This is a genomic window from Microbispora sp. GKU 823 (assembly GCF_002027145.1).
GTDB classification, from domain to species: Bacteria; Actinomycetota; Actinomycetes; order Streptosporangiales; family Streptosporangiaceae; genus Microbispora; species Microbispora siamensis.
This window is the reverse complement of record NZ_MWJN01000002.1, coordinates 1-220170: the sequence shown is the minus strand read 5'-3', so window position 1 is coordinate 220170 and position 220170 is coordinate 1. Positions and strand designations below refer to the sequence as shown.

The following is a 220170-nucleotide window of genomic DNA, read 5'->3' as shown; positions in this document are numbered from 1 at the left end:
TGAACCTCTCACGTGAGACGGCCGCGCAGACAGGCCCGTCTCGCATGCCGTCGCTCGTCGGATGCTGTGGCGCAGGTCGATCCTTTGGTGCCGGGGTAAGGCACGTTCTTTGGCAATGTGATCATTTCGTGATAACGGCTCGCTACAGTACGTGTTGTGTTGGTTACGGAGATGCTGAAGCTCGCTCCGACCGCTGAGCAGGCCGAGAGCCTGCTGGCGACGATGCGGGCGTGCAACGCCGCCGCCAACCGTGCAGCCGAGGTCGCCTTCGCGCACCACTCGGCCAACAAGGTGGCGGTGCAGAAGTTCGTGTACTCCGACCTGCGTCATGAGTTCGGGCTGTCGGCGCAGATGGCGATCCGGTCGATCGCCAAGGCATGTGAGGCGTACAAGCGCGACAAGACGATCAAGCCGGTCTTCAGGGAACTGGGTGCAGTCGCCTACGACCCGCGCATCCTGTCGTGGAAGGGGCAGGACCGGGTGTCCATCCTCACCCTGGGCAGGCGGATTGTCGTCCCTGTCGTGTATCAGGGGCGGTGGCTTAAGAGGGCCGGTGCGACGATGCGCGGTCAGGCCGACCTGGTCTACCGGGATCGGGTCTTCTACCTCGCCGTGGTGATCGACGTCCCCGAACCCGCCACAGGTGGAGAACCGGACAAGTGGCTGGGGGTGGATCTGGGCATCGTGAATCTGGTTACCGACTCCACAGGCGAAGCCCACTGCGGGAAGGGCGTGCGGGCCGTGCGGCGGCGCAACGCCCGCCTTCGTGCCCGGCTTCAGGCCAAGGGCACCAAAGCGGCCAAGCGGTTGCTGAAGAAGCGTCGCCGCAAGGAGTCCCGGTTCGCCCGCGACGCCAACCACGTGATCAGCAAGAACCTGGTCGGTAAGGCCAAAGACACCCGCTCCGGGATCGCCCTGGAAGACCTTCAGGGCATCCGCGAGCGGGTCACGGTTGCCAAGGCTCGGCGTGCCGACCTTCACTCGTGGAGCTTCCGCCGGCTCCGCACGTTCATCACGTACAAGGCCGCCCTCGCCGGAGTCCCCCTCCGGCTGGTGGATCCGCGTAACACCTCGCGGACCTGCCACGCCTGCGGGCACTGCGACAAACGCAACCGTCCCACCCGGGACGACTTCCGGTGCGTCAGGTGCGGGTTCGCCGGCCCCGCCGACCACAACGCGGCGATCAACATCGGTCGCCGGGCTGCCGTCAGCCAGCCGTACGCGGCCTGACCCGTGCACGCCATGCATGGCGAAGAGCTGCAAGCTCGGCCCGTAGCCGAGCGGCTGACAAGGCGCGGATAGACTCACGTCGTCCGCGCTGTCGCACTTCACGAAGGACTCAACCCAGTGAACAAGCCCGTCGTACTTGTCGCAGAAGAGCTCTCAGAAGCGGGTCTCGCCGTGCTCGGCGCGGATTTCGAGGTCCGGCACACCGACGGCGCCGACCGGTCGCAGCTGCTGCCCGCCCTCGCCGACGTGGACGCCCTGATCGTACGCAGCGCCACCCAGGTGGACGCGGAGGCCATCGCGGCGGCGCCCAAGCTGCGCGTCGTCGCCCGTGCCGGTGTGGGCCTCGACAACGTCGACGTCGAGGCCGCGACCAAGGCCGGCGTCATGGTCGTGAACGCCCCGACCTCCAACATCACCAGCGCCGCCGAGCACACGGTCGCGCTGATCCTCGCCAGCGCCCGCAACGTCGCCCAGGCGCACTCCGCGCTCAAGGACGGCGAGTGGAAGCGCTCGAAGTACACCGGCGTCGAGCTCGACGAGAAGGTCGTCGGCATCCTCGGCCTCGGCAAGATCGGCCAGCTGGTCGCGCAGCGCCTGCAGCCGTTCGGCGTCGAGATCATCGCGTACGACCCCTACCTGCAGCCGGCCCGCGCGGCGGCGATGGGCGTGCGGCTGGCGTCGCTGGAGGAGGTGCTCCAGCAGGCCGACTTCATCACGGTCCACCTGCCGAAGTCGAAGGAGACCATCGGCCTCATCGGCGACCGCGAGCTGCACATGGTCAAGCCGACCGTCCGGCTGATCAACGTCGCCCGCGGCGGGATCATCGACGAGAACGCCCTCTACTCCGCCCTCAAGGAGGGCCGTGTCGCCGGCGCGGGCATCGACGTGTTCGCCAAGGAGCCCTGCACCGACAGCCCGCTGTTCGAGTTCGACCAGGTCGTGGTGACGCCGCACCTCGGCGCCTCCACCCACGAGGCCCAGGAGAAGGCCGGCACGCAGGTCGCCCGCAGCGTGAAGCTGGCGCTCGCCGGCGAGTTCGTGCCCGACGCGGTGAACGTCCAGGGCGGCGCGGTCGCCGAGGACGTCAAGCCGGGCCTGCCGCTCACCGAGAAGCTGGGCCGCATCTTCACCGCGCTCGCGGGCGAGGTGGCCACCCGCCTGGACGTCGAGGTCCGCGGCGAGATCTCCGCCCAGGACGTCCGGGTCCTGGAACTGGCCGCGCTCAAGGGCGTCTTCACCGACGTCGTCGAGGACGCGGTGACCTACGTCAACGCGCCGCTGCTGGCCAAGGACCGCGGGGTCGTGGTCGAGCTGGTCACCAGCGCGGAGAGCCCCGACTGGCGCAACGTCATCACGGTGCGCGGCGTGCTCGCCGACGGCCGCACGGTCTCGGTCTCCGGCACCCTGTCCGGCCCGCGGCAGATCACCAAGATCGTCGAGGTCAACGGCTACGCGATGGAGATCGAGCCGACCGAGCACCTGGCGTTCTTCACCTACGCCGACCGCCCCGGCATCGTCGGCATCGTCGGCCGCCTGCTCGGCGAGCACAACGTGAACATCGCCTCCATGCAGGTCTCCCGGGACGTGAAGGGCGGCAAGGCGCTCATCGCGCTGACGGTCGACACGGCGATCCCGTCCGACGTCGTCGAGCAGATCGCGGCGGAGATCGGCGCCGACAGCGGCCGTACGGTCGACCTGGAGGACTGACACTCCGGCATCCGCTCATCGGACGGCCCGGCGCCCCGTGCGCCGGGCGTTCGCGTTTTCCGTGGTCTGGTGCGGCGTTTCCGTCCCGTGGACCGCGTCTCACCAAGTGAGATACTAGGTCGTCCTACGAGATTGTGGGGTACTCTTGCGATGACGAGGCGCCCCGCACTTCTACCTGCCGCGACGGGGCCTGATCAGGGCAGGCCGGCCCGTCGCGGAGCGACGCGCCGACGGCCTTCGGCTCGCCCATGACGCGTGACCCGCGTTCCATCGGCGGCCGGCGTTCCGGATCCGCGACCGGCGGATCCGTTCTCAGCATTCCTCCGTCGAAGTGAGAATCGCCATGTACGACATGTATCCCTGGGGCCGTGCCGAGGACGCTGAGGACGAGGCGGCCGCGGCGCTGCAGATCGCGCTCGACCGCCGCGACAACGGGGGCGTACCGCAGCGCTGACCTGGCCGACGTCGGCGGGACCGGCCACCCTCCGGATGTGCCAATCTTGAGTGCGTGGTGAGCATCGGCGGTGGGGCCGCGAACACGACCAGCCTGCTCCGGTCGATCAACCAGCGGGTGGTGTTCACCGAGATCTTCCGCCTCGGCAAGGCCTCGCGCCCCGAACTCGCCCAGGTGACCGGACTGTCGAAGCCGACGATCTCGATGGCGCTGGCCGACCTGGAGCGTGCCAGGCTCGTCCGCCCGGTCGGGCTGCGCACCGGCGGCACCGGCCGTGCCGCGCTGCTCTACGAGATCAGGCCGGAGGCGGGCTGGGTGCTCGCCGCCGACATCGGCCGCACCACCGTGCGGCTCGCCCTCGCCGACCTCGTGGGCGACATCGTCGTCCGCAGGCAGGAGCCCTCCTCGGCGCGGTCGTACGACGGCCTGCTGGAGCAACTGGTGCGGATGGCGGCCGAGGTCGTCGCCGAGGCCGGTCTCGAGCCCGGCGACGTCACCGTCACCGTGTTCGGCACCCCGGGAATCCACGACAAGGAGAGCGGGGCGCTCCGGCTCGCGCCGAACCTGCCCGGCTGGGAACGTCCGGGCGCGGTGGACGCGCTGGCCGGCGTGACGGGCTCGCCGTACACGGTGGAGAACGACGTCGACCTCGCGGCCGTGGGGGAGGGCGCCTACGGCCTGGGCAAGGGGGTCTCCCACTTCGTCCTCATGTCCATCGGGACGGGCGTCGGCATGGGCGTGGTCATCGACGGCGGTCTCTACCGGGGCGCCCGGGGAGCGGCCGGCGAGATCTCGTACCTGCCGGTGGGCCTGCCCGAGGGCGAGGACGGCCCGGGCTTGGACCGAAGGCGCGGCGAGTTCGAGTCGGTCGCGTCCGCCGACGGCGTCGTCGCGGCGGCGGCGCGTCTCGGCATGACGGCGGCCACGGCCAAGGAGGTCTTCGACGCCGCGCGCGGTGGCGACGCGGTCGCGCGCAGGGTGGTGGAGGCCGAGGCCGGCCATGTCGCCCGCGCCCTCGCCGGGGTGATCGCCGTGCTCGATCCCGAACTGGTCGTGCTCGGCGGCGGCATCGGCGCACAGGCCGGCGACCTGCTCGCCGGACCGGTGGCGGAGCGGCTGGAGACGCTGGTGGCCCTCACGCCACCGCGGATCGAGGTGTCCACGCTCGGGCCGGACGCCGTGATCCTCGGGGCGCTGGCGGTCGGGCTGTCGACGGCGCGCGACCTCGTGTTCGAGCGTGCCGTCGCGGCGGGACCCGCCTGACGGGCACGTACGCCCGGTATGGACCGAATGGTGAGATCGTGTTTCGATCTCCGAGACAACCGGTAAGGTACACGCATGGAGTCGAGCAACATCCGCCTGGCAGTGATCCCCGGTGACGGTATCGGCACCGAGGTCGTCGCCGAAGGCCTCAAGGTCCTCAACGCCGCGGGCGTCAAGTCCGAGACCACCGAGTACGATCTCGGTGCCAAGCGCTACCACGCGACCGGGCAGACGCTTCCCGACGAGGTGCTCGACGAGCTGCGCGGCTACGACGCGATCCTGCTGGGCGCCGTCGGCGACCCGAGCGTGCCGCCCGGCGTCCTGGAGCGCGACCTGCTGCTGCGCCTGCGCTTCGAGCTCGACCACTACGTGAACCTCCGCCCGGTCAAGCTGTTCCCCGGCGTGACGACCCCGCTCGGACAGGCCCGCCCCGAGGACATCGACATGATCGTCGTCCGTGAGGGCACCGAGGGCCCGTACGCCGGTGCCGGTGGCGTGATGCGCCGCGGCACGCCGCACGAGATCGCCACGCAGGAGTCCCTCAACACGGCCTACGGCGTCGAGCGCGTCGTGCGCTACGCCTTCGAGAAGGCCCTGGGCCGGCCGCGCCGCAAGCTGACGCTGGTCCACAAGACCAACGTGCTGACGTACGCGGGCGACCTGTGGGCGCGCACCGTCGACCGGCTCAGCCTGGAGTTCCCCGAGGTCAAGACCGACTACTGCCACGTCGACGCGGCCTCCATGTTCTTCATCACGCAGCCGCAGCGGTTCGACGTGATCGTCACCGACAACCTGTTCGGCGACATCCTGACCGACATCGGCGCCGCGGTCGCCGGCGGCATCGGCCTGGCGGCCAGCGGCAACGTCAACCCGGCCCGCACGGCGCCGTCCATGTTCGAGCCCGTCCACGGCAGCGCGCCGGACATCGCGGGCCAGGGCAAGGCCGACCCGACCGCCACGATCCTGTCGGTCGCCATGCTCCTCGACCACCTCGGCCACGCCGAGGCGTCGGCCCGCGTCGAGCAGGCCGTGGCCGACGACCTGATCGAGCGCCAGAGCGCGTGGGCGGCGCGCTCCACCCGCGAGATCGGCGACGACATCGCCGCCCGAGTAGCCGGCTGATCCCGGCCGCTCATCCCGACATCACGCGCATGGCGGCCCGGTATGGGCCGCCATGCGCTTTTTCATACCTGCCAAATGCCCTAGTTTTCCCTTAGCCGACTCGTCGCACAATTACTACGACGACGAAGAGAGAAGGACCTCGCCATGACCACCCACCTCAGGTTCGACGTGCAGCTCAACCCGCAGGCCCGCAGTGCGGCCGAGCGTGAGCAGGTGCTGGCGAGCCCCGGCTTCGGTCAGGTCTTCACCGACCACATGATCTCCATCGACTGGACCGAGGGGGAGGGCTGGCACGACGCGAAGCTCCAGCCGTACGGCCCGCTCGTCCTCGACCCCGCCACGTCGGTGTTCCACTACGGCCAGGAGCTGTTCGAGGGGCTCAAGGCCTACCGGCAGTCGAACGGCTCGATCGTCGCCTTCCGGCCGTACGCGAACGCCGCGCGGTTCAACCAGTCGGCGCTGCGGATGGCGATGCCCGAGCTTCCCGAGGAGGCGTTCGTCGAGTCGCTCGAACTCCTCGTGCAGACCGACCGCGACTGGGTGCCGGCCACGGAGGGCCACAGCCTCTACCTGCGGCCCTTCATGATCGCTACGCAGCCCGCCCTCGGGGTGAACCACCCCTCGCGCAGCTACAAGTACATGGTGATCGCCTCGCCCGCCGCGTCGTACTTCACCGGCGGCCTCAAGCCGGTCTCGGTCTGGCTGTCCACCGAGTACACCCGCGCGGCCCCCGGCGGCACGGGCTTCGCCAAGTGCGGCGGCAACTACGCGGCGGCGTTCGTGGCCCAGCGGCAGGCCGTCGAGGAGGGCTGCGACCAGGTCGTCTGGCTCGACGCCTTCGAGCACCGGTGGGTCGAGGAGATGGGCGGGATGAACCTGTTCTTCGTCTTCGGTGACCGCCTCGTCACCCCGGCGCTCACCGGGACGCTGCTGCCCGGCATCACCCGTGACTCGATCCTCAGCCTCGCCGGCGAACTCGGTTACACGGTCGAGGAGGGCAAGATCTCCATCGAGGAGTGGCAGGCGGGCTGCGAGTCCGGTGAGCTCACCGAGGTCTTCGCCTGCGGCACCGCCGCCGTCGTCACCCCTGTCGGCTCGGTGAAGGGCGTCGACCGGGCCTGGACCGTCGGCGACGGCGTCCCCGGGCCGGTCACGATGAAGATCCGCGAGGAGCTCGTGGGCATCCAGTACGGCAGCCGCCCCGACGCCCACCACTGGATCCACAAGATCTGCTGACGGCCGGGGCAGGCGGGGCCTGCCCTCGGGCAGAGTCAGCCGGACGCGCCCGGGCAGGCCGTGCCCGTCGCGAGGACGGACAGCGACAGCAGCCCTTCGAGCAGGGCGGTACCCCCGCCGGTGCCCCCGCCGGCCCTGCCGTCGATCCCGATCAGGGGGCCGCGGGGCCGGGGCACGGCGCCGGCGCGGCGACCGGGAGTGCGGCGGGAGACGGCGCGGGTGTCGCGGTCACCGTGACGGTGACCGTGGGCACCGGAGTGGGCCTGGGCGCCGGGGTCACGGTCACACGCGGGCCGGCGATGGTCACGTGCTGGGTGATGTTGCAGACCCGGGCGCGCCGGCACAGCGCGTTCTGCACGTTCGAGGAGCCGCCCGCGGTGTTGGTGGACGTGTGCTGGTAGCCGTGGTTGCGCGTGGCCCCGCTCACCGAGAGCTTGTCCCCCGGCCGGTCCCGTGGGTCTCCCTGGGTGGTCGCGACGTTGCGCTCCGCGCGATCGGCGCGTCCGTGCCCGTTGTCCGCGGCGGCCCCGAGCGGGGCGACGCCGGTGATGAACGCGGTCGAAGCCGAAGTTCCGGCGAGAAGGAGACCGGCGATCCTGCCGGTGAGAAACACCCCGCCGCCGCGCCGACAAGTCATTCGCCGCCCCCTGTTCGGATCAGACGCCTGGTTGCATCAGACGCTGCGTGATAAGACGAGCCCGGGCAAAGCGATCCGCTGATGCGAATCGCTTCGCGAGCGTACTCATCGAGGGGGCGCCGATCGTGTGTCCCGCGCCTCAATGGCGGGTTATTACCCCATCATTGCCGTACGTCCATTGAGACCCGGAGTTCAGTTCTTCCTGATCAGAGTGAGCCCGTCGGCGACGGTCAGGAGCACGCTCGTCACCCGGGAGTCGCGTGCCACGAGGTCGTTGAACTCCCGCATCGCGGGCACGTTGCCTCCGGCGGCGGGATCGGTGATGTCGCCGTGCTGGAGCGTGTTGTCCACGGCGATCAGGCCGCCGGACCTCAGCCGGGGCAGGATCTCCTCGTAGTAGACCGGGTAGCCCGCCTTGTCGGCGTCGATGAAGGCGAAGTCGAAGACCTCTCCCGGCGGCATGGCCCGCAGCGTGTCCGCGGCCGGGCCGAGGCGCAGCTCGATGCGGTCGTCGAGGCCCGCCTTCTCCCAGTAGCGGCGGGCCACCGCCGTCCACTCCTCGCTCACGTCGCAGGCGATCAGGCGCCCGTCGGCGGGCAGGCCCCTGGCGATGCAGATCGACGAGTAGCCGGTGAAGGTCCCGACCTCGACCGCCCGCCGGGCGCCGCTGAGCCGGACCAGCATGGTGAGCAGGGTGCCCTGCTCCGGCGCGATCTGCATGCTGATCCGGTCGCCCACCAGCCGGTGGGTCTCCTCCGCCAGGCCGGCGAGCAGGTCGTCGGGCGGGCTCGTGTGCGCCGCGGCGTACGCGGCGACGGCCGGTTCGATGAAATTGGCAGCCTTCATGGTCATCACACTAGATGTCGACCCTCCTGACCTGCGTGAACACTCTCCGATATCTCGTACTATGAGATCGATGTGCCAGAGGGTGACCGGCTGTGGCAAACTGCTCAGCACCATGTACTACGGTCTGCTCATTATCGGCAGGCGCGCCGGCTGAAGGACATCGTCGGCGCGCAGACCTCTCACGTCCGTGAGGGGTCTTTTTGTTTGAGCGACCTTTCCGGTTGGGGCCGATAAGCGCGCGGCGAGACGCAACCCCGCGAAGGAGACACAGAGATGGCCGACGATCGTTTCCACGTGTACGACACGACGCTCCGCGATGGCGCCCAGCAGGAGGGGCTGAACCTCACGGTCGCCGACAAGCTGGCCATCGCACGACACCTGGACGGCCTCGGCGTCGGCTTCATCGAGGGCGGCTGGCCGGGTGCGAACCCCAAGGACACCGAGTTCTTCCGGCGGGCTCGGACCGAGCTCGACCTGAAGCACGCGCAGCTCGCCGCGTTCGGCGCGACCCGCCGGGCGGGCGTGAAGGCCGCCGACGACCCCCTGGTGGCCGCGCTGCGCGAATCCGGCGCGCCGATCGTGACGCTCGTGGCGAAGAGCCACGACCGCCACGTGGAACTGGCCCTCCGCACCACGCTGGAGGAGAACCTCGCGATGATCCGCGACACGGTCTCCCACCTGACCGCGGAGGGCCAGCGCGTCTTCCTCGACGCCGAGCACTTCTTCGACGGCTACCGCTCCAATCCCGCGTACGCGCTGGAGGTGCTGCGCACGGCCGCGGAGGCCGGGGCGTCGGTGGTCGCGCTGTGCGACACCAACGGCGGCATGCTCCCCGACGAGCTGGCCGACGTGGTGTACGAGGCGGCCGGCACCGGGGCCCGCATCGGCATCCACTGCCACGACGACACCGGCTGCGCGGTCGCCAACACGCTGGCCGCGGTGAAGGCCGGCGCCACGCACGTGCAGGGCTGCGCCAACGGGTACGGCGAGCGCTCCGGCAACGCCAACCTGTTCACGGTGGTGGCGAACCTCCAGCTCAAGCGGGGATTCGACCTCGTGCCGCCGCAGTCGCTGCGCGAGATGACCCGCATCGCCCACGCGATCACCGAGGTCACCAACGTCACGCCGAACTCCCACCAGCCGTACGTCGGGACGTCCGCCTTCGCGCACAAGGCGGGCCTGCACGCGTCGGCGATCAAGGTGGATCCGAACCTCTACCAGCACATCGACCCCGCCGAGGTCGGCAACGACATGCGCATGCTGGTCTCCGACATGGCCGGCCGCGCCTCGGTCGAGCTGAAGGGCCGCGAGCTGGGCTACGAGCTCACCGGCGAGCAGTCCAGGCAACTGGTCGAGCGGGTCAAGGAGCTGGAGGCCAGGGGGCACACGTTCGAGGCCGCCGACGCGTCGTTCGAGCTGCTGCTGCGCGACACGGTCGACGGCGAGCACCGGCGTTACTTCACGGTCGAGTCGTGGCGGGTGATCGTCGAGCGTCGTCCCGGCGGCGACGTGGTCAGCGAGGCGACCGTCAAGCTCCACGCGAAGGGCGAGCGGATCATCGCGACCGGCGAGGGGAACGGCCCGGTCAACGCGCTCGACAGGGCGGTGCGGCTGGCGCTGGAGAAGCTCTACCCCGAGCTGGCCGGGGTCGAGCTGATCGACTTCAAGGTCCGGATCCTGGAGGGCACGCACGGCACGGACGCGGTGACCCGAGTGCTCATCACGTCGAGTGACGCGACCGGCGAGTGGGCCACGGTCGGGGTGGGCGAGAACGTCATCGAGGCGTCCTGGCAGGCGCTCGAGCAGGCGGTGACGTACGGCCTGCTGCGGGCCGGGCACAGCGCCTGACCAGCCGCTGAGCCCTCCCTGCCGTGGTACGAGTGGCGCTCACGTTGCGCTCGTGGATGCTGCGGTTTTAGTGACATTTAGTCTAGTTGGTGCTTAGATAGGCGAAGCCCTGAGGCGGTCTTTGCCACGATCGGCCACCCCGGCCGCGGTTCCGGCCTCAGCGCCCCGCTCTGGCTCAACGGAGGGTGAAGGCAAGAAGTATCTGCGCACCGAACCCCGTACTGTCGCGGCGCCTGCCGTCGGCTTCTGATCTTTCTGTCGGAGGCGGCCGGCGTCGTGGGAGCCGAGCGACCGACTGTCACCATGACCAGCCGCGTGACTGCGCGGAGTTCGAAAACTTTCGGCCCGCAGTCATTCCCCCCGCTGGTGCACCCGGAATGGGAGGGTCTTGTGATCACCTCGCCGTCTTACTATGACCAGATCGGCGGCGCACCAGTGGTGCGCGACGTCGTCGAGCAGTTCTACGAGCGCGTGCTCGGCGACGACGATCTGAAGCCGTACTTCACCGGTATCGACATGCCCAGGCTGAAGCGGCACATGGTCATGCTGCTGTGCTCGGTCCTCGGCGGCCCCGAGCCGTACGAGGGCCGCGACCTGGGCGAGGCCCACGCCGGCATGGGCATCACGTCGGAGCACTACGACAAGGTGGGCGAGCACCTCTTCGCGGTCCTGCAGGCCGGCGGCGTCGGCGAGGACATCCTGCGCGACGTCGGTCTCGTCCTCGGCAAGGTGAAGTCGTCCATCGTCGCCGAGCCAACGGAAACGGCTGGCTGAGTGGATACGCAGGCTCTCAAGGACAGCTGGCACCTTGTCTCCCGGTCGGGCGACCAGGTGCCGCTGTACTTCTACTCGGTTCTTTTCCTGATGAACCCGGACGTGCGGGACATGTTTCCGGTGTCCATGGCGCGCCAGCGTGACAAGCTCGTGGCCGCGTTGGGAAAGGTCATCAGCAACGTCGACCGGATCGAGGAAGTCGTCCCGGTCCTGCAGCAGCTCGGCCGCGACCACCGCAAGTTCGCGGTGACCGCGACGCACTACCCCGCCGTCGGCCAGGCGCTGCTCGCCACGCTCGAGCACTTCCTGGGCGACCGGTGGACTCCTCAGCTCGCGCACGACTGGACGCAGGCCTACAACCTGGTCGCCCAGGTGATGGTGGAGGCCGCCAACGACGCGTCGAAGACCTCCCCGCCCTGGTGGGAGGCCGAGATCATCGGCCACGAGATGCGCACCCTCGGCATCGCGGTCATCCGCGCCCGGCTGAACTACCAGTACCCCTTCCGTCCCGGCCAGTCGGCGTCGTTCTCCTACGCCATGCGCCCGCGCATCTGGCGGTTCTACTCGTTCGCCAACGCGCCCCGCCAGGACAACACCATCGACCTGCACGTACGCATGGTCGACGGCGGCGTGCTCAGCTCCGCGCTCGTCATGGGCGCGCGGCGGGGCGACATGCTGCGCGTGGGTGCGGCGGTGGGGGAACGGCTGACGCTCCCCCCGGACGTCCAGGGCGACCTGCTCATGATCGCGGGCGGCACCGGCCTCGCGCCGCTCAAGGCGCTCGTGGAGCAGATCGCCTACGAGGGCCCGACGCGCAGGGTGGACCTCGTCGTCGGCGCCCGGAACTCCAGGGAACTGTACGACTACGAGGCGCTGGCCAAGATGGCCGCAGAGCACCCCTGGCTCAACGTCGTGCCGGTCGTCTCCCACGACCCCTTCTACCGGGGCACCCGCGGCTATGCCGTGGACGTCGCGCTGCAGGGATGGCGTGGCCAGCACGTCTACGTCTGCGGCTCGGAGGAGATGGCGCAGGCGACCGTCGGACGGCTGCTTGACGCCGGCGTGCCCACCGAGCAGATCCACTTCGACGAGTTCACGAGCGACAAAGGTCGGGAGTCATGACGGCGGACATGCCTTGGGGAAGCCCGGCGGGCGAGCGCCAGCCCCTCACCCCGGATCGGGTACGCAAGCAGGAGTTCACGCGCACATCGCTCGGGCGCCGCGGCTACAGCGAGGACGAGGTGCGCTCGTTCCTCTACCGCGTCGCGGAGGACATGGCGGCCAGCGACAAGGAGAAGGCGGACCTGCGGGCGTACATCGACCGCATGAAGCAGTGGTACAAGGAACACGGCATGAACCCGGAACAGGCCGCGCCCCAGACCCTGAACGTCGACGCCATCAACATCCTGTCCCGCGCCCAGCAGACCGCCGACGCGCAGATCGCGGAGGCGGAGGACTACGCGCGGCGCATCGTGAGCCAGGCCCGCCGGCAGTACGAGGAACTCCTGATGGAGGCGCAGCGGCAGGCCGAGGAGGCCGCCAATCAGGCGGTCGGCGCCTACCGTGCCTCCGGCAACGGGCTGCAGAGCGCCGAGGCCGAGGAACTGGAGCGCAGGATCGCCTACCTGCGTACGTTCGCGGACGTCACGCAGGTGCAGTTGCGGGCGGTCCTGGAGGGGCTGGCCCACGAGGTCGACAAGCTCGGCCACGTGCCCGACCAGGCCAAGCAACTGGCGGGCGGCTCTCCGTCGGTGTACGGATAACCGCCCGCCGCCCTCCTGTCGGGGGAGGAGGTTACGACAGGGTGCCGGAAGAACTCGCGCGCAGCGTGACCGAACCGGCCGGGGTGTGAACGGTCAGAGTGCGTCCCGAGCAGCTGACCTCCGGCCGGTCGGTCCCGGGCACCACGACGGTCAGCAACGACTCCGCCACGGGCGAGACGATCACCGGCGCCGGCTCCTTGCGCATGTAGCCCGGCGAGATCCAGCCCTGGTAGGGCGAGGTCTGCCCGCGCACCACCCGCTGGCCGCCGACCGGCTTGCACGACGGCATCGTGAGCTGGACGATCGACGCCTTCCACCCGCCGTCGCCCACGACGACCTGCCCGCCCGAGTTGGACACGACCTTCAGCCCGGGATCGAGGTGCCACAGGTTCCGCAGCTCCCCGCCGCCGCTGTCGAGCACCGCCATCACGTCCTCGCGGTGGTTCACCAGCACCGACCGCTTGCGCGGCACGCCGTACGCCCTGTCGGTGAACGTGAACGTCTGCCGGTCCTTGCGCACGGACTTGGCCACCAGCGCCGTGGGGGTGTGCCCGCGGAACTTCCTGCCCACGAGGATCGGCACGTTGTGGGCCTCAGGACTGAGCGTCCACCGCCGGTAGGGCGTGTTCTCGTACGAGACGAAGCCCGCCTCGGTGAGGATCGAGCGGCCCTGGGCGTAGTAGGTCACGCCCATGTGGTCCTCGTGGCCGTGGAACTTCAGCGCCGGCCCGAAGCGGATCGAGTAGTAGGCCGACTTGGGGTCGCCCCAGGCGGTGCGGCCGAAGACGTACCCGGCGTTGAACACCTGCACGGTCGAGTCGGCGTGGTCGAAGGCGGCCGGCTGGACGTCGGCGGGCCCGTCGCCGATCGGCACCATGTAGCCGTTGGGCTGGGTGGCGGCGCTGATGTGCCGCGGCAGGCTCTCCCAGCGGGTGGCCAGCGCCGCGGGGACCTTCATCTTGCAGTCCTTGATCGTGTCGACCGCCACCCTGAGCCGGTCGTGCACGTAGATGGCGTAACGCGGCGCCTGCTCGCGCAGCGCGCCCTGCCCGTCGATGTCGAGCTTCATCGACTTCACCATGCGGCTGATCGCGAGGTTCTTCCACTTCGGGTTCCCGTAGCGGCAGCCGATGCGCAGCAGGCCGATGTCCTGGTCGAGCCCGTGGTTGTGGCCGAGCTCGTAGTTCTTGGGGTTCGACAGCAGCTTCGCGTGCAGGGCCAGGCTGTTCTTCAGCCAGTCGGCCTTCACGTACCTGCTCAGGCACACCAGGGCAGGGGCGCGCAGCGCGATCGGATGCTCGGCCCAGGCGTACGGGCTGGTCGTGCGCCCGCCGTACGGGTTGTCCGTGACCCAGTCCTTCGCGATCTCCACGGCCCGGCTGAGATAGTCCTCCTCGCCGGTCGACTCGTAGTCGGCCACGAGCCTGCCCATCCACCGGAGCGACTGGAACACCATCTGCCAGGACCTGTTCCTGTACGGGTCCATGCGCCAGTCGACGTCCTTGCCGACCGTGACCGCGGGCAGGCCCAGGAAGGACAGCTTGCCGCTCATGACGTCACCGGAGGTGGGGGTGGCGGGCAGCCAGTCGCCCTGGCACTCCGGTGTGCGGTGCGGGGCTCGTGCCTGGGCGGGCGCGGCCACGGTGAGCGCGGTCAGCGGGAGAGCGGCCACCAGGGAGAGGGCTGAGAGGCGGCGGAACACGCCGGATTCCTTCCGAGATCGAAATGGGAGCCGCTCATGCTGTCCGAATTCTGATGATCTGGTCAAGTCACTCCGGTTACAACTGCACAACTGCGCTGGCCCGAATCGTGCGGGAAGTGGCCGCATGGCGGCTCGCGCCCGGCCGGCCCGCTCTGCCAGCCTGGGGCCATGCCGGCTTCGTTCTCAGAGACGTTCCCCGAGACGCCCGCCGCGTCGGCCGCGCTCGCCGTCGCGACTCGCTTCTGCTCGCCCGCGCTGCTCAACCACTCGATCAGGTCCTACCTGTGGGGCGCCGGGTACGCCCGGGCGCACGGGATCGGCTTCGACGACGAGCTGTACTACGTGTCCTCCCTGCTCCACGACATCGGGCTGACCGAGACCTTCGACAGTCACACGGTGCCGTTCGAGGAGGCGGGGGGACGTCTCGCCTGGGTCTTCGGCATGTCCGCCGGCTGGTCGGCGGAGAGATCCGCGCGGGCCGAGAAGATCGTCGTCGTCCACATGCGTGATCCGGTCGCCGCGTCGGAGGACCCGGAGTCGCACCTGCTGCAGGTGGCCACGTCGTGGGACGTGTCGGGACAGCGGCCCGAGGAGTTCCCGGCGGAGGTCCGGGCCGCCGTGCTCGCGCGGCATCCCCGGCTCGGGTTCGGCGCGGAGTTCCTCGCCGCCTTCGAGGAGCAGGCGCGGCGCAAGCCGGGCTGCGCGGCGGCCTCCTCGGTCACGGGCGGTGTCGGAGCCCGGATCGCCGCCAACCCGCTCGACGCCTGAACGCCCTCGTCCGCGCGTCGCCGCCGGGGCGTTCAGGCGTCACGGGCCCCGGCTCAGCCCTCCTGCTTGGGGCCGGTGCTCTCCACGACCTCGAACGTCCACAGCTCGGAGTCGGTCGCGGCCGGGCCGCCCTGCCCGTGCCCATGTCCGTGGCCCTGGCCGTGTCCGTGGCCCTGCGCGGCGGCCTCGGCGGCGGCCTGCGCGTGTCCCGCCTGGAACGCCCGGCTCTCCTGCCAGCGCCGGAAGTCCTCCTCGCTGCGCCAGCGGGTGTAGACGAGGTAACGGTCGCTGCCCTCCACCGGCCGCAGCAGCTCGAACCACTCGAACCCGTCGGCCGACTCCACCATCCCGGCCCGGCCGGCGAACCGCTTCTCCAGTTCGCGCCGCATCTCCTCGGGCACCGTCAGCACGTTGATCTTCACGACCGAAGGCACATCGACTCCCGTACGCTTGACTCCAGCTGATACCAGACCACCTTACGTACGCCCACCCGGCGTCCCCCCACTAGGCTCGTGACGTGCGTATCGCGAGGTTCTCGATGGGCGACCAGGTCGCCTTCGGCGTGGTGGAAGAGGGCGGGCAGGTCATCGCCCGCGTCGGCGGCCACCCCTTCCACGGGGTGGAGTTCACCGGCGAGCGGTTCCCGGTGGCCGAGGTCCGCCTGGTCGCCCCCATGCTGCCCAGCAAGATCATCGCTATCGGCAAGAACTACGCCGACCACGCCAGGGAGATGGGCGGCGAGCCCCCGGCGGAGCCGGTCGTGTTCCTCAAGCCCAACACGACCGTGATCGGGCCGTCGGAGGCGATCGCGTACCCGGGGAAGCTGTCGGAGCGGGTCGACTACGAGGGCGAACTGGCCGTGGTGATCGGCCGGCTGTGCCGTGACGTCCCGGCCGAGCGGGCGGGCGAGGTCGTCTTCGGATACACCTGCGCCAACGACGTGACCGCACGCGACCTGCAGGCCAGGGACGGCCAGTGGACCCGGGCCAAGGGCTTCGACACGTTCTGCCCGCTCGGTCCCTGGATCGAGACCGAACTCGATCCGGCCGACCTGGCGATCACCACCACGCTCAACGGCGAGGTCAGGCAGAGCGCCCGCACCTCCCTGCTGCTGCACGACATCCCCGCGCTCATCGCGTATGTGAGCGCGGTCATGACCCTGCTGCCCGGCGACGTCATCCTGACCGGCACGCCCGCCGGGGTGGGCCCGATGTCCGTGGGCGACGAGGTCGGCGTCTCCATCGAAGGAATCGGAACTCTCACTAACCGGGTGATCTCACGTGACTAGGGTGCGCTTCGCCCCTTCGCCCACCGGCATGTTCCACGTCGGCGGCGCCCGCTCGGCGCTGTTCAACTGGGCGATCGCCGAGCAGTCCGGCGGCACGTTCGTGCTGCGCATCGAGGACACGGACGCGGCACGCAACCGGCCCGAATGGACCGAGGGCATCATCTCGGCCCTCGCCTGGATCGGCATCAACGGCGACTCGCCGCACTTCGAGGGGCCCTACTTCCAGTCCGCCTACGAGCAGCAGCACCGCGAGGCCGCGGCGAAGCTGCTCAAGGACGGCAAGGCCTACCACTGCACCTGCACGCGCGACGACGTGAAGGCCAGGACCGGCTCGGAGCACCAGGGCTACGACGGCCACTGCCGCGACCGCGGCCTGACCGAGGGCGCCGTGCGGTTCCGTACGCCCGACGAGGGCGTGACGGTCGTGGACGACAAGGTCCGCGGGCGGGTGGAGTTCCCCAACTCGGCGATGGAGGACTTCGTCATCGTCCGGGGGGACGGCTCGCCGCTGTTCATCCTCGCCAACGTCGTGGACGACATGGAGATGCGGATCAGCCATGTCGTACGGGCCGAGGAGCACCTGTCGAACACGCCCAAGCAGCAGCTTCTGTGGAAGGCGCTCGGCGCGGAGCCGCCGGTCTGGGCGCACGTGCCGGTGATCGTCAACGAGAAGCGGCAGAAGCTGTCCAAGCGTCGTGACAAGGTGGCCCTGGAGTCCTACCGCGACGAGGGCTACCTCGCCGAGGCGATGGTCAACTACCTCATGCTGCTCGGCTGGGGGCCCGGCGACGACCGCGAGATCATGCCGTGGTCGGAGATGATGCCGCTGTTCCGGCTGGAGGACGTGAATCAGGCGCCGGCGTTCTTCGACGAGAAGAAGCTGCGGGCCTTCAACGGCGAGTACATCCGGGCGCTGCCCCGCGAGGTGTTCGTCGCCCGCTGCGAGCCGTGGCTCGACCCGTCCTGGGACCGCTCGGTGTTCGACCGCGTGGCCGACCTGGTGCAGACCCGGGTCGCCGTGCTGTCCGAGGTCACCGCCAACGTCGACTTCCTGTTCCTCGACGAGCCCGTCTTCGACCAGGCGTCGTGGGACAAGGCGATGAAGGCGGGGGCGGCCGAGATCCTGGCCGGGTACGCCGAGCGGCTGGAGACGGTCAGCTGGGACCCCGACTCGCTCAAGACCGCCCTGGAGGAGGTCGGCCTCGCCCACGGGCTCAAGCTCGGCAAGGCGCAGGCCCCCGTCCGGGTGGCGATCACCGGCCGGACCGTGGGCCTGCCGCTGTTCGAGTCGATCGAGGTGCTCGGCCGCGAGCGCTCGCTCGGCCGGGTGCGCGCGGCCCTCGCCAGGCTGGCCTGAGCAGAACGAGCGAGAGCGCGGCGCCGGCGGCCATGGCCAGCCAGACCCCGGTGGTTCCCATCCGGGAGCCGAGCAGGAAGGCCAGGGGCAACTGGACGGCGAAGCCCGCCAGTGTGGCCGCGAGCAGGCCGGCGCCCCGCCCGCCGGCCTGCAGGACGCCGCCGACGGCGATCAGGCCGCCGAAGGGCACGAGATAGAGCGGCATGCAGCGCAGGAACCACACGGCCTGCGCGGCCACCGCCGGGTCGGCGGTGAACGGGCCCACGGCCGCAGGGGCGAGCGCGTTCAGCACGAGCGAGGCGGCCAGCCCCGCGGCCAGGCCGTACCGCAGCACGGCGACGGCATCGTCACGCCCTGAAGACGGGCCGTCCGCCTCGCCCGCGCGCGAGGTGCGGATCATCGCCGCCTGGCGGAGGGCGTAGAAGGACATCACCCCGGCCATCATGATCTTCAGGCCGATGCCGTACCCGGCGAGCGCGGCCACGCCGTGCCGGCCGACGATGCCGGCCAGCGCCATGCCCACCAGGGCGCGGGCGAGGAAGTCGCCGGACATGGGCAGCCCGGTGCGCAGGATCGCCGCCGCGTCCGCGCGGTTCGCCGAGACCTTCGCCGTCCCCTTCTCCGCGGGCAGCCGCCGGGCCAGCAGGAGGACGGACACGGCCAGCGTGGCCAGGCGGGCCGACACGGTGGCCAGGGCGGCTCCCCGGACGCCCAGGCCGAGCCCGTAGATCAGCAGCGGGTCCAGGCCGATCACCAGGGCGTTGCACAGCAGGGCGGCCCGCATCGGCGTCCGGGTGTCGCCGAGGCCCTTGAAGATCCCGTCGACGAGGTTCTGGGCGAAGAAGACGGGGATCCCGGCGAACGCCACCGCGTAGTAGCCCGCGGTTAGCCCCACCGTGACGGGATCGTCGGTGAACAGGCGGGCGACCGGCTCGCGCAGCAGCACGCCGGGCACCGCCACGGCCAGGGCGAAGGCGCCCAGTAGCAGCCAGGCCGTACGGACGACCGGGGCCAGCGGGGCGCGGCCGTCCCGCCGTCCGATCAGGACCGTCGTGCCCGTTCCGACACAGAGGATCACACCGAGGGCCAGGTTCTCGGTCGTGGTGGCGACCGTGACCGCCGCGACGGCCTCGCTGCCGAGTCCGGACACCCACAGCGTGTCGATCAGGCCGACGGCCACGACGGCCGTCAGGAGTTCGACGTAGACGGGCAGGGCGAGCCTGATCAGTCTCATGCGCACACCTCGAATCGAGCTATATCGATTAGAGGTATAACGATACGATGCCGCCGTGGCAAGCGGTGACCTGGCGTTGACGATCCTCGGGTTCCTGGACGAGGAGCCGATGCACGGATACGAGCTCAAGCAGCGCATCGCCGGGCTGAGCGGGCACGTCCGGCCGGTCAGCGACGGCGCGCTCTACCCGGCCATCGCCCGGATGGAGGCGGCCGGCCTTCTGGAGCGGCACGAGGAGGAGGGCTCGGGCGCCGCCCGGCGCCAGGTGCTCTCGATCACCGAGCGGGGCCGGGAGGAACTGTTCAGGCGGCTGCGTGAGCCGTCGGACGTCGAGATCAGCGACCAGGCGAGGTTCTTCACGCTGCTGGCGTTCCTGTCCCGGCTCCCCGACGCCGAGGACCAGGTGCGGGTGCTGCGCCGTCGCCTGGCCTTCCTGGAGACGCCTGCGAGCTTCTTCTACCGCGGCGGAAGGCCCCTCAGGGCCGAGGAGATGCCCGATCCCTTCCGCCGCGGCATGGTGCTCGTCGCGCGGGCCGTGAGCGCCGCGGAGAAGGACTGGCTCAGGCAGGCCATCTCCGCGCTCACCGGGTCGTGACCGTCACAGCAGCCCGCGGCGGTCCAGCAGGGGAGTGATCTCCGGGTCGCGGCCGCGGAAGTCGCGGAACGCCGCCATCGAGTCCACGCTGCCGCCCCGCGACAGCAGGGCCCGGCGGAAGGCGTCGCCGTTCTCCCGGCGCAGCCCGCCGTTCTCGTTGAACCACTCGACGGTGTCGGCGTCGAGCACCTCGCTCCAGATGTAGGAGTAGTAGCCGGCGCTGTAGCCGCTCGCCCAGATGTGGGCGAAGTACGTGCTGCGGTATCGCGGCGGGACGGCCGGCAGGTCCACCCCGGCCTCCCGCAGCGCCCGCCTCTCGAACTCCTCCACCTCCTCCTCGCCGTCGTACGCCGTGTGCCACGCCCAGTCGAGCAGGGTGGCGGCCAGGTACTCCAGCGTGGCGAAGCCCTGGTTGAACTTCTGCGTCTCCAGCATCCGGTCGACGAGGTCCTGCGGCATCGGCTCGCCCGTCTCGTGGTGCCTGGCGTACTCGGCCAGGATCTCCGGATGGGTCGCCCACATCTCGTTCACCTGGGAGGGGTACTCGACGAAGTCGCGCGGCACGGCCGTGCCGGAGAACCGGGGGTAGCGCACGTCGGAGAACAATCCGTGCAACGCGTGCCCGAACTCGTGGAACATGGTGTTGACCTCGTCGAACGTCATCAGGGTCGGCTCGCCCTTGACGATGTTGAGGTTGTTGACCACCACCGGCCTGGTGCCCTCCAGGCCCGACTGCTTCACCAGGCTGTTCATCCACGCCCCGCCCCGCTTGGAGGCCCTGGCGTGGAAGTCGCCGAGGAACAGGCCCAGCGGGGAGCCGTCCTCGTCACGCACCTCGAAGACCCGCGCCTCCGGGTGGTAGCCGTACAGGTCGGACCGCTCGTGGAAGGTGACGCCGTAGAGGCGCGACGCCGCGTTGAAGACGCCCTTCTCCAGCACGGTGTTCAGCTCGAAGTACGGCCGCATGCGCCGGCTGTCGATGTCGTAGCGGGCCTTGCGCACCTTCTCGGAGTAGAACGCCCAGTCCCACGGCTGGATCGGGTGCCCGGCGATCTCCTCCAGGTCGGCCTGCTCCTTGCGCGCGTTGGCCACGGCGGGCGGCACGAGCCGGTCGAGCATCTCGGTGACCGCCCGGGTCGTGCCCGCCGTCTGGTCGGCCAGGACGTACTCCGCGTGGTTCTCGTAGCCCAGCAGCCGCGCGCGCTCCCGGCGCAGGATCGCGATCTCCTTGATCAGTCCGGCGTTCGCCGCGCCCCGCCCGACCGAGGCCCGGTGGATCCGCTCGCGCAGGGACCGGTTGGTCAGCTCGGCCAGGGTGGGCTGACCGGTGGGCAGGACCAGCGTGATCAGATACCTGCCCTCCAGCCCGCGCTCCCTGGCCTGGTCGGCGAGTCCCTGGATCGCGTCCTGCGACAGCCCGTCGAGTTCGGCCACGTCCTCGACCACCACCGCCCGCTCGTTGGTGTCGGCGAGCAGGTTCTGCTGGAACGCCGTCCCCAGGGCCGACAGCCGCTCGTTGATCTCCCTGAGCCGGGCCTGGTCCTGCGGGCCGAGCGTGGCGCCCGCACGGGTGAAGTCGGTGAGGTAGCGCTTCAGCAGCCACCGCTCCTCCTCGTCGGCCGCCTCGACCGCCTGGATGCGCGCGAAGAGCTTGGCGTTGAGGTGGATCGCGTCGGCGTGCTTGGCGAGCTTCGGCGTGACGTCCTTCTGGATCTCCTGGACACCGGGCGTCGTGTCGGAGGACGTCTGGTTGAAGAACACCGCGGAGACGCGTTCGAGCAGGGCACCGGACCTCTCCAGCGCCTCGATCGTGTTCTCGAAGGTCGGAGGCTCCGGGTTCTCGGCGATCGCCTCGACCTCCGCGAGGTGCTCGGCCATGCCCTGCTCGAACGCCGGCGCGTAATGCTCCTCCCTGATCTCCTGGAAGGGAGGCAGCCCGTAGGGCAGGGTGCTCGGGCTGAGGAAGGGGTTCGCGGCCGAGGTCATGGCTGGCGGCTCCTCACGTCGTGCTGGCGTTTGTCCCAGCCTCGCACAGGAGGACCGGGCCCTGCGCGGCAGGAGGATCGGACCCTCCGTACGGGGGATCGGATCACGAGATCGCGAGGCGCGCCGCAATCGTTTTGGTAGTGGGTCGCAAGCTGGGCTATCCTTTCGGAGTCGCAAGCGGGAGCCGCGAGGCCCCCGCAAGCAGATGGGGTATGGGGTAATTGGCAGCCCGACGGATTCTGGCTCCGTTAGTCTAGGTTCGAGTCCTGGTACCCCAGCTGGATCCCCCCAAGGGATTCTGCTGGAAAACAGCGCAGTGCAAGGTCCCGTCGTCTAGTGGCCTAGGACGCCGCCCTCTCAAGGCGGTAACGGCGGTTCGAATCCGCTCGGGACTACTTCACTGCACTCGGCTCCGTCGTCTAGTGGCCTAGGACGCCGCCCTCTCAAGGCGGTAGCGCCGGTTCGAATCCGGTCGGGGCTACATCATCGAGAACCCTCGGCACTTCCCCGTGCCGGGGGTTTTCGCCGTTACGGGACGCCGCGCCCCGCTCATGGCCGCGGTTGAGTTCAGCAGACCGCGGAGAGCCGACGCTGTGAAGGGCCCTCCGAACACCGCCGCCTACGCTGGAACTGACCGGACGGGGGTGGTGGACGCGGTGACACGGGCACGGGAGGTCATGGACCAGATGGGCCGTCTCTTTCGACGCCCACGACGTGGACGGGGCGATGCGGCTGTTCGATCCGAGGTGCGCGCTCGTCAGCCCCGAGGGCACGGCGGACGGGCGTGAGGAGATCGGGTCCTACCTGACGCGGTTCTTCGCCACCTTCCCGGACTACCGCCGGTCGACCTGGCGCGCGATCGACGTCGGCGACTGCGCGGTGGACGAGGTCACACTCACCGGCACGCACAAGGGCCCGCTGCTGCTGCCGGACGGCGAGGAGGCCCAGGCGACCGGGCGGCGCGTCTTCCTTCGCTCCTGCGAGATCATCACCGTCCAGGACGGGCTCGTGGTCAGCTACCAGGTCTACTTCGACCAGTTGGAGCTGCTCGCGCAGCTCGGGCTCTACCCGCCACGTGCCGGCTAGAAGTGCTGGGCGTTGGCGTCGTCGCAGGAGACGGTGAGCACGCCCTCTATCTCGGCCAGCCTGCTCGTGAGGTCCCCGATCGAGCCCGAGCCGTGGATCAGCAGGGTGACCGTGACCGCGCCGGTGTCCTGGCCCCGGCCGGGCTGCTCCAGCGACAGTTCGTCGACCACGAAACGGCGGCCCGTGCACTCGGCCAGCGCCTGCCGCAGCACGCCCCGGCCGTCCAGGTACGACAGACGCAGCCGCGACTGCGCGTGCTTGGAGCGGGGGAGCCGGGCGGCCAGCGGGGTGAGCCCCAGCATCACGACGAAGTTCCCGACCGTGGCCAGGACGGCCAGCAGCCACAGGCCGGCCCCCGCGGCCATGCCGACTCCGGCGGTGAGCCACACGGCGGCGGCGGTGGTCAGCCCCTTGACCGCGTCGCGGCGTACGAAGATGAGCCCGCCGCCGATGAAGCCGATGCCGGAGACGATCTGGGCCGCCACCCGCGACGGATCGAGCACCACGGAGTCGCCGAGGACGTCGGAGAAGCCGTACTTGGACACGAGCATGAACAGTGCGGCGCCGAATCCCACGAGCGTGTGGGTGCGCAGTCCGGCGCTCTTCTGCCGGATCTCCCGCTCCAGTCCGATGGCCGCCGACAGCACGAGCGCGATGGCGAGGTCCACGGCCGGCTGCCACCACGCCACGGGGCTCACCATGAGTGAGATCGGCGTCACGCGACCAGACTAAGTCCGTCCGCCCCGAATTGGTCACGCCGCGAACGGAAGAGGCGGCGAGGCCGGGGCGGACGCCGCCGTCCCGGCCCGAGTGACCCCGCTAGCGTCCCGATCGCGCCTTGAACAGCGCCCGCTTGGCGGCCTTGACCACCTGCTTGTCCGGGTGGGTCTCGCCGATGAGGTCCAGCAGCTCCTCGATGTGCGGGTGGCGGACCTTCCAGATCACGTCGAGCAGCCCGATGAGCGTCTGCGCCGGGCCGATGTCGTGCAGGCTGGACACGAACTCCGGCCGGCCGAGCCCGGCGGAGATCGTCCACATGTCGAGGATCAGCCAGTGGGTGTCCGCCTGGGTCGGCTCCGGGGCGTCCTCGACGTCCATCTGCGTCAGGTGCGTCGCGGCGTACGGCCGCAGCGAGGGCTCCTTGAGCGCCTCCTGCCAGGCGGGTATGGCGGCCTCGCCCAGCGAGCCCACCAGGCTGGCGGCCTGGACCCGCACGAGGGCGTCCGACTCCTCCTCGGCGGCGGCTTCGAGCAGCTCGGAGGCGGCCCGCGCCGGGTCGCGCAGCGCGAGCCAGGCGGCGAACTCCTCGTCGGCCTCCTCCTCGGACATGTCGGCGCTGAACGACAGCAGGTCGAGCGCGGTCATGGCGTCGATCGCGGGCCGGGCGTCGATCTCGATGTCCTCGTCGTCCAGCAGGTGGACGAGGCCCTCGGTGCCGAGCGGCGTCAAGGTCACCGCGTCGCCCTCGACGGTGACCATGCCGTAGCCGGTCAGCCAGGCGAGCACGGAGGCGAGCGGGTCGCCGGCCGCGGCCCAGGCGTCGGCGCCCAGGTCGTCGTACTCCGCCGCGGCCTCGGCCAGTTCCTCGCGCAGCGAGGACACCTGCCGGGTGCCGCCGGCCAGCAGCACCCGGATCAGCAGCGCGCGGGTCAGGCCGGACAGGGCCAGCGTGAGGTCGTCGTCGTCCAGTTCCGGGTCGCCGTAGTCGAGCGAGTGAAGGCCGAGCATCCAGGCGTCCAGGACGTCGTCGTCGTCCTCGAAGGGCCAGGCGGCGGTGTCGGAGTCCACACTGACCGTGTCGTCGCCGTCGGGGGCGAGGAACTCCAGGTCGATCGCGAGGTTCCAGAGGTTCCAGATGTTGCGCGCGTCGGGCAGGCCGAGCGTGCGTACGGCCTCGTCCACCTCGGACTCGGTGAGCAGCGTCTCCTCGCCCACCTTGCGCCCGGTGCCGACCCACAGCGCCAGGTCGCGGGCCTGCTCGATGAGCGTCACCCGGCGGGCCGCCTCGGCCAGCTCGGTGTCGGGACGCAGCCGGATCGTGGGCAGGGCGCCGATCTCGTCGGCGAACGGCTCGAAGTCGCCGAGGCCCTCGTCGGCCTCGTCCTCGTCGAGCTCGTCCTCCTCCTCGTCCCAGTCGCGTTCGGCGATGGTGTCCTCCATCGCGTCCACGAAGTCGTCCTCGACCTCGTCCAGCTCCGCGAGCAGGGTCTCCAGGGACGCCGAGCCGGGCGAGAGCCGTCCGGTGCCCGACAGGAACGTCAGGTAGGCCCGGACGGCGGGGATCATGCCGTCCGCGGCGGCGTCGGGGTCCTCGACCACCTGGGGCATGCGCTCCAGCAGGACCGTGCGCAGGTCGCCACGCTTCCACAGCCCGACGTCGTCGCGGGCGATCAGGCGGTGCCACAGGGCGACGGGGCCCACGAGATCGGGGTCGCTGCCGGGTGCGTTGTCCGGCGCCCAGAGGATGAATTCTTGGAGCAGGGGACGCAGTTCAGCGGCGGCTGCCTCGATGCGGTCTGTCACCCCGCCAGCCTAGGGCTATCGGGACACCGCTCTCCAATCAGTTCGCGCGGCGCATGGCTTCGGTTATCCGTTCGGCGGCGGCGACGACGGGGGCGGCGTGCATCCGGCCGGGCGTACGGGTCAGCCGCTCTATGGGACCGGACACGGAGACCGCGGCGATCACCTTGCCGCCGGCGCCGCGGATGGGGGCGGAGACGCTCGCCACGCCCTGCTCGCGCTCGCCGACGCTGTGCGCCCAGCCCCTCCTGCGTACGCTCGCGAGCGTGGCGGCGGTGAACTTGGCGCCGCGCAGGCCGCGGTGCAGGCGGTCGGGCTCCTCCCAGGCGAGCAGGATCTGCGCGGCGGACCCCGCGGTCATGGGCAGCGCGGAGCCGACCGGCACGGTGTCGCGCAGTCCGCTGGCGCGCTCCGCGGCGGCCACGCAGACCCGCTCGTCGCCCTGGCGCCGGTAGAGTTGAGCGCTCTCCCCGGTGAGGTCGCGAAGCTGGGTGAGCACCGGCCCGGCGACGGCGAGCAGCCGGTCCTCGCCCGCGGCGGTGGACAGTTCCGACAGACGGGGCCCGAGGATGAACCGGCCCTGCGTGTCGCGGGAGACGATGCGGTGGTGCTCCAGCGCGACGGCCAGCCGGTGGGCCGTCGGCCTGGCCAGGCCGGTCGCCTGGACGAGCTGTGCCAGGGAAGCGGGGCCCGCCTCCAGGGCGTTGAGTACGAGAACCGCCTTGTCGAGTACTCCGACCCCGCTAGAGTTGTCCATACCCCGATACTGCCGTCTCGCCATACGAGATGCAAACGCAATGTTGGGAATCAGCAGATACAGTGTCCATATCCCGATATTTCTGTCTCATGATGAGAGACACGACCGGGGGTCTGAACGCGAGGAGGCGTCACAACCATGGGTCGCACACTGGCTGAGAAAGTCTGGGAGCAGCACGTCGTACGCCGTGCCGACGGCGAACCCGACCTGCTCTACATCGACCTGCACCTCATCCACGAGGTGACCAGCCCGCAGGCGTTCGACGGCCTGCGCATGGCCGGCCGCACCGTGCGCCGCCCCGACCTCACGATCGCCACCGAGGACCACAACGTTCCGACCGTGCTCGGGCCGATCTCCGACCCGGTGTCCCGCACGCAGGTCGAGACGCTGCGCAAGAACGCCGCGGAGTTCGGCATCCGCCTGCACCCGATGGGCGACGCCGGCCAGGGCGTGGTGCACATCATCGGCCCGCAGTTCGGCCTCACCCAGCCCGGCATGACGATCGTCTGCGGCGACTCGCACACCTCGACCCACGGGGCGTTCGGCGCCATCGCGTTCGGCATCGGGACCTCCGAGGTCGAGCACGTGCTGGCCACCCAGACGCTGCCCGCCTACCGGCCCAAGACGATGGCCATCGAGGTCAAGGGCGAGCTGCCGGTCGGCGTGACCGCCAAGGACCTGATCCTCGCGATCATCGCGAAGATCGGCACCGGCGGCGGCCAGGGCTACATCGTCGAGTACCGGGGCGAGGCCGTGCGCAAGCTCTCCATGGAGGGCCGCATGACCGTCTGCAACATGTCGATCGAGGCCGGCGCGCGGGCGGGCATGATCGCCCCCGACGAGACCACGTTCGAGTACCTGCGCGGCCGTCCCCACGCGCCCACCGGGGAGGCCTGGGACCGGGCCGTCGAGTACTGGAAGACGCTGCGCACCGACGACGACGCCGAGTTCGACAAGGTCGTGGAGATCGACGCCTCGGCCCTCACGCCGTTCGTCACGTGGGGCACCAACCCGGGGCAGGGCGCGCCGCTCGGCTCCGCCGTGCCGTCGCCCGAGCAGTTCGCCGACCCGGTCGAGCGGGCCGCCGCCGAGCGGGCGCTGGAGTACATGGGCCTGGCCGCGGGCACGCCGCTGCGCGACATCCAGGTGGACACCGTCTTCGTCGGCTCCTGCACCAACGGGCGCATCGAGGACCTGCGCGCCGCCGCCGAGATCCTGCGCGGCCGCAAGGTCGTCACCCGTACGCTGATCGTCCCGGGCTCCATGGGGGTCAAGAAGGCGGCCGAGGAGGAGGGCCTGCACGAGGTCTTCAAGGCGGCCGGGGCCGAGTGGCGCGAGGCCGGCTGCTCGATGTGCCTGGGCATGAACCCCGACACCCTGAAGCCGGGCGAGCGCAGCGCCTCGACCTCCAACCGCAACTTCGAGGGCCGCCAGGGCAAGGGCGGGCGCACCCACCTGGTCTCGCCGCAGGTGGCGGCCGCGACCGCGGTGACCGGCCGGCTGACCGCCCCCGCCGACCTCTAGTCCGCCCGCCTCAGTCCCAGGAAGAGATCATCATGGATGCCTTCACCACTCACACCGGCCGGCCGTGCCGCTGCGCCGCAGCAACGTGGACACCGACCAGATCATCCCGGCGGTCTGGCTGAAGCAGGTCAGCCGTACGGGCTTCGAGAAGGGCCTGTTCGCCGCCTGGCGCGAGGACCCGTCCTTCGTGCTGAACGACCCGGCGTACGAGGGCGCGTCGATCCTGGTTTCCGGGCCCGACTTCGGCACCGGCTCCTCGCGTGAGCACGCCGTCTGGGCCCTGCAGCAGTACGGCTTCCGCGTCGTGATCGCCTCGCGGTTCGGCGACATCTTCCGCAACAACTCCACGAAGATGGGCCTGCTGCCGGTCGTCCTGCCCGAGGACGTGGTCGAGCGCCTGCAGGACGCGGCCGAGGCCGACCCCAAGACGGAGATCACCGTCGACCTGGTGGAACGCCAGGTGCGCTCGGGCGACCTCGTGGCCTCGTTCGAGATCGACGACTACACCCGCTGGCGGCTGATGGAGGGCCTCGACGACATCGGGCTGACCCTGCGTCACGCGGACGCCATCGAGGAGTACGAGAATGGACGGCAGCCATGGCTGCCGACGACCGTCTGAACGATCCTCAGACCGGAGATGAGCTGCTGGCGCGGCGACTGCGTGATGCGCATCGCCGCGTCAGAGCGTTAGCCTTACCACAGGAGGAGCAGGCCCGCCTGGCGCGACGGCTGCTTGCTATCTGTGACGTGGCAAAGCGGGACATAGCCCATGCGGCCGCCCGGCTGGACGCCTTCATCGCCTATCTGGACGGCACATTCGACACGCCGAGCAGGCGAAACATGCCCCCCGGTGATTGAAGTCCCGCGACCTCGTCCCCTAATTTCAAGCGCGTAAGGGGGAGGAAACCGAAATGAACAAGAAAGAACTCGTCGACGCGATCACTGATCGCGTCGGTGACAAGAAGACGGCGACCGAAGCCGTCAACGCCGTCCTCGACGCCATCCAGAGCGCTGTCGCGAGCGGGGACAAGGTCTCGATCACCGGCTTCGGCGCCTTCGAGATGGTGCACAAGCCGGCCCGTACGGCCCGCAACCCTTCCACCGGCGACCCGATCAAGGTGGAGGAGAGCTGGGCGCCCAGGTTCCGCCCCGGGCGGACTTCAAGGAGCAGGTCAACGCGGGTGGCAAGGCTGCCAAGAAGAAGTAGCAGGCCCCACCCCGCACCAGTGGACGGCGCTCGGAGCCCCCGGGCGCCGTTCGTCGTTCCATGCCCGGTGCCGGCGGTCGCATGAGGCCGTGAACCCCCTTCTTGACCTGCGCAAACGTGTAATCTTCAGGTAAGCGAGTCGCGGGGCGCGGATGCGGGGGACCCATCGACGGCGCGCGTACGTTCGACCGGGGGAAGATGCAGTGCAAGTCGGCCGGCAATGTGAGATCAGCCATGTCCCGATGGAAGTGTTCGACCAGGCGCCGGCCGGTGTCCTGGTGACCCGCGGGGAAGACCATCGGCTGCTCTACGCGAACGACGACGTCCGGGCGATGTTCGGGGACCTGCCTATCGGGGCGCCGGTACGGGAGTGCCTCCGCGACGTCCTCGGGCAGGAAATCCTCGCCGTGCTCGACGAGGTCCGCGAGACGGGGGAGACGGCGCGCCTCGACGAGGTCCGCGTGACCGCGGACCGGAGTGGCGGCCCACGCGAGCGCTCTTACGGATGAGCCTTTCCAGGATTCCCCTGCAGGGCGGCGAGAGCGGAGTCCTGGCGGCGGTTCAGGAGGTCACGGAGCAGGTCTCCGCCACACGGCGCCTCCACGCGATGGAGAAGGAGTGGCTCCGCCTCCAGCGCCGCTACCAGAGCATGGTGTGGGCGGACGCGCACATGGTGTGGGTGACCGGCCCGCACGGCGAGTCCAGGGAGATGAGCCAGGGCTGGCAGCGGCTGACGGGACAGACGACGGAGGAGAGTCTCGGCTACGGCTGGCTGGGCGCCCTGCACCCGGAAGACCGCGTGCCCGCCAGGGACTCGTGGGACAAGGCCACGGAAGAGGCGCTCTCGCTCTACGAGCAGATCTACCGTGTCCGCACCCGCGACGGCTCCTACCGGCACATCCGGTTCCGCGCCGTGCCCGTGTACGAGAACGGCGCGCTGGTGGAGTGGGTGGGAGCCTCCACCGACGTCGAGCAGGAGTGGCAGGAGGAGCGCCGCCGCCGGCTGCTGGACCGCGCCGCCGCCGCGGCGACCGACATCACCAACCTGGAGGAGATGTGCCAGGCGTTCGCCGGTGTGATCGTGCCGGAGCTCGCCGACTCGTGCCACGTCTACCTGCTGCCCGAGTCGAGCGGCGGCCTCCCGCACGCGCCCATCGTCACCGAGCGCATCGCCTCCGCCGTACGTGAGGGACTACCGAGACTGCCGACCCGGCGCAAGGAGTATCACGCCGTCGACGGCGCGCTGGTACGCGCGATACGGCAGCGCCGCCCTGTCAAGATCTCCTACCCTCCGGGCCGTCCTTCGTTCTCCTGCCCTGAGGCCGTCAGGACCTGGATGGCCGAGATCGGGTCGCACAGCCTGGCCCTCCTGCCGATCGTCGTCGAGGGCGAGGTGGCGGCCGTGGTCACTACCGGTGCCTGCGGGGATCGCCCTCCGATCCCGTGTGGCGACGTCCAGTTGATGCGGGAGATGCTCGACCACGCGCACGACGCGGTCAGCAAGGCTCTGCGGTTCCGCCGCACGCAGAGGGTGGCGCTGGCCCTGCAGCACAGCCTGCTGGCCGAGCCGCCCCACGTCCCCGGCCTGGAGCTCGCCGCGCGCTATCAGGCGAGCCCGACCGCCGCCGAGATCGGCGGAGACTGGTACGACGCGTTCCCGCTGCCCTGCGGCGCCGTCAAGCTGGTCATCGGGGACGTGGCCGGGCACGACCTCGGCGCCGCCGTCTGCATGAGCCAGGTGCGGAACATGCTGCGGGCGCTCGCCGTCGACCGCGACGGCTCCCCGGGCGACGTCCTGTGGCGGCTGAACAGAGCCCTGGAGACCCTGAACGGCGAGAGCACGGCGACGTGCGTGCTGGCGCGCCTCGAAAGGGACGGCGACGGCCTGTGGCGGCTGGCCTACTCGGTGGCCGGGCACCCGCCGCCGTTGCTGGTGACCGGCGAGGGGGAGGGCCGCTTCCTGCAGGGCGCGGGCAACCCGCTCCTCGGCCTCTACCACGACCAGCCGTGGATCAGCGCCGTGGAGCCGTTGCCGCCGCACAGCACCCTGCTGCTCTACACCGACGGCCTCATCGAGCGGCGGGGAGAGGATCTCGGCGACGGGCTCGAACGGTTGCGGCGGCGCGCGGAGCCGCTCGCCCGCGAGCCCCTGGGCCGGTTCTGCGACGAACTGCTCACCGGGATGCCGGTGACGGGGGAGGACGACGTCGCCATGATCGCGCTGCGGGTGCCGGCGGCAGGGCGCTATGAGGGAGTCGCCTCGTAGCCGGCCCCGTAGCCGGCTTCGTGATGGGGCGGCGAGACCGGGGCGGTGCGGGCCGCCGGGCGCATCGCCACGACCAGTACGGCCAGCCCGGCGAAGACGACCGCGGCGACGACGCCGGTGACGTGCAAACCGGCGGTGAACGCCTCCCGTGCCGCGTGCAGCAGTTGCGCGCCCTGGCCGGCGGGAAGGTGCCGGCTGGCGGCGACCGCGCCGGCCAGCGAGTCGGACGTGCCGTCCATCCGGCTGCGGTAGACCACCGCGGCCACCACGCCGAGCAGCGCGAGGCCGAGCGAACCGCCGAAGTAGTTGCCGGTCTCCGACATCGACGCCGCCGACCCGGCGCGCTCGGGCGGCACGGACCCGACGACCAGCCCGGTGCCCAGCGCGAACAGCGGGCCGGTGCCCAGCGCGAGCACGGTGATGCCGATCATCACCAGCGGCAGGGCGCCCGCACCGCCGGCGCCGGCCAGCAGCAGGCTGCCCAGCGCCGACACCGCCAGCCCGCCGGCGATGGCGGTCGTCCGCTTCACGCGCCGGGCCAGCGCCGGCGCGGCCATGGTGCCGGCCGCCACGCCCAGGCCCATCGGCGCGAACAACACCGCCGACGCGAACGGCGAGTGGCCCAGCACGCCCTGCAGATACTGGGTCACCATCAGGCCCGTGCCGGCCATGGCGACGCCGGCGAAGACCAGCGCGACGAGCACGGCGGTGAAGGGGCGGTTGCGCAGCAGCCGCAGGTCCAGCAGCGGCGCCTCCAGCCGCAGTTGCCGCCGTACGAACAGGAATCCGACGGCCGCGCCGGCGACGAGGGCCACCGCCGGGACGACCGGCACGCTCTCGACGGTCAGTTGCTTGATGCCGTAGACCATCAGGAGCACCGCCACGAGCGACAGCCCGACGCTTGCCGAGTCGAGCCGGCCGGCCCGGTCGCCGCGGAACTCCGGCAGCAGGACCGGCCCCGCGAGCAGCAGCAACGCCATCGCCGGCACGGCGAGCAGGAACACCGATCCCCACCAGAAGTGCTGGAGCAGGAATCCGGCGAGCACGGGGCCGAGCGCGCCGCCGGTGAACTGGCAAGTCGCCCAGATCGCGATGGCCTTACCGCGTTGGCGTTCGTCGCGGAACATGTTGGTGATCAGGGCGAGGGTGGACGGCGCCAGGGTCGCCCCCGCGACCCCCAGCAGCGCCCGTGCGGCGATCAGCATCAGCGGGGTGACCGCGAAGGCGGCCACGACCGACAGCACCAGGAACGCCGCTCCGCCGATCAGCAGCAGCCGCCTGCGGCCGATCCGGTCGCCGAGCGTGCCCATCGTGATGACCAGGCCGGCCACCATGAATCCGTAGCTGTCGCTGATCCACAGCTGCTCGACGTTGGTGGCCCCCAGCCCGGCGCTCAGTTGTGGCAGCGCGAGGAGCAGCGCCGTCGCGTCGATCGCGACGAGCAATGCCGGCAGCGCCAGGACGACCAGTCCCAGCCACGCCCGGTTGACTCGCATATGTGGAACTCCCGGTTCTCTCGACGTTTCGCCGGTTGGTCGGAGCGACCGGGAGTTTCTTGACACGGGTAGGTGTCAAGACGGCGGCGGCGGCTCCGACAACCGGTGGAAGGGCCCGGCGGAGGCCCGCGAACCACGAGGAGAACGAGATGAAGTTCCTGATCGGCCTGCACATCAACCCGGCCGTGCTGGACGCGCTGACCGACGAGGAGAGGACGGCGATCGGCGAGGGCCACGGCAGGTTCATCGAGGCGCTGAAGCAGTCGGGCGAGCTGATCACCACGCAGGCGCTGGCCGACCCGTCGCAGGCCGCGGTGGTGTCCGTGCGCAACGGCCAGCCGGTGGTCACCGACGGCCCCTTCCTGGAGTCCAAGGAGTATCTGGGCGGCTTCTACCTGATCGACTGCGAGAACAAGGAGCGGGCGATCGAGCTGGCGGCGCAGATCCCGGACGCCGCGATCGAGGGTCTCGGCATCGAGGTGCGGCAGGTCATGTTCGCCGACGGACAATTGGAGGCATGACAGCACCGGTCATCGAGGACCTGCTGCGTGAGCTCACGCCGCAGGTCCTCGGCGCGCTGATACGCCGGCACGGCCGGTTCGAAGGATGCGAGGACGCGGTGCAGGAGGCCGTCCTGGCCGCCGCCGTGCAGTGGCCGGCCGAGGGAGTGCCGGACAACCCGCGGGGCTGGCTGTTGACGGTCGCGTCCCGGCGGCTCATCGACCAGATGCGCAGCGACCACGCGCGCCGCGAGCGGGAGTCGGCGACGGCCGCCGTCGAGGTGCCGCCGCAGGACGTGCCGGACACCGACGACACGCTCGTCCTGCTGTTCCTGTGCTGCCATCCCACGCTGACCCCGGCGTCCCAGGTCGCCCTGACGCTGCGGGCGGTCGGCGGCCTGACCACCGCCGAGATCGCCCGCGCGTTCCTGGTGCCGGAGGCCACGATGGCGGCCAGGATCAGCCGGGCCAAGCAGCGCATCAAGGCCGCCGGCAGCTCGTTCGGCCTGCCGGACGGCGCGGAGCTCCAGGAGCGGCTCCGGGTCGTCCTGCACGTGCTCTACCTGATCTTCAACGAGGGCTACACCGCCTCCTCGGGCAGCGAGCTGCACCGCGCCGACCTCGCGCACGAGGCGATCCGGCTGACCAGGATGGTGCACGCCCAGTTGCCCGAGGACGGCGAGGTCACCGGGCTGCTCGCGCTGATGCTGCTGACCCACGCCCGCAGGGAGGCCCGTACGACCCCGGCCGGCGACCTGGTGCCGCTCGACGAGCAGGACCGTACGAAGTGGGACCGGGAGCTGATCGACGAGGGCGTCGAGCTGGTCAAGGCGGCGCTGGCCGGCCCGGCGCTGGGGCCTTACCAGTTGCAGGCCGCCATCGCCGCCACGCACGCCGACGCGGCCACGGCCGAGGAGACCGACTGGCCGCAGGTGCACGCCCTCTACCTGATCCTCGAGCGGATCGCGCCCAACCCGATGGTCACCCTCAACCGGGCGATCGCGCTCGCCGAGACCGAGGGCCCGGAGGCCGGGCTGGCCCTGCTGTCCACCTTGGACGGCGACGAGCGGATGGCCGGGCACCACCGGTTGCTGTCCGTACGCGCGCATCTGCTGGAGAAGACCGGCGACACGGCCGGTGCGTACGAGCACTACCGGCGCGCCGCGAGGTCCACCGCCAGCATCGCCGAGCAACGCTACCTGGAGTCCCGGGCCGGCCGGGTAAGGGCGTAGCGGCCGCCCCGCACCCTCAGATCCCCAGCAGGTGCCGGAGGACCAGCAGCCCGATTTCCAGCCCCACCTGCAGGCCGATCCCCGCCTCGGCGGAACCCACCAGCGCGAGGGCGAGCGGCATCAGGACGGGGAACAGGGCACGGGCCGTCCGGGCCACGATGTGCGGCAGCGCGAACGGAACGGAAATCGTGATCGTCATGACGGACCTCCTGTCTCGTGCCGGGCGTCCGGCACGGGTGAGAACCCGTCACCTGGCCTGACAGCGGGCGGCGACCGCCTCGGCGACGCCGGAGCCCCGCGTCGTGCCGGGGAAGGTGACGGGATGGGACGGTTGTGGACTACTGCCGGAAGTCATCCCGACCACCTCCTCAAGGTCGTGCGGCGGCACTCGTGGCACGGCGGATACCCGCCGGCGGCGCCTGTCGATTCGCACCCCTCACGTCAGAGCTTTGGCACTGCGCGGCGTGATCCCTCGGAGGGAAGCCACCTGGGGTCACCCCTTAAGCCGGGGAGACCTGTCCTGACCCGGGACGTCTCTCGACGAGGAGGGTCAGTGGCCTGTGTCCGCGCAGACGCCTCACCGAACGAGGTGCCCACCCTTCCAGTAGAACCCCGGCCGGTCATCAGGTCAAACCCGCCCTGGTCAGAGGGCCGGTCAGGCGATGACCGGCGCGGCGGGGGAGCCGAATCCGCGCAGGAGGGTGTCCACGACCCTGGTTGCGAGGGCCTCGGCGTCCCCTCCGCCGGACGCCCCCTCGGCGGCGGCCTCGTGGATGAGGGCGTAGTAGACGCGGCGGGTCCAGTCGAGGTCGGCGTCGGGACGCAGCACGCCGGCCTCGCGGGCCCGGTGGAACAGCCGCTCGCACTGGTCGCGCACCTCGGCGTGCACGCGGACGGCCTCGGGATGGGCGCCGTCGGCCGTACGGCTCATGGCGAACCACCAGTCCGTCTTCACGCGCAGGACGTTGGCGGTGACCTGGTAGAGCGCGACGAGGGGCGGGGTGCTGTCCGCGCGGGCCGATTCGACGGCCTCGGCGAACCGGCGGGCGGCCCAGCCGGTGAGCTCCTCCACGAGCGCCTCGCGGGTGGCGAACCGGCGGTGGACGGTCGTGCGGGCGACCCCGGCCGCCTGGGCGACCTGCTCCATGGTCGCCGCCGGGTTGGCGGCGAACACGCGCTCGGCCGCCTCGAGGATCGTCCGCACCGTCCGCTCCGAGTCGGCCCGGAGCGGACGCTTCCCCTGCTGCGAAGGCTGCTGGACTGACGTCACCCTTACATGCTACCGGGACGCTTCGGCTCTACCTACAGTTGCAACAACGCTGTAGCGACTATTACTGTTCACGTGTCATCGCAGTCGCAGTTAGTGCGAAGGGAGCCGACATGGACATGGGACTCGAGGGACGTACGGCGCTGGTGACGGGTGCCAGTCGTGGCATCGGGCTGGCGACCGTCGCCGCGCTCGTCGCGGAGGGCGTCCGCGTGGTGGCGGGGGCGCGGAACGTCACGGCGGAGTTGAAGGAGACCGGGGCGATCGCCGTGCCGGTGGATCTCTCGACGCCCGAGGGCCCGGCGCACCTGGTCGAGCGCGCCGTCGCCGAGCTGGGGGAGGACCTCGACCTGCTGGTCAACAACGTGGGCGGCGGGGACGCCGGCGCGAACGCGGTCCGGGGATTCCTCGGCTTCGCGGACGACGAGTGGCTCTCCTGGTTCGAGCTCAACTTCTTCGCCGCCGTCCGCACGACCCGCGCCGCGCTGCCCGGAGTCCTGCGCCGTGGCGGCGTGATCGTGAACATCTCCTCGAACGGCGCCCGCATGCCGCACGTGGGTCCTGTGCCGTACACCACGGCGAAGGCGGCGCTCACCGCGTTCGGCAAGGCCCTGGCGGAGGAGTTCGGGCCGCAGGGAGTGCGGGTGAACACGGTCTCCCCCGGCCCGGTCCGCACCGCGATGTTGGAGGCGCCCGACGGCTACGGCGCCGGGCTTGCGGCGGCGCTGGGAGTGCCGCACGAGCGGTTGCTTGCCGGGCTTCCGGACCGGACGGGCATGACCACGGGGCGGCTGGTCGAACCGGCGGAGGTGGCCTCTCTCGTGACCTACCTCGCCTCCCCGCACGCGGCGAGCGTCAACGGCGCCGACCTGGTGATCGACGGAGGAGCGATCAAGACGGTCTGACGAGCCGGTGGCGCCGGAAACCCAGGGTGTCGGAGATTCAGGGCGTCGGGAACGTGGAGAGCGTCACGTAGGTGACGCGGCCGTCCGCCATGACGAGGGCGACCCGCTGGCCGGGGCGCAGATGCCGCAGCGGCCCGGCGTCGAACGCCTCGCCGTCGAACGGGATCCGGGTGCCGTCGTCGAGGAAGACCCAGCCCGAGTGGGTCGCGGGGTCGAAGCTCTGCACCGTCGCCTGCACGGCGCCAGCCTACCGCCGCGTACGGAAAATCCTTTGACCAGTGGATCTTCCGGCTGCCAGCATGTCCCGCCATGACCGAGGCGGCACCGAGGATGAGCCTGTGGCGCGTCCGCGACTTCCGGCGATACGCCGGGGCCGACGCGATCAGCAAGCTCGGCAGCGAGGTCTCCCTGGTCGCCCTGCCGCTCACGGCGGCGCTCACCCTCCACGCGACCCCGTTCCAGGTGGGCCTGCTCACCGCCGCGGAGATGGTGGCGTTCCTGCTGGTCGGCCTGCCCGCCGGAGCCTGGGTGGACCGGATGCGGCGCCGTCCCGTGCTGGTCGCCGCCGACGCGGTGCGCGCGCTGGCGCTGCTGTCGATCCCGGCTGCGGCCGTGCTCGGCGTGCTCGGCCTGCCCCAGATGTACGCCGTGGCCCTGCTGACCGGGCTGTGCACGGTCTTCTTCGATGTCGCCCACCAGAGCTACCTCCCGTCCATCGTCGGCCGGGAGGACCTCGCCCGCGGGCACGGCGCGCTCGCCGCGAACCAGTCGCTCGCCCAGCTCGCGGGCCCGGGGATCGGCGGGTGGCTGGTGCAGGCGCTCACCGCCCCTCTCGCGGTGGTCGCCGACGCCCTCAGCTACGCCGCGTCCGCGCTGCTGCTCCTCGGCGTACGCGCGGACGAGAAGCCCGGCGGAAGGGACGTCCGGGGCGGGAGCCGGCTGTGGCCGGAGATCGCCGAAGGGCTCCGGTTCGTCGCCGGGCAGCCGGTCCTGCGCCGGGTCGCCGCCGTGGGGGCGCTGGTGATGCTGTCGTTCGGCCTGTGGTCGGCCACGGTGCCGCTCTACCTCGTCCGCGAGGTCGGCACGAGCCCCGGCACGTACGGCACGCTGCTGTCGGCCGGCGCGATGGGCGGGGTGGCCGGCGCCTGGCTCGCCCCGCGGATCGCGGCCCGCCTGGGAACGGGCCGGGCCATGTACGCCGCGGCGTGGGCGGCCACGGTGTGCACCGCCCCGCTCGCGCTGACGGCGGCGGGCCCCCGCCTGCTGATCCTTCCGGTGGCCCTGGCGGCCAGTGGGGTGGCGACCACCGTGTTCAGCGTGGCGCAGGGGGCCTACCGCCAGTCGATCTGCCCGCCGCACCTGCTCGGCCGCCTGAGCGCCACCATGCGGTTCCTGATGTGGGGCCCGATGCCGCTCGGCGGCCTGCTGGCGGGCACGCTGGGGCAGCTCGCCGGGGTGCGCGTCGCGTTCTGGGCCGCGTGCGGGGCCTACACGCTCGCCCACCTGCCGGTCCTGCTCGCGCCGCGGATCCGCGAGGTCTCCTAGCCCTCCTCGCCCTCCTCGTCGGGGTCCGGCTCGCCGATGTAGGAGGCGAGGCCGCGCAGGATGATCTCCAGGCCGAGCTCGAACCGGTAGTCGTTCGACTCGTCCACCATGATGTCGGCGAGCCGCACCAGGTTCGGGAACCGGTCGGGCGGCAGCGAGGCGAAGTAGTCGTTGACCTCCTCGCGCAGCTTGTGCCACGAGGTGTGGCTCTCGCGGTAACGCTGCTGCCAGAGGCTCTCCTCCAGTGCGAAACCGTTGATGTAGGTGGACAGCATGTCGCCGGAGACGGCCAGGACCCGCCGCGGCATCCCGGCGGCGCCCAGGACGGCCATCAGCCGCTCGACGTAGGGGAGCAGCTCCGGCGTGAACGGGACGTGGCCCATCGCGAGCTTCGCCAGGTCGCGACGGCTCAGCAGCCGCTCACGCGCCCGGCGGGCGAAGTCCTTGACCTGCTCCCGCCAGTGCTCGGGGTCCGGCTCGGGAATCTCGTAGCCCTCGAACATGCGGGCGTACATGAGCTGCAGCAGCTCGTCCTTGTCGCGTACGTGGACGTACAGCGCCGAGACGGCGACGCCGAGCTCGGCGGCGACCTGCCGCATGCTCAGCCGGTCGTAGCCCTCACGGTCGAGGACCGTGTAGGCGGCGTCGACGATCCGCTCACGGGTGAGGGGAACCCTGGCCGGTGTACGTCGCTTGGGCGGACGCTCCCACGGCGGTGTGGGCATGTCCGGCTGCGTCATGGAGGACCTCCCGCTGTTCCGCCCATGCTAGTGAACACCGCTCCGTCTTCACGAACACCGCTCTCGAAACGAGATATATCTTGTACGTCCGGCAAACGCGATATATCGTGGTGAACATCGAACTTGGCGCTGAACACTGATCGGTGATAGAACAGCGCTCACTTTACTATGAACACTGTTCAGTCCCGAAGGAGGGGCGATGTCCGAACCCATCACGGCGGCGGCGCCGCCGGCAGCGGCGACCGGGGCGCCGTACCGCTGGCGCTGGGCCGCTCTCTTCGTGATCCTCGCCGGGGAGGTCATGGACCTTCTCGACGCGATGGTCACCAACATCGCGGCGCCCGAGATGCGTGCCGACCTCGGCGGCTCCGAGGCCGTCATCCAATGGCTGGGCGCGGCCTACACGCTCTCGATGGCCGTGGGCCTGATCACCGGCGGCCGGCTCGGGGACATCTTCGGCCGCAGGCGCATGTTCCTGATCGGAGCCGCCGGGTTCACCGTGGGTTCCCTGCTGTGCGCGGTCGCCCAGTCGCCCGAGATGCTGATCGGCGCCCGGGTGATCCAGGGCCTGTTCGGCTCGGTCATGCTGCCCCAGGGCCTCGGCATGATCAAGGAGATGTTCCCGCCCGCGGAGATGGGCAAGGCGTTCGGCATGTTCGGGCCGGTCATGGGGCTGTCGGCCGTCGGCGGCCCGATCCTCGCCGGCTGGCTCGTGACGGCCGACTTCTGGGGCACGAGCTGGCGGATGATCTTCTTCATCAACCTGCCTCTCGGCCTGGCCGCGCTTCTCGCCGGGCTGCGCTTCCTGCCCGAGTCGAGGTCGCCGCGGCCGCCGCGGCTCGACCTGGCCGGGGTCGTGCTCGCGTCCGTGGGCGCCTTCCTGGTGATCTACCCGCTGGTGCAGGGCCGCGAGCACGACTGGCCCGCGTGGGCGTTCGTCATGCTCGCCGCCTCGGTGCTCGTGTTCGCCGTCTTCGGCTGGTTCCAGTCCCGCCGCAGCCGCTCGGGCGGCGACCCGCTGATCGTGCCGAGCCTGTTCCGCAAGCGCGCGTTCACCGGCGGCCTGTTCACCGGCATGGTGTTCTTCTCCGGCATGGCCGGGTTCATGCTGGCCTTCAACCTCTACTGCCAGCTGGGCCTCGGCTACTCGGCGCTCAAGGCGGGGCTCGCGATGGTTCCGTGGTCGGGCGGCATGATCCTCGGATTCGGCCTCGCGCAGGGGCTGCAGAAGTTCGGGCGCAAGCTGCTCCAGGGCGGCACCCTGGTCATGACGCTGGGCGTGCTCGGCGTCCTGCTCACGCTGAACATCGCGGGCACGCACGTCAGCCCGTGGCAGCTCACCCCCGCGCTGGTCGTCAGCGGAATCGGCATGGGCCTGCTGATGTCGCCGTTCTTCGACATCGTGCTCGCCGGTGTGGAGGAGCATGAGACGGGCTCGGCGTCCGGCACGCTGACGGCGGTGCAGCAGCTGGGCAACGCGTTCGGCGTGGCCCTGCTCGGCACGGTCTTCTTCGACCTGCTCGGCGACGTGCCCACCGCCGGGAGCTTCGACCAGGCCATGAAGATCACCCTCTGGGTGGTCGCCGGAATGCTCCTGCTCACCTTCGTCGTGGCCTTCCTCCTGCCGAAGCAGGCCCGCGAGAACGCGGAGGCGGCCCACTGACGCGCCATCACGGGTGACCACGCCGGAGCGGGGGCTCGGCGTGGTCGCTTGGCGTGTCCGGCGCCGCCTCCGCCGCGGTCGGCGGAACGGACGGTCGGCAGCCGCCCGCTACGGCCGGGGGGCCGTGCCGCCGAAGATCAGGGCGGCGACCTCGGCGGTGGCGGGGCCGACGCCCAGGACCAGGGCCTCGCGCAGATCCTCCACCGTGTCCACGTCCCTGCGTACGGACGCGATCCCCGGCGGGACCAGTTCCTTGGCCCCCCGGGACAGGTGCCTCGCCCGCGACTCGCCGCCGAACCCGGGCCGGAAGGACACGCCCGGCCGTACGCCGTAGAACGTCGTGCCCACCTCGGCGGCGTCGGGGACGAACGCCTGGTCGAACTCCAGCGCCGCCGCGAGCACCGTCTCCAGCTCCGCGGGCCGCAGGGCGGGCAGGTCGGCCTGCAGGGCGCCGACGGCGTCGTCCGGCGCGAGCCGTACGGCCTCCTCCGCCCCGGTCCGCAGGGCGGTGTTCAGCCCCCGGTCGGGATCGGCCACCACGTGGGCCCCGAGCGCGGCCAGCCGACGCGCGGGCAGCGGGTCGGCCGTCACGACCACCACGCGCGCCACCAGCGGACAGCGCAGCGCCGCCGCCACGGTGTCGGAGGCCACCGCGACCGCCAGGTCGGCCCGGTGCGGGCCGGCCGCCGCCGCGAGCCGTGTCTTGGCCCGGATCAGGGTCTTCACCGGGACCACTATTGACCATCGCGCGAGGTGCATGCCTGTAGCATCCCGCCTCGACATCGCCCATGGCCAACCGGGAGACTTGTCCCGGATCCCGGTGATTTGGAGACCCTGTGAGCCACCCCAGCGAGCCCTCGTCCGACCCGACCACCCCCGCAGTGCCCGCCTCCGCCGCGGTGAGCCGGCGTGCCGGCCGGCCGCCGCGCTTCTGGGAGACGCTCGCGGTCGTCGTCGTCAAGCCGCTCTCACGGCTGTTCGTGAAGCGGAGGTGGCGCGGCGGGGAGCACATCCCCCGCACCGGCGGTCTGATCATCGCGGCCAACCACCTGTCGTGGTCCGACCCCGTGCTGCTCTCGCACTACCTGTACAACAACGGGCGGTGGCCGACGATCCTGGCCAAGGCGGGTCTCTTCCGGATCCGCGGGCTCGGTCACGCCATCGCCCAGCTCCAGGCCATCCCGGTCGAGCGGAACAGCACCGAGGCCACCAAGTCGCTCAAGATCGCCGAGGAGCGGCTGCGGAGCGGCGCCTGCATCCTGTTCTATCCCGAGGGCACGATCACCCGCGATCCCGACCTGTGGCCCATGGTCGGCAAGACCGGCGTCGCCCGGCTGGCCCTCGCGACCGGCGTGCCGGTCGTCCCGATCGCCCACTGGGGCGCCCAGGAACTGCTGCCGTACGGGGCGAAGAAGCCCCGGCTGCTGCCCCGCACGACCTTCCACGTGCTGGCCGGGCCGCCGGTCGACCTGTCCAAGTACGCCGGGCAGCCCATGCGCGGCTCGGTCCTGCGCGACGCGACCGCGGACATCACGGCCGCCATCACCGACCTGCTCGCCGAGATTCGGGATGAGAAGGCGCCGGAGGTCCCTTATGACCCCAAGAACGCGGCCAACGGCTGAGCGGAGCGTACGGTGAGGGAGGAGCGCGCGGAGCAAGAGGAGTGGTGCGGCCAGTGAGCAGGGCGGCTGTTTTCGGAACGGGCTCGTGGGGCACCACGTTCGCGATGATCCTCGCCGAGGCCGGCACCCCCACGACCCTGTGGGGCAGGCGGGCGGAGATCGTCGACGCGATCAACGAGACCCGGGAGAACCCCGAGTATCTGCCGGGGATGCGGCTGCCCGACACGATCCGCGCCACGACGGACCCCGCCGAGGCCATGGACGGCGCCGACTTCGTGGTCCTCGCGGTGCCGTCCCAGACGCTGCGCGCCAACCTCCAGGTGTGGAAGCCCCACATCCCGCCGGGGGCCGTGCTGGTCAGCCTGATGAAGGGCGTCGAACTCGGCACCTGCAAGCGGATGAGCGAGGTCATCTGCGAGGTGGCCGAGGTGCCGGAGCGCAGGGTGGCCGTGGTCTCCGGGCCCAACCTGGTCCCCGAACTGGCGCAGCGGCAGCCCGCCGCCGCGGTCGTCGCCTGCTCCGACGAGGAGGTGGCCGCCCGGCTCCAGGAGGCATGTCACCTGCCGTGGTTCCGGACCTACACGAATCCCGACGTGGTGGGCGTCGAACTCGGCGGCGCGGTCAAGAACGTCATCGCGCTGGCCGTCGGGGTCGCGGTCGGCATGGGCCTGGGCGACAACGTGCGGGCGACGCTCATGACCCGCGGCCTTGCCGAGATCGCCCGGCTGGGCGCGGTGCTCGGGGCGGACCAGCACACCTTCGCCGGCCTCGCCGGTATGGGCGACCTCGTCGCCACCTGCACCTCGCCGCTGTCGCGCAACCGCACCTTCGGCGAGAACCTCGGCCGCGGCATGACGATGGCCGAGGTCGTCGCCGCCACGAAGCAGACGGCCGAAGGGGTCAAGTCGTGCGAGTCGGTGCTCGAACTGGCCAGGAAGCACGACGTGGAGATGCCCATCACCGAGGTGGTCGTCGGCGTCGTCCACGACGGCATGACCCCCGGTGAGGCCGCCATGCTGCTGATGTCGCGTACCCCCAAGCCGGAGCGCTACGGCGTCTGATCAGCGATTCGGACCTCCGCGACGCGCGCGGCTGACAAGCCGTTTTGCGCCTCGAACACGGTAGATTCGGGCATCATGAATGAGGATCGCGAGTCCCCGTCACGCGTGCGCGTGGCAGTCGTCTTCGGCGGCCGCAACTCCGAGCACGCCGTCTCCCTGATGGGCGCAGGCAGTGTGCTGGAGGCCATCGACCGGTCGAAGTACGAGGTCATCCCCATCGGCATCGCCCAGGACGGGCGCTGGGTGCTGGCGTCGGGCAACCAGTCCTACGCGATCGAGTCCGGCCGCCTGCCCGTCGTGGACGACTCCGGCACGGCCCTCGCGCTCCCCGGGGACTCCGGCGCTCTTGTGGCACTCGAGTCCGGTGAGATCCCGCGCGCGCTCGGCCGGGTGGACGTCGTGTTCCCCATGCTGCACGGCCCGTTCGGCGAGGACGGGACGATCCAGGGCCTGCTGGAGATGGCCGGGGTCCGCTACGTGGGCTCGGGTGTGCTGGCCAGCGCGGTCGGCATGGACAAGGCGTACATGAAGCTCGTGCTGCGCGCCGCCGGGCTGCCGGTCGGCCCGTTCGTAGTCGTGCGCGACCGTGACTGGCGGCTCGACCGCGGCCGGGTGCTCAAGGAGATCGAGGAACTGGGCTGGCCGGTGTTCGTCAAGCCGTCCCGGGCCGGGTCGTCGCAGGGCATCTCCAAGGCGCACGACCCCGAGTCGCTGGAGGCGGCGATCGAACTCGCCCGCGAGCACGACCCGAAGGTGCTGGTCGAGGCCGCCATCGTCGGCCGGGAGGTCGAGTGCGCGGTGCTGGAGTCGCTCGGCGACGACGCACCCGAGGCGAGCGTCCCCGGCGAGGTTCTCGTGCGGGGCGAGCGCGAGTTCTTCGACTTCGAGGCCAAGTACTATCCCGACCAGATGGCGCTCCAGGCACCGGCCGACATCCCCGCCGAGGTGGCGGAGACGGTGCGGTCCATGGCCGTGCGCGCGTTCGAGGCGCTGGGCTGCGAGGGCCTGTCGCGGGTCGACTTCTTCTACACGCCGTCCGGCGAGCTGATCGTCAACGAGATCAACACCATGCCGGGCTTCACGTCGCTGTCGGTCGCGCCGCAGCTGTGGGCCGCCACCGGCCTGCCGTACGCCGCCCTGGTCGACCGGCTGATCCAGCTCGCGCTGCGCCGGCCCGCGGGCCTGCGGTAGCTACTCCGGGATGCTCGACTTGATCGGCTCGGCGAGGTCGACCAGCACGGCCCCGGCCTGGTGCTCCTGCCCGATCGTCACCTCGACGTACGCGACCCGGTTGGTCGACGTGAACAGCGTCGGCCGGCGCGGGTCCTGGAACCAGCCGACGCCGTTGATGTCGGCGACCTCCGCCGTTGGCTCCATGGCGGCCGGCCGGGGCACGCCGCAGCGCAGGGCGATCTGGCCGTCGCCCCAGACGGCGACGTACGGCGAGGGTGGCTCGGAGGCGGCCCGGCCGAGCCCGTCGAGCGTCTTCGGCAGCGCCGCGTCGAGCTTGCGGCAGGCCGCCGCCGCCTCGCCGGTCGGCGTGGGCGGCTCCACGTGGACGGTGGACGAGCAGCCGGCGAGCAGGGCGAGCGCCGCCAGGGCCGTGCCTGCCAGCGCGGCGCGGGTGCCTGCCAGAGGTGCGCGTACGGGCCCCTTCGCCTCTCGCATCGTCTCCCCGGCTCGTGTTCCGCTCAGATGTGGACGATCGGACACGTCAGTGTACGGGTGATGCCGTGCACGGCCTGGATCTGGGCCACCACGAGCTTGCCGAGCTCGTCCACGTTGTTGGCCTGGGCGCGGACGATCACGTCGTAGGGGCCGGTGACATCCTCGGCCTGCGTCACCCCGGGGATGGAGGAGATCTCCTCGGCCACGTTGGCGGCCCTGCCGACCTCGGTCTGGATAAGGATGTAGGCCTGCACCATGACGTCCTCCGGGTAGAGATCAGTGCCGGAGCGTAACCGTACCTCGAATGCACTAGGGGTGTGCTATCACAGTCGGAGATCTCGGCGAATTCGGAGTAATTCAGCGGATATCGGGACGCCTTCCGCGGACCGCGGCCGTACTGCTGGGCCCCGGCGACGACGCCGCGATCCTGAAGGCCCCCGACGGCCGGGTTGTCGTGAGCACGGATCTACTGATCGAGGGTAGGCACTTCCGCCGCGACTGGTCGAGTGGCTACGACATCGGCCGGAAGGCGGCGGCGCAGAACCTTTCCGACATCGTTGCCATGGGAGCCGACCCCACCGCGCTCGTGGTCGGACTGGGGCTGCCCGCGGACGTCGGCACCGACTGGGTGGACGCCCTGACCGACGGCTTCCGCGACGAGTGCGACCTGGTGGGGGCGACCGTGGCGGGCGGCGACATCGCCCGTTCTGAGACCGTCGTGCTCGGCGTGACCGCGCTGGGCGACCTCGGCGGCAGGGCTCCGGTGACCCGGTCGGGCGCGCGTCCCGGTGACGTGGTCGCTGTGGCGGGGCGCCTCGGCCACGCGGCGGCCGGCCTGGCCCTGCTCGGGGCGGGGGTGACCGGCGGTTCCCCGGATCTCGTGACCCTGCTGGAGGCGCACCGCCGTCCCCGGCCGCCGTACCCGTGCGGCCCGCGGGCCGCACTGCTCGGCGCGACGGCCATGCTCGACGTCAGCGACGGCCTGCTGCAGGACCTCGGGCACGTCGCCGACGCGAGCGGCGTGGCCGTCGAGCTGGACGCCGCCGCCCTGCCCGTGCCGGAGGCGCTGTCCGCCGCGGCGCGCGAACTCGGCGCGGACCCCCTGGAGTGGGTGCTGACCGGTGGTGACGACCACGCTCTGGCCGCGACGTTCCCTCCCGGGGTACGGCTGCCGCCCGAGTGGACGCGTGTGGGGACGGTCACGGAAGGTCGCGGAGTGCGGGTGGACGGACGCACCTGGACCAGAGGGGGATGGGATCACTTCCGTGCTTGATGTGAAATTTGTGACATAGGCGTATTAGATCTGTTATTAAGTATGGCGGTCAGGCAACAGGAAGGACCGTCATGGGCCGTCACACCGCAGGACGCAACGCGCGAGAGGGACAGCCCTCCCCGGCTCAGGACGATCCTCCGGGGCGGGCCGCAGGCCCGGACCATCTGGCCTTCCGTCCTCCGGCGACGCCCGGTGACGCCGCACAGGCCGGTGGGGCTGTGCCGTGGCCCGTGCCGCCCTCGGAGGCGACGACCCGGATGTTCGCCGCCCTGTCGCCCGAGAGGCTGGAGTCCGAGAGCCTGGCATCGTCCGAGCACCTGCTGACGTCCGAGCATCTGACGACGTCCGGGGGCTCCGGGGGTCGCGGCTCCTCGGAGCGGGGCCGGGACGGGCGCGCGAAGCGGCCGAGGCGTACGCGGCGGCTCGCGCTCGTGTCGGGGCTGTCCGTGCTGCTGGCCGTGGGCGTCACGGCCGGCGGCGCACGGCTGATCGCCGGGCGGACCTCCCTGAGCATGGAGCAGCCGACGACGGCCTGCCCGACGTCCGGGAACTGCGCCACCGCGGGAGGGCCGTACGGAGCGTCCGGCTCCGGCCAGGCCCTCGGTGAGACGTCCGCGCCCGGCGATCCGACCGGCGACCCGGTCCAGAACGGCCAGGACCAGTCAGGCCAGGAGGACTCCGGCAAGACCGGTTCCGGGCAGGACGACACCGGGCGGGGCGGATCGGCGGCTCCTCAGGCCACACCGGTTTCCACGGCGACCTCGAAGGGCAGGGATCGCGACCACACGTCCGCCCGTACGCGCACCCCGTCCACCGCCGCCCCGCGTGCGTCGGCCCACGCGTCTCCGCGGGTGGGCGATGCTCCCGCCACGGTCACGGCCGTCCCGGACACGGCGGAGGTCGTGCCCGATAACGACGCGGCCCCCGGCGACACCACGCCCGGCGACACCGGGAACAGCGGGAGCACAGGGAACACCGGGGGCACTTCGGGCACGGACGCGGCCGACGCGGGCTCGACCGGCACGACCGGCTCTTCTGGCGCGGACACGGCGCAGACGAAGTCCGCTCTGGCCGCCGCCGACCCGGCGGTGCGGCTGCGCTTCACGGTCACACACCGTGACGGGAGCGGGTACGCGGCCCGGCTCACCGTACGCAACGAGGGGCCGGCCCTGCCCGCCTGGACAATCCGGCTGGCCGTCGGCGGGCAGGTGACGGCGGTCGAGGGGGCGGACTGGAGGCAGCAGGGAGACACCCTGACCCTGAGCTCGCAGACCGCGCTGGACGAGGGCGGCACGCTGACGCTGACCATCCACGCCGACGGCCGTCCGCCGCGCCCGCCGACTGCGTGCTCTCCGAGGGGCGATGCGAAGTCACCGGCCCCGGCCACTCCCGGCACCGCGACTGACCCGCCCCGCCGGGACGCCCGCTCCGCCGGGACGCCCGCTCCGCCGGGACGCCCGCCCTGATCGGGCCCGCCCGGCCGGGGTGCCCGCCCGGGGGATGGGGCGTTCTCCGGGGAGCGGCCGGCGTTTTGGTTGGATGGGCGCATGACCACCCCACCACGTGTCCTGACCATCGCGGGCTCGGACTCCGGCGGCGGCGCCGGGATCCAGGCCGACCTGAAGACCATGCTGGCTCTCGGCGTGCACGGCATGAGCGTCATCGCGGCCGTGACGGCGCAGAACTCACTGGGCGTGCAGGGCTACTGGGAACTGCCCCCCGAGGCGGTGCGGGCACAGCTCGACTCGGTCCTCGGCGACATCGGAGCCCAGGCGATCAAGACGGGCATGCTGGCGTCGTCCGTGCTGGTGGAGACCGTCGCGGAGGTGCTCGCGGGCGTGACCGCGCCCGTCGTGGTGGACCCGGTAGGCGTGTCCAAGCACGGCGACAGCCTGCTCGCACCGGAGGCCGTGGAGACCGTCAAGAGCGTGCTGCTGCCGACCGCGACCGTGGTCACCCCCAACCTGTGGGAGGTCGAGCAGCTCACGGGCGTCAAGGTCGAGGATGAGGACGACCTGCCCCGCGCCGCCGAGGCCGTGCTGGCCCTCGGCCCGAAGTGGGCGCTGATCAAGGGCGGTCACCTCCCCGGCGAGCCGGTGGACCTGCTCACCGACGGGTCGAGCGAGCACCGCTTCACCGCCGAGCGGCACGACAACCGGCACACCCACGGCACCGGTTGCACGCTCGCCTCCGCGATCGCGTCGTACCTCGCTCTCGGCGAGGACGTGCCCGGCGCCGTACGGCAGGCCAAGGAGTACGTCACGGGCGCCATCGCGCACGGCTTCCCGCTGGGCATGGGCATCGGCCCGGTGGACCACGGCTGGCGGATGCGGACGGACGCCTGAGTCGTCAGCGGAAGTCGGCGGCGTGGTCGGCGGCCCATTCCCGGAACGTCCGCGCGGGCCTTCCGGTGATCTCCTCCACCGTCGAGGTGATGAGATCGGAGCGGGGCCGTCGCGTGCTCGCCAGCAGTGCCTCGACCAGGGCGGGCGGCCTGCCGTCCGCGAGCATGCGCTCCCGTGCCGTCTCCACGGGAAGCTTCTCGAAGCGCAGGGGACGGCCGATCGCCTCCCCGATCATGCGGACCTGGTCGGCCCTGCTCACCACCTGTGGTCCGGTCAGCACGTGCCTGGCGCCCACGTGCCCGTCGCCAGTGAGCACGCGCGCCGCCACGGCCGCGACGTCGGCCTGGTGGACCACCGCCGTGGGGGCGATGTCGGGGCCGCGTACGACACCGTCCTGCCGGATCTGCCCGGCCCACCCCAGGGCGTTGGACGCGATCGTGTCGGCCCGCAGGATGGTCCACTCCAGCCCCGACGCCGCGATGAGGCTCTCCATGTCGGCGTGGAGCCGGTTGATCGGATCGGTCTGCCGTTCGGCGTTCTCGTCCACGCCCGACGACGACAGGTACACGAGGCGGCGGGCGGAGCCCGCGATCGTGGCGAGGACGGCCGGCGCGCCCTCGGACGTGAGGAAGGGCCAGACCAGGAACACCGTCGTGATCCCGCTCAGCGCCCTTTCCAGGGTTTCCGGTTCGGACAGGTCTCCTGCCGCGATCTCCACGCCTTCGGGCAGGCGGGTCGTCAGGGCATCGCGCACGAACGCGCGCACCGGGACACCGGCGGATACGAGCTGAGTGACGACTTCCCGGCCGACGTTGCCGGTCGCGCCCGTCACGAGAATCTGGGCCATGACCATGGTCAACCGCACCGTGCCAGGGATATTCCGGTGCCTGTCCGTGCCGGTCGCCGGTCACAGGAGCACGAGAGCCCGCCACCGGTCCGGTGGCGGGCTCTCGTGGGAGTCAGTCGGTCAGCGCGAGACCTTGCCCGCCTTGATGCAGGAGGTGCAGACGTTCATCCGCTTCGGCGTCCCGTTGACCACCGCGCGCACGGTCTGGATGTTGGGGTTCCAGCGGCGGCGGGTGCGGCGGTGCGAGTGGGAGATGTTGTTGCCGAAGATCGGCTTCTTGGCGCAGACGTCGCAGACGGAAGCCACGGTAATCGCTCCTTTGAATCAGTCGATCGGCCCGGCGCCGGTGCAGCGGCTCGTCCGAGCAATGCCGGGACAACCGGCTGGCCACACGAGGATATCCGATGTTCACCGGTGCACGCCAAACGGGACTCCGGCGAACGGGGATAGTCTCGTACCCGCCAACGGTAGCGCATCGAGGGGCTGGAGCGCGCGGAAGGAAGGTCGGCCGATGCTCAAGGTGCTCGATCCTCCCGCGGTGCGCCGCTGGTCCCGCCACTGCGCGGCGGCCCTCGGCCGGGCCAGGGCGGAGATCGACGCGCTCAACGTGTTCCCCGTGCCCGACGGCGACACCGGCACCAACCTGCACCTCACGATCCTGTCGGCGGCCGAGGCGGTGGACGCGCTGCCCGGCGACGCGGACGCGGACGCCACGTGGGAGGCCCTGACGCGCGGGGCCCTGCTCGGCGCGCGGGGCAACTCCGGGGTGATCGTCAGCCAGGCCGTCAGGGGCATGGGCGAGGTGCTCGGGCGCGCGCCGGGAGGCGGCGCCGACCTGCGCGACGGGCTGACGAGGGCGGCCGAGATGGCCAGGGCGGCGGTGGTCCGGCCGGTGGAGGGCACCGTGCTGAGCGTGCTGTCGGATGCGGCGCATGCCGTACGCGACGCGCCCGACGACCTGGCCGAGGTGGCCCGCCTGGCGGCGGAGGAGGCGCGGCGGGCGCTGCGCCGTACGACGGGTCAGCTCGGCGTGCTGTCCCGCAACGGCGTCGTGGACGCGGGCGCGGCCGGGTTGGTGATCATGCTGGAGAGCCTGGCCGAGGTGGTGACCGAGGCGTACAGCGAGCGGCACGAGGTGCCCGCCCCCGCCGCGCGGATCGCGCCGGAGGAGCTCGGACGGCGGGACGGGGACGGCCCGGGTTACGAGGTCATGTACCTCCTGGACGCGGGCGCGCACGAAGTGGACCGGCTGAGGGACGAGCTCGACACGCTGGGGGACAGCCTGGTGATCGTCGGTGGAGAGGGCCTGTGGAACGTCCACGTCCACGTGGACGACGCGGGCGCGGCGATCGAGGCCGGGCTGCGGGCCGGGCGCCCGCATCGGATCAAGGTGACCTATCTCGGGGGACGGCCGCACGAGCCGGCCCCGGCCAGGGGCGTCGTCGCGGTCGCCGCCGGTGACGGCCTGGCCGCGCTGTTCCGGGAGGCGGGAGCGGTGGTCGTGGCGGCGCGAGCCGGGCTCGGCCCCCGGGCGGCGGCGGCCCTGCTGCGGGCCGTCCGCGAGGCCGGCGCCGAGGTCGCGGTGCTGCCCAACGACGCGGCCGTGTACGACGTCGCCGTGGCCGCCGCGGAGATCGCCAGGGAGGAGGGCGTGACGGTCAGCGTCCTGCCCACCCGGGCGTCGGTGCAGGGCCTGGCCGCGCTGGCCGTGCACGACCCGCTGCGCCGCTTCGACGACGACATCGTGGCGATGACCGACGCCGCCGGGCACACCCGCCACGGGCACGTGTGGGTGGCCGACCGCGAGGCGATGACCAGCGCCGGGATCTGCCGCCCCGGCGACGTGCTCGGGGTGGTGGACGGCGAGGTCGCGCTGATCGGCGCGGACCTGGCGGCGACCGCGGTCGAGGTCGCCCGGCGCCTGGTCTCCGGCGGCAGCGAGATGGTCACGCTCGTCACCGGCGCCGGCGCGCCCGAGGCGCTGCTCGACGCCGTACGCGACCATCTGGAGCGGGTCCGCCCGGACCTGGAGATCGTCGTGTACGAGGGCGGGCAGGGCGGCTATCCCCTCCTGATCGGCGTCGAGTAGCCGGATTGTCGGCCTGTACGGGTAGGAATTGGTGTCGTGACGAGCTTCGACGAGCCGCTCAAGAAGGTGGTCGGCAGGTCGGCCGCCCCGCTGGAGAGCGCGCTGGGCATCAGCACGGTCGGTGAACTGCTGCGCCACTATCCGCGGCGGTACGCGCAGCGGGGAGAGCTGACGCCCATCGCGTCACTGGAGCACGACGAGCACGTCACCGTGGTCGCCAAGGTGTCGTCCGCCGTGCGCAGGCCGATGAAGAACCGGCAGGGCACCTGGCTCGACATCGAGGTGACCGACGGCAAGGAGAAGCTGCACCTGGCCTTCTTCGGCAAGGGCGCCTACGTCGCCGAGCAGCGGCTCACCCCCGGCACCGAGGCGATGTTCTCCGGCAAGGTCGGCGTCTTCGTCGGCGGCAGGACCAGGCGCGTCTCGCTCACCCATCCCGAGTACGAGTCGTTCGACGAGACGGAGGAGACGGCCGAGGAGTTCGCCTCCGCGCTGGTGCCGATCTACCCCTCCGCCCAGGGGCTGCCGAGCTGGAAGATCCGCCGGGCCGTGCGCACGGTGCTCGACGTGCTCAGCCTGGACGACCCGGTGCCCGCCGAGATACGGGAGCGGCTGGGGCTGCTGCCGATCGAGGAGGCGCTGCGGCGCGTCCACCGGCCCCGCAGCCAGGCGGACGTCGCCCGGTCGCACGACCGGCTGAAGTTCGACGAGGCGTTCGTCCTGCAGGCCGTGTTGGTGCGGCGGCGCATGGCCGCGTCCGCCTGGCTCGCCAGGGCCCGCCCCGGGCGCGACGACGGGCTGCTGCGGGAGTTCGACAAGCGGCTGCCGTTCCAGCTCACCGAGGGGCAGCGGCAGGTGGGCGAGGAGATCGCCGCCGACCTCGCCCGTGAACACCCCATGCACCGGCTCCTGCAGGGCGAGGTCGCGCGGGCAAGACCGTGGTCGCGCTGCGCGCGATGCTCCAGGTGGTCGACTCCGGCGGGCAGGCCGTGCTGCTCGCCCCCACCGAGGTCCTCGCCCAGCAGCACCACCGCTCGATCGTGAACATGCTGGGCGACCTCGCGGCCGGCGGGATGTTCGGCGGAACCTCGGTCGCGCTGCTCACCGGCTCGATGGGGGCCGCCGCGCGGCGCAGCGCGCTGCTCGACGCCGCCTCAGGCGCGGCCGGCATCGTGATCGGCACCCACGCCGTGCTGCAGGAGCACGTCCAGTTCGCCGACCTCGGGCTGGTCGTGGTGGACGAGCAGCACAGGTTCGGCGTCGAGCAGCGCGACGCGCTGCGTGAGAAGGGCGGCGGCGGACGCCCCCACGTGCTGGTCATGACGGCGACGCCGATCCCGCGGACGGTCGCGATGACCGTGTTCGGCGACCTGGAGGTCTCCACGCTGTCCCAGCTCCCGTCGGGCCGGGCCCCGATCACCACCCACGTGGTGCCCGCCGCGGAGAAGCCCCACTTCCTCGACCGCGCCTGGCAGCGGGTACGCGAGGAGGTCGGCCTGGGCCGCCAGGCGTACGTGGTGTGCCCGCGCATCGGCGACCAGGAGGGCGACGAGGGCGACCTGGCGAAGGACGACGACGAGCGCAGGCCGCCCCTGGCGGTGCTCGACGTCGCGCGCATGCTCGCGGAGGGGCCGCTGGCCGGCCTGCGGATCGAGGCGCTGCACGGCAAGCTCGCGCCCGAGGACAAGGACGCGGCGATGCGCGCCTTCTCCCGGGGCGAGATCGACGTCCTGGTCGCGACCACGGTCATCGAGGTCGGCGTCGACGTCCCCAACTCGTCGGTGATGGTCATCATGGACGCCGACCGCTTCGGCGTCTCCCAGCTCCACCAGTTGCGCGGCCGGGTGGGCCGGGGCGGGCTGCCCGGGCTGTGCCTGCTCGTGAGCGAGGCCCCGGAGGGCACCCAGGCGCGCCGCAGGCTCGACGCGGTGGCGGCGACCCTCGACGGCTTCGAGCTGTCCCGTGTCGACCTGGAGCAGCGCAGGGAGGGCGACGTGCTCGGCGCCGCCCAGTCGGGGCGCAGGTCCTCGCTCAAGCTGCTGCAGCTCCTGCGCGACGAGGACGTGATCGAGGCCGCCCGGGCCGAGGCGACCGCCCTGCTGTCCGCCGACTCCGAGCTGTCGGCTCACCCGGCCCTGCGCGCCGAGATCGACACCATGGTCGCCGACGAACGCGCAGAGTTCCTCGAAAAGGCGTGATCGCCGGTGTGCGGGCCGGAAAATGAAACGGGCGCCGTGTGAACACGACGCCCGTTAACGACCCAGGGCCCAGCCTTGGGACGGCCTCCCCCCGAATGCCGTCCCCGGCCGGGCCCGCCCTCGGGTCAGGTGCCGAGGCGCCGACGTGCGGAAGGGCTCACGACCACGCCGGCCGGCCTTCCCCTGGGTCACCGTGAAGGCCGCAGAACTCATGATGCGCATGTGACGGAGCCCGCGATACGGCTCTTACTCATTCGTCGCCGCCGCTTGCCCACTCTTGACCTGTGCGATCTTCCCGGCCTCTTCCGCCCGCCGTGCCGGGAAGGCCGTCGCGGGCGGGACAATGAAGGCGTGACGCGGGTGATCGCAGGGACGGCGGGGGGACGCAGGCTGGCCGTCCCGCCGGGGAGATCGACCAGGCCGACGAGCGACCGCACCCGGGAGGGGCTGTTCGCCACCGTCGGCTCCGCGCTCGGCTCGCTGGAGGGGGCCCGGGTCCTCGACCTGTACGCCGGGTCGGGCGCCGTCGGGCTCGAGGCGCTGAGCAGGGGGGCCGCCCACGCGCTGCTGGTCGAGTCGGACGCCAGGGCCGTACGCACGATCAGGGAGAACATCGCGTCGCTCGGGCTGCCGGGGGCGTCCCTGCGGGCCGAAAAGGTCGAACGGGTGGTGGGCCGGCCGTGCGAGGAGCCGTACGACTTCGTCTTCGCCGATCCGCCCTACGCCGTCTCCGGCGAGGCGGTCTCCCGGGTGCTGGAGGCGCTGCGCGACAACGGCTGGCTCACGGAGGGCGCGCTCGTGGCCGTCGAGCGGGAGTCGAGGGGTAAGGACCTGGTGTGGCCCGCGGGCTTCACGGAAGACAGGGTCCGTCGATACGGCGAAGCGGCCGTTTGGTACGGTCGCGCAGCCGGGAACCCGTGACTCTATGGGGGTGCGCCTTGCGTCGTGTCGTCTGCCCGGGGTCGTTCGATCCCGTGACCAACGGACATCTGGACATCATCGGCCGGACGTCACGGCTGTATGACGAGGTCGTCGTGGCCGTGCTCATCAACATCGAGAAGCACAGCCTCTTCACCGTCGACGAGCGCATCGAGATGCTCCAGGCGGTGACGAAGGAGTACGGCAACGTCCGCGTCGAGAAGTTCCACGGCCTGCTTGTCGACTTCTGCAGGCAGCAGGGCATCCCGACCATCGTGAAGGGCCTGCGCGCGGTCAGCGACTTCGACTACGAGCTGCAGATGGCCCAGCTCAACTACCGGATGTCGGGTGTCGAGACGCTGTTCATGTCCACCAACCCGGAGTACTCCTTCCTGTCGTCCAGCAGGCTCAAGGAGATCGCCCGGTATGGCGGGGACGTGTCCGGCCTGGTCCCCGACCTCGTCCACCAGCTGCTCGTGGAGCGGCTCAGAGGCTGAACCGGGGCTGGTATTCTTGCCTTTCAGCCTTGCACGACGGCGGTGATTCGCCATGCCTAACGAGAGCAGGATGAGTCTGCACAGCCTCGATCCCCGAGCCCCCTGGGTGATCTCCACCCACGACCTGGGGCGCCGACCGGGATCGATGCGCACGCTCAGCCCGGTCCTCCCGGCACCGGCGGACCTCGCGGTCGGAATGATCGGCGTTCCCAAGGACGCCGACGTCGAGCTGGACATCCGGCTCGAGGCGGTGATGGAGGGCGTGCTCGTCACGGGCACGGCGCAGGCTCCCCTGACGGGGGAGTGCTCGCGCTGCCTGGACCCGTTGGCCTCGGAGATCGAGGTCGACTTCCAGGAGCTCTACTTCTACTCGGCGGAGGACGCCGGAGAGGACGATCTGCTCCTCGACGGCGAACTGCTCGATCTCGAGCCGGTATTCCGTGACGCGGTGGTGCTCGCACTGCCGCTGAGCCCGGTGTGCGGTGAGGACTGCCCCGGTCTCTGTGCGGAGTGCGGGATCAGGCTGGCGGAGGCCGGCCCTGACCACCGGCACGAAGCGATCGACGCCCGCTGGGCGGCGCTGCAGGGTTTGGTTGTGGAACAGGAAGACGATCAGGAGGGTTGACGTGGCCGTCCCCAAGCGGAAGATGTCGCGGAGCAACACCCGCGCCCGCAGGTCCCAGTGGAAGGCGGCGGCGGTCGCACTCGTGAGCTGCCCGCAGTGCCGCTCGCCCAAGCGCCCGCACGTGGCCTGCCCGACCTGCGGCACCTACAACCGCCGTCAGGTCGTCGAGCCGTCGGCCTGATCGCGCGTAGAGCTGCCTCGTGAGCGTGGATCCAGATGGATGCATCGCAAGGCGGAGGAGGAGCCCATAGCGGAGCTATGGGCGACGACGATAACGCAGCGAGGCGCCATCTGGGCCGCGCGTAGCCATCGGGACGCCGGCCGGATCGTCAAGACGACCCGGTCGGCGTTACCGTGCTTCACAGGAACGTGCGGTGGCGGTTGGACGGTACGCACCGACATGCACGCCCGCGGCCGTGGTGGACGCCGGGGCCATCGGCTCCCGGCGGACCGGCGTCCACCACGCCTTCGGGCCTTCGGCCGGTCCACCTGCCTCCCGTGCACGGCCCTGCCTGCACTTAGGAGTTGGGAGGATTTCATGGCCGCGCCGTCCGTAAAGCCCGTGCCCGTCGAGGTCGCCAGAGACGAGCTGGCCCAGATCCTGGATGTCCGGCTCAGCACCGGCATCCTGGAACGGGCGCTGACGCACCGCTCGTACGCCTACGAGAACGGCGGGCTGCCGACGAACGAGCGCCTGGAGTTCCTGGGCGACTCGGTGCTGGGTCTCGTGGTGACGGACACGCTGTTCCGCAACCACCCGGACCTGCCGGAGGGCCAGCTCGCCAAGCTGCGCGCCGCGGTGGTCAACATGCGGGCGCTCGCGGACGTCGCCAGGACGCTCGACCTCGGCAAGTACCTGCGGCTCGGCCGCGGCGAGGAGGGCACGGGCGGCCGGGACAAGTCGTCCATCCTGGCCGACACGCTGGAGGCCCTGATCGGCACCGTGTACGTCGACAAGGGCCTCGACGAGGCGTTCCGCGTCGTCCACCTGCTGTTCGACCCGCTCATCACGCGGTCGGCGTCGCTCGGCGCCGGGCTCGACTGGAAGACGTCCCTGCAGGAGCTCACCGCCGCCGAGATGCTCGGCGTGCCGGAATACCACGTGGACGAGAGCGGGCCCGACCACGCCAAGTCGTTCTCCGCGATCGTGCGCGTGGGTGGCAAGGAGTACGGCAAGGGCTCCGGGCGCAGCAAGAAGGAGGCCGAGCAGCAGGCGGCCGAGGCGGCCTGGACCGCGATCCGCGCGCTGCGCGACGCCCGCGAGGGCGCCGGCCCCGTACGCGCCTGAGCCCCGGAGACGGCGCATGCCCGAACTGCCCGAGGTCGAGGTCGTCCGCAGGGGCCTGGAGAGCTGGGTCGCCGGCCGGACGGTGGCCGCGGCCGAGGTCCTGCACCCCCGGGCGGTACGCCGCAACGTCGGCGACCTGCCCGCCCAGCTCAAGGGCCGCACGCTGGCATCTGCCGAGCGGCGCGGCAAATACCTGTGGCTGCCCCTGCGGGACGGTGCCTCCGTCGAGGAGGAGCCCGGCGAGGCGCTGATCGCCCATCTCGGCATGAGCGGCCAGCTTCTCGTCGTGGACCCGTTGTCGCCGATCGAGAAGCACCTGCGTGTGCGCATGGGCTTCACCGACGGCGGCCTGGAGTTACGCTTCGTCGACCAGCGCACCTTCGGGCACCTCCTGGTGGCGCCCATGACCGCGGGGCGGGGGCGGCCGGTGCCCGAGCCGATCGCGCACATCGCCGCCGACCCGCTGGAGGACGCCTTCGACGACGCGGAGTTCGCCGTACGGCTGCGGCTGCGCCGTACGGGGATCAAGCGGGCGCTGCTCGACCAGTCGCTGATCAGCGGGGTGGGCAACATCTACGCGGACGAGGCGTTGTGGCGCGCGCGCCTGCACTGGGCGCGCCCGACGGAGACGCTGACCCGGCCGAAGATCGCCGAACTGCTTGCGGCGGTCCGCGCGGTCATGACCGAGGCGCTGGGGCAGGGCGGGACCTCCTTCGACAGCCTCTATGTGAACGTGAACGGCGAGAGCGGCTACTTCGACCGCTCGCTCGCCGTCTACGGCAGACGGGACGAGCCGTGCCGCCGTTGCGGGACGCCGATCCGGCGCGAGGCGTTCATGAACCGGTCCTCCTACAGTTGCCCGAAGTGCCAGCCCCGCCCGAGGAACGCCCGCCCGTAGGCCACCCCCCGCTGTCGCGGCCGAAGTCGATCTGGATACTTGTAGGCGTGGTTCGGTTGACGGCATGGGTCCGGGGACGGGTGCAGGGTGTGGGGTTCCGCTGGTGGACCCGTGCCCGCGCACTCGAGCTCGGGCTCGTCGGGTGGGCCTCGAACCTGGCCGACGGGAGGGTCGAGGTCGTCGCCGAGGGCCCGAGGGAGTCGTGCGAGAGGCTCCTGTCGTTGTTACGCACCGGAGACACGCCCGGCCATGTTGAGGGGGTGGTCGAGCGCTGGAGCGATGCGAAGAGAGGTATCGCCGGGTTTGTCGAGAGGTAGGGCTTCCCTCAAACCCCTCAAATCCGGTATATTTATCTAGCGAGAGTGCCCACCGGCACGCCTGTGCGGAGCGTTCAACTTGACCGTCTCCATTGCCGGTGCGACTCTTGAGAGGAACCACGCGCACCCCTCCCGCGGCATGAAGTGCGCGAACCAGTCTGGTCACTCAGCGTGGAGGACCCTTTACTATGGCGAAGGCTCTACTCGGCCACGTCGGCGGTCCTGACCCTCGGATGATCTCGGAAATGCGCCGTCTCCAGCAGCGCATCCGCGACCTCGAGGCAGAACTCAACCGGCTCCAGGCCCAGAACGACGCGCTTGCGGCGCAAACTCGTGACGAGGCCCTGGTCCGGCTGCAGGATCGCGAGCCGGCTCTCACCTGAGGTCCGGCAGGAAACGGGAAAGGATTGTAGGGACGCCCCGCAAAGGCGTCCCTTGCCATTTCCACCGTCGTTCCCCGGTAATTGATTCGGCGGCTAACTGATCATAAATAACGAGCCGTGGGCGGAACGGGTGAACCGCCCGGCTTGTCGTTACCTCGTGTTCATTCCCCGAGCGGGCGCCGGTGCCTATCCCCGCGTACCCGGCCCTCGGGAGCTGTAGTCTTTCCCCCCAAACGCCAGGCGGCACCGAGGGGGGCGGACGTGTACCTGAAGACGCTCACCTTACGCGGCTTCAAGTCCTTCGCCTCGGCCACCACCCTGCGCTTCGAGCCGGGCATCACCGCCGTGGTGGGCCCCAACGGCTCCGGCAAGTCCAACGTCGTGGACGCGCTCGCGTGGGTGATGGGCGAGCACAGCGCCAAGTCGCTGCGCGGCGGCAAGATGGAGGACGTCATCTTCGCGGGCACCTCCAGCCGCCCGCCCCTCGGCCGCGCCGAGGTCACGCTGACCATCGACAACACCGACGGCGCGCTCCCGATCGACTACACCGAGGTGACGATCAGCCGGCTGATGTTCCGGTCCGGCCAGAGCGAGTACGCCATCAACGGCGACACCTGCCGCCTTCTGGACATCCAGGAACTGCTGTCCGACTCCGGCATCGGCCGGGAGATGCACGTCATCGTCGGCCAGGGCCAGCTCGACCAGGTGCTGCACGCGGGGCCGGAGGAGCGCCGGGCGTTCATCGAGGAGGCCGCGGGCGTACTCAAGCACCGCAAGCGCAAGGAGAAGGCGCTCCGCAAGCTCGACGCGATGCAGGCCAACCTGACCCGCGTCCAGGACCTCGTGGCCGAGCTGCGCCGCCAGCTCAAACCATTGGGCAGGCAGGCCGAGATCGCCCGCAAGGCGGCTGTCATCCAGGCCGACCTGCGTGACGCGCGCCTGCGCCTGCTCGCCGACGACGTGATCACCCTGCGCGACACGCTGCAGCGGGAGGAGGCCGACGAGGCGGCCGTACAGGCGCGGCGTGCCCAGGTGGAGGCGGAGCTGGCCGAGGGCCAGCGGCGGGAGGCCGAGCTTGAGGCGGCCGAGAACGAGGCCCAGCCGCGCCTCAAGGCCGCCCAGGAGACCTTCTACCGCCTTTCGGCCCTGCGCGAGCGGCTGCGCGGCGTGGAGAGCCTCGCGGCCGAACGGCGGCGGCACGCCGCGGACGCCGCGTCCATCGAGCGGCGCGGGCGCGACCCGGAGGACCTGGAGCGCGAGGCCGCCGAGGTGCGGGAGCAGGAGCGGGTGCTGGCGGAGGAGCTGGACGAGGCGCGCGAGCGCCTGGAGGCCGCCGTCGAGGTCCGCGCCGAGGCCGAGGAGGCGCTGGCCGCCGAGGAGCGGCGCCTGACCGCCGCCTCCCGCGCCGCGGCCGACCGCCGCGAGGCCCTCGCCCGCCTCCGCGGCCAGGTCGAGTCGGCCAGGAGCCGGGCCAGGGCCGCCGGAGACGAGATCGGCAGGCTCACCAAGGCCGTCGAGGACGCCACCCGGCGCGCGGAGCAGGCCCAGGACGAGCTCGACGCGCAGGCGCTCAACGAGCCGCCGGCCGACCCCGAGCTCGTGGCCGAGCTGGAGGCCGCGCAGGAAGGTGTGGACCTCGCCCGCGCCGCGGTGGAGGAGGCCAGGGCCGTGGCCGAGGAGGCCGAGGCCGTCGTGGAGCGGGCGCGGGCCGACCTGGCCGCGCCCAGGGACGCGCTTGCCGCCGCCAAGGCCGCCGTGAGCACGGCCAGGGCCGCCGACCAGGAGTCACAGCGCGCGGTCGCCGCTCTCCAGGCGCGGTGCGAGGCCCTGGAGATGAGCCTGGCCGGGGGAGCGGACGGCGCCGCCGCGCTGCTCGGCGCCGGGCTGCCCGGCCTGCTCGGCCCGATCGCCACGCTGCTGGCCGTACGTCCGGGGGGCGGAGGCGGCCGTCGCGGCCGTGCTGGCCGTGGACGGGGTGGCCGTCGCCTCGCTCACCGCCGCCGTCGCGGCCGTCGAGCACCTGCGCGAGGCCGACGCCGCCGCGCCGCCCTCCTGATCGCGGGCGACCGCCAGAGCGGCGGCGGCCAGAGCGGTGGTGGACAGAGTGGCGCCGCGCGGCCGGAGGTGCCCGTCGCGGGCGCGGAATGGGCCGCCGACCTGGTGACCGTGCCGGACGAGCTGCGCCCCGCCGTGGACGCGCTGCTGTCCGACGTGATCGTGGTGCCCGACCTGCTCACCGCGCGCAAGGTCGTGGACGCCCATCCGGAGCTGCGGGCCGTCACGACCTCCGGCGACCTGCTCGGCGTCCACGCCGCGCACGGCGGCTCGGGCGGCGGCTCCTCGCTGCTGCAGATGCGCACGGCCCTGGACGAGGCCGCCGCCGATCTCGCCACCGCCAGAGCCGGGGCCGAACGGCACGCGGAGGCGCTGGCCGAGGCCGTGGCCGCGGAACGGGAGTGCCAGCTCGCGCTGGAGGAGGCGCAGGCGCGGGTCACGGAGGCGCAGAGCGGCGTGAGCGCCGCCCAGAGCGGCGTCAACGCCGCGCAGAACGGGCTGAACGCCGCGCAGGCCGGGCTCGACCGCCTGCGTGGCAGGCAGCGGGAGGCCGACCAGCGGGCGGCGGCGGCGGCCAAGCAGCTCGCCCGGCTGGAGGCCGCCGTCAAGGCCGCCCAGGACGAGGCGGCCCGGCTGAGCAGGTCCGTCGTGGACGCCCAGGAGGCGCGCGAGCAGGCCCAGGCCGCGGTGGTGGAGCTGGAGGAGCAGCTCGCCGAGGCGGAGTACGCCGCCGAGCTGGAGGCGGAGCCGACCACCGACACCCGCGACGAGCTGGCCGCCGCCTGCGGCGTCACCCGGCAGGCCGAGATGGAGGCCCGGCTGACCGTCCGTACGGCCGAGGAGCGGGTGCGGGGCATCGCGGGACGGCCGACGCCCTGCTGCGCGCGGCGCAGCGCGAGCGGCAGGACCGCGCCCGGGCCGCGGCCGACCGGGAACGCCGCCGCCGGCAGGCGGAGATCGCGGCGGCGGTGGCGACGGCGCCCGTGCCGCCCTGAGCGCACTGGAGGGCTCGCTCGCGCGCGCCGCCGAGGAACGCGACGAGGCCGAGCGGGCGCGCGGGCAGATCGACGCCGAGCTCAAGCAGGTGCGCCTGCGCGTACGGGAGCTCAGCTCCGAGCTGGACGCCCTGGTCAACCGGGTCCACGGCAGTGAGATGGCCAGGACCGAGCGGCGGCTGCGCCTGGAGCAGATGGAGCAGCGTGCCCTGGAGGAGTACGGCATCGAGCTCGAACCGCTGATCGCCGAATACGGGCCGAGCGTGCCGGTGCCCGGCGACCCGCCGGTGCCGTACGTGCGGGAGGAGCAGGAGAAGCGGGCCAGGACGGCCGAACGGCAGATGACCCAGCTCGGCAAGGTCAACCCGCTGGCGTTGGAGGAGTTCGCCGCGCTTGAGGAGCGGCACGCCTTTCTGACCTCGCAGCTCGAAGACCTCAAGAAGACCCGGCGCGACCTGCTGCTCGTGGTCAAGGAGGTCGACGACCGGGTCGAGCAGGTCTTCGCGGCGGCGTACGAGGACGTGGCGCGCGAGTTCCAGGGGATCTTCCAGCGGGTCTTCCCCGGCGGCGAGGGCCGCCTGCTGCTGACCGACCCCGAGGACATGCTGACGACCGGCGTCGAGGTCGAGGCCAGGCCGCCCGGGAAGAAGGTCAAGCGGCTGTCGCTGCTGTCCGGCGGCGAGCGGTCGCTGACGGCGGTCGCGTTCCTCATCTCGATCTTCAAGGCGCGCCCGTCGCCGTTCTACGTGATGGACGAGGTCGAGGCGGCACTCGACGACACCAACACGCAGCGGCTGCTCACCCTGTTCGAGGAACTGAGACAGACCTCACAGCTCATCGTGATCACGCACCAGAAGCGCACGATGGAGATCGCCGACGCGCTGTACGGCGTGTCGATGCGCGGCGACGGCGTCACCCAGGTCGTCAGCCAGCGCCTCCGCGAGAAGGTCTGAGGAGAGCGCGTTTCCCGCTCACCATCGGGGCGCTCACACCCGCCGTCTTCCCTCGTCGCGCTCTGGTCGCTTCGCTCCCGCGCGCTCCTCAGTCCAGACCGGCGGCGCGCCCCTCCGGATCGCTCGATTGAGTTGCCCTGGCCGGAGTAATGCGGGTGATCTGGGAAACTGCATGGTGTGGACGGTTACCTCGGCATCATCGTGATCGTGGCCATCGTCGCCATATTGGCGGTGGGTGGCCTGTGGCTGTTGTTCCGGCCGAAGGCGAAGGACCTGCCGCCCGCGCCGCCGGCCCCGCCCGAGCCGAAGGCTCCCGTTGCGGAGGAGCCCGCGAAGACGGGGCTGGGCGAAGAGGACGGCGGCACGACGACCACACTGCCGCCGCCCGCCCCTCCGATCGAAGAGCTGATCAAGGCTCCCGAGATCGAGGTCCCGCCGCCCTCGGCCGGCCGGATGGTGCGGCTGCGCGGCAGGCTCGCCCGTTCGCAGAACGTCCTCGGCCGGGGCCTGCTCGAACTGCTGTCGCGCGACCGGCTCGACGACGAGGTCTGGGACGAGATCGAGGAGACACTGATCACGGCCGACGTCGGCGTGGCCCCCACCCGTGCAATGGTGGAGGAACTGCGGACGAAGGTGAAGGTGCTCGGCACCCGCACCCCCGAGGAGGTGCGCAAGCTGCTGCGCGAGGAACTGCTCGCGCAGGTCGCGCCGGACCTGGACCGCACCCTGCACACCCAGCCGCACGGGGAGCGGCCGGCTGTCGTCCTCGTCGTCGGTGTCAACGGCACCGGCAAGACCACGACCTCGGGCAAGCTCGCCCGGGTCCTGGTCGGCGACGGCAGGAAGGTCGTGCTCGGCGCCGCCGACACCTTCCGCGCGGCGGCGACGACCAGCTCCAGACGTGGGGTGACCGCGTCGGCGCGGGCGTGGTGCGCGGCCCGGAGGGCGGCGACCCGGCGTCCGTGGCGTTCGACGCCGTGGCCAAGGGCATCGAGGACAAGGCGGACACCGTCATCATCGACACCGCGGGACGGCTGCACACCAAGACCGGCCTCATGGACGAGCTGGGCAAGGTCAAGCGGGTCATCGAGAAGAAGGCGGCGGTGGACGAGGTGCTCCTCGTCCTCGACGCGACCACCGGGCAGAACGGCATGCGCCAGGCGCAGGTCTTCGCCGAGGTGGTCAACGTCACCGGCATCGCGCTGACCAAGCTGGACGGCACGGCCAAGGGCGGCATCGTGATCTCGGTGCAGCGCGAGCTGGGCGTGCCCGTGAAGCTGGTGGGCCTTGGTGAGGGACCGGACGACCTCGCGCCGTTCGACCCCGACGTCTTCGTCGACGCGCTGCTGGGCGACTGACGAACAGGAGACGGCGGCGGGCCGGAGATCCCCGGCCCGCCGATCGTCAGCTCCGGAGGAAGGCGCGCAACTCTTCGAGGTGGGGGCCGACGTCGATGCCCTGCTCCGACAGCCAGCGCGGGTCGCCGTAGGTGTCGCGGTAGCGCTCGGCGCCGTCGCAGATCAGCGTGACCACGCTGCCGCGCTCACCCCGCTCCCGCATCTCGCGGATGATCTGCACCGCCGCCGCGATGTTGGTGCCGGTCGAGCCGCCGACCTCCCGGCGGGTGACCTCCCTGACCCAGTGCATGGCCGCGATCGACAGGGCGTCCGGCACCTGGGTCATCCGGTCGATGACCGTCGGCAGGAACGACGGCTCGACCCGCGGCCGGCCGATGCCCTCGATCCGCGATCCGGCGCCGCCGTGCTCCTCGCCCGAGATCCAGGACGGATAGAACGCCGAGCCCTCGGGATCGGCGACGCACAGCCGGGTCTGGTGGCGGCGGTAGCGGATGTAGCGGCCGATCGTCGCCGAGGTGCCGCCGGTGCCCGCGCCGACCACGATCCACGCGGGCTCCGGGTGCCGTTCGAGGGCCATCTGCTGGAAGATGCTCTCGGCGATGTTGTTGTTGCCCCGCCAGTCCGTCGCCCGTTCGGCGTAGGTGAACTGGTCCATGTAGTGCCCGCCGGTCTCGGCGGCGAGCCGGTGCGATTCGTCGTAGATCGCCCTCGGGTCGTCCACCAGGTGGCACTTCCCGCCGTAGAACTCGATGATCTCCCGCTTCTCCGGCGAGGTGCTCGCCGGGATCACGGCGATGAACGGCAGGCCGAGCAGCCGGGCGAAGTACGCCTCGCTCACGGCGGTGGATCCGCTGGACGCCTCGATGATCGTGGTGGTGGGCCCGATCCAGCCGTTGGCCAGGCCGTACAGGAAGAGGGACCGGGCGAGTCGATGCTTGAGTGAACCGGTCGGGTGCACCGACTCGTCTTTCAGATAGAGGTCGACACCCCAGTGCGAGGGGAGCGGGAACACATGCAGGTGAGTGTCACAGCTTCGGTTGGCGTCGGCCTCGACGGCCTGGATGGCGTCGGCCACCCATGCCCTCGTGACCGGATCGTGCCGATCCAGGTGGTTCATGGCGCCACTCTGGCACGCTCCTCGGCATGAACACCAAAGAGCGGCTCACCGCTTCGGCGGCCTGCGCCTGCGGGCGGTCAGTGAAATCTGCCACATTTTACTCCGGATTGAGGCTCCAGTGTTACGCTAATGAGACTTGTTCGGCTTGCGCGTGACCTGGCCGCGCGGGCCTGGTCTCCACGGCGATGGCGCTGACCAGGCCGGACGACACTAACACCGTGCTTAGGCCCCAATCGGCACGATGTCCTTGGCACAACGATGAACGAGTGACCTCGCATGTGTTCCGGCCGGACGGGTAACGGGGGAGAAGTTCCGTAGGGGGAAGAGATGATCTCGACCGACGAGCAGCGGCAGGCATGGTTCGAGCGTGAGGTCGTGCCGGTGACGAGCCAGCTCTACGCGTCCGCCATGCGTCTGACGCGCAACCCCGCCGATGCCGAGGACCTGGTCCAGGAGACCGTCGCGAAGGCGTTCACGTCGTACCACCAGTTCCGCGAGGGCACGAACCTCAAGGCGTGGCTGCACCGCATCCTCACGAACAACTTCATCAACGACTACCGGAAGAAGCAGCGCTCGCCCAAGCTGTCGGCCGCCGAGGAGATCGAGGACTGGCAGCTGGCCGCGGCCGAGTCGCACATGTCGACCGGGCTGCGCTCGGCCGAGACCGAGGCGCTCGACCAGATCCCGGACAGCGTCGTGATGAACGCCCTGCGAGCCCTGCCGGAGGACTTCCGGGTGGCCGTCTACCTGGCCGACGTCGAGGGCTTCGCGTACAAGGAGATCGCCGACCGGATGGGCACCCCGATCGGCACCGTCATGTCCAGGCTGCACCGGGGCCGCCGCCAGCTCCGGGGGATGCTGGAGGACTACGCCCGCGAGGAAGGCGTCGTACGCGTCCCCGAGCAGGTGTGCGCCGCCTGACCCGCGCCTGACGGGCCCGTGAGGAGCGCAGGGACGTGGTGTCCCGCGCCGGCGGGCCCCGACGCGCTTCGGGGCGCGGTTGAGGGGCGCGGTTCAGGGGCGCGAGTTCAGGCGGCGATGAGGGCGATCGCGCCGAGCGCGAACCCGACGCCGGTGATCTGCACCGGGCTCAGCCGCTCGCCCAGGACGTAACGCGCGAGCAGCAGCGTGCTCGCCGGATAGAGCGACACCAGGACGGCCACCAGGGTGAGCATCCCCCGCTGCGCGGCGAAGAGATAGAGCACGTTGGCGGCCATGTCGAGCACCCCGGCCGTGATCGTCACCGTGAGGCTGCCGGGCACCGGACGCAGGCTCCTGCGGGTCGTGAGGGCCAGCAGCGCGACCAGCGTGATCGACGCGATCCTCGCCCCCAGCAGGGGCCACGTGCCCGAGTCGGCCGGGGCCAGCTTGAGCAGCACGAAGAACCCGCCGAAACCCGCTCCCGACACCAGGGCGGCGAGGATCGGCCCTGCCTTCGGGCCGCTCGCCCCGCCGTTCGGCTCGCGGCTGACCAGCAGGACGGCGAACAGGCCGAGCGCGACGCCCACGAGCGCCAGGGCGGACGGCCGGTCGCCGGTGAGCAGGCCGAACACCACGGGGACCGCCATCGCGGTCGTGGCCGTGGTCGGGGCGATCACCGACATCATCCCGGTGGCCAGGCCGCGGTAGAACAGCACGATGCCGAAGGCGCCGGCGACCCCGCAGGCCATCCCCCAGGCCAGCGCGGCCGTGCTCGCGTGGCCCGGCAGCACCGGGAGCAGGGCGGCCACCAGCAGCAGGCCGCCGAGCTGGGAGAGCACGACGACGGCCAGCACCTTCGACCGCCTGGTGGCGAGCCCCCCGAAGAAGTCGGCCGTGCCGAAGATCACCGCGCATGCCGTAGCGAGGGCCACCGCCGTCACAGATCCCCCAAAAGATTGCATCGAGAGTGCAATGGATTGTAGTAGGAGATCACTACGCTGTACTCATGGCTGATCCTGCGACGATCACCGCGGCCATCGCCGCGAACGTACGGGGCCAGCGGGCACACCGGGGGATGACCCTCGACGAGCTCGCGGCCAGGTCGAACGTGAGCCGCGGCATGCTCATCCAGATCGAGCAGGGCCGCACCAACCCGAGCGTCAACACGCTCACCCGGATCGCCGACGCGCTGGGCGTGACCCTCGCGCGGCTGGTGGAGGTCGCCGACACCCCGGTCGTACGGGTCGTGCACGATTCCGAGGTCGTGACGTTCCGGCATCCGGGGGGAGGGTCGGCCCGCCTGCTCGTGGGGACGGACGCGCCCGCGATCCTGGAGCTGTGGGACTGGCGGCTCGGGCCGGGCGAGCACCACGACGGCGACGCGCATCCCGCCGGCACCCGCGAGATGCTCACCGTCCTGGAGGGACGGCTCACGCTGACCGTGTACGGCAGGAGCCACGTCGTGGGGCCCGGCGACGCCGTCGTGTTCAGCGCCGACCGGCCGCACCGGTACGCCAACGAGCACGACGAGCCGCTGCGGTTCGTGATGGTGGTCACCGAGCCCCCCGAACCGCCTGATGCGACGGTGCCGCCCAACCTCGGTGAGCCTCCTGCTGCCGGAGAACCCGCACATGACTGACGAGTAAGGGCTGCGTGGTGACGCTTAGTAGCCGATGATTACAGAATGAATCCGCAAGCGCCGCTCCAAGGTTGGGTACATCCCTTTTTGTGCGTGTCTGCTGTGCAGGGGGCGGTGGCCGGTGAGTGAGTCGCGAGTCGCGGTGGAAAAACTTCGCGCGGAACTCGCCGCGCTCGGGGTGGCCGACGCCTACGAGATCGGTGACGAGGCTACTCTCTCCGTCTGGATAGGCCTGGTCGTGACCTTCCGTGAGGGCTTTTACCGTTGGCGCGAGGGTGCCGTGAAGTGCCGGCACCTGGGTACGGACCCCGCAGGATGCGCCATCCGGGTGGCGCGCAGGTACGCCGAACTCAAGGCGGACGTGCCGCCCTGGTGGGAGGAGCTGGAAAAGGTTCTGCGGGGGGGAGCGGCCGGAGGCTATCCGTAGCGTTCGTGGCCCCCCGCCTGCTCCGGGGGGTCGTATGCGGATCGGATCCGTTCTGCTGTCGTTGCTGCTGCTCGGCGGATGTGCCCAGGCCAGGACAACCACCGTACCGGCCGCGGGGGAACGTCCCGTGGCGCCGCATCCGCGCTTCGGCACGCCCCGGCATTTCGACGCCGACCTGCTGCGCTTCCGGCTCGCGGGGGCGCAACGGGGAGCGCCGGGGCCGCGCCTGCCCGCGGTCCCGCCGCCGCGGCGCGTCGACTGCAGGCAGCACAAATGCGTGGCGCTGACGTTCGACGACGGGCCGGCCGAATACACCGGGCACGTCCTCGACCTCCTCGCGGCCCACCACGCCCGGGCCACGTTCTTCATCCTCGGGCAGATGATCACGGGCGAGACGCGGGACTTCGTGCGGCGGATGGCCGCCGAGGGCCACGAGATCGGCAACCACTCCTGGGACCACGCCTCGCTGCCGGGGCTGTCGTCCGACGCCCTGCGCCGCGAGCTGGACCGGACGCAGGAGGCCGTGCGGAAGGCGACCGGCGTGACGATGCGGCTCATGCGCCCGCCGTACGGTGCGACGAACCAGGCGGTGGACAACGAGACGAAGCAGACCGGGCTCGCGCAGATCCTGTGGGCCGTCGACACCCTCGACTGGCTCAACCGCAACCCCACGACGATCGCCCAGCGCAGCGCCGCGGCCAAACCGGGCGACATCGTGCTCATGCACGACATCCACCCCACCACCGTGCAGGCGCTGCCCCATCTGCTCGACAAGCTCGACCACAAGGGCTTCACGTACGTGACCGTCTCGGAGCTGCTCGGCAGCACCACGCCCGGGAAGAAGTACACGAACCGATGAAGGGCTACGACTTCGAGGGCCCGGCGCTGGAGCTGGGCGCGCTCGTACGCGAGGACGGCACGGCCGATCCCGCCGAGCGCGTCCGCATCCCCGTGCGCATGATGAACCGGCACGGCCTGGTGGCCGGGGCGACCGGCACGGGGAAGACAAAGACGCTGCAGCTCATGGCCGAGCAGCTCGCCGCTCAGGGCGTGCCGGTGTTCCTCGCGGACGTCAAGGGCGACCTGTCCGGCCTGGCCTCGCCGGGGACGCCGGGCGACCGGATCGCCCGCAGGGCCGCCGACGTGGGCCAGGACTGGGCGCCCGAGGGCTGCGTGACCGAGTTCTTCTCCCTCGGCGGCGTGGGGGAGGGCATCCCGCTGCGCGCCACCATGAGCGCGTTCGGGCCGACGTTGCTGTCGCGGGTGCTCGAACTCAACGAGACCCAGGAGTCGTCGCTCGGGCTGATCTTCTACTTCGCCGACACGAACGGGCTGCCGCTGCTGGACCTCAAGGACCTGATCGCCGTCATCCGCTATCTGACCGAGACGCCGGAGGCGCTGAGCGGCATCGGCGGGCTGTCGGCGTCCACCGCCGGGGTCATCCTGCGCGCCCTGGTGAACTTCCAGGCCCAGGGGGCGGAGGCGTTCTTCGGCGAGCCCGAGTTCGACGTGCACGACCTGCTGCGGACCACGCCGGACGGGCGCGGCGTGATCTCCATCCTGGAGCTGCCCGCCGTGCAGGACCGGCCGCAGCTGTTCTCCACGTTCCTGATGTGGCTGCTCGCGGACCTGTTCGAGACGCTGCCCGAGGTGGGGGATCCCGACAAGCCGTCGCTGGTGTTCTTCTTCGACGAGGCGCACCTGCTGTTCGAGGACGCGTCCAAGGCGTTCCTCAGGTCGATCACCCAGACCGTGCGGCTGATCCGGTCGAAGGGGGTCGGGGTCTTCTTCGTCACCCAGACGCCCAAGGACGTGCCGGCCGACGTCCTCGCCCAGCTCGGCGCGCGCGTGCAGCACGCCCTGCGCGCCTTCACCCCGCAGGACGCCAAGGCGCTGAAGGCGACCGTCTCGACGTTCCCCGCCTCCTCCTACGACCTCGAACGGCTGCTCACCGAGCTCGGCATCGGGGAGGCGGTCGTCACGGTCCTGTCCGAGACCGGGGCCCCGACGCCGGTCGCCTGGACACGGCTGCGCGCGCCGCGCTCGCTCATGGCGCCGTCCGCCCCGGCGGTCGTCCAGGGGATCATCGCCGCGTCCCCGCTCCTGCCGAAGTACGGCACGGCCGTGGACCGGCAGTCGGCGTACGAGATCCTCGCCGCGCGTCTGGCCCGGCAGCAGGAGCCCGAGCCGCAAGCCCCGGTCGGGAGACCGGAGGGGAGACCGGAGAGGGCCCCAGGCAGTCGGCGCTCGAAGAGATGCTCGCCTCGAAGGAGTTCAGGTCGCTGGCCCGCACCGCCGCGACCGCGCTCGGCCGGGAGATCACCAGGTCGATCTTCGGCACGGCGCGACGGCGGCGCTGAGCGCGTAAGCGCGGTCCCGGTCCCGGTCCCGGGACTGTCGGTGGGGCGTGCGAAGGTGGGTGGCATGGGTTTCAGCGGGTTCCCTGACGAGGCGCTCATCTTCTACGAGGGCCTGGTCGCCGACAATTCGAAGGCGTACTGGTCGGCCCACAAGGAGTTGTACGAGACCGGGGTCCGGGCGCCGATGCTCGCGCTCATGGACGAGCTGGAGCCGGAGTTCGGACCGGCCCACCTGTTCCGGCCGCACCGCGACGTCCGGTTCTCCAAGGACAAGTCGCCGTACAAGACGCATCAGGGGGCCTACTGCGGAGTGGGCGTGGAGGGCGTCGGTTACTACGTGCAGGTGGACGCCGACGGCCTCTACGTGGCGGCGGGCTGGTGGATGCCGGGCGACCAGGTGCTCCGCTACCGCGAGGCGCTGGACGACGACACCGCCGGGACCCTGCTGGAGGAGACCCTCGCGGCCCTGCCCGGTGACCTGACGGTCGGCGGCGACCGGCTCAAGACCCGTCCCCGCGGGACGCCCGAGGACCACCCCCGGCTCGAACTCCTCCGGCACAAGACGCTGCACGCCGGGCGGCGGTTCGAGCCGGAGCCGTGGCTGCACACCCCCGAGACCCTCGACCGGGTCCGCTCGACCTGGCGGGCGCTGGTCCCGCTGGTCGACTGGCTGCGCCGCCACATCTCCTGACATCGCTCGGGAGGCGACGGATCAGGCGTGGACCTTGACGACCCCGCAGCCGATCCGGGCGCCGGCGTCGCCGGTCTTGCGCGTGGTCGCGTCCGGGCCCGTGGCGCCGGTGGCGTCGGGGCGGTGGAAGTACCTGTCCGGGATGTGCGCGAAGTTGTCCGGCCCGGCGTGCACCACGAACGCGCTGCCGTTGGCGTCGCCCAGCTGCTCCAGCGTGAACCTGTCGGTGACGAACGACGCGGAGGCGGTGCCGTCGGCGGCCACCAGCAGCGGCGGCATGTCCCCGGCTCCGTCGCCGTGCTCCCCGGGGCCGAGGTGGCTTCCGGCGCTGGAGAACGCGCTGCCCGTCGCCCGGTCGACGGAGCGCGCGTCGCACACGCCGGCGGCGTGGACGTGGAAGCCGTGGAACCCGGGAGTGAGCCCCCGCACGCTGACGCTGACCCGCGACTTCTTCGCGTCGTACCGCTCGACCCGCACGGTGCCGAGGACGCGTCCGGCGGTGTTCTTGATGACGGCGGTCGCCGACCCACTCGCCGACTCCCAGTGACGGGCCTGCGAGGCCGAGGCCGCCGCCATCCCGGCGGACAGCCCCGGCACGGCCGGGGCGGCCGCGGCGGCGAGTCCCAGGGCGAGCCCGGCGGCCAGGGCGAAACGGGTTGTGCGGGGCATGGTCGCTCCTCCTCAGACACACTCGATGCCTGCGACAGCAGAGCACGCCCGGATGTGGCGGGGAGCGGCACACGACGCCATCTGTGCCCGACGTTTACCCGCTCTTGCCGGTCGCGGCGTCAGGCGCCGACGGGCGCGTCCCAGTCGATGTGGTGGAGGTGGACGGGGGCGAACATCTGCTCGGGGGCCGGCATGGCGGGCCGGTCGCCGGCCTGGCCGGCCTTGGCCTTGTTCTTGGCCGCGGCGTCGCCGCCGATCATCTCCACCCGAGGGCGCCGGAGACGCTCGAACGCCGCGAACGCCCCGAACCCCCCGAAAGCCTCGTGCAGCGGCAGATCGCGCAGGCAGCGGGCCAGCTCGACGGCGCTCTCCACCGCCAGAGAGGCGCCCTGCCCAGAGCTGGACGACGGGGCGTGGGCCGCGTCGCCGACGAGGACCATGCGGCCGCGGTGCCAGTGCGGCACCGGGGGCATGCGCTCCATCGGGCCGGTGATCATGAGGTCGCCGGGGTCGGTGCCCGCCAGCAGCTTCTCGCCCGGGACGTGACCGGCGTAGAGGTCGCGCAGGCGGGCCAGCCAGTCCGCGGCGGGGACGCGGACGACCTCGGCGTAGGTGAGGGGCTCGGTGCGGGGCAGGCTCGCGAACCAGCAGATCCGGCCGTCGGGCAGTCGCCAGTAGCCGATGAAGGTGCGGCCGAAGGCGAAGTACATGACCCCCGGTTCCGCGCGTACGGCGGCGTCGTCGGCGTAGCCGCCGAAGCTGAGGACGCCGCCGTACTCGGGGCCCGGTGCGCCGGGGTCGATCAGCGTGCGGACGGTGGATCGGATGCCGTCGGCGCCGATCAGCACGTCGGCGGTGGCGGTGGTGCCGTCCGCGAACGTGGCGGTCACCCCCTCCGGGGTCTCCTCGGCGGAGACGAGCCGCTTGCCGTACTCGATCCGCACCCCCGCCGCCACGGCGTGGTCGGCCAGTGCCCGGAAGAGGGCGGCGCGCGGCATCGCCAGGGTGGGCGGCAGGCCGGGGAACCCGCCGAACTCGGCGAGCCGGTTCCCGGCGCCGTCGGCCATCACCACGCCGGGGACAGGCTGCCCCACTGCCCGCACCGCCTCGTCCGCTCCCACGATCCGCAGCGCGTCGAGCCCGTTCGGGGCCAGGCTGAGCATCGCCCCGACGCCGTCCGCGGCGCTGTCGTGGGCCTCGTGCACGGTCGCCCGGATGCCGGCCCTGGCCAGGGCGAGCGCCGTCACGGGCCCGGCGATGCCGCCGCCGATCACCAAAGCGCTGGTCACCTTGCTCATGCTCACCACTCCTCGTCTGCCGCGAGCCGTTGATCGGTCGCAGTTGGAATAGTTGCATTGCTACTAGTTGCTCGTCAACTAGTTCGTCTGAGGCTAGGATGCGGGGCATGAGCGCTTCCGTCCGCAGTTCCCCGCTCGCGCTGACCGTGCTGGCACTGCTGCACCACGAGCCGATGCACCCGTACGCCGTGCAGCGGCTGATCAAGCAATGGGGCAAGGACCAGGTCGTCAACGTGAGCCAGCGGGCCGGGCTCTACCGCACGATCGAGCGGCTGCACGCCGAGGGGTTGATCGCGGTCCGCGAGACCACCCGCGACCCGGCCTATCCGGAGCGGACCGTGTACGAGCTCACCGACGCGGGACGGCGCGTCGCCCGTGAGTGGCTGGACCAGATGCTGGCCGTGCCCAAGCAGGAGTTCCCGCAGTTCCCCGCGGCACTGTCACACCTGATGATGATCCCGCCGGAGGACGCGCTGCGGCTGCTGGAACGCCGTGCCGAGCGGCTGGCGGAGACGCGGGCGGGCCTGGAGGCCGCGCTGGCGGCACAGACGGGCGACCTGCCCAGGGTCGCCGTCATCGAGAGCGAGTACGTGCTCGCGGTCACCGAGGCGGAGGAGCGCTGGCTGCGGTCGGTCGTGGACGACCTGCGCGCGGGCCGGCTGACCTGGCCGGCGAGCGACTCCTGACCAAAGCAGAGGCCCCCGCCGATCGAATCGGCGGGGGCCTCGGATGAAGGAGCTCAGTTGGCTCGTTTCGCGCGGGCGGCGGCGCGGCCACGGCTGGCCGCGTCAAGGACGACCTTGCGGATGCGCACGGTCTCCGAGGTGATCTCCACGCACTCGTCGTCGCGGATGAACTCCAGGGCCTGCTCCAGGGACAGGACGCGCGGCGGGATCACCTTCTCGGTCTCCTCACTGGTGGAGGAGCGCATGTTGGTGAGCTTCTTCTCCTTGGTGATGTTCACGTCCATGTCGTCGGAGCGGGAGTTCTCCCCGATGATCATGCCCTCGTACACCTCGGTGCCGGGGGAGACGAACAGCGTGCCGCGCTCCTGCAGGTTGAGCATGGCGAACGCGGTGACCTGGCCCGCGCGGTCGGCGACCAGCGAGCCGTTGTTGCGGGTGCGCAGGTCGCCGAACCACGGCTCGTACGTCTCGAACACGTGGTGCACGAGGCCGGTGCCGCGGGTCTCGGTGAGGAACTCGGTGCGGAAGCCGATCAGGCCGCGGGCCGCACCAGGAACTCCATGCGGATCCAGCCGGTGCCGTGGTTGGTCATGTGCTCCATGCGGCCCTTCCGTACGGCCAGGAGCTGGGTGACGGCGCCCAGGTACTCCTCGGGGCAGTCGACCGTGAGGCGCTCGACCGGCTCGTGCACCTTGCCGTCGACGACCTTGGTCACGACCTGCGGCTTGCCGACCGTCAGCTCGTAGCCCTCGCGGCGCATCTGCTCCACGAGGATCGCCAGGGCCAGCTCGCCGCGGCCCTGCACCTCCCAGGCGTCCGGGCTCTCGGTGGGCAGCACGCGCAGCGAGACGTTGCCGACCAGCTCCTTGTCGAGGCGGTCCTTCACGAGGCGGGCGGTGACCTTGGCGCCCTTGACCTTGCCGACCAGCGGGCTGGTGTTGGTGCCGATCGTCATGGAGATCGCCGGTTCGTCGACCGTGATCAGCGGCAGCGGGCGCGGGTCGTCCGGGTCGGCCAGCGTCTCACCGATCATGATGTCCGGGATGCCGGCGATCGCGATGATGTCGCCGGGCCCTGCCTCCTCGGCGGGCTTGCGCTCCAGCGCCTCGGTCATCAGCAGCTCGGAGATCTTGACCCGCTGCACGCTGCCGTCGGTGCGGCACCACGCGACCTGCTGGCCCTTGCGGATCGTGCCCTGGTGGACGCGGCACAGCGCGATACGGCCCAGGTAGCTGGACGCGTCGAGGTTGGTGACATGGGCCTGGAGCGGCGCGGACGGGTCGTAGACCGGCGCCGGGATCGTGTTCTTGATCGTCTCGAACAGCGGCTCCAGGTCGGGGGAGTCCGGCATGCCGCCGTCGGCGGGGCGCTCCAGCGAGGCCCGTCCGGCCTTGGCCGAGGCGTACACGATCGGGAAGTCGATCTGCTCCTCGGTGGCGTCGAGGTCGATGAACAGCTCGTACACCTCGTCGACGACCTCGGCGATGCGGGCGTCCGGCCGGTCCACCTTGTTGATGCACAGGATCACCGGCATCTTCGCGGCGAGCGCCTTGCGCAGCACGAAGCGGGTCTGCGGCAGCGGGCCCTCGGAGGCGTCCACCAGCAGCACCACGCCGTCCACCATCGACAGGCCGCGCTCGACCTCGCCGCCGAAGTCGGCGTGGCCGGGCGTGTCGATGATGTTCAGGGTCATGCCGCCGTGCCGGACCGCGGTGTTCTTCGCGAGAATGGTGATCCCCTTCTCGCGCTCCAGGTCGTTGGAGTCCATGACCCGCTCGTCGACGTCCTGGTTGGCCCGGAACGCGCCGGACTGCCACAGCATCGCGTCGACCAGCGTGGTCTTGCCGTGGTCGACGTGCGCGATGATCGCGATGTTCCGCAGGTCGTCGCGGGTGTTCATAGGCATAGTGAAGTCTCGCTCTGGTTCGTCGGGGTGTCGTCCGCGTCCCGGGACCGAAGCGAGACGCACATCCGCCGCATGACACGGCCCAGCCATTTTAGTTGATCCCGCTCGCCGCCACACGCCGCCGCCGTACGGGACCCTCGATGGCAACGCCCTCGCCGCGGATCGCATTCCATCCTGTCTAAAGGCTTTCCGTTCGGGCAGGTGGGTCGGCTGTGACGGATGAAGGTCTCGTCCTGCTGATCGCCTGGGCGGAGTTACTGGTGCCGATCCTCGTCCTCGCCTACCTCCTGCTGCGGCGGCGCACATGATCCCGTCGGCTCGGCTGGCGCCGCTCGCCCTCCTCACGGCACTCCTGCTGTCCGCCTGCGTCAGCCCCGCATGGGACGACCACGACTACGCGCTGAAGGCCGGGAAGACGGCCGAGTCCGCCGTCTCGGCCCTGCGCTTCGCCCGCTCCGCCGTCGCCTACCGGGACCGGATGACCGGTCCGTACGCCGAGGTCGTGCTGACCGAGGCGGTGCAGGACCTGAGCAGCGTGAACGACCAGTTCGGCGGCGTGCAGCCGCCCTCGGACGCCTCCGACCGGATCAGGGACGAGGTGCTGCGCCTCACCGAGAAGGCCGAGAGCGAGGTGGAGGACCTGCTCATCCAGGCGCGCCGCGACGGGGTGCAGGACCCGGAGGAGGCCGCACGGGAGCTGGACGGGCTCGCGCGCGAGCTGAGCGACTTCGCGGAGAAGCACAAGTGAAGAAACTGGTCGCGGTCACGCTCGGCATCCTGACGGCCTTCGGCGGCTTCGTGGACATCGGCGACCTGGTGGCCAACGCCGTCGTGGGGGCGAGATTCGGGATGTCCCTCGCCTGGGTGGTGGTCGTCGGCATCATCGGGATCTGCGTCTTCGCCGAGATGTCCGGCAGGATCGCGGCGGTGTCGCAGCGGCCGGTCTTCGACCTCGTCCGCGAGCGCATGGGCCCCCGCGCCGGGCTGGTCAACCTCGGCGCGTCGTTCTTCATCAACGTGCTCACGCTCGCGGCCGAGATCGGCGGCGCCGCGCTCGCGCTGGAGCTGGCGACCGGGCTCAACTACCTGCTGTGGGTGCCGCCCGTGGCCCTGGTCGCCTGGCTGGTCATGTGGCGGGTGAAGTTCGAGACCATGGAGCGCGTCTTCGGGCTGGCCGGGCTCGCGCTCGTCGTGTTCATCGTGGCGCTGTGGCAGCTCGGGCCCGACTGGGGCGAGCTGACCACGCAGCTCACCCGGCCGCCGCAGGACGAGGGCGTGCCGACCTACCTCTACTACGCGATCGCGCTGCTCGGCGGGGCGATGACGCCGTACGAGGTGTTCTTCTTCTCCTCCGGCGGCGTCGAGGAGAAGTGGACGCGCAAGGATCTGGTGACGGCGCGGGCCAACGTGTTCGTCGGCTTCCCCCTCGGCGGGGTGCTGTCGCTGACGATCGCGGCGTGCGCGGCGACCGTGTTCATGCCGGTCGAGGCCGAGCCCGACTCGCTCGGGCAGATGGTGCTCCCGGTCGCCGAGGGAGTGGGAAAGATCGGGCTCGGTGTGGTGATCCTCGGGGTGTTCGCGGCCACGTTCGGCGCGACGCTGGAGACCGCGCTGTCGTCCGGCTACTCGCTGAGCCAGTATTTCGGCTGGCAGTGGGGCAAGTACGTGGTGCCCGGCCGCGCCGCCCGGTTCCACGTGACCGTGCTGGCGTCGGTGATCGTCGCGACCGCGCTGATCCTCACCACCATCGACCCGATCAAGGTGACCGAGTATTCGCTGGTCTTCTCGGCCGCGGCCCTTCCGCTCACCTACCTGCCGGTTCTCATGATCGCCAACGATCCCGACTACATGGGGGAGAAGGTCAACGGCAGATTCAGCAACGTGCTGGGAAGTTTCTACATGGTGCTGCTTCTCGTCGTGGCGGTCGCGGCCATCCCCCTGATGCTCGCGACCAAGGCAGGGCAGTGACGGCGCCGTACGAGGAGGTGAGGGGTCGATGAGTGAGCCGGCACGGGTGCTGCACGCCCGCCTGCACCTGCTCGACCGGCAGGTCGTCAGGGAGAGCGACGACCGCCTGCTGTGCAAGGTGGACGACCTGGAGGTGCAGCCCGGCGACCGGCCGTACGTCACCGCGATCCTGTCCGGTCCGCTGGCGCTCGGCCCGCGGCTCGGCGGCCTGCCGGGATGGCTGATGACGGAGACCGGACCGCCTCGTTCCGGGGGGAGGAGCGGCCCGGGCCGTACCGCATCGAGATGAGCGTGGTGACCGAGATCGGCAGCGCCGTACGGGTGGCCGGCCGCCGGCAGGACCTGGCGCTGGAGCGCTGGCTGACCAGGAACGTCGTCAGCCGCATCCCCGGAGCGGCCGGTACGGAGGAGCAGGATGCCCCGGAAAGGACCCTCCGGGTGCGGGAGAGGTGGGAGGACAGGCCGGACAGCATGCGGCTCGGCGGGCTGCTCGGCCGTACCGTCCGCGGTCCGTCGGGGGAGGTCGCGGGCGACACGGTGGACGTCCGTCTCGTCCAGGACGGGCCGCTGCTGGCCGAGGTCCATCAGGCGTTCCGGCTGGCCGGGCTGCTGATCGCCCGGCGGCGTGCCGGGCAGCTCTTCGGGTACGAGCGCGGCCCCGGGCTGTGGCGGCCGTCGCTGCTCGGCGCCCTCGTGCGGCGCATGCACGGCGAGATCCGGTACGCCGAGTGGGACCAGATCGAGTCACTCGACGACGAGGAGGTCAGGCTGGGGGTCGCCTGGGACCGGCTGCGCTCGACGGCCGACCTCTGAAAGATCCCCGTCGCGCAGGGGGTGAAGTGGTGGGAAATAAGGTCGGGGGCATGGCTCTCGCTGCTGCTTTCGGAGCGATGCTGCGCACGGCGGACGGTGTCCGCATCGACGCGGCGCACACGCCCAACGGCTCACTCGATCTCGGAATCGTCGTCGCGCACGGCTTCACCGGCACGTGGAGAGGGCCGGACACCCGGCGCATCGTGCACGTCCTGTCGAAGTTCGGCGGAGTGGTGTCGTTCGACTTCCGGGGGCACGGACGCTCCGGCGGCCAGTCCACGGTGGGCGACCTGGAGGTCCTCGACGTGGACGCGGCGGTCAAGCACGCCCGCGCGATCGGCTACCGCCGGATCGCCACGGTCGGCTTCTCGATGGGCGCCGCCGTGGTCGTGCGGCACGCCGCGCTGCACGGGGGCGTGGACGGGGTGGTGTCGGTGAGCGGCCCGGCCCGCTGGTACTACCGCGACACCAAGCCGATGCGCCAGGTCCACTGGGCGATCGAACGCTGGCACGGCCGGCTGGCGGCCCGGCTGGTCAAGCGCACCAGGATCGCGGGCGCCGGATGGGACCCCGTCCCGCTCCCGCCGTACGAGGCGGCGGCCCTGGTCGCGCCCACGCCGCTGCTGATCGTCCACGGCGACAGCGACCCGTTCTTCCCCACCGAGCACGCCTACCAGTTGTACGAGTACGCCGGCGAGCCGAAGGAGCTGTGGATCGAGCCCGGCTACGGCCATGCGGAGGCGGCGGCCACCCCCGGCCTGGTCCGAAAAATTGGTCACTGGATTTCGCGAACCAAAACCCCATAAGTGTCGTCTATGAGGGTTGTGCGGATCCGGAACCCCTCCATCCGCGCCGCCGATTGGGGATCGGCGCACGCCCTCACACGGGTGTGGCCCAGCGTCGCGGGGGCGCGCTGGGCGGTTTCACCGGCCCGGTACGGCACGCACGCCGTACCGGGCCGGAGGGACGCGTTCAGCTCAGCAGGCGTTCAGCCCAGGCGGGCGATCGACTTGGTCTCCAGGTAGGCCGACAGGCCCTCGGGTCCGAGCTCCCGGCCGAGGCCGCTGGCCTTGAAGCCGCCGAACGGCGTGTTCGGGTCGAGCGTGTGCATCATGTTGACGCCGTACGTGCCGGTGCGCACCCGGCGGGCGACGTCCATCCCGCGCTCGGTGTCGGCCGTCCAGACCGAGCCCGACAGGCCGTAGTCGCTGTCGTTGGCGATCCGCACCGCGTCCGCCTCGTCCTCGTACGGGATCACCGTCAGCACCGGGCCGAAGATCTCCTCACGGGCGATGCGCATGTCGTTGGTGGCCCCGGCGAAGACGGTCGGGGCGACGTACCAGCCCCGGTCGTACGGCCGGTCGAGGCCGCCGACCACGGGCTTGGCGCCCTCCTCGATGCCCGCCCTGATGTAGCCCTCGACCCGCTCCTGCTGCCGCCTGGCCACCAGCGGCCCGATCCCGGTGGCCGGGTCGGCGGGGTCGCCCACCTGCTGGCTCGTCACCATCTCGGCGACGGCCTGGACCACCTCGTCGTAGCGGTTGCGGGAGGCGAGGATGCGGGTCTGCGCGACGCACGCCTGGCCGTTGTTCATCAGCGAGGCCATCGACAGGAAGCCCATGGCCGAGGGCAGGTCGCAGTCGTCCAGGATGATCGCCGCGGACTTGCCGCCGAGTTCGAGCGTGCAGCGCTTGAGCTGCTCGCCGCAGATCGACGCGATCCTGCGGCCGGCGGCGGTCGAGCCGGTGAAGGCGACCTTGTCGACGTCCGGGTGGGAGACGAGGTGCTCGCCCGCCTCGCGGCCGGCCGCGACGATGTTGACGACCCCGGCGGGGATGCCGGCCTCCTTGACCATCTCGGCGAGCAGGTAGGAGTCGAGCGGCGTCTCGGGAGCGGGCTTGAGCACCACGGTGCAGCCCGCGACGAGCGCCGGGGCCAGCTTGGTCATGGTGACGAACTGGGGGACGTTCCAGGGGACGACGGCCGCCACCACGCCGACCGGCTCGCGTCGGACGATCACCGGGCCGAACAGGCCGGGCCGCTCCTCCTCCTCGGGGAACGTCGCCCCGAGGCCGGCGTAGTACTTGAGCATGCCCAGCGGCTGCGGTGCCTGGGCGAGCTGGGAGAACGTGATCGGAGAGCCCATCTCCGTCGTGATGATCTCCGCCATCTCGGCCTGGCGCGCCTCGTAGATCTCCGCCAGCCGGCCCACGACCGCCGCGCGCTCGGCCATCGTCATCCGCGGCCAGGGCCCGTTGTCGAAGGCGTCCCTGGCGGCCGCGACGGCCCGGTCCATGTCGGCGGCGGTGCCGTCCGGCACGCGGCCGACGACCTCCTCGCTGTGGGGAGAGATCACCTCGATCGTGCCCGTGCCCGCGGGGGCCACCCAGTCGCCCCCGATGAACAGCGTGTCGTGCTGCAGCATGCCTGCCTCCTGATCGGGCGCGCCTTCGCGCACTCAGTCTGACCGAACCATGTTCTGCTCGGCCTTGGCAAGAGCCGCCGTGGTCCGGCCCGCGCCGGGCGGCACGGGCCGGACCGCGGGTCCTACGGAAGCGCCCGCCCGAGCAGGTGGGTCATCGACCGCCGGACCAGATCCGTCCGCATCGCCTGCGTCGTCGCGCCCTCCGCGCCGAAGCCGAAGTAGACCGTGTCCTTCGTGGCGATGCCCGCGCCGTCGTCGAGCGACCGGTCGCTGCGCGCCCAGTCGTTCAACGCGGTCGCCGACCCGGGAGGCGGCCCGGCGACCGTCCAGCCGCCCAGGTCGTCCTCGAACGAGGTCTCCGCGAGGGTGGCGCCGTCGGCCTTGACGGCCACGTCGTCCAGCCACACGCCGAGGCCCTGGGTGCCCCAGTCGCTGATGTAGGAGATCGACACCTCGACCTTCTTGCCCGCGTACGCCGACAGGTCGACCGACCACTGCTGCCAGCCGTTGGACGAGCCGGAGGCGGCGTGCCACGCACCGGTCGTGCCGGTGGCGGTGCAGGACGACGCGCCGTCGTACGTCTGGTAATGGGCGGTGAACGGATGGATGTCCACCCAGCCGGCGGCGCAGCTCTCACCGGCCGCGTCCGAGGTGTGCCCGTTGGCGTCGGGCAGCGTCGTCCAGTCGTCCTGGCCCGCCGTGTGCGCCTCGACGGTCAGGAAGTCCCAGTCCGGCTCGGTGTTGTACGACGTCCAGAACGACAGCTCGCCACTGGTCTTGCCGGTGAGGTCGATCGTCCTCGTCAGGCGCTTGTAGGACACGTCCGCCTGGCCGCTCTGCACGTCCCAGGCGCCGGTGCGCGGGCTGAACGGCGCTCCCGCGCCGTACTGCCACTTGAGCGGGGCCGAACTGGCGAACTGCGGGAACCGGTCGGCCGGCAGGACCGAGGAGGTAGTGACGAACGAGGCGGTGCGGTTCTGGTTTCCGGGCGAGTCGCCGCCGTTGAGCGTGCCGGTGAAGCCGGCGAAGGCGCCGCCGGCGCCCCGCAGCGGCAGCGTGTTCCCGTCGGCGTCCTGGCCGCCGCCCTCCACGAAGGTGTAGGCGCCCAGGTAGTACTGCACGAAGTCGTTGCTCAGCGAGAGGCACGGCGGCTTGCTCAGGGTCGTGCACTCGGGTTGCGCCGGGTAGTCCGGCTCGTACCAGTAGGAGCCGTTGGCGTTCTGGGCGTACAGCGCGTACTTGCCGGCGGCGAGCAGCTTGCCGCCCTCGTTGAGGTAGTCGCGGAACGCCAGTTCCAGGGCCTCGGCCAGGTTGGCGGCGGTGCCGCCGGGCTGCCCGGACGCGCGGGGGATGATGTCGTCGCCGGTCTCCCAGACGACGGCCTTGTAGTGGCTGAGGACCCCGAGCGGGTGAGGCGCCTTGCGGCCGTTCTTGTCCACGTCGTACACGTCGGAGGAGTAGCCGGCCTCCGCGAGCGCCTTGGCGTAGTCGTCGGCGTACTTCGCCTCCGTGACGCCCTGGACCGGGCTGACGCCCGTGACGTCCTCCGCCGCGACGATCAGGACCTTGCCGCCGATGTCCGTGGCGACCTTGTAGGTGAACGCCTCGCTCTTCTTCGTGAGCGAGCGGAACCACACCTTCACGGTGTCGCCGGGTTTCGCGCCCTTGACCGTGCCCCTGAGCTGGTGGAAGTAGGTGTCGTAGCCGTCGCCGTACCGCTCGCCGCCCTTCCACTCGGAGGTCGGGACGGTCCTGGTGCGCCCGCCCTTGATCTGGTAGTCGAGGAACACCGGCCCGAGCTTGCGCTTGGCGTCCACCTGTACGACCTGGTCGGTGCCGTAGCTGACGTCGAACGCGTCCACGACGAAGTCGGGCACGGTGTTGCCGAGGTGGCTGACCGGCTCGCTCGGGTTCGGCGCCGACTTCAGGACGTCGAGCGCGAAGGGAAGCTGTTTCTCGAACTCGGCCTGCACCAGCGCCTCGTCGTCGGGGAAGACGAAGCCGCAGCCGTCGCAGCCCTCGTCCAGCTCCGGCGTCCAGGCGAGCGTGCCGTACGCCTTGTGGGCGTGGTCGGTGGTCTCGCCGTTCGTCGTGTAGAGCTCGGCGCCGACCCCGGGGTCGAAGCCGGGGACGGCCGGGTTCTCGTCGGTGCCGGTCAGCGCCAGGTAGACGGGGTCGTCCGCGGTCTTCGTCTCGACCTGCCAGCCCTCGGGATACAGCAGCAGCGGGCCGTAGGAGTGGTAGTTGACCTGCGCCTTGAAGCGCAGCCGCTTGAGCAGGCCGTCCATGGCCCGCGTCTCGGGCTCCGAGGCCGGGCCGGTGCCGCGGTAGGTCTCGCTGCTGAAGACGCTGGAGGAGCCCTCTTCGTCGTACCCCCAGCGGGTGGGGAAGTTGCGGTTGGGGTCGACGCCGTCGTTGCCCGTGATCTGGCCGTCGCCGTCGTTGTCCCGGAGGTTCTTGCGCCAGAGGCGGTTGCCCTCGGTGAAGGTGAAGTCGTAGCCGTCGGGGTTGGCGACCGGCACGAACCACACCTCGGTGGTGGTCAGCAGCCGGCCGACGTCGGATGTGCCCTTGTTGGCCACCAGATACTTCAGCAGCCGCATGTCGACCTCGGCCGCGATCCACTCACGCGCGTGCTGGGTGGCCGAGTAGAGCACGGACGGCTTGACGCCGTCGGGCAGCACCCGGGCCAGCTTCGTCAGCTTCAGCGCGAGGATGTCCTTCCTCTGGAGGGTCTTGCCGATCGTCTCCAGCTTCGCGATGTCCTTGTTGGCGTCCGCGATGGATCGGAGCTGGTCGGCGATCCCGCCCTTCTCCGAGTAGGACTTCCAGACGGTGTATCCGCCGGCCGCCTGCGCCTTGGCGGCCTGCAACTGCGTCTGGCCCTGGGGGTTGCGCACCGGCTCGGGCCGGAAGCCCAGGATCTGGAGCTTCTTGAGCTCGGCGGGCGTCGCCGTCAGTTCGACGTGCTCCTTGTCGCCCGCGAGGTGCCGCTGGACGACGTCGAAGCCCTTCTGGGTCAGCGTGCCCGAGGTGCCGGGCGCGCTGTCGAGCTGGTAGAGGTCGGCTTGGTCCGTTGGGGGGAGCGGGTCGCCCTGGCCGGCCTGCGCCGGGGAGACCGGCAGCAGGAGCGCCGCGCCGAGAGCCGCGGCGGCCAGAGTCGAGACGATCTCTCGTCGGGACATCGGTGAGCCCTTCGTGGGGGGTGACGATCTCCCGAATCTCCGCCGGGGTCAAACCCCGTTCAAGTGCGGTAAGGCGACGCGTAAGTCTCGAATTGGTCACAGCATGGAGAATCCGGCGGTTGTCCGCTTTGATCCCAAGAGTTTCACCTGTTCCGGTAGCAGACGTAAAGATCGTCTTCTATAGTTTCAGGCCGAATCCGAGTGGAGGTCGCGTGCGGTCGGGACGCTGGGCCAGGCTGGCGGTGGTCACCACCGCGCTGCTCGTCGCACCGTCTGTCTCGGGCGCGTCTCGGGTGCGCTCACCGCCGAGGCCGAGCCGGACCAGCAGGCCAAGCTCCGCAAGCTCACCCAGGAGGCCGCCGCGCTCCAGAAGGAGTACCGCGGCGAGATCCTCAGCCTGGACGACGCGAAGCGGGCCGCGCAGAAGGCGTCCGGCAGGGTCAGGAAGCTGAAGGGGGACCTGCTCGCGGCCCAGCGGCAGGTGGCCGCGTTCGCCCAGACTTCGTACATGAGCGGGGGCGCGGACGCCTCCCGGCTCTTCTCCTTGTCGGTCGACCCGAGTTCGCTGGCGACGCTGGCCTATCTGGGCAACGCCAGGACCGAGCGGCTCAACAGCGTCAAGGATCTCGTCGCCAAGCAGAAGAAGGCGGCCGCCGCGGCCGCAGACGAGATCGACAAGCTGCAGGCCCACATCAAGGAGCTCAAGGCGAGGCGCGGCGAGGTCGAGCGGCTGATGGCCAAGTACGGCTTCCAGACGCCCGACGCCGGCAGCGGCCTGACGCAGCGCATGATCTCGACGCGCAACGCCATCATGTCGCAGTTTCCGATGCCTTTCGGTGTTGGCTGCCTACGGCCCGGCGACCCGGGAGAACATGGCAAGGGCCGGGCCTGCGACTTCATGATGAGCAGCGGCGGCCGCATGCCCGACGCGGTGGCCAAGGAGCGCGGCGACGCCCTGGCGCAGTGGTGCATCGATCACGCGAGCGAGTACGGGATCATGTACATCATCTGGCAGCAGCGCTACTACGACATGCGTACGCATGCCGGTTGGCGGATGATGTCCGACCGCGGCGGCATCACCGCCAACCACTACGACCACGTTCACGTGTCGGTGCTCTGAACCTCCAGCGTGTCGGTGGCCTCCAGGAACTTCCGCAGCCAGTGGTAGGACGCCTTCGGAGTGCGCTGCTGGGTCTCGAAGTCGACGTGGACCAGGCCGAACCGCTGGTGGTAGCCCTCGGCCCACTCGAAGTTGTCCAGCAGTGACCAGACGAAGTAGCCCCGCAGGTCCACGTCCGCCTGGCGCATCGCCGTGATGTGGCCGTCGAGGTAGGCGATCCGCTCCTGGTCGTCCAGTCCGTCGTACGAGCAGCCGTTCTCGGTGATGTAGACGGGTGGCAGCGCGTCGCCGTACCGCGCCTTGAGGGAGTCGAGCAGTTCGCGCAGGCCGTCGGGGACGACGGGCCAGCCGAACGCGGTGGTGGGAACGCCGGAGATCTCCTCGAACCGGAACGGCAGGCCGTCCCCGCCGGGGCCGCCGATCCGGGTGGGGTTGTAGTAGTTGATCCCCAATCCGTCGAGGGGCTGGGCGATCGTCTCCAGGTCGCCGGGTCTCACGGGAATTTCGACGCCGAACGCCGACAGATCGGGGTACGCGCCGGTGAGGACCGGGTCGTTGAACAGCCGGTTGTGCAGGATGTCGTACGTCTCGGCGGCGGCCAGGTCCTCCGGCGAGCCGGAGGCGGGCCAGACCGGGGTGCAGTTGTTGGTGATGAGCACCTGCTCCGCCCCCGCCGCCCGCAGGGCCTGCGTGGCCAGGCCGTGCCCGAGCAACTGGTGGTGGGCCACCGGCAGCGCGTCGAACATGAGCGCCCTGCCCGGGGCGTGTATGCCCAGGCCGTATCCCTCCACCATGTGGACGAACGGCTCGTTGAGCGTGATCCACATGCGTACGCGGTCGGCCAGCCGTTCGGCCACGACGGCGGCGTAGTCGGCGAAACGGCGGGAGGTGTCACGGTTGAGCCAGCCGCCCTCGTCCTCCAGCGCCTGCGGCAGGTCCCAGTGGAAGAGCGTCGGCACGGGAGTGATGCCGCGCTCGCACAGCGCGTCCACGAGACGGTCGTAGAAGTCGAGTCCGGCCTGGTTGACCGGGCCGGCGCCGGTGGGCATCACCCGCGGCCAGGCGATGGAGAAGCGGTAGGCGTTCACGCCGAGGCCGGCCATGAGCGCCACGTCCTCGAGGTAGCGGTGGTAGTGGTCGCAGGCCACGTCGCCCGTGTGCCCGTCGCGGACCCTGCCGGGCGTGTGGGAGAAGGTGTCCCAGACGGAAGGCCCTCTGCCGTCCTCGGTGACCGCTCCTTCGATCTGGTAGGACGCGGTGGCCGTACCCCAGAGGAACATTGTGCCGCCTCTCTCAACTAATATGAGGAGAACTCATGTTAACTCGGTTGTCCGAAAAGCGGGAGAGAATGGCGGAATGACAACAGGGGGAGCCTTGCGCCGACGGCCCGCACAGCGCCGCAGTCAGGAGCGGGTCGAGCGCATGCTGGACGAGTGCGCCCTGCTGCTCGACGAGGTGGGGTACGCCGCCCTGACCACCAAGGAGGTCGCCCGCCGCGCCGAGGTGCCGATCGGGACCTTCTACCAGTTCTTCACCGACAAGCAGAGCCTGGTCCGCGCGCTCGCGCTGCGGAACCTGGAGGCGTACCTGGACCGAATCGCCTCCCGGCTGGCCGCCGCGCCGCTGTCCGACTGGACCGGCGTCGTGGACCTGGTCGTCGACGAGTTCGTCCGCATGAAGCGGACCACGCCCGGCTTCGGAGTGGTGGACTTCGGCGAGGTGCTCGCCGCTCCCGGCGGGCCCGCCCTTCCCGGCACCCAGCGGATGCTCGACGAGGCGCTGGAGAACAACGTGGTCGTCGCCGACCGTCTGCGTTCTCTCATCGTGGATCTGCTCGGCGTGGTGCCGGGCGACGGCCTGTCGCGCGCCTTCGTTGTCGCCGTGGAGGCCGCCGACGCCGTGCTCAAGCTGGCCTTCCGCGCCCACCCCGACGGCGCCCCCGACCTCATCGCCGAATGCAAACGCCTCGTCCGCCGCTACCTCTCCGACCACCTCCGGTAAGCGCCTATACGTCTGTACGCGATCGGGCTCGTGCTCGCCACGCCTGCTCTGAGCGACCGAAGCCCGCAGGCGCTTGTGCTCTGTAGTCGAACCGCACGGACGCCGCCACACGCGTCACCCCTTGGGATCAACTTCATAACGCCACCACATCCGCCGCGTTGTAGTCGAGTGGCCGACGTCGAAGGCAGCGGGCTCAGCTCTGAGTCGAGTTGCCGGTGGCGATAACGGCCTGGCTACTGCGGAGGAACGAGGCGGCGACGGTCGCCGGCTGGTCGAGGTATCCGGCGACCATGGCGCCATCGCGAATCAGCATCAGGTCGTCGGCGACGTCTCCGGAATTCGCGATACCGAGCGGGGCGATGAGCTGTTCGAACGTCCTCTTGTTCCAGCGGCGATGCGCGTCGACGACCTTGCGGACCGGGCTGTCCGGGTCAGGGTATTCGGCGGCGGCGTTGATGAAGGGGCAGCCGCGGAAGCCGGGCGCGCAGGCGATGATCCCGATCGCCTCGGAGATCACCCGCAGGGTGGCATCGACATCGCCGTTGCCCTGCTTGATCGCCTCATCGATGCCGTCTCGCTCGAGTGCGGCGCGGCGTTCGAGGTAAGCGACGACGAGGTCGTCCTTGCTCTTGAAGTGTCGGTAGAACGTCACCTTCGTCGTGCCGGCGAGGTCGATGACCTTGTCGACGCTCACCGCGCGGAGCCCGTGTGCGTAGAACAGCTCGGTCGCCGCCTCAAGGAGGCGCTCACGCATGGGGCTGTTCATGCTCGAGATCATACGCGTCCCTTCTCTTCGCCCCTTGCGCCGGACCTCACCGCCGGGCTACCGTCACCTCAGGTAGAGTTACTAGTCATTCTACCTACTCCCCCTAGCGAAAAGAGATAGAGAATGACCACCGTCACTGATGTGAACGCCGGTCGCACTGCCGCGGCGTTGCGGAACCTCTACGTGGTGCGATTCGGATTCGCCCTCATCTGGGCGGTCCTGATGTTCGTCACCGGGCCGGCTACTGGCCCAGTGAGTGTGGCACTGCTCGTGATCTACCCGCTGTTCGACGTCGCCGCGGCCATCATCGATCTGCGTTCCTCGCAAACCGCGCGCCCCGCCGCAGCCCTGTACGTCAACCTGGCCCTCAGCCTGCTCGCCGCCATCGGCCTGGCCGCCACGGCCACCTCGGGCGTGCCCGCGGTACTGCGGGTCTGGGGTGCTTGGGCGATTACCGCCGGGATCGTGCAGCTCATCGTGGCCGTCAGCCGCCGCAGGCTCGGCGGCCAATGGGCGATGATCCTCAGTGGTGCGATCTCCACGATCGCCGGGACGGGGTTCATCCTCCAGGCCGGTACGCCGACCGCGTCGCTGACAAGCCTCGCCGGGTACGCGACCGTCGGCGGCGTCTTCTTCCTCATCTCCGCTCTGCGTCTGCACCGCACCGCGAAGAGCACTGAACCCCGCCCCGCTGCCGAAACTGCCAGCCGCTGACCACGGTGTCCGCGCCCAGGGCGTACGCGACCGGCACCGTCGGCAGGGCCAGGAAGCGGGGGACAGGCATGACTCCTGGCGGTCAGTCTCGCGATGCCTCCGTCGCGGCCAGGAGCTCTGCCAGAGCCGGATGGACCCGTCCCGGCTCGATCGTCGTGATCGAGTGGGTCGCGACGCCGTTCACGACGAACGGGTCCTCGGCGCTGATCCGCTCGATGGTCTCGCGGTCCACGCCGCAGGCCAGGATGGCCCCGCCCTGTGACGACGGCACCGTCTGCCCCGACACCAGGAAGACGCCGTCCGCGTGGTGCCGTTCGAGATAGCCGACGTGATCGCGAACGAAGGGAGCGGCGTCTTCCTCGGAGCCCGTGTAGTTCACGATCAGCAGGTGCAGCATGCCGCCATTCAAGCAGCCCGGCCGGCCAGGAGGCGGGTAGTGATGTCCGCCAGGCGTTCGCCCTGGTAGCGGGCCGCTGCGAGGGTCTCCTCGGACGGGGTGCCCGCGCCGCCCCGGTGGGCGGTGCCGTACGGGTTGCCGCCCGCGGGGTACACCACCGGGTCGGTGTAACCGGGCGAGACGATGATCGAACCCCAGTGGTGGAAGGTGTTGTAGAGGGCGAGGATCGTCGACTCGTTGCCGCCGTGGGCGTTGTGGGCGCTGGCGAAACCGGTGGCGGGCTTGTCGGCCATGACGCCCTGCTGCCAGATGCCGCCCGTGGTGTCGATGAACTGCTTGAGCTGTGACGCGATGTTGCCGAAACGGGTCGGCGAGCCGAAGGCGTAGGCGTCCGCCCAAACCAGATCGTCCAGTGTGGCGACCTCGACGTCTTTGGCGGCCTCGATGTGTTCGCGCCAGGCCGGGTTGGCGTCGATGGCGGAGTCCGGGGCCAGCTCGGGGACGCGGCGCAGCCGGACGTCGGCACCGGCCTTCTCCGCGCCCTCGGCGACCGCCTTGGCGAGCTGGTGGACGTTGCCGGTGGCCGAGTAGTAGATGACCGCGATCTTGGCACTCATGGTGACGTCTCCTCCGAAGTGACGACGATCAAGCGGATAGTTATCCGGTTCGTTGGCAGTAAATCGGATAACTATCCGGTTTGCAACCCCGGAGGTGGATCACTTCAGGTAGCCTCGGGAACATGCCCCGCACCGAGCTTCCCGTCACCGGCCAGGCCCTGCCGGAGCGCGCCGACGCCGCCCGGAACCGGCGGAAGATCCTCGACGCGACCGCCCGCCTGATCGCGGAGCAGGGCCCGGAAGCCGTCACCATGAACGCCGTGGCGCACGCCGCGGGCATGGGCGTCGGCACCGTCTACCGCCGGTTCGGTGACGTGAGCCGCCTCCTGTTCGCGGTGCTCGACGACGGCGAACAGCGCTTCCAGCAAGCTTTCATGTCTGGTCCACCGCCCCTTGGCCCGGGCGCCCCGCCCGCCGAGCGGCTGCGCGCCTTCCTCCACACGGTCGCCCATCGGATCATCGAGCAGGGCGAGATCATGGCGGCGGCGGAGAGCGCCTCACCGGGAGCCCGCTACCAGAGCGGCGCCTACCTCACCATGCACACGCATGTGTCCATGCTGCTGCGCGAGATGAGACCCGAATCGGACCCCACGATCCTGGCCCATCTGCTGCTCGCGCCGTTCGTGCCGAGCCTGTTCGAGCACCTCACGGTCGAGTGCGGTGTGACGGAGGACCAGATCAAGGCCGGCATCGACAGCCTTCTCGGGCTTTAGCGGCGCCCGTCACCGGGCGCCCGCCCGCGGGCGGCCTCGCCGATCACGCCGACTCCGGTGGCGGGGGCCGGTTCGTGCCGCCACCGGAGGTGCCATGCGATGGTCAGGCGGGGGCGTCGAGGCGGGCGATCTGCTCGTCGTCGAGCTTGACGTCGACCAGGAGCTCTTCGAGCTGGGCGACCGAGCTGACGCCGACGATCGGGATGATGTCCTGCGCCCGCAGCCAGGCGAGCACGACCTGGTTGCGCGTCGCGCCGAGCTCGCCCGCGACCTCGTCCAGCACGGCGAGCCGCCTGGTGGTGCCCGGGTGGTCGTAGTGCTCGGGCAGCGGCTTTCCGGCGTACGCGCCCGCAAGCAGCGAGGTGTAGACCCACAGCGTCAGGTCGCCCTCGGAGCGCACGTAGTCGAGCAGCTCCTCGGTGACCAGGGTGTGCCCGCCCTCGGGCAGCCGTACGCCGGGGCGGGGGCGAAGGTAGGAGTGGCGTAGCTGCACATTGCTGTACCGGGTGCCGCCACGGGCCGCCGCCAGTGAGCGGGCCCGCTCCAGCCGCCACACCGCGTGGTTGCTCGCGCCCACCTCCTTGGCCTTGCCGGCGAGCACCAGTTCGTCGAAGGCGGCGACCGTCTCCTCCAACGGCGTGGACCTGTCGTCGATGTGGGCCCAGTACACGTCCACGTGATCGGTGCCGAGACGCCGCAGGCTGCCCTCGATCGCGGCCCGGATGACACCGGCGGACAGACCCTCGGCGGCGTCGAGCGTACGGGCGCCGGGCACGGACGGGCGGGCGCCGCACTTGGTGCTGATCACCACCTTGTCCCGGTTGCGCCGGGAGGCGAGCCACCGGCCGATGGTGGCCTCGCTCTCGTCGCCGGTCGCGCCCTCCTGCCAGAACGGATAGTTGTTGGCCGTGTCGAGGATCGTTCCGCCGCCTTCGACGAAGCGGTCGAGGATGGCGAACGAGGTCGCCTCGTCCACGGTGGTCCCGAAGGGGATCGTTCCCAGAGCGATTCTCATGCCGACCACCTTGCCGCCTGGAGCGCACTCCAGCACAAGCGGCTCTCACCGGCGGCGGGTGAGGGCCTTGCGGCCGCGTGCCACGATGGTCTCGACGTCCGTCAAATCGCTCATGTCGCGGGCGCTCGCCAGTGCCTCCTTCGCCGCGTCGTAGGCGTCCAGGACCGCGTTCCAGTCCACCTCGCCGGTCCGGTCCGTCAGGCTGTCGATCTCCTCGCCCAGCCGGGTCACGTTCTCCTCCTGCACGCGTCTGGCGTCCTCGAACCGGACCGCTCTCGCGGCGGCCTGCTCCCTGGCGATTCTCCGCCGCCGCACCCGTGCCGTGGTCAGCCCGACGACGATCCAGAAGACGACCAGGCCGGCGATGCCGAAGAAGACCAGCCAGCCGACGGACAGCCGGCTGGAGGACCCCGACAGGTCGATGTCCTGGGCGAAGTCCTGCTTCAGCCCGGTGACCTCGGCGCCTTCGAAGGTGGCGCCCCGCAGTTCGGCGTCGCTCAGATCGGCGTCGGTCAAGATGGCCTTGCGGAAGACCGCGTCCCGGTACTTGCCGCTGTGGAGGTACGCCCGGTCCATCCTGGCGCCGGTGAAGTCGGCCTGGTCGGCCGTGACGCTGATCAGCTCCGCGTCCCTGAGGTCGGCGCCGGCCAGCTTGGCCTGCGTCAGGTTGGCGCTGCCGAGCGCCGCGTCCGACAGGTCGGCCCGGGACAGGTCGGCCCCCACGAGATCGGCGCTGCCGAGCTTGGCGCGCCGCAGCCGCGCGCCCCGCAGGTCGGCGCCCTTCACGGAGCGAAGGCCCGTTCCGACGGCGGAGACGTCACGGAGGATCGCCCGGTTCAGCCTGACCCCCGTCAGGTCGACGCCGTCCAGCTTGGCGCCGGTCAGGTCGGCGCAGCTCAGGTCGTCGGGGAAGTCCGTGACCGCGGTCAGGTCCCAGCCCCGGTAGTCCTGACCGCTGCCGGGCTCGCACGACGGGTCCGGCGCCGGCAGGAACCTGGGCACCCCCCTGCTCCCGGCCAGCCGGGCATCCCTGACGTCCCGCAGGTCGGCCCCGGCGAGGTCGGCCCCCCGGAAGTCCGCGCCGGTCATCACCGACTCGTACAACTGCGCGCCGCTGAGGTCCGCCTGCCGCAGGACGGTCTTGATGAAGGTGGCGCCGTAGAGCCTGGCCTTCGCCCCCTTGACCCGCCTGAGGTCGGCCCGGCGCATGTCCGCACCGTAGGCGGCGGCGTCGGTCAGATCGACGCCGACCAGCTTCGCGTCGTCGAACTGCGCGTCGTACGCCTTGGCCCGCGCCATCGTGGCCCCGCTCAGGTCGGCCCCCTCGAAGTGCGCGTAGTAGGGCGAGGAGTCGTCCATCGTCGCCTCGCGCAGGTCGCTGCCGCGCAGGTCCGCGTAGTACAGCTCGGCCTCGGACAGGTCGGCCTTGCGCAGCCTCGCCCCGGCCATCTGGGCGTACCCGAGGTGGGCCCCCTTGAGCGAGGCTCCGCTCAGATCGGCGCCGACGAGCGGGCTGCGCACGGTCAGGCCGTCCAGCTTGGCGCCCCGGAGGTCCGCGCAGGACAGGTCGGCGGGCAGCGCCATCCGGGTGAGGTCCCGGCCGGCGAGGTGCGGGCCGCTGCCGGGGCGGCAGGGGAGGCGGTCGCCGGGCGTCGCCGCGGCTGCCGGGGTCATCGGGGTCGACAGCAGAACCGCGGCGGAGAGGGTCACCAAACCGGCGATTGAGCGGGGGATGCCGGGCATTTCTCACTGGCTCCATCGGGGACGCCGCCCGTACGCTCCCTGGGAGACGCGGGCACCGGATCGTACGTGGCAGGACCTGTTATAAGTCGGCGAGTTGCGAGCCGCTTGCGAAACGCCTGCAGGGACGACCCACGTGTACGCGAAAGCCTTCATGCGTGCGAGATTCGATGTGACAGGATCAAAGACGTGGCCGTGTACACACCTGGACAGGTCGTCGAGGAGACCGGTTTCAGCCTCGACACCCTTCGGTACTACGAACGGATCGGGCTGCTGGAGCCGGTCGGCCGTAACGCGGCGGGCCAGCGGCGGTTCACCGAGGACGACGTGAGCTGGCTCGGCATGATCCGCTGCCTGCGGGACACCGGCATGCCGATCGCGGAGATGCTGCGCTTCGCGCAACTCGTACGGCAGGGCGAGCACACCATCGGGGACAGGATCGCGCTGCTGGAGGAGCACGACCGGAAGGTCGAGGCCCAGGTCGCCGACCTGCGCCAGAAGCAGGGCGCGATCCAGCGGAAGATCCAGTATTACAAGGACGTGCGGACCATGCGCGACATGCTCCCCGACTGCGAGCAGGCCTCCTGAGCGCACGCGGTGCCCGGCCCGCTCGTGAGCGGGCCGGGCACCTGACTCACGTCGTGCGGTACGCCTCGGCCTGGAGGTTGTAGAGGTCGGCGTAGAGGCCGTCGAGGGCGATCAGTTCCTCGTGCGTGCCGTGTTCGCGGACCTTGCCGTGGTCGAGCACGTAGATGCGGTCGGCGTAGCGGACGCTGGCGAGGCGGTGGGTGATGAGCAGCACGGTGCGGCCGTCCGCGTGCTGCCGGATCCGCTCGAACAACGCGTGCTCGGCCCTGGCGTCGAGGGCGGCCGTGGGTTCGTCGCAGATCAGCAGGGGCGCGTCCCGGTAGAAGCCGCGGGCCACCGCGATCCGCTGCCACTGCCCGCCCGACAGTTCTTGGCCGTTCTTGAACCGGCGGTCGAGCAGCGTGCGATAGCCGTACGGGAGTTCGGCGATGACCTGGTCGGCGCCGGCGACCTCGGCGGCGCGGACCACCTCGGCCTCGCCCTTCTCCATGCCCATCGTGATGTTGTGGCGGGCGGTCAGCGGCCACCGGGTGTGGTCCTGGGCGATGACCGCGATCCTGCGGCGCAGGCTGTCGGGATCGACCTCGGACAGGTCGACGTCGTCCCACCGGACGCGGCCGCCGTCCGGCTCGTACAGCCCGGCGAGGATCTTGGCGAGGGTCGTCTTGCCCGAGCCGTTCTCCCCGACGAGGGCCACGACCTCCCCGCGCTCGATGCGGACCGACACCCCGCGCAGGGCGGGCGACGGCGCCGCGGGATAGGAGAAGGTGACCTCCTCGACCGTGATGCGGCCGAAGTCGTCGGGGGCCGTCCGGTCGCGGGCGGGCGGGATGCGGCCCTCGGCGTGCGCGATGAAGTCCAGGAAGTCGGTGAAGTAGAGCCCCTCCTCGTAGAGCCGGTTCGTCGCGTACATGAAGTTCGACAGCGAGGTCTGGCCGGACCGGATGGCCAGCACCGCGGTGCCGGCCACTGCGAGGGCACCGCGCCCGCCGCGAGCAGCAGGCCGAGCGCGACGTAGACCGCGCCCTGCCCCAGGCCGCCCAGCGCCTCGCCGAGGACGCGGGCGACGGTCTGCCGCCGCGCGAGGTCGAGCATGACCCGCTGCTCGCCCCGGGCGACCGCGTTGAACATCCGCAGCAGGAAGCCGCGCATGGTGAACGTGCGGACCTCGGCCGCGGTGTCCTTGTCCGCCAGCAGTTCCTCGATGATCCACTTGCGCCGTCTGGCCGGGACGAGTACCAGGGCGGTCGTGTAGCGCATCCTCGCGGCCCGGACGGCCGCCCAGGCGTCGGGGACGACCGCGAGCAGGAGCAGCGGCAGCAGCACGGGGTGCAGCACGCCCAGCACACCCGCCGCGGCCACGATGCCGACCAAGCCGGACAGCGTGTCGATGGCCGTGCTCACGACCATCTCGGCCATCTGCATGCCGCGCATGCGGGCCCGCTGCAGCGCGTCGTGGAACTCGGGGTCGTCGAAGCAGACGAGGTCGACTTGGCTGGTCAGCGTGTAGAGGCGCTCTTCCGTGATCCGGCTGACCTGCGGTTCGAGCCGGGACTGGGCCCACCCGGCCCCGGCCTGCAGGGCCGTGCGCGCGATGGCGGCCAGGCCCACGAGCAGCAGGCTGGGCAGCGCGGCCCGGACCCGGTCCGGGGTGGGGCCCGCCTGGAACAGCGCGGTCAGCACGCCCGTCGTGGCGAGCAGGCCGAAGGCGGTGAAGACGCCGCCGAGTGTGCTCAGCGTGACCGTGGCCACGGTGTCGCGGGGACTCGCCTCCCAGGCGATGCCCAGCGCCTGCCGGATCAGCCGGGGCAGCCGCCGCGCGACCGTGAGGAAGCCCAGCCCCGCCATCGTGCCGTAGTGTCGCGCCCATTGCGGAGACTCGACGTCCGCCATGTCCGGCAGGTCGTCCTCCGACAGATGATCTGGTCCCCCCTGTTGTGTGACCGTCATGCCTGCAGTGTGAGCGCCCGCGCCGACAATTTCTCGGGGCTCCTTCGCGGCGGCGGCCTTGACGCACGCCCCTAACACCTCGCCAGGGCCCGTATGCAGAGACGTTATCGGCACAAACTTGACGGCGTGCCGGTGGAAGTGGGTTGATGGGGCCTGCTGACAACGTTGTCAGCCATATGTGTCTTCGGGGGCCCGAAATCCTCGTGAAAAAGCCTGAAAGGAATGTTGCGATGAGACGACGGTGGATGGCGGCCGTCGCGGTCTCTGTTGCAGGTCTGCTCACTCTTTCCGCCTGTGGTGGCGGTGACAAGCAGGAGAGCGGAGGCGGTCAGGCCGCGCAGAAGAAGGTCGAGGTCTTCTCGTGGTGGACGGGTCCCGGTGAGGCCGACGGCCTGAAGGCGATGCGTGAGATCTTCGCCAAGCAGAACCCGAACTTCGAGTTCTTCGACGCCGCGGTGGCGGGCGGCTCGGGCGACCAGGCCCGCGCGCTGCTGTCGAGCAAGCTGCAGGCCAACCAGCCCCCGGACACCTTCCAGGGCCACGCCGGCGCCGAGCTCCAGGGCTACATCAAGAGCGGCAAGCTGGAGTCGCTGAACTTCCTGTACGACGAGCTGAAGCTGAAGGAGGTCTTCCCGCAGCAGCTCATCGACCAGATCTCGGTGCAGGGCCAGGTGTACTCCGTGCCGGTGAACATCCACCGGTCGAACGTGCTGTGGTTCAACCCCTCGGTCCTCAAGAAGGCCGGCATCGACGGCGCGCCGAAGACCATCGAGGAGTTCATCACCGACCTCGAGAAGGTCAAGAAGTCCGGGAAGATCCCGCTGTCGATCGGTTCGCAGTGGACCCTGGTGCACCTGCTCGAGTCCGTACTGCTCGGCTCGCTCGGCACCGACGCCTACAACGCCCTGTGGACGGCCAACGCCGACTGGTCCAACGCGAACGTGACCAAGGCGCTGGAGAACTTCAAGACCATCCTGTCGTACGCGGGCAGCCCGCAGGACGACTGGCAGCCGGCGGCCAAGCAGGTCGCCGACGGCGAGGCGGCCTTCAACATCATGGGCGACTGGGCCTATGGCTACTTCCACAACCCGCCGGAGGGCGGTCTCGGCAAGGAGTCGCACAAGGACTTCGACTGGGCCGCGTCGCCGGGCACGGACGGCACCTTCATGTGGCTGTCGGACAGCTTCACCCTGCCGAAGGGCGCGCCCAACCGCGACGGCGCGATCGCGTGGCTGAAGGTGGCCGCCAGCAAGGAGGGCCAGGACGCGTTCAACCCGCTGAAGGGCTCGATCCCGGCCCGCAAGGACGCCGACCAGTCCCTCTACAAGGACTACCTGTCGTGGGACCTGGAGCAGTGGGCGAGCGACAAGCTGGCCGGCTCGATCCAGCACGGCGTGGTCGCCAACGACCAGTGGCGTCAGGCGATCACGGACGCGGTCGGTCTCTTCCAGCAGGACAAGGACGTCGCCAAGTTCCAGCAGGCGCTGGTCGCGGCGGCCAAGAACAGCGGCCAGTGACCTGATCTCCTCGTACGCCCACGCTGGGTCCACACGGCGTGGGCCGTACTTGACTTCTGAGAGGTACAAGTGACGCGGGTGCGCAGATGGCTGCCCGGGCTACTCCTGGTGTCGCCGTCGATCATCCTCATCGCGGTCTTCGTGTACGGCCTGCTGGGCTGGAACTTCAAGCTCGCCATGACCGACAAGCACGACGAGATCGCGGAGATCCCCGGCAACTTCGTCGGGCTGGAGAACTTCACCGGCATCTGGAGCGAGGAGCGCTGGGGCCTGTCGGTCCGGCACGCGATCGTCTTCACCGTGGTCTTCGTCGGCGGCGCGCTCGTCCTCGGCTGGCTCCTCGCCTTCCTGATGGAGAAGGGCATCCGGGCGGAGAGCGGCTTCCGCGCCGTCTACCTGTTCCCGATGGCCGTCTCCTTCATCGCCACCGGCGTGGTCTGGCGGTGGCTGATGAACAGCGCGACGGGTGAGCAGGCGGTCGGGCTCAACCGGCTCTTCCACTACGTGGGGCTCGACTTCCTGCAGTGGCAGTGGTTCCGCGACCCCGACTGGGGCATGGCCGCCATGGCGATCCCGGCGATCTGGCAGATGTCCGGATACATCATGGCCTTGTTCCTCGCCGGGTTCCGGGGCGTGCCCGAGGAACTGCGGGAGGCCGCCCGGGTGGACGGCTGCAGCGAGTGGGGGGTCTACCGGCACGTGGTGCTGCCGATGCTGCGCCCGGTGACGCTGTCCGCGCTGATCATCCTCGGCCACATCTCGCTGAAGGTCTTCGACCTCGTCGTCGCGGTGTCGGGCAAGCAGATCATCACCGACGTGCCCGCGACGTTCATGTGGACGGCGGTCTACGACTCCCACGACCCGGCGAAGGGCGCGACGATCGCGTCCTACATCGTGCTGTCCGTCGCCGTCTTCGTCGTGCCCTACCTGATCTGGGACGCCCGTAAGGGGAAGCGTTGATGACCGCGCACGTCGCCGAGAAGGCCCCGCGCACTGCGCCCGCCGCCCCGGTCCGCGAGAAGGGCCGGGCCGGCACGTGGGTGCGGCTCGTCCTGCTGCTGCTGTTCGTCCTGGTCTTCCTGATCCCGGTCTACGTGCTCCTGGTCACGAGCTTCAAGCCGCTCACCGAGGCCGATCCCACACAGGCGTGGAACCTCCCCAAGGTGTGGACGACCGAGGCGTGGAGCGTCGCGTGGGAGAAGCTCGAACCCGGCATCGTCAACAGCTTCCTGCTCGCGATCCCCGGATCGCTGATCTCCGCCGCCCTCGGGTCGCTGAACGGGTACGTGCTGTCCAAGTGGCGCTTCCCCGGCGCCGACGTGCTGTTCACGCTGTTCCTGTTCGGCATGTTCATCCCGTACCAGGGCGTGATGATCCCGCTGGTGCAGCTCATGGTGAACGTGGGCGACGCGCTCGGCGTGCAGTTGTACGGCGGCATCCCGGGCCTGGTACTCGCCCACGTGGTGTACGGCATCCCGATCTGCACGCTGATCTTCCGCAACTACTACGTCACGATTCCCGACGAGCTCATCGAGGCGTCCCGCGTCGACGGCGCGGGGATGCTGCGTACGCTCTGGTCGATCGTGCTGCCGGTCTCCGGCCCGGCGTTCGCCGTGGTGATCATCTGGCAGTTCACCTCGATGTGGAACGACTTCCTGTTCGCGGTCTTCCTCACCGGGCCGAGCTCCTGGCCGACCACGGTCATGCTCAACAACATCGCGGGCGCCGTGACGACGCCGTACAGCCAGCAGATGGCCGCGGCGATCCTGGCGTCCATCCCCACGATGATCATCTATGTGCTGCTCGGCAGGTTCTTCATGCGCGGTCTCATGGCGGGCGCGCTCAAGGGCTGACTCTCAGGGGTCGAGGCGGCCGGCCACCAGCGCGTCCCCGAGAGGGGTGCGCCGATAGAGGACCTGCCGCCCGACCCGGGCGCGGCGACCACCCGGCCGCGCGCCAGCGCGGTCAGGTGGCCGCCGGCCGTCCCGAGCGCCAGCCGAGGCGGGCGCGAGCTGCGTGGTGGTCGCCGGGGTCTCCAGCTCGGCCAGGATCCGGGCCCGGGACCTGCCGACCAGTCCGGCGAGCGCCCTCGCGCCGCCCGCCCGCGGCTGCGCCGCCGCCACCCCGCGCGCCGGATACACCAGCGCGTACGGCCACGCCTCGTCGAGGTAGGCGATCACCTTGCGGACGAAGAGGCTGGGCAGGAACAGCAGGCCCCGGCCGCCCAGCCGGTGCCGTTCGTCCCGGTCGCCTGAGGCCGCCACCTCGATGCGGGCCGCTTCGGGTCGCCAGCGCACCCGCGGGCCGAGGTCGCCGAGCGCCGCCGCCCAGCCGTACGTCGCCAGCCGCCCGGCCCGCTGGATCACGTCGCGCTCCAGGATCGCGTGGAAGCGGGGCCACTGCGGCGCGACCAGCTCGGTCCAGGTGCGCTCGAGCCCGTCGGCCAGGAGCGCGACCACGTCGTCGTCCTCCAGGACCTGCCTGATCTCCGCGGGCGGAGGCGGACGGCCGTCCAGCGACATCGCGATCTCGGCCCGGGCCCGCTCCAGGGGCGTCGCCCGCATCGCCGCGATCTCCTCGGCGAAGGCGACGTTGACCCCGGGGGGCGGCGGCGCGATGAAGTCGGCGTTGTAGGCACCCTGCCGGAACAGCGCGACCAGCGCCCGCGCTCCCGGGCTGCCGGAAAGCAGCCGGGCGAACCGGGGGCGCGCCGTCTGCGCCCAGGACGCGTGCGCGCCCGCCTGCATCCGCCCCGACAGCACCCACATCGCGTGCATGGTCTCGTTGAGCGGGGAGATCGCGAAACGGCTGGCGGCGACGTCCTGCGGGCTCACCTCGATCCGATACACGCGTGCTCACCCTTCGGCCATTTCCGAAACGTTAGCGCGGCCGGAGGCGGCACGCCGAGCATGGGCGCCGGGAGGTGGGCCGTGACCGTGGCCGCGAACCAGGAGAGATCGACGTTCCGGGCGTGCTTCGCCGTCGCGGAGTTCCGTGTGCTGTTCGGGAGCCAGCTTCTGCTGGTCCTGGGCGACACGGTGAAGATGCTCGCGTTCTCCGTGCTCGTCTTCGCGCGGACGGGGTCGCCCGGGCTGGCCGCGCTGGCGTACATGATCGGGTTCCTGCCGCAGGTGGCGGGCGGGATGCTCCTGCTGTCGCTCGCCGACCGGTGGCGGCCGCGGACCCTCATGGTCGCGGGCGACCTCCTGCGCGTGGCCACGTGTCTCGTTCTGGGTCTCGGCGACCTGCCGATCGGGGTCATGCTGGCGCTGGTGTTCGCGGCGGGCGTGCCCACACCCCTGTTCTCGGCCGCGCGCAGCGCCGTGCTGCCCGACGTGCTGGCGGGGGGACGCGTACGTGCTCGGCCGCGCCGTGTTCACCACGACCTCGGCGGGCGCGCAGGTCGCCGGACTGGCCGTCGGCGGGGGTCTGCTCGCCGTGACGGGCCCGCACAGGGCGCTGCTGATCACCGCCGCGCTCTCGCTGGGCAGCGCGGCGCTGACCCGGTTCGGGCTGCGTGACCGCCCGGCGCGTGCCTCGCGCCGGGCCGGGGCCGTACGGACGACGCTGCGGGTCAACCGGGCGCTGCTGGCAGACCGCGCCGTCCGGGGACTGCTGCTGGCCGGGTGGCTGCCGCCGATGCTCTCGGTCGGCGCGGAGGCCGTCTACGTGCCGTACCTCACGGGTGAGGGATCGGCGTGGGGCGCGGGGGTCGTGCTGGCCGCGGCGGCGGCGGGCATGGGCGCGGGGGAGTTCGCCGTCGGCAGGTTCGCCCCGCCCGCCGTGCGCGAACGGCTGCCCTTCGCGCTGGCGCTCCTGCTGGGCGTGCCGCTGCTCGGGTTCGCCGTCCGCCCGGGGGGTGGCCGTCGCGGCGGCGCTGGCCGCCCTGGCCGCGGCGGGGCTCGCCTACAACCTGGGGCTCCAGCGGCGGTTCCTCGACGCGGTTCCCGAGGCCGCGCGCGGGCAGGCGTTCGGCCTGCAGACGTCCGGGCTGATGACGGCCCAGGCGCTGGGCGCGGCCGCCGCGGGCGCCCTCGCCGAACTCGTGCCCGCCCATCTCGCCATCGCGCTGTCGGGCTGCGGCGTGATCGCCGTCGTGCTCGCGCTGCGAGGTGATCTGCGCGGCGACCGGCCGAGGCGGGTCAGCCCGCCGTACGGTCCCGGCGGGGCAGGGGAGGGCGCTCGCCCGAGCCCCGCGGAACCAGCCGCGTAGCGATTTCGATCCTGCTGGTCGGCCCCTCGTCCCCGGACAGGCGCATGAACAGCAGGTCGGCGGCCGTACGGCCGAGCCGGGCGGGATCCTGCGCCACCACGGTGATGCCGAGCAGGTCGGCCAGTTCGAAGTCGTCGAACCCGACCAGGGCGAGACCGCCCGCGGCGCCCGCGTCGGCGGCGTCCGTGAGCGAGGCCAGCGTCCGCAGGGTCTCCACGGTGGTGCGGCCGTTGCCGGTCAGCAACGCGGTCGGGGGGTCGGACGCCGTGAGCAGCCGGGTCAGGTCGGCCCGCATCCGCGCCGGGTCCGGCGGCCCCATGACCACCAGCCCCTCGTCGTACGGCAGGCCGGCGGCGGCCAGTGCCTGCCGGTAACCGCGCAGCCGTTCGGCGGCGGTGAAGATCCCGGGGGAGTCGCCGAGGAAGGCGATGCGGCGGTGGCCGTGCGCGATCAGGTGGGCCGTGCCCGCCCGTGCACCGCCCGCGTTGTCGCACAGGACGGTGTCCGCCTCGAATCCCGCGCCCGGCGGCCGGTCGGCGAAGACCGCCTTGATCCCGGCCTCGAACTCGGGCGCGAGGTAATCGTGGTCGCTCCCCGCAGGCACGATGATCAGCCCGTCCACGCGGCGGGCGCAGAAGGCGAGCACGAGATCGCGCTCGCGGGCCGCGTCCTCCCGGGATGACCCGGTGAACAGCAGGTAGCCGTGGTGCAGCGCGGCGTCCTCCACGGCGCGGCTGAGGCTGGAGTAGAAGGCGTCGGCGACGTCCTCGATGACCAGGCCGATGCTCGCCGTACGGCCCCGCCGCAGGATGCGCGCGCTGTCGTTGCGGCGGTAGCCGAGCCGCTCGATGGCCTCCTGCACGCGTCCGGCGGTCGCGGCGTTGACGCCGGGCTCGTTGTTGACGACGCGGGAGACGGTCTTGAGCGCCACACCGGCCGCGGCGGCCACGTCGTTCATGGTCGGACGGCCGCGTCTCGTCTCTCCCACGCAGGGATCATCTCCCATTTCACGGCCCTAGACAACGTTGTCAGTTCCATGGTGAGAGATGGTCGCTTTTGTGGGGACGTGGGGGGTGTGCCGGATCACGGACTGCCGGGCTCCGCGCGGCTCGCGCCTCCGGTGGCCCGCAGGTCGGCCTCGATCCTGGCGGCGGTGGCGAGCAGCGGGGGGAGCAGGTCGCGGCGGGCCGACTCCAGGGTGGTGCGGCTGGCGTGCGAGGAGATGTTGACCGCCGCGACCACCCGGCCGCCGCGGTCCCTGATCGGCGCGGCGATCGAGCGCAGCCCCTCCTCCAGTTCCTGGTCCACCATGGCCCAGCCCTGGGTCCGTACGCGGTCGAGCGCGGCGCGCAGGGCGACCGGCGAGGTGGTGGTGTGCGGGGTCAGCCGCTCCAGGTCGGCGCGGGCGAGGTAGGCGTCGAGCTCCTCCGGAGGGAGCCCCGCGAGCAGCACCCGGCCCATGGAGGTGCAGTACGCCGGAAAGCGGGTGCCGATAGCGATCGTCACGCGCATGATCCGGGCCGTCGGCACCCGGGCCACGTAGACGATGTCGGTGTCGTCCAGCACGGAGACCGACGCCGACTCGTGCACCTCGGAGACGAGCCGCTCCAGGTGCGGCAGCGCGACCTCGGGCAGGGAGAGGCTCGACAGGTAGGCGTAGCCCAGTTCGAGCACCCGGGGCGACAGGGAGAACAGGCGCCCGTCGGTCCGCACGTAGCCCAGGCCGGCGAGCGTCAGCAGGAACCTGCGCGCCGCGGCGCGGGTGAGGCCGGTCTTGCGGGCGACCTCGCTGAGCGTCAGCTCCGGGCTCGCCGCGTCGAACGCCCGGATCACGGCCAGACCCCGGGCCAGCGACTGGACGTGCTCCTCCGCCATGACCGCCCACCTCCCGACCGGAACCCTAGCGCCCCTCCCGCCAATCTTTGCCCCGTCGCGTCGCCCAGAGCGGCACCTCGCGGCGTTGTCGCCCCACCCACGAAAATCCCTCGCAGGCTCGGGATTTCCGCGGGGGCCCGGGAAGATCGGCCGTAGGCTCCGCTACGGCCTCCTCCTCCGCTTTGCGATGCACCACTCTGGACACCGCTCCTTCCGGGCAAACCTTGTCGGTCACGGCACCAGCGCCGGCCGGTGACGGCCGGTGAACGGGCGGGGGACGGGCGGGACGCGCGACACAGGCCGGTAGGGTTCTCCGGGTGATGAGGGGGATTGCGACCTATCGGGGAAACCTGCTGCTGGTGTGCGGTTTCGTCCTGGCGGCGCTCAACCTGAGGCCCGCTCTCGCGGGCGTGTCACCGCTCCTCCCGGCCATCATGCGGGACCTCGGCCTCAGCCCCGCCGGGGGTGGCGCCATCACCACGGTGATGGTGGCGTGCCTCGGCCTGCTCGCCCCGGCCGCGCCCGCGCTGGCCACCCGGATCGGGCTCGACCGCACGCTGCTGGCCGGCCTGCTCGTCCTGGCCGCCGGTGTCGCCCTGCGCAGCGCGGACGGCGTGCCCGCGTTGTACTGCGGCGCCGCCCTGGCCGGCACGGCCATCGCCGTCATGAACGTCGTCATGCCGGGCCTCGTCAAGCAGCACTTCCCCGGCAGGATCGGGCTCTTCACCGGTCTGTACGTCTCGGTCATGGTGAGCGGGGCCGCCATGGCCTCGGCGGCGATGGTCCCGCTGGCCGGGCAGGTCGGCTGGCGGGCGGCGGCGGGGTCGGCGACCCTGCTCGCGCTGCTGGCGGCGGCCTGTGGTGGGTGGCGCTCACGAGGCAGGGCCGGGCCGTCGCGTCGCCGTCCCCGGCCGTGTTCACGAGGCCGGACGCGCAGGACCCGGCGGCACGGGCCGGAGGGCGGGACGGCCGTTCGCGGTCCCGTGATCCCGGCCAGCGGCCGTACGCGGCCCTGCTCCGCGCGCCCGCGACGTGGCCGGTCATGGCCTTCATGGGTCTGCAGTCGCTGACCTTCTACGTCCTGCTGGCCTGGCTGCCCACCGTGTTCCAGGCCGCCGGCCTCCCCGCCGACGAGGCGGGATATCTGCTGGGCCTGACGAACCTCGTGCAGATCGTCGCCGCGCTGGCCGTCCCCCTGCACGCGGGCCGGGCCCGATCCCAGAAGCCGCACGTGGTCGTGGCCGCGCTGCTGACCGTCGGCGGATATCTGGGCGTGCTGCTCGCGCCCACCACCACGCCGTGGCTGTGGATGATCGCCCTCGGGCTCGGCCAGGGGGCCTCGATCGCGCTCGCCCTGCTGATCATCACGCTGCGGGCGCCCGATCCGGCCTCGGTGACCGCGCTGTCGGCGGTCGCCCAGTCGAGCGGCTATGTGCTGGCCGCGATCGGGCCGCTCGCGTTCGGCCTGCTCCACGAGCTGTCCGGCGGCTGGTCCGTGCCCCTGCTCGCCGGGCTGGGGGCGTGCGCCCTCCAACTGGTGTCGGGTGTGCTCGCCGCCCGCCCCGCGACGGGGTAGTCAGAGACGATCGGATGAGCGGTCGGATCGCGAGGTCGTGTCCCCCGATCAGAGACCGCGGAGGCGGCTGGCGAGCTCGTTGCGGCTGCGCACGCCGACCTTCGCGAAGATCGACTTCAGGTAGTCCTGGACGGTGTAGGCCGACAGATGCAGCACGTCAGCGATCTCGGAGGTGGACCGGCCGGTGAGCACCTCCGCACAGACCTGCCGCTCTCGGGGGGTCAGGGCGTAGGAACTCATCATGATCCCGATCACCTCGTCCGGGACGGGCCTGCCAGGCCTCCAGCCAGTCCCGCGCGGCCGGCGTGACGCCGGTGAAATCGCCGCCGGAACCGCCGGATCCGCGCATCAGGCCCGCGACTCCCCAGCAGGCGCCGCCGCTGACGAAGGACGCACGGAGGTCGAAGGCCACGCCCATGGATGTGTAGAGCTCGTTGACGCGACGGCTCCGCACGACCTCCCCGTACGGCAGTTCGGCGAACCGGCCCGTCCAGGCGGACCCGGGGGTCCCGCTGGATCCCGCCCAGTGTGTGCCGGATCTGGAACAGCTGGTCAGCGCGGCAGCCGTTCGAGATCGATGGCGATGGGGAAGGGGGCGTCCACCGCGAGGCGGGTGTGGTGGACGCCGGTCACCTGATATCCGGCGCCGTCGGCGTCGAGTGCGAAGGAGTAGACGAAGGGGCGGCAGTCGGTGCTCTCGACCCGCCAGAAGTGGGGGATGCCGGCCGCCGCGTAGTGCCGTGGCCGCACGTCGCGGTCCGGGGCGGGCGAGTCGGGGCCGACGACCTCGATGACCAGGCGCACCTCCTCGGCGAGGTAGCAGGTCCTCCGGTCGTCGGAGGCGGCGAGGTCGTCCACCAGGGACACGTCGGGGCGGGCGCGCCGATCCGGTCCCAGTAACACGTCCATGCGGCTGACCGCCACCAGGTCGCCCGGCACCTGCGCGTTCAGGGCCGTGCGCAGGCCGTAGGCCATGCGCTCACGGAATCGGGTCTGGGGGCCCGTGGGGACGAGGCCGGCGTCGGGGTGATCGTCCTCGCCGTCCCGCCGCTCGTCGGTGGGGGGACGGAGCCGGGAGAACCGATCGGAGACGCCCCCGGCCCCGCCTCCCGGACGGGGCTGGAGCCAGTCATCGAGCACGCTGGTCATGGCAGAAGCCTAGCGTCACCCTCTGTGATGAACGAACTACGCGAGCCGCCCTAAGCCGGGTCGAGCGGGCGCAATTCGTCGGCGTACCCGACCGAAAGACGGCGCATGGTCCCGTCGTCGGTGATGGAGTACTGCCCCATGCGCCACAGAGGCGGCGAGTACGCGTGGATCGAAACCGAGCCGGGCGCCTCGCCGGTCAGCCGGTGGATGTGGTCGGGCCCGAACGAGAAGGCCTCGCCCTCCGTGACCGGCGTCTCCAGGTGAACGCCGCCGATGCGCGGGTTGCACTCCTTCAGCTCGCCGGCCACCACGCGGACCGCGCCGGAGGAGACGTCGTGGTCGTGCCAGCCGGTGTCGTCCCCGGGCCGCCAGCACAGCAGCCACACGTCCACGTACGAGTCGCGGTGCAGCGAGACGTAGTGACGTCCCCCGTCCTCCGCGCCATCGAAGTTGAGGTGGTGACGCCACAGCTCGGGCCGCTCGGCCAGGTCCTCGACCAGGGCGAGCAGCTCGCGGCGGTCGAGCGCGCGGGCGGGCAGGTCGGCCAAGGAGGCACAGAGCGCGCCTTCCTGGATCGTGGGCGTGCTCATGGGTGCGACTCCTTCCGGGACAGCAGACGGCCGGGATTGGCCACGCGGACGGCATGATCGATGGCTCGTTGTGCGGGGTCGCCGGGGTCCGGCCACGCCGACTCGGCGTACGGCTGGTCGCTTCCGGCGACGAGGACGTCGATCCCGAGTTCGCGGATCACCGCGTCGGCGGCCCGGGGGCCGTAGGACGACGTCTCCAGGAACAGATCGGGGTCCACCAGGCCGCGCCCGGTCGCGCCCCGGCTCAGCTGGCGCTCCCGGTGCAGCGGGGCCAGCCCGGCCAGCAGCGCGAAGCACACCTTCAACCGGGGGTGCCGGGGCCGGCCGAAGGCCTCGAACGCGTACCAGGCGGCGTGCATCTGCTGCACGTACGGCACGACGGCGGCCCACCAGGCGGGGCCCGCAGCCGCAGCGGGGCCCGGATGGACGAACAGCGGCAGGCCGCGGTCCTCCAGCACGTCGAGCAGCGGGGCGGCCAGGGCCAGCCCCCGGGCGTCCCCGAGCGCGGTCGCCGGAAGCTGCAGCCCGGCCAGGCCCTGGTCGAGGGCACGGGCGAGCCGTACGGGATCGGGGTCGGTCACCGGGGCGGCGGCCCAGGCGCCGAACGGCGCGGGCAGCGCGCGGGCGTCGGCGTGGTAGGCGTCGATGAGCGGCCACGCCTCCTCCGGCGGCAGGTGCTCGATCCCGAGCGGGCTCGACAGGGAGACGAGGGCGAGGCCGAGGTGGGCGTTGCGCTTGCGCCGGATCTCCACGTCGTGGTCGGCCGGATCCGCCTCGTACGGCGGCTCGCCGTCGAGGACGAGCGTCCAACCGTCCAGGTAGGGCGGGCGGGTGCGGCGGCGAAGCGCGTCGACGAGGGACGGCGTCCACAGGTGCTGGTGCACGTCCACGCTCATCGGCCGACCCCTCCGAGAAGTCTCCCTAATTCCCTACTGAGAATACATGCTTTTCGGGCGGGTGTGACCCCCGGGGCGGATGGCACCCGCCCCGGGCCGGTCAGTCGTCGCCGAGGATCATGTTGAGGATCCAGCTGATCACGCCGACGACGATGGCGCCCCAGAAGGCGGCCACGAACCCGTCGACGTGGAAGGGGAGGTCGAGCTGCTCGGCGAGCCAGCTCGTGAGCAGCAGCAGGGCGGCGTTCACCACCAGGGCGAACAGCCCCAGCGTGAGCACGTAGAACGCGCAGCCGATCGTCTTGATGATCGGCTTGATGACGGCGTTCACGAGGCCGAAGATCAGCGCGACCGCGAGGAGGGTGCCGATCTGCTTGGCGGTGGAGCCGGCGCTGACGGTGATGCCGTCCACCAGCTTGGTGGACGCCCACAGGGCCGCGGCCACCACGATGATCTTGAGTATGACCTTCACCTCAAGAATCCTTCCATGGCACGGCAAAGAGTGCGCGGATCGCGTGTGGCCGGAATAGGCGGTCCGCGCCGGGGGCGGGGAGGGCGGCAAAAAGCTCGCCCGTTTCCGGCGGTCTTTCTCTCGTCTCGGGGGTATAAGGGGCAAACCTGGGGGAAACCGACCAGTTGGGGGTGAGATCGAATGGACGTGGAAGAGCTCGAGTCGCTCCCCGCGAAGGAGCTGCACGATCGCGCCGTGCGCTACGCCGTACGGCACGGCGACCTGGGATTCCTGTGGGATCTGCTGAAGGTCATCCCGGCGGCCGAGGCCGCCAGCGGCAACAGCGACGAGACCGCGAACGACCTCAGCAGGGTCTCGGCGCTGCTCAGCGACGCGATCGGCGCGGGCGAGGGTGAGCTCGGCGACGCGCTCCGGCCGGTCTACGTCGACTACCTGTCCAAACACCCCGACGCCTGAGCGCGGGGGCCTGCGCTCAGCAACCTCTCATCTCCGCACGTCACAATGGCGGCGTGGTCAAGACACAGGTGCTCGTCGTCGACGACGAACCCGAGGTCCGCGACGCGATCGCGCGGGCGCTGCGCGTGGAGGGGTACGGCGTTGCGACCGCCGGGGACGGCGTGGACGCCCTCGACGCCATCGACGGAGTGGCGCCCGACCTCGTGGTGCTCGACGTGCTCATGCCGGGCATGGACGGCATCGAGGTCTGCCGTACGCTGCGCGGCGACGGCAACCGGCTGCCGGTGCTCATGCTGACGGCCCTGGACGGCATCGGCGACAAGGTGGCCGGCCTCGACGCGGGCGCCGACGACTACCTGGTGAAGCCGTTCGCGCTGGAGGAGCTGTTCGCGCGGGTGCGCGCCCTGCTGCGCCGCGCCGCGCCGCCCCCGGAGGCCGGCTTCGCCGACCTGGTCCTGCTCCCCGACAGCAGGCAGGCCCGGCGCGGCCGGCGGCTCATCGACCTGACCCGCACCGAGTACGCCCTGCTGGACCTGCTGATCCGCAACGGCGGCCAGGTGCTGACCCGGCAGCTCATCCTCGAACGCATCTGGGGCTACGGCTTCCGGCCCGGGTCCAACCCGCTGGAGGTCTACATCGGTTACCTGCGCAAGAAGACCGAGGCGGGGGGCGAGCCGCGGCTGATCCACACCGTTCACGGCCTCGGGTACGCGCTGAGGGAGCCCACCGCTGCTCCCGCCACCGGGGAGGAGCGGTGAAGCTCCGCTGGCGGCTCGCGATGGCCTCGGCGCTGGCCGCCGCGGTGAGCGTGATCGTCGTGATCGTGGCCGCCTACGTCATCACCTGCCGCCGCGTCGAGTGGGCGATGGACCACTACGGGGGAGCGTACGAGAGCTACGGCGGCTACGGCGACCGGCCCCCCAACGGCGTGCTGGCCGCCCTCGCCGACGTGGACGACCTGGGCTGGCCCTTCGTCGCCGTGGCGTTCGGCGGCCTGGTGCTGTCGGGGGCGCTCGGGTGGCTGGCCGCCCGCGCGGCGCTGCGGCCGGTCAACGCGCTCAAGGACGCCGCAGGACGGGTGGCCACCACCCGCGACCTGACCACCCGGATCGACGTGGCGGGGGACGACGAGCTGAGCAGCCTGGCCCGCAGCTTCAACGCGATGCTCGACGCGCTGGAACGCTCCGCCAAGTCGCAGAAGCGCCTCGTCGCCGACGCCTCCCACGAGCTGCGTACGCCGCTCACCGCCCTGCGGACCAACGTCGAGCTGCTGATGAGGGGCGACCTGCCGCAGGAGGTCCACGAGGAGGTGAGCCGCGCCGTGATGAGCGGCCTGGAGGAGCTCACGGCCCTCGTCTCCGACGTGGTCGAGCTGGCCCGCGACGAGGAGCCCGCCGTGCTCGTGGAGAGCGTGCGCCTCGACGAGCTCGTGGAGCGGGAGGTCGCCAGGGCGGCCAGGCACTGGCCGTCGACGGCCTACTCCGTGTCGGCCGAGCCGACGGTGGTGCGGGGCGTGCCCGACCGGCTCGCCCGGGCCGTCGCCAACCTGCTCGACAACGCGGCCAAGTACAGCCCGGCCGGCGGCCTGGTCGAGGTGTCGCTGCGGGGCGGCGTGCTGACGGTGCGCGACCACGGCCCCGGCATCTCCGCGGACGACCTGCCGCACGTCTTCGACCGCTTCTATCGCGCGCCCTCGGCCCGGAAGCTGCCCGGCTCGGGGCTGGGCCTGGCGATCGTGGGCCAGGTCGTGGACAGCCACGGCGGCAGCGTGTCGGCCAGTCCCGCCCCCGGCGGAGGCACGCTCGTCCGGCTGGCGCTGCCAGTAGGGTGAGGTCATGGGCTCTGTACGCGTCGAGCGGACCGAGGACGGGTTCGTCGCCCGCAACGAGCGCGGCGCCGAGATCGAGATGGGCTCCGGTGACGGCCTGTTCAGCCCGGTGGAGCTGCTGCTGGCCGCCGTCGGCGGATGCAACGTCATGACGGTCGAGCCGCTCACCGCCAAGCGCGGCCACCGGCTCGTACGGCTGGCCGTCGAGGTCTCCGCCGAGAAGGAGAGTCCGACTCTGCTGCGCTCGGTCACCGTGACCTATGACGTGGAGTTGGCCCCGGAGGACTCCGGCGAGGTCTTCGAGGCGTCGCCGAGCGGGTCCACGAGCGCCACTGCACGGTGAGCCGGTCGCTCCAGAAGGGCACCGAGGTCAGGCTGGACCTCGGGCGGTAGCACGGGCGGGCGGGGCCCGTTCGGATGTAGGCCGGAAATCAACCTGCCTATGACGACTTCATGACAGGGCCCCTTGTAGTGTTGAAGCAGGTCCTCGGGAGAGGGCGACAGACTTTCTTGATAAAGGACGCGGATGGGGGAACCGCGTCCGGAAAGCGGGGGACCCGCCGGTGCCTTTGGGGAGGGCATTCCTGGCGGAACCGCTTTGATCCGGAGCCGGGCAGTTGGGGGACTGCCCGGCTCCGGCATTTTCAGGGTCCTGTACCCGTTCTCCTCCCGTCCGTCCCCTCCCCTCGCCGTCCGGGCCGCCGGGGTCCGCTTTGCCCCGGCCCGAAGACTCTCTCCGCGTCCGGGAAGCTCCTGGGGCCGTCCGTGTGGCGCGCGGAGGCTCGTCCCGGCGTCGGCAGCAGGGGCTCAACTCCGTCCAGGCGCCGTGCACAGGCCGCTGACGGGCCGCACAGCGGGCGCTGATTGCCTACACAGGGGGCTCTGACGGGCCGAACGGGGCGCGCTGATGGGCCGGGCACAGGGGGGGCCGTGCTTTGACCTGGCCGTCCGCCCGTCCGCCCGTCCGCCCGTCCGCCCGTTCGCCCGTCCGCGCGCTTCCCGCCTGCCCTCGGCCTCTCCGCCCGCGTCATGACCATGGCAGAGCCCCGCCATCGGTCCCACGCTCGCGCTATGACCATGGGCGAGCCGCGCCATCGGTCCCCACGCTCGCGCTGTGACCATGGGCGAGCCGCGGTCTCCGGCGCGGGAAAGGACCCTTTGCCTTCGTAAACCGCGGTCTTCCTCTCGCTGTGCGGCTCCGCTTTTGCGGCCAGTTGCTTTATCGCGCCGTCCCTGGCGATTTCCTTTGTGGTCTCTTGCCGTACGGCCCTCCGGGCTTTGCCGTTCATCGAACGGACCTCCGTCACGCACCGTCAACATCACGAAGCCGGTGCGGCGGAGCGTGGTGCGACTTGGGGTAAACAGGACCAGAGGTAGATCTTCTAGGCGCTATGCCGCTTTTACTTTGCTCCATCCTGACTCGTCCTGTAGTGTCCAGTTTGCCGCCGACCGGTGGCTGGATTGGACTTGGAGAGGAGATCACCGTGGGTGACCCCACATCGACCTCTGAGCCAAGGCATCTCGGATCACACGTCTGACTCACGACGGCCTTCCGGCCGATCGCCATAGCTTCAGCGCACACGCCTCCGGGTGACCGACTTCTCCTTTTCACCCGGACACGTGGCCCGTCTCTGCGGCCTGCCGTACGCGCAGGCCCTCTGATGACGCATGGCCATTCTCTGTCGTCTCACGAAAGATCCCCAGCCCTGATGAAGACTCTGTTTGACCTGCGTGGCAACCGACGCCTCACCGCCGCGGCCACTCTCGTCGGCGCGGCGGCCGTCACCGCGTCCCTCGTGGCCGCCGTGCCCGCGCCCGTCGAGCAGTCGGTCAACGAGGCCGCAAACGTTTCCGCCGCCATCCCGGCGCGCCAGCCCTCCCTCGCCATCCCGGCGCACGAGGAGGTCCTGCTGCAGGGCAGCACCACCGGCTCGTACTTCTGGGACGACGCCTCTGGCCGTCAGGGCGACACAGGCCTGCCGGCCATCGGCAAGCCCATGCAGAAGGGGCTGTTCGCCAGCCCGAGCTGGCCGCTCGGCACCGAGGGCTACATCTTCTACAAGGGCAAGAAGGCCAAGTTCTTCATCGGCGACCGCGGCCCGGGCGTCCCGTCGGACAGCGGCGTGATGCTGGACATCGACGGCCAGACCTTCGCCGAGCTCACCGGCACCACCTGGAACGAGGACACGCTGACCGTCGCCGGCGACCTCGGCCACATCCCGATCCAGTACGTCGTCACGAAGTGGGGCGACGGGCCAGGCCTGCGCGGCGAGCCGGTGCCCTTCTCCAGTGGCGCCTGGCGGAGCTGAGCCACGCGATTGCGATCAACGAGCGATGTGCGTGACCTTCGCGGGACTGCTAAGGTTACGGACATCGCGGGCGCCGCTAGCTCAGTTGGTTAGAGCAGCTGACTCTTAATCAGCGGGTCCGGGGTTCGAGTCCCTGGCGGCGCACCAAAGGAAAGCCCAGGTCGGCACAGCCGACCTGGGCTTTCTCTATGAGCCGCTCGTCTCTGCGGCACACCACGGCTCGCCTCCCGGTTCACGTCACGGACCTGACGCGTGGCCGTAGTTCACCTGGCCGAGTGGCTCGACCAGCAGCTTCATCGTGGCCGGGTCGCACACCTCCACCTCCCGGCGCTCCGTCTCGTCCCTTTCGCTGGTGGCGTCCGGGCCCGCCGGTCCTGAAGGGGCCGAGCGCGGCGACGCGTACGCCGTCGACGTAGACGTGCGCGGGGTCGCTGAACGAAGATCACGCTTTCGCCGCGGCTGATCTTCTGGGTTGTGATCCCATGTTTGTGCTGGTCGAGCTCGTTTTCGAGTGTGTGTTCGGTTATTCTTGAGGTAGTGGTTGCGGGGTGAGCTTGGTCTGTGGCCCAGGTGCCGAGTGATGAAGTAGCCGAGTCTGTTGAGTAAGTCCTGGTCCGGGCGGCCGGGAAACCAATGGTGCTTTCGTCTCCGGCTCTGAAGGGGGTGCCCGCCAATGCCAGGCTCGTCCACCTCTTCCGCACTTGACTTGCTTGAGGTGCCCTCCGGGCAGCCCTCGCCTCAGGAATCACCGAGGCAGCCCGTGGTGCTGGCGCCTCCCGTGTCTGGCGCGTCGTCTTCATCGCCCGTTCCGCCCATGCGGTCTGCTTCTGATCACGCCTCCTCCTCTTCGTCCGGCGTGGCCGGGGCCGGCGTGTTTTCGCCGCCGCGAACCGCGGTTCCGATTCCGGACGGGCTCACGGTGATACCGCCGGGTGCGGAGTTGGCCGCACTGCTGGCCGAGGTGAATGTGGAGCGCGTGTCGGGGTTCGACACGGTGGAGGTGCTCAAAGCGGCCTACCGGCAGGTCTGTCATGACCGGGCGTGGTTCTTGCGGGTCTTGCTGGAGGTGGGGCTGCGGGACTCGTTCTCGGGTGACGAGGTGGCGCGGTTGGAGGTGCCGGATGAGTTCGGCCCGGATGAGGCGCGGGCGGCACTGGTGTGGTCACGCCACCGCGCCGATTCGACGTTCGAGCTGGCCTGGAATGTCCACCGCCGGTTGCCGATCCTGGGAGAGGCGATGCTGGCCGGGACCCTGGACGAACCCCGGGCGGTGGCGTTCGTCCGCTGGACCCTGGGGTTGACGGACGAGCAAGCCGCCCTGGTGTGCGACCAGTTGGTGCCACAGGCGTCGTCCTGGACCGTGGGGGAGTTGATCGAGCGGATCCAGCGCCTGGCGTTGGCGCTCGACCCCGCCTGGGCCGAGCGCCGGTACGCGGAGGCGGTACGCCGCCGCCGGGTAGTGGGGACCCGCAACGAGGACGGCACCGCGACGGTGTCCGGGCTGGACCTTCCCCTGGATCGGGCGGCGGCCGGGTGCGACCGGATCGACGAACTGGCCCGGGCGTGCAAGCGGGCCGGGGACCGCCGTCCCATCGACCACATACGGGTGGACCTCTTTCTCGGCAGTCTGGACGGCACGTTCGAGGGCATGTCGGATGAGGAGATCACGACCCACGTCCTCTGTCACCCCTTTCACGACACCCCCGACGCCCGGGAAGACGATGCCGGCAACGCCCCCGACGCTGGCACCGGCACCGGCGGTAGTGGCCGCGACCCGGACGACTCCGGGGGCGATTTCGGCGTGCGTCCTGCCCCCGACCCCAACCACCCCGGCGGCGGTGGTGGCGTGCACGCAGACAGCGACTTCGATGAGCCAGATGGCGGCAGCGGCAGCGGCGGCGCCGATGGCACCGGCGGTTTCGCCGACGCCGACAGGGGTGCGGCCGAAGACGACCGTGACGCCGGGACGTGTAGCCGTCCGGGATATGGGTCCGGCCGAGCGTCGCCCGCGAGCGGCTCACCCGTAAGGGACTCGCACCCGACAGGGCCGCAGGAGATAGCGCCTGATGCGCCCGCACCTGCTGATGAGAGCGGAAGGGGCGCGGCCGAGTCCGACAAGGCCGTGCTCGACAAGGCGGTGCCTGGGAGAGCTGTGCTTGAGGGAGCCGTGCCCGAGGGAGCCGTGCTCGACAGGGCGGGGTTGAGGCATGCCCGAGCCCAAGCTCATGCACAGCCGGATGCCGGTGTCTGGGCGGGCGCCGGGGGATGGACGGTGCGGGAGATCCGGGTGGAGCTGACCACGCTGCTCGGCTTGGACGAGCATCCCGCCCATCTGCCCGGCTGGGGAGTGATCCACCCCTGTCTGGCCCGGCGCATCGTCGCAGGCATGCTCGGCGGGCAGTGGCGATACGCCATCTGCCACGACAACGGCCACCTGGCGCTGACCGGACTCACCCGGGCCCGCCCCCACACCCCCGGCCAGAACCGCCCCGCCCGCGCCCGGCGGCGCGGCGGCATCGTCGAACTGCAGATCACCTTCAGTCATCTGCGGGTGCTGGCCGCCCAGCCCGCCGACACCCTCGGGGCGTGGGCGCCGGTCGTCGCCGACCTGTCCGCCCACGCCGCACCCCTCCTGACCACTGGCCTGGGCGCCACTGATTCTGAAGACACCACGTCCGATGGCATCGCACCCGACTGCACCGCTCCGGGACGCCCGGTCCAGGACCGCGATGAGACCGGCGCCCGGCGCGAGGATGGCATGGCGGACGGCATGGCGGACGGCATGGCGGACGGCCTGGTAAACGGCCCGGTAGACAGACTGGTGGATGGGCGAGCAGAGGGGTGGGAGGACGGCGAGGCGGATTCGGAGCGGCGGCGTCAGGCCGGAGCGGCGTTACGACGATACGTGCAAATTCGGGGCCGGGTCTGCTCCTGGCCCGGCTGCCGCATGCCCGCCACCCGAACCGACCAGGACCACATCCTCCCGTGGGCGGAGCAGGGGCCCACGAAGGCGGAGAACCTGCACCTGGCCTGCCGCCACGACCACCGCGCCCGGCACCACGGCGGCTGGCGCGTCAGCGCCGCAGGCCCTCACCTGGTCGTCTGGACCAGTCCGCTGGGGCACCGCTATCCCAGCCCTCTCCCGAAGATCATCGTCTCCGTCTGTGACCCCCACCCCCGCAGCCGCACCTCAGCGCCCTACGAAGACCTCGGCGATCTCCCCGACACTCCCACGATGGTCCCGGCCCCCGAACCGCTACTCCGGCAGGAGGCCTCCCAACCGGGCACGGGAGTAGCAATGCCACCGCAATCGGACGGCGACGCCGGGACACGCGGATCGTTGCTCGGAGGCGAACGTGACGAACCGCCCTTCTGACACAGCCACACTCGGCAGGAGATGCCGGACACCGGGCGGCTCGGTGCCGACCGATCGGACACCGGGCGGCTTGGCGCCGACCGGTCGGACACGGAGCGGCTGGGCAGGCTTCGACACAAGGCCGAGCGAGGGCCCGAGCCAGTGGAGAGGGCTGGCTGATTTCGGGGTGTCCGGCCCGCTGCGATCGTCCCTGCCACCGTCCAGTACGACCGGCAGTGTGACGGTCAGGCGGCGGCAGTGCGACCGGCAGTGCGATCGGCAGTGTGACGGTCAGTGTGGCGGCAGTGCGACCGGCAGTGCGACCGGCAGGGCGACCGTCACTGTGAACGTCAGGGACTCGACGGCGGAAGCCATTGACGGACGACATGCCGGGGGATGTCGGCGTCGACGTGCCACAACTTCCGCCTGCCGTCCCAGGATGCGGGCATTCCTTCGGCCCGCGCCACGCGCTTCAGCTCATCCTTGTCCTCGAAGGGGACGTCGAGATAGAGACGGCCGCCGACGACCGCGCCCGGACGAGGCTCGCCGTCGCCGTCTGGCCGGGGCCCGGAGGAGCCACGCTGCGGCCAGGGGCGTGCGGGGCGTTCCATGCGAGCTCGCTCGACGATGTGGCGGACGCGTCGGCAGGACCCCGGATCGGTGATCCGCATCATGAGATCGGTAGGGCCGCTGTTCGCCAGGAGATTGAGGGATCCGTGCCAGAGCACGGTGTCATCGAGGATGAGCACCTTCTCATGCATGCGCTCGCGTGTCGCGACCTGGCATCCGGCAGCCCGGAGTTCGTCGATGAGGGCCTTCCGGCGTACGTCCTCCGTTTGATCTCTCGTGTGAACGGTGACCCGCACTCCTGCCTGGACGCGCGGTGCGAGGTGACGGAGCCACCTGCGCACGGGATTCGGATCGAGGAACGCGCAGTAGATCTCGATGCTGTGCCGGGCGCGGGCGATGTCCCAGGCGACGGCTCTTGGCACCTCGTCGGCCGGGAAGAACGCCGGTCTCGCCAGTTCCTCCTCGGGCAGGCCGGCGAGGTCGGCAGCGCAGCGGAAGGGGACGAGGTCGTCCACGGAGAGCCTGTGCGCATGCCGTTCCAGATGGTCGAGCATGCGCGCGGCCTCGCCGGCCGGGTTGAGCTTGGCGCGCAGGAACTGGGTGTCGGCCACGACGACGAGATGATCCTGCGCCCGGCTGAGGGCCACGTTGAGCAGACGGCACGTGGAGGAGGACAGCCCCAGGCCCTCGTAGAAGTAGCCGGGCTTGTCTCCCGATCCGGCGACCGTGTCGATGACCACGAGGGGACGCTGGCTGCCCTGGAAGCGGTGGACCGTGTCGACGAGTCCGTCGCAGTCCTGGCCGAACCGGTAGGCCAGGCTGTCCCGCAGCGCCTTGACCTGCGCCTTGAACGGGGCGATCACGGCCATGCGGTCGGTGGGACGCTCGCCGGCGGCAAGGTCGGTCCACTTGCGTGCGGGGAGGACCTCGTCGTACTGCAGGCCACGGATGAGCTCGTGGATGACGGCCTCGTGCACGGCATTGGTCGTGTGCGCGCCGTACCTGGCCGTGGGGTTGGGCAGGCGGCGCGAGGTGGTGTCGATCAGAATCAGCGGCCCGCTGAGCAGTGGCGATGAGGGAAGCCGGCCGCGGTCTTCTCGACCGGTGCGCAGAGGTGCGTCCGGGTAGGCGACCACGTTGACCACCTCGCAGATCGCCGGTCGCATCCGGTACTGCGTGTCCAGACAGACCAGCCGTGGATCGTCGCGGAGGGCCCTGCCGGCGGCGTCGACAAGCCCCGCCGTGGTGAAGGGATCCTGGTCCATCCAGAGCCGGGCGTGCTCCCGGTCTTCCGGGGAACTGCTTCGGTCACCGGAGGCTTTGGTCACCGCCGGCAACTGGCGGAAGTCGCCGGCGATGACGAGGCGGCGACCCGCGAGCCCCGCGACGCACCAGGCGGAGGGGGTGTTCACCATGCCGGCCTCATCGATGACGACCACGTCGATCGAGTCGAGAAGCTTGCGTGACTGCACCGCCTTCGCGACCGTCGTTCCCAGCACCATGCAGTTCGCGCGCACCACCTCGGTGATCTTCTGTAGTTCCTGCTCCAAGCCCGGCAGATGCTGCCGTAGCCGGTCAGCGGCCTCCTGGAGCGGGCCGCGAGCCGGGACGGCGCGAAGCCGGCTGCGCTGGACCGACAGCGCGCGTTCCGCTTCGGCGATCTCGGTCGCGTACCGCTGCCGGGCAGCATGCGCGAGGGGAAGCTCGTTGCCGGCCGCGGTCAGTTCCTGTTGGCGTTGCCATCGCATCCGGGCGAGCTGCTCCAGCTTGGCCTGCTTCTTCTTGGCGAACAGCCCGGTCGCAGTCCGATGCTCCGGATCTCGTGGTCGATCTCGCCGATCGCCCGCTGCGACAGCTCAACGCACTGCTGCAGCAAGGCGACGCGCTGACCGGCCCCGTCGTGGTCGGTGCGCAGATCGGCCAGCCGCTCCTCCGCGGCCGCCACATCCGCGTGCAGTGCAAGGTCCTGCAGAGCAGCATCCAACCGGCGGCGGACGTCGGCGATCTCCTCCACGAGCGAGGCGGACAGCCGTTCGGCGATCCTGGCCGGGTCGAGCTGCGCGCCGAACCTGGCCGCCAGCGAAGGCAGTTCGATGTCCCCGGCTCGTTGCACCAAACCCCTGTCGAAGCGTTCCTCGCCCGACAGCAGATCGCAGATCCGCTCCAGCGCCTGGTCCACGGCCACCTTGGTGGGGGCGACGAACAGCACGCGCAACCCCTGCCGGTAGCTGCCTTCCACGATGGCGGCCACGACGTCGGTCTTCCCGGTGCCCGGCGGTCCCCAGACACAGGTCAGCTCGCTCCCCAGCGCCTGTTCGACCGCCCGGCGCTGACCGTCGTTGAGTGTGCGCTCACGGTATCCCCGGATGAACCGCTCCGGCGTCCCGCAACGCTCGACGCGGGGCCGCCCCTGGCCCATCAGCCAGCCGGCGGAGGTCGGGTTGACCGAGCCCGTGGCCCCGCCCGCCGACTCCAGTCGCTCGGCGACGGCCTCCCAACCGGCCGTTTCGTCCGCACGCACCTGTGCCTGGATGGGCCCAGTGCCGAGATCGGCCGGTGTGCGGACTTTGACCTTTCCGTCGGGCATGCGCCGTACTTCGGCGCTCGACCAGGCGTCACGCGATCGGGAGGGGCGGATAAGCAGCCTTTCTCCGGCGAAGGCCTCCTTCCACGCCTTGCAGGAGAACAGGTATTCGTACTTCTCCGCGCTGCGGCCGAGCCGGCGTCCCTCGGACAAGGAGAGCTTCTCCCCGTCTCCGTCGCTTCGCAGCTCCGCCGCGATCTCCAGCCGTACGGCACGCAGCAACTGGTCGACCGGAAAGGGGGTGTGCCGCGGACCTGACATCTCGCTCCCGTGGCAAGGGGGCCGACAGGGTCGTGGTACGGATCGAGAACCTACCGTCTCCGGCCCGTGTGAACGGCCACTCCCGAGGAAAATCGGTGGGACGAAAGGTGCCATGGGCAAGGATCCGGGCGGGTGCTCTTAGGATGGACGCGGGGTGCCGGGAAGTCTGGTCGGCGGTCGTCGAACCGAGCCCGGAAACGGAGCGCCCATGGCCTCTCCCCGCCGACTGTCCCTCCTCGGTCCCGGTTCCCGGGCCGAGACCCGCCGCATCGCCGACATCCTCCGCAAGGAGACGATCGGCGGCGCGCTGCTTCTGGTCGCCGCCGTCGCGGCCCTCGTCTGGGCCAACTCGCCCTGGTCGGAGGCGTACGCGGGGCTGCGCTCGGTCACGGTGGGGCCGGCCGGGTGGCACCTGGACCTCAGCCTCGCCAAGTGGGCCTCGGACGGGCTGCTGGCGATCTTCTTCTTCGTCGCCGGCCTGGAACTCAAGCGCGAGTTCGTGGCCGGCGACCTGCGTGATCCCCGCCGGGCCGTCGTGCCCGTCGCGGCGGCGGTCGGCGGGGTGATCGTCCCGGCTCTGCTCTACCTGCTGGTCAACTCGCTCATGGACGGCGCGGTGCGGGGATGGGCGACCCCGACGGCCACCGACATCGCGTTCGCGCTGGCGGTGCTCGCCGTGGTGGGGCGGCGGCTGCCCGCCGCGCTGCGTACGTTCCTGCTCACCCTGGCCGTCGTGGACGACCTGCTGGCCATCGTGATCATCGCGGTGTTCTACACGTCGCATCTGTCGGTGCTGCCGCTGCTGGCGGCGCTGGTGCCGCTCGGCGTCTTCACCGTGCTGGTGCAGCGGCGGGTGCGCTCGTGGTGGCTGCTGCTCCCGCTGGCCGGCGTGACCTGGGGGTTGGTGCACGCCTCGGGTGTGCACGCCACGGTGGCCGGGGTGCTGCTCGGCTTCGCCGTACCCGTCCTGCGCAGTGAGAAGGCGGGCGGTCCGGAGGCGGGACCGGGGCTCGCCGAGCACTTCGAGCACCGGTTCCGCCCCATCTCGGCCGGGGTGGCCGTGCCGCTGTTCGCGTTCCTGTCCGCCGGTGTGCCGCTCGGCGGGCTGGACGGTGTGACGAACCTGCTCGCCGACCCGGTGTCGCTGGGCGTCGTCGTCGGGCTCGTCGTGGGCAAGCCGCTGGGGATCATGGCGGCCACCTGGCTGACCGCCCGCTTCACCCGTGCCGACATCGACGAGGGGCCGGCGTGGGTGGACATCGGCGGGCTGGCGATCCTGTCGGGCATCGGGTTCACGGTGTCCCTGCTCATCGGCGAGCTGGCGTTCGGCCCGGGCACGGCCCGTGACACGCAGGTCAAGCTGGCGGTCCTGACCGGTTCACTGGTCGCGGCGCTGCTGGCGACGGTGGTGCTGCGGCTGCGCGACCGCGCGTACCGGCGGCTCGCCGACGACGACGGAACCGCCGGGCCCGGGGACGCCGAGCATGTGGCCGGCGGGCGCGGCGCGGGCCGTTGGGCGCGACCGTGACCGGATCCGGGCGCTCACCACGTGACGGGCAGCGCCTGGATTCCCCCGGCCAGCCTGTCGGTGTGCGCCTTCAGCTCCTCGTACGGCACGGCGAGCGCCAGGGTGGGGAAGCGCGTGAAGAGGGAGCCGAAGACCGCGCGCAGTTCGACCCGAGCCAGGGACGCCCCGAGGCAGTGGTGCGGCCCGTGGCCGAAGCCGACGTGGGGGTGGGGATCGCGCCGCCTGACGTCGAACGTGTCGGGGTCGGGGTAGACGCGCTCGTCCCTGTTGGCCGCCGGGGTGGACAGCATGACCAGCTCGCCCGCCCGGATCAGCACCCCCGCGACCTCGACGTCCTCGTGCGCGTAGCGCACCAGCCCGTGTTCGCTCGGCGAGGCGACCCGCATGATCTCCTCGACCGCGCCGTCCACGAGGGAGGGGTCCTCCAGCAGCGCGTCGCGCTGGGCGGGGTTGCGCAGGAACAGCAGCACGCCGTAGTCGATCTGGTTGACCGTGGTTTCGTGGCCGGCGAACAGCAGGCCGCCCGCGATCCTGGCGACGTCGTCCTCCGGCAGCGAGGCGTCCGCCAGGTCGGAGTACACGTCCTCGCCCGGATCGTCCCGCTTCGCCTTCACGATCTCGTAGGTGTAGGTGTTCATCTCCATCTGGGCGGCGGCGGACCGCTCGGGATGGGTGAGGTCGGTCATCGCCTCGGCCATGGCCCGGAACCTGTCCCTGTCCTCGTACGGCACGCCGAGAAGCTCGCAGATCACCTGGATCGGCAGCGGGAGCGACAGGCCGGCGTGCAGGTCCGCGGGCGGGCCCTGCTCGGCGAGCCCGTCGAGCAGGTTTCCGACCAGCGCCCCGATGCGGTCCGACAGGCTCCGCATGCGCCGGGCCGAGAACGCGGGGGCGAGCAGGCGCCGCATCTCCTTGTGGATGGACCGCTCGGTGGCGTACTCGCCGGTCGGGCCGCCGAGCAGGGCGTTGTTCGACAGGCGGGCCGCGGTCTCGGGGGCGGGGTGGGAGCGGCCGAACCTGTCGTCGGCGAACACCTGCCGGATCTCCTCGTAACCCGTGACCAGCCACGCCTCGTCGCCCATGGCGGTTGTGACCTTGGTGATCGGCGCTCTGGCCCGCAGTTCGCCGAAGCCGGGGGATATCCCCAGGACGTCCGGCCGCTCGAACGGCAGCCGTGGGAGTCCGGGCATGGGTGACCTTCCCTTCACTCGATGTCGGCCCTCTCGAATCTCTCCCCTGACTTTCTGTCCGGCAAGGTAGTAAAACCATGTCCGGTGTGACTGGAGACACGACGTTTGCATCGCGCCTATCCTGTGCCCGCGCCATGCCTGCCCCGCGAACACCAGCGCCGTTCCGCTACCCGGCATGACACGGGTGGTACGGGAGGAACGGGGATCAAGTCGTGGTGAAGTCACCGCAACCGGCGGAAGATCTTCATGAGAGCCGGGGTGGCGGCGCCGCCGGAAGGGGGAGACCGCTTCTCACTACCAATCGTGTCCGGATGAGCACATCGTTGTCTCCCGGCACAGAGCCTGGAGGTGGTGACGAGTGCGGTTCTCAGCCGAGGACGCTGCCTGGAGACAACTGAGCAGCGAGTACGCCGGTCGCTGGTCGATCTGGAGAAGCGACGCCGGCCGCTGGTACGCGACCCGGCTGACCAGGTCGCTGTCCCGGATCGAGATGGACCGGGGCCTGATCATGACCGCATGCGGTGAGAGCGCGGAGGAACTGCGCGCGCTGCTCACCGCGCAGGAGGGCCTGGCGGGCCAGACGCTCTCCTCGTGACACCCAGGACGTGACACCCAGGACGTGGGCCCGGGCCGCCGGGCTCACGGCCCGCGAAGCCCACGAGGCTCAGCGCTGAGGCGACCCCGCAGGGCTCAGCCCTGAGGCGTCTTCGCAGGGTCCTCTGCGAGTGCCATGGGACGGATGGGAAAATCCCTCTCATGACAGCACCAGCGGTTCGCGAACCCGTTCCCCCGACCGGCACGCAGCACACGATCGCCGCGCACGGATACGCGGCGACCGTCACCGAGGTGGGCGGGGGCCTGCGCGCCCTGACGTACCGCGAACGGCCGCTGGTCATGTCGTACCCCGCGGACGCGCAGCCGGTGGGCGGCGCCGGGCAGTTGCTGCTGCCCTGGCCCAACCGGGTGCGCGACGGCAGATACGACTTCGACGGCGAGACCAGGCAGCTCGCCATCACCGAGCCCAGGACCGGCAACGCCGCGCACGGCTTCGCCCGCCTGATGCCCTGGACGGTCCTGGACCGGGACGACGCCTCGATCCGGCTCGGGCTGCGGCTGTTCCCCCAGCTCGGCTATCCCCACGTGCTCGACCTGACCGCGTCGTACGCCCTGGGCGAGGGGGGCCTGGAGGTCGAGGTGTCGGCCGTGAACGTGGGAGACGGCGTCGCGCCGTACGGCATGGGCGCGCACCCCTACCTCACCCTCGGCGAGGAGACGGTGGACGACGCCGTGCTGGAGGTGCCCGCGGCCGAATGGACCCCGGTGGACGAGCAGAAGATCCCGGTCGGCCGCCGCCCGGTCGAGGGCACGGAGTACGACTTCCGCGAGGGACGCCGCATCGGCGGCACGGTGCTCGACACCCCCTACACGGCGCTGCGGCGCGACGACGACGGGCTGGTGCGGGCCCGGCTCCGCACGGCCGACGGCTCGCGGGGCGTGGAGTTGTGGGCCGCGCCCGGCGTCGAATGGCTCCAGGTGTTCACCGGCGACACGCTCGCCGAGCCGTATCGGCGGGCCGGAGTGGCGGTCGAGCCGATGAGCTGCCCGCCGAACGCCTTCGCGACCGGCGAGTGCCTGGTGCGCCTGGCCCCGGGGGAGCGGGTCGCCCACCGCTGGGGAATCACCGCGCTCGGGTGAGGGCATGCCGGACGAAATTGCCCTTATGCGTCAGGGCGGATATGTAGGGCGATTCCGGTCTGCCTGCATCAGCGGGCCGGGATGGGCTTATTTCAGTTATTTTCACGGCGGCGCCGGCCGCGCGGTCGCGCTTCGCGGTCGCGCGGCGCGGACCGGGAGCGGCGGACGCGGCGGCGCTGACGTGCGTACTCGCGCCGGGGCGGCGGAAGACTGCCGGACTTTTCCCCTTCGCGGCTATCACGGATCGGGCATTGACCGGAAACAATCTTGTTTCTATGAATTCACATGACTGCGTTGCGTGCCGTATCTTGAGCCGTGGGAGCGCTCCCATGAGCCTAAGGAGGCGCGCGTGACTCTCCCCTTCGGTACGGCGCCGGTCGACCCGGCCCCCGTCTGGACCGCGGAATGCCTCCTGCCCGCAGTCGGCGCGAGTGTCGCCGAGGCGCGCGCTCTCGTCCGCCGTGAGCTCGGCCGGTGGGGCCTGGACGAACTCGTCGACGACTGCTCCCTCATCGTGAGCGAACTCGCCTCCAACGTCGTACGGCATGGCGGCAACGTCTTCACCCTCCGGCTCGGCAGCAACGGCACCTGGGTGTACGGCGAGGTCTTCGACCAGGGCGAGGGCGTGCCGCACCAGCGCGAGGCGGACATCGACTCCATCGGGGGCCGTGGCCTGCTCATCGTGGACGAACTCGCCGACGACTGGGGAGTGGCCGGTTCGGGCCGGGGTGGCAAGACCGTCTGGTTCCTCGCCGGGGCGGGCAGCCCGTCGCCGCTGCCCGTCGTCCCGCACCAGATGCGCATCGCCGTCGGCTGACGCGCCACTCGGCGTTTCAGCGGGTCTTCGCACCGTCGAGGTGCGCGAGCACCGTGGCCGCGATCTCCTCGGGCTTGTGCGTGGAGGGGTCCACGGTCAGGTCCGCCACCTCCCGGAACCCCGGCAGCCGCAGGTCGCGCTGCTCGGTCAGCATGCGTACGAGGTCGGGCTTGAAGTGCGGGCGGTGGGGGCTCGACTTCATCCGCTCGGCCAGCACCTCGGGCGGGCCGTCGAGGAAGACCACGAAGGCGGGGGCCAGCGCCCGGCGCGTCTCGGGGTCCTCGACCGTGCTGGCGGCGGCCGCTATGACGGGGGAAGGACGGGCCGCCAGCGCCTCCCGCAGCACCAGCGCCTCGCGGGCGTGCAGTTCGTCCGCGCCCAGACCGGCGGCCATCGCGGCGGCGGTCGCGCCGTATCTGGCCTCCAGATCGGCGTCGCTGTCGCGCATGGGACGGCCGAGCGCGTCGGCGAGCAGCCGGGCGACGGTGCTCTTCCCCGCGCCCATGAGTCCCATCACCACAATGGGGGTATCGGTCATGATTCGCATGCTGCCCTATACGGGCACCCGCATGCGACGTTTGGAATCCGTGGAGGGGATAGAGCAGAAGGCGAAGGAGGAAAAGCCATGACCATCGCCGGAAGCATCATCCTCATCATGCTGGGGGCCATCCTCACCTGGGCGGTCGACTTCACCATCGCGGGCCTCGACATCCAGGTGATCGGGGTGATCCTCATGGTGGGCGGCCTGGCCGGGCTGCTCTTCGGCATCTGGCGCCTGACGACGGTCCGCCGCAGGACCACCGTCACCGCCGCCGCCCCCGTGGACGCCACCGCCACCCGCCGCCACGTGTACGAGGAGCGGCGCTACGACGACCCCACCATCTAACCCCCTCCAACGGACTTCCGACGGTCTGAAGGGAGGCATGGACCATGCCAGGACGTGAAGAACTGCCCTCGACCCTGGAGCGCTCGCCCAAGGAGGCCCAGGAGACGTGGATCAAGGCGCACGACTCCGCCGTCGAGACGTACGGCGAGGGCCAGCGCGCCCACCGTACGGCGTTCGCCGCGCTCAAGCACTCCTTCGAGAAGGTGGGCGACCACTGGGAGAAGAAGGAGGGGCGCGGACCGTCGGACGAGCAGGCGAAGAAGGGCACGCCGAAGCCGGGCAAGACGGCCGAGGGTGTCGACGCGAACGCCTCCAAGCACCACCTCTACGACGTGGCCAGCCGCCTCGGCATCCCGGGCCGGTCGAAGATGACCAAGGACGAGCTCGTGGACGCCATCAAGAAGGCCAACCGCAAGGCGACCGCCAAGGCACGCTGACCTCTGCCGTGCGCCGCCGGCCGCCCCCACGAGGGCGGTCGGCGGCGCTTTCACACGCGCGGAGCTTTCATCCCGGCGCGCTTTCACGCGGGCGGCGGCTCCAGACCGCCGGAGGCGGCGAGGAGACGGCGGGCGAAGGCGGCATAGGCTCTCCGGAAGTCCGCCGGCTCGACGACGGTGAAGTCGGCGTCGAGGTGGGCGAGGCCGAGGACGAGCCATTCCCAGGAGTCGAGCCAGACGGTGACCTGGGTCTCCCGGTCGCCGGGCCCCTGGTGTATCTCGGCGTCCTCGAACTTCAACGCGTCGGCCACCTGGCCGGGCCGCGCCCGCACGACGAGCCGTACGCGCCGGCGGTCCGCGTTGAGGCCCTGACGGAGGTACGAGAGGGCCGCGTCGGCCGGCAGGGCGCGGGGAGCGTGCCGGACGCCGGTGCGCACCAGGTCGCGGACGCGGTCGAGGCGGAACACCCGCCAGTCGTCCCTGTCCAGGTCCCAGCCCAGCAGATACCAGCGCTGAAGCAGATGCATCTGCCGGTGCGGCTCCACCCGCCGGTGGCTCTCCTCGCCGCGCCTGTCGCTGTAGCCGAACCGCACGACCTCCCGGTCGTTGATCGCCTCGGCGAGACCGGCCAGAAGCGCCGCGCTCACGGCGGGCGCGAGTTGCCGGTCGGTCTCCAGGCTCGCCCGCAACGCGGCCACGCGCGGACGCAGCCGCGCGGGCAGGAACTGGTCGAGCTTGCCGTACGCGCGGGTGGCCGCGTCGTCGAGCGCCCCGTCCTCGCCGGAACCGGAGGAGGCGAGAGTGGCGAGACCGAGCAACGCGGCGATCGCCTCGTCGTCGTCCAGGACGAGCGGGGGCATCGTCCGGCCCGCCACGAGCCGGTAGTGGCCGCCCGGTCCCGGCTGTGTCTCGACGGGATAGCCGTACTCCCTGAGCCGGTCCACATCGCGGCGTACGGTGCGGGGACTGACGTCCAGGCGCGTGGCGAGTTCGTCCCCGCTGAACGGCCGTCCCGTCTGGAGGATCGACAGCAGGGCCAGCATGCGTCGGGTCACGTCGGCCATCCGCCCATCATGCCCGCAATCGCGGTCAGAATCCGGCCACAATTGCCCGTACGGTCGCGAGTATGGCTTCACGAAGCATCTCCATCAGAGGGGCCCGTACGAACAACCTCCGCGGCGTGGACGTGGACATCCCGCGCGACCGCCTCGTGGTCTTCGCGGGCGTCTCGGGGTCGGGCAAGTCGTCGCTGGTCTTCGACACGATCGCGGCGGAGGCCGGCTTCCAGCTGAACGAGACCTTCCCCCCGTTCGCGAGGAACCGGCTGCCGAAGTGGACGCGTCCCGACGTGGAGCACATCGACGGGCTCTCGCCGGTGGTGGTGATCGACCAACGGCGCCTCGGCGGCAACGCCCGCTCCACGGTCGGCACCATCACCGACACCTGGACCTACTTGCGGCTGCTGTTCTCCCGTCTCAGCGAGCCGCACGTGGGCGAGTCGAACCACTTCTCGTTCAACGATCCGGCCGGAATGTGCCCCACGTGCTCGGGGCTCGGCGACGTCGTCGTCACGGCCGTGGACCGCATCCTCGACCCGGACAGGTCGCTGCGGCAGGGCGCGATCCGGCTTCCCGGGTTCGGCGACGGCAACTACTGGTACTCCCAGTACGCCGACATCGGCGTGTTCGACCCGGAGACGCCGCTGCGCGACTGGAGCCGGGACGAGCGCGACGCCCTGCTCCACGGCGGCGAGGCGGCGGCGCGGCTGGGACGGCGGCTGGGGCGCAGGCTGCCGAAGGACTACGAGGGGGTCGTCGAGCGGTTCGAGCGGATCTACCTGCACGCCTCGGGGGACCTGTCCGAGCGCAAGCAGGAGACGATCCGCCGGTTCACCCGGTCGCAGGTCTGCCCCGACTGCGGGGGAGACCGGCTCAACGAGGCGTCCCGCACCGCCACCGTCCTCGGACACACCATTGGCGAGCTGTCCCGGCTAGAGGTCGCCGAGCTCGCCGGGCTCGTCCGCGGCGTCGACGCACCGGAAGTCGCTCCCGCCGTCGCCGCGCTGACCGCCAGGCTCGACGCCATGGACGCCATCGGCCTGGGGTATCTCAGCCTGGCACGCGCGACGACGACGCTGTCGGGCGGCGAGTCCCAGCGCATCAAGATCGTGAAGCATCTCGGGTCGAGCCTCACCCAGATGCTCTACGTGTTCGACGAGCCCACGGCCGGGCTCCACCCCACCGACGTGGAGTCCATGACGCGCCTGCTGGAGCGGCTGCGCGACAGGGGCAACACCATCCTCGTCGTCGAGCACGACCCCGCCGTCATGGCCGTCGCCGACCAGGTCGTCGAGATCGGCCCCGGCGCCGGCGCGGACGGAGGCCGGCTCGTCTTCCAGGGCACGTTCCCCGAGCTCCGGCGGGCCGCCACTCCCACGGGGCGCGCGCTGTCCCGGCCCGCGCCCATCAAGACGGCCCCGCGTACGGCCCCGCCGACGACAAGGGCGGCGATCACCGTCGCCGAGGCGACGCGCAACAACCTGCGGCGCGTCACCGTGGACATCCCCGCCGGTGTGATGACCGTACTCACCGGCGTGGCCGGCTCGGGGAAGTCCAGCCTGGCCGCCGAACTCGTCGAGCAGCACGGCGCCGTCGTGATCGACCAGAGGCCGGTCGGCGTCAACCGCCGGTCCACGCCGATCACCTACACCGGCATCGCGCCGGCCGTACGCAGGCTGTTCGCCCGGCGCAACGGCGTCTCCGCCGCGCTGTTCAGCGCGAACTCGGAAGGCGCCTGCCCGAAGTGCGAAGGGCTCGGGATCATCTACACCGATCTGGCCTTCATGGACGGCCAGGAGGTCGTCTGCGAGGCATGCGAAGGGCGGCGCTTCACCCCCGAGGTGCTCGCGTACACCGTCGACGGCCTGTCCATCGCCGACGTCGACGCCCTCTCCGTCGACCAGGCCAGGCACCGGCTGCCCGACAAAGCCGTCGACCGGGCGCTGCGGCACCTGTCGCAGGCCGGTCTCGGCTATCTCCGGCTGGGCCAGCCGCTAACCACCTTGTCCGGAGGGGAGTGCCAGCGGCTCAAGATCGCCAAGGAGCTGCGCGACGCGGAGCGGCCCGCGACGTACGTGCTCGACGAGCCCACCACGGGCCTGCACATGAGCGACATCGGCGGCCTGCTCCGGGTCCTGGACGCGCTCGTCGACAGGGGCCACACCGTCGTGGTCATCGAGCACAACCTGGACGTCATCCGGCAGGCCGACTGGCTGATCGATCTCGGGCCCGGCCCCGGCAGGCACGGAGGGAACGTCCTCTACCAGGGGCACGTCGCGGACTACCCGCCGGACGCGGGAACGCCGACGGCCCGCGCTCTCGCCGCCCACCGGTAGGCCCAGCGTGTCTCAGCGGAGCAGGGACAGGACGGCCTCGCGGATGGCGCCCCTGTCGATGCCTGCCTCCTCAAGCTGTTCCTGGGAGGTCGCGCTGCCGGGCATCCGCGACACGCCCAGCTTGCGCACCGGCACCGGCGCGTCCGCGAGCGCCGAGAGCACGGCGTCGCCGAGCCCGCCCTCCGGCCAGTGGTCCTCCACCGTGACGACCTTCCCGGTCGCCCCGGCCATCTCGACCAGCTCGGCCGAGTCGAGCGGCTTGATCGAGTACGCGTCGATCACGGTCACGGAGACGCCGTCCTCGGCGAGCAGGTCGGCGGCGGCCAGGGCCTCGTGCACGGTGACGCCCGCGGCCACGACGGTCGCCTGGCCGCCGGTGCGCAGGATCTTGCAGCCGCCCACGGGGAACTCCTCGTCCGGGCCGTAGATCACCGGCGTCTCGCCCCGCGTCGTCCGCAGGTAGCGGACACCCTCCAGGTCGGCCATGTCCGCCACCAGCCGGGCCGTCTGGTTGGCGTCGCAGGGGTACAGCACGGTGCTGCCGTGCACCGCGCGGAACGCCGCGAGGTCCTCCAGGCCCATCTGGGAGGGCCCGTCCTCCCCGATCGACACCCCGCCGTGCGACCCCACCAGGCAGATCCCGGCCCGGCTCACCGCCGCCATCCGGACGAAGTCGTACGCCCTGGTGAGGAAGGCGGCGAACGTCGCGGCGTAGGGGGTCCAGCCGCGCGCGGCCATGCCGATGGCGGCGGCGGTCATCTGCTGCTCGGCGATGTAGCACTCGAAGAACCGGTCCGGGTGCGCCTTGGCGAACGCCTCCAGCTTGGTCGAGTCGGCCACCTCGCCGTCGAGGGCGACGACGTCGCCTCGCGCCGTGCCGAGCGCGGCCAGCGCCTCGCCGAAGGCGGTCCGCGTGGCCACCCGCTCGCCCACCGCGTACTTCGGCAGGTCGAGCGTGCCGTCGGCGTACCGGTACGGCGTGGCCGGGGCGTCCGGCGGGGTGACCTCGACGGTGAGGGAACGCGGCCCGCCGAGTTCGTCTAGCGCCTGCTCGGCGTCCTCCAGCGGCTTGCCGTGCTTGCCCTCGCGGTTCTCCACGGCCGACACGCCGCGGCCCTTGCAGGTCCTCGCGATGATCGCCGTCGGGCGGCGCCGGGTGGCCCGGGCGTCGGCGAGCGCGTAGTCGATCTGGCCGGGATCGTGGCCGTCGATCTCGATCGTGTGCCAGCCGAAGGCGCCGAGCCTGGCGGCGTACGCGCCGAGGTCCCAGCCGTGCCGGGTCGGGCCGCGCTGGCCGAGCCGGTTCACGTCGATGATCGCCGTGAGGTTGTTCAGCCCTTCGTGCCCGGCGTGCTCGAACGCCTCCCACATCGATCCCTCGGCGAGCTCGCTGTCGCCGCACAGCACCCAGACGTGGTAGGGCAGGCGGTCCAGCCTGCGCGCGGTCAACGCGAGCCCCACCCCCACGGGCAGGCCGAAGCCCAGCGAGCCGGTGGCCACGTCGACGAACGGCACCCGCGGGGTGGGATGGCCCTCCAGGCGGCTGCCGCGCCTGCGGAAGGTCAGCAGCTCCTCGTCGGTGACCACCCCGGCGGCCCTGAGCATCGCGTACAGGAGGGGGGAGGCGTGACCCTTCGAGAAGACGAGGTGGTCGTTGGCCGGGTTGGCCGGATCCGCGACGTCCACGCGCAGGTGACGCGCGAGCAGCACGGCCATCAGCTCGGCCGCCGACATCGAGGACGTCGGATGCCCCGAGCCGGCGGCCGCGGCGGCCCGGACCGAGTCCACCCGGAGCTGGGCCGCGAGTTCGCACAGGAAGCGGTAGTCAAGCTCGTCCATCGCCCCCGACTACCCCCGTACACCCCTTCGTATCGCCTCAAAAGGGGCGTACCCGGAATTTCGTGGTCTTGTCAGCGGCGGCGCAGGCCGAGACCGGCGACGGCGGCGAGCCCGAGACCGGCGAGGGTCACCAGGCGGCGGTGCTGCGACATCCACAACTGCACGCTGCGGCCGTGCGACCGCCGGTCGAAGCTGCCGTGCGCCCCGTAGTCCTTGTCCTCGTCCGCGGGTTCCCACAGGTTGGACACCCCGGTCGGCGCCTTCTCGCCGGTGAGCTGCGACTTCACCCCGGTCCTGGCGAGGTAGCGGTCGAGCAGGGCGGGCGCCGTCCGCTGGCCCAGGATCGTGGCCGCGGTCATCCCGCCGACCCAGTACTCCTTGCGCTCCGGGTGCTCGGCGGCATAGACGAGCGCGTCGGCGGCCACCTCCGGCTGGTAGATCGGCGGCACCGGCTGCGCGTGCCGCCGCATCCGGTTCAGCCCCCAGTCGAACTGCGGGGTGTTCAGCGCCGGAAGCTGCACCACCGTGATCTTCACGCCCGAGTCCTCGGCGAGCAGCTCCGTCCGTACCGACTCCGTGAACCCGACGATCGCGTGCTTGGCGCCGCAGTACGCCGACTGCAGCGGGATCGACCGGTAGGCCAGGGCCGAGCCCGCCTGCACGATGACGCCCTTGTCGCGCGGCTTCATCATCTCCAGGGCCACCCGGGTGCCCCATACGTAGCCGAGATAGGTCACCTTGGTCTCGCGCTCGTACTCCTCGGGTGTGATCTCCAGGAACGGCGCGAACACGGTCGTGAACGCGATGTTGATCCACACGTCGATCGGGCCCAGCTCGGCCTCGGCCCGCTGGGCGGCCTGGCGGACCTGGTCGTAGTCGGAGACGTCGGCGGCGAAGGTCCTTCCGGGTGCCGCCCTCGCCCCGACGTCCACGGCGGCGCCGGCGAGGCCCGCCTCTCCACGTGCGATGAGCGCGACCTTCGCGCCCTCCGCTCCGAGCCGCCGGACCACCGCGCGGCCCACCCCGCCGCTCGCGCCGGTCACCACGACGACCTTGTCCTTCAGGCTCACCTCGTCATCCTCTCGATTGCGGCCCGCCGCCGAGTCTCTTCTGCTTGCGCACGGCGAACGCCATATAGATCGCGATGATCGCCATGACCGCCACGACGATCCCGGTCAGCACCCAGATGCGCCCGACGAAGGAAAGCACCAGTACGGCGACGCAGAAGACCAGTGCGAACGACCCGATGCGGATGCGGATCACATCCATCGGGGTCGCCTCCACCATGGGCTTGCCCGTCGGCGAGCGTTGTTCTTCGGTCATGGGGGCCCCTCTACCCTCGAATCCGGTTCACTATCGCCGTGGTGGAGCGGTCCGGGACGTAACCGAGCACTCGTACCTCTCCGCCCAGCTCCCTGACCAGCTCCGCCTCGGGCAGCAGGTCGGGGTGGTAGTCGCCGCCCTTGACGTACACGTCCGGCCGGACGAGCCGCAGCAGCTCGGTCGGGCTGTCCTCGTCGAAGACGGTGATGTAGTCCACGCAGCCCAGCGCCGCGAGCACCGCCACCCGGTCCTCGCACCGGTTGATCGGGCGCCCCGGCCCCTTCAGCCGGGCCACGCCGTCGTCGCCGTTGACCGCGACGACCAGCACGTCGCCGAGCCGCGCGGCCTCCTCCAGGCAGGCGACGTGGCCGCGGTGCAGCACGTCGAAGCAGCCGTTGGTGAAGACGATGCGCTTGCCCTCGGCGCGGTCGCGCTCCAGGCACGCGGCCAGCCGCTCGGGCGGCAGCGCGGTGTCGGGGCGCAGCGCCTGCAGCAGGTCCTCGTGGGAGCAGGCGGCCGTCCCCTGCCGCCGTACCACCACGCTCGCCGCCGCCTGCCCGATGTCGGCGGCGCGCTCGGGCTCAGCGCCGGCCGCCAGGGCGAGTGAGAACGCCGCCGTGAAGGTGTCGCCCGCGCCGATGCTCATCGTGTCGGGCGCGGGGGTCGCGTACGTGCGGTGCGGCCCCTCGCCGCGCCGGTGCAGCAGCGTGCCCTCGCCGTCCAGCGTGGTGACCACGAGGTCGGCGCCGGTGGCCTCGATGAGGTCCTCCGACCGCGCGGACAGGAACGCGACCCTGTCGTGGTCGTCCCCCTCGCCCAGCAGCCGCCGCACCTCGGCGTAGTTGGGCAGCACGGCGGTCGGCCGGCAGTCCCGCCAGGCGGCCACGTCGTGGGCGTCCACCACGAGGATCGGCGCGCCGCGCGATCCCTCGCTCCGGTCGATGCTCAGGTCGCACAGCACCCGGCGGACGTTCGGGGTGCACACCCCGCCGCCGTAGTCGCAGGCGACGATGACGTCGGCATCCGCCGCGAGCCGGGTGATCTGCTCGATGAGCTCGCGCTCGGCCGCCTCCGGCAGCGGAGCCTCGTCCTCCTCGTCGTACCGCGCCACGATCTGGCCGTCGGTCAACACCCGGCGCTTGACCGAGGTTCGCCAGCTCCGCACGATGACCAGGCCCTCGATGTCGAGCCGTCCCAGGGTCGCGTTCAGCGTGGCCCCGGCGGGGTCGGCGCCGGTGACTCCCACCATGTGGACCCGTGCGCCGAGGGCGGCCAGGTTCACGGCCGTGTTGGCGGCGCCGCCCGGCTGGTCCTCGATCTGCTCGACGGTCACCACCGGCACCGGGGCCTCCTGTGCCATGCGCTTCGTGCGGCCCCGCAGCCACGAGTCGAGCATCACGTCCCCGACGACGACGGCTGTGACTTCACCGAAACGGTTGAGCGTCTCTTCCGTCATACATCGGCGGCTACCCCCGCAGGCGCAGGGGAAACAACAGGCACGGCCGACCCGGTGGGCCGGTTTGGGGCCGCCGCACCGGGGTAACCGGGATCAGACGTCGCTCCACACGAGTTCGCCGGGGGTCAGCCGGCGAGCCGGACGAATGGGGGATGTCCGATGGGCGAGGAGGTGGCATGAGCGAGCGAAGCGAGCGAATCGATAAGCACAGTGCGATGCGCTCATGCGACTCCGAGCCGCCAGGCGAGAGGTGGCATGAGCGCGCTGCTCGTGGAGGGAGTCGAGCGCATCGCCGTGCTGAGGGCCAACGCCCTCGGCGACCTGCTCCTGGCGCTGCCCGCCATCGAGGCGCTCAGGCGGGCGTATCCCGCTGCCAAGATCACCCTGCTCGGCCGCGAGTGGCACGCGCGGTTCCTGCGCGATCGCCCGGGCCCGGTGGACGAGGTGGTGGCGTTGCCACCCATCTCCGGCGTCTCCTCCCCGCCCGACGGGCCCTCCGCCCCCGAGGAGCTGTACGAGGACCTGCGGCAGCGCAGGTTCGACCTGGCCGTCCAGATGCACGGCGGCGGGCGCAACTCCAATCCGTTCATCCGCCGCCTCGGCGCGCGGGTGACGGCCGGCCTGCGCACCCCCGACGCCGCACCGCTCGACCGCTGGGTGCCGTACGTCCACTACCAGCACGAGACCCTGCGCTACCTGGAGGTGGCGGGACTGCTCGGCGCGCCCGCGAACGAGATCGAGCCGAGGATCGCGGTCGTCAGGGAGGACTGGGCCGAGTTGAACCGCACGCTCGGCAAGGTCCCGCGGGGACTGGTGGCGATCCACCCGGGCGCCGGGGACCGGCGCAGGAGATGGCCGCCGGAACGCTTCGCCGAGGTCGCCGACCGCCTCGGACGGCCGGTGGTGGTGACCGGCGTCGAGGAGGAGCGGGAGGTCGTCGAGAAGGTCGTCGCGCAGATGCAGACCCCGGCGAGGGCCGTCGTCGGGGAGCTGTCCCTCGGCGGGCTCACCGCGCTGTACGCCGCCTGCGACCTGCTCGTCTCCAACGACACCGGGCCGCGTCACCTGGCGGCGGCGACCGGTACCCCCACCGTGGGGATCTACTGGTGCGGCAACATGATCAACTGGGGCCCGTTGAGCAGAGGACACCAGCGGCCGCTGATCTCCTGGACGTCGGGCTGCCCGGTCTGCGGGACAGCCGCCGACCCCAAGCTGGGCATGCGGGAGTGCGGCCACAGGGACGTCTCGTGGGTGGGTGACGTGAGCGTGGACGACGTGCTCGAACAGGCGTGGGACCTGCTGCGATGAGCGCCGTCGCGGAGAAGACGCCGGCGGAGAAGACCCTGGCGGAGAAGGCGAAGGTCTTCGAGATACCACCCGTCGAACTGCGGCCGAGCGATCCGAGCGAGCCGGGCATCCGGCGCAGGCGCCGGGGGCGCGGGTTCAGCTACACCTGGGCCTCCGGCCGGCCTGTGAAGGACCGCGCCACGCTGCGCCGGATCAAGTCCCTCGCGATCCCGCCGGCCTGGACCGACGTGTGGATCTGTGCCCATCCGAACGGCCACCTCCAGGCCGTGGGCACCGACTCCGCGGGCCGGCGGCAGTACCGATACCACGACGAGTGGCGCAGGCAGCAGGACGAGGCCAAGTTCGACCACGTGCTGGAGATCGCCCAGCGGCTCCCCGCGTTCCGCGAGCGGGTCGCGCGCGACCTGCGCGGCGACGATCTGAGCCGCGAGCGCGTGCTGGCCACCGCCGCGCGCATGCTCGACATCGGCTTCTTCCGTGTCGGCGGGGAGGAGTACACCGACTCCTACGGCCTGGCCACGCTGAAGACCTCGCACGTGAAGTGCGGCGACGGCAAGGTCGTGTGCCGCTACCTGGCCAAGGGCCGCAAGGAGCGGGAGCAGGTGCTGGCCGACGCCGACGTGTGCGAGGTGCTGACGTCGCTGTCGAAGGGGCACCGGGGCGAACTGCTGCGCTACCGCACCGACGACGGCTGGGTGGACGTGCGGAGCGCGGACGTCAACGCCTACCTGAAGGAGACGTTCGGCACCGACGTCTCGGCCAAGGACTTCCGCACCTGGCACGCCACGGTCCTGGCGGCGGTCGGGCTCGCCGTCTCCCGCCCCGTACGCAGCGGCGCGGGGCGCAAGCGGGCGGTCTCCAGGGTGATGAAGGAGGTGTCGGAGTACCTGGGCAACACGCCGTCGGTGTGCCGCGCCTCCTACGTGGACCCGCGGATCGTCGCCCTGTACGAGAAGGGACGGACGATCCCCCTCGAACGGCTGGGTGAGGACACCGGCGAGGGCCGGCTCGCCACCCACGGGCCGGTCGAGGAGGCCGTCATCGAACTCCTGCGCCGAGCGCCCGCACGGCGGCGTTGACCACCTGGGCGGCCGGGACCGCGGCGTCCAGATGGTCGGCGCCGTCCACCTCGCGCAGGATCGGGTGCCGCCGGTCCGCCGTGGACACGAGCACCGAGGGCGTCCGATAGGCCGCGGCGAGCCGCGTCATCGCGACGTCGCCGCTGATGACCAGCCGGGCCCCGGCGACCAGCGCGCACAGCTCCCGGAGCGAGGTGCGGCCCGCGAGCACGATCTGCGGCGGCAGCACCGCCCGGGTCGCCACGAGCAGGGCCATCGGCCGCTCCCGGGGGCTGCCGGTGATCACGACGGGCAGGCCCTCGTCCGTCAGCATCCGGGCCACCTCGGCGAACCGGTCGGCGGGCCAGCGCAGCGACGTGCCGCCCGCGCCGGGGTGGATCACGACGGCCCCCGGCGCGGGGCTCGCGGTCAGGGGAGTGGGCAGCGTCGAGTCCTCCGGATCGGCGGGCACGCCGTGCCACTGGAGCAGCCGGCACCACCGCAGCACCTCGTGCTCGCCCGGGTCCCACCACGGCCCCCTGATCCAGGGGACGTCCGGGTTGGCGTACGCCCAAAGGCGCCTCATCCCCTCGCCCCGGTAGCGCAGATTCAGCAGGATCCGGTGGCTGCGCGGCCCACGGCCGTGCAGGTTGACGGCGAGGTCCGGCAGGAGCGGCGGGTGATCGGCGTCCTCCTCGCCGGGCCCGGGCCACGACAGCGGCGCGAGCCCGTACGCGGGCAGGATCCGGTCCACCGCGCCGGTCAGCGCGGCGAGTTCGCTCAGTTCCGGCGGGCAGGCCAGGACGACGCGCAGCCCGTGGCGGCGCAGGGCGCGCAGCGCGGGCACCACGGTGAGCAAACCCCCGATGCCGTCCGAGCGCAGCACGAGGGCCGTCGACGTCACCGGCTCACCCCAGGGGTCGGCAGGATCAAGAGGCGCTCCTTTCCAGCTCCCGGGTGGACAGGACCCGGTCGTAGACGGCCAGGGTTTCGGTGGCGATGCGGCTCCAGGCGTACCTCGCGCGGGCCCGGTCGGCTCCCGCGATCCCGTACGCCGTGCGCCGCACCGGGTCGTCGAGCAGCTTGCGCAGCGCCTTGGCCAGCACGGCGGGCTTGCGGGGCGGCACGAGAAGGCCGGTCACGTTGTTGACCACCGTCTCCTTCTGGCCGCCGACGGCCGAGGCGACGACGGGGACACCGGAGGCCATCGCCTCGAGCGCCACCATCCCGAACGGCTCGTACCACGGCACGGACACGACGGCGGCGGCCGAGCGCATCAGCGAGGGCAGCGTGTCGCGCTCGACCCGGCCGAGGAACCGGACCCGGTCGGAGACGCCCGCCTGGGCTGCGAGCCAGCGCAGCCGGGTGACCTCGGGGTCGTGGTGCAGTTCGGCCGCAGGGGGACCGCCCGCGATGACGAGTTCGGCGTCCCGCAGGTACTGCAGCGCCCTGATGGTGGTCTCCAGGCCCTTGCGCGGCACGAGCCGGCCGACCGACAGCAGGCGCGGGCGCTCCGGCCGCTCAAGCGGTTCGACGTGGGGGTGGAAGGTGGTGACGTCCACTCCGCAGGGGACGACCCGGGTCGCGCGGCGCGGCACCCGCATGCGGATCAGCTCGTCGACCTCGTCGTTGCAGGTCGCGATGATGCCGTCGACCCGTCGCCCGATGTCGGCCTCGGCCTCGATGCGCTCGCGCGGGCTGGTGTCCGCCGGGCCCTGGTGACGCCGCTTGACGTTGCCGAGCGCGTGGTAGGTGTGGACGACCGGGATGCGCAGCTTCTCCGCCGCGGCGAGCGCGGCGAGCCCGCTCATCCAGAAGTGGCTGTGCACGACGTCAGGGCGGTCGAACAGCCACCGGTCGTGCAGCCACTTCCCGAAGTGGGGAACCCAGGGAAGGATCTCGTCCTTGGGGATCTCGGAGGCGGGGCCCGCGGGGACGTGGACGACCTCCACACCCGGGCCGAAAGCGACGGTTTCCGGCAGGTCCTCGCGATTCTTACGCGTGTAGACGGTGACCTCGTGCCCTGCGCCGGCGAGCTCGCGGGCGAGGGCGGCGACGTGCACGTTCTGGCCGCCGGCGTCGACACCGCCGAGGGTGGCGAGCGGGCTGGCGTGCTCCGAGACCATGGCGATCTTCACTGGGGGTTCCTCCAAGAGCGGCAGTGGCGAGTACCCGGCTCGGGGGTCAGGGAGCCCAGGTGAGCAGGCCCGGCGACCGGGACGGGGGCGGCGGCCGGTACGGGACGGACGGCGACGTGGGGGCCGGTGGAGGGAGTGACCGCGGAAGAGGAGCGGGAAGAGGTGCGGCCGGTGCCCGCGGTGCCTCGCTCATGAGCTGGCTCGGGGCGGGGTGAAGTCCGGTCACACGTACCCAAGACGCTCCTCCGTAACGGCATGCTCACGCCAAGGAGGTACCTGCGTCTTAGGCACCAGGAATACAGAAAACCATATCCACCCTCGCGCCCGTCAAACCAGTGGTTTCGCCGGGAAAGGGCCGGGCAGCGCTAGCCGTACGGAACCGAGGGGGACACGAGGGGAAGAGATGGAGACGCCGCACTATGTCGCGGCCCGCGTGCAGCGGGCACTCGCGGAGGACGAACGAACCACCGAACTGGGCATTCGGGTCGATGTGCGAGGAGAAGAGGTCTACCTGCGCGGGCAGGTCTCCTGTGACGAGCGGCGGCATCAGATCGAGAACGTCGCCCGGGAGGCGGCTCCGGGCCTGCGGCTGCACAACGAGATCACCCTGGTGGAGGTGCGGGAGCCGGGAGAGGAGGAGCATCTGTGAGGGAACTGCGGATCGCCGCCGTCGCGGACATCCATCTGGGCGAGGACCTGCGCGGCCACTATCGCAAGAAGATCGAGGGCATCGAGCGCCGTGCGGACGTGTTGCTGGTGGGAGGCGATCTGACCAGGCACGGCACGATCCCCGAGGGCCGGGTGGTCGCCGAGGAGCTGAGCGGCCTGCCCATCCCCGTCGTCGCCGTGCTGGGCAACCACGACTACCACTCCGACCGCAACCAGGAGATCATCGATCTTCTCCGTGACGCCGGCATCATCGTTCTCGACGACGAGGGCGCGGTCGTCTCCATCGACGGCGTACGGCTCGGAGTCGCCGGCGGCAAGGGCTTCGGCGGCGGTTTCGCCGGGAAGTGCGCGAGCGAGTTCGGGGAGCCGGAGACCAAGGCGTTCGTCCGGCACACGAAGGAGATCGCCGAACGATGGCGGCGGGCGCTCAAGGACCTGGACGCCGATCACAAGATCGTGCTCAGCCATTACTCGCCGGTCAAGGACACGCTGATGGGCGAGCCGCCGGAAATCTATCCGTTCCTCGGCAGCTACATGCTGGCGGAGGCGGCCGACGCCGAGGGCGCGGATCTCTTCATCCACGGTCACGCGCACGCGGGTACGGAAAAGGGCGTTACTCCCGGAGGCATCCGGGTGCGTAATGTCGCCCTTCCGGTCATCAAGCACGCCTACACCGTTTACTGCCTGAACGGCGACCATTGCTGATTCGCCGTGTTCTCGTCGCGAGACGCGGCCGGCCCCTTCGGCCGGCCGCCGTCTCGGTGTCCGCGAGTGGTGTGGGCGAGGTTGCGGCTAGGGATTGAAGATGCTGACGCCCCCGGGGCCGACGAGGAATCCGAGGACGATGAGGACGATCCCCCAGAGGATGTCCCGACGGGCCAGGATGACGTAGATCCCGGCGATTACCAGTACCACGGCGATGATCCAAAGCAGAGTAGCCATGGCCCTCCACTGCCCCTACAAAGGGTCTCGTAACATCATCCAGCCCTGGGGTCGATCGAATTTGCGCCGGAATCGCCCATTGTTACGTTTGCTTGACACTATTCGGGCATGTGGTGATACATGACCACTTTCGGATATTTTCTCTCCAGCGAGGAGCATGACCCCAAGGAGCTGGTACGTCAGGCGAAACTCGCCGAGGAAGCCGGCTTCGAGGCGTTGTGGATCTCCGACCACTTTCACCCGTGGCTGGACGAGCAGGGCGAGAGCTCGTTCGTGTGGTCCGTCATCGGGGCCATCTCGCAGGCCACGTCGCTGCCGGTGACCACCGCGGTCACCTGTCCCATCATCCGCATCCACCCGGCGATCATCGCCCAGGCCGCGGCGACCGCACAGATCCTGCTGGACGGCAGGTTCCGCCTGGGGGTCGGCACCGGCGAGGCGCTGAACGAGCACATCCTGGGCGACCAGTGGCCACCGGCCGAGGAGCGCCAGCGCATGCTGGAGGAGGCCCTGGACGTCATCAGGGAGCTGTGGACCGGCGAGCTCGTGACCTACCGCGGCGAGTTCTACGAGGTGGACACGGCCCGGCTGTACTCGCTGCCCGACCAGCCTCCGCCGATCTACATCTCGGGCTTCGGGCCCAAGTCCGTCGAGCTCGCGGGGCGGCTCGGCGACGGCTACATCCACACCGCGCCCGCCGCCGACATGGTCGAGGCGTTCCACAAGGCGGGCGGCGAGGGCAAGCCGTGCGCGGCCGGGCTGAAGGTGTGCTGGGCGCACGACGAGGCCGAGGCGCGCAAGACCGTCCACCGGCTCTGGCCCAACCAGGGGATCCCGGGAGAGGCCGCTCAGCTCCTGCCGCTGCCGCGGCACTTCGAGCAGCTCTCGCAGCTCGTCACGGAGGAGGCCGCCACCCGGTCGACGCCCTGCGGCCCCTCCCCGGAGGCGCACCTGAGCGCGATCCGCGAGTACGTGGACGCCGGCTTCGACGAGGTCTACATCTCCCAGATCGGCACGGAGCAGGAGGGGTTCTTCGAGTTCTACTCGACGCAGATCCTGCCGCGCCTGCGGGAGCGGAGCTGACGCGAGGCACGCGAGAGCGCGACCGCGGGCATCGCGGTCGCGCTCTCAGGCTTTCTGGTCTTCGTCCTTGACCAGGCGCAGCGACAGGAGCGGCTGGACGAACCACAGCCAGGCACACAGCAGCGCCACGCCCGCGCCGACCAGCGCGGCGGGCCCGGGGCTGGTCAGCGCGTCCAGAACCAGGGCGGTGGAGCAGGTCATGGACACGGCCAGGGCCAGGCCGCCGGCCACGCCCAGGCGGTTTGCCCGGCGCAGCAGCAACTCCTTGAGCCCCGACCGGAACATGATCCGGTGCTGGGTCGCCGGGGCGATCGTGCAGATCGACGCGACCGCCGCGCTGACCACCGCCAGGTAGAACAGCCAGTTCCCGGTCGTGTCGATCTTGCCGAAACCGGAGGAGAACGGGAGCGTCAGCAGGAACGCGAACAGCACCTGCACGCCCGTCGCGGCCACCCGGAGACCCTGCAGCAGCTCGCCGAGCTCGCGGTCGACGCGCTCCTTCGGGTTCTCGTCGGTGTTCTCCAGAGGCTCGAGCACCTCACTCATGCCACTGCCTCGCCCGGCGGCTCGGACCGCTCGCTCATTCCTCGGTCTTCTTCATCAGGCGCGCGTAGGCGAGCTGGAGCCAGTCGGAGATCGCCACGGCCGCCATGGTCGCCCCGGCCAGCCGGGTCACCCTGGGAAAGAACACGGTGCCCGCCGCGTATCCTGTCGCGACCCACTGGGACAGGCAGAACGGGCAGGTCAGGAGCTCGCCCACGGCGTGCTGCAGCCCGTGACCGCGGACCTTCTCCTTGAGCTCCGCCGGGCCGGAGACGCCCTCGTACCGGGTGAAGGGGGCGCGGATGGGACTGGTGACGGGATCCTTCGCGAGCGTGCGCGAGAGCCGGTGCGTGAACAGCCCCATGAGCATGAGGTCCATCACCTTGATCTTCTCGGGGCCTGTGCGGCCCGTCAGTTTCGCCGCGGCGAGCAGCGCCGTGACGGCCCCGCCGTACACCGCGAGAACCCGTGTGTACGAGGCCAGCGGACGGTTGTCCTCTCCCTCGTACTCGCGCTTGATCTCCTGGAGGGTCTCGGTCATGAGCGCGCCCTACCCGGGATTGTTTGCGGCGAACATGGCTGGGCAAGCGACGTGAGTGGGTAGTCACAGTCACGAAGTCACCGACGCGATTCTTGAGACGCTCAAGCGCGCCGGGGCCGGCCTCAAGGAGGCCGGGGTGCGGTTCGCCCTGGCCGGAGGCTGCGCCGGCTATGCGAGGGGCGCCGCGCCATCACTGCATGACGTCGACTTCGCCCTGGTCGAGGAAGACGTCCCGCTCGCGCTGAAAACCCTGGAGAGCCTGGGTTTCCGGACCGCGAAACCACCGGAGGACTGGCTGGTCAAGGCGTTCGACGAGGAAGGGATCCTCGTCGACCTGATCTTCTCGCTGGCCGACAGGCCCGTGACCGAGGCCATGATCGCTCGGGCCGAGCCGATCAACACCGCCGCGCTCAGCCTGCCCGTCCTCGAAGCCACCGACCTTGTGATCTCCTGGATACTGCCGCTGTCGGAGCACGCCTGCGACTACGGCTCGCTGCTGCCCATGGTCCGCGCCATGCGGGAGCAGGTGGACTGGGACCGGGTCGCCTCGGTCGCCGCGCCGTCGCCGTACGCCTCGACGTTCGTCACGCTCCTGGAGCGGCTGCGCATCATCGCCCCTACGACACCTCGGCCGGACAGCACCTGGCCGTGAGCGCCGCACTCCGGCCTGCCGTCCCGGTCCATGCGGAGGAGGGGCCGGGCGGGGCCGGGCGGGGTCGGGCTGCCGGTTCGCCGGCGAAGAGAGGGGCCGCGCCGTGACGGCGCGGCCCCTCCATATGTCACTCACATGGACGAAGTGCGGGGGAAACGTCCGTAGTACTCCCCGACACGGTCCCGATAGCCCGGGTCGCTCATCGCCGACTCGTCGAACTCCGGCGCGTTCTTGATCTCCTGTTTGGTACGGCTGACGAAGACCTTGCGATCCTGGAAGTCGATCCTCGTCACCACACTCGCGGGGAGCATCACCTTCTTGCCGAAGATCCACGGGCCCGTGTCCACGACGATGTAGCTCTGGCCTGCCTCGTAGGTGGCCTCGTCCACGGAACCGATCTTCCCGTCCACGGCCTGCACGTCGTATCCGGCGATGTCCATCTGCTGTCCGGTGCCCGAGACGGTGTCGGAATACGACCAGAGATCCGGTGTCATGGTCCTCACTCCCTTCGTCGTCACTCCACGTACCCGAAGGTGAGAAGGGGAACATCCCGGACACGTAAGGGCAGGACATGATCTGGTCGCCCGCATTCCGGCACGATGAGCGCGCCGGTGGCGCGGAGCACCTCCGGATGCCGCTACTCTTGTGGTGCGGGCGCCGCTAGCTCAGTTGGTTAGAGCAGCTGACTCTTAATCAGCGGGTCCGGGGTTCGAGTCCCTGGCGGCGCACCACAAGAAGGCCCAGGTCGGCACAGCCGACCTGGGCCTTCTGCGTTACCCAGGCCGGCCTTCGGCTCGTGACCCGGCTCGTCGCCCGAATTTGTTGAACGCGCCGCCTTCCGTCACCCGGCGCCGGGGAACGCGTTCGCGCAGTCCTGACACCGCCGGATGGCGAACGTCTCCAGGTTTCCTTCCTGGGCGCGTACGGGGTTGCCCGGGCCGATGCTGATCCACAGGCCCGGACGAGGATCGCGTACGCGCCCCCAGTCGCGTTCCGTGATCTCCTGGCTGGCCGTGTGGTTGCATCCACCGGGTAGGTGGGCGAATTGATTGGGGGAGATCAGGATTTCGAAGGGGACGAACGCCTTCGGCGAGGTCCCCGAGCAGGAGCAGCCCAAACCGACGGTGAGGTCGCAGCGCTCGCAACGGACGTCCTTCATGCGGACAGTATCGAGCGGTGAGGCGTGATCCGCCGGGCATTCACCGGACGCCGGTCCGGCCGGCAGGGCGGCGGTCAGCGGGAGGTCTCGTACCAGTGGTAGGGGATCGACCAGTCCCAGTGCTCGGTCTCCTCCTCATGCGCGAGGTGGGGCGCGTCGGGGGACCAGGTCAGCGCGTAGGCGAGGCCGAACTGGGCGGCCCAGTACCGTCCGAGCCGCACGAATCCCCGGCCGAGAGCGAAGATCATTCGCTTCGCCAGCGACAACACCATCGGGCACCACTCCTCGCACGATCAGGCACGGCACCAATGTGGTCCAGATCACTATGTATCTGGAAATAAAGATTTAATCTGGCCGAATCCGCCATGTAAATGCCCAGAGCGGTACGTGACTCCCCGCAGTTGCGTCTGGTCGTACGCGTGACCGCCTTCGAGATCGATGAGACCGCCCTGGTGGTGGAGGTCCCCTCGGCCGAGCCCCTGGTCCGGGGCCTGCGGGAACGCTACGACTCCTTCGCGGCGTACGGCATGCCCGCGCACGTCACCGTCCTGTATCCGTTCCTCCCGCGACACCGGAACCGGACGGCCCGCTGAGTGAGCTCACCGAGGCGGTGGTGGGCTACACGGCACGCTGATCGTGGCCGAACGCTTCCGCCTGCTCGGTTGAGATTCCGCCGGGCCCGCCTGACGGCCACTCCCGCCGGCCTGTGGATAACGTCACGGCACTGACGGCCGGGGCTGACAGAATCGCTCGCACGACCGACCGGGGCGGCCGCCGAGGATCCCGGGAGGCGCCGAGCGGGGGAGGGCAGCGGATGAGCGGCGGAGAGCGGGAGGGCGCGCGGCGGCGGTGGAGCCTCGGGCCGCCGGGGGGCGGCGCCTGGAGTTTCCCCTGGTCGTCCCGCTCTCCGGGGGAGTCGGCCGAGGAACTGGTGGCCGGACTGCTGTCCGCGGCGCTGGAGGCGCGGCGCCGCCTCGACGAGACCGAGTTCCGGCGATGCGTGAAGGTCCTCGCGCAGGGCCAGGGGCTGCGCCAGGCCGTGGACCGCGCCCTGCTCGACGCCCTGCACCGGCAGGTGACGCACGCCTGGCACCTCGGCTGGCAGCCCGCAGACGTCGTCCGGCTGGTGGGCCGGCGGCTGGAGGCCCGGCACGTCCGCCTCGTGACCGACGCCGTCGCGGCCGAGATGCGCGCCTACGCCGCGGCGACAGTGGACGACCGCTGGCTCGACCAGATCGAGGCCATCGGCGCGACGGTGTGGTGGGGCCGCGACGAGGAGTACCTCCGTGAGGACGGCGACCGGACCGCGATGGTCGCCTGCGCGCTCCGGGTGATCCATCTGCTGGCCACGCTGCCGCCGCTGGAGCGGCTGTGCCCCGTGCCGGGAACGGCCCGCCGTACGCCCGGCTCCCGCGGCGCCGCCGTCGACGAGCGGATGCTCGCCCGGGTGCGGGCCCTGCTGGCCAAGGCCGAGTCGACCGAGTTCGAGGCGGAGGCCGAGACGTTCACCGCCGCGGCCCAGGCGCTGATGGCCCGGCACAGCATCGACGCCGCGCTGCTCGCCTCGCGGACGGCCGGCCCGGGAGGAGCCGACCGGCCGCAGGGCCGCCGGCTGGGTGTCGACGCGCCCTACGAGGGCCCGAAGGCGATGCTGCTGGACGTCATCGCCTCGGCCAACCACTGCCGCTCCGTGTGGAGCCGGCATTTCGGGTTCGCCACCGTGCTCGGTTTCCCCGCGGATCTGGCCGCGGTGGAGGTGCTGTTCACCTCCCTGCTGGTGCAGGCCATGACCGCGATGACGCTGGCCGGGTCTCGCCGGGACGGCTCCGGCCGTTCCCGCACGCGGTCGTTCCGGCAGTCGTTCCTCGCGGCGTACGCCCAGCGGATCGGCGAGCGGCTGGAGGAAGCGGCGGGACAGGCGGTGCGGGAGGCCGCCGCCGATGCCGGGCGCGACCTGCTGCCGGTACTGGCTGCCAGGGAACAGGCCGTCGAGGCGAAGGTCGAGGAGATCTTCCCGATGCTGACCATGGTCGGCGCGGGCGCGGTCAGCAACCGGGAGGGCTGGATCTCCGGCCGGGCCGCCGCCGACCGGGCCGTCCTCGACGTCCGGGGAAAGATCGCAGAAGGAGGCCGTTGATCCGGAGGCACACCTGGGGCTCCGGAACCTCCAGGACCGGGCATGATGGGTCGCGCAGGCAGCGGGTGAGCAAGGAGTGGCCGTGAGCAGATACGAGCGGTGGAACACCTTGCTGGAGCTGCTCGCCGAGCGCGGGCACCTCGACGTGGAGGAGACCGCCGAGCATCTCGGCGTGTCGCCCGCCACGGTGCGGCGGGACTTCGACGAGCTGGCCTCCCAGCAGCTCCTCACCCGCACGCGTGGCGGGGCGTCGGCGCACAGCGTCACCTATGACCTGCCCCTGCGTTACAAGGTCGCCAGGCACGCCCCGGAGAAGCAGCGCATCGGAGCCGCGGCGGCCGCCATGGTCCCCGCCGGCGCCACCGTCGGCCTGAACGGCGGTACGACGTTGACCGAGGTCGGCCGGGCGCTGGCCACGCGCCCCGACCTGAACACCGACCAGCGGGGCTCGGTGGTCACCGTGGTGACCAACGCCCTGAACATCGCCAACGAGCTGGTGCTCCGCCCGCAGATCCACGTCGTCACCACGGGCGGCTCCGCCCGGCCCCAGTCGTACGAGCTGATCGGGCCGATCGCCGCAGGCATGCTGGAGCGCGTCGCCCTGGACCTGGCGATCCTGGGGGTCGACGCCCTGCACCTGGAGCACGGCGCGAGCGCCCACAACGAGGGCGAGGCGGCGGTCAACCAGATCATGGCCTCCCGCGCGCAGCAGGTCGTCATCGTGGCGGACAGCTCGAAGCTCGGCAGGCGGGCGTTCGCCCGGATCTGCCCGGTGAACCGGATCGACATCCTCGTCACCGACAGCGCGGCGACCGAGGAGCAGACGGCACCCTTCGCCGACGTGGGTGTCAAGGTCGTGCGCGCCTGAGCGACCACACGGGCCCGCACACCGGGTCACCGTGCGCGGACATCTCCTCATGCGGCCGCGCCCGCGACGAGCGGCGGCTCGCGAGGCCGCCTGCCATGGGGCCGCCCTGCGAGTGGGGCGCGTGCCGGGAGGTTCTGTCACGAGGCCAGCACGCCGAGGAGGTGGGCGACCTCCCGGGTGACCGCGTCGCGGCCCGCCTTGAGGTATTTGCGCGAGTCGACCACGGACGTGTCGGCGGTCAGGCGGTCGCGGACCGCCGCCGTGAACGCCTTGTTGAGATGGGTCGCGATGTTAATCTTCTTCATGCCGTGCCGCACGGCCGCCCGGATGGTCTCGTCCGGAACCCCGGAGGAGCCGTGCAGCACCAGCGGGACCGGGACGGCGGCGTGGAGCTCGGCGATCAGGCCGAGATCGAGGACCGCGTCCTTCGTCGTCATGGCGTGCGAGCTGCCGACCGCGACGGCCAGGGCGTCCACCCCGGTCCTCTCGACGTAGCCGGCCGCCTCGTCCGGCCTGGTCCTGGCGCCCGGGGCGTGCACGCCGTCCTTGCCGCCGATCTCGCCGAGCTCCGCCTCCACCCACACGCCGCGCTCGTGGCACCAGCGCGCCACCTCGGCCGTGGCCGTCGCGTTGGCCTCGTGGTCCAGGGCGGACGCGTCGTACATCACCGAGCCGAGGCCGAGACCGACGGCCTCCTCGACCAGGGATCTGTCGGTGGCGTGGTCGAGGTGCACGGCCACGGGAACGGCGGCGGCCCGGGCCAGGGCGAGCGACGCCAGCGCGACCGGGGCCAGCGCGCCGTGGTAGCGCACGCAGTTCTCGCTGATCTGCAGCACCACAGGGACGCCGGCGGTCTCGGCGCCCGCGACGATGGCCTCCGCGTGTTCGAGCTGGATCATGTTGAACGCGCCCACGCCCAGGGGCGCGTCGCGGATGATGTCGCCAATGCCGGCGAGGGGCATGGTGGGCCTCCGAAGGTCCGGTCAGGGGTGGTGGGGTTCGACGGTGATGCCGGGGTGGACGCGCCGGTAGACGCCGGGATCGAAGTCGCCCGCGACGGGGGCGGCGACGGCGGCGGCGCCGAGGGCGGCCGCCCGGCGGAGCCGTTCGGGCCACGGCGCGCCCTCCACCAGGCCGAGCGCGAGTCCGGCCACCAGCGCGTCTCCGGCGCCGGTCGGATTGCCCTCCACCCGGTAGGGCATGCGGGCCCGCCAGGTCCCCTCCGGGGTCGCGGCGAGCACACCGTCCGCCCCCAGTGAGACCACGACCGACCCGGCGCCCTCGTCCCTCAGGAACCGGGCCCCGGCGGCGACGTCCACCGTCTCCCCGCCGTCCGGGTCCAGGGCGCGGGCGAGCTCCTCGGCGTTGGGCTTGAGCACGGCGGGCCGCCCGGCGGGGGCGTGGCGCAGGGGAGCGCCGTCGGCGTCCACGACGGCGGGGACGTCGTGCCGGGCGGCGACGGCGGCCAGCGTGGCGTAGAGGTCGGCGGGCACTCCGCGCGGGAGGCTGCCGGAGATCACCACGGCGGACGCCCGGCCGAGGACCCGCTCGTACGCGTCGAGGAACCGGGCCAGCTCCTCCGGGGCGACCAGTGGTCCCGGCTCGTTGAACAGCGTGGTCCGCCGGGCCGCGTGGACGGCGAGGGTGGTGCGGGTTTCCCCCGCGATGGGGGTGAACGCGGCGGGGACGCCGGCCGCGGCCAGGTCGGCGAGCACGGCGTCGCCGGTCGGGCCGCCTGCCAGGCCGGTGGCGAGGACCTCGTGGCCGAGGGCGGTGAGGACGCGGGCCACGTTGACGCCCTTGCCGCCCGCCCTGCGGTGCACGGCGCGCACGCGGTTGACGCCGTCCCAGTCGAGGTCGCCGACGCCGTAGGTGACGTCGAGCGCGGCGTTCAGCGTGACGGTGAGGATCACGCGGGTCACGGCGATTCGGGAAGGATGACCGATCGGGTAAGGTGCGCCGGCGTGTCGGGGTCGAGACCGCGGGCGTGCGCCCTGGCGACCGCGAGCCGTTGCACCCGGACCAGCTCGGCCATGGGGTCGAGGCCGCCCTCCACGAACGTGCGCCGGTGGCCTCCACCTCGCTCCGCAGGCCGCGCGGGACCGGACCGAACGCCCACGTGACGCGCCCGGGCGCGGCGATGCTGATCGGGCCGTGGCGATACTCCATGGCGAGGTAGGCCTCCGTCCACGACTGCGAGGCCTCCCGCATCTTCAGCGCCGCCTCCCGCGCCAGGCCGTACGTCCAGCCGGTGCCGAGGAAGGAGAACTGCTCGGCGGCGACGAGGCCGGGGGGCAGCGGTTCGGCGAGCGCGCGCTCCGCGTCGGCGATCGCCCCGGTGAGGTCCTCGCCGAGGTGCGCCCGCAGCATGGCGAGCTGCGCGGTGGCGAACCGCGTCTGCACGACCGACCGCTCGTCGGCGAAGTCGAGGACGACGACCTCGTCGGCGAGGGACATGACCGGCGTGTGCGGATCGGCGGTGACCGCGGCCGTCCGGGCCCGTTCCCCGCCCTGCTCGCGGACGCGGCGGAGCAGGTCGAGCACCTCGGTCGTGGTGCCCGACCTGGTGAGCGCCAGCACCCGGTCGTACCGGCGGCCGATCGGGGCCTCGGAGGCGGGGAAGGCGTCGGTCTCGCCGTGCCCCGCGCCCTCGCGGAGCGCGGCGTACGCCTGGGCGATGAACCACGAGGTGCCACAGCCGACGACCGCAACCCGCTCGCCCCTCGCCGGCAGGGCATCGGAGGAGGACAGTCCGGCGGCTCGGCTCCAGCAGGCGGGCTGGGACGCGATCTCGGTCTCGGTGTGACTCACGGGCCCTCCAGTGCTCATTGATGCAAGATTTGTAGCACTATCGAGCAGATTCGAGCAATGGAGGACGGCGTATGGTCGTCGTGAACGTCGACGGACCAGGACGGGCGGCGACATGACATGCGCGGAAACAGCGGATACCGCGCACAATCGAGCATCGCCCGCTCATGGGGTGCGTGGGAGCATCGGGTGAAGTAGTCTTCGCGCACGTACCGGGCGGGAGGTGGGGATGGCGCGCATCGTCTTCGTCGGCGTCGGGGACGTGGAGCTGACGCGCAGGGTGGTCTCCGATCTTCTCCTCGCCCCCTCGCTGCGGGGCGAGCTGGAGATCGTGCTGCACGACGAGAACCCCGGCCAGCTCGCGACGGCCGAGGCCCTGGTCCGCGCGCTCGACGCCGAGGCCGGATCGGTGGCGACGATCGTCACCTGCCCGAGCAGGCGCAGGGCGCTGGACGGCGCCGACTTCGTCGTCGGCCACATCGACGTGGGCGGGTTCGAGGCGACCCTGCGCGACTTCGAGATCCCGCACAGGTACGGCCTGCGCCAGACGATCGGCGACACCATCGGTATCGGCGGCATCTTCCGCGGGCTGCGGACGATTCCGGTCTTCGTCGAGCTGGGCCGCGAGATGGCCGAGCTGTGCCCGGACGCCTGGCTGCTGAGCTGCAGCGACCCGATGGCGATGACGGGCTGGGCGGTGCAGGAGGCGACCGGTTTCACGCGGTTCGCCGGGGTGTGCCACGCCGTCTGCGACACCCACGCGTACCTGGCCGATCTGGTCGGCCGGGGGCTGGACGAGGTCACGTTCCTCAGCGCCGGCCTCAACCACCAGTCGTTCGTGCTGCGGTTCGAAGCCGAGGGCCGTTCGCTGTATCCCGACCTCGACGAGGTGCTCGATGCCGATCCCGAGCTGCGGCGGCACGTGCGGGTGGAGCTCTACCGCCGGTTCGGCTACTTCCCGACCCAGTCGAGCGAGCACGCCGCCGAGTACGTCCCGTGGTTCATGCGGCACAGCGAGGAGACCGCGCGCTCGGGGTGCGTCCCGAGGAGTACCTGCGGCGGGTGGGCCACAGCCTGCACCTGTACGAGGAGACGCGGCGGGCGCTGTCGGCCGGCCGGTCGCTGCTGGTGCGCTGGCAGCACCAGGAGCCCGCGGCCGCCGCGCTCCTGGCCATGCTGACCGGTCAGGAGAAGGAGGTCTACGTCAACGTCCCCAACCACGGGCTGATCGGCAACCTGCCCGAGGGCTGCTGCGTGGAGGTGCCCGCCCTGGTCGACGCCGACGGCGTCCACCCCCGGCCGGTGGGAGAACTGCCCATCCAGCTCGTGGCGCTCAACCGCACGTTCCTCAACGTTGTCGAGCTGACCGTGCGCGCGGTGCTCGACGGCGACCGCAGGCACGTCCACCACGCCGCGATGCTCGACCCCAACACCGCCGCGACGTTGCCGCTGCCCGCGATCGAGGCGCTCTGCGACGAGCTGATCGAGGCGCACGGCGACCTGCTGCCGGAGGGCGTCCGCCCCGCTGAGAGCAGGGCCGGGAGCAGCGCCGGGAGCAGGGCCGGGAGCAGGCCATGACCGACTCCATGCCCACGGAGGTGCGGCGGGAGCGCATGCTCGGCATGCTCATGGAGCAGGAGTTCGCCCGGGTCGCCGAGCTCGCCGAGGCGTTCGGCGTCTCCAGCGTCACCGTACGCGCCGACCTGGACGCGCTGGAGGAGCAGGGCCGCATCCGCCGGGTCCGCGGCGGGGCCGTCGCGGCCGGGCCGCCGCGGCGCACCGAGCCGTCGTTCGAGCTGTCGCTCGGCACGGCGGCCGTGGAGAAGGCGCTGATCGCCAAGGCGGCGGCCCGGCTGGTCGGCTCGGGGGAGAGCGTGATGATGGGCGCGGGGACCACCACCGCCTACGTGGCCAGGGAGCTCGTCGCCCGGGCGACCTCACCGAGGTCACGGTCTTCACCAACGGCCTGCGTACGGCGCTGGAACTGGAGCCCGCGCTGCCCCGCTTCGCCGTGGTCGTGACCGGGGGGAGCCTGCGCCGTCAGCAGCACTCCCTGGTGGATCCGCTCGGCGGCAAGGCCATCGAGGGCATCCGGGTGGACACGGTCTTCATCGGCTGCGGCGGCGTACACCCCGACGTCGGGATCACCAACGTGAACCTGCCCGACGCGGAGATGAAGCAGCGCATGCTGCGGGCGGCCGGCCGCCGCATCGTGGTCGCCGACTCCTCCAAGCTCGGGGCGATCGGGATGGCGCCGATCTGCCCGCTGTCGGAGATCGACCTGCTCATCACGGGGGAGCCGGCCGACCCGGCGACGGTGGCCGTGCTGCGCGATCGCGGCCTCAAGGTGGAGATCGCGGCCTGAAGGTGGAGATCGCAGCTTGGAGGAACGGCCGTCAGCCGGCGAGCGTCGCGCGCAGCGCCTCGGGAAGCAGGTCGCCGTGCGCCCGGGTCAGGTCGTCGCACAGCCGCCAGATCTCCTCGAGCGACAGCGTCGCCGACGTGTTCGGGTCCACCATCATGGCGTGCCGCACGTGTTCCGGCCGTCCCTCCAGCGCGGCCCGCACGGTCAGCTCGTTGACGTTGACGTACGCCCGGTTGAGCGCGGCGCACTGCGGCGGGAGTGCGCCGATCCGGGTGGGCAGCACTCCGGTGGCGTCCACCGCGCACGGCACCTCGACCACGCACCCGGGCGGCAGGTTGGCGATCAGCCCGTCGTTGACGACGTTGCCGTAGACCACGCGCGGGGTGCCGGTCACGACGCTGTGGATGATCTGCGGGGCGTACTCGCCGGTGCCCTCCACGGGCAGGTCCCCGCCGTGCCGTACGGCGTCGCGGGTGCGCTTGTACTCGCGCACGTTCTCCTCGCTGATCCGCACGTACTCGCCCACCGGGATGCGCAGCCGGTCGATCTCGTCGTCGTGGCGCAACAGCCAGGGCAGATATTCGGCCGAGTGCTCGCTGGTCTCGGTCGGATAGTGGCCCAGGCGCCGGTACATCTCCACCCGCACCCGGCGGCGCAGCTCCGGGTCGCGCGCGATGGCGTCGTCCAGCCGGTCGTACAGGTTCTCGCCGTCCCGCTCGAACCGCAGCACCCACGCCTGGTGGTTCACCCCCGCCGCCAGGTACGCGACCTCCTCGTACGGCACGGCCACCAGGTCGGCCAGCCCCCGCATGGTCCAGTACACGGAATGGCACAGGCCGACGACGTTGCGCACCTTGCCGCTGAGATACCAGACGTTCATGGCCATCGGATTGGTGTAGTTGAGCAACAGGGCGTCGGGGCAGACGGCGGCCATGTCGGCCGCGAGGGCGTCCAGGACCGGGAAGGTGCGCAGCGCCCGGAAGATCCCGCCCACGCCGATCGTGTCGGCGATCGTCTGGCGCAGGCCATAGCGGGCGGGGATCTCGAAGTCGGCGACGGTCGCGTCGTGCCCGCCCACCTGGATGATGTTGATCACGAAGTCGGCGCCGTCGAGCGCGGCCCGGCGGTCGAGGTCGGCGGTGACCGCCGGCCGGGCGCCGCGGGCCGCCGCGATCCGGTGCGCGACGGTCTCGGCGACCCGCAGCCGCTCGGCGTCGATGTCGTGCAGCGCGATCCGGGCCTCCCGCAGCTCGGGGTAGGCCAGCAGGTCCGCGAGCAGGCCCTGGGTGAAGACGACGCTTCCCGCGCCGATCAAGACGATCTTCGGGTTCCTCATCGGGTGACTTCCTCCCAGGTCGGCTGTGCCGCTGTGCCTCCCGCGGCTCGGGTGGAGAGGGTGCCGCAGGCCACCGCGACCTCCAGGGCGCGGCGGAGCGGGAGCCCGCGCAGGCGGGCCGCCAGGAGGCCGGCGTTGAAGCTGTCGCCGGCCCCGACCGTGTCGACCACGGTGGCCGGGGCGGCCGGCACGCGGAGCGGCTCGCCCTCGTGGATGGTCAGCGCGCCGTCGCCGCCGCACTTGACCACGGGCGTGGTGCCCCGGGCGGCGAGGTCGCGTACGGCGCCTTCGAGGTCGCCGTCGGCGCGTCCGGCGATGGCGAGGGCCTCGCGCTCGTTGGGCAGCAGGACGCCGGTCAGCGGCAGCACCTCGTCGAGCCCCTGCCAGCGGCCCGACGGGTCGTCGTTGGTGTCCAGGGACGTGGTGGCCCCCGCGGCCCGTGCCGTACGGAACAGGGCGGGCAGGCCGGCGGCCAGCCGGGGCTGCAGGAAGTAGGACGAGACGTGGACGTGGGCGGCGCGTTCCAGCAGCGCCGCCGGCACGTCGCCCGGTTCGAGCCGGTCCAGGCAGCCGGGCGCGGTCAGGATGGCCCGGTCGCCGCCGTCGGCCAGCACCACGGTGAGGGCCGTCGGCGCGCCGGGGTCCACCACGCAGGCGGAGACGTCCACCCCGCCGCGCGTGAGCACGTCGAGCACGAAGGCGCCCGCGGCGTCGTCGCCCACCCGGCCGGCGAAGGCGGTGCGCAGGCCCAGCCGGGCCGCGCCGCAGGCCGTGATCGCCCCCGATCCGCCGAGCACCAGCGCACCGGCCTCGACGAGCCGCTCGCGCTGGCCGAACTCCGGCACGCGCGGCGCTCCCGTGACGACCACGTCGGGGTTCGCGTCACCGACGACGAGCAGGTCGAAATCTGGTCTCCCCATGGACCGGAACGGTCCCAGCACCTTCGATAACTTGTCAAGTCTTGCGAAACTGCCGAGGGAGCGCCCTGGAAAGCGGTGAATGCGGCATCTTCGAAGGTATTGACAAGGTTTCGAAAGAGACCATTATGGTCTCCAACATCCCGCCCGCACCGGCTCGTCCCGGTGGTCTCAGGAGGTCTGGAGATGCCGCGACGATGACGACCGCGACCCTCACGAAAACGGAGACCGCCGGCGCCGCCCTGCCCCGCCGCAGACGCGGGGACGGCAGGGTGGCGCTGGCCTTCCTGGCGCCCGTGCTCATCGGGTTCGCCGCGTTCTACGTCTACCCGGCCGTACGCGGAGCCTGGTACTCCCTGACGGACTGGAACCTGCTGTCCGAGCCCGGGTTCGTCGGCCTGGACAACTACGCCGAGCTCGTCCGGGACCCGCTGTTCTGGAACTCGCTGAAGGTCACCGCCTACTACGTGGTGCTCACCGTCGGGATGCAGATCGTCCTGGGCCTGGGCTTGGCCGCCCTGATGCACCGCCTCACCCGGTCGCTCGTGCTCCGCTCGCTGCTGGTCGTGCCCTGGCTGGTGCCCAGCGTGACCTCGGCCCTGCTGTGGATGTGGCTGCTCGACGCCAACCTCGGCTTCCTCAACCACCTGCTGGTCAGCCTCGGCCTGGACAACCAGGGCTTCCTGACCTCGCCCGAGCTGGCGATGCCGAGCGTGGCCGCGATCAACGCCTGGGGCGCCACGGGATACACCACGCTGCTGCTGTACGCCGGGATGCTGCTGGTGCCGCAGCAGATCTACGAGGCGGCGGCGCTCGACGGCACCGGCGAGGTGCGCCAGTTCTTCCGCATCACCCTGCCGCTGCTCCGCCCGATCCTGGCGTTCGTCCTGGTGGTCTCGCTGATCGACTCGTTCCAGCTGTTCGACACCGTCGCGGTGACCACGAAGGGAGGGCCGGTGCACGCCACCCGCGTCGTCTACTACTACATCTACGAGGAGGCGTTCACCCATTTCAAGATGGGATACGCCTCGGCGCTGGCGCTGAGCCTGGTGCTCATCCTCGGCCTGCTGACCTTCGTCCAGATGCGCCTCCTGCGCGCCTCCCGGTCGGACCTCGCATGAGCGCGCCGGTGAGCACGAGCGCGCCGGTGACCGTGGGCCGCCGGAGGCTGCGCCGTCTGCCGGCCTGGATCTGCCTGATCCTCGCCCTCGGGATCTCGCTCTTCCCGCTCTACTGGATGCTGCGGACCGCGATCACCCCCGGCCCGGAACTGCCGTCGGACAACGCCGGGCTGCTGCCCCGGCACCCCACGCTGATCAACTTCGAGCGCGTGCTCGGCCTGGTGAGCCGGGACGAGGCCCGCGCGGCGGGCGGGTCGGGGGCCAACCTCAGCTTCTTCCTCTACCTGCGCAACTCCGTCGTCTACACCGGCCTGATCACCTGCGCCCAGACGCTCTTCTGCGCGATGGCCGGATACGCCTTCGCGCGGCTGCGCTTCCGCGGCAGGGACGCCCTGTTCAACGTGTTCGTCGCCGCGCTGATGGTGCCCCCGATCTTCACGCTGCTGCCCAACTTCGCCCTGGTGAAGCAGCTCGGCTGGCTCAACACGTACCAGGGCCTGGTCGCCCCGAGCCTGCTCATGACGCCGTTCGCGGTGTTCTTCCTGCGCCAGTTCTTCCTCGGCATCCCGCGTGACGTCGAGCAGGCGGCGTTCATCGACGGAGCCGGGCCGTGGACGATCTTCTGGCGGGTGGTGCTGCCCATGACCAAGGGGCCGCTGTTCACCCTTGCGCTGACGACCGCGGTGTGGACCTGGAACGACTACCTGTGGCCGCTGCTCGTGGCGCCCGGCGAGGACACCCGCGTGCTCACCGCCGCGCTCGGCATCTTCCTCAAGCAGTCGCCCAACACCTCGCCCGACTGGACCGGCCTGATGGCGGGCTCCGCCCTGTCGGTCGTCCCCGTCCTGCTACTGGTGGTCTTCTTCGGCCGCCGTCTCGTGGACTCCATCCAGTTCTCCGGCATGAAGGGTTGACGGTGAAGAAGGCATTCATGGCGGTGACCGCCCTGCTCCTGACGGCGGCCTGCGGCGGGGGCGGCGGCTCTGCGGACGCCGGCGGCGTCACGCTGACGTACGCGCTGTGGGACGACGTCCAGCAGGGCGCCTACCAGCAGTGCGCCGACGCGTTCCACAAGGCCAACCCGGACATCACCATCAAGATCTCGCAGAGCGCCTGGGACCAGTACTGGCAGAACCTCACCACCCAGATGGTCTCCGGCGGCGCCCCCGACGTGATCACGATGCAGGCGTCGTACTATCCCCAGTTCGTCGCGAACAACCAGCTCCTGGACATCCAGCCGATGGTGTCGGCCGACAGGATCGACCTGAGTCAGTACTGGCCCGGCCTGGCCGACCTCTGGGTGAAGGACGGCAAGCGGTACGGCCTGCCCAAGGACTGGGACACGATCGCGATCGTCTACAACGTGGACATGGCGAAGAAGGCGGGGGTCGACATGTCCGGCCTCACGTGGAACCCCACCGACGGCGGCACGTTCGAGAAGGCCATCGCCCGCCTGACCGTGGACGCGAACGGCAAGCGCGGCGACGAGCCCGGCTTCGACAAGACCAAGGTCGCCGTGCACGGCATGGTGCCCGAGCTGAACGACGGCTCGCAGGGCCAGAACGGCTGGGGCGACCTGGCGGTCTCCAACGGCTTCACGTTCATCGACAAGAACCCCTTCGGCACCCGCTACTACTACGACAGCCCCAAGCTCGCCGAGACCGCCGACTGGTTCAGGCGCCTGGCCGACAAGGGGTACGCCACGCCGTACGACAAGACGAGCTCGCTCGGCCCGGACACGATGCTGAACGCGGGTAAGGGCGCGCTCGGCATCACCGGCTCCTGGATGATCAGGACCTATCTCGACTCGAAGTCGCAGAAGTTCGCCTTCGCGCCGCTGCCGACCGGGCCGCAGGGCCGCAAGTCCGCCTTCAACGGCCTCGCCGACGTCATCTACGCGGGCACCGAGCACAAGGACGCCGCCTGGAAGTGGGTGAAGTTCCTCGGCTCCACGGCCTGCCAGGACATCGTCGCCGACAACGCGGTGGTCTTCCCGGCCATCACCTCCTCGGTCGAGCGGGCGCTCAAGGCCCACAAGGCGGCGGGCCGCGACGTGCAGATGTTCGTCGACGAGGCCAAGGCGCCCGGCGGCACGTTCCTGCTGCCGGTGAGCGACCACGGCGACGAGATCAACCAGATCGTCTCCACCGCGATGGAGGAGGTCTGGCTTGGCCAGAAGGACGCGCGCACCGCGCTGACCGCGGCCAACCAGAAGGTCAACGCCCTGTTCTCGGGTGGCTGAGTCGTCCGGCGGCCGATCGCGCCGCCGGAGTCCCGGAGAGGGAGAGGAGGTTCCCTTCCCGTGCTGGCGTGCGCCCTGCCGACCTCCCTGGGCCACGCCACTCCACACCGCCGCATCCCCCGGGGGCGAGGCGATGTGGAGAGTGCGGAACAGCACGCATGCGCCCCGCCGATCTCACTGCGAGGAAGAACATGCGCATTCTCCGATACCTGGCGGCGATGCTCGCCGCCTCCACGGCGTTCCTCGGCGCGCTCGTCGGCGCCCAGGCAGCCGCGAACGCGGCGACGGCACTGCCCGCTCCCGTCTCGTGCGCCGGTTGCTGGCACCCCGCGCTGAACACGAGTTGGCAGTGGCAGCTCAGCTCGGTGCCGGCGGAGCCGTTCCTGGACGTCGCGATGTACGACATCGACGGCTTCAACGCCACGGCGGCGACCGTCCAGCGGCTGCACGCGACCAGGACCGGCCGCACGGTCGTCTGCTACATCAGCGCCGGGTCCTACGAGGACTGGCGGCCCGACGCCGGCTCCTTCCCCGCCTCCGTGCTCGGCAAGGCCCTCGACGGCTGGGCGGGCGAGCGCTGGCTCGACATCCGGCAGTACGGCGGCACGCTCGGCCAGATCATGCGGGCGCGACTCGACATGTGCAAGGCCAAGGGCTTCGACGCCGTGGAGTTCGACAACGTCGACGGCTACACCAACAAGACCGGGTTCCCGCTCACCGCGGACGACCAGCTCCGCTACAACGCCTGGCTGGCGAACGAGGCCCACGCCCGCGGGCTGTCGGCCGGCCTGAAGAACGACAACGAGCAGATCCCGCAGCTCCTGCCGTACTTCGACTGGGCGCTGAACGAGCAGTGCTGGGAGTTCAGTGAGTGCACCACCGCGCAGAACGGCGACTACGGCCTCGACCAGTTCGTGAAGGCGGGCAAGGCCGTCTTCAACGTGGAGTACAACCTCGCCACCTCGAAGTTCTGCGGCAAGGCGAACGCGCAGAACTTCAACTCACTGAAGAAGCGCCTCGAACTCGACGCCTACCGCGTCGCCTGCCGCTGATCACTCGCTGAGCGCGGAGAGGACGCCGGGCCCCGTGAGGGGTCCGGCGTCGCCGCGTCCGCTCAGACGACGGATCCGGTGGCGCCGTCGGTGAGCTCCCTGAGGATGTCCGCGTGCCCGGCGTGCCGCGCGGTCTCCTCGATCATGTGCACGTAGATCCAGCGCAACGAGATCGGGCCGACCTGCTCGTGCGGCACCTCGTGGTCGAGCGGGAACCGTGCGGCGATGCGCCGCGACGCCGCGCAGGCCTCCTCGTACGCCGCGATCAGGGCCTCGACGGTGTCGTCGTCGCCGACCGCGAAGCTCCTGTCGGCGTCCTCCTCCGAAGGAGGCGCCATGGCCGGGTCCTGCGCCAGCACCCGCCCGAACCAGTTCCGTTCCACCACGGCCAGATGCCTGAGCAGCCCGGCCAGCGTCGTCGCCGACGGCACGTGACGCCGGCGTACGTCCTGCTCGGACAGCCCCTGGGCCTTGCGTACGACCATCGCGCGGAGGAAGTCGAGGAACGCCTCCAGCACCTGCCGTTCGTCGCCCGTGGCGGCCCGCACCACCGCCAGTGCCGGCTCGGTCGAGGGAAGAGTGGCCATGCCCGGACCGTACGGAGCGCGCCCAGCCCCCGGCAAGAGCCCTGCCCACGCTGTCAGCGAACCCGCACTCCCGGCGGGACTAGACGTCGAGCAACTCGTGCGGCCCCCAGCCGTCGACGTCGTCAACCACTCGCAGGGCCAACTCCGCGCGGCCGGCCAAGTCGAGCGGCGCGATGCCCGAGACCGCGTGGCCGTGCGCGAGCCGGTCCAGTGCGGCGCCGACGAGCGGCAGATGCCGGCGGATCTGCCCGTCGCCCAACGCGCTGTCGGTCCTGAGCCTCGGTAGCAGCGACTCCCGCGCGTACCACGCGAGCGAGGCATGCGAGAGGACGTGACGGCCCACCCAGTCGGCCGCTTCCACCGCCTCGCGCAGGGCGAGAACGGTCCCCACATCCCACAGGCGGCGATGCCAGGGACGCCAGGATTCCAGCAGTTCCAGCACTCGTGCGGTGACCAGGGTGCTTGTGTCAGACACTCTCAAGAGGACTTAGGGAGGGGAGTCGCCCGGAAGGGCCTCTCCCCATCGCCTTATCTGGGGGTTGTACGGCGTACAGTCTGGCCGATCAGAAGCTCGCCGATCACTGTTTTCGACCATCTCGCATACTCCCCGTGACGACCCATGCCGCGTCAGCCGGAGGTGTCGTCGAAGTGCAGTTCTGAGGTGATGCGGTAGCGGTCGCCGCGGTAGATGGACCGGGTGAACTCCACGACCCGGCCGCCGGCCTCGCGGGCCGTGCGTTCGATGAGCAGGGCGGGGGCGTGCTGGGGGACGCCGAGCAGTTCGGCCTCGGTCTCGTCGGTGACGGTCGGCTCGATGCTCTGGGTGGCGCGGCGGACGTCGATGCCGAACTTCGTGCGCAGGAACCGGTAGAACGAGCCCGAGACCATGTCGTCGGGCCGCAGGGACTCGACCAGGCGATGCGGCAGGTGGATGCGCTCGATCGCCATCGGCTCGTCGTCCACCAGGCGGAGCCGTACGACGCGCAGGACCGGGTCGGCGGGGGAGACCTGCAGGCGGTGGGCCAGCCGGGCGGTGGCCGGGGCCGAGTCGAACTCCAGGATGCGGCTGAGCCAGTTTCCCTCGGCGGCGGGGGCGTGGAAGGAGTCGTGGCCGGCCGCGAGGGGCTGGGTGACCTTCCGGCGGCCGGTGAACGTCCCTCGCCCGTGCTCCCGCACGAGCATGCCCTGCCGTACGAGCCCGTCGATCGCCGCGCGGAGGGTCGGGCGCGAGACGCCGAGCTCCCGGGACAGGTCGCGTTCCGAGGGGATGGCGGTGCCGGGCTCCTTGTCGGCGATCAGGTCGAGCAGGACGTCTCTGACCCGGTCGCGCTTGAGGCCTGTGGGAAGTCTCTGCACGTCCTCGACCTTACCAGTAGTTGACCACTCCTCCCATCGTCGTGCCTGGGAATGCCCGAAATTTCGCCTCTTGACAGCCTGACTGGTTAAGACCACTCTCCTCTCAAGGGTTTACCAATAACTTACCAGTGGGAGGACCGATGAGGTTACGCCTCCTCGCCGCGGCGGCCGCGTTCAGCCTCGCGCTCGCCGGATGCGGCTCGGCGTCCGAGCCCGGGACATCCGAGAAGACCGGCGCGACCACGCTGACCGTGTGGTTCATGCGCGACAGCCTGTCGGACGCGATCGTGAAGCGGTTCACGGACGACTTCCAGCGGTCGCATCCCGGGATCACCCTGAACGTCCAGATCCAGGAGTGGGACGGCATCGGGCAGAAGGTGACCAGCGCGCTGGCCAGCAAGGACGCCCCCGACGTCATCGAGGTCGGCAACACCCAGGTCGCCGAGTACGCCGCGAGCGGCGGGGTCAGGGACCTCACCGGAAAGGCCGCCGACCTGGGCGGCTCCGACTGGCTGCCCGGCCTGGCCGAGCCGGGGAAGATCGACGGCAGGCAGTACGGCATCCCCTGGTACGCCGCCAACCGGGTGGTCATCTACAACAAGGACCTGTTCGCCAAGGCCGGCGTCACCACGCCGCCGAAGACCCGCGACGAGTGGATCGACGTCACCACGAAGCTGAACAAGGGCGGCGTGCAGGGCATCTACCTGCCCGGCCAGAACTGGTACACGTTTGCCGGGTTCGTCTGGGACGAGGGCGGCGACCTCGCGGTCAAGGAGGGCGACCGCTGGAAGGGCGTGCTCGACACGCCGCAGGCGCTCGCCGGCATGGCGTTCTACCAGCGTCTCCAGACGCTCGGCAAGGGGCCAAAAGACTCCGACGAGGCCAGGCCGCCGCAGGCCGACGTCTTCGGCAAGGGCGACGTCGCGCAGATCATCTCCGCTCCCGGCGGTGCGGTCGCGATCGAGAAGGCCAACCCGGGCCTCAAGGGCAAGCTGGGCTTCTTCCCGATCCCCGGCAAGACGGCCGACAAGCCGGGCGCCGTCTTCACCGGAGGATCGGACCTGATCATCCCCGAGGCGTCCGCCCACCCCGATGAGGCGTACGAGGTGGTCAAGGCCCTGGCCGGGGAGAAGTTCCAGCTCGACATGGCCAAGGAGATGAGCTACGTGCCCAACCGGACCTCGTACGCCGGGGTCCTGAGCGGCGACGAGGCCACCGCGGCGATGGCGGCGGGGGCCGCGGTCGGGCACGCCACGCCCAACTCGCCCAACTGGGCGGCCGTGGAGGCCAGGAACGTCATCAAGGAGTACATGACCAAGGTGCTCACCGGCGGCGACGCGGCCACCGAGGCGAAGGCGGCCTCCGACGTGATCACCACGATCCTCAACACCAAGTCCTGACATGGCGCGCACCCTCGCCCGTACGGTGCGTCCCGCCCTCGTGATCGAGGCGAGAAGCCGCAGAAAAGGCGCGCTCTGGCCCTACCTGCTGGTGGCCCCGGCCCTGGCCGGCTTCGCGTGCCTGCTCGTCTACCCGCTGGCGCGCAGTGTCGTGATCTCCTTCCAGCACTTCCGGCTGGGCGAGCTGATCAGGGGCGGTGCGGACTTCGCCGGGCTCGCCAACTACGCCGAGGCCCTCGGCGGACCGGAGTTCTGGGCGGTCGTGCGGCGGACCTTCCTGTGGACCGCCGCCAACGTCGTGCTGATCATGGTGATCTCCACGGCCGTCGCGCTGATGCTGCCGCACCTCGGACGGCGGATGCGGCTGGCGGTCATGAGCGGGATGGTGCTGACCTGGGCCACACCGGTGCTCGCCGCGACCACGATCTTCCAGTGGCTCTTCCAGTCGCGCCTGGGAGTGGTCAACTGGCTGCTGGTCCGCCTCGGCTTCGACTCCTTCCGCGACTACACGTGGTTCGCCGACGGCGGGGCGACGTTCGCGATCCTGGTCGCGCTGGTCGTCTGGCAGTCGGTGCCGTTCGCGGCGCTCACCCTCTACGCCGGGCTCACGACCATCCCCGGCGAGCTGTACGAGGCGGCCAGGATCGACGGGGCCGGGCCGTGGCAGGTCTTCGGCCGGGTCACGTTCCCCATCCTGCGCCCGCTGTTCGGCCTGATCACATCGCTGGAGGTGATCTGGGTCTTCACCTGCTTCGCGCAGATCTGGGCGATCAGCAAGGGCGGCCCCGGAGGCGCCACCGCCACGCTGCCGGTCTACGCGTTCCAGATCGCGCAGTCGCTGCACCGGTACGACCTGGGGTCGGCCGTCTCGACGCTCACCGTGCTGATGCTGCTCGCCGTGCTGGTCGTCCACCTGCGCCGCATGTTCCGTGAGGAGGCAGCGTGAAGAAGGCCGCGCTCAATCTGGCCGCCCTGGGTGTGCTGGCGGTGTCGGTGTTCCCCGTCTACTGGATGGTGATCACCGCGTTCAAGCCGACGGTGGACATCCTCACCGAGACCCCGGCGTTCTGGCCCGCCCGGCCGACCCTCGACCACTTCGCCACGGCCGTACGGGCCGCCGGGTTCTGGACGTTCTGGCGCAACAGCCTGGCCGTCACCGCCGGCGCGGTCCTGCTCGCGCTGGTCGTGGCGCTGCCGTCCGCCTTCGCCGTGGCCCGGCTGCGCTGGGCGGGACGGCGCGGGTTCCTCCTGATGGTCTTCGTCGCCCAGACCGCCCCCTGGTCGGCGCTGCTCGTGCCCGTCTACATCATCGCCCGCGACGCGGACATGCTCGACCGGCTGCCGACGCTGACGCTCGTGTACTTCGTCACGACGCTCCCGTTCACGATCGTGACGTTGCGCGGCTTCATCGCGGCGGTCCCGCCGGAGCTGGAGGAGGCCGCGCTGATGGACGGGTGCGGCCGGGCCGAGGCGTTCCGCCGGGTGGTGCTGCCGCTGCTCGCGCCCGGTCTGATGTCCACGTCGCTGTTCGGCTTCATCACCGCGTGGAACGAGTTCGCCTTCGCCAACGCCCTCATGATCAAGGACCAGGGCGACCGTACGCTGCCGATCTGGCTGTCCGGGTTCGGCAACGTCTTCGGCACCGACTGGGGCGCCACCATGGCCGCCGCCACGCTGTTCATGCTTCCCGTCCTGCTCGTCTTCCTCGTGCTCCAGCGCCGCGTGTCCTCCGGGGTGATCGCGGGCGCGGTGAAGGGATGACCCAGATGATGATTCCGCGGCCCCGCGAGGTGGCCGTGCTCGGGGGAACCGTCACGCTCCACGACGGCCTCGTACGGCACGCGCCCGACGATCCCCGGCTGGGAGAGGAGGGGTATCGCATCGACGTCACCCCCGACGGCGCCGAGCTCGCCGCCGGGGGGACCCGCCGGGCGCTTCTACGGCCTGCGCACCCTCGCGGCGCTCGGCCCCGAGGCGCCGCTGTGCCGGATCACCGACCGGCCCGCGCACTCCTGGCGCGGGGTGATGCTCGACGTCGCCCGGCACTTCATGCCGAAGGAGTTCGTGCTGCGGCTGATCGACCTGCTCGCGGTGCACCGGCTCAACCGGCTGCACCTGCACCTGACCGACGACCAGGGCTGGCGGCTGCAGATCAAGCGTTATCCCCTGCTGACCGAGGTCAGCGGGGAGCACTACACCCAGGAGGACATCCGGGAGATCGTGTCCTACGCCGCCGACCGGTTCGTCACGATCGTGCCCGAGATCGAGATGCCGGGGCACGCCCAGGCGGCCATCGCCGCCTATCCCTGGCTCGGCAACCAACCGTCGCGCCACCTGCCGGTCTGGGACTCGTGGGGGATCAGCCCGCACGTGTTCAACCTGGAGGAGGCGACGATCGGCTTCTGCCGGGAGGTGCTCGACGAGGTCATGGACCTGTTCCCCGGAGAGTACGTCCACCTCGGCGGCGACGAGTGCCCGGCCGACGAGTGGGAGCGCGGCGAGGCGGCGCTGCGCCGGATCGCCGAGCTCGGGCTGCCGGGCCCGGACGCGGCGCGGGCGTGGTTCATCGCCACCGCCGGCGCGTACGTGACCTCCCGCGGCCGGCGCCCGATCCACTGGTACGACGGGCCAGGAGGCGCTCCCGGCGTGACGGCGATGACCTGGCTCGACCACGAGAGCGGCCCGCGGGCGGCGCTCGAAGGGTTCGACGTCGTGCTGGCCCCGCACACCAGCACCTACTTCGACTATCCGGCCGACGCCCCGGGGCCGCACGGCCGGGTGCTCTCCCTCGCCGACGTCTACGGGTTCAGGCCGCCTCCGGCCCCGGAGGGCGCCACCGGCCGGATCCTCGGCGTGCAGTGCCAGCTGTGGACCGAGTACATGCCCACGCCCGAGCACGTCGAGGCGATGGCCTTCCCCCGGCTGTGTGCCTTCGCCGAGGTGGCCTGGGGCACGGCGGGGGACTACCGCGATTTCCTCCACAGGCTCACCCCCCACCTGGAGTCCCTGGGGGTCCGGCCGGGGCCGGTAATCCCCTGACTCCGCAACCCACCCGAAAGGGTCCACCCCCCACGAAAGGAAGACTGCGGTGTCACGAAAGCTCTTATGGGGCGGTCTCGCGGCCGTCCTGCTGGCCGCGCTGGTCGTGGCTCTGCCCGCGCAGGCGGCCCAGTCGCTGCGCCTGCGCTACAAGACCAGCGCCACCGGCGCCACCGCCGACCAGGTGGAGCCGTGGTTCGACCTGGTCAACAGCGGGACCACGGCGGTGCCGCTGAACACGGTGAAGATCCGCTACTACTTCAAGGCCGACTCGCCCACGCAGCAGTACCGTTTCGCCTGCTCGTGGGCGGTCGTCTCCTGCTCGGCCATCACCGGGACCTTCCAGACGATCTCGCCCGGCACCGCCACGGCCGACCGCTACCTGGAGGTCGGCTTCACCTCCGGCAGCCTGGCGGCCGGCGCCTCGACCGGCGACATGCAACTGCGCTTCTACCGGTCCGACTGGCAGACGATCCGGCAGAGCGACGACTACTCCTTCGGCCCGGCGAGGACGACGTACGGCGACTGGGACAAGGTCACGGTCCACCAGGGCGGCACGCTGGTCTGGGGCACCCCGCCCGCGGGAGTGACCGACCCCTCGCCGTCCCCGTCGCCCTCCACCTCGCCTTCGCCGGGCGGCGGCAGCGGGGTCGTCTTCGACGACTTCGCCTACGCCTCCTCGTCCGACCCGCAGATCACCGCGCACAACTGGACCGTGCGGACCAACAGCGGCGGTCCCGGCGTCCCCGGCGCGAGCTGGCCGGCGTCCAACGTCAGCTTCCCCGTCGTCAGCGGGAGCAACAAGGCCCTGCAACTGCGGGCGGCCACCGACGGCACCGCGGGGGGCACCTCGCAGGCCGAGTTCCTGCACCAGCGCAAGTTCTTCGAGGGCACGTACGCCGCGCGGGTGAAGTTCGCCGACGCCCCGGACAGCGGCCCGGACGGCGACAACATCGTGGAGACGTTCTTCACCATCACGCCCCTGGCGTACGACCTCGACCCGGACTACAGCGAGCAGGACTTCGAATACCTGCCGAACGGCGGCTGGGGCGCGCAGGGCCCGATCATGTACACGACCACCTGGGAGACCTACCGCAACGAGCCCTGGCTCGCGGTCAACACGCACACCGAGCGGACGGCGAGCTACGCCGGCTGGCACGACCTCGTGCTGCAGGTCTCCGGAGGCACGGTCCGCTATTACATCGACGGCACGCTGTTCGCCGAGCACGGCGGCGACTACTACCCCGAGACGCCGCAGTCGGTGAACTTCAACCTCTGGTTCATCAGCGGCGGGCTGCTGGGCAGCGCCACCCCGCGTGCCTACACCCAGCAGGTGGACTGGTTCTACTTCAGCAAGAACGAGGTCGTGGCTCCGGCCGAGATCACCTCCAGGGTGAACGCCTTCCGGAGCGCCGGCACCACGTGGAAGGACACCGTGCCGATGCCGTAACGCTCAGCCGATCCGGCCCGGGTCCCGGCGACGGGGCCCGGGTCCGTGCTTGGTCCAGAAGGGCCCCGTGCTTGGTTCAGAAGGCTCAGTCCAGCAACTCGGGGTCGGAGGCGAGGATCTGGTCCAGTAGGGGCTGGAAGTTGACCCACCCGACGAAGTCGTTGCCGATCTGGCCGTGGGTGAGCTTGGCGTTCTCGTGCGAGATGGGCACCGTCGGTCCGGCGGCCTTCGCCACGAGCTGCGCCTGGCAGCTGCGTTCCATGGTGATGAACCACCAGGCCGCCGCCTCGACGCTGTCGCCCACGGTCAGCAGGCCGTGGTTGCGCAGGATCACCGCCTTGTGCGAGCCCAGCGCCTGCGCGATGCGGCGGCCCTCCTCGGTCTCCACGACCACCCCGGTGTAGTCGTCGAACAGGGCGTGGTCCTCGTAGAACGCGCACGCGTCCTGCGTCAGCGGCTCGAGCAGCGTGCCGAGCGCCGACAGGGCCTTGCCGTACACGGAGTGGGAGTGGGCGGCGGCGACCACGTCGGGCCTGGCCTGGTGGACCATCGAGTGGATGGCGAACGCCGCCTGGTTGACGTGGTAACGGCCCTCCACCACCTGGCCCTCGTGGTTGACCAGGATCAGGTCGCTGACCTTGATCCGCTTGAACGACATGCCGAACGGGTTCACCCAGAAGTGGTCGGTGTGCTCGGGATCCCGGGCCGTGATGTGGCCCGCCACCCCCTCCTCGAAGCCGAACCTCCCGAACAGGCGCAGCGCCGCCGCGAGCCGCTCCTTGCGGTGGCGCCGCTCCTCCTCCACGGTGTCGAATCTCTTCGGCATCCGGAAGGCGAGCTGGTCGGCGGGCACGGGCTGCAGGTCGGACAGGCTCATCGCGGCTCCCAAGGCTCGTGAGTCGTACCCGTCCAGCCTGTCCTCCGCCGCCGTCCACTGTCCATGCCGGAACCGAATCTTCTTCGGTGCATCCGGCGGCTTCGGTCCTGTCCGATGGGGCAGTGGATGCCGACCGAATCCGCGTAAGGTCTGGATGCAATGTGAGAGACGGGAGGTACCGATGCGGCTGGAGGCGGTCTTCTTCGACGTCGGAGAGACCCTGGTGGACGAGACCCGCGAGTACGGCACCTGGGCCGACTGGCTGGGCGTCCCGCGGCACACCTTCTCCGCCGTGTTCGGCGCCGTGATCGCGCGCGGCGGCGACTACCGGGACACCTTCCAGCACTTCCGGCCCGGTTTCGACCTCAAGACCGAGCGGGAGCGCCGGGCCGGGGAAGGCCAGGCTGAGACGTTCGGCGAGGAGAACCTCTACCCCGACGCCCGCCCCTGCCTGGCGGAGCTGCGGGAGATGGGGCTGCGCGTCGGCCTCGCCGGCAACCAGACCGCCCGCGCCGAGGGGATCCTGCGCGCCCTCGACCTGCCGGTGGACGTGATCGGCACCTCCGACGGCTGGGGCGTGGAGAAGCCGGACGCGTCCTTCTTCGACCGCGTGGTGGCGGAGGCCGGCTGCCCGGCGGAGTCCGTCCTCTACGTGGGCGACCGCCTCGACAACGACATCCGGCCCGCCCAGAAGGCCGGGCTGCGCACCGCCCTCGTACGGCGGGGTCCGTGGGGCCACATCCTCCGCGACGAGCGGGCCGCCCGGGCGTGCCTGTTCCACGTCGACTCGCTGGCCGAGCTGCCCGCCCTGATCCGCAAGCACAACGGCGACTGATCGCTCAACCCGCCTCGGTGAGGTCGATCGAGGCGGCCAGTTCCGCCGCCACGTCGAGCAGGTTCCGTACGGCCTGCCGGTCGCGCGCGGGATGCCATGCCATGACGGTCTCGGCCTGCTCGTCGGCGAGCGGCACGAACACGACCCCGGTGCGCCGCAGGCTGTGTGCCGACCGGGCGAGCCGGGTCACGCCGACGCCGGCGGCGACCAGACCGAGCAGGCTCGGCACGCCGTCGGCCCGCTGCACCACCCGCGGCTCGAAGCCCGCCGCGCGGAAGTCCGCGTCGTACTTCCGATGCCACGGCTCCCACGAGCCGCGCGGGGTGAGCACCCACGGCTCGCCGGCCAGATCGGCGAGCCGCAGCCCGGCCCGCCCGGCGAGCGGGTGGCCCGCCGGTAGGACCGCGCAGACCGGCTCGGCGACCAGCGTCGCGGTCACCAGGTCGTCGACCAGCGGCGGCCGGGTGAACGCCGCGTCGTACCGGTCCTCGCGCAGGCCCGCCACCAGGTCGGCGATGCCGACGGCCTCGGCGAGCAGTTCGACGTCCGGATACCGCTTCCGGAACGCGCGGACGACCGGCGGCATCATGTAGTTCGCGGTGGAGACGAGGAAGGCCACCCGAAGCCGGCCGATCTCACCGCGCACCGCCCTGCGGGCGGTCTCCAGGGCCGCGTCCGCCCGGGTCAGGACGGCCCGCGCCTCGGGCAGGAACACGCGGCCGACCTCGGTCAGGCGCGTGCCCCGGGTGTCGCGGTCGAACAGCCGTGCGCCGAGGGCGTGTTCGAGCGCCGCGATCTGCTGCGACAGCGACTGCTGGGCGATGTGCAGCTCCCGCGCGGCGACGGTGAAGCTCAGATGCTCGGCCACGGCGACGAAATACCGCAGATGACGCAGCTCGGGGGTCACAGGCTCTGACTGTAACCGCTGTAGGGAACGTGTGTTGGCCGCAGGGGACCGGCACGGGGGAGAGTGGTCGCACTGATCACGAAGACGAGGAGTGGGACTATGACCGGACGGGTGTGGTTGATCACCGGATGCTCGGCGGGCTTCGGCCGGGAGCTGGCCGAGGCCGCTCTGGCCGCGGGGGACCGGGTGATGGCGACGGCGCGACGCCCCGAGACGCTGGCGGACCTGGTGGAGACGGGCGGCAAGCGGGTGCGCAGCGTACGGCTGGACGTCACCGACGCCGCGTCCGTCGACGCGGCGGTGGCCGAGACCCTGTCGGCCTTCGGCCGGATCGACGTCGTGGTGAACAACGCCGGCCACGGGTCGGTGGGAGCCGTCGAAGAGCTCGACATGGCCGACCTGCGCGCGCTGATGGAGGTCATGTTCTTCGGAGCGGTGGCCGTGACCAAGGCGGTCCTGCCGCATCTGCGCAGGCAGGGGAGCGGGACGATCATCCAGATGAGCTCGATGGGCGGACAGCTCAGCATGCCGGGGTTCGGCGCCTACTGCGCCGCCAAGTTCGCCCTTGAGGGACTGTCGGAAGCGCTCGCCGCCGAGGTCGCGCCCTTCGGCGTACGGGTGCTGATCGTGGAGCCGGGCGCGTTCCGCACCGAGTTCGGCGGCCACCGCATGCACCGCTCGGAGCCAATCGACGCCTACCGGGTGTCCACGGGCGCGACCCGGGCCTCGGTGGACGACATGGACGGCACCCAGCCGGGGGACCCGGCCAAGGCCGCGCAGGCGATCCTCCAGGTCCTCGACCACGACGAGCCTCCGCTGCGGCTCGCCCTGGGTGACGACGCGGTCGACGGCATCCGGGCCCACCACGAAATGCTCCGCGCCGACCTGGACGGCTGGGAGAAGCTCAGCCGGGCGATGAGCATTTAGAGTTGCCGGGGTGACGGCTGATCACGATGTCGACCTCGTGCCGCTGCTCGGCCGGGCATGGGGGACGGCCAGCCACCGGGACGCGCTGGCCGACCTCGTCGGGCTCGGCTGGACGCCGTGCGGGGTGGGTGACTGGGCCGTCGGGCTGCGTTCGCCGCGCGGCCTGCTCGCGGCGCGAGTCTGCCCCTTCGACCCGGCGTATCCCGCCTTCCTGGAGCTGTGCCGCCGCTGTCCCGGCAACCCGTACCTGCCGCGGGTGGCGCTCACGGAGGCGCTCGACGGCGGCGGCTCGCTCACGGTCCTGGAGTTCCTGGCCCCGGCCGAGCAGGCCGAGGCGGCGCAGGTCGCCCGGCGGTGGCGCGAGGGGGCGGGCGACGAGGCGTTCGACGCCGTACGGCGCACCGCCCTCGCCGTGGACGAGGAATGGCGGGCGCGGATGCCGTGGTGGGACGGGATCGACCTCAACCACGGCAACGTCCGCCGGGCGGTGGACGGGAGGACCGTGCTGGTCGACGTCTTCTGCATGGACGGGGCGTCGCTCTACCGCCAGGTGCTCGACGACTCCGCCGTCGTGCGCGAACGCCTGTCCGCCGCCGCGACGCGACACCTGCTGGACATCCCGTTCATCGCCCGCGAGAGTTCCCCGGCCGAGATCGAGGCGCTGCGCGTGGCGTGGCGGGCGGGGGCCGCGGTCACATCGTGAGCTCGGGGTGTCGGGAGCGGCCGAGGTCGGTCAGCCGTTCGTCCAGTGCCCGGGTGTCCGCCGCGGGCGGCAGGATCTTCAGCACGCCGCGGACGCGGTCGTGCCCGATCACGTACCACTGGTCCTCGAGCGCCTCGACCGCCTGCCTGAGGTGTTCGGCGGCCTGGTCGCCGTCGGTGGGGGCGTGGGCGGCGGCGAGGTCGGCGAGCAGCACCGAGCGCTGCTTGCCGCCGTTCGGGCCCAGGTCGTCGAGCGCCTTGCGCAGCCGTCGGGCCGCCTCCTCGTGGTTGCCCGCCGTCAGCGCGCTGTAGCCGGCGAAGCCGTCGAGCCTGGCCCGCTCGAAGAAGTCCAGCCAGGCCGGGTCGTCCCCGCCCGCGTCCACCATGTGGTCGGCGCGGTCGATGTGGCGCATGCACTCCTTCGGCTCGCCGCAGCGCGCCGAGATCTCCGACGCCACGCAGTGCAGCCACGCCCTGGTCAGCGGGCCGACGCCGTGCCAGGCGTGCGCGAAGGCCGCGTCCAGCAGGCCCAGGGCGTCCGTACGGTTGCCCTCGAACCCCGGCACGAACGCCGCGTGGGCGAGCACGGCTGCGGCGAGCGGATGGTCGCCGCACTCCCGGGTGGCGGACAGGGCCATCCGGTAGAGCCGCGCGGCGGTGGGGCCGTCGTTCAGGTCGAAGAAGGCCACCCTCCCCGACAGCAGGGCCGAGCGTGCGGCCGCCTCGGCCAGCGTCTGCCTGACCGCTCCCTCCGGCGCCGCACGCAGCAGGCTCATGCCGAGCCGGGTGTGCGCGACCGACGCCTGGAAGATGTCGTCCGGCGGCGAGGTCCAGTAGAGGGCGGCCTGCTTGTCGACCACCCGGGCGAACGCCTCGGCCGACTCGGCGTCGACCCCGCGCCCGCGTTCCACCGCCGCGGGAAGACGCTCGCCGCCCTCACCGAGGAGCGGGGCGAGCACGCCCGCGCTGAGGAGCCCCCGCAGGAACGTGGAGCGGTCGATGCCTTCTGCGACGATCATGCTCAGCAGCCTCCGTATCTCGTCCACCACCTCCGTGACCGGCCGCATGGCCATCTCGTCGGGGGTGAGCAGTCCCAGCTCGCTCGCGGGCTTGTCGAAAATCGTCACGAGATGCTTGCGGTAGCGCGGATCCGGCCACCGCTCGCCGGTCTCCCACCGCCGCACCGTGTTGGCCGTCAGGCCGGTGTCCTTCTCGTCGCACGACCGCATGGACGTACGGATGCGCTCGCACAGCTCCTCGTAGGACCACCCGCGCTGCAGGCGTTCCCACGCGAGCCGGCGGTTCGGTGGATGGCGGTGGTTGGCCGGCATGTCGCACCCCCAGCACACTGTGTCAGCGTGACACGCTGACACTACGGGAGATTCTGTGTTCGCGCGGCTACTGGCTGTGATTGGACGTCCTCTGGCTGATACTCCAACCGCTCTAAAAGCGCTTAGCTTGGCCCACTTCCGCGAGCAGCCGTTGGAGATGGGTGACATGACCACGTTGGAGGACATCGCACGGGTCCATACCGGCTGGATCATCTGGCGGTCGGACGTCGGCCGTTGGTGGGCGACCAGGCGCGGGCCGGTGGACCTCGACGCGATCCGCATGGGATGCGCGATGACGCTCGACGCCGACGACCCCGAGGCCCTCGACGCCGCTCTGGCCGCTCAGGCCGAGTTGACCGCCGAGTTCGCCGCCGACCCCGCCGCCACCGCGTGACCGGGGGCCGCGGCGCGGTCGGCGGCCGTGCCGGAGACGGTCCCTGATGTAGTGGACGACGTGGACCGCGCAGGCGCCGTTGCGGCGTCTGCGCGATCGGTGGCCATCCGCCCGCCCTCCGCTGTTCAGACGAGGAGATCGGGCCGAAGGACGTCCGCCTGGAGGATGCGCTCGATCTCCTTCTCGTCCGCATTGTGTCCCGTCTGCCGCCGCAGTTCCTTCCGTACGGCGTCGAGGATCACCGGCGTGAGCAGAACTCGGACGAGGGACTTCGGGGCCGTCGCCGCACGGGCCTTCCACAGGTCGTCTATCAGGCGGCGCTTGAACGCCTCCTTGCTGAGGTAGAAGAGCGCGTCGGCCTTCCCGCCGAGCCCGCCTTCGTCGAGGAGATCGACCTCCAGGGCCAGGTCGATGACGACAGGGAGGCCCCCTCGGATTCCCGCTTCGGCTGCCATGTGAGCCGTCACCGTGGCCCCTTGCTCGGCATCATCTTTCGTGGCGATCGCCGACTGGTTGGCGCAGCTGTAGCCGATTCAGCCGCCCGTCCCGCGCGGCCGACCTTCATGCAGGGGCTTTCCGCTTCAGGTGCGTATGGCTATAGTGCGGATTGCAATAAAGCATCTGGGGGAGCGATGGCGCGGGGACGGGCGGACAGGGACCTGGTCGGGCTGACGGTGCTCGCCCTCCTGTCCGTACGGCCCGCCCACCCCTACGAGCTGCACCGGTTCGTCATCGACACGCACAAGGACTACATCAGCGGCCTGCCACGCAGCCTCTACCACGCGGTCGACCGGCTGGCCCGCGAGGAGCTCATCGCCCCCGTGGAGACCAGCAGGGAGGGCCGCCGGCCGGAGCGTACGGTCTACCGGGTGACCGAGGAGGGACGGGCCGAGTTGAGCACCCGGCTCCGCCGCCTCCTGGAACAGCCGGACGGCGACACCAAGGTCTTCCTGGCCGCGGTGTCGCTGATGGGATGCCTTCCGGTCCCCGAGGCGGAGCGGGCGCTGAGCACCCGCGCCGCCACGCTGGAGGGCGCGATCGTCTCCGCCGACGCGCACATCGCGGCGCTCACCGGATCCGGCCTGCCGCGCGTGCTGGTCCTGGAAGTGGAGTACGACCGGGCGATGAAGGCCGCCGAGCTGGAGTGGGTCCGCGCGACCCTCGCCGAGATCCGGTCCGGACAGGTCTCCTGGAGTGCCGATTCGAACACCGGGCAGCTCGACCCGCAGTGACGCGCCGGCCGGATGCGCCAACATCCGGCCGGCGCCGGACCCGACCACCGCGAAGCGGCCGATCAGGGCTCGCACTCCGAAGGATAGGCGGCTTCGCGGTCATCCGAGAGGAGCCGTACGACATGTCCGACGACATCCACCGCCTGCTCGACGCGCTGACCGCGGCCTGGAACGACGGAGACGCCGCCGCCTTCGCCGGGCTGTTCACCGAGGACGCCGACTACGTGACGTTCTTCGGGGCCCGCATGGAGGGCCGCCGAGCCATCGAGGACAGCCACCGGGCGCTGTTCGAGGGCCCGCTGAAGGGGTCCCGGCTGGGCGGCCCCGCCACCGCGCCGCCGCTGCGGAAGATCCGCTTCCTCAGCCCGGACGTGGCACTGGTCGTGACCACCGGGGGCTCGTCCCTGCCGGACGGCACGGCCGACCCCGGCCGCGACTCGATCATGACGTTCACCGCGGTCAGGGAGGGCGACGGCTGGCGCTTCGCGTCGTTCCAGAACACGCGGATCGGCACGCCGTGACGTCCGCGGGAACCCTCCTGTGCGAGGTGCGCGGCGTCGTTGAGGCGCCGGTCGAGCGCGTGGCCGGCCTGCTCCTGCGCGTACGGCCGGGGCCGGTGGGGCGTGACAACTGCTTCCCGCTGGCGGAGCACGGCGGGACGCTCACAGGCGGACCGGACCGGTTCGTGCTCGCCGCGCCCGGCCACACGATGACGGTCGAGGTGGGCCCGGACCTGCTGGCCGCGCAGGGCGGCTGGTGGTATCGGGGCGAATACCGCATCGCGCCCGATCCGGCCGGCACGTTGCTGGTGCACCAGGTCCGCAACGTGGCCGAGAGCCTGCGCTGGGGAGTGCCCCTCGTCAACGGGTTCTTCCGGCAGCTCGGGCCGCGGACGCGCGACGGCTTCGCCGTACTGCTCGACCGGGTCGGCGCCGAGCTGAACTGCTCCGTCCGCCTGCTGGACAGGTGCTGAAGAGGTCCCGGAGTGGATGTGCCCGCGCTACGTGAAGTGACGTCTGTCACATCGCGTGATGTCACGTCTCAGCGATCAGCGGTGTCCTGAGGGCATGACCGAACACAACACGCTCCACAAGGTCGTGGTCATCGGTGGCGGTTACGCCGGAACGCTCGCGGCCAATCGCCTGCGGGCGCGCGATGACGTCGACGTCACCCTGGTCAACCCCCGTCCGGAGTTCGTCGAACGCATCCGGCTGCACCAGTTCGTGGCCCGTACCGGCGACGCCACGATCGACTACGGCACGCTGCTCGGCGAGGGCATCCGCTTGGTCGTCGACAGCGGCACGCGCATCGACACCGCCGCGCGCAGGGTTCTGCTGGCGTCGGGTCGTACCTTGGACTATGACTACGTCATCTACGCGGTCGGCAGCACGGCGGCGACACCCTCATCGGTGCCCGGCGCGGCCGAATTCGCGTTCGACATCGCTGAGTTGGAATCCGCGCGGCGGCTGCGCGCCAGGCTGGAGGAGTTGCCCCTCGATGCTCCGGTCACCGTGATCGGCGGCGGGTTGACCGGCATAGAGACGGCCGCCGAGCTGACCGAGCAAGGACGCAGGGTCACGCTGGTGTGCGGCCGCGCCCTGGCGCCGACGTTCAGCGCACCTGGCCGCCGATACATCGCCAAATGGCTGACCCGGCACGGTGTCGCCGTGCTCGAGGCCTCTTCGGTGAGCGAGGTGCGGCCGGACGCGGTCGTCCTTTCCGACGGTTCCGCCGATGGCGGGGTGCGTCCGAGCGCGCTCACCATCTGGACGGCCGGTTTCGGCGTGCCGGCGCTGGCCGCCGCGAGCGGGCTGCGCACCGACGCGCTCGGCCGGCTGCTCACCGACGAGACGCTGACCAGCGTCGACGACGATCGCATCGTCGCGGCCGGCGACGCCGCCGCGCCGTCGGGTCAGCCGCTGCGGATGAGCGGCTACGCCGCCGGGCCGCTCGGGGCACGGGCCGCCGACACCGTGCTGAGCCGGATCGCGGGGACCGAACCGGCGGTGATCGACCTGGCCTTCACGGGAGCGTGCGTCAGCCTCGGCCGGCGCGCGGGGATCCGGCAGCTGGCCCGCAAGGACGACACCGCGGTGAACGTCTTCATCGGCGGCCGCATGGGCGCGGTGATCAAGGAGGTGACCTGCAAGTTCGTGGTGGCGAAGCGGATCCGCCTCGAGGCGCGCAAGCCGGGTTCCATGACCTGGCCCAAGGGCGGCCGGCGTTTTGAGCAGCCGGCCTCCGCCGCGCGGGTGGTCACCTCCCCGTGAGCACCGACGAGCATGCCGAGCGGTTCACCCTGTTGCGGCCGCTGCTGTTCACGATCGTCTACGAGATCCTCGGCTCGGTGACCGAATCCGACGACGTGCTGCAGAACAGCTATCTGCGGTGGGCGGAAGTGGACCTCGCGACGGTGCGGGACACCAAGTCGTATCTGGCACAGCTGGTGACCCGGCAGGCGCTCAACGCCATGCGGACGAGCGCGCGCCGTCGCGAGGACTACATCGGCTCGTGGCTGCCCGAGCCGCTGCTGCTCGACGAGAACGACGCGTCGACCGATGTGCTGCTCGCCGAGTCGGTGTCGATGGCGATGCTCGTCCTACTCGAAACGCTCACCCCCGATGAGCGTGCGGTGTTCGTGCTGCGCGAGGTGTTCGGCTTCGAGTACCACGACATCGCCGCGGCGGTGGGCAAATCCGTGGCGACGGTGCGCCAGGTGGCGCACCGCGCTCGCGAGCACGTACGGGCGCGGCGCAAGCGCTTCGAGCCCGCCGACGCCGCCACGACCGCGCGGATCACCGAGCGGTTCATGACCGCGGCGGCCACCGGTGACCTGGAAGGGCTGCTCTCGCTGCTCGCGCCGGACGTCACCTGGACCGCCGACAGCGGCGGCAAGACCACCGCAGCGCGCCGGCCGGTGGTGGGCGCGGAAAAGGTGGCCGCGGTCCTCATGAACCTGTTCCGTCTGGAGCGGCTGGCGGACCTGCGGATCGAGAGGGTCAACTGCAACAACACGCCCGCGATGGTCCTCAGCGGCGAGCGCCTGGAAGGGGTCTTCCTGATCGAGATCGCCGATGGGAAGATCACCAACTTCTACGCCATCCGGAACCCGGACAAACTTCTCGCGGTGGCGGTTCCGCGTCAGATCAGCCGGTAGGAGCGGGCGGCAAGCAGGTCGCCATCGCGCATGCCCGTCACGCGGGCCGGGGCCGGCGACCCGTGTCGATTGCCGCTGCAGGGCTCAACGCGGTCTGACCAATTCGACCGAACGACGACCAAGGAGTTGACCATGACCGACACGCAGGTGGCGATCGCCGGCGCGGGGCCGACCGGGCTGATGCTCGCGTGCGAGCTGGGGATCGCCGGGGTCGATGTGCTCGTGCTCGAGCGTCTCCCGCAGCCCCGGACGGTGGAGTCGCGGGCCGGAGGCCTGCACATCCGGACGATGGAGACGCTCGATCAGCGGGGCCTCCTCGACCGGTTTCTCGAGCGCGGGCGGCGAAGGCAGGGCGTGCACTTCTCCGGCCTCCGGCTCGACGTGTCCGACGTGGCGACGCGGCATCCGTACGTCCTCGTCATCGTGCAGTCCGAGGTGGAACGGCTGCTGGAGGAGCGTGCGGCGGAGGTCGGGGTACGGCTGAGACGCGGCGCCGAGGTGGCGGGGTTCATCCAGGACGAGACGGGTGTCACGGTGGAGCTCGCGGACGGGTCGCGCGTGCGGGCCGGCTACCTCGTCGGCTGCGACGGCGGCCGCAGCACCGTGCGCCGGCTCGCGGGCATCGACTTCCCCGGCACCCCGGCCACGATGACCGCGCTGCTCGGCGACATCGAGCTCGCCGAGCCGCCCGCGGACGACATCTTCCAGGAGCGGCGCGAGCACGGCAGTTTCTCGGTGCTGTCATTCGGCGCGGGCTGGTACCGGGTGCTGACCAACGAGTTCGACCACGTCGCCGACCGGGACGAACCGGTGACCCTGGAGACCCTCCGCACGGCCTTGATCAGGATCGCCGGGACGGATTACGGCATGCACTCGCCGCGCTGGCTCTCCCGCCACGGCGACGCGGCGCGCCAGGCCGGCCGTTACCGAGAGGGCCGGGTTCTCCTCGCCGGCGACGCCGCGCACATCCACTTCCCGGCGGGCGGTCAGGGCCTGAACACGGGCGTGCAGGACGCGGTCAACCTCGGCTGGAAGCTCGCCGTCGTCGTCCGCGGCCAGGCCCCGGATGTGCTGCTCGATACCTACCAGGCCGAACGCCACCCGATCGCCGCCCGCGTCCTGCACAACACCCGCGCCCAGACCGCCCTCTGGCGGGTGGACGATCACACCTCCGCGCTGCGCGAGGTGCTGTGCGATCTCATCGGCATCGATGAGGTACGGCTGCGCCTGGCCGGCATGATCACGGGCACCGACATCAGGTATCCGATGGAGGGGACGGACGACCTCCTCGGCCGGCGGATGCCTGACCTCGAACTCGGGCAGGGCCGCGTCTACGAGCTGCTGCACCGCGCCCGCGCGGTTCTGCTGGATCTCGGTGGTTTAGCGCCGCTCGACGAGGTCGTGGACGGCTGGGCGGACCGAGTCGATCTCGTCCGCGCCCGTCCTGCCGAGGGCTCCGATCTCGGCGCGGACGCCGTACTCATCCGTCCTGACGGACATGTCGCCTGGGTCACCCGCGCCCGCGAGCGGCCGGACCTGGACGCTCTCCGGACCGCCCTCACGACGTGGCTCGGCCCGGCCGGCCTTCGCCGTGCGCAGGTACACCAGCCCGCCCCGCCAACCCCGGATTAGTGCGCAAATCCCGCTTCACTCAGCTCAGCCGGGCTGCCCGGTCCGGGGACGGCCACAGGGCGTCAGCCCTTCTCCGCGCCCTCGTTCGCGCCGCGTACGAAGTAGCGCTGGAACACCACGAAGATGACGGCCACCGGGATCGTGGCGAGCACGGCGGCGCCCAGCTTGAGCGGATACTGCGTGCCCTTGCCGAGCGAGCCGCTGACCAGGTCGGCGATCCCTCGCGGCAGCGTGAACAGTTCCGGACTCTGCACCGCCACCAGCGTGTGCGCGAACTCGTTCCAGCTGCCCTGGAAGGAGATGATCGTCAGGGTGATCAGGGCCGGTCGTGCCATCGGCAGCACCACCGACCAGAAGGTGCGCCACACCCCCGCGCCGTCGATGCGCGCGGCCTCCTCCACGCTCACCGGCACCGACTCGAAGAACTGCTTCATGATGAAGACGCCCGCGGCGTCCACGATCAGGGGCAGGATCAGCGCCGTGTAGCTGTCGTACAGGCCGAACTGGTTGAGCACCAGGAACTTCGGCACGAACAGCACCACGGGCGGCACGGCCATGACCCCGATGACCGCGGAGAACAGCGCCTTGCGGCCCCGGAAGCGGATCCGCGCCAGCGCGTACCCGGCCATCGAGCACAGCAGCACCCGGCCGGCGGTGACCAGGATCGTCACCAGCACCGAGTTGCCCAGCCAGAGCGGCAGGTCGGTGTTGAGGAAGACCTTCTCGTAACCGCTGGTCGTGAAGGGATGGGGGATGGGCGACAGCGCGTTCGCGGCGGCGTCCGGCTCGGTCTTGAACGAGTTCGCGACCTGGATCACGAACGGGTAGAGGAAGACCAGCGCGAAGAAGACCAGCACGAAGTAGCCCGCGAAGGTGGAGGCGAGCGAGCGGGGGTCCCGGCGTTTCACGGTCACGACCTCCTCGTACGGCGGGCGGGGTCGCGGTCGCGCATGATCCACCGCTGGACCAGTGCGAGCACGACGATGATGGCGAACAACACGAACGAGATGGCCGTGCCCGAGCCGTACTCGAAGCTCCGGAAGGCCGTCTGGTACGACAGGAAGGCCGGGGTGAGGGTGGTCTTGGCCGGGTTGCCCTGGCTCATCACGTAGACCTGGTCGAAGACCTGCCAGGTCGCGATGAGGCCGAGCGTCAGCACCAGGAACAGCGTGGGCTTCAGCAGCGGGAGCGTGATGTGCCGGAACCGCTGCCAGCGCCCGGCCCCGTCGAGCATGCCGGCCTCCTCCAGCGTCACCGGGATGTCCTGGAGCGCGGCCAGGAACATCAACATGAACGTTCCAGACGTCGTCCAGACGACCAGCATGATGATCGTGCACATCGCCACGCTGGGCCCCGACAGCCACTCCCACCACGACAGCCCGAACGGCCCGCCGTCCGTCAGCGCCGCCGGCGGATCGGCCGGGTCGACCAGGCCGAGCCCCCCGAGCAGCAGGTGGAGCACGCCCCGCGAGTCGGAGAACCACTGCGGGCCGTCGATCCCGAACAGCTTCAGCAGGCTGGTCACGGCGCCCGAGTTGGCGAAGATGAACAGGAACACGACGCTGATCGCCACCGAGCTGGTGACCGAGGGGAAGAAGAACGCGGCGCGGAAGAACGTCTTCCCCTTCAGCATCCTGCTGTTCACGATCAGGGCGAGGCCCAGCGCCAGGACCGTCTGGGCCGGCACGACGATCGCGACGTAGTAGAAGTTGTTCCGCACGCTGGTCATGAAGTCCTGGCGGGCCAGGCCGTCCTCGGTGAACAGCCGGGTGTAGTTCTCCGTCCCCACGAACGGCACGCCCGAGCGGAACGGGCTGCCCTGGCCGTTCCAGTCGGTGAGGCTGACCCACATCGCCATCAGGATCGGCAGCAGCATGAACAGGCCCAGGATCACCACCACCGGCGCCACGAACAGCCAGCCCGCGATGTTCTCCCGCACGGCGGCGCTCAGCCGGGGGCCGGGCCGCGTGGCCCGTGCGGGTGCGGTGTCGGCCACGGTCACTCCTTCCGGTCGGCGGGGCCCCGGCCGTCACCGGCCGGGGCCCGCTCCGTCTCGCGTCGGCTCTCGCGTCAGCCGAGGGCGGCCTGGGTGTTCTTCTGCAGACGCTCCAGCAGCGCCTTCGGGTCGCTGGAGGTGAGCTTCTGGATGCCGGTGTCGAAGTCGGCCAGGACGCTGTCCATCTTCGGCGCGTTGACCGGGCCCTGGGCGTAGTCGGCGCCGTTCACGAACGGGCCGTCGGCGGGGAACTCCTTGGTGTAGGCGTCCTTGGCCGACTGCCGCGAGGGCATGACGCCGAAGGCCTTGGCGAAGGCCATCTGCTGGTCGACGGTGGTCATCGCCTCGACGAAGTCGATCGCCTGCTGCTTGTACTTGCTCTTGGAGGAGATGCCCCAGCAGTTGGTGAACGACAGGGTGCCCTTGCCCTTGGGCCCGGCCGGGAGCTCGTGCACGCTGTACTTCACGTCGGGGAAGTCGGCCTTCAGGGCGCCCTTGATCCAGTTGCCTTCGATGGTCATCACGGCCTTGCCCTTGCCGAACGCCTCACCGCCCCAGCCCGCGTCGAGCTGGCTGGGGAACTGGGCGAGCTTGTCCTTGAGCAGCGACTGGACGTACTGGAGGGCCTTGAGGTTCTCCGGGGTGTCCGCCGTCGCCTGCTTGCCGTCGGGGCTGGTGATCCAGCCGCCCGCCTGCACCAGGAACGCGCCGACCCGGTCGCGCGTGTCGCCGATCGCGAGCGGCGTGACGCCCTTGGCCTTGAGCTTCTCGCTCACTGTCTTGAGCTGGTCCCAGGTGGTGGGCACGTCGCCCTCGCCGAGCCCGGCCTTGGCCCACAGGTCGTCGTTGATCACCAGGGCGAGGGTGGAGAAGTCCTTCGGCGCGCAGTAGAACTTGCCGTCGTAGGTGAACGTGGTGCGCAGGCTCGGGTAGAAGTCCGACGCCCCGGACAGCTTGTCGGCGTACGGCTCCAGCGCGCCCACGCTCGCGTAGTCGGCGAACCGGGAGGCGTCCACGTAGAACACGTCGGGCGGGTTGTCGCCCGCGAACGCCTGGCCGAGCTGCTGGGCGAGGTCCTGCGCCGGGGTCACGGTCGCCTTCGAGCCCGACTTCTGCGCCCAGGCGGCGGCGGCGTCCTTCACCGCGGTGGTCTCCGCGTCGCCCGAGGAGCCGATGAGGATCTGCAGCTCGGCGGGGCCGCTGCTCTGCTGGGCGGGAGCGGCCGCCTTGTCGTCGTCGAAACCGCTGCCGCAGGCGGCCGAGGCAAGGAGGGCGGCGCAGGCGGCGCCCAGCGCCGCCGTCCGTACGGTTCTGTTCTTCATGAGGATTCCCGATCTTCGTTGAGGGGGACGCGCCGGTTCACGCCGATTGGCGGACGACCAGCGAGGGTTCGAGCAGCACGTTCGCCGGCGGTTCGCCGGGGTCCGTCTGGCCGTCGAGGAGTGTGGTGAGGAGCGCCACGCAGTGCGCGGCGGCCTGCGCCAGCGGCTGGCTCAGGCTGGTCAGGCCGACGGCCTTGGCCACCGGCGTGTCGTCGAAGCCGATCACCGCGACCGGCCGTTCCGCCGCGTCACTGCCGGGCCGCCAGGCGAGGCCGGGGGAGCGGGCGGCGTGCAGCGCGCCGAGCGCGAGCGAGTCGCTGGCGCAGACGAGAGCGGTCACCCCGAGGTCCGACCGCAGCAGGTCGTGGGCGGCCTTCTCGCCGTCGGCCACCCCGTCGCTGGTGGCCCGGCTCAGGCCGGCGGGGTCCACGCCCGCCGCGGCGAGCGTGCGTGACCAGCCCTCGCGGCGGTCGTCGCCGACCCCGGAGCCGGACGGCCAGCCGAGGAAGCCGATCACGCGATGGCCCGCGTCGAGCAGGTGGCGGGTGGCCGCGGCCGTGCCGGCCGCGCCGTCCACGTCCACCCAGGCATGGGAGGCGCCCGCGGAGTCCGCGCTCCAGGGGCGTCCGAAGGTGACGAACGGCACCTTGCGGTCCAGCAGCCAGGCCGTGCGCAGGTCGCCGTGGTGGGTGCTGGTCAGCACGAACGCGTCCGGCTCGTACGCGCCGAGCAGGTCCTCGAACGTGTCGACCTCGGCCTGGTCGTCGTCGGCCGTGTAGAGGAGCACCCGGTAGCCGGACCGTGCCGCCGACTCGGTCAGGCCGTGCAGGAAGCGGTCGAGCACCGAGCCGTTGATGCCGTCCCGGTCGGGCTCGATCCGGATGGCGATCAGCCGGGACCGGCCGGTGCGCATCTGGCGGGCCGCCTGGTTGACCCGGTAGCCCAGCTCCTCCACCGCGCGCAGCACCCGCTGCCTGGTCTCCTCGCGGACGACGTCCGGGCTGTTCAGGACGTTCGAGACCGTCTGGCGTGACACGCCGGCGAGCCGGGCCACATCGGCGATGGTCACCTTTTCGGTCATGTCCTGCCCTTCTGGGGGTTTGAACGTTCAAGGAGGAGTAAGGCATGATTAGATCGATCAAAATAAACTGAGTGTTTCGCAATGTGCACCCCCGGCGACCACATGTCAAGGTCAAAGCCGGCGATTCGATCCAGGAGGGCCCATCGGTGCTCGTCGGAGCCACGCCCGGTGCGGGTGGCGAGTTCGCCACCGGCACGGCGTACCGCCTGCAACCGCCACTGCACGAGCTGGTCAGCACCGTCATGGCGCCGACCGGGGCGCTGAGCGGCGCTGACGGCCAGATCCGCCCCTTCGGCGTCCAGGGGCTCTTCCACGCCGATCACCGGGCGCTGTCGCAGGCGACGCTGCTCGTGAACGGCCGCGAGCCCGAGGCGATCGGCCACGTCCACGAGGAGGCCGGGCGCACCCGGTTCGTCTCGCTCGCCCGCTGGCTCGGCGACCCCCACCCCGACCCCACCGTGCGGCTCGAACGCGTCCGGGAGGTCGGCGCGTACGGCATGAGCGAGCGCGTGGAGATCACCTCCACCGCCTCCGTCGCCGTGACCGCCTCGGTCACGGTCGAGCTGGGCTGCGACTTCGCGCCGATCGAGGTCGTCAAGTCGGGCGGCGACACCGCGCCGGCCGAGCCCGACGGCCCCCATTCGGGTCCCGGCGGCCTGTCGTGGCGGAGCGGCGGCATCCGGGTCACGGCCGTGGGCGAGGACGCCCGCTCGGAGACCGCCGACGGCACCCGGTTGCGCTGGGAGCTGAGCCTGCCGCCGGGCGGGTCGGCGACGCTGCGCTGGGAGGTCGTCGTGGACGACCCCGCCGCCGTCGTCGTCACGCCGGCCAGGACGCTGGAGTGGACCAGGCCCGAGGTCACCGCCGCCGACCGGCGGCTGACCCGGTTGCTGAACCAGTCACTGGAGGACCTGCGGTCGCTGCGGCTCGCGGAGGCCGGCGCCCCCGGCGACACCTTCCTCGGCGCCGGCGTGCCCTGGTTCCTCACGCTCTTCGGGCGCGACAGCCTGTGGGCCGCCCGGATGCTGCTGCCGCTCGGCACCGACCTCGCCGCCGGCACGCTGCGGGTGCTCGCGCGCCGGCAGGGCACGCGGGTGGACCCCACCTCGGGCGAGGCGCCGGGGAAGATCATGCACGAGCTGCGGCGGCACGAGTTCACCGTCGAGGGCAACGGCCTGCGGCTGCCCGCGGCCTACTACGGCACGATCGACGCCACTCCCCTGTGGATCAGCCTCCTGCACGACGCCTGGCGGTGGGGGATGCCCGAGCGCGAGGTCGCGGCGCTGCTGCCGAACATGGAGGCCGCGCTCGGCTGGCTCGCCGACTTCGCCGACCCCGACGGCGACGGGTTCGTGGAGTACATCGACACCTCCGACCGCGGCCTGGCCAACCAGGGCTGGAAGGACTCCGGCGACTCCATCCGGTTCCGCGACGGTAGCCAGGCCAAGCCGCCGATCGCGCTCGTCGAGGTGCAGGGCTACGCGTACGAGGCGGCGAGGAACGCGGCGTCGCTGCTGCAGGCGTTCGGCCGGCCCGGCGCGGGCCGGTGGAACGAGCACGCCGACGCGCTGGCCGAGCGGTTCCGCGCCCGGTTCTGGGTGGACGGCCCGCACGGGCGCTTCCCCGCGCTCGCGCTCGACACCGACAAGCGGCCGGTGGACGCGCTCACCAGCAACATCGGCCACCTGCTCGGCACCGGTCTGCTGTCGGAGGAGGAGTCGGCCCAGGTCGCGAAGCTGCTGGCCGCCCCGATGATGAGCGGCGGCTACGGGCTGCGCACGATGTCGTCCGGCGACGGCGGCTTCAGCCCGCTGTCCTACCACTGCGGCTCGATCTGGGCGCACGACACCGCCATCGTGCTCGCCGGGCTGGCCAGGGCCGGGTTCACCGCGCAGGCGGCCGGGCTCGCCGAAGGGCTGCTCGCGGCGGGGGAGGCGTTCGGCTACCGGCTGCCCGAGCTGTACGCCGGGGACAGCGCCGGTCCGCGGCCCGGCCTCGGCAGGCCCATGCCCTACCCGGCGGCCTGCCGTCCCCAGGCGTGGTCGGCCGCCGCGGCCGTGACGATCGCGCACGCCGCGCTCGGCCTGTACCCCGACGTGCCGGCGGGGCGGGTGCTGCTGCGGCCCATGGCCGGGGCGCCGCTCGGCGCGCTGTCGGCCCGGGGGCTGCGGGTGGCGGGCGCGGAGGTGAGCGTCGCCGTGGACGCGGCGGGTCACGCCACCGTCACCGGCCTGCCGCCGGGCCTCGACCTCGACGTGCGGTGACGGGTCTCTTCCTGCTCGCTCACGGCATGATCGAATAGCTGTTCTAATATGATGGCGTTATGACGGCTTTCCAGGCTTCGCTGCTGGATTGGGGCGAGGATGTTCACGTCGGCCCGCTCGGTTCGTCGGTGCGGCGCACTCCCCTGGAGCGCGGCGCCTGGATCGACGTCCGGCCGCACTGGATCGAGGGGGCCGACGCGCTCTTCGAACGCCTGCTTGAGGTGGTGCCGTGGCACGCCGAGCGCAGGCACATGTACGACCGGGTCGTGGACGTGCCCCGCCTGCTGAAGTTCTACGACGAGGACGAGGAGCTTCCCGACCCGGTGCTGGCCCAGGCGAAGGACGCGCTCAACGCCCACTACGAGGAGGAGCTCGGCGAGCCGTTCCGCACGGCCGGGATGTGCCTCTACCGCGACGGCAGGGACAGCGTCGCCTGGCACGGCGACACCATCGGGCGGGGGAGCACGCACGACACCATGGTCGCGATCGTGTCGGTCGGCACCCCGCGCCCGCTGCTGCTGCGCCCCCGAGGTGGGGGCGGCCCGACCTTGCGGCACGAGCTGGGCCACGGCGACCTCATCGTCATGGGCGGAAGCTGCCAGCGCACCTGGGAGCACGCGATCCCGAAGTCGGCCACGGTGATCGGCGCCCGCATCAGCGTCCAGTTCCGCCCGAGAGGCGTGCGGTGAGCACGTGAGCGCGCCCGGGCCGAGGGCTCTGGGCGGCCGTTGGCATGTGCGGTTTGCTGGTAGTCCTTGAGTAAGGCCGCGGCAAAGGACCGGCCCAGTCGCGCAAGAAAGGCCACGCATGATCCCGCACCCCTACGTCCCCGCCCCCGCTCGATACGACGACATGCGGTACCGGCGCAGCGGAAGGAGTGGCGTGCTGCTTCCCGAGATCTCCCTCGGGCTGTGGCACAACTTCGGCGACGGCCACCCGCTCGACGTGCAGCGCGCCGTCCTGCGCCGGGCCTTCGACCTCGGCATCACCCACTTCGACCTGGCCAACAACTACGGCCCGCCGTACGGCTCCGCGGAGGAGAACTTCGGCCGCCACCTGCGCGCGGACTTCCGGCCCTACCGCGACGAGCTGTTCATCTCGACCAAGGCGGGCTACGACATGTGGCCCGGGCCGTACGGCGAGTGGGGGTCGCGTAAGTATCTGCTGGCGAGCCTCGACCGGTCGCTGAGCCGGATGGGTCTCGACTACGTCGACGTCTTCTACTCCCACCGGCCCGACCCGGACACCCCCATCGAGGAGACGATGGGCGCCCTCGACACGGCGGTGCGCTCCGGCAAGGCGCTCTACGTGGGCATCTCGAACTACTCCGCCGAGCAGACCGAGCGGGCCGCCGCCGTGCTGCGCGAGCTGGGCACCCCGCTCCTGATCCACCAGCCGCGCTACTCCATGCTGGACCGCTGGGTTGAGGACGGCCTGCTGGACACGCTGGACCGGGCCGGGGCGGGGTGCATCGCCTACTCGCCGCTGGCGCAGGGCCTGCTCACCGGGCGCTACCTCGACGGCGAGGTGCCGGCCGACTCGCGGATGGCGATCGGCCACTTCCTGAAGCGCGACCGGCTCACCCCCGAGCTGCTGGAGACCCTGCGCGGCCTCAACAAGGTCGCCCAGGAGCGCGGCCAGTCGCTCGCGCAGCTCGCACTGGCGTGGATCCTGCGCGACCGGCGGGTCACGTCCGTGCTGGTCGGGGCGAGCTCGGTCGAGCAGCTCGAACAGAACGTCGCCGCCCTGGCCGCGCCGGCGCTCACCGCCGAGGAGCTGTCCGAGATCGAAAGCCTGCTGTAGGCCGTGCGGACGCGGTCCCGGGGCCGGCACGCGTGCGCCGCCCCGGCCGTCCGCGTCAGGAGAACGCGTCGACGCCGGTGAGCTCGCACGACAGGTCCCAGAGCCGGGACGCCTCCTCGGGGTCGATCGCCCACGGCCTGACCCCTCCGGTGTTCATGTCGCCGGCCGTGGCGACCTCGGCGACGTCGCAGTCCTGGCAGTAGACCCCGCCGTGACCCGCGAGCAGGGGAGAGGTCGCCGCCCAGACCGCCGTGGCGGCGCCCTGCTCCGGAGTCTTGAAGCCCTCCGCCGCCGTGCCGTCGGGAGAGATCCAGCCGAGGGCGATCTGCTCCTCGCGGGGGATGTGCCGCTGGAGGGGAGTGAGGATCTCGCCCGGATGCAGGGAGAAGGCCCGTACGCCGGAGGCCGCTCCGAGCGCGTCGAGACGCACGGCGAACAGGATGTTCGCCGTCTTCGACTGGCCGTAGGCCAGCCACCTGTCGTATCCGTCCCGGAAGTGGATGTCGTCCCAGCGGATCCCGGTCGCGAAGTGGGCGGCGGAGGACACCGACACCACCCGCGACCCTCCGGGGGCCAGGGCCGGGCGGAGGCGGTTGACGAGGGCGAAGTGACCGAGGTGGTTGACCGCGAAGTGGGCCTCCCACCCCGGGCCGACGCGGGTCTCCGGGCAGGCCATGATGCCCGCGTTGGCGATGAGGATGTCGATGGTCCTGCCGGTCTCCACAAGCGTCTCCGCGAACACGCGGACGCTGTGCAGGTCCGCCAGGTCGAGCTCGCGGGTCTCCGTGCCCGGGATGTCGCGCAGCGCCTCCTTCGCCGCCGCCGGCCTGCGCGTGGGGACGATCACCTGAGCTCCCGCCGCGCTCAGCGCCCGCGTCGTCTCCAGGCCGAGCCCGGAGTAGCCCCCGGTGACCAGGGCCGTCCGCCCGGACAGATCGATTCCCGCGAGCACCTCGCGCGCGGTGCTGCGTGCACCGAAACCACTGCCGATCCTGTGCTGTGTCGTCATGAGGAGGACGCTAGGAACTGGAGCGTGCTCCAGGTCAAGCCGTACGATCCGCCGCGCGGCGTGCGGGGCGGCGGGTCAGTCGACCTCGGCGCTGCCGTTCACGCGCAGCTTGCGGCGGGCCCGCTCGTAGAAGGTGGTCGTCCCGAGCCGCACCACGCGGGCGGCGGCGCGCAGCGCGGTCACCGTGAGCCGGTCGCCGGGACCCAGGTGGCCGCCGATGGTGCCGTCGACCTCCAGCGCGAGCTGCCCGCTGGTGGGGAGTACGTCGAGCGTCACCTCCTCGTCCGCCGACAGGACCAGCGCCCGGTTGAACGCCGAGTGGGCGGCGGCCGGGACGACGAGGAAACCCTCGACGGTGGGGGAGACGATCGGACCGCCCGCCGAGAAGCTGTACGCGGTGGACCCGGTGGAGGTGGAGACGATCACGGCGTCGGCGGCGTACCGGACGAACGGCTCGCCGTAGACCGAGACGGAGACGGCCGCGAGCCCGTCGCCGGGGATGCGGACGAGGGCGATGTCGTTGAACGCGGTCACCATACGGCCGTCGTGGCTGGTCGCCCGGACCGCCATGCGCGGCTCGACCGTGTATCTGTGCTCGTCGATGGCGGACAGCGCGGGCGCCAGCTCGTCCACGTCGATCTCGGCGAGGAAGCCGAGCCGCCCGAGGTTGACCCCGAGGACGGGTGTCGGCCGCCCGGCGATCAGGCGCATCGTGCGCAGCATCGTGCCGTCGCCGCCGAGGCTGACGAGCAGGTCGGACCGCCTGACCAGGGTCGGGGCGTCCACCGCGATCGCGCTGCAGTCGATGCGACCGACCTCGTCGGGCAGCCCGAGCACCGTGCAGTCCCGCTTGCGCGCCCACTCGACGATCGTGTCGATCGCCTCCTTGGAGTCGCGTTGCGGATGCAGGACGAGACCCACGGTGCTGACCATGCCCATGCCCACACTGTACGGCCAGGCCGTACGGGCGGTTTTATCGAACCGGCTCGCGCGTCGCCTGGTCCACCGGCAGGTAGACCCGGAACCGGGTGTCGCCGGGACGCGAGTCCACCCTGATGTCCCCGTGGTGCTTGTTGACCACGATCCGATAGGAGATGTCCAGGCCCAGGCCGGTGCCCTCGCCGACGGGCTTGGTGGTGAAGAACGGCTCGAAGATGCGGGGCCGGACCTCGGGCGGGATGCCGGGGCCGGTGTCGCCGACCTCCACGATCAGGTGGCCGTCCTTGCGCCGGGTGCGGAGGGTCAGCGTGCCCGTGCCGTCCATCGCGCCGAGCGCGTTGTCGATGAGGTTGGTCCACACCTGGTTCAGCTCCGCGGCGTACGCCGGGATGGGCGGCAGCGACCTGTCGTACTCCTTGACCGTGCGGACGCCCTCGGGGATCTTGCCGTGCAGCATGGTCAGCGTGGCGTCGAGCAGATCGTGTACGTCGACGATCTGGTGCGGGGCACGGTCGAGCTGGGAGTACTGCTTGGCGGCGGCGACCAGGCCGGAGATCCGGTTGACCGCGTCGTCGATCTCGCACATCAGCAGTTCGGTGTCCACCGTGTAGGTGAGCCATCGGACCGCGGCCTCCAGGTTCTCCTCGCCCACCGCCCCGGCGATCTGGTCGAGCCAGGCCGCGTCGAGGCCGCCGGCCACCAGCGTCGCCGCCAGGTCCCAGCCGCCGACGATGTCGTGGTCGTCCAGCCAGTCGGCGACCGCGTCCTCGGCGTCGGAGCGCGCCAGCGGCGTGAGGTCGGGGGCGGAGGCCGACCGCTTGACCGCGTCCTCCTGGAGCTCCACCAGGTCGTGCAACTGGCTGCCGTCCAGCCGCCCGTCGGCGATCATGGCGAGCTTGTGCCGCATGCCCGCCACCCGCTCGCGCAGCGCCGACGTCGCCCGTACGGCGGCGGCCGCGGGGTTGTTCAGCTCGTGCGTCAGGCCGGCCGACAGCGAGCCGAGCGCGAGCAGCCGCTCCCGCTCGCCGACGATCGTCTGGGTGGCGCGCATGCCGAGGAACAGCCCCTCGAGCAGGTGCATCGCCATCGGGAACCACTCGCGCACGCACGCCCCGATCACCTCGGCCGGGAGCACGAAGAACTCGGCGTCGGTGACCGCCGTCAGCGTGTTCATGTAGAGCTGGGAGAACTCCCCCGTGATGTACGCCTGGGTGGCGCCGCCGTACACCCCGCGCTGGTCGGTGCGGCTCACCTCGACCTCGTCGCCCTGCACCCGCCTGCTCATCGCGACCGTGCCGCGCAGCAGCACGAAGAAGCAGGTGGCGGGATCGCCCTCCTGGTAGACGCGGGTCCCGGGGAGCCGCCGCTCCACCCGGCCCGCCTCCGACAGGCGGGCGAGCTGCGCGTCGTCCAGCGCCTCGAACAGGAACAGGGTGCGCAGCTCGTCAGGCGACAGTGTCGGCTCACTCGGGTGGTCGGTCATCGAGCCTCCAGATAACGGTGGACGAGCGAGACCGCCATCGCGCCCTCGCCCACGGCCGAGGCCACGCGCTTGACCGATCCGGCCCGCACGTCGCCCGCCGCGAAGACGCCGGGCATGCTCGACTCCAGGTGATAGGGATCCCTGGACGGCGTCCACCCGGCCGGGCGGCGGCCGTCCGCGAGCAGGTCGGAGCCGGTCAGCACGTAGCCGCCTGCGTCGCGGGCGACCACGTCGCCGAGCCAGTCGGTGCGTGGTTCCGCCCCGATGAAGACGAACAGCCACGAGGCCGGAACGGCGGTCGTCAGGCCGGTCCGCCCGTCGCACAGGATCAGGCGCTCCAGATGGTCGCGGCCCTCGCCGCCGACCACCTGCGTGCGCGGATGGACCTCGATCGACGGAATGGCCTCGATCTGATCGATCAAATACCGTGACATCGACCGGGTGAGATCATCTCCCCGGATGAGCATGTGCACCTTGCGGGCGTACCGGGAGAAGTACACCGCCGCCTGCCCGGCCGAGTTCGCCCCGCCCACGATGTAGACCTCTTCCCCGGCGCAGCTCGGGGCCTCGGTGGCGGCGGCGCCGTAGAAGACGCCCCGGCCGGTCAGGTCGGCCAGGCCGGGCGCGTCCAGGAGCCGGTAGGACACGCCGGTCGCCAGCACGACCGTGTGCGCCGTCACGGCGGTGCCGTCGCCGAAGCGCAGCAGGGTGGCCGAACCGTTCCTTTCGAGGCCGACGACCTCCCGGGTGGTGAGCAGTTCGGTGTTGAACTTCAGCGCCTGCCTGCGGGCGCGGTCGGTGAGCTGGGCGCCGGAGACCCCGTCGGGGAAGCCCAGGTAGTTCTCGATCCGGCTGCTCTGCCCGGCCTGGCCGCCGGTGGCCCGCTGCTCCACGAGCAGGGTGCGAAGTCCCTCCGACGCGCCGTACACCGCGGCGCCGAGGCCGGCGGGGCCCGCGCCGATCACGGCGAGGTCGTAGAGGTCCGAGGCCGGCGTGGTGGCCATGCCGACGTGCGCGGCGAGATCGGCCTCCGTGGGCCGCGCCAGGGCCTTGCCGTCCGTGGTGATCACCACCGGCACGTCCGCCTCGCTCATCCCGGCGGCGGTCAGCAGGCGTACGCCCTCGGCCTCGTCGGCCCGCAGCCAGCGGTACGGCACGAGGTTGCGGGCGAGGAAGTCGCGCACCGTGAACGACTGCGCCGACCAGCGATGTGCCACGACCTTGGTCTCCGGCATCGTCACCGCGGGGGTGGCGAGCCAGGACTCCAGCAGCGCGTCCAGCACCGGGTAGAGCTTCTCCTCCGGCGGGTTCCACGGCTTCAGCAGGTAGTGGTCGAGGTCGACGATGTTGATCGCGTTGATGGCCGCGTCGGTGTCCGCGTAGGCGGTCAGCAGCACCCTGCGCGCCAGCGGGAAGATGTCCATGGCGGCCTCGAGGAACTCGATGCCGTTCATCTGGGGCATCCGGTAGTCGGCCAGCATGACGGCGACCTGCTCGCCGCGCAGCTTGATCTCGCGCAGCGCGTCGAGCGCGCTGGGGCCGGACTCGGCCCGGATCACCCGGTAGCGGTCGCCGTATCGGCGGCGTACGTCACGAGCCACGGCCCGGGAGACGGAAGGGTCGTCATCGACGGTGAGGATCGCGGCATTCTGCACAACTCACACGGTACTGGCGGATCTTCCCTGATCGGCACTCCCGGGACATAGGTCCCACGGTAGGGGGACGTTCGCCGGTCGCCCCGCCGCCGATCGTGGCCAAGGCTGGGGAAGACGAAGGAGGGCGCCATGCCGATGACCGTCCGCGACGTCATGAACAGGTTCGTGGTCGCCGTCGAGGCGAGGGCCTCGTTCACCGACGTGGTCACCGCGATGTGCCGGTTCCACGTCGGGGCCGTCCCGGTCGTGGACGGGGACCGGCGCGTGCTCGGCATGGTGAGCGACGACGACCTGCTGCTCAAGGACCTCGACAGGCGGCCCGGCGACCTGCTCATCGAGGGGCCGTTCCGCCGCAGGGAGCGCAGGAAGGCGAGCGGCCGCACCGCCGCCCAGATCATGAGCAGCCCCGCGATCACCGTCACCGAGGACACCCCGCTGCGGCGGGCGGCCTGTCTGATGCACCGCAACAGGATCAAGGAACTGCCGGTGGTGGACGGGCAGACCGGCCGCATCACCGGGCTGGTCAAACAGTCCGACCTGATCAGAGCGTTCTGCCGGCCCCCGGAGGACCTCCGCGACGACGTCATCGAGGTGGTGTCGCGCTACTCCCGGCAGTGCGCCGTACGGGTCGAGGACGGGATCGTCCACCTCGACGGCGGCGTGGAGCGGCGTTCCCAGCTCTGCGCCCTGATCGAGGAGGTCTGGCAGGTGGACGGCGTGGTGGACGTCGACTCCTTCATCACCTACGAGACGGACGACGTGGACCGGGCGGTCTCCGCGGGCGCGCCCCGGCGGCCCGGCCCGGCGGAAGGCGGGAAGGACCGATGAGCGTCGAGACCACGACCGCGTCCGAGGTGATGACCCGGACGCTCGTCACGGTGGAGCCGGACGAGTCGCCGCTGATGGCCTGGGAGCTGATGTGGCGGGCCGGCGTCCACCACCTCCCGGTCGTGGACGCCCGCTGCCGGCTCGTCGGCGTGCTCGGGCGGGAGGCGTCGCCGCGCACTGGTCGGGCGGCCCGCCGAGCAGTCCCGGACGGCGGTGCGCACGCTCGTGCAGGGGCGGCGCTGTCCCCGGGTCGCCCCGGACGCCCCGCTGTCCGAGGTGGCCGCGCTGATGGCCGACGCCGACTGCGGCGCGGTCTGCGTGCTCGGGCCGGACGAGATCCTGCGGGGCCTGGTCACCACCACCGACGTGCTGATGGCGCTGGCCGGGAGGACGGCGCGTCCGGCGGAAGACGTGGTGGACGTGAAAGGCGGCCTGTTCCACCTGGAGCCGGTGCCGTCCGTCACCCGTCCATGAGCAGGACGGCGGCCCCTCCGACGCGGTCGGCGGCCAGGTCGGCCAGGGCCTGGTCGGCGGCGTCGAAGGAGTAGAGCGTCGTCGTGACCCGCGGGTGGTGGAGGGCCGCCAGCCGCAGGAACTCCCGCCCGTCGTCGCGGGTGTTGGCCGTGACGCTGCGCAGCGTCCGCTCCTGGAACAGATGGCGCTGGTAGTTCAGCACCGGGATGTCGGTGAGGTGGATCCCCGCCACCGCGAGTGTGCCGCCCCGGTCCAGCGCGGCCAGCGCGACCGGCACGAGGTCGCCCACCGGGGCGAACAGGATGGCCGCGTCCAGGGGTTCCGGCGGCGGGTCGGCGCTGCCCGCGGCGGAGGCCGCGCCCAGCCGGAGCGCGAGCTCCCTGGCCGCCGCGGACCTCGTCATCACGTACACGGTCGCGCCCTCGGCGATCGCGATCTGGGCGGTCAGATGGGCCGAGGCGCCGAACCCGTAGATCCCGAGCCGCCCGCCCGGGGGCAGGTCGGCGCGGACCAGCGCGCGATATCCGATGATCCCCGCGCACAGCAGCGGGGCGAGCGTCTCGGCCGGGGTGTCCGCGGGCAGCGGGTAGACGTATGCCGCGGGGGCGGTCAGCAGTTCCGCGTACCCGCCGTCGGCGTCCCAGCCGGTGTAGGTGGACGCGGGGCACAGGTTCTCCGCGCCCCGCAGGCAGTAGCGGCACCGGCCGCAGGTCGAGCGCAGCCAGGCCACCCCCACGCGGGTGCCCACCGGCGGCCCTGCCGTGTCCGGGCCGAGCCCCGCCACCCGTCCCACGACCTCGTGCCCGGGAACCGTACGGGGGCGCCTCGGGGGGAGGTCGCCCTCGGCGAGGTGCAGGTCGGTGCGGCAGACCGCGCACGCCTCGACGCGGACCAGCAGTTCCCCCCGGCCCGGGCACGGGGTCCGGCAGCACGGCCCGTTCCAGCGGTCGCGTCGCGACGGGCCCCGGCCGGGCCACGACCCAGGCGTCCATCAGGCGTGCCGGATGCGCCGGCCGCTGACCTCGTTGGGCGAGATCCGGATGTAGAGCGGGCGGTCGCCGCCCGCCCACGACTCCACGGCGTTCTTGTTCACGTCGCCGGTGATGTGGTGGGCCCCGCCGCGTACGAGCACGCTCCAGCCCTCCCGGGTGCTCTCGTCGATGTCGTCCACCTCGAAGGCCACCATGAAGTCGGCCCCCTCGATCCCCGTGCGCAGGTCGGCGTCCATCGGGCCGCCGAGAGCGGTGCGGAACAAGACGGCGCCCTGCTCGATCGTGTAGTTGACCGGCAGGATCACGGGCCCGGCCGGGTTGTTGAAGGCGACCCTGCCCACACCGCCCGGCGAGATCAGCCGCAGGCACTCCTCGCGGTCGAGCTTGTCCAGGCGCGGCATGCCGGCGGGAGCCGTGTCTTCAGTCATGCGAACCTCCACGATGATCCTCAACGGGCGTCGGCGGCCAGTCTGCCGTTCCCGTCCCTCCGGCGGCACCGACGTCCGTCGCTCGGCGGAGGGACGAAGGGCCCGGGAAGCCTTGGCCGCCGCTTGCCGTAATCCATCCCCAACCGCATGCCCCGAATGGGCACGACCGTCACGTGGAAGTGCTGAGCAGCCGCATACTCCTGCGATCGGCCGACCGGACCGCGAGCCGCCGTTTCTACCGGGACGTCCTGGGCCTGGCCGTCAACCGGGAGTTCGGCCCGGTCGAGGACCCCGGGGTGGTGTTCTTCCTGGGGCAGGGGTTCGTCGAGGTCTCGCCGCGCACCGGCGACGTACGGGAGGGGCCGGCCATCTGGTTGCAGGTGCGCGACGTGCAGAGGGAGCACGACCGGCTGGTGGAGGCCGGGGTGCGGGTGTCCCGCCCGCCCCGGCTGGAGCCGTGGGGGCTGGTGGAGATGTGGATCGAGGACCCCGACGGCCTGCCGATCGTGCTGGTCGAGATTCCCGAGGGCCACCCGCTGCGGCGCGACCAGCGTTCCTTCACGCCGCGTCCCGCCTGAGCCCGTCTCCGGCCGCCCGAGCGGCTGCGTGCTGTTGAATTGAAGAATTCTTCATATTGCGAATATGCTGGCTCCGCCGACGGAGGAGAGGACGACATGCACGAGTTCACGGCGGAGCTGCGCGCCCGGCTCGCGGAGGTGCGCGAGGAACTGCGGCGGGCGCGGGAGAGCGGCGACGAGCACGGCGTCCAGGTCGCCTCGGGCCGTCTCGACAACCTGAACCGCCTGGCCGCCGATCACGGGATCAGCCCGGAGGCGGCGGGAGAGGCGGAGTGAGCCCGATGCCGGTCCCGCTCTACCAAGCCAAGGCCGACTTCTTCCGCACCCTGGGACATCCGGTGCGCATCCGCGTGCTCGAACTTCTGCGGGACGGCCCCCGTCCGGTCCGCGAATTACTCAACGAGATCGAGGTGGAGGCATCGAACCTGTCCCAGCAGCTCGCCGTGCTGCGCCGCACAGGCCTGGTCAGCGCGGTCAGGGAGGGCGGCACGGTGGTCTACTCGCTGGCCACCCCCGACGTCGTGGACCTGCTCGCGGCGGCCCGGCGGATCCTCACCGACATGATCACCGGCCAGGGCGAGCTGCTGGCCGAGCTCCAGGCGGAGGCGGCCGAGTGACCGGCGCGGCCAGGCGGCTGTACGGCCGGGTCGCAGGCCTGCTGCCCTCGCCCGCCGACTGGCGACCGGCCCGCCGCAGCCCCGGCCGCGACCTGATCGCCGGGCTCACGGTCGCGGTGGTGGCCCTGCCGCTCGCGCTGGCCTTCGGGGTCGGCTCCGGGCTCGGCGCGCAGGCCGGCCTGGCGACCGCCGTCGTCGCGGGCGCGATCGCCGCCGTCTTCGGCGGCAGCAACCTCCAGGTGTCGGGGCCCACGGGGGCCATGACCGTCGTCCTCGTCCCGATCGTGCACAGTCACGGCCCTGCCGGGGTGCTCGCGGTCGGCCTGCTCGCCGGGATCGTGCTCGTGGTGCTCGCGCTGGCCCGAATCGGCAGGTACGCCCGCTACATGCCGACCCCCGTCATCGAGGGCTTCACGGCGGGCATCGCCGTCGTCATCGCGCTCCAGCAGGTGCCCGCTGCGCTCGGCGTGACCGGCGAGGGGGAGCGGGTGTGGCAGGCGGCGGGGAACGCGGTCGCGAACTTCGCGCGCGACCCGCATCCGGTGCCGATCGCGATGGCGCTCGTGGTCGCCGGGGTCATGCTGCTCGGCGCGCGGTGGCGGCCCGCGGTGCCGTTCTCCTTCCTCACGGTCGTGGCCGCGACGCTCGTGGCCGAGGTCGCCGGGCTGGACGTCGCCCGCATCGGAACGCTGCCGGCCGGGCTGCCCGCGCCGTCGATCGGCTTCCTCGACCCCTTCCTCGATGGCGGCGCCGTCACCTCGCTGCTCCCCGCGGCCCTCGCCGTGGCCGCCCTCGGGGCCCTCGAGAGTCTGCTGTGCGCCTCGGTCGCCGACGCCATGAGCGTGGGGGAGCGGCACGACCCCGACCGCGAGCTGTTCGGGCAGGGCCTGGCGAACGTCGTCTCCCCGCTCTTCGGCGGCATCCCCGCCACCGCCGCGATCGCCCGTACGGCTGTCAACGTGCGCTCGGGCGCCCGCTCGCGCCTGGCCGCCCTCACGCACGCCGTCGTTCTGGCCATCATCGTGTTCAGCGCGGGCGGCCTCGTCGGGCGGATCCCGCTCGCCGCGCTGGCCGGGGTGCTGCTGGCCACGACGGTCCGCATGGTCGAGGTCGGGTCGCTGCGCGCCATCGCCCGCTCCACCCGGGGCGACGCCGCGGTGATGATCCTCACCTTCGCCGTCACCGTCGTGTTCGACCTCGTCACCGCGGTCGCGGTCGGCGTCGGAGTCGCGATCGTGCTCGCCCTGCGGGCCGTCGCGCGCAGCGCACAGATCGAGCAGGTCCCGCTGGAGACCGGCGACCACGGCGACGAGGAACGGCGCCTGCTGTCCGAGCACATCGTGGCCTACCGGTTCGACGGCCCGCTGTTCTTCGGCGCGGCCCACCGCTTTCTGCTTGAGCTGTCGGAGGTCGCCGACGTGCGGGTGGTCATCCTGCGCATGTCGCGCGTGTCCACGATCGACGCCACGGGCGCGGGTGTCCTCGGGGACGCGATCAGACGGCTGGAAGGAAAGGGGATCACCGTGCTGCTGTCGGGCATCCGCCCTGGCCACGACGAGGTCCTCGGCGGGCTCGGAGTGGCCGGCCATCTCCGGCGCGACGGGCTCGTCTTCCCGGACACGCCGGCCGCGATCGACCATGCCAGGACGCTGCTCGGGCTCCCGTCCGCGCCACCGCCGACCCCCGTTCCCGCGGCACGTCACCCGGACGTTCCCGCGCGGACGGTGTGATCGGCGCGCGACTCCCCGTAGGCTTCCGAATGGAAGAACAGTAGCCTTAATTTCCTACCAGCTTTGTGGGAGACTGGGGTGATGAGCGCCTGGCCCCGCGAGACACCTGTCACCGCCGCCGTCACGGCCGCGCGCTGGGTGCGGTCGGCGGCGGTCGACGACGACCTGGGACGGCGATGGCGGGCCAACCCCGATCCCCGGGGGCGGTCGGCCGGGGCCGGTGACGTCTCGTCCCTCTACGCCGGCGCGGCCGGCGTCGTGCTGTTCTTCCTCGAACTCGCCGCCGCCACCGGCCACGAGGCCTACCTGGAGGACGCGCTCGCGGGCGCCCGCAGGCTCGCCGTCACCTGGCCGGAGCAGCGTGACCCGACCTTCTACCACGGGCTCGCCGGTCTGGTCTTCGCCATGGCGGAGACGGGGTGGGCGACGGGTGACGAGGAGGTCTTCGGGGCGGCCCGCGCCGCCGCCGACCGCCTCGTCCGCGACGCCCGCCGTTCGGCGACGGCATCGGCTGGACCGGCGACCCGGCGCAGCGCGGTGACGGGGGGATCGTGCTCGCGCTGCTGCACGCGGCCGGGATCCTCGGCGTCCCGGCGTACGAGGAGGTGGCGATCGAGGCGGGGGAGCGCATCGCGGGCCTCGCCGTCCCCGGGCACCGCTTCGGCGGCGACGCCGCCCCCGACCTGCCCGTGGACGCCGTCTCCCCGGGGTTCCTGTCCGGGACGGCGGGCACGGCGTTCCTGCTCGCCCGCCTGTACGGCGTGACCCGCGACGAGCGGTTCCTCACGGCGGCCCGCAGGGGGGCCGACTTCGTCCGGACGGTCAGCGTGGTCACCGACAGGTGCGCGCTCGTGCCGCACCACCTCCCGCAGGGCCGCCGCCTTCACTACCTCGGCTTCTGCTCGGGATCCGCCGGAGTGGCCCGCATGTTCCACGAACTGCACCGGGTCACCGGCGACCCGGGCGATCTCGACTGGGTGGAACGGCTCGCGCACGGAATCATGCAGAGCGGCGTGCCCGGGTCGCGGCCCTCGGGTCACTGGGACGTGGCCTGCCTGTGCTGCGGCACGGCCGGGCTGATCGAGTGCTTCGTGGGCCTGTACGCCGCCACGGGGCGTGAGCCGTACCTCGACTTCGCGCGCACGCTCGCGATCGACCTGATCGGACGCGCGACCGCGGGCGACGAGGCCGGCTTCCGCTGGTATCAGGCATATCGGCGGCTACGCCCCGGGGAGGTCACGGCCGACACCGGATACATGGTGGGAGCCGCGGGCATCGGAACGGCGCTGCTGCATCTCGACGCCGCGGAGCACACCGGCACGCCGCGCCGGTTGATCCTCCTGCCGGACAACCCGTTCCCGGCCATCCCGATCCCCGCCGCGGTCCTGCGTGGCGAGCAGGCATAGCGGCTGAAAATTTCACCTGTCCACGGCCCGTATGGCCAGGTCGGCGGGGGTGAGCTGCGCCGTGCCTTTGACTTAACCGGTCTAGTTCACGACGCTTCGCTCCGGTCTTCTCATGGCCCGACGGAAGGACGGAGCATGCGACGGAGAGGCGCGATCCTCACCGCACTGGGGCTGATCGCCGCAGGCGGCCTCGCCTTGGGCAACACGCCGGCGGCCCAGGCCGCCGTGGCGTGCAAGGTCACCTACACGGCCAGCGAGTGGCAGGGCGGCATGTCCGCCAACCTGAGCATCCAGAACCTGGGCGACGCCCTGAGCAACTGGACGCTCACCTTCACGTTCCCCGACAGCGGTCAGAAGGTCACCCAGGGGTGGTCGGCCACCTGGAGCCAGTCCGGCAGCACCGTGACCGCGACCGCCCTGGACTGGAACAAGTCCCTGTCCACCGGCGGCTCGACGAGCATCGGCTTCAACGGTTCCTGGAGCGGCGGCAACCCGGCGCCGACCGACTTCACGCTCAACGGCGTCGCCTGCAACGGCAGCACGCCGTCGCAGTCCCCGTCGCCCTCGCCCTCGCCCTCTCGCTCGCCGAGCCCCTCGCCGAGTCCGTCGCCGAGCCCCTCGCCCAGCCCCTCCACCAGCCCCTCGACGGGGGCGGCGCCGAAGCTGAAGGTGTCGGGCAACAAGATCGTGAACGCCGCGACCGGCACGCCGTACCGGCTGCTGGGGGTCAACCGCTCGGGCGGCGAGTTCATGTGCGTCCAGGGCCGCGGCATCTGGGACGGCCCGGTCGACAACGCGGCGATCGACGCGATGAAGGCGTGGAACGTCCGGGCGGTCCGCGTCCCGCTGAACGAGGAGTGCTGGCTCGGCCTGAGCAACATCCAGTCCTCGTACGGCGGCGCCGCCTACCAGAACGAGGTCAAGGCGTACGTCGACCGGCTGGTCGCCAAGGGCATCACCCCGATCGTCGAGATGCACTGGAACTACGGCCAGTACACCGGCAACTCCTCGGGCTGCTCCGACGTGCACGCCTCCTGCCAGAAGCCGATGCCGGACGCGCAGTACGCCCCGCAGTTCTGGACGGGCGTGGCGAACGCGTTCAAGGGCCGTGACGAGGTCGTGTTCGACCTGTTCAACGAGCCCTATCCGGAGCGCGCGACCGGCAGCGCCGCCTCGGGGTGGGCCTGCTGGCGCGACGGCGGCACCTGCTCCGGCATCCCCTACCAGGTGGCGGGCTTCCAGTCGCTGGTGAACGCGGTGCGGGCCACCGGCGCGACCAACATCATCATGCTGGGCGGCCTGGCCTACTCCAACGACCTGTCGCAGTGGCTGCAGTACAAGCCCACGGACTCGCGGAACAACCTGGCCGCCGCGTGGCACGTGTACAACTTCAACTCCTGTGTCAGCGCCTCGTGCTGGGACAGCCAGCTCGCGCCGGTGGCCGCCCAGGTCCCGCTGGTGGCCGGGGAGATCGGTGAGAACACCTGCTCGCACGGGTTCATCGACCAGGTCATGAACTGGTTCGACGCGAAGGGCGCGTCCTACCTCGGCTGGACCTGGAACACCTGGGACTGCTCCACCGGCCCGTCCCTGATCAGCGACTACAACGGGACCCCGACCGCCTTCGGGGCCGGGCTGCGGGCTCGCCTGCTGTCGTCCTGATCCCGATACGTGGCGTGCCCTCCTTCCCTTCAGCCCCCCCGGGAAGGGGGGCGCGTCACATCTGACTTTGCCACTTCATGGGAGGTTCGTCCAGAAAGTAAAACTTTCGCCCGAGATGTCGAGATTTGGGGTGTTCTTGGCTTAGTGTCCGGTTATCCAACCGTGACCAGTCAGGAGATCCCCCATTTCCAGCTACGCGGACCCCCACACCGACGCCCTCCGGGAGCAGACGACCCCGGCGAAGGGCGAGACGCACCACGCGACCGCCGTGCCCCCGCACCGGCAGGACGCCTCCGCCCGCCCCGCCCCGGCGGGCTCCCAGCACACGCCCACCGACGGCGCCACGCTCGTCGCCACCGGATGGCTCCTGGACGCGGACGACGCGACGGCCCTGCAGCCGCAGGAGGCCGCTCCGGAGCCCGAGGCCGCCGACACGGCCGCCGCGCCCGCCGTTCCCGAGGTCGGCTGCCCGACCGCCGATGGCCAGATCGTCCTGTACGCCGGCAAGACGACCGCGTCGTACTTCTGGGACGACGGGTCGGGCGTCAACGGGGACACCGGCGCCCCCGCGTCGGGCGAGCCGATGCAGAAGGGCCTGGCCGCCAGCCCGAGCTGGCCGATGGGCACCAAGGGCTACGTGATCTACAAGGGCAAGAAGGCCGACTTCTTCATCGGCGACCGCGGCCCCGGCGTTCCCTCCAGCAGCGGGGTCATGCTCGACCTCGACGGCAAGACGTTCGCCGAGCTGACCGGCGGCACCTGGAACACCGACTCGCTCACCGTCGAGGACGCGGGCGGGCTCGGCCACATCCCCGTGAAGTACGTGATCACCCAGTGGGGCAAGGGCCTCGGCAAGACGGGCGCGCCCAAGCCGTTCTCGACGGGCGCGTACGGGGTCAAGGACCACCCGGAGCCCCCGCCGCCCTGCCCGACCCAGACTCCCGCTCCCGCCGCCTCTGCCGCCGCGCCGCAGGACTCCGCTCCCACGGCCACGCCCGGCGTGAAGGAGAGCCCGGCCCCCGTGGCCTCCCCGTCCGCGGCGCAGGCCGTGCCCGCCTCGCCCGCCTCGCCGGACACGCAGGCCGAGGCCGCCTCGGCCGGGATGTCCCCGCTCGCCGGCACGGCAGCGGCGAAGACCGCCACGAAGACAGCGCAGAAGACCACGGAGGCCGCGGGGAAGGCCGGCGCGAGGACCGCCGCGGAGACCGTGAAGGGGGCGAGGACCGGCGAGGCGACGGCCTCCCCGGCGTTCACCCCCGCGTCGGCCGTGGACGGACAGCTGGAAGAGGCGGCCGTTCCCGCCTTCTCGGTCGCGATCGTGGTGTGCGCGCTCGTCGCCGTGGGCGCCAAGGCCGTGCTGAGCCGTCCCGCCCACGCGACCGCACACCAGCAGGGCCGCCACCGCATGCGGTAGGGAAGCCTCTATCGTTTGCGGCGCTTGAGCGCTCCGGCCACGCGCTTGAGCACCCGGTCCCACTCCGAGCCGAACGGGTTGTCCTGCACCAGGTAGGTCCAGGTGGCCGTGGGCCGCTTGAGGCCCTGCTCCGCGAGGTCGCGGGTGACGTCGGCCTTCTCGAAGGTCTCCTTCGAACGCCGCTCGACCTCGTCGAGCATCGTCCGGTAGGCCGGAACGGCCTCGCGGTTGAACTCGTCGAGCGGGTTCAGCCGCCCGAGTGCCCGCAGGTGGATGCCCTCACGCAGGTCGGCGAGGAAGCCGAGGTGCTCGGTCCAGCAGCGGTCGAGGTGATACAGCACGATCTGCCGGGCGGCCCGCTCGACCGCCTCCTCGCCCGCCGTCTCGCACAGCTCGCGGTAGCGCTCCGGGCAGGCCTGCTCCAGGGCCCGCGCCCCGGTGTCGCCGTGCAGGACGCGTTCGCGCTGCTCCAGCACCTCCGCCCGCTGGCGCTCCTGCAGCCGCGTGTAGCGCCAGGTGTTGCGGTGGATCTCCAGGTTCACGCCCTCCGCCACGCGCTGGGCGTGTGCCACCAGCCCGGCGGCGTCCGCGTCCCGTACGACGCCGTCGTGGCCGGCCGCGGGCAGCGACTGGTCGGGCACGTACGCGGTGAGGAGCGTGTCCTCGCCGCTGACGAAGAACACCGAGCCGCCGGGGTCGCCCTGCCGTCCGGCGCGGCCCCGCAGCTGGTCGTCCAGCCTGCTGCTCTCGTGCCTGCCGGTGCCGATGACGTAGAGCCCGCCGAGCGCGGCGACCTCCTGCTCCTCGTCCGGGTCGCCCGCGCCGAGGCGGATGTCGGTGCCGCGCCCGGCCATCTGGGTGGAGACCGTGATCGCGCCGCGCCGACCGGCCTTCGCGATGATCTGCGCCTCCTCGGCGTCGTTCTTCGCGTTGAGCACGGCCGCGCTCAGCCCCCTGGCCTCCAGGGCCTCGGCCAGGCGCTCGGACTCGGCGACGTCGAGTGTGCCGACGAGGATCGGCTGCCCGGCGGCGTGCCGGGTCTCGATCTCCTCCAGCAGCGCCCGCTCCTTGTCCTCCAGCGTGGCGAAGATCCGGTCGGGCTCGTCCACCCGCACGCACGGCTTGTTGGGCGGGATGACCGCGACCCTGAGGTCGTAGAACTCGCGCAGCTGCTCGGCCACGGCGATCGCGGTGCCGGTCATGCCGCACACCTGGGGGTAGCGGCGGATGAGGCTCTGCACGGTGAGCGAGTCGAGGATCTCGCCCGTCTCCGACGCCGGCAGGTGCTCCTTGGCCTCCACGGCCGCCTGCAGTCCGTCCGGCCAGCGCTGCAGCACGGCGACCCGGCCGCGCGAGGTGTTGATCAGGTGGACCCGGCCGTCCCTCACGATGTAGTCGACGTCCCTGGTCAGCAGCGCGTGGGCGTGCAGGGCGAGGTTGACCTGGGTCACCACGCCGGGGTGCTCGTAGAGGTCGATCCCGAGGGCCTTCTCGACCGTGTCGGTGCCCTTGGGGGTGAGGAAGACGCTGCGCCCCTCCTCGTCGATCGTGTAGTGGTAGCCGCGCGACAGCCGCCGCACGAGGGCCGCCATCTCGGGCAGCGCCGTCCCGGGGTCGGCCGTGCCGGCCAGCACGAGCGGCACGCGGGCCTCGTCCACCAGGACCGAGTCGGCCTCGTCCACCAGCGCGACCTCGGGGGCGGGCACGACCAGGTCGGCGGGGTCGGTGGCCAGGCGGTCGCGCAGCACGTCGAACCCCAGCTCGCTGACGGCTCCGTACGTGACGTCGCACGCGTACGCCGCCCGGCGCTCCTCGGAAGCGGAGGTCTCGGCGATCCACCCGGCCGTGAGGCCGAGCGTCTCGTACAGCGGGCCCATCCACTCGGCGTCCCGGCGGGCGAGGTAGTCGTTGACCGAGACCGCGTGGACCCGGGCGCCGCGCAACGCGAACCCGGCCGCCGTCAGCGCGCCGACGAGCGTCTTGCCCTCGCCGGTGGCCATCTGCACGACGTGGCCCTCCAGCATGGTCAGCATGCCCACGAGCTGCACGTCGTACGGCCGCTGGCCGAGCGCCCGGCGGGCGGCCTCCCGCATCACCGCGCAGAAGTCGGCGGAGCCGACCCAGGCGGGATCGAGGGTGGCGGGGCGCAGTTCGGCGCGCCGGGTGACCTCGTCCTCCAGCTCGCCCGCCTCGGCCACGATCCGCTGGAAGGGGGCCAGATCGACGCTTCCTGGTTTGTCCAGAAACCGCCTGATCCATTCGCCTACCCGTGCCACATCCGCTCCAACGACTCGCTTGCCGGACTGGTTCCACATGCCCGGTTCATGGTCCCACTATCGATGCCGATTTCCGTGGCGCGCCTACCTGACACTCCCTGACAGGTATACGCGGAAGGATGGCGGACATGACAACGACCGCGAAGCTCATCGCCGTGACCATCGACTGCGCCGAGCCGAAGAAGCTCGCCGAGTTCTACTCCCGGATCACCGGATTCGAGGTGCAGTACGCCGAGGAGGAGTACGCGGGGATCGGCGACGGCACGACGAGCATCTACTTCCAGCGCGTGCCCGACCGGAAGGCCCCCTCCTGGCCCGGCGCGGACAAGCAGTTCCACCTCGACTTCCGGGTGCCCGACGTGGCCAAGGCGGTGGAGGAGTACATCGCGCTCGGGGCGACCAAGCCGGAGTTCCAGCCGGGCGACTGGGTGGTGCTCGCCGACCCGGAGGGTCACCTTTTCTGCGTGTGTCCGGAGAGGTCCTGAAGTAGGCCCAGTGGCCCTGAAGCAGGCACAGTGGGGCTGACTCTCCTGGCGATGCAGGAAGCGTGAGTACATCACGTGATCGGATCTGCTCTCTCCGTGATCGATTCCGGCGGGCAGGGGGCCCGCCCGATGCGACGCGGAGGCACACATGACGACTCGATCAGCGACCGGCCTGGTTCTTCTCGGGGCGGGGCTCGCCTGCGTGGCGGGCCTGCTGCCGGCCGGATTGGGCACGACCTCGGCGAGCGCGCAGGCGCAGACTCAGGGGCCCGCGCAGGCGGCCGTCGCCCTGCCCCGGATCGGCGTACTCAAGGTCGGCGGCGACGCCCTGGTCAAGGAGGGCGGTCTGTCGGCGAGCTGGGTGCTGGAGCACGACGGGGTCATCCAGATCGCGCTCGCCGGTGACCGTATCGGCGTCCTCACCGGGGACGGCAAGGCCTGGGTGAAGGAGGGCGGGCTGTCCGCCACCTGGGTGACCGAGAACACCGGGGTCATCGACATCGCCCTGTCCAGCGGCACCGACTAGAAATCGTGTCCCGGGATCCGCGCCGGTCGCGGATCCCGGGGAACGGATCATGGCGAGCTGGCCGGAAAGCCGGACTTGTGTCGCGGGCTCCCTTGGTCTGTACCGGGTCCCACTAAGCTTGCGTGGTGATTTCTCGACACACCGGCGGGCGCGCATGACCTGGGTGGGAGTGGCCATCGCCCTCGTCGGCGCGCTGGGATACGCCCTCGGCGCGGCGCTGCAGCAGTTCGAGGCGGTGAGCGAGGGGGCGACCCTCGCTCTCGTCAGAAGGCCCCGCTGGTGGATCGGCGGGGTCATCGGTTTCGCCGGGGCGTCCCTGCACGCGGTGGCGCTCAGCCTCGCTCCGCTGGTCGTCGTCCAGCCCGTGAGCGTGGCGACCCTCGTCTTCGCGGTGCCCCTCGCCGCGACGCTGCACGGCAGACGCCCGCGCCGGGCGGAGATCGCCGGGTCGATCGCGGTGGCGGTCGGCCTGCTCGGCCTGATGTTGCTGGTCCCGGCGCACAACGTGACCCCGGTCCTGTCGGACGCGCACGCCCTGGAGCTGATCGGCTGCGTCGCCCTGGTCGTCGCCGTCACGTTCACCGCGGCGCGCTGGCTGAGGGGCCCGGCGAAGGCGCTGCTGATGGCGATCGGCGCCGGAGCGGTCACCGCTACCGTGTCCACGTTCGTCCGGGTCGTCGGCGGCGGGCTCGAAGGAGACCTCGGCCGCCTGGTCCACTGGTTCACCCTGGCCATCCCGGTGCTGCTGGTCTGCGCCGTGGTGCTGCTGCAGAAGTCGTACGCCGTGGGCTACTTCGGCATCGCCTACGCCGGGGTCCAGGTCGTCGACCCCATCACCTCGGTCACCGCCGGGGCCGTGCTGCTGGGCGAGTCGCTGCCCACCGAAGTGGACAAGGTGATCCCCGCGCTGCTCGCGGCCGGTTTGCTGATCGCCGGGACGATCACGCTCGGCCGCCTCGCCCCCGACCACTCCAAGCCCGTGGCCGTACCGGCCGAGCCGGACAGGATCGGCGGCCCGGTGGCCGCGTCCGAGGCGGCCTGACCTCCTCGACGTTCGATCTTCTCGGCCGTTCAGGGCGACCAGACGAAGATCTGGTCGCCCTGCCGCAACGCGACGCCGGGCCCGAGCCGGCCCGCCGCGCGCATCGCGCCGTCGCGCAGGGCGACCGCCAGCGGGTTGCTCCACCGGGTGAGCCGGCCGATCGCCCGCGACCGCCGGACGATCGGCGTCGTCCGCGCCAGCCGTTCCCGGCTGTAGGCGGCAAGGCCGGCGGACAGGTCCTTCCCGGGCGAAACGCGGTCGGCGAGCACGACGGCGTCCTCCATGGCCTGGCAGGCCCCTTGCCCGAGGTTGGGCGTCATCGGATGGGCCGCGTCGCCCAGCAGCGCGACCCGCCCGGCATGGAAGGCGGGCAGCGGGGCGTCGAGGCAGTGGATGTCGTGGCGGAGCACGGCGGCCGGGTCGGCGGCGGCCAGCAGCGCCGGGATCGGGTCGTGCCAGCGGCCGAACAACCGGAGCAGTTCGTCCCTCTCGTCCGCCGCGCGCAGGCCGGCGGAAACCTTCGCGGTGGCGTAGCAGTACACCTGACCGCCCGCGAGCGGCATGACCCCGAAGACCAGCCCCGACCCCCAGGTCTCGGATGCTCCGGTCACGCCGGGCAGCGGTACGATCGCCCGCCAGCTCGTCACGCCCGCGTAGACCGGTGCGGGATGGCCGGGGAACAGGGCCGAGCGGGTCCGGGACCGGATGCCGTCGGCGGCCACGACCAGGTCGGCCTCGATCGTCTCCGCTCCCGGCACCGTGACGCGGCCGGTCGCCGGGTCCACCGAGGCGACGCGCGTGTTCACCCGCAGGCGCCCTGCGGCAGGCGTCCGGCGAGGATGCCGACCAGCGCCGACCGGGCGAGCAGCACGATGGGGTCGCCATACCGGGCGGCGCCGGCCTCGGCGGTGGTCCGCGACAGCCAGCGGCCGTCCGGCGTCCGGATGCCGCTCTGGCCCTGGATGGCGGCGAGCCTTCTGACCTCGTCCCCGACGCCGATCACGTCGAGCGCCCGGAGCGCGTTGGGCGCGACCGCCAGCCCGGCGCCCACCGGCTCGATCGAGGCCGCCTGTTCCAGGACCGTCACCGACCAGTCCTTGCGCGCCAGGGCGAGGGCCGCCGTCAGCCCGCCGATGCCCGCCCCGATCACCACCGCGTGCGCCATGCCCGCCTCCTCGTCACTACATCTGTAGTGAGCTTACTACAGCTGTAGTCCGCCTCTACGATGAGGGGGTGAGCAGTCAGCGGGAGGTCCTCGTCGCGGACGCGGCCATCGCGATCCTGGCCGAGCGGGGGATGCGCGGCCTCACCCATCGTGCGGTGGACGAGGTCGCGGGGCTGCCGCCGGGCTCCACCTCGAACCACGCGCGCACGCGGGCGGCGCTGCTGGAGCTCGCACTGGCCCGGCTCACCGAGCGCGAGGAGGCCGTGTTCACCGCCGCGATGCCATCCGGTCGCGGGATGCCCGAGGGTGCCGTCGACGTGGCGCGGCTGGCGGAACTCATGGCGAGGACGATGCACGCGGCGATCACCGTGCACCGCGAGACCACGATCGCGCGATACGAGCTGGCGCTGGAGGCGAGCCGGCGCCCCGAGCTGCGCACGATGTACGACAAGATGGGGCGCCGGTTCCGGGAGCAGGCCGTCGCGGCGCTGGCCGCCGCCGGCTCGCCCGATCCGGTGCGGCACGGCCGGCAGATGGTCGCCTACGTCGAAGGGCTGCTGTTCGACGCGGTCGTGGGGGCGGGGGGCGTGCCGACCCTCGAAGAGCTCGACGCCGCTTTCCGGGAGCTCCTCCGCATCGCCTCGGGAACGTGAACCCCGCCGATCACGGCGTGGCCGTCAGCGCCGGGCGGCCAGCAGACGGGCGCGGTGGGCCGGCCACTCGTCGTCGAGGATCGAATACAGGGGGCTGTCGCGCCAGGTGCCGTCCGCGCGGCGGTACTGCCGCCGGAGCACGCCCTCCCGTACGCCGCCGATGCGCTCGATGGCCGCCTGCGACCGCAGGTTGCGGATGTCGGTCTTCAGCACCACGCGGACGAACCCCAGTGTGAAGGCGTGGTCGAGCAGCAGGACCTTGCACTCGGTGTTGACGGCGGTGCGCCAGTAGGCCCTGCCATACCACGTGGAGCCGATCTCCACGCTCTCGTCGAAGCCGCCGACGTCCCAGTAGCCGGTCGAGCCGATCGCCTGGCCGGTCTCCTTGAGGACCACCGCGAACTGGGTGGTGCGCGGGTCGGCGAGCAGCTTGTCCACCAGGCGGCGCATGTCCTCCTCGGTCTGCGGCACGGGCTCCGTCCGGTGTCGCCAGACCTCCTCGTCCTGCGCGGCGAGGAACAGGTCGGGCACGTGGCCGGGGGCGAGCGGCTCAAGGCGTACGGCGCGGCCGTCGAGCACGGCCGGCGCGGGCATCTTCGCGGTCATGCGCCCGACGTTATCGCCGACCTGGGCCGCGGGCGGATGGCCACTTGGGGCGGAACGGCGAGGACCACTTCGCCGTGGCCGTGTCGACATACATACCGTCTGGTCGGTACGCTGACGGCGTGAACGCTGACCCGCCCGGCCTCGACCTCACCCGCCTCGCCGAGCACCTCCAGCGCGAGGGCCTGACCGAAGGGCCGCTCACCGCGGAGCTGATCGTGGGCGGCAAGTCCAATCTGACGTACGTCGTCAGTGACGGCACGAGCACCTACGTCGTGCGGCGGCCGCCGCTCGGGCACGTCCTGGCGACGGCGCACGACATGGGCCGCGAATACCGGGTCATGAGCGCGCTCCAGGACACGGGTGTCCCGGTGCCGCGCACCTACCATCTGTGCCAGGACCCCGAGGTCGTCGGCGCGCCCTTCTACGTGATGGAGCACGTCGAGGGCGGGCAGCCGCCGCTCACCCCCGCACTCGCCCACGGGCTGGTGGACGTGCTGGCCGCGCTTCACTCGATCACCCCCGACAGCGTCGGACTCGGCGACTTCGGCAGGCCCGACGGCTTCCTGGAGCGGCAGGTCGCCCGGTGGAAGCGGCAGCTCGACGCCTCGCGCAGCCGAGAGGTGCCCGGCATCGACGACCTCTACGAGCGGCTCGCCCGCGACGTGCCCGCCTCCGGCAGGCCGGCGATCGTGCACGGCGACTTCAAGCTGGGCAACACGCTCGTCGCCGACGGCGAGGTGCGGGCCGTGCTCGACTGGGAGATGTCCACGCTCGGCGACCCGCTCACCGACCTGGCGCTGTTCCTCCTGTACGGCGAGGTCTCCTCGCTCGACCGGGGCTCGGCCGGGGAGGTGCCGCCCGGCGCCGAGCTGGCCGCCCACTACGGGGAGGCGTCCGGCCGCGATCTGTCCCGGCTCGGCTGGTACGTCGGCCTCGCCTGCTTCAAGCTCGCGGTGATCGCCGAGGGCATCCATTTCCGATACACGAAGGGGCTCACGGTGGGGGAGGGCTTCGCCGAGGTCGGCGACCAGGTCGCCCCGATCGTCGCCCGCGGGCTCATGGAGGTCTGAATGGACTTCGGGTTCGACGCGACCACGAACCGCTACCGGGAACGGCTGCTGGAGTTCATGGACGAGTGCGTCTACCCGGGCGAGCACGCCTTCCACGAACAGGCCGCCGCCAGTGGCTGGAGCCCGCCGCCGATGCTGGAGGACCTCAAGGCCGAGGCCCGCTCGCGCGGCCTGTGGAACCTGTTCCTTCCGGGAGAGCAGGGCGCGGGGCTGACCAACCTGCAGTACGCGCCGCTCGCGGAGATCATGGGCAGGTCACCCGCCATCGCGCCGCCCGCCACCAACTGCGCCGCCCCCGACACCGGCAACATGGAGGTGCTGGCGGAGTTCGGCAGCGAGTGGCAGCGCAAGGAATACCTGGAGCCGCTGCTGGCCGGAGAGATCAGGTCGGCCTTCGCGATGACCGAGCCCGAGGTGGCCTCCTCCGACGCGACGAACATCGCGACCTCCATCAGGAGGGACGGCGGCGAGTACGTCATCAACGGCCGCAAGTGGTTCATCACCGGCGCGATGAACCCCGGCTGCCGGGTGTTCATCGTGATGGGCAAGACCGATCCCGACGCGCCCAAGCACCGTCAGCAGAGCATGGTGCTCGTCCCGCGCGACACGCCCGGTCTCACCGTACGGCGCGGCATGACCGTCTTCGGCTACGACGACGCCGACCACGGCGGGCACGCCGAGGTGGTGTTCGAGGACGTGCGGGTGCCGGTGGACCACCTGATCGGCGAGGAGGGCGGCGGCTTCGCCATCGCCCAGGCGCGGCTCGGGCCGGGGCGCATCCACCACTGCATGCGGCTCATCGGCATGGCCGAGCGGGCCGTGGAGCTGATGTGCCGCCGGGTGCTCACGCGGGAGGCGTTCGGCAAGCCGCTGGCCCGGCAGGGGGTGATCCAGGACTGGATCGCCGAGTCGCGGGTGCGCATCGAGCAACTGCGCCTGCTGGTGCTGAAGACGGCCTGGCTGATGGACACGGTCGGCAACAAGGGCGCGCACACGGAGATCCAGGCCATCAAGATCGCCGGTCCGGCGACCGTGGAGTGGATCCTGGACAAGGCCATCCAGGCGCACGGCGCCGGCGGGGTCAGCCAGGACTTCCCGCTGGCGGCGCTGTGGGCGGGCGCGCGCTCGCTGCGGTTCGCCGACGGCCCGACGAGGTTCACAAGCGGTCGCTGGCCTACCGCGAGCTCAAGAAATACATGGGGTGATATTTCGTGGCATGGGATGAGGCGTCGGTCGCCGAGCGCGCCAGAGCCTTCCTCGCGGCGCACGACCCGGCGGCCATGGACCGTCTGGAGTTCCTGCGCGCCCGGTTCGACGCCGGGCTGGCCTGGGTGCACTTCCCCGAGGGCCTCGGCGGGCTCGGCGCGCCCCGCGAGCTGCAGGCCGTGGCCGACCGGGAGCTGAAGGGCACGCCCGACAACCAGCCGGGCCGGATCGGCATCGGCCTCGGCATGGCCGCCCCGACGATCCTCGCCTTCGGCACCGAGGAACAGAAGAAGCGCTTCCTGCGGCCGCTGTGGACGGGCGAGGAGGTGTGGTGCCAGCTGTTCAGCGAGCCCGGCGCCGGCTCCGACCTCGCCACGCTGGCCACCCGCGCCGTACGCGAGGGGGACGAGTGGTGGTGGACGGCCAGAAGGTGTGGACGTCGAGCGCCCACACCGCCCGCTGGGGCATCCTCGTGGCCCGCACCGACCCGGGCGTGCCCAAGCACCGCGGGCTGACCTACTTCGTCTGCGACATGCACGCCCCCGGCGTCGAGGTGCGGCCGTTGCGCCAGATCACCGGTGAGGCCGAGTTCAACGAGGTCTTCCTCACCGGGGTGCGGCTGCCCGACTCGCTGCGGCTGGGCGAGGTGGGCGACGGCTGGCGGGTCGCGCAGACCACGCTGATGAACGAGCGGGTGGCGATCGGCGGGACTCCCGCCCGCCGCACGATGATGGGCGTCGTCGCCGAGACCTGGCGCTCCCGGCCCGAGTTGCGCACCCACGACCTGCACCAGCGGTTGCTCAGGCTCTGGGTCGACTCGGAGGTCATGCGCCTGACGGCCGTACGGCTGCGCGAGCAGCTCGCCGCCGGGCATCCGGGGCCGGAGGGGTCGGGCATGAAGCTGGCCTTCGCCCGGCTGCACCAGGAGCTGTCCGGCATCGAGGTCGAGATGCTGCGCGAGGACGGCCTGGCCTACGACGACTGGACGTTCCGCCGCCCCGACAAGGTCGACTTCATCGGCCGCGAGGCGGGCTACCGCTACCTGCGCGCCAAGGGCAACTCGATCGAGGGCGGCACCTCCGAGATCCTGCGCAACATCATCGCCGAACGCGTCCTCGGCCTGCCCGCCGAGCCGCGCGCCGACAAGGACGTCGCCTGGAAGGACCTCCCCCGATGACGCTGCTGTACACGGAGGTGGAGGAGGAGCTGCGGGCCGCCGTGCGCGACCTGCTCGCCGACAAGTGCTCCCCGTCCGCCGTGCTCGACCGCGCGGAGTCGGGCACGCCGTACGACGCGGAGCTGTGGAAGGCGCTGGCCCGCGACATCGGCGTGGCCGGGCTGCTGATCCCCGAGGAGCTCGGCGGCTCCGCCTCCCACCACGGCGGCGCCTCGGCCCGCGAGGCCGCCGTCGTGCTGGAGGAGCTGGGCCGCGCCGTCGCGCCCGTGCCGTTCCTGAGCAGCGCCGTCCTCGCCACCCAGGCCCTGCTGACGGCCGGGGGAGACATCGCGGGAGAGCTGCTGGGACGCCTGGCCGGCGGGGAGGCGACGGCCGCGCTCGCCGTGTCGTTCGCCGCCTCGCCGTACGCGCCGCCGGCTCCGGTGGCGACCCTCGGAGAGGACGGAACGGTCACCGGCACGGTCACCGGGGTGATCGGCGCCGAGATCGCCGACGTCCTGCTCGTCCCGGTACGGCTGGCACACGGCACCGGGCTGTGCGCGGTGAAGGCGTCCCCGGAGGTCCGGGTCATGCCGGTCACCTCGCTCGACGTGACCCGGCCCATCGCCACGGTGTCGTTCGGGGCGGCGCCGGCGCGGATCGTCGCCCGCGCCGACGGGCTGGAGGTGCCGTGGGTGTGGGAGGCCCTGGCACGCGGCGCCGGGCTGCTCGCCTCGGAACAGCTCGGCGTCGCCGAGTGGTGCCTCACCACAACGGTCGCGTACGTGAAGGAACGCCGGCAGTTCGCCGGCCGGTGGGGTCGTTCCAGGCGGTCAAGCACCGGCTGGCGACCTGTGGCTGGAGGTCGTGGGGGCCAGGGCGGCGGCCCGCAACGCGGCCGCCCGGCTGGCGGAGGCCCCCCGCGGCGGGGACCGCTCGGCGACGACGCGGCGGTGGCCGTCGCGGTGGCGCAGGCCCACTGCGGGGCGGTGGCGGTGCACGCCGCCGAGGAGTGCGTGCAGCTCCACGGCGGCATCGGGATGACCTGGGAGCACCCGGCGCACCTCTACCTCAAGCGGGCCAAGGCCGACCAGATCGCGCTGGGCACGCCCGGTGACCACCGCGAGGCGCTGGCCGGTCCTGCGGACCTCCCGGCGCCCGCGTAGTCAGGGTCGCAGCGAGTTGAGCAGGAGGTCGGCGAAGTGGCGGCCGACCTCCTGGCCGGTCAGCGGGCCCTCGGGGTGATACCAGGTGCCGAGGTGGTGGACCGAGCCGAAGAAGAAGTCGACCACCATCTCGGCGGGGATGTCGTCGCGGAAGACGCCGTCGCGCTGCCCCTCGACGACGAGGTCGCGGAACCGCTCGTGGTAGCGCCGCCGCTCGGCCCGCACGCTCTTGTACGTCTCCGGCGCGAGCTGGTGCATCGACCTGAAGAAGATCTTGGAGTCGTCCAGGTTGTCGACCGTGGTCACCACCACGTCCATCGCCGCCGCGTGCAGCCGGTCGGCCACCGCGCCCTCCGCGTCGGCGAACCGGGTGAGGCGCTCCATCTGCAGGCGCAGCACCCGGGCGTAGATCTCGTGGAGCAGGTCGTCCTTGGAATCGAAGTAGTGGTACATGGCGCCCTTGGTGACGCCGGCCGCCGCGACGATCTCCTGCACCGACGTGCTCTCGAAACCCCGCTCGGCGAACAGCCGGGTGGCCTCGGCGAGCAGGCGCTGCCGCACCGGCTCCTCCAGGGACCCGTTGGCGGGGCGCTCCCCGTTCACGCGATCCCCCGTTACGCGGTGCTCTCCGGCTGCGCGGCGGGCCATGCCGACCTCCTTCGTCTCTCGGGTCAAGCATACCGACTGGTCGGTCAAGCGTCGGCACTGGCGTAATTGCGCTACTTCCCTCACCTTAGGAGGGTTGGGATTCCCGCTCGGGTATCCCGGAGGAAGCCGCATGCCTAGTGTGGGGGGTTCGCGTGCCGAATGGGTCCATTTATGTCCCGAGGGACGAGAAGTTCACCGGCGCCTCGCCGCAGAACCTGTACGAGACGTTCTGGTTCGCCGGACGCAAGAACCGGATCCGGGTGCGGGCCGCGATCACCTTCGCGGGGTTCGTCGTCGGCAACCTGGTGGGCCCGAGGCTCGGGCTGAACATGTTCGCCGCCGGCCTCGTGCTGGCCGCCCTCGCGGGCGGCACCGACCTGTTCATCGCCTGGCGCCTGCACGAGCGTACGGCGGTGTGGCGGGGCAAGCGGCGCGGCGAGGTGCGCACCGGACGGCTGCTGCGTCTCGGGCTGCGCCGGCACGGCTACCGGGTGATGGACGGGCGGGCCGTGCCCGGCGAGGCGTCGATCGACCACCTCGTCATCGGGCCGGGCGGCGTCTGGATCGTGGACAACGAGGCGTGGTCGCCCGACACCCTGATCGCGCGGTACGGCGAGCGCCTCTTCTTCGACGAGAAGTTCGGCACCTCGGTCGCCAAGGGCCTCATCTCCGCCGCCGGGTCGATGGCCGCGCTGCTGACCAAGGAGACCGGCATCGAGGTCTCCATCGCCCCGGTGCTCGCCGTGCACGGCGGGAAGATCAAGGCCAGGAGAGGCGTGCTGTACGGAGAGGGGCTGACCGTCGCCTACCCGGGCAGGGTGGCCCGCTGGATCCGCACCCACGGTTCCGCCGAGTTCACCGAGGAGCAGATCGAACTGCTGGCCCGTACGGCGGCCCGCATCCTGCGCCGCATGAGCTGAGCACGCGGACGCGGGCCGGAATCGATTCGGGCGAAGGGTCTCGATTCGGGCTGGCGTCTCTCAGGCCAGCGTCTCGACGAACGCGGCGAGCTGGGCGACGTTGCGGCACTCGTGCATGGGGACGACCGAGCCGTACGACGTGGCGAGGGAGTCCCCGGTGTCCCACTGGGCCCGGGGCTCGGGGTTGAGCCAGTAGGCGTGCCTGGCCTGCCCGGCCAGCCGCTTCAGCGTGCCCAGCGCCGGGACCTGGTAGTTGGACCTGGCGTCGCCCAGGATCAGCAGCGACGTCCGGGGACCGACCGCGTCGGGGAAGCGTTCGGCGAAGCGCTCGAAGACGTGGCCGTAGTCGGTGCGGCCGAACCTGACGATGTCGGCCTCCTCCGTCAGGCGTGCGATGGCGTCCAGCACGTCCGCGCCCGGGGCGAACAGGTCCGTGATCTCGTCCACCGTGTCCACGAACGCGAACGCCCGCACCTTGGTGAACTGCTCCCGCAGCGCGAACGTCAGCAACAGCGTGAAGTGCGAGAACGTGGAGACCGAGTCGCTGGCGTCGCACAACACGACCAGCTCGGGCCGATGCGGGCGGGGCGGGCGCAGGTGGGCGGTGAGCGGCACCCCGCCCGTGGACAGCGAGGCCCGCACGGTGCGCCGGAAGTCGAGCCGCCCGCGCCGCCCCCGCTTCTGCCGGATCGACAGCCGGGTGGCCAGGCGGCGGGCGAGGGGATAGACCTCCCGCCGCAGCCGGGCCAGCTCCTCCTCGGTCGCTCGCAGGAAGTCGACCTGGTCGATCGGCGGCCGGACCGCCGACCTGGCGATCTTCTCGACGCCGGACTCCTCGGCGATCCTGCGGCGTACGTCGGAGGCGACCGCCTCGGTGAACGCCTCGATGGTCCGCGCGATGTGCCGCCGGGCGACCTTCTCCGGCAGGCCGCCGCGCTCGTCGAGCATGGCCGTCAGCATCCGGGCCACCAGCGTGTCCGGCGACAGCGCGCGCAGCACCGGGAAGGAGAACCACGACTGCCTGCCGGGGGCCGCCTGGACCTGCCCGAACCGCCCGACCATCGCCCGGGCGAACTCCCGGAACGCGGGATCGGCCGGATCGCCCATCAGCAGCTCGGCCAGCCGCCCGCGAAGCTCGGGCAGCTCGCGCAGCTCGGCGTCCTCGGTGACGGCGGTGCCCTCGGTGCCGCTGATCACCGGCGGGAACCACAGGTCGAAGAGCAGGTCGAACCCCGGCCGGTGGGCGGGCCGCTTCACCAGCGTGGCCGCGTACGCCTCACGCAGCGTCTCCCGCTCGGCCAGGTCGACGACCATGAGCGCGCGGGCCGCGTCCAGCCCCTCGGCCGGGGAGACCGGCAGCCCGGCCTCCCGCAGGGCGTGGACGAACCCCACGTGCCGGTCCACGAGGGACGCCGGATTCGTCGTCATCGGGACGGCAGGCCGAGCTCCTTGGCGGCCCGCACCTGGTCGGAGTTGTGCTTGAGCACCACGCCCAGCGTCTCGCCGATCAGCGCCTCGTCCAGCTCCGTACGGCCCAGCGCGAGCAGGGTGTGCGCCCAGTCGACCGTCTCGGCGATCGACGGCGACTTCTTCAGCTCCAGCGCCCGCAGCGTGGCCACCGTACGGGCGAGCTGGTCGGCGATGCTCGCGGGCAGCGCGGGCACCTGCGCGAGCAGGATGTCGCGCTCCCGCTCCGGCGTGGGGTAGTCGAGGTGGAGATAGAGGCAGCGCCGCTTGAGCGCCTCCGACAGCTCCCGGGTCGCGTTCGAGGTCAGCACGACGTACGGCCGGCGCTCGGCGGTGATCGTGCCGAGCTCGGGGATCGTGATCTGGTAGTCGGAGAGGATCTCCAGCAGCAGTCCCTCGACCTCGACGTCGGCCTTGTCGGTCTCGTCGATGAGCAGCACCGTGGGCTCGTCGCTCCTGATCGCCTTCAGGAGTGGGCGCTCCAGCAGGAACTCCTCGGAGAAGATGTCGTCCCAGGCGTCGTCGCCAGCCTGGATGCGCAGCAGTTGCTTCTTGTAGTTCCACTCGTACAGCGCCCGCGCCTCGTCCAGGCCCTCGTAGCACTGCAGGCGGATCAGCCGCGCGCCGGTCGCCTCCGCCACGGCCTTCGCGAGCTGGGTCTTGCCCACTCCCGCCGGTCCCTCGGCCAGCAGCGGCTTGCCCAGCGCCCCGGCCAGGAACACCGATGTCGCGATGCCGTCGTCGGCAAGGTAGTCGACGGCCGCCAGCCGTCCCCGGACCTCGTCAGGCGAGGCGAACCACATGTGCGCTCCCAACCGCTGATACCGAATGTTGTTCTACTCTAGCCCGGTTTTGACTGCTCTGATTTGGACTGCTCTGAGGTGTGCGATAACCTCTAAGGGCTTTGCGCCGCTAGCTCAGTTGGTTAGAGCAGCTGACTCTTAATCAGCGGGTCCGGGGTTCGAGTCCCTGGCGGCGCACCACGTCGGAAAGCCCAGGCCGTTCGGCCTGGGCTTTCCGCGTTACCCGGGTGGCGTGCAGGGACGCGAGCAGCTGGAGGCGTTCGGCGTCCGCGGTGCCGGGCTCGGCCGTGTAGACGAGCAGGACCGGCCCGGGATCGCCGGGCAGGGGATAGACGTCCCAGTCGACGGTGATCTCGCCGGCCTGGGGATGCCGGAACAGCTTCGTCCCGTGGACCGTCTCACGCACCTCGTGCCGCGCCCAGAGCCGGCGGAAGTCCGCGCTGCGGATGCTCAGCTCGCCGATGATCGTGGTGGCGCGCGGGTGGGTCGGGTCGGTCGCGACGGCGGCGCGCAACATGCCGATGTACTGCAGGGCGGTCGCCTCCCAGTCGGGGCAGCGCGCACGGGTCCCGGGATCCTCGAACAGCGCCATGAGCATGTTCCGCCGCCCCGGCGGCAGGGTGTCCGGATCGCCGAGCAGCGCCTCGGCGAGCGTGTTCCACGCGAGCACGTCGAGGTGCCGGCCGAGCACGACCGCGGGAGTGCTCATGACGTGCAGCAGGCGCCGGGTGCTGTCCGGCACGCGTTCCGGGGTCCGGCGGGTGCGGACGGCCGCCGGCCGCCGTGCCGCCCTGGCGAGGGTGAACAGGTGCCGGCGTTCCTCGTCGCCGAGGTCGAGCGCGGAGGCGATGGCGTCGAGCACCTGGTCGGAGGGCCGCACCTCCCGGCCCTGCTCCATGCGCTGGTAGTAATCGGTGCTCAGCCCGGCCAGCAGCGCGACCTCCTCGCGCCTCAGGCCGGCCACCTTGCGCCGGGGCCCCGGCTCCAGCCCGACATCCTGCGGGCGCAACCGGCCGCGCCGGGCACGCAGGAAGTCGCCGAGCTCACGGGCGTACGGATGGTCGACGGCCATAGCGACAGTCTGCCGGTGCGGTCCGCGCCGAAGGTAGGTCTGGCGTTCCCAGGCAAACGCGTACGACCGAATCCCGGCGACCCCGTCCTAGCGTCGTCGCCATGACCGAATGGAACGCCAGTCACATCCCCGATCAGCACGGCCGGGTCGCCGTCGTCACCGGCGCGAACTCGGGACTCGGCCTGGTCACCGCGACCGAACTCGCCCGGCACGGCGCACGCGTTGTGATGGCCGTACGCGACACCGCCGCCGGCGAGCGGGAGGGCGAGGCGATCCGGCGCTCCGCGCCACGGGCCGAGATCGAGGTGCGGGAGCTCGACCTGGCCTCGCTCGCGTCGGTGCACGCGTTCGCGAAAGGCCTGACCGCCGACTTCCCGGCGATCGACCTGCTGGTCAACAACGCCGGCGTGGTCCTCCTCGGCCCCGCCCGCACGACGGCCGACGGGTTCGAGCTTCAGCTCGGCACCAACATGCTCGGCCACTTCGCCCTCACGGGCCTGCTGCTCGACAACCTCGGCCGGGCGGACGCCGCACGGGTGGTCAGCCTCAGCTCGATCACCCACAAGAACGCCCATCTCGACTTCGACGACCTGATGTCGCGGCGCGACTTCAACGCCAGTCGCGCGTACGGCCGTTCCAAGCTCGCCACCACCGTCTTCGGCCTCGAACTCGACCGCCGCCTGCGCGCCGCGGGTTCGCCGGTCGTCAGTGTCGTCGCCCACCCCGGGCTGTCCAGAAGCAATCTCACCCCCCGGGCCTGGGAGCACCGCGGCCGGCTCGGGCGGATCTTCGCCCGAGCCGGGCTGCTGGTGACGCAGCCGGCCGAGCGGGGGGCGCTGCCCCAGCTCTTCGCCGCGACCGCGCCGAATGTGCGCGGCGGTCAGTTCTTCGGGCCCTCCGGCCTCTGGGAGATGCGCGGCCGGGTCGTGGAGGTCCGTCCCAGCACGGAGGCGGCCGACCCGAGTGTCGGGCGGCGCCTGTGGACCGCCGCCGAGGCCCTGACCGGCATCACCTACCTGTGACCCGCAGGCGTGTCAGCCGTTCGGGGGCCGCCATCAGAATCTCGGTAGGGGGCCGTCGCCTTCAGGTGACGGGGAATGCCGTCTCTGACTGGTTTCTCTCCGGGCTCATCGCGAGTTCCTTTCCCTGGTGGATTAGATGGGCGGTGCTTTCATAGTGATCGTGTGACTCGTCAGGTGCGCGCCTCCCCCGGCGCGGCCCATGACCTCGGGTACCACGTGGTGTGGTGTCCCAAGTACCGTCGTCCCGTTCTGGGTAGCCGGGTGAAGGCCCGCCTTGAGGAGCTGATCCGCGGCCTGCTTGGGCTGACCGGTGATTCCGCGCTTCCTCCACGTTCAGCACCCTCCAAGATCTCGGAGGGGTCAGTTTTCAGGATCCGCCGACACTCCCCCCGGGTTTTGTCGTCGCCTTCCGGTAGCGTGGTGATTTGATTACTCAACGTAGGACTGAACGTGGGAGGACCGGGGAGGTGGGTGTGCGCCGATCGTTCAAATTCCTGCTGCGCCCCACGGCCAGGCAGGCCGCCTCGCTCGCCGCCTGCCTTGAGGATCACCGGCAGCTCTACAACGCCGCCTTGGAGCACCGGCGGACCG

At 71.3% G+C, this 220170-nt stretch carries 216 protein-coding genes, 6 tRNA genes, 12 pseudogenes and 1 riboswitch; of the genes and pseudogenes, 144 read left to right on the top strand and 90 right to left on the bottom strand.

Going from position 1 to position 220170, the window contains the following annotated elements; genetic code table 11:
* Positions 1-156 precede the first annotated feature (156 nt).
* The 6 genes from B1L11_RS02600 to B1L11_RS02580 all read left to right on the top strand — a co-directional run bounded on the left by B1L11_RS02600 (position 157) and on the right by B1L11_RS02580 (position 7012).
* Positions 157-1230: an RNA-guided endonuclease TnpB family protein gene (locus tag B1L11_RS02600; RefSeq protein ID WP_079312791.1), complete on the top strand. Its 1074-nt coding sequence runs from the start codon at positions 157-159 to the stop codon at positions 1228-1230.
* Positions 1231-1347: 117 nt separating this feature from the next.
* A complete protein-coding gene (serA, locus tag B1L11_RS02595; RefSeq protein ID WP_079312789.1) occupies positions 1348-2937 on the top strand; it encodes a phosphoglycerate dehydrogenase in 1590 nt (529 codons plus the stop codon).
* Between the two features lie 331 nt (positions 2938-3268).
* Positions 3269-3391: a hypothetical protein gene (locus B1L11_RS49610; protein ID WP_256862164.1), complete on the top strand. Its 123-nt coding sequence runs from the start codon at positions 3269-3271 to the stop codon at positions 3389-3391.
* 54 nt (positions 3392-3445) lie between these two features.
* On the top strand, positions 3446-4654 hold the full coding sequence (locus B1L11_RS02590; protein ID WP_079312787.1) for an ROK family transcriptional regulator: 1209 nt from the start codon (positions 3446-3448) through the stop codon (positions 4652-4654).
* Between the two features lie 75 nt (positions 4655-4729).
* A complete protein-coding gene (locus B1L11_RS02585; RefSeq protein WP_079312785.1) occupies positions 4730-5776 on the top strand; it encodes a 3-isopropylmalate dehydrogenase in 1047 nt (348 codons plus the stop codon).
* Between the two features lie 144 nt (positions 5777-5920).
* Positions 5921-7012, top strand: coding sequence for a branched-chain amino acid aminotransferase (locus B1L11_RS02580; RefSeq protein ID WP_079312783.1), 1092 nt, complete (start codon positions 5921-5923; stop codon positions 7010-7012).
* Positions 7013-7047: 35 nt separating this feature from the next.
* Here the strand turns inward: B1L11_RS02580 and B1L11_RS46410 are convergent, their stop codons facing one another.
* The 3 genes from B1L11_RS46410 to B1L11_RS02570 form a co-directional block, all read right to left on the bottom strand.
* Complete coding sequence (locus B1L11_RS46410; protein WP_179154941.1) at positions 7048-7188, bottom strand: hypothetical protein; 141 nt, start codon at positions 7186-7188, stop codon at positions 7048-7050.
* A complete protein-coding gene (locus B1L11_RS02575) occupies positions 7164-7649 on the bottom strand; it encodes a hypothetical protein (RefSeq protein ID WP_179154940.1) in 486 nt (161 codons plus the stop codon). The genes B1L11_RS46410 and B1L11_RS02575 overlap by 25 nt, the downstream gene beginning before the upstream one ends.
* 192 nt (positions 7650-7841) lie before the next feature.
* The gene (locus B1L11_RS02570; RefSeq protein WP_372974638.1) at positions 7842-8495 is read right to left on the bottom strand and encodes an O-methyltransferase; all 654 of its coding nucleotides are present in this window, start codon (positions 8493-8495) and stop codon (positions 7842-7844) included.
* A gap of 273 nt (positions 8496-8768) precedes the next feature.
* On the opposite strand from B1L11_RS02570, the gene cimA reads away from it, so the two are divergent.
* From cimA to B1L11_RS02550, 4 genes are all read left to right on the top strand, one after another.
* Complete coding sequence (cimA, locus tag B1L11_RS02565; protein ID WP_079312777.1) at positions 8769-10343, top strand: citramalate synthase; 1575 nt, start codon at positions 8769-8771, stop codon at positions 10341-10343.
* 303 nt (positions 10344-10646) lie between these two features.
* Positions 10647-11117, top strand: coding sequence for a group 1 truncated hemoglobin (locus tag B1L11_RS02560; protein WP_143736833.1), 471 nt, complete (start codon positions 10647-10649; stop codon positions 11115-11117).
* The gene (locus tag B1L11_RS02555) at positions 11118-12239 is read left to right on the top strand and encodes a globin domain-containing protein (protein ID WP_079312773.1); all 1122 of its coding nucleotides are present in this window, start codon (positions 11118-11120) and stop codon (positions 12237-12239) included.
* On the top strand, positions 12236-12880 hold the full coding sequence (locus tag B1L11_RS02550; RefSeq protein WP_079312771.1) for a DivIVA domain-containing protein: 645 nt from the start codon (positions 12236-12238) through the stop codon (positions 12878-12880). The genes B1L11_RS02555 and B1L11_RS02550 overlap by 4 nt, the downstream gene beginning before the upstream one ends.
* A gap of 31 nt (positions 12881-12911) precedes the next feature.
* Here B1L11_RS02550 and B1L11_RS02545 read toward each other — a convergent pair whose 3' ends face one another.
* Positions 12912-14582, bottom strand: a complete 1671-nt coding sequence (locus B1L11_RS02545; protein WP_079312769.1) for a heparinase II/III family protein — start codon at positions 14580-14582, stop codon at positions 12912-12914.
* 168 nt (positions 14583-14750) lie between these two features.
* Between B1L11_RS02545 and B1L11_RS02540 the strand changes: the two genes are divergently transcribed.
* Positions 14751-15350: an HD domain-containing protein gene (locus B1L11_RS02540; protein ID WP_079312767.1), complete on the top strand. Its 600-nt coding sequence runs from the start codon at positions 14751-14753 to the stop codon at positions 15348-15350.
* Between the two features lie 53 nt (positions 15351-15403).
* Here the strand turns inward: B1L11_RS02540 and B1L11_RS02535 are convergent, their stop codons facing one another.
* Positions 15404-15784, bottom strand: a complete 381-nt coding sequence (locus B1L11_RS02535; protein ID WP_204047294.1) for an antibiotic biosynthesis monooxygenase — start codon at positions 15782-15784, stop codon at positions 15404-15406.
* A gap of 83 nt (positions 15785-15867) precedes the next feature.
* Between B1L11_RS02535 and B1L11_RS02530 the strand changes: the two genes are divergently transcribed.
* Positions 15868-16638, top strand: a complete 771-nt coding sequence (locus tag B1L11_RS02530) for a fumarylacetoacetate hydrolase family protein (RefSeq protein ID WP_079312765.1) — start codon at positions 15868-15870, stop codon at positions 16636-16638.
* Between the two features lie 28 nt (positions 16639-16666).
* The gene (gene gltX, locus B1L11_RS02525) at positions 16667-17995 is read left to right on the top strand and encodes a glutamate--tRNA ligase (protein WP_372974640.1); all 1329 of its coding nucleotides are present in this window, start codon (positions 16667-16669) and stop codon (positions 17993-17995) included.
* Here the strand turns inward: gltX and B1L11_RS02520 are convergent.
* On the bottom strand, positions 17892-19229 hold the full coding sequence (locus B1L11_RS02520; protein WP_218670845.1) for an MATE family efflux transporter: 1338 nt from the start codon (positions 19227-19229) through the stop codon (positions 17892-17894). The two genes, gltX and B1L11_RS02520, sit on opposite strands and share 104 nt — an antisense overlap.
* 55 nt (positions 19230-19284) lie before the next feature.
* Here B1L11_RS02520 and B1L11_RS02515 point away from each other — a divergent pair, with 55 nt between their 5' ends.
* Complete coding sequence (locus tag B1L11_RS02515; RefSeq protein WP_079312759.1) at positions 19285-19824, top strand: PadR family transcriptional regulator; 540 nt, start codon at positions 19285-19287, stop codon at positions 19822-19824.
* Between the two features lie 3 nt (positions 19825-19827).
* Here the strand turns inward: B1L11_RS02515 and B1L11_RS02510 are convergent, their stop codons facing one another.
* Positions 19828-21810: a M3 family metallopeptidase gene (locus tag B1L11_RS02510; RefSeq protein WP_079312757.1), complete on the bottom strand. Its 1983-nt coding sequence runs from the start codon at positions 21808-21810 to the stop codon at positions 19828-19830.
* Between the two features lie 206 nt (positions 21811-22016).
* Between B1L11_RS02510 and B1L11_RS02505 the strand changes: the two genes are divergently transcribed.
* The 4 genes and pseudogenes from B1L11_RS02505 to B1L11_RS02490 form a co-directional block, all read left to right on the top strand.
* Positions 22017-22088: transfer RNA gene (locus B1L11_RS02505), tRNA-Gln, on the top strand.
* Between the two features lie 44 nt (positions 22089-22132).
* Positions 22133-22205 (top strand) — tRNA-Glu (locus tag B1L11_RS02500).
* A gap of 13 nt (positions 22206-22218) precedes the next feature.
* A tRNA-Glu gene (locus tag B1L11_RS02495) sits at positions 22219-22291 on the top strand.
* A gap of 215 nt (positions 22292-22506) precedes the next feature.
* Positions 22507-22896 (top strand): annotated as a pseudogene (locus tag B1L11_RS02490) (ester cyclase); the annotation flags it as partial.
* On the opposite strand, the gene B1L11_RS02485 reads toward B1L11_RS02490, so the two are convergent.
* From B1L11_RS02485 to B1L11_RS02475, 3 genes are all read right to left on the bottom strand, one after another.
* The gene (locus tag B1L11_RS02485) at positions 22893-23615 is read right to left on the bottom strand and encodes an MgtC/SapB family protein (protein WP_372974637.1); all 723 of its coding nucleotides are present in this window, start codon (positions 23613-23615) and stop codon (positions 22893-22895) included. The pseudogene B1L11_RS02490 and the gene B1L11_RS02485 sit on opposite strands and share 4 nt — an antisense overlap.
* Positions 23616-23715: 100 nt before the next feature.
* The gene (locus B1L11_RS02480) at positions 23716-25419 is read right to left on the bottom strand and encodes a hypothetical protein (RefSeq protein ID WP_079312753.1); all 1704 of its coding nucleotides are present in this window, start codon (positions 25417-25419) and stop codon (positions 23716-23718) included.
* Between the two features lie 37 nt (positions 25420-25456).
* Positions 25457-26173, bottom strand: a complete 717-nt coding sequence (locus B1L11_RS02475) for an IclR family transcriptional regulator (RefSeq protein ID WP_079312748.1) — start codon at positions 26171-26173, stop codon at positions 25457-25459.
* A 138-nt stretch (positions 26174-26311) separates the two neighbouring features.
* Here B1L11_RS02475 and leuC point away from each other — a divergent pair, with 138 nt between their 5' ends.
* From leuC to B1L11_RS02450, 6 genes and pseudogenes are all read left to right on the top strand, one after another.
* A complete protein-coding gene (leuC, locus tag B1L11_RS02470; RefSeq protein ID WP_079312746.1) occupies positions 26312-27697 on the top strand; it encodes a 3-isopropylmalate dehydratase large subunit in 1386 nt (461 codons plus the stop codon).
* A 32-nt stretch (positions 27698-27729) separates the two neighbouring features.
* Positions 27730-28316: pseudogene (gene leuD, locus B1L11_RS02465) on the top strand (3-isopropylmalate dehydratase small subunit).
* Positions 28295-28555, top strand: coding sequence for a hypothetical protein (locus B1L11_RS02460; RefSeq protein ID WP_079312744.1), 261 nt, complete (start codon positions 28295-28297; stop codon positions 28553-28555). The pseudogene leuD and the gene B1L11_RS02460 overlap by 22 nt, the downstream one beginning before the upstream one ends.
* A 53-nt stretch (positions 28556-28608) precedes the next feature.
* Positions 28609-28904, top strand: a pseudogene (locus B1L11_RS02455) (HU family DNA-binding protein).
* Positions 28905-29146: 242 nt separating this feature from the next.
* Positions 29147-29413: a PAS domain-containing protein gene (locus tag B1L11_RS49605; RefSeq protein ID WP_256862162.1), complete on the top strand. Its 267-nt coding sequence runs from the start codon at positions 29147-29149 to the stop codon at positions 29411-29413.
* On the top strand, positions 29410-31170 hold the full coding sequence (locus B1L11_RS02450) for a SpoIIE family protein phosphatase (RefSeq protein ID WP_256862161.1): 1761 nt from the start codon (positions 29410-29412) through the stop codon (positions 31168-31170). Before B1L11_RS49605 ends, B1L11_RS02450 begins: the two co-directional genes overlap by 4 nt.
* On the opposite strand, the gene B1L11_RS02445 is transcribed toward B1L11_RS02450, so the two are convergent.
* Positions 31149-32666, bottom strand: a complete 1518-nt coding sequence (locus tag B1L11_RS02445; protein WP_079312742.1) for an MFS transporter — start codon at positions 32664-32666, stop codon at positions 31149-31151. The two genes, B1L11_RS02450 and B1L11_RS02445, sit on opposite strands and share 22 nt — an antisense overlap.
* A gap of 149 nt (positions 32667-32815) precedes the next feature.
* Here B1L11_RS02445 and B1L11_RS02440 point away from each other — a divergent pair, with 149 nt between their 5' ends.
* Positions 32816-33187 carry a YciI family protein gene (locus tag B1L11_RS02440; protein ID WP_079312740.1) on the top strand — a complete coding sequence of 124 codons (372 nt, stop codon included), beginning with the start codon at positions 32816-32818 and terminating at the stop codon, positions 33185-33187.
* Positions 33184-34398: an RNA polymerase sigma factor gene (locus B1L11_RS02435; RefSeq protein ID WP_079312736.1), complete on the top strand. Its 1215-nt coding sequence runs from the start codon at positions 33184-33186 to the stop codon at positions 34396-34398. The genes B1L11_RS02440 and B1L11_RS02435 overlap by 4 nt, the downstream gene beginning before the upstream one ends.
* Before the next feature lie 16 nt (positions 34399-34414).
* On the opposite strand, the gene B1L11_RS44735 is transcribed toward B1L11_RS02435, so the two are convergent.
* Entirely contained in the window at positions 34415-34597 is a 183-nt protein-coding gene (locus B1L11_RS44735) for a hypothetical protein (RefSeq protein WP_143736832.1), read from the bottom strand.
* A 227-nt stretch (positions 34598-34824) separates the two neighbouring features.
* Positions 34825-34994: riboswitch (M-box (ykoK) riboswitch) on the bottom strand.
* 59 nt (positions 34995-35053) lie between these two features.
* Positions 35054-35602: a TetR/AcrR family transcriptional regulator gene (locus B1L11_RS02425; protein ID WP_256862160.1), complete on the bottom strand. Its 549-nt coding sequence runs from the start codon at positions 35600-35602 to the stop codon at positions 35054-35056.
* Positions 35603-35778: 176 nt separating this feature from the next.
* Here B1L11_RS02425 and B1L11_RS02420 point away from each other — a divergent pair, with 176 nt between their 5' ends.
* Positions 35779-36570 (top strand): SDR family oxidoreductase, encoded by a 792-nt coding sequence (locus B1L11_RS02420; RefSeq protein WP_079312727.1) that lies wholly within the window; start codon positions 35779-35781, stop codon positions 36568-36570.
* A gap of 37 nt (positions 36571-36607) precedes the next feature.
* Here B1L11_RS02420 and B1L11_RS02415 read toward each other — a convergent pair whose 3' ends face one another.
* A complete protein-coding gene (locus tag B1L11_RS02415; protein ID WP_079312725.1) occupies positions 36608-36808 on the bottom strand; it encodes a hypothetical protein in 201 nt (66 codons plus the stop codon).
* A 71-nt stretch (positions 36809-36879) separates the two neighbouring features.
* Here B1L11_RS02415 and B1L11_RS02410 point away from each other — a divergent pair, with 71 nt between their 5' ends.
* Positions 36880-38115, top strand: a complete 1236-nt coding sequence (locus B1L11_RS02410) for an MFS transporter (protein ID WP_079312724.1) — start codon at positions 36880-36882, stop codon at positions 38113-38115.
* Here B1L11_RS02410 and B1L11_RS02405 read toward each other — a convergent pair.
* Entirely contained in the window at positions 38112-38855 is a 744-nt protein-coding gene (locus B1L11_RS02405; RefSeq protein WP_079312723.1) for a TetR/AcrR family transcriptional regulator, read from the bottom strand. The two genes, B1L11_RS02410 and B1L11_RS02405, sit on opposite strands and share 4 nt — an antisense overlap.
* 199 nt (positions 38856-39054) lie before the next feature.
* On the opposite strand from B1L11_RS02405, the gene B1L11_RS02400 reads away from it, so the two are divergent.
* Complete coding sequence (locus tag B1L11_RS02400) at positions 39055-40518, top strand: MFS transporter (RefSeq protein WP_079312722.1); 1464 nt, start codon at positions 39055-39057, stop codon at positions 40516-40518.
* Positions 40519-40626: 108 nt separating this feature from the next.
* Here the strand turns inward: B1L11_RS02400 and cofC are convergent, their stop codons facing one another.
* On the bottom strand, positions 40627-41277 hold the full coding sequence (gene cofC / locus B1L11_RS02395; protein ID WP_079312720.1) for a 2-phospho-L-lactate guanylyltransferase: 651 nt from the start codon (positions 41275-41277) through the stop codon (positions 40627-40629).
* Between the two features lie 77 nt (positions 41278-41354).
* Between cofC and B1L11_RS02390 the strand changes: the two genes are divergently transcribed.
* From B1L11_RS02390 to B1L11_RS02380, 3 genes are all read left to right on the top strand, one after another.
* Positions 41355-42140 carry a 1-acyl-sn-glycerol-3-phosphate acyltransferase gene (locus B1L11_RS02390; RefSeq protein ID WP_256862159.1) on the top strand — a complete coding sequence of 262 codons (786 nt, stop codon included), beginning with the start codon at positions 41355-41357 and terminating at the stop codon, positions 42138-42140.
* A gap of 53 nt (positions 42141-42193) precedes the next feature.
* Positions 42194-43201, top strand: coding sequence for an NAD(P)H-dependent glycerol-3-phosphate dehydrogenase (locus B1L11_RS02385; RefSeq protein WP_079312718.1), 1008 nt, complete (start codon positions 42194-42196; stop codon positions 43199-43201).
* A gap of 75 nt (positions 43202-43276) precedes the next feature.
* On the top strand, positions 43277-44392 hold the full coding sequence (locus B1L11_RS02380) for a D-alanine--D-alanine ligase family protein (RefSeq protein ID WP_079312716.1): 1116 nt from the start codon (positions 43277-43279) through the stop codon (positions 44390-44392).
* Here the strand turns inward: B1L11_RS02380 and B1L11_RS02375 are convergent, their stop codons facing one another.
* Both B1L11_RS02375 and B1L11_RS02370 read right to left on the bottom strand, forming a co-directional pair.
* Positions 44393-44869: a DUF3515 domain-containing protein gene (locus B1L11_RS02375; protein ID WP_079312714.1), complete on the bottom strand. Its 477-nt coding sequence runs from the start codon at positions 44867-44869 to the stop codon at positions 44393-44395.
* 23 nt (positions 44870-44892) lie between these two features.
* Positions 44893-45126, bottom strand: a complete 234-nt coding sequence (locus B1L11_RS02370; protein ID WP_030506047.1) for an Lrp/AsnC family transcriptional regulator — start codon at positions 45124-45126, stop codon at positions 44893-44895.
* 65 nt (positions 45127-45191) lie between these two features.
* On the opposite strand from B1L11_RS02370, the gene B1L11_RS02365 reads away from it, so the two are divergent.
* From B1L11_RS02365 to thiD, 3 genes are all read left to right on the top strand, one after another.
* Positions 45192-46142 carry a thiamine-phosphate kinase gene (locus tag B1L11_RS02365; RefSeq protein ID WP_079312712.1) on the top strand — a complete coding sequence of 317 codons (951 nt, stop codon included), beginning with the start codon at positions 45192-45194 and terminating at the stop codon, positions 46140-46142.
* A gap of 218 nt (positions 46143-46360) precedes the next feature.
* On the top strand, positions 46361-47608 hold the full coding sequence (locus B1L11_RS46405; RefSeq protein WP_179154937.1) for a hypothetical protein: 1248 nt from the start codon (positions 46361-46363) through the stop codon (positions 47606-47608).
* 81 nt (positions 47609-47689) lie between these two features.
* Positions 47690-48487: a bifunctional hydroxymethylpyrimidine kinase/phosphomethylpyrimidine kinase gene (gene thiD, locus B1L11_RS02350; protein WP_079312706.1), complete on the top strand. Its 798-nt coding sequence runs from the start codon at positions 47690-47692 to the stop codon at positions 48485-48487.
* A 4-nt stretch (positions 48488-48491) separates the two neighbouring features.
* Here thiD and B1L11_RS02345 read toward each other — a convergent pair whose 3' ends face one another.
* Both B1L11_RS02345 and rpmB read right to left on the bottom strand, forming a co-directional pair.
* Positions 48492-49352 (bottom strand): NAD(P)H-binding protein, encoded by an 861-nt coding sequence (locus B1L11_RS02345; RefSeq protein ID WP_256862158.1) that lies wholly within the window; start codon positions 49350-49352, stop codon positions 48492-48494.
* A 102-nt stretch (positions 49353-49454) separates the two neighbouring features.
* Positions 49455-49640, bottom strand: coding sequence for a 50S ribosomal protein L28 (gene rpmB / locus B1L11_RS02340; RefSeq protein WP_079312702.1), 186 nt, complete (start codon positions 49638-49640; stop codon positions 49455-49457).
* A 205-nt stretch (positions 49641-49845) separates the two neighbouring features.
* Between rpmB and B1L11_RS02335 the strand changes: the two genes are divergently transcribed.
* The 12 genes and pseudogenes from B1L11_RS02335 (at position 49846) to ftsY (ending at position 63908) form a co-directional block, all read left to right on the top strand.
* Positions 49846-51423 (top strand): DAK2 domain-containing protein, encoded by a 1578-nt coding sequence (locus tag B1L11_RS02335; protein WP_079312700.1) that lies wholly within the window; start codon positions 49846-49848, stop codon positions 51421-51423.
* 36 nt (positions 51424-51459) lie between these two features.
* Positions 51460-53621, top strand: a pseudogene (recG, locus tag B1L11_RS02330) (ATP-dependent DNA helicase RecG).
* A gap of 351 nt (positions 53622-53972) precedes the next feature.
* Positions 53973-54542 carry a 16S rRNA (guanine(966)-N(2))-methyltransferase RsmD gene (rsmD, locus tag B1L11_RS02325; protein WP_079312698.1) on the top strand — a complete coding sequence of 190 codons (570 nt, stop codon included), beginning with the start codon at positions 53973-53975 and terminating at the stop codon, positions 54540-54542.
* A 17-nt stretch (positions 54543-54559) separates the two neighbouring features.
* The gene (gene coaD, locus B1L11_RS02320) at positions 54560-55036 is read left to right on the top strand and encodes a pantetheine-phosphate adenylyltransferase (RefSeq protein WP_079312696.1); all 477 of its coding nucleotides are present in this window, start codon (positions 54560-54562) and stop codon (positions 55034-55036) included.
* A gap of 70 nt (positions 55037-55106) precedes the next feature.
* Positions 55107-55661: a DUF177 domain-containing protein gene (locus tag B1L11_RS02315; protein ID WP_079312694.1), complete on the top strand. Its 555-nt coding sequence runs from the start codon at positions 55107-55109 to the stop codon at positions 55659-55661.
* Position 55662: 1 nt separating this feature from the next.
* The gene (gene rpmF / locus B1L11_RS02310) at positions 55663-55842 is read left to right on the top strand and encodes a 50S ribosomal protein L32 (RefSeq protein WP_030506036.1); all 180 of its coding nucleotides are present in this window, start codon (positions 55663-55665) and stop codon (positions 55840-55842) included.
* Positions 55843-56199: 357 nt separating this feature from the next.
* Complete coding sequence (gene rnc / locus B1L11_RS02305; RefSeq protein ID WP_079312692.1) at positions 56200-56949, top strand: ribonuclease III; 750 nt, start codon at positions 56200-56202, stop codon at positions 56947-56949.
* A 16-nt stretch (positions 56950-56965) separates the two neighbouring features.
* A complete protein-coding gene (gene mutM / locus B1L11_RS02300) occupies positions 56966-57847 on the top strand; it encodes a bifunctional DNA-formamidopyrimidine glycosylase/DNA-(apurinic or apyrimidinic site) lyase (protein WP_079312690.1) in 882 nt (293 codons plus the stop codon).
* A gap of 47 nt (positions 57848-57894) precedes the next feature.
* Positions 57895-58164 (top strand): acylphosphatase, encoded by a 270-nt coding sequence (locus tag B1L11_RS02295; RefSeq protein ID WP_179154936.1) that lies wholly within the window; start codon positions 57895-57897, stop codon positions 58162-58164.
* A 188-nt stretch (positions 58165-58352) separates the two neighbouring features.
* The gene (locus tag B1L11_RS02290) at positions 58353-58547 is read left to right on the top strand and encodes a hypothetical protein (protein ID WP_079312688.1); all 195 of its coding nucleotides are present in this window, start codon (positions 58353-58355) and stop codon (positions 58545-58547) included.
* A 261-nt stretch (positions 58548-58808) separates the two neighbouring features.
* Positions 58809-62550 (top strand): annotated as a pseudogene (locus B1L11_RS02285) (chromosome segregation SMC family protein).
* Between the two features lie 177 nt (positions 62551-62727).
* Positions 62728-63908: pseudogene (gene ftsY, locus B1L11_RS02280) on the top strand (signal recognition particle-docking protein FtsY).
* A gap of 46 nt (positions 63909-63954) precedes the next feature.
* Here the strand turns inward: ftsY and B1L11_RS02275 are convergent.
* A complete protein-coding gene (locus tag B1L11_RS02275) occupies positions 63955-65025 on the bottom strand; it encodes a PLP-dependent cysteine synthase family protein (RefSeq protein WP_079312686.1) in 1071 nt (356 codons plus the stop codon).
* A 327-nt stretch (positions 65026-65352) separates the two neighbouring features.
* Between B1L11_RS02275 and B1L11_RS02270 the strand changes: the two genes are divergently transcribed.
* Positions 65353-65946 carry a sigma-70 family RNA polymerase sigma factor gene (locus tag B1L11_RS02270; protein ID WP_079312684.1) on the top strand — a complete coding sequence of 198 codons (594 nt, stop codon included), beginning with the start codon at positions 65353-65355 and terminating at the stop codon, positions 65944-65946.
* A gap of 107 nt (positions 65947-66053) precedes the next feature.
* Here the strand turns inward: B1L11_RS02270 and B1L11_RS02265 are convergent, their stop codons facing one another.
* Entirely contained in the window at positions 66054-66854 is an 801-nt protein-coding gene (locus B1L11_RS02265) for a DMT family transporter (protein ID WP_256862157.1), read from the bottom strand.
* A gap of 98 nt (positions 66855-66952) precedes the next feature.
* Between B1L11_RS02265 and B1L11_RS02260 the strand changes: the two genes are divergently transcribed.
* The 4 genes from B1L11_RS02260 (at position 66953) to B1L11_RS02245 (ending at position 71063) form a co-directional block, all read left to right on the top strand.
* Entirely contained in the window at positions 66953-67585 is a 633-nt protein-coding gene (locus tag B1L11_RS02260) for a helix-turn-helix domain-containing protein (protein WP_079312680.1), read from the top strand.
* 121 nt (positions 67586-67706) lie between these two features.
* On the top strand, positions 67707-68012 hold the full coding sequence (locus B1L11_RS02255) for a hypothetical protein (protein ID WP_079312678.1): 306 nt from the start codon (positions 67707-67709) through the stop codon (positions 68010-68012).
* Positions 68013-68046: 34 nt separating this feature from the next.
* Positions 68047-68871, top strand: coding sequence for a polysaccharide deacetylase family protein (locus tag B1L11_RS02250; RefSeq protein WP_079312676.1), 825 nt, complete (start codon positions 68047-68049; stop codon positions 68869-68871).
* A complete protein-coding gene (locus B1L11_RS02245; protein ID WP_218670844.1) occupies positions 68868-71063 on the top strand; it encodes a TIGR02453 family protein in 2196 nt (731 codons plus the stop codon). The genes B1L11_RS02250 and B1L11_RS02245 overlap by 4 nt, the downstream gene beginning before the upstream one ends.
* A 21-nt stretch (positions 71064-71084) precedes the next feature.
* Here B1L11_RS02245 and B1L11_RS02235 read toward each other — a convergent pair whose 3' ends face one another.
* Positions 71085-71732 (bottom strand): superoxide dismutase family protein, encoded by a 648-nt coding sequence (locus tag B1L11_RS02235; RefSeq protein ID WP_079312672.1) that lies wholly within the window; start codon positions 71730-71732, stop codon positions 71085-71087.
* A 119-nt stretch (positions 71733-71851) separates the two neighbouring features.
* On the bottom strand, positions 71852-73030 hold the full coding sequence (locus B1L11_RS02230; RefSeq protein WP_079312893.1) for an FAD-dependent monooxygenase: 1179 nt from the start codon (positions 73028-73030) through the stop codon (positions 71852-71854).
* A 107-nt stretch (positions 73031-73137) separates the two neighbouring features.
* Between B1L11_RS02230 and B1L11_RS02225 the strand changes: the two genes are divergently transcribed.
* Positions 73138-73716, top strand: a complete 579-nt coding sequence (locus tag B1L11_RS02225; protein WP_079312670.1) for a PadR family transcriptional regulator — start codon at positions 73138-73140, stop codon at positions 73714-73716.
* Between the two features lie 53 nt (positions 73717-73769).
* On the opposite strand, the pseudogene typA reads toward B1L11_RS02225, so the two are convergent.
* Positions 73770-75622: pseudogene (typA, locus tag B1L11_RS02220) on the bottom strand (translational GTPase TypA).
* A 304-nt stretch (positions 75623-75926) separates the two neighbouring features.
* On the opposite strand from typA, the gene B1L11_RS02215 reads away from it, so the two are divergent.
* The 5 genes from B1L11_RS02215 to B1L11_RS02195 are packed head-to-tail and all read left to right on the top strand — an operon-like array spanning position 75927 to position 79209.
* A complete protein-coding gene (locus B1L11_RS02215; protein ID WP_079312668.1) occupies positions 75927-76370 on the top strand; it encodes a hypothetical protein in 444 nt (147 codons plus the stop codon).
* Entirely contained in the window at positions 76367-77590 is a 1224-nt protein-coding gene (locus B1L11_RS02210) for an NRAMP family divalent metal transporter (RefSeq protein ID WP_079312665.1), read from the top strand. Before B1L11_RS02215 ends, B1L11_RS02210 begins: the two co-directional genes overlap by 4 nt.
* Positions 77591-77618: 28 nt before the next feature.
* A complete protein-coding gene (locus tag B1L11_RS02205) occupies positions 77619-77879 on the top strand; it encodes a hypothetical protein (RefSeq protein WP_079312660.1) in 261 nt (86 codons plus the stop codon).
* On the top strand, positions 77876-78403 hold the full coding sequence (locus B1L11_RS02200) for a hypothetical protein (protein WP_143736829.1): 528 nt from the start codon (positions 77876-77878) through the stop codon (positions 78401-78403). The genes B1L11_RS02205 and B1L11_RS02200 overlap by 4 nt, the downstream gene beginning before the upstream one ends.
* A 50-nt stretch (positions 78404-78453) precedes the next feature.
* Positions 78454-79209: an alpha/beta hydrolase gene (locus B1L11_RS02195; protein ID WP_256862156.1), complete on the top strand. Its 756-nt coding sequence runs from the start codon at positions 78454-78456 to the stop codon at positions 79207-79209.
* A 182-nt stretch (positions 79210-79391) separates the two neighbouring features.
* Here B1L11_RS02195 and B1L11_RS02190 read toward each other — a convergent pair whose 3' ends face one another.
* Both B1L11_RS02190 and B1L11_RS02185 read right to left on the bottom strand, forming a co-directional pair.
* Positions 79392-80828 carry an aldehyde dehydrogenase gene (locus B1L11_RS02190; RefSeq protein ID WP_079312654.1) on the bottom strand — a complete coding sequence of 479 codons (1437 nt, stop codon included), beginning with the start codon at positions 80826-80828 and terminating at the stop codon, positions 79392-79394.
* Between the two features lie 122 nt (positions 80829-80950).
* A complete protein-coding gene (locus tag B1L11_RS02185) occupies positions 80951-84013 on the bottom strand; it encodes a M14 family metallopeptidase (protein WP_079312652.1) in 3063 nt (1020 codons plus the stop codon).
* A 481-nt stretch (positions 84014-84494) separates the two neighbouring features.
* Here B1L11_RS02185 and B1L11_RS02180 point away from each other — a divergent pair, with 481 nt between their 5' ends.
* Positions 84495-85133 (top strand): hypothetical protein, encoded by a 639-nt coding sequence (locus tag B1L11_RS02180; RefSeq protein WP_143736828.1) that lies wholly within the window; start codon positions 84495-84497, stop codon positions 85131-85133.
* Here B1L11_RS02180 and B1L11_RS02175 read toward each other — a convergent pair.
* Positions 85115-86413, bottom strand: a complete 1299-nt coding sequence (locus B1L11_RS02175) for a GH1 family beta-glucosidase (protein ID WP_079312648.1) — start codon at positions 86411-86413, stop codon at positions 85115-85117. The two genes, B1L11_RS02180 and B1L11_RS02175, sit on opposite strands and share 19 nt — an antisense overlap.
* A 76-nt stretch (positions 86414-86489) precedes the next feature.
* Here B1L11_RS02175 and B1L11_RS02170 point away from each other — a divergent pair, with 76 nt between their 5' ends.
* Positions 86490-87134 (top strand): TetR family transcriptional regulator, encoded by a 645-nt coding sequence (locus tag B1L11_RS02170; RefSeq protein ID WP_143736827.1) that lies wholly within the window; start codon positions 86490-86492, stop codon positions 87132-87134.
* A 193-nt stretch (positions 87135-87327) separates the two neighbouring features.
* Here the strand turns inward: B1L11_RS02170 and B1L11_RS02165 are convergent, their stop codons facing one another.
* Entirely contained in the window at positions 87328-87900 is a 573-nt protein-coding gene (locus tag B1L11_RS02165; RefSeq protein WP_256862155.1) for a TetR/AcrR family transcriptional regulator, read from the bottom strand.
* Between the two features lie 123 nt (positions 87901-88023).
* Between B1L11_RS02165 and B1L11_RS02160 the strand changes: the two genes are divergently transcribed.
* Positions 88024-88614, top strand: a complete 591-nt coding sequence (locus B1L11_RS02160; RefSeq protein ID WP_079312640.1) for a hypothetical protein — start codon at positions 88024-88026, stop codon at positions 88612-88614.
* 82 nt (positions 88615-88696) lie between these two features.
* Here the strand turns inward: B1L11_RS02160 and B1L11_RS02155 are convergent, their stop codons facing one another.
* Positions 88697-89011: a YciI family protein gene (locus tag B1L11_RS02155; RefSeq protein WP_079312638.1), complete on the bottom strand. Its 315-nt coding sequence runs from the start codon at positions 89009-89011 to the stop codon at positions 88697-88699.
* Positions 89012-89019: 8 nt separating this feature from the next.
* Complete coding sequence (gene wrbA, locus B1L11_RS02150; protein WP_079312636.1) at positions 89020-89628, bottom strand: NAD(P)H:quinone oxidoreductase; 609 nt, start codon at positions 89626-89628, stop codon at positions 89020-89022.
* A gap of 122 nt (positions 89629-89750) precedes the next feature.
* On the opposite strand from wrbA, the gene B1L11_RS02145 reads away from it, so the two are divergent.
* Positions 89751-90341: a TetR/AcrR family transcriptional regulator gene (locus tag B1L11_RS02145; protein WP_079312634.1), complete on the top strand. Its 591-nt coding sequence runs from the start codon at positions 89751-89753 to the stop codon at positions 90339-90341.
* Between the two features lie 103 nt (positions 90342-90444).
* Here B1L11_RS02145 and B1L11_RS02140 read toward each other — a convergent pair whose 3' ends face one another.
* Positions 90445-91356, bottom strand: coding sequence for an aldo/keto reductase (locus B1L11_RS02140; RefSeq protein ID WP_079312891.1), 912 nt, complete (start codon positions 91354-91356; stop codon positions 90445-90447).
* A 45-nt stretch (positions 91357-91401) separates the two neighbouring features.
* Positions 91402-93099, bottom strand: a complete 1698-nt coding sequence (locus tag B1L11_RS02135) for a pentapeptide repeat-containing protein (RefSeq protein WP_079312632.1) — start codon at positions 93097-93099, stop codon at positions 91402-91404.
* Positions 93100-93285: 186 nt separating this feature from the next.
* Here B1L11_RS02135 and B1L11_RS02130 point away from each other — a divergent pair, with 186 nt between their 5' ends.
* A complete protein-coding gene (locus B1L11_RS02130) occupies positions 93286-93684 on the top strand; it encodes a MerR family transcriptional regulator (protein ID WP_079312630.1) in 399 nt (132 codons plus the stop codon).
* Positions 93685-93730: 46 nt separating this feature from the next.
* Here the strand turns inward: B1L11_RS02130 and B1L11_RS53685 are convergent, their stop codons facing one another.
* On the bottom strand, positions 93731-94381 hold the full coding sequence (locus B1L11_RS53685; RefSeq protein WP_306291586.1) for an ABC transporter ATP-binding protein: 651 nt from the start codon (positions 94379-94381) through the stop codon (positions 93731-93733).
* Between the two features lie 1483 nt (positions 94382-95864).
* On the opposite strand from B1L11_RS53685, the gene B1L11_RS02120 reads away from it, so the two are divergent.
* The 3 genes from B1L11_RS02120 (at position 95865) to B1L11_RS02110 (ending at position 99004) form a co-directional block, all read left to right on the top strand.
* Complete coding sequence (locus tag B1L11_RS02120) at positions 95865-97151, top strand: ABC transporter substrate-binding protein (RefSeq protein ID WP_079312628.1); 1287 nt, start codon at positions 95865-95867, stop codon at positions 97149-97151.
* 78 nt (positions 97152-97229) lie between these two features.
* On the top strand, positions 97230-98111 hold the full coding sequence (locus tag B1L11_RS02115; protein WP_306291585.1) for a carbohydrate ABC transporter permease: 882 nt from the start codon (positions 97230-97232) through the stop codon (positions 98109-98111).
* Positions 98111-99004 (top strand): carbohydrate ABC transporter permease, encoded by an 894-nt coding sequence (locus tag B1L11_RS02110; RefSeq protein ID WP_079312624.1) that lies wholly within the window; start codon positions 98111-98113, stop codon positions 99002-99004. The genes B1L11_RS02115 and B1L11_RS02110 overlap by 1 nt, the downstream gene beginning before the upstream one ends.
* Before the next feature lie 3 nt (positions 99005-99007).
* Here B1L11_RS02110 and B1L11_RS02105 read toward each other — a convergent pair whose 3' ends face one another.
* Positions 99008-100000, bottom strand: a complete 993-nt coding sequence (locus B1L11_RS02105) for a transcriptional regulator (RefSeq protein ID WP_079312622.1) — start codon at positions 99998-100000, stop codon at positions 99008-99010.
* Positions 100001-100081: 81 nt separating this feature from the next.
* Between B1L11_RS02105 and B1L11_RS47840 the strand changes: the two genes are divergently transcribed.
* Both B1L11_RS47840 and B1L11_RS47835 read left to right on the top strand, forming a co-directional pair.
* On the top strand, positions 100082-100672 hold the full coding sequence (locus B1L11_RS47840) for a hypothetical protein (RefSeq protein ID WP_218670843.1): 591 nt from the start codon (positions 100082-100084) through the stop codon (positions 100670-100672).
* 338 nt (positions 100673-101010) lie between these two features.
* The gene (locus B1L11_RS47835) at positions 101011-101364 is read left to right on the top strand and encodes a hypothetical protein (RefSeq protein WP_218670842.1); all 354 of its coding nucleotides are present in this window, start codon (positions 101011-101013) and stop codon (positions 101362-101364) included.
* Here the strand turns inward: B1L11_RS47835 and B1L11_RS02095 are convergent.
* Positions 101294-102352, bottom strand: coding sequence for a LacI family DNA-binding transcriptional regulator (locus B1L11_RS02095; RefSeq protein WP_256862154.1), 1059 nt, complete (start codon positions 102350-102352; stop codon positions 101294-101296). The genes B1L11_RS47835 and B1L11_RS02095 overlap by 71 nt on opposite strands.
* Positions 102353-102447: 95 nt before the next feature.
* Complete coding sequence (locus B1L11_RS02090) at positions 102448-103239, bottom strand: IclR family transcriptional regulator (RefSeq protein WP_079312618.1); 792 nt, start codon at positions 103237-103239, stop codon at positions 102448-102450.
* A gap of 320 nt (positions 103240-103559) precedes the next feature.
* On the opposite strand from B1L11_RS02090, the gene B1L11_RS49600 reads away from it, so the two are divergent.
* Both B1L11_RS49600 and B1L11_RS49595 read left to right on the top strand, forming a co-directional pair.
* Positions 103560-104309, top strand: coding sequence for an MFS transporter (locus B1L11_RS49600; RefSeq protein ID WP_256862173.1), 750 nt, complete (start codon positions 103560-103562; stop codon positions 104307-104309).
* Positions 104252-104815, top strand: coding sequence for a hypothetical protein (locus B1L11_RS49595; RefSeq protein ID WP_372974639.1), 564 nt, complete (start codon positions 104252-104254; stop codon positions 104813-104815). Before B1L11_RS49600 ends, B1L11_RS49595 begins: the two co-directional genes overlap by 58 nt.
* A 48-nt stretch (positions 104816-104863) precedes the next feature.
* Here the strand turns inward: B1L11_RS49595 and B1L11_RS02080 are convergent, their stop codons facing one another.
* From B1L11_RS02080 to B1L11_RS02060, 5 genes are all read right to left on the bottom strand, one after another.
* The gene (locus B1L11_RS02080; protein WP_079312889.1) at positions 104864-105058 is read right to left on the bottom strand and encodes a response regulator transcription factor; all 195 of its coding nucleotides are present in this window, start codon (positions 105056-105058) and stop codon (positions 104864-104866) included.
* A 309-nt stretch (positions 105059-105367) separates the two neighbouring features.
* Complete coding sequence (locus B1L11_RS02075; RefSeq protein ID WP_079312616.1) at positions 105368-105964, bottom strand: Uma2 family endonuclease; 597 nt, start codon at positions 105962-105964, stop codon at positions 105368-105370.
* Positions 105965-106014: 50 nt separating this feature from the next.
* On the bottom strand, positions 106015-106554 hold the full coding sequence (locus B1L11_RS02070) for a cysteine dioxygenase family protein (RefSeq protein ID WP_079312614.1): 540 nt from the start codon (positions 106552-106554) through the stop codon (positions 106015-106017).
* Complete coding sequence (locus B1L11_RS02065) at positions 106551-107450, bottom strand: amidohydrolase family protein (RefSeq protein ID WP_079312612.1); 900 nt, start codon at positions 107448-107450, stop codon at positions 106551-106553. Before B1L11_RS02065 ends, B1L11_RS02070 begins: the two co-directional genes overlap by 4 nt.
* Positions 107451-107550: 100 nt before the next feature.
* On the bottom strand, positions 107551-107922 hold the full coding sequence (locus B1L11_RS02060; protein ID WP_076438990.1) for a phage holin family protein: 372 nt from the start codon (positions 107920-107922) through the stop codon (positions 107551-107553).
* Between the two features lie 180 nt (positions 107923-108102).
* Here B1L11_RS02060 and B1L11_RS02055 point away from each other — a divergent pair, with 180 nt between their 5' ends.
* The 7 genes from B1L11_RS02055 (at position 108103) to B1L11_RS02025 (ending at position 115891) form a co-directional block, all read left to right on the top strand.
* The gene (locus tag B1L11_RS02055; RefSeq protein WP_076438988.1) at positions 108103-108378 is read left to right on the top strand and encodes a hypothetical protein; all 276 of its coding nucleotides are present in this window, start codon (positions 108103-108105) and stop codon (positions 108376-108378) included.
* Positions 108379-108431: 53 nt separating this feature from the next.
* Positions 108432-109136: a response regulator transcription factor gene (locus B1L11_RS02050; RefSeq protein ID WP_079312610.1), complete on the top strand. Its 705-nt coding sequence runs from the start codon at positions 108432-108434 to the stop codon at positions 109134-109136.
* Positions 109133-110209: a HAMP domain-containing sensor histidine kinase gene (locus B1L11_RS02045; RefSeq protein WP_079312608.1), complete on the top strand. Its 1077-nt coding sequence runs from the start codon at positions 109133-109135 to the stop codon at positions 110207-110209. The genes B1L11_RS02050 and B1L11_RS02045 overlap by 4 nt, the downstream gene beginning before the upstream one ends.
* A 4-nt stretch (positions 110210-110213) precedes the next feature.
* A complete protein-coding gene (locus B1L11_RS02040) occupies positions 110214-110549 on the top strand; it encodes an OsmC family protein (RefSeq protein ID WP_256862152.1) in 336 nt (111 codons plus the stop codon).
* A gap of 1366 nt (positions 110550-111915) precedes the next feature.
* Entirely contained in the window at positions 111916-112515 is a 600-nt protein-coding gene (locus tag B1L11_RS54450; RefSeq protein ID WP_079312606.1) for a hypothetical protein, read from the top strand.
* 70 nt (positions 112516-112585) lie between these two features.
* Positions 112586-112662, top strand: a tRNA-Lys gene (locus B1L11_RS02030).
* A gap of 793 nt (positions 112663-113455) precedes the next feature.
* Positions 113456-115891, top strand: coding sequence for a DUF222 domain-containing protein (locus B1L11_RS02025; RefSeq protein ID WP_179154935.1), 2436 nt, complete (start codon positions 113456-113458; stop codon positions 115889-115891).
* Between the two features lie 329 nt (positions 115892-116220).
* On the opposite strand, the gene B1L11_RS49585 is transcribed toward B1L11_RS02025, so the two are convergent.
* Entirely contained in the window at positions 116221-118188 is a 1968-nt protein-coding gene (locus B1L11_RS49585; protein ID WP_079312601.1) for an AAA domain-containing protein, read from the bottom strand.
* Positions 118161-119285: an AAA domain-containing protein gene (locus B1L11_RS49580; protein WP_256862151.1), complete on the bottom strand. Its 1125-nt coding sequence runs from the start codon at positions 119283-119285 to the stop codon at positions 118161-118163. Before B1L11_RS49580 ends, B1L11_RS49585 begins: the two co-directional genes overlap by 28 nt.
* A 208-nt stretch (positions 119286-119493) precedes the next feature.
* Between B1L11_RS49580 and nhaA the strand changes: the two genes are divergently transcribed.
* Positions 119494-120813 carry a Na+/H+ antiporter NhaA gene (gene nhaA, locus B1L11_RS02010; RefSeq protein WP_079312597.1) on the top strand — a complete coding sequence of 440 codons (1320 nt, stop codon included), beginning with the start codon at positions 119494-119496 and terminating at the stop codon, positions 120811-120813.
* Positions 120814-120827: 14 nt separating this feature from the next.
* Here the strand turns inward: nhaA and B1L11_RS02005 are convergent, their stop codons facing one another.
* The gene (locus B1L11_RS02005) at positions 120828-122003 is read right to left on the bottom strand and encodes a cytochrome P450 (RefSeq protein ID WP_079312595.1); all 1176 of its coding nucleotides are present in this window, start codon (positions 122001-122003) and stop codon (positions 120828-120830) included.
* Between the two features lie 358 nt (positions 122004-122361).
* On the opposite strand from B1L11_RS02005, the gene B1L11_RS02000 reads away from it, so the two are divergent.
* The 3 genes from B1L11_RS02000 to B1L11_RS01990 all read left to right on the top strand — a co-directional run bounded on the left by B1L11_RS02000 (position 122362) and on the right by B1L11_RS01990 (position 124515).
* Positions 122362-122598, top strand: coding sequence for a hypothetical protein (locus tag B1L11_RS02000; RefSeq protein ID WP_079312593.1), 237 nt, complete (start codon positions 122362-122364; stop codon positions 122596-122598).
* 161 nt (positions 122599-122759) lie between these two features.
* Positions 122760-123698 (top strand): aldose 1-epimerase family protein, encoded by a 939-nt coding sequence (locus B1L11_RS01995; RefSeq protein ID WP_079312591.1) that lies wholly within the window; start codon positions 122760-122762, stop codon positions 123696-123698.
* 349 nt (positions 123699-124047) lie between these two features.
* On the top strand, positions 124048-124515 hold the full coding sequence (locus B1L11_RS01990) for an ATP-binding protein (protein WP_179154934.1): 468 nt from the start codon (positions 124048-124050) through the stop codon (positions 124513-124515).
* Between the two features lie 16 nt (positions 124516-124531).
* Here B1L11_RS01990 and B1L11_RS01985 read toward each other — a convergent pair whose 3' ends face one another.
* Positions 124532-125053, bottom strand: coding sequence for a shikimate kinase (locus B1L11_RS01985; protein WP_143736826.1), 522 nt, complete (start codon positions 125051-125053; stop codon positions 124532-124534).
* Between the two features lie 87 nt (positions 125054-125140).
* On the opposite strand from B1L11_RS01985, the gene B1L11_RS01980 reads away from it, so the two are divergent.
* Both B1L11_RS01980 and B1L11_RS01975 read left to right on the top strand, forming a co-directional pair.
* Positions 125141-125401, top strand: coding sequence for a DUF6458 family protein (locus tag B1L11_RS01980; protein WP_030505976.1), 261 nt, complete (start codon positions 125141-125143; stop codon positions 125399-125401).
* A 44-nt stretch (positions 125402-125445) separates the two neighbouring features.
* Positions 125446-125838 carry a ChaB family protein gene (locus B1L11_RS01975; protein WP_079312585.1) on the top strand — a complete coding sequence of 131 codons (393 nt, stop codon included), beginning with the start codon at positions 125446-125448 and terminating at the stop codon, positions 125836-125838.
* A gap of 83 nt (positions 125839-125921) precedes the next feature.
* Here B1L11_RS01975 and B1L11_RS01970 read toward each other — a convergent pair whose 3' ends face one another.
* The gene (locus B1L11_RS01970) at positions 125922-126902 is read right to left on the bottom strand and encodes a YafY family protein (RefSeq protein WP_079312583.1); all 981 of its coding nucleotides are present in this window, start codon (positions 126900-126902) and stop codon (positions 125922-125924) included.
* 62 nt (positions 126903-126964) lie between these two features.
* On the opposite strand from B1L11_RS01970, the gene B1L11_RS01965 reads away from it, so the two are divergent.
* Positions 126965-129232, top strand: coding sequence for an excinuclease ABC subunit UvrA (locus B1L11_RS01965; protein WP_079312581.1), 2268 nt, complete (start codon positions 126965-126967; stop codon positions 129230-129232).
* 12 nt (positions 129233-129244) lie between these two features.
* On the opposite strand, the gene B1L11_RS01960 is transcribed toward B1L11_RS01965, so the two are convergent.
* From B1L11_RS01960 to rfaE2, 4 genes are all read right to left on the bottom strand, one after another.
* Entirely contained in the window at positions 129245-131071 is a 1827-nt protein-coding gene (locus B1L11_RS01960; protein WP_079312579.1) for a transketolase, read from the bottom strand.
* Positions 131072-131142: 71 nt separating this feature from the next.
* A complete protein-coding gene (locus B1L11_RS01955) occupies positions 131143-132135 on the bottom strand; it encodes an SDR family oxidoreductase (protein ID WP_079312887.1) in 993 nt (330 codons plus the stop codon).
* Positions 132136-132145: 10 nt separating this feature from the next.
* Positions 132146-132394, bottom strand: a complete 249-nt coding sequence (locus tag B1L11_RS01950; protein ID WP_143736825.1) for a hypothetical protein — start codon at positions 132392-132394, stop codon at positions 132146-132148.
* Between the two features lie 10 nt (positions 132395-132404).
* Positions 132405-133850, bottom strand: a complete 1446-nt coding sequence (gene rfaE2 / locus B1L11_RS01945) for a D-glycero-beta-D-manno-heptose 1-phosphate adenylyltransferase (protein ID WP_079312575.1) — start codon at positions 133848-133850, stop codon at positions 132405-132407.
* A gap of 255 nt (positions 133851-134105) precedes the next feature.
* On the opposite strand from rfaE2, the gene B1L11_RS01940 reads away from it, so the two are divergent.
* Entirely contained in the window at positions 134106-135158 is a 1053-nt protein-coding gene (locus B1L11_RS01940) for a glycosyltransferase family 9 protein (RefSeq protein ID WP_079312573.1), read from the top strand.
* Complete coding sequence (locus tag B1L11_RS01935; RefSeq protein WP_079312571.1) at positions 135155-136237, top strand: DNA topoisomerase IB; 1083 nt, start codon at positions 135155-135157, stop codon at positions 136235-136237. Before B1L11_RS01940 ends, B1L11_RS01935 begins: the two co-directional genes overlap by 4 nt.
* On the opposite strand, the gene B1L11_RS01930 is transcribed toward B1L11_RS01935, so the two are convergent.
* Positions 136197-137120 (bottom strand): glycosyltransferase family 9 protein, encoded by a 924-nt coding sequence (locus B1L11_RS01930; protein ID WP_079312569.1) that lies wholly within the window; start codon positions 137118-137120, stop codon positions 136197-136199. The two genes, B1L11_RS01935 and B1L11_RS01930, sit on opposite strands and share 41 nt — an antisense overlap.
* 25 nt (positions 137121-137145) lie before the next feature.
* Positions 137146-138354: a glycosyltransferase gene (locus B1L11_RS01925; RefSeq protein ID WP_079312567.1), complete on the bottom strand. Its 1209-nt coding sequence runs from the start codon at positions 138352-138354 to the stop codon at positions 137146-137148.
* A gap of 403 nt (positions 138355-138757) precedes the next feature.
* On the opposite strand from B1L11_RS01925, the gene B1L11_RS01920 reads away from it, so the two are divergent.
* Together B1L11_RS01920 and B1L11_RS01915 are read left to right on the top strand one after the other, a co-directional pair.
* On the top strand, positions 138758-139003 hold the full coding sequence (locus tag B1L11_RS01920; RefSeq protein ID WP_079312565.1) for a BON domain-containing protein: 246 nt from the start codon (positions 138758-138760) through the stop codon (positions 139001-139003).
* Positions 139000-139728: a metallophosphoesterase gene (locus tag B1L11_RS01915; protein ID WP_204047368.1), complete on the top strand. Its 729-nt coding sequence runs from the start codon at positions 139000-139002 to the stop codon at positions 139726-139728. Before B1L11_RS01920 ends, B1L11_RS01915 begins: the two co-directional genes overlap by 4 nt.
* Positions 139729-139815: 87 nt before the next feature.
* Here B1L11_RS01915 and B1L11_RS46400 read toward each other — a convergent pair whose 3' ends face one another.
* Positions 139816-139965 (bottom strand): GPGG-motif small membrane protein, encoded by a 150-nt coding sequence (locus B1L11_RS46400; protein WP_167530303.1) that lies wholly within the window; start codon positions 139963-139965, stop codon positions 139816-139818.
* Positions 139966-140085: 120 nt separating this feature from the next.
* Here B1L11_RS46400 and B1L11_RS01910 point away from each other — a divergent pair, with 120 nt between their 5' ends.
* Positions 140086-141048 (top strand): LLM class F420-dependent oxidoreductase, encoded by a 963-nt coding sequence (locus B1L11_RS01910; protein ID WP_079312563.1) that lies wholly within the window; start codon positions 140086-140088, stop codon positions 141046-141048.
* A gap of 45 nt (positions 141049-141093) precedes the next feature.
* On the opposite strand, the gene B1L11_RS01905 is transcribed toward B1L11_RS01910, so the two are convergent.
* Both B1L11_RS01905 and B1L11_RS01900 read right to left on the bottom strand, forming a co-directional pair.
* Complete coding sequence (locus B1L11_RS01905; protein WP_079312561.1) at positions 141094-141594, bottom strand: DUF6328 family protein; 501 nt, start codon at positions 141592-141594, stop codon at positions 141094-141096.
* Positions 141595-141628: 34 nt separating this feature from the next.
* Positions 141629-142132, bottom strand: coding sequence for a DUF1360 domain-containing protein (locus B1L11_RS01900; protein ID WP_079312559.1), 504 nt, complete (start codon positions 142130-142132; stop codon positions 141629-141631).
* Between the two features lie 55 nt (positions 142133-142187).
* On the opposite strand from B1L11_RS01900, the gene B1L11_RS01895 reads away from it, so the two are divergent.
* Positions 142188-142784, top strand: a complete 597-nt coding sequence (locus B1L11_RS01895; RefSeq protein ID WP_079312557.1) for a nucleotidyltransferase family protein — start codon at positions 142188-142190, stop codon at positions 142782-142784.
* Between the two features lie 131 nt (positions 142785-142915).
* On the opposite strand, the gene B1L11_RS01890 is transcribed toward B1L11_RS01895, so the two are convergent.
* Positions 142916-143278, bottom strand: a complete 363-nt coding sequence (locus B1L11_RS01890; protein ID WP_079312555.1) for a hypothetical protein — start codon at positions 143276-143278, stop codon at positions 142916-142918.
* 160 nt (positions 143279-143438) lie between these two features.
* Here B1L11_RS01890 and B1L11_RS01885 point away from each other — a divergent pair.
* Positions 143439-143515 (top strand) — tRNA-Lys (locus B1L11_RS01885).
* Between the two features lie 110 nt (positions 143516-143625).
* On the opposite strand, the gene B1L11_RS01880 is transcribed toward B1L11_RS01885, so the two are convergent.
* Both B1L11_RS01880 and B1L11_RS01875 read right to left on the bottom strand, forming a co-directional pair.
* Positions 143626-143943, bottom strand: coding sequence for a hypothetical protein (locus tag B1L11_RS01880; RefSeq protein WP_079312553.1), 318 nt, complete (start codon positions 143941-143943; stop codon positions 143626-143628).
* Between the two features lie 74 nt (positions 143944-144017).
* Positions 144018-144215, bottom strand: a complete 198-nt coding sequence (locus B1L11_RS01875) for a hypothetical protein (protein ID WP_079312551.1) — start codon at positions 144213-144215, stop codon at positions 144018-144020.
* Between the two features lie 99 nt (positions 144216-144314).
* Here B1L11_RS01875 and B1L11_RS46395 point away from each other — a divergent pair, with 99 nt between their 5' ends.
* The 3 genes from B1L11_RS46395 to B1L11_RS01860 all read left to right on the top strand — a co-directional run bounded on the left by B1L11_RS46395 (position 144315) and on the right by B1L11_RS01860 (position 146948).
* A complete protein-coding gene (locus B1L11_RS46395; RefSeq protein WP_079312549.1) occupies positions 144315-144536 on the top strand; it encodes a hypothetical protein in 222 nt (73 codons plus the stop codon).
* 221 nt (positions 144537-144757) lie between these two features.
* Positions 144758-146080, top strand: a complete 1323-nt coding sequence (locus tag B1L11_RS01865; RefSeq protein WP_079312547.1) for a DUF2786 domain-containing protein — start codon at positions 144758-144760, stop codon at positions 146078-146080.
* An 82-nt stretch (positions 146081-146162) separates the two neighbouring features.
* The gene (locus tag B1L11_RS01860; protein ID WP_079312883.1) at positions 146163-146948 is read left to right on the top strand and encodes a DeoR/GlpR family DNA-binding transcription regulator; all 786 of its coding nucleotides are present in this window, start codon (positions 146163-146165) and stop codon (positions 146946-146948) included.
* A gap of 137 nt (positions 146949-147085) precedes the next feature.
* Here B1L11_RS01860 and B1L11_RS01855 read toward each other — a convergent pair whose 3' ends face one another.
* The 4 genes and pseudogenes from B1L11_RS01855 to B1L11_RS49570 form a co-directional block, all read right to left on the bottom strand.
* On the bottom strand, positions 147086-147910 hold the full coding sequence (locus tag B1L11_RS01855; protein ID WP_079312545.1) for a class II fructose-bisphosphate aldolase: 825 nt from the start codon (positions 147908-147910) through the stop codon (positions 147086-147088).
* Between the two features lie 21 nt (positions 147911-147931).
* Complete coding sequence (locus tag B1L11_RS01850) at positions 147932-148870, bottom strand: 1-phosphofructokinase family hexose kinase (RefSeq protein ID WP_256862150.1); 939 nt, start codon at positions 148868-148870, stop codon at positions 147932-147934.
* Positions 148867-149067: a hypothetical protein gene (locus B1L11_RS49575; RefSeq protein ID WP_256862149.1), complete on the bottom strand. Its 201-nt coding sequence runs from the start codon at positions 149065-149067 to the stop codon at positions 148867-148869. The genes B1L11_RS01850 and B1L11_RS49575 overlap by 4 nt, the downstream gene beginning before the upstream one ends.
* Before the next feature lie 299 nt (positions 149068-149366).
* A pseudogene (locus tag B1L11_RS49570) lies at positions 149367-149777 on the bottom strand (SIS domain-containing protein); the annotation flags it as partial.
* A gap of 208 nt (positions 149778-149985) precedes the next feature.
* Between B1L11_RS49570 and B1L11_RS01840 the strand changes: the two are divergent.
* From B1L11_RS01840 to B1L11_RS47820, 4 genes are read left to right on the top strand one after another with little or no spacing between them, the layout of a single operon-like run.
* A complete protein-coding gene (locus B1L11_RS01840) occupies positions 149986-150936 on the top strand; it encodes a hypothetical protein (RefSeq protein ID WP_218670840.1) in 951 nt (316 codons plus the stop codon).
* Complete coding sequence (locus tag B1L11_RS47830) at positions 150885-151334, top strand: hypothetical protein (protein WP_218670839.1); 450 nt, start codon at positions 150885-150887, stop codon at positions 151332-151334. The genes B1L11_RS01840 and B1L11_RS47830 overlap by 52 nt, the downstream gene beginning before the upstream one ends.
* Positions 151331-151777, top strand: a complete 447-nt coding sequence (locus B1L11_RS47825) for a DeoR/GlpR family DNA-binding transcription regulator (protein WP_218670838.1) — start codon at positions 151331-151333, stop codon at positions 151775-151777. Before B1L11_RS47830 ends, B1L11_RS47825 begins: the two co-directional genes overlap by 4 nt.
* Positions 151723-152121, top strand: a complete 399-nt coding sequence (locus tag B1L11_RS47820) for a DeoR/GlpR family DNA-binding transcription regulator (RefSeq protein WP_218670849.1) — start codon at positions 151723-151725, stop codon at positions 152119-152121. Before B1L11_RS47825 ends, B1L11_RS47820 begins: the two co-directional genes overlap by 55 nt.
* 31 nt (positions 152122-152152) lie before the next feature.
* Here B1L11_RS47820 and B1L11_RS01830 read toward each other — a convergent pair whose 3' ends face one another.
* Both B1L11_RS01830 and B1L11_RS01825 read right to left on the bottom strand, forming a co-directional pair.
* Entirely contained in the window at positions 152153-153457 is a 1305-nt protein-coding gene (locus B1L11_RS01830) for an alpha-glucosidase/alpha-galactosidase (RefSeq protein ID WP_079312543.1), read from the bottom strand.
* Positions 153454-154377 carry a carbohydrate kinase family protein gene (locus B1L11_RS01825; RefSeq protein WP_079312541.1) on the bottom strand — a complete coding sequence of 308 codons (924 nt, stop codon included), beginning with the start codon at positions 154375-154377 and terminating at the stop codon, positions 153454-153456. Before B1L11_RS01825 ends, B1L11_RS01830 begins: the two co-directional genes overlap by 4 nt.
* Positions 154378-154571: 194 nt before the next feature.
* Between B1L11_RS01825 and B1L11_RS01820 the strand changes: the two genes are divergently transcribed.
* The 4 genes from B1L11_RS01820 (at position 154572) to B1L11_RS01805 (ending at position 158789) form a co-directional block, all read left to right on the top strand.
* Positions 154572-155495 (top strand): carbohydrate ABC transporter permease, encoded by a 924-nt coding sequence (locus tag B1L11_RS01820; protein ID WP_079312539.1) that lies wholly within the window; start codon positions 154572-154574, stop codon positions 155493-155495.
* A gap of 8 nt (positions 155496-155503) precedes the next feature.
* Positions 155504-156409 (top strand): carbohydrate ABC transporter permease, encoded by a 906-nt coding sequence (locus B1L11_RS01815; RefSeq protein WP_218670837.1) that lies wholly within the window; start codon positions 155504-155506, stop codon positions 156407-156409.
* Positions 156410-156411: 2 nt separating this feature from the next.
* Complete coding sequence (locus tag B1L11_RS01810) at positions 156412-157737, top strand: sugar ABC transporter substrate-binding protein (RefSeq protein ID WP_218670836.1); 1326 nt, start codon at positions 156412-156414, stop codon at positions 157735-157737.
* 191 nt (positions 157738-157928) lie between these two features.
* Positions 157929-158789, top strand: a complete 861-nt coding sequence (locus B1L11_RS01805; protein ID WP_079312535.1) for an endo alpha-1,4 polygalactosaminidase — start codon at positions 157929-157931, stop codon at positions 158787-158789.
* 62 nt (positions 158790-158851) lie between these two features.
* Here the strand turns inward: B1L11_RS01805 and B1L11_RS01800 are convergent, their stop codons facing one another.
* The 3 genes from B1L11_RS01800 to B1L11_RS01790 all read right to left on the bottom strand — a co-directional run bounded on the left by B1L11_RS01800 (position 158852) and on the right by B1L11_RS01790 (position 160732).
* A complete protein-coding gene (locus tag B1L11_RS01800; protein WP_079312533.1) occupies positions 158852-159376 on the bottom strand; it encodes a DinB family protein in 525 nt (174 codons plus the stop codon).
* Between the two features lie 79 nt (positions 159377-159455).
* Positions 159456-159851, bottom strand: a complete 396-nt coding sequence (locus tag B1L11_RS01795) for a hypothetical protein (protein WP_143736823.1) — start codon at positions 159849-159851, stop codon at positions 159456-159458.
* A gap of 152 nt (positions 159852-160003) precedes the next feature.
* On the bottom strand, positions 160004-160732 hold the full coding sequence (locus B1L11_RS01790; protein WP_079312529.1) for a GntR family transcriptional regulator: 729 nt from the start codon (positions 160730-160732) through the stop codon (positions 160004-160006).
* 140 nt (positions 160733-160872) lie between these two features.
* On the opposite strand from B1L11_RS01790, the gene B1L11_RS01785 reads away from it, so the two are divergent.
* From B1L11_RS01785 to B1L11_RS01765, 5 genes are all read left to right on the top strand, one after another.
* Positions 160873-162132, top strand: coding sequence for a sugar ABC transporter substrate-binding protein (locus tag B1L11_RS01785; protein WP_079312527.1), 1260 nt, complete (start codon positions 160873-160875; stop codon positions 162130-162132).
* A 1-nt stretch (position 162133) separates the two neighbouring features.
* Positions 162134-163078: a carbohydrate ABC transporter permease gene (locus tag B1L11_RS01780; RefSeq protein ID WP_079312525.1), complete on the top strand. Its 945-nt coding sequence runs from the start codon at positions 162134-162136 to the stop codon at positions 163076-163078.
* Positions 163075-163893, top strand: a complete 819-nt coding sequence (locus tag B1L11_RS01775) for a carbohydrate ABC transporter permease (RefSeq protein WP_079312523.1) — start codon at positions 163075-163077, stop codon at positions 163891-163893. Before B1L11_RS01780 ends, B1L11_RS01775 begins: the two co-directional genes overlap by 4 nt.
* 264 nt (positions 163894-164157) lie before the next feature.
* Positions 164158-165171 (top strand): beta-N-acetylhexosaminidase, encoded by a 1014-nt coding sequence (locus B1L11_RS01770; protein ID WP_218670835.1) that lies wholly within the window; start codon positions 164158-164160, stop codon positions 165169-165171.
* Between the two features lie 49 nt (positions 165172-165220).
* Entirely contained in the window at positions 165221-166621 is a 1401-nt protein-coding gene (locus tag B1L11_RS01765) for a cellulose binding domain-containing protein (protein WP_079312521.1), read from the top strand.
* 85 nt (positions 166622-166706) lie between these two features.
* Here the strand turns inward: B1L11_RS01765 and B1L11_RS01760 are convergent, their stop codons facing one another.
* Positions 166707-167498: a class II aldolase/adducin family protein gene (locus B1L11_RS01760; RefSeq protein ID WP_079312519.1), complete on the bottom strand. Its 792-nt coding sequence runs from the start codon at positions 167496-167498 to the stop codon at positions 166707-166709.
* A gap of 181 nt (positions 167499-167679) precedes the next feature.
* Here B1L11_RS01760 and B1L11_RS01755 point away from each other — a divergent pair, with 181 nt between their 5' ends.
* Entirely contained in the window at positions 167680-168333 is a 654-nt protein-coding gene (locus B1L11_RS01755; protein WP_079312517.1) for an HAD family hydrolase, read from the top strand.
* 4 nt (positions 168334-168337) lie between these two features.
* Here the strand turns inward: B1L11_RS01755 and B1L11_RS01750 are convergent, their stop codons facing one another.
* Positions 168338-169240, bottom strand: a complete 903-nt coding sequence (locus B1L11_RS01750) for a LysR family transcriptional regulator (RefSeq protein ID WP_079312515.1) — start codon at positions 169238-169240, stop codon at positions 168338-168340.
* 99 nt (positions 169241-169339) lie between these two features.
* Here B1L11_RS01750 and B1L11_RS01745 point away from each other — a divergent pair, with 99 nt between their 5' ends.
* A complete protein-coding gene (locus B1L11_RS01745; RefSeq protein ID WP_079312513.1) occupies positions 169340-170167 on the top strand; it encodes an oxidoreductase in 828 nt (275 codons plus the stop codon).
* Between the two features lie 10 nt (positions 170168-170177).
* The gene (locus B1L11_RS01740; protein ID WP_079312511.1) at positions 170178-170870 is read left to right on the top strand and encodes a hypothetical protein; all 693 of its coding nucleotides are present in this window, start codon (positions 170178-170180) and stop codon (positions 170868-170870) included.
* On the opposite strand, the gene B1L11_RS01735 is transcribed toward B1L11_RS01740, so the two are convergent.
* On the bottom strand, positions 170860-172200 hold the full coding sequence (locus B1L11_RS01735) for a helix-turn-helix transcriptional regulator (protein ID WP_079312509.1): 1341 nt from the start codon (positions 172198-172200) through the stop codon (positions 170860-170862). The genes B1L11_RS01740 and B1L11_RS01735 overlap by 11 nt on opposite strands.
* Before the next feature lie 166 nt (positions 172201-172366).
* Between B1L11_RS01735 and B1L11_RS01730 the strand changes: the two genes are divergently transcribed.
* Positions 172367-172594, top strand: a complete 228-nt coding sequence (locus tag B1L11_RS01730) for a hypothetical protein (protein ID WP_079312877.1) — start codon at positions 172367-172369, stop codon at positions 172592-172594.
* A gap of 125 nt (positions 172595-172719) precedes the next feature.
* Here the strand turns inward: B1L11_RS01730 and B1L11_RS01725 are convergent, their stop codons facing one another.
* Positions 172720-173049, bottom strand: a complete 330-nt coding sequence (locus tag B1L11_RS01725) for a hypothetical protein (protein ID WP_079312507.1) — start codon at positions 173047-173049, stop codon at positions 172720-172722.
* A 177-nt stretch (positions 173050-173226) separates the two neighbouring features.
* Here B1L11_RS01725 and B1L11_RS01720 point away from each other — a divergent pair, with 177 nt between their 5' ends.
* From B1L11_RS01720 to B1L11_RS01695, 6 genes are all read left to right on the top strand, one after another.
* Positions 173227-173826: a PadR family transcriptional regulator gene (locus tag B1L11_RS01720; RefSeq protein ID WP_079312505.1), complete on the top strand. Its 600-nt coding sequence runs from the start codon at positions 173227-173229 to the stop codon at positions 173824-173826.
* Between the two features lie 122 nt (positions 173827-173948).
* A complete protein-coding gene (locus B1L11_RS01715; protein WP_079312503.1) occupies positions 173949-174347 on the top strand; it encodes an SgcJ/EcaC family oxidoreductase in 399 nt (132 codons plus the stop codon).
* Positions 174344-174799, top strand: a complete 456-nt coding sequence (locus tag B1L11_RS44720; RefSeq protein ID WP_143736822.1) for a hypothetical protein — start codon at positions 174344-174346, stop codon at positions 174797-174799. The genes B1L11_RS01715 and B1L11_RS44720 overlap by 4 nt, the downstream gene beginning before the upstream one ends.
* A 94-nt stretch (positions 174800-174893) precedes the next feature.
* Positions 174894-176096: an NAD(P)/FAD-dependent oxidoreductase gene (locus B1L11_RS01705; protein WP_079312501.1), complete on the top strand. Its 1203-nt coding sequence runs from the start codon at positions 174894-174896 to the stop codon at positions 176094-176096.
* Positions 176093-176983: an RNA polymerase sigma factor SigJ gene (gene sigJ / locus B1L11_RS01700; protein ID WP_079312499.1), complete on the top strand. Its 891-nt coding sequence runs from the start codon at positions 176093-176095 to the stop codon at positions 176981-176983. Before B1L11_RS01705 ends, sigJ begins: the two co-directional genes overlap by 4 nt.
* 132 nt (positions 176984-177115) lie before the next feature.
* The gene (locus B1L11_RS01695) at positions 177116-178615 is read left to right on the top strand and encodes an FAD-dependent monooxygenase (RefSeq protein WP_079312497.1); all 1500 of its coding nucleotides are present in this window, start codon (positions 177116-177118) and stop codon (positions 178613-178615) included.
* Positions 178616-178677: 62 nt separating this feature from the next.
* Here B1L11_RS01695 and B1L11_RS01690 read toward each other — a convergent pair whose 3' ends face one another.
* From B1L11_RS01690 to B1L11_RS01675, 4 genes are all read right to left on the bottom strand, one after another.
* On the bottom strand, positions 178678-179529 hold the full coding sequence (locus tag B1L11_RS01690) for a carbohydrate ABC transporter permease (RefSeq protein WP_239108151.1): 852 nt from the start codon (positions 179527-179529) through the stop codon (positions 178678-178680).
* Entirely contained in the window at positions 179526-180611 is a 1086-nt protein-coding gene (locus B1L11_RS01685; RefSeq protein WP_179154933.1) for a carbohydrate ABC transporter permease, read from the bottom strand. The genes B1L11_RS01690 and B1L11_RS01685 overlap by 4 nt, the downstream gene beginning before the upstream one ends.
* Positions 180612-180685: 74 nt before the next feature.
* Complete coding sequence (locus B1L11_RS01680) at positions 180686-181933, bottom strand: extracellular solute-binding protein (protein ID WP_079312493.1); 1248 nt, start codon at positions 181931-181933, stop codon at positions 180686-180688.
* A gap of 37 nt (positions 181934-181970) precedes the next feature.
* The gene (locus B1L11_RS01675; RefSeq protein WP_079312491.1) at positions 181971-183014 is read right to left on the bottom strand and encodes a LacI family DNA-binding transcriptional regulator; all 1044 of its coding nucleotides are present in this window, start codon (positions 183012-183014) and stop codon (positions 181971-181973) included.
* Positions 183015-183160: 146 nt separating this feature from the next.
* On the opposite strand from B1L11_RS01675, the gene B1L11_RS01670 reads away from it, so the two are divergent.
* The 3 genes from B1L11_RS01670 to mgrA all read left to right on the top strand — a co-directional run bounded on the left by B1L11_RS01670 (position 183161) and on the right by mgrA (position 187081).
* Positions 183161-185278 (top strand): glycogen debranching N-terminal domain-containing protein, encoded by a 2118-nt coding sequence (locus B1L11_RS01670; RefSeq protein ID WP_256862148.1) that lies wholly within the window; start codon positions 183161-183163, stop codon positions 185276-185278.
* Positions 185279-185337: 59 nt separating this feature from the next.
* Positions 185338-185967: an alpha-ketoglutarate-dependent dioxygenase AlkB gene (locus B1L11_RS01665; RefSeq protein WP_079312489.1), complete on the top strand. Its 630-nt coding sequence runs from the start codon at positions 185338-185340 to the stop codon at positions 185965-185967.
* A gap of 118 nt (positions 185968-186085) precedes the next feature.
* Positions 186086-187081 carry an L-glyceraldehyde 3-phosphate reductase gene (mgrA, locus tag B1L11_RS01660; protein WP_079312487.1) on the top strand — a complete coding sequence of 332 codons (996 nt, stop codon included), beginning with the start codon at positions 186086-186088 and terminating at the stop codon, positions 187079-187081.
* A 55-nt stretch (positions 187082-187136) separates the two neighbouring features.
* Here the strand turns inward: mgrA and B1L11_RS01655 are convergent, their stop codons facing one another.
* From B1L11_RS01655 to B1L11_RS01640, 4 genes are all read right to left on the bottom strand, one after another.
* Positions 187137-188090 (bottom strand): SDR family NAD(P)-dependent oxidoreductase, encoded by a 954-nt coding sequence (locus tag B1L11_RS01655; protein ID WP_079312485.1) that lies wholly within the window; start codon positions 188088-188090, stop codon positions 187137-187139.
* A gap of 75 nt (positions 188091-188165) precedes the next feature.
* Entirely contained in the window at positions 188166-189029 is an 864-nt protein-coding gene (locus B1L11_RS01650) for an NAD(+)/NADH kinase (protein ID WP_179154932.1), read from the bottom strand.
* A 34-nt stretch (positions 189030-189063) separates the two neighbouring features.
* Positions 189064-190512, bottom strand: a complete 1449-nt coding sequence (locus B1L11_RS01645) for an ATP-binding protein (protein ID WP_079312483.1) — start codon at positions 190510-190512, stop codon at positions 189064-189066.
* Positions 190509-192167, bottom strand: coding sequence for an FAD-dependent oxidoreductase (locus tag B1L11_RS01640; protein ID WP_079312481.1), 1659 nt, complete (start codon positions 192165-192167; stop codon positions 190509-190511). Before B1L11_RS01640 ends, B1L11_RS01645 begins: the two co-directional genes overlap by 4 nt.
* Positions 192168-192296: 129 nt before the next feature.
* Between B1L11_RS01640 and B1L11_RS01635 the strand changes: the two genes are divergently transcribed.
* From B1L11_RS01635 to B1L11_RS49565, 3 genes and pseudogenes are all read left to right on the top strand, one after another.
* Positions 192297-192995, top strand: coding sequence for a CBS domain-containing protein (locus B1L11_RS01635; protein ID WP_079312479.1), 699 nt, complete (start codon positions 192297-192299; stop codon positions 192993-192995).
* Positions 192992-193096, top strand: a pseudogene (locus B1L11_RS53680) (CBS domain-containing protein); the annotation flags it as partial. The gene B1L11_RS01635 and the pseudogene B1L11_RS53680, both read left to right, overlap by 4 nt.
* Positions 193097-193208: 112 nt before the next feature.
* Positions 193209-193469, top strand: a complete 261-nt coding sequence (locus B1L11_RS49565) for a CBS domain-containing protein (protein WP_256862147.1) — start codon at positions 193209-193211, stop codon at positions 193467-193469.
* Here B1L11_RS49565 and B1L11_RS01625 read toward each other — a convergent pair.
* Positions 193456-194364, bottom strand: a complete 909-nt coding sequence (locus B1L11_RS01625) for a zinc-binding alcohol dehydrogenase family protein (protein ID WP_306291588.1) — start codon at positions 194362-194364, stop codon at positions 193456-193458. The two genes, B1L11_RS49565 and B1L11_RS01625, sit on opposite strands and share 14 nt — an antisense overlap.
* Before the next feature lie 96 nt (positions 194365-194460).
* Positions 194461-194889, bottom strand: coding sequence for a pyridoxamine 5'-phosphate oxidase family protein (locus B1L11_RS01620; protein ID WP_079312477.1), 429 nt, complete (start codon positions 194887-194889; stop codon positions 194461-194463).
* A gap of 173 nt (positions 194890-195062) precedes the next feature.
* Between B1L11_RS01620 and B1L11_RS01615 the strand changes: the two genes are divergently transcribed.
* From B1L11_RS01615 to B1L11_RS49550, 8 genes and pseudogenes are all read left to right on the top strand, one after another.
* The gene (locus B1L11_RS01615; RefSeq protein ID WP_079312475.1) at positions 195063-195467 is read left to right on the top strand and encodes a VOC family protein; all 405 of its coding nucleotides are present in this window, start codon (positions 195063-195065) and stop codon (positions 195465-195467) included.
* 96 nt (positions 195468-195563) lie between these two features.
* Complete coding sequence (locus B1L11_RS01610) at positions 195564-195743, top strand: hypothetical protein (protein ID WP_079312473.1); 180 nt, start codon at positions 195564-195566, stop codon at positions 195741-195743.
* A 5-nt stretch (positions 195744-195748) separates the two neighbouring features.
* Positions 195749-196084, top strand: coding sequence for a helix-turn-helix transcriptional regulator (locus B1L11_RS01605; protein WP_079312867.1), 336 nt, complete (start codon positions 195749-195751; stop codon positions 196082-196084).
* Positions 196081-197814, top strand: a complete 1734-nt coding sequence (locus B1L11_RS01600; RefSeq protein ID WP_079312471.1) for a SulP family inorganic anion transporter — start codon at positions 196081-196083, stop codon at positions 197812-197814. The genes B1L11_RS01605 and B1L11_RS01600 overlap by 4 nt, the downstream gene beginning before the upstream one ends.
* Before the next feature lie 81 nt (positions 197815-197895).
* Positions 197896-198195, top strand: a pseudogene (locus B1L11_RS49560) (lantibiotic modifying-like protein); the annotation flags it as partial.
* Positions 198196-198365: 170 nt separating this feature from the next.
* Positions 198366-199220 carry a lanthionine synthetase LanC family protein gene (locus B1L11_RS49555; protein ID WP_256862146.1) on the top strand — a complete coding sequence of 285 codons (855 nt, stop codon included), beginning with the start codon at positions 198366-198368 and terminating at the stop codon, positions 199218-199220.
* A gap of 135 nt (positions 199221-199355) precedes the next feature.
* Complete coding sequence (locus B1L11_RS01590) at positions 199356-200882, top strand: cellulase family glycosylhydrolase (protein ID WP_079312469.1); 1527 nt, start codon at positions 199356-199358, stop codon at positions 200880-200882.
* 268 nt (positions 200883-201150) lie between these two features.
* Positions 201151-202296, top strand: a complete 1146-nt coding sequence (locus tag B1L11_RS49550; protein WP_372974636.1) for a hypothetical protein — start codon at positions 201151-201153, stop codon at positions 202294-202296.
* 8 nt (positions 202297-202304) lie between these two features.
* Here the strand turns inward: B1L11_RS49550 and secA2 are convergent, their stop codons facing one another.
* Positions 202305-204572: an accessory Sec system translocase SecA2 gene (secA2, locus tag B1L11_RS01580; protein ID WP_256862145.1), complete on the bottom strand. Its 2268-nt coding sequence runs from the start codon at positions 204570-204572 to the stop codon at positions 202305-202307.
* 128 nt (positions 204573-204700) lie between these two features.
* On the opposite strand from secA2, the gene B1L11_RS01575 reads away from it, so the two are divergent.
* The 3 genes from B1L11_RS01575 to B1L11_RS01565 all read left to right on the top strand — a co-directional run bounded on the left by B1L11_RS01575 (position 204701) and on the right by B1L11_RS01565 (position 206625).
* The gene (locus B1L11_RS01575) at positions 204701-205057 is read left to right on the top strand and encodes a VOC family protein (RefSeq protein WP_079312465.1); all 357 of its coding nucleotides are present in this window, start codon (positions 204701-204703) and stop codon (positions 205055-205057) included.
* Between the two features lie 148 nt (positions 205058-205205).
* Positions 205206-205583 (top strand): hypothetical protein, encoded by a 378-nt coding sequence (locus B1L11_RS01570; protein WP_143736820.1) that lies wholly within the window; start codon positions 205206-205208, stop codon positions 205581-205583.
* A 154-nt stretch (positions 205584-205737) separates the two neighbouring features.
* Positions 205738-206625, top strand: a complete 888-nt coding sequence (locus tag B1L11_RS01565) for a DMT family transporter (protein ID WP_079312461.1) — start codon at positions 205738-205740, stop codon at positions 206623-206625.
* Between the two features lie 29 nt (positions 206626-206654).
* Here the strand turns inward: B1L11_RS01565 and B1L11_RS01560 are convergent, their stop codons facing one another.
* Together B1L11_RS01560 and B1L11_RS49545 are read right to left on the bottom strand one after the other, a co-directional pair.
* Positions 206655-207431 (bottom strand): FAD-dependent monooxygenase, encoded by a 777-nt coding sequence (locus B1L11_RS01560; protein ID WP_256862144.1) that lies wholly within the window; start codon positions 207429-207431, stop codon positions 206655-206657.
* Positions 207428-207790, bottom strand: coding sequence for an FAD-dependent oxidoreductase (locus B1L11_RS49545; RefSeq protein WP_256862143.1), 363 nt, complete (start codon positions 207788-207790; stop codon positions 207428-207430). The genes B1L11_RS01560 and B1L11_RS49545 overlap by 4 nt, the downstream gene beginning before the upstream one ends.
* 68 nt (positions 207791-207858) lie before the next feature.
* Between B1L11_RS49545 and B1L11_RS01555 the strand changes: the two genes are divergently transcribed.
* On the top strand, positions 207859-208443 hold the full coding sequence (locus tag B1L11_RS01555; RefSeq protein ID WP_079312459.1) for a TetR/AcrR family transcriptional regulator: 585 nt from the start codon (positions 207859-207861) through the stop codon (positions 208441-208443).
* A 24-nt stretch (positions 208444-208467) separates the two neighbouring features.
* On the opposite strand, the gene B1L11_RS01550 is transcribed toward B1L11_RS01555, so the two are convergent.
* Positions 208468-209049, bottom strand: coding sequence for a GNAT family N-acetyltransferase (locus tag B1L11_RS01550; RefSeq protein ID WP_079312457.1), 582 nt, complete (start codon positions 209047-209049; stop codon positions 208468-208470).
* A 119-nt stretch (positions 209050-209168) separates the two neighbouring features.
* On the opposite strand from B1L11_RS01550, the gene B1L11_RS01545 reads away from it, so the two are divergent.
* The 4 genes and pseudogenes from B1L11_RS01545 to B1L11_RS01530 all read left to right on the top strand — a co-directional run bounded on the left by B1L11_RS01545 (position 209169) and on the right by B1L11_RS01530 (position 213647).
* A complete protein-coding gene (locus tag B1L11_RS01545) occupies positions 209169-210119 on the top strand; it encodes a phosphotransferase family protein (protein WP_079312865.1) in 951 nt (316 codons plus the stop codon).
* Positions 210120-211324: pseudogene (locus B1L11_RS01540) on the top strand (acyl-CoA dehydrogenase family protein).
* A gap of 6 nt (positions 211325-211330) precedes the next feature.
* Positions 211331-212502, top strand: a pseudogene (locus tag B1L11_RS01535) (acyl-CoA dehydrogenase family protein).
* Positions 212499-213647 (top strand): acyl-CoA dehydrogenase family protein, encoded by a 1149-nt coding sequence (locus B1L11_RS01530; protein ID WP_256862142.1) that lies wholly within the window; start codon positions 212499-212501, stop codon positions 213645-213647. The pseudogene B1L11_RS01535 and the gene B1L11_RS01530 overlap by 4 nt, the downstream one beginning before the upstream one ends.
* Here B1L11_RS01530 and B1L11_RS01525 read toward each other — a convergent pair whose 3' ends face one another.
* Positions 213648-214295: a TetR/AcrR family transcriptional regulator gene (locus B1L11_RS01525; protein WP_079312455.1), complete on the bottom strand. Its 648-nt coding sequence runs from the start codon at positions 214293-214295 to the stop codon at positions 213648-213650.
* Positions 214296-214447: 152 nt separating this feature from the next.
* Between B1L11_RS01525 and B1L11_RS01520 the strand changes: the two genes are divergently transcribed.
* Positions 214448-215215 (top strand): nuclease-related domain-containing protein, encoded by a 768-nt coding sequence (locus tag B1L11_RS01520; protein ID WP_079312453.1) that lies wholly within the window; start codon positions 214448-214450, stop codon positions 215213-215215.
* A gap of 60 nt (positions 215216-215275) precedes the next feature.
* Here the strand turns inward: B1L11_RS01520 and B1L11_RS01515 are convergent, their stop codons facing one another.
* Both B1L11_RS01515 and B1L11_RS01510 read right to left on the bottom strand, forming a co-directional pair.
* Complete coding sequence (locus tag B1L11_RS01515) at positions 215276-216643, bottom strand: VWA domain-containing protein (protein ID WP_079312451.1); 1368 nt, start codon at positions 216641-216643, stop codon at positions 215276-215278.
* Positions 216640-217485 (bottom strand): MoxR family ATPase, encoded by an 846-nt coding sequence (locus B1L11_RS01510; RefSeq protein WP_079312449.1) that lies wholly within the window; start codon positions 217483-217485, stop codon positions 216640-216642. The genes B1L11_RS01515 and B1L11_RS01510 overlap by 4 nt, the downstream gene beginning before the upstream one ends.
* A 103-nt stretch (positions 217486-217588) precedes the next feature.
* Here B1L11_RS01510 and B1L11_RS01505 point away from each other — a divergent pair.
* Positions 217589-217665: transfer RNA gene (locus tag B1L11_RS01505), tRNA-Lys, on the top strand.
* Here B1L11_RS01505 and B1L11_RS01500 read toward each other — a convergent pair.
* On the bottom strand, positions 217628-218557 hold the full coding sequence (locus tag B1L11_RS01500) for a helix-turn-helix transcriptional regulator (protein ID WP_079312447.1): 930 nt from the start codon (positions 218555-218557) through the stop codon (positions 217628-217630). The two genes, B1L11_RS01505 and B1L11_RS01500, sit on opposite strands and share 38 nt — an antisense overlap.
* Before the next feature lie 101 nt (positions 218558-218658).
* Here B1L11_RS01500 and B1L11_RS01495 point away from each other — a divergent pair, with 101 nt between their 5' ends.
* The 3 genes from B1L11_RS01495 to B1L11_RS01485 form a co-directional block, all read left to right on the top strand.
* Positions 218659-219579 (top strand): oxidoreductase, encoded by a 921-nt coding sequence (locus B1L11_RS01495; protein WP_079312445.1) that lies wholly within the window; start codon positions 218659-218661, stop codon positions 219577-219579.
* 75 nt (positions 219580-219654) lie between these two features.
* Positions 219655-220008, top strand: coding sequence for a transposase (locus tag B1L11_RS54445; protein ID WP_372974635.1), 354 nt, complete (start codon positions 219655-219657; stop codon positions 220006-220008).
* 38 nt (positions 220009-220046) lie between these two features.
* Positions 220047-220170: helix-turn-helix domain-containing protein (locus tag B1L11_RS01485; protein ID WP_179154931.1), on the top strand; the 124-nt coding region annotated here is incomplete at its 3' end.

What these genes read in the sequence shown, in the direction of transcription:
- B1L11_RS02585 (WP_079312785.1), top strand. Translation starts at nt 4,730, where the DNA reads ATGGAGTCGAGCAACATCCGCCTGGCAGTGATCCCCGGTGACGGTATC.
- B1L11_RS02580 (WP_079312783.1), top strand. Translation starts at nt 5,921, where the DNA reads ATGACCACCCACCTCAGGTTCGACGTGCAGCTCAACCCGCAGGCCCGC.
- B1L11_RS02575 (WP_179154940.1), bottom strand. Translation starts at nt 7,649, where the DNA reads ATGACTTGTCGGCGCGGCGGCGGGGTGTTTCTCACCGGCAGGATCGCC.
- B1L11_RS02570 (WP_372974638.1), bottom strand. Translation starts at nt 8,495, where the DNA reads ATGAAGGCTGCCAATTTCATCGAACCGGCCGTCGCCGCGTACGCCGCG.
- cimA (WP_079312777.1), top strand. Translation starts at nt 8,769, where the DNA reads ATGGCCGACGATCGTTTCCACGTGTACGACACGACGCTCCGCGATGGC.
- B1L11_RS02560 (WP_143736833.1), top strand. Translation starts at nt 10,647, where the DNA reads ATGACCAGCCGCGTGACTGCGCGGAGTTCGAAAACTTTCGGCCCGCAG.
- B1L11_RS02550 (WP_079312771.1), top strand. Translation starts at nt 12,236, where the DNA reads ATGACGGCGGACATGCCTTGGGGAAGCCCGGCGGGCGAGCGCCAGCCC.
- B1L11_RS02540 (WP_079312767.1), top strand. Translation starts at nt 14,751, where the DNA reads ATGCCGGCTTCGTTCTCAGAGACGTTCCCCGAGACGCCCGCCGCGTCG.
- gltX (WP_372974640.1), top strand. Translation starts at nt 16,667, where the DNA reads ATGTTCCACGTCGGCGGCGCCCGCTCGGCGCTGTTCAACTGGGCGATC.
- B1L11_RS02520 (WP_218670845.1), bottom strand. Translation starts at nt 19,229, where the DNA reads ATGAGACTGATCAGGCTCGCCCTGCCCGTCTACGTCGAACTCCTGACG.
- B1L11_RS02510 (WP_079312757.1), bottom strand. Translation starts at nt 21,810, where the DNA reads ATGACCTCGGCCGCGAACCCCTTCCTCAGCCCGAGCACCCTGCCCTAC.
- B1L11_RS02475 (WP_079312748.1), bottom strand. Translation starts at nt 26,173, where the DNA reads ATGGACAACTCTAGCGGGGTCGGAGTACTCGACAAGGCGGTTCTCGTA.
- leuC (WP_079312746.1), top strand. Translation starts at nt 26,312, where the DNA reads ATGGGTCGCACACTGGCTGAGAAAGTCTGGGAGCAGCACGTCGTACGC.
- B1L11_RS02460 (WP_079312744.1), top strand. Translation starts at nt 28,295, where the DNA reads ATGGCTGCCGACGACCGTCTGAACGATCCTCAGACCGGAGATGAGCTG.
- B1L11_RS49605 (WP_256862162.1), top strand. Translation starts at nt 29,147, where the DNA reads ATGGAAGTGTTCGACCAGGCGCCGGCCGGTGTCCTGGTGACCCGCGGG.
- B1L11_RS02450 (WP_256862161.1), top strand. Translation starts at nt 29,410, where the DNA reads ATGAGCCTTTCCAGGATTCCCCTGCAGGGCGGCGAGAGCGGAGTCCTG.
- B1L11_RS02445 (WP_079312742.1), bottom strand. Translation starts at nt 32,666, where the DNA reads ATGCGAGTCAACCGGGCGTGGCTGGGACTGGTCGTCCTGGCGCTGCCG.
- B1L11_RS02440 (WP_079312740.1), top strand. Translation starts at nt 32,816, where the DNA reads ATGAAGTTCCTGATCGGCCTGCACATCAACCCGGCCGTGCTGGACGCG.
- B1L11_RS02435 (WP_079312736.1), top strand. Translation starts at nt 33,184, where the DNA reads ATGACAGCACCGGTCATCGAGGACCTGCTGCGTGAGCTCACGCCGCAG.
- B1L11_RS44735 (WP_143736832.1), bottom strand. Translation starts at nt 34,597, where the DNA reads ATGACGATCACGATTTCCGTTCCGTTCGCGCTGCCGCACATCGTGGCC.
- B1L11_RS02420 (WP_079312727.1), top strand. Translation starts at nt 35,779, where the DNA reads ATGGACATGGGACTCGAGGGACGTACGGCGCTGGTGACGGGTGCCAGT.
- B1L11_RS02410 (WP_079312724.1), top strand. Translation starts at nt 36,880, where the DNA reads ATGACCGAGGCGGCACCGAGGATGAGCCTGTGGCGCGTCCGCGACTTC.
- B1L11_RS02405 (WP_079312723.1), bottom strand. Translation starts at nt 38,855, where the DNA reads ATGACGCAGCCGGACATGCCCACACCGCCGTGGGAGCGTCCGCCCAAG.
- B1L11_RS02400 (WP_079312722.1), top strand. Translation starts at nt 39,055, where the DNA reads ATGTCCGAACCCATCACGGCGGCGGCGCCGCCGGCAGCGGCGACCGGG.
- cofC (WP_079312720.1), bottom strand. Translation starts at nt 41,277, where the DNA reads ATGCACCTCGCGCGATGGTCAATAGTGGTCCCGGTGAAGACCCTGATC.
- B1L11_RS02380 (WP_079312716.1), top strand. Translation starts at nt 43,277, where the DNA reads ATGAATGAGGATCGCGAGTCCCCGTCACGCGTGCGCGTGGCAGTCGTC.
- B1L11_RS02375 (WP_079312714.1), bottom strand. Translation starts at nt 44,869, where the DNA reads ATGCGAGAGGCGAAGGGGCCCGTACGCGCACCTCTGGCAGGCACCCGC.
- B1L11_RS02370 (WP_030506047.1), bottom strand. Translation starts at nt 45,126, where the DNA reads ATGGTGCAGGCCTACATCCTTATCCAGACCGAGGTCGGCAGGGCCGCC.
- thiD (WP_079312706.1), top strand. Translation starts at nt 47,690, where the DNA reads ATGACCACCCCACCACGTGTCCTGACCATCGCGGGCTCGGACTCCGGC.
- B1L11_RS02335 (WP_079312700.1), top strand. Translation starts at nt 49,846, where the DNA reads ATGCTCAAGGTGCTCGATCCTCCCGCGGTGCGCCGCTGGTCCCGCCAC.
- B1L11_RS02315 (WP_079312694.1), top strand. Translation starts at nt 55,107, where the DNA reads ATGAGTCTGCACAGCCTCGATCCCCGAGCCCCCTGGGTGATCTCCACC.
- rnc (WP_079312692.1), top strand. Translation starts at nt 56,200, where the DNA reads ATGGCCGCGCCGTCCGTAAAGCCCGTGCCCGTCGAGGTCGCCAGAGAC.
- mutM (WP_079312690.1), top strand. Translation starts at nt 56,966, where the DNA reads ATGCCCGAACTGCCCGAGGTCGAGGTCGTCCGCAGGGGCCTGGAGAGC.
- B1L11_RS02290 (WP_079312688.1), top strand. Translation starts at nt 58,353, where the DNA reads ATGGCGAAGGCTCTACTCGGCCACGTCGGCGGTCCTGACCCTCGGATG.
- B1L11_RS02275 (WP_079312686.1), bottom strand. Translation starts at nt 65,025, where the DNA reads ATGAACCACCTGGATCGGCACGATCCGGTCACGAGGGCATGGGTGGCC.
- B1L11_RS02270 (WP_079312684.1), top strand. Translation starts at nt 65,353, where the DNA reads ATGATCTCGACCGACGAGCAGCGGCAGGCATGGTTCGAGCGTGAGGTC.
- B1L11_RS02260 (WP_079312680.1), top strand. Translation starts at nt 66,953, where the DNA reads ATGGCTGATCCTGCGACGATCACCGCGGCCATCGCCGCGAACGTACGG.
- B1L11_RS02250 (WP_079312676.1), top strand. Translation starts at nt 68,047, where the DNA reads ATGCGGATCGGATCCGTTCTGCTGTCGTTGCTGCTGCTCGGCGGATGT.
- B1L11_RS02245 (WP_218670844.1), top strand. Translation starts at nt 68,868, where the DNA reads ATGAAGGGCTACGACTTCGAGGGCCCGGCGCTGGAGCTGGGCGCGCTC.
- B1L11_RS02235 (WP_079312672.1), bottom strand. Translation starts at nt 71,732, where the DNA reads ATGCCCCGCACAACCCGTTTCGCCCTGGCCGCCGGGCTCGCCCTGGGA.
- B1L11_RS02230 (WP_079312893.1), bottom strand. Translation starts at nt 73,030, where the DNA reads ATGAGCAAGGTGACCAGCGCTTTGGTGATCGGCGGCGGCATCGCCGGG.
- B1L11_RS02225 (WP_079312670.1), top strand. Translation starts at nt 73,138, where the DNA reads ATGAGCGCTTCCGTCCGCAGTTCCCCGCTCGCGCTGACCGTGCTGGCA.
- B1L11_RS02215 (WP_079312668.1), top strand. Translation starts at nt 75,927, where the DNA reads ATGATCCCGTCGGCTCGGCTGGCGCCGCTCGCCCTCCTCACGGCACTC.
- B1L11_RS02205 (WP_079312660.1), top strand. Translation starts at nt 77,619, where the DNA reads ATGAGTGAGCCGGCACGGGTGCTGCACGCCCGCCTGCACCTGCTCGAC.
- B1L11_RS02200 (WP_143736829.1), top strand. Translation starts at nt 77,876, where the DNA reads ATGAGCGTGGTGACCGAGATCGGCAGCGCCGTACGGGTGGCCGGCCGC.
- B1L11_RS02195 (WP_256862156.1), top strand. Translation starts at nt 78,454, where the DNA reads ATGGCTCTCGCTGCTGCTTTCGGAGCGATGCTGCGCACGGCGGACGGT.
- B1L11_RS02190 (WP_079312654.1), bottom strand. Translation starts at nt 80,828, where the DNA reads ATGCTGCAGCACGACACGCTGTTCATCGGGGGCGACTGGGTGGCCCCC.
- B1L11_RS02185 (WP_079312652.1), bottom strand. Translation starts at nt 84,013, where the DNA reads ATGTCCCGACGAGAGATCGTCTCGACTCTGGCCGCCGCGGCTCTCGGC.
- B1L11_RS02175 (WP_079312648.1), bottom strand. Translation starts at nt 86,413, where the DNA reads ATGTTCCTCTGGGGTACGGCCACCGCGTCCTACCAGATCGAAGGAGCG.
- B1L11_RS02170 (WP_143736827.1), top strand. Translation starts at nt 86,490, where the DNA reads ATGACAACAGGGGGAGCCTTGCGCCGACGGCCCGCACAGCGCCGCAGT.
- B1L11_RS02165 (WP_256862155.1), bottom strand. Translation starts at nt 87,900, where the DNA reads ATGAACAGCCCCATGCGTGAGCGCCTCCTTGAGGCGGCGACCGAGCTG.
- B1L11_RS02160 (WP_079312640.1), top strand. Translation starts at nt 88,024, where the DNA reads ATGACCACCGTCACTGATGTGAACGCCGGTCGCACTGCCGCGGCGTTG.
- B1L11_RS02155 (WP_079312638.1), bottom strand. Translation starts at nt 89,011, where the DNA reads ATGCTGCACCTGCTGATCGTGAACTACACGGGCTCCGAGGAAGACGCC.
- wrbA (WP_079312636.1), bottom strand. Translation starts at nt 89,628, where the DNA reads ATGAGTGCCAAGATCGCGGTCATCTACTACTCGGCCACCGGCAACGTC.
- B1L11_RS02145 (WP_079312634.1), top strand. Translation starts at nt 89,751, where the DNA reads ATGCCCCGCACCGAGCTTCCCGTCACCGGCCAGGCCCTGCCGGAGCGC.
- B1L11_RS02140 (WP_079312891.1), bottom strand. Translation starts at nt 91,356, where the DNA reads ATGAGAATCGCTCTGGGAACGATCCCCTTCGGGACCACCGTGGACGAG.
- B1L11_RS02135 (WP_079312632.1), bottom strand. Translation starts at nt 93,099, where the DNA reads ATGCCCGGCATCCCCCGCTCAATCGCCGGTTTGGTGACCCTCTCCGCC.
- B1L11_RS02120 (WP_079312628.1), top strand. Translation starts at nt 95,865, where the DNA reads ATGAGACGACGGTGGATGGCGGCCGTCGCGGTCTCTGTTGCAGGTCTG.
- B1L11_RS02110 (WP_079312624.1), top strand. Translation starts at nt 98,111, where the DNA reads ATGACCGCGCACGTCGCCGAGAAGGCCCCGCGCACTGCGCCCGCCGCC.
- B1L11_RS02090 (WP_079312618.1), bottom strand. Translation starts at nt 103,239, where the DNA reads ATGGCGGAGGAGCACGTCCAGTCGCTGGCCCGGGGTCTGGCCGTGATC.
- B1L11_RS49600 (WP_256862173.1), top strand. Translation starts at nt 103,560, where the DNA reads ATGAGGGGGATTGCGACCTATCGGGGAAACCTGCTGCTGGTGTGCGGT.
- B1L11_RS02080 (WP_079312889.1), bottom strand. Translation starts at nt 105,058, where the DNA reads ATGATGAGTTCCTACGCCCTGACCCCCCGAGAGCGGCAGGTCTGTGCG.
- B1L11_RS02075 (WP_079312616.1), bottom strand. Translation starts at nt 105,964, where the DNA reads ATGACCAGCGTGCTCGATGACTGGCTCCAGCCCCGTCCGGGAGGCGGG.
- B1L11_RS02070 (WP_079312614.1), bottom strand. Translation starts at nt 106,554, where the DNA reads ATGAGCACGCCCACGATCCAGGAAGGCGCGCTCTGTGCCTCCTTGGCC.
- B1L11_RS02065 (WP_079312612.1), bottom strand. Translation starts at nt 107,450, where the DNA reads ATGAGCGTGGACGTGCACCAGCACCTGTGGACGCCGTCCCTCGTCGAC.
- B1L11_RS02055 (WP_076438988.1), top strand. Translation starts at nt 108,103, where the DNA reads ATGGACGTGGAAGAGCTCGAGTCGCTCCCCGCGAAGGAGCTGCACGAT.
- B1L11_RS02040 (WP_256862152.1), top strand. Translation starts at nt 110,214, where the DNA reads ATGGGCTCTGTACGCGTCGAGCGGACCGAGGACGGGTTCGTCGCCCGC.
- B1L11_RS54450 (WP_079312606.1), top strand. Translation starts at nt 111,916, where the DNA reads ATGAAGACTCTGTTTGACCTGCGTGGCAACCGACGCCTCACCGCCGCG.
- B1L11_RS49585 (WP_079312601.1), bottom strand. Translation starts at nt 118,188, where the DNA reads ATGCGATGGCAACGCCAACAGGAACTGACCGCGGCCGGCAACGAGCTT.
- B1L11_RS49580 (WP_256862151.1), bottom strand. Translation starts at nt 119,285, where the DNA reads ATGTCAGGTCCGCGGCACACCCCCTTTCCGGTCGACCAGTTGCTGCGT.
- nhaA (WP_079312597.1), top strand. Translation starts at nt 119,494, where the DNA reads ATGGCCTCTCCCCGCCGACTGTCCCTCCTCGGTCCCGGTTCCCGGGCC.
- B1L11_RS02005 (WP_079312595.1), bottom strand. Translation starts at nt 122,003, where the DNA reads ATGCCCGGACTCCCACGGCTGCCGTTCGAGCGGCCGGACGTCCTGGGG.
- B1L11_RS01995 (WP_079312591.1), top strand. Translation starts at nt 122,760, where the DNA reads ATGACAGCACCAGCGGTTCGCGAACCCGTTCCCCCGACCGGCACGCAG.
- B1L11_RS01985 (WP_143736826.1), bottom strand. Translation starts at nt 125,053, where the DNA reads ATGACCGATACCCCCATTGTGGTGATGGGACTCATGGGCGCGGGGAAG.
- B1L11_RS01980 (WP_030505976.1), top strand. Translation starts at nt 125,141, where the DNA reads ATGACCATCGCCGGAAGCATCATCCTCATCATGCTGGGGGCCATCCTC.
- B1L11_RS01975 (WP_079312585.1), top strand. Translation starts at nt 125,446, where the DNA reads ATGCCAGGACGTGAAGAACTGCCCTCGACCCTGGAGCGCTCGCCCAAG.
- B1L11_RS01970 (WP_079312583.1), bottom strand. Translation starts at nt 126,902, where the DNA reads ATGGCCGACGTGACCCGACGCATGCTGGCCCTGCTGTCGATCCTCCAG.
- B1L11_RS01965 (WP_079312581.1), top strand. Translation starts at nt 126,965, where the DNA reads ATGGCTTCACGAAGCATCTCCATCAGAGGGGCCCGTACGAACAACCTC.
- B1L11_RS01960 (WP_079312579.1), bottom strand. Translation starts at nt 131,071, where the DNA reads ATGGACGAGCTTGACTACCGCTTCCTGTGCGAACTCGCGGCCCAGCTC.
- B1L11_RS01950 (WP_143736825.1), bottom strand. Translation starts at nt 132,394, where the DNA reads ATGACCGAAGAACAACGCTCGCCGACGGGCAAGCCCATGGTGGAGGCG.
- rfaE2 (WP_079312575.1), bottom strand. Translation starts at nt 133,850, where the DNA reads ATGACGGAAGAGACGCTCAACCGTTTCGGTGAAGTCACAGCCGTCGTC.
- B1L11_RS01940 (WP_079312573.1), top strand. Translation starts at nt 134,106, where the DNA reads ATGAGCGCGCTGCTCGTGGAGGGAGTCGAGCGCATCGCCGTGCTGAGG.
- B1L11_RS01935 (WP_079312571.1), top strand. Translation starts at nt 135,155, where the DNA reads ATGAGCGCCGTCGCGGAGAAGACGCCGGCGGAGAAGACCCTGGCGGAG.
- B1L11_RS01920 (WP_079312565.1), top strand. Translation starts at nt 138,758, where the DNA reads ATGGAGACGCCGCACTATGTCGCGGCCCGCGTGCAGCGGGCACTCGCG.
- B1L11_RS46400 (WP_167530303.1), bottom strand. Translation starts at nt 139,965, where the DNA reads ATGGCTACTCTGCTTTGGATCATCGCCGTGGTACTGGTAATCGCCGGG.
- B1L11_RS01910 (WP_079312563.1), top strand. Translation starts at nt 140,086, where the DNA reads ATGACCACTTTCGGATATTTTCTCTCCAGCGAGGAGCATGACCCCAAG.
- B1L11_RS01905 (WP_079312561.1), bottom strand. Translation starts at nt 141,594, where the DNA reads ATGAGTGAGGTGCTCGAGCCTCTGGAGAACACCGACGAGAACCCGAAG.
- B1L11_RS01900 (WP_079312559.1), bottom strand. Translation starts at nt 142,132, where the DNA reads ATGACCGAGACCCTCCAGGAGATCAAGCGCGAGTACGAGGGAGAGGAC.
- B1L11_RS01890 (WP_079312555.1), bottom strand. Translation starts at nt 143,278, where the DNA reads ATGACACCGGATCTCTGGTCGTATTCCGACACCGTCTCGGGCACCGGA.
- B1L11_RS01880 (WP_079312553.1), bottom strand. Translation starts at nt 143,943, where the DNA reads ATGAAGGACGTCCGTTGCGAGCGCTGCGACCTCACCGTCGGTTTGGGC.
- B1L11_RS01875 (WP_079312551.1), bottom strand. Translation starts at nt 144,215, where the DNA reads ATGGTGTTGTCGCTGGCGAAGCGAATGATCTTCGCTCTCGGCCGGGGA.
- B1L11_RS46395 (WP_079312549.1), top strand. Translation starts at nt 144,315, where the DNA reads ATGCCCAGAGCGGTACGTGACTCCCCGCAGTTGCGTCTGGTCGTACGC.
- B1L11_RS01865 (WP_079312547.1), top strand. Translation starts at nt 144,758, where the DNA reads ATGAGCGGCGGAGAGCGGGAGGGCGCGCGGCGGCGGTGGAGCCTCGGG.
- B1L11_RS01855 (WP_079312545.1), bottom strand. Translation starts at nt 147,910, where the DNA reads ATGCCCCTCGCCGGCATTGGCGACATCATCCGCGACGCGCCCCTGGGC.
- B1L11_RS01840 (WP_218670840.1), top strand. Translation starts at nt 149,986, where the DNA reads ATGGCGCGCATCGTCTTCGTCGGCGTCGGGGACGTGGAGCTGACGCGC.
- B1L11_RS47825 (WP_218670838.1), top strand. Translation starts at nt 151,331, where the DNA reads ATGACCGACTCCATGCCCACGGAGGTGCGGCGGGAGCGCATGCTCGGC.
- B1L11_RS01830 (WP_079312543.1), bottom strand. Translation starts at nt 153,457, where the DNA reads ATGAGGAACCCGAAGATCGTCTTGATCGGCGCGGGAAGCGTCGTCTTC.
- B1L11_RS01825 (WP_079312541.1), bottom strand. Translation starts at nt 154,377, where the DNA reads ATGGGGAGACCAGATTTCGACCTGCTCGTCGTCGGTGACGCGAACCCC.
- B1L11_RS01820 (WP_079312539.1), top strand. Translation starts at nt 154,572, where the DNA reads ATGACGACCGCGACCCTCACGAAAACGGAGACCGCCGGCGCCGCCCTG.
- B1L11_RS01805 (WP_079312535.1), top strand. Translation starts at nt 157,929, where the DNA reads ATGCGCATTCTCCGATACCTGGCGGCGATGCTCGCCGCCTCCACGGCG.
- B1L11_RS01800 (WP_079312533.1), bottom strand. Translation starts at nt 159,376, where the DNA reads ATGGCCACTCTTCCCTCGACCGAGCCGGCACTGGCGGTGGTGCGGGCC.
- B1L11_RS01785 (WP_079312527.1), top strand. Translation starts at nt 160,873, where the DNA reads ATGAGGTTACGCCTCCTCGCCGCGGCGGCCGCGTTCAGCCTCGCGCTC.
- B1L11_RS01780 (WP_079312525.1), top strand. Translation starts at nt 162,134, where the DNA reads ATGGCGCGCACCCTCGCCCGTACGGTGCGTCCCGCCCTCGTGATCGAG.
- B1L11_RS01770 (WP_218670835.1), top strand. Translation starts at nt 164,158, where the DNA reads ATGCTCGACGTCGCCCGGCACTTCATGCCGAAGGAGTTCGTGCTGCGG.
- B1L11_RS01760 (WP_079312519.1), bottom strand. Translation starts at nt 167,498, where the DNA reads ATGAGCCTGTCCGACCTGCAGCCCGTGCCCGCCGACCAGCTCGCCTTC.
- B1L11_RS01755 (WP_079312517.1), top strand. Translation starts at nt 167,680, where the DNA reads ATGCGGCTGGAGGCGGTCTTCTTCGACGTCGGAGAGACCCTGGTGGAC.
- B1L11_RS01745 (WP_079312513.1), top strand. Translation starts at nt 169,340, where the DNA reads ATGACCGGACGGGTGTGGTTGATCACCGGATGCTCGGCGGGCTTCGGC.
- B1L11_RS01735 (WP_079312509.1), bottom strand. Translation starts at nt 172,200, where the DNA reads ATGCCGGCCAACCACCGCCATCCACCGAACCGCCGGCTCGCGTGGGAA.
- B1L11_RS01730 (WP_079312877.1), top strand. Translation starts at nt 172,367, where the DNA reads ATGACCACGTTGGAGGACATCGCACGGGTCCATACCGGCTGGATCATC.
- B1L11_RS01725 (WP_079312507.1), bottom strand. Translation starts at nt 173,049, where the DNA reads ATGGCAGCCGAAGCGGGAATCCGAGGGGGCCTCCCTGTCGTCATCGAC.
- B1L11_RS01720 (WP_079312505.1), top strand. Translation starts at nt 173,227, where the DNA reads ATGGCGCGGGGACGGGCGGACAGGGACCTGGTCGGGCTGACGGTGCTC.
- B1L11_RS01715 (WP_079312503.1), top strand. Translation starts at nt 173,949, where the DNA reads ATGTCCGACGACATCCACCGCCTGCTCGACGCGCTGACCGCGGCCTGG.
- B1L11_RS01705 (WP_079312501.1), top strand. Translation starts at nt 174,894, where the DNA reads ATGACCGAACACAACACGCTCCACAAGGTCGTGGTCATCGGTGGCGGT.
- B1L11_RS01695 (WP_079312497.1), top strand. Translation starts at nt 177,116, where the DNA reads ATGACCGACACGCAGGTGGCGATCGCCGGCGCGGGGCCGACCGGGCTG.
- B1L11_RS01680 (WP_079312493.1), bottom strand. Translation starts at nt 181,933, where the DNA reads ATGAAGAACAGAACCGTACGGACGGCGGCGCTGGGCGCCGCCTGCGCC.
- B1L11_RS01675 (WP_079312491.1), bottom strand. Translation starts at nt 183,014, where the DNA reads ATGACCGAAAAGGTGACCATCGCCGATGTGGCCCGGCTCGCCGGCGTG.
- B1L11_RS01665 (WP_079312489.1), top strand. Translation starts at nt 185,338, where the DNA reads ATGACGGCTTTCCAGGCTTCGCTGCTGGATTGGGGCGAGGATGTTCAC.
- mgrA (WP_079312487.1), top strand. Translation starts at nt 186,086, where the DNA reads ATGATCCCGCACCCCTACGTCCCCGCCCCCGCTCGATACGACGACATG.
- B1L11_RS01655 (WP_079312485.1), bottom strand. Translation starts at nt 188,090, where the DNA reads ATGACGACACAGCACAGGATCGGCAGTGGTTTCGGTGCACGCAGCACC.
- B1L11_RS01650 (WP_179154932.1), bottom strand. Translation starts at nt 189,029, where the DNA reads ATGGGCATGGTCAGCACCGTGGGTCTCGTCCTGCATCCGCAACGCGAC.
- B1L11_RS01645 (WP_079312483.1), bottom strand. Translation starts at nt 190,512, where the DNA reads ATGACCGACCACCCGAGTGAGCCGACACTGTCGCCTGACGAGCTGCGC.
- B1L11_RS01635 (WP_079312479.1), top strand. Translation starts at nt 192,297, where the DNA reads ATGCCGATGACCGTCCGCGACGTCATGAACAGGTTCGTGGTCGCCGTC.
- B1L11_RS01620 (WP_079312477.1), bottom strand. Translation starts at nt 194,889, where the DNA reads ATGACTGAAGACACGGCTCCCGCCGGCATGCCGCGCCTGGACAAGCTC.
- B1L11_RS01610 (WP_079312473.1), top strand. Translation starts at nt 195,564, where the DNA reads ATGCACGAGTTCACGGCGGAGCTGCGCGCCCGGCTCGCGGAGGTGCGC.
- B1L11_RS01605 (WP_079312867.1), top strand. Translation starts at nt 195,749, where the DNA reads ATGCCGGTCCCGCTCTACCAAGCCAAGGCCGACTTCTTCCGCACCCTG.
- B1L11_RS01590 (WP_079312469.1), top strand. Translation starts at nt 199,356, where the DNA reads ATGCGACGGAGAGGCGCGATCCTCACCGCACTGGGGCTGATCGCCGCA.
- B1L11_RS01575 (WP_079312465.1), top strand. Translation starts at nt 204,701, where the DNA reads ATGACAACGACCGCGAAGCTCATCGCCGTGACCATCGACTGCGCCGAG.
- B1L11_RS01570 (WP_143736820.1), top strand. Translation starts at nt 205,206, where the DNA reads ATGACGACTCGATCAGCGACCGGCCTGGTTCTTCTCGGGGCGGGGCTC.
- B1L11_RS01565 (WP_079312461.1), top strand. Translation starts at nt 205,738, where the DNA reads ATGACCTGGGTGGGAGTGGCCATCGCCCTCGTCGGCGCGCTGGGATAC.
- B1L11_RS49545 (WP_256862143.1), bottom strand. Translation starts at nt 207,790, where the DNA reads ATGGCGCACGCGGTGGTGATCGGGGCGGGCATCGGCGGGCTGACGGCG.
- B1L11_RS01550 (WP_079312457.1), bottom strand. Translation starts at nt 209,049, where the DNA reads ATGACCGCGAAGATGCCCGCGCCGGCCGTGCTCGACGGCCGCGCCGTA.
- B1L11_RS01530 (WP_256862142.1), top strand. Translation starts at nt 212,499, where the DNA reads ATGACGCTGCTGTACACGGAGGTGGAGGAGGAGCTGCGGGCCGCCGTG.
- B1L11_RS01525 (WP_079312455.1), bottom strand. Translation starts at nt 214,295, where the DNA reads ATGGCCCGCCGCGCAGCCGGAGAGCACCGCGTAACGGGGGATCGCGTG.
- B1L11_RS01515 (WP_079312451.1), bottom strand. Translation starts at nt 216,643, where the DNA reads ATGACGACGAATCCGGCGTCCCTCGTGGACCGGCACGTGGGGTTCGTC.
- B1L11_RS01510 (WP_079312449.1), bottom strand. Translation starts at nt 217,485, where the DNA reads ATGTGGTTCGCCTCGCCTGACGAGGTCCGGGGACGGCTGGCGGCCGTC.
- B1L11_RS01500 (WP_079312447.1), bottom strand. Translation starts at nt 218,557, where the DNA reads ATGGCCGTCGACCATCCGTACGCCCGTGAGCTCGGCGACTTCCTGCGT.
- B1L11_RS01495 (WP_079312445.1), top strand. Translation starts at nt 218,659, where the DNA reads ATGACCGAATGGAACGCCAGTCACATCCCCGATCAGCACGGCCGGGTC.
- B1L11_RS54445 (WP_372974635.1), top strand. Translation starts at nt 219,655, where the DNA reads ATGCCGTCTCTGACTGGTTTCTCTCCGGGCTCATCGCGAGTTCCTTTC.